The sequence below is a fragment of the Brevibacterium marinum genome, assembly GCF_011927955.1.
Classification (GTDB): domain Bacteria; phylum Actinomycetota; class Actinomycetes; order Actinomycetales; family Brevibacteriaceae; genus Brevibacterium; species Brevibacterium marinum.
The window spans coordinates 3,742,496-3,973,181 of the sequence record NZ_JAATJN010000001.1 but is presented as its reverse complement, the minus strand read 5'-3'; the positions used below and the strand labels follow the sequence as shown (position 1 = coordinate 3,973,181).

The 230,686-nt window shown below is 65.3% G+C and carries 208 protein-coding genes, 3 tRNA genes, 1 other RNA gene and 1 riboswitch (2 of these 213 cut by a window edge); of the genes, 134 read left to right on the top strand and 78 right to left on the bottom strand.

The annotated features are described in order from the left end of the window. Positions 1-1,107 carry the 3' portion of an HNH endonuclease gene (locus BKA07_RS17855; protein ID WP_167952377.1) on the top strand. The gene continues 465 nt to the left of window position 1, outside the view, so only the last 1,107 of its 1,572 coding nucleotides appear in the window; the start codon falls outside the window, past its left edge; the stop codon is at positions 1,105-1,107. A gap of 62 nt (positions 1,108-1,169) precedes the next feature. Beyond that, positions 1,170-1,694 (top strand): hypothetical protein, encoded by a 525-nt coding sequence (locus BKA07_RS17850; RefSeq protein ID WP_167952375.1) that lies wholly within the window; start codon positions 1,170-1,172, stop codon positions 1,692-1,694. Between the two features lie 109 nt (positions 1,695-1,803). Here BKA07_RS17850 and BKA07_RS17845 read toward each other — a convergent pair whose 3' ends face one another. Together BKA07_RS17845 and BKA07_RS17840 are read right to left on the bottom strand one after the other, a co-directional pair. Next, positions 1,804-3,780, bottom strand: a complete 1,977-nt coding sequence (locus tag BKA07_RS17845) for an FAD-binding monooxygenase (RefSeq protein ID WP_167952373.1) — start codon at positions 3,778-3,780, stop codon at positions 1,804-1,806. 79 nt (positions 3,781-3,859) lie between these two features. Continuing rightward, complete coding sequence (locus tag BKA07_RS17840) at positions 3,860-5,200, bottom strand: MFS transporter (RefSeq protein WP_167952372.1); 1,341 nt, start codon at positions 5,198-5,200, stop codon at positions 3,860-3,862. A 158-nt stretch (positions 5,201-5,358) separates the two neighbouring features. Here BKA07_RS17840 and BKA07_RS17835 point away from each other — a divergent pair, with 158 nt between their 5' ends. From BKA07_RS17835 to BKA07_RS17810, 6 genes are read left to right on the top strand one after another with little or no spacing between them, the layout of a single operon-like run. Continuing rightward, positions 5,359-6,864: a fumarylacetoacetate hydrolase family protein gene (locus BKA07_RS17835; RefSeq protein WP_167952370.1), complete on the top strand. Its 1,506-nt coding sequence runs from the start codon at positions 5,359-5,361 to the stop codon at positions 6,862-6,864. Further along, positions 6,846-7,613: a GntR family transcriptional regulator gene (locus BKA07_RS17830; protein WP_342449118.1), complete on the top strand. Its 768-nt coding sequence runs from the start codon at positions 6,846-6,848 to the stop codon at positions 7,611-7,613. The genes BKA07_RS17835 and BKA07_RS17830 overlap by 19 nt, the downstream gene beginning before the upstream one ends. Next, positions 7,610-9,115 carry a 5-carboxymethyl-2-hydroxymuconate semialdehyde dehydrogenase gene (gene hpaE, locus BKA07_RS17825; protein WP_167952368.1) on the top strand — a complete coding sequence of 502 codons (1,506 nt, stop codon included), beginning with the start codon at positions 7,610-7,612 and terminating at the stop codon, positions 9,113-9,115. The genes BKA07_RS17830 and hpaE overlap by 4 nt, the downstream gene beginning before the upstream one ends. 12 nt (positions 9,116-9,127) lie before the next feature. Beyond that, positions 9,128-10,240, top strand: a complete 1,113-nt coding sequence (hpaD, locus tag BKA07_RS17820) for a 3,4-dihydroxyphenylacetate 2,3-dioxygenase (RefSeq protein ID WP_167952366.1) — start codon at positions 9,128-9,130, stop codon at positions 10,238-10,240. Positions 10,241-10,252: 12 nt separating this feature from the next. Then, complete coding sequence (locus BKA07_RS17815) at positions 10,253-11,038, top strand: fumarylacetoacetate hydrolase family protein (RefSeq protein WP_167952364.1); 786 nt, start codon at positions 10,253-10,255, stop codon at positions 11,036-11,038. Continuing rightward, positions 11,023-11,811: an HpcH/HpaI aldolase family protein gene (locus BKA07_RS17810; RefSeq protein WP_167952362.1), complete on the top strand. Its 789-nt coding sequence runs from the start codon at positions 11,023-11,025 to the stop codon at positions 11,809-11,811. Before BKA07_RS17815 ends, BKA07_RS17810 begins: the two co-directional genes overlap by 16 nt. 60 nt (positions 11,812-11,871) lie before the next feature. Here BKA07_RS17810 and BKA07_RS17805 read toward each other — a convergent pair whose 3' ends face one another. Then, a complete protein-coding gene (locus BKA07_RS17805; protein WP_167952360.1) occupies positions 11,872-13,788 on the bottom strand; it encodes an LPXTG cell wall anchor domain-containing protein in 1,917 nt (638 codons plus the stop codon). Positions 13,789-14,172: 384 nt separating this feature from the next. On the opposite strand from BKA07_RS17805, the gene BKA07_RS17800 reads away from it, so the two are divergent. Together BKA07_RS17800 and BKA07_RS17795 are read left to right on the top strand one after the other, a co-directional pair. Then, complete coding sequence (locus BKA07_RS17800; protein ID WP_245162007.1) at positions 14,173-15,867, top strand: PrsW family intramembrane metalloprotease; 1,695 nt, start codon at positions 14,173-14,175, stop codon at positions 15,865-15,867. 5 nt (positions 15,868-15,872) lie between these two features. Beyond that, the gene (locus BKA07_RS17795; protein ID WP_167952358.1) at positions 15,873-17,063 is read left to right on the top strand and encodes a MarP family serine protease; all 1,191 of its coding nucleotides are present in this window, start codon (positions 15,873-15,875) and stop codon (positions 17,061-17,063) included. A gap of 21 nt (positions 17,064-17,084) precedes the next feature. Here the strand turns inward: BKA07_RS17795 and BKA07_RS17790 are convergent, their stop codons facing one another. From BKA07_RS17790 to upp, 3 genes are all read right to left on the bottom strand, one after another. Continuing rightward, the gene (locus tag BKA07_RS17790) at positions 17,085-18,026 is read right to left on the bottom strand and encodes an endonuclease/exonuclease/phosphatase family protein (protein WP_167952356.1); all 942 of its coding nucleotides are present in this window, start codon (positions 18,024-18,026) and stop codon (positions 17,085-17,087) included. Between the two features lie 128 nt (positions 18,027-18,154). Further along, positions 18,155-18,913, bottom strand: a complete 759-nt coding sequence (locus BKA07_RS17785; protein WP_245162006.1) for a winged helix-turn-helix transcriptional regulator — start codon at positions 18,911-18,913, stop codon at positions 18,155-18,157. Positions 18,914-19,230: 317 nt separating this feature from the next. After that, the gene (gene upp / locus BKA07_RS17780; RefSeq protein WP_167952352.1) at positions 19,231-19,869 is read right to left on the bottom strand and encodes a uracil phosphoribosyltransferase; all 639 of its coding nucleotides are present in this window, start codon (positions 19,867-19,869) and stop codon (positions 19,231-19,233) included. A 78-nt stretch (positions 19,870-19,947) separates the two neighbouring features. Between upp and BKA07_RS17775 the strand changes: the two genes are divergently transcribed. The 13 genes from BKA07_RS17775 (at position 19,948) to BKA07_RS19850 (ending at position 36,139) form a co-directional block, all read left to right on the top strand. Next, positions 19,948-20,502, top strand: a complete 555-nt coding sequence (locus BKA07_RS17775; protein WP_167952350.1) for a tRNA adenosine deaminase-associated protein — start codon at positions 19,948-19,950, stop codon at positions 20,500-20,502. A gap of 59 nt (positions 20,503-20,561) precedes the next feature. Next, positions 20,562-21,008: a nucleoside deaminase gene (locus BKA07_RS17770; RefSeq protein ID WP_167952348.1), complete on the top strand. Its 447-nt coding sequence runs from the start codon at positions 20,562-20,564 to the stop codon at positions 21,006-21,008. Between the two features lie 66 nt (positions 21,009-21,074). Continuing rightward, positions 21,075-21,159, top strand: a tRNA-Ser gene (locus BKA07_RS17765). A gap of 319 nt (positions 21,160-21,478) precedes the next feature. Further along, positions 21,479-22,954: an NCS2 family permease gene (locus BKA07_RS17760; RefSeq protein ID WP_167952346.1), complete on the top strand. Its 1,476-nt coding sequence runs from the start codon at positions 21,479-21,481 to the stop codon at positions 22,952-22,954. Positions 22,955-23,159: 205 nt separating this feature from the next. Continuing rightward, positions 23,160-24,665, top strand: coding sequence for a xanthine dehydrogenase small subunit (locus BKA07_RS17755; protein ID WP_167952344.1), 1,506 nt, complete (start codon positions 23,160-23,162; stop codon positions 24,663-24,665). Next, complete coding sequence (gene xdhB / locus BKA07_RS17750) at positions 24,662-27,148, top strand: xanthine dehydrogenase molybdopterin binding subunit (RefSeq protein ID WP_245162005.1); 2,487 nt, start codon at positions 24,662-24,664, stop codon at positions 27,146-27,148. The genes BKA07_RS17755 and xdhB overlap by 4 nt, the downstream gene beginning before the upstream one ends. After that, complete coding sequence (gene xdhC, locus BKA07_RS17745; protein ID WP_167952342.1) at positions 27,145-27,996, top strand: xanthine dehydrogenase accessory protein XdhC; 852 nt, start codon at positions 27,145-27,147, stop codon at positions 27,994-27,996. The genes xdhB and xdhC overlap by 4 nt, the downstream gene beginning before the upstream one ends. Before the next feature lie 38 nt (positions 27,997-28,034). Next, positions 28,035-29,321 (top strand): guanine deaminase, encoded by a 1,287-nt coding sequence (gene guaD, locus BKA07_RS17740; RefSeq protein WP_167952340.1) that lies wholly within the window; start codon positions 28,035-28,037, stop codon positions 29,319-29,321. Between the two features lie 296 nt (positions 29,322-29,617). After that, positions 29,618-30,430: a hydroxypyruvate isomerase family protein gene (locus BKA07_RS17735; RefSeq protein WP_167952338.1), complete on the top strand. Its 813-nt coding sequence runs from the start codon at positions 29,618-29,620 to the stop codon at positions 30,428-30,430. Between the two features lie 67 nt (positions 30,431-30,497). Continuing rightward, positions 30,498-31,385: a 2-hydroxy-3-oxopropionate reductase gene (locus tag BKA07_RS17730; RefSeq protein WP_167952336.1), complete on the top strand. Its 888-nt coding sequence runs from the start codon at positions 30,498-30,500 to the stop codon at positions 31,383-31,385. Positions 31,386-31,495: 110 nt separating this feature from the next. Further along, positions 31,496-33,292, top strand: coding sequence for a glyoxylate carboligase (gcl, locus tag BKA07_RS17725; protein ID WP_167952334.1), 1,797 nt, complete (start codon positions 31,496-31,498; stop codon positions 33,290-33,292). 257 nt (positions 33,293-33,549) lie between these two features. Further along, positions 33,550-34,908 carry an allantoinase AllB gene (gene allB / locus BKA07_RS17720; RefSeq protein ID WP_167952332.1) on the top strand — a complete coding sequence of 453 codons (1,359 nt, stop codon included), beginning with the start codon at positions 33,550-33,552 and terminating at the stop codon, positions 34,906-34,908. A gap of 574 nt (positions 34,909-35,482) precedes the next feature. Then, a complete protein-coding gene (locus BKA07_RS19850; RefSeq protein WP_167952330.1) occupies positions 35,483-36,139 on the top strand; it encodes a DUF559 domain-containing protein in 657 nt (218 codons plus the stop codon). Positions 36,140-36,223: 84 nt separating this feature from the next. On the opposite strand, the gene bcp is transcribed toward BKA07_RS19850, so the two are convergent. Further along, on the bottom strand, positions 36,224-36,691 hold the full coding sequence (gene bcp, locus BKA07_RS17710) for a thioredoxin-dependent thiol peroxidase (protein WP_167952328.1): 468 nt from the start codon (positions 36,689-36,691) through the stop codon (positions 36,224-36,226). A gap of 42 nt (positions 36,692-36,733) precedes the next feature. Beyond that, positions 36,734-37,990 (bottom strand): glycerate kinase, encoded by a 1,257-nt coding sequence (locus tag BKA07_RS17705; RefSeq protein ID WP_245162004.1) that lies wholly within the window; start codon positions 37,988-37,990, stop codon positions 36,734-36,736. A gap of 232 nt (positions 37,991-38,222) precedes the next feature. Between BKA07_RS17705 and uraD the strand changes: the two genes are divergently transcribed. The 4 genes from uraD (at position 38,223) to aceE (ending at position 42,968) form a co-directional block, all read left to right on the top strand. Further along, positions 38,223-38,717, top strand: coding sequence for a 2-oxo-4-hydroxy-4-carboxy-5-ureidoimidazoline decarboxylase (gene uraD, locus BKA07_RS17700; protein ID WP_167952325.1), 495 nt, complete (start codon positions 38,223-38,225; stop codon positions 38,715-38,717). After that, positions 38,714-39,037 carry a hydroxyisourate hydrolase gene (uraH, locus tag BKA07_RS17695; protein ID WP_167952323.1) on the top strand — a complete coding sequence of 108 codons (324 nt, stop codon included), beginning with the start codon at positions 38,714-38,716 and terminating at the stop codon, positions 39,035-39,037. The genes uraD and uraH overlap by 4 nt, the downstream gene beginning before the upstream one ends. A gap of 195 nt (positions 39,038-39,232) precedes the next feature. Further along, complete coding sequence (gene pucL, locus BKA07_RS17690; RefSeq protein WP_167952321.1) at positions 39,233-40,117, top strand: factor-independent urate hydroxylase; 885 nt, start codon at positions 39,233-39,235, stop codon at positions 40,115-40,117. A gap of 67 nt (positions 40,118-40,184) precedes the next feature. Next, positions 40,185-42,968: a pyruvate dehydrogenase (acetyl-transferring), homodimeric type gene (gene aceE, locus BKA07_RS17685; RefSeq protein ID WP_167952319.1), complete on the top strand. Its 2,784-nt coding sequence runs from the start codon at positions 40,185-40,187 to the stop codon at positions 42,966-42,968. A gap of 129 nt (positions 42,969-43,097) precedes the next feature. Here the strand turns inward: aceE and BKA07_RS17680 are convergent, their stop codons facing one another. Next, entirely contained in the window at positions 43,098-43,883 is a 786-nt protein-coding gene (locus BKA07_RS17680) for an IclR family transcriptional regulator (RefSeq protein ID WP_167952317.1), read from the bottom strand. A gap of 228 nt (positions 43,884-44,111) precedes the next feature. Here BKA07_RS17680 and BKA07_RS17675 point away from each other — a divergent pair, with 228 nt between their 5' ends. From BKA07_RS17675 to BKA07_RS17665, 3 genes are all read left to right on the top strand, one after another. Then, a complete protein-coding gene (locus BKA07_RS17675) occupies positions 44,112-45,491 on the top strand; it encodes an NAD-dependent malic enzyme (RefSeq protein ID WP_167952315.1) in 1,380 nt (459 codons plus the stop codon). 96 nt (positions 45,492-45,587) lie between these two features. After that, on the top strand, positions 45,588-46,892 hold the full coding sequence (locus BKA07_RS17670) for a DUF6986 family protein (protein ID WP_342449117.1): 1,305 nt from the start codon (positions 45,588-45,590) through the stop codon (positions 46,890-46,892). A gap of 110 nt (positions 46,893-47,002) precedes the next feature. Beyond that, a complete protein-coding gene (locus BKA07_RS17665; RefSeq protein WP_167952311.1) occupies positions 47,003-47,827 on the top strand; it encodes a bifunctional allantoicase/(S)-ureidoglycine aminohydrolase in 825 nt (274 codons plus the stop codon). Between the two features lie 154 nt (positions 47,828-47,981). On the opposite strand, the gene BKA07_RS17660 is transcribed toward BKA07_RS17665, so the two are convergent. Continuing rightward, positions 47,982-49,457, bottom strand: a complete 1,476-nt coding sequence (locus tag BKA07_RS17660) for a malate:quinone oxidoreductase (RefSeq protein ID WP_167952309.1) — start codon at positions 49,455-49,457, stop codon at positions 47,982-47,984. A 224-nt stretch (positions 49,458-49,681) separates the two neighbouring features. On the opposite strand from BKA07_RS17660, the gene hisC reads away from it, so the two are divergent. Next, entirely contained in the window at positions 49,682-50,767 is a 1,086-nt protein-coding gene (hisC, locus tag BKA07_RS17655; RefSeq protein ID WP_167952307.1) for a histidinol-phosphate transaminase, read from the top strand. Then, entirely contained in the window at positions 50,764-52,164 is a 1,401-nt protein-coding gene (locus BKA07_RS17650; protein WP_167952306.1) for an FAD-binding oxidoreductase, read from the top strand. The genes hisC and BKA07_RS17650 overlap by 4 nt, the downstream gene beginning before the upstream one ends. On the opposite strand, the gene mmuM is transcribed toward BKA07_RS17650, so the two are convergent. Then, positions 52,139-53,074: a homocysteine S-methyltransferase gene (gene mmuM, locus BKA07_RS17645; RefSeq protein ID WP_167952304.1), complete on the bottom strand. Its 936-nt coding sequence runs from the start codon at positions 53,072-53,074 to the stop codon at positions 52,139-52,141. The two genes, BKA07_RS17650 and mmuM, sit on opposite strands and share 26 nt — an antisense overlap. A gap of 21 nt (positions 53,075-53,095) precedes the next feature. On the opposite strand from mmuM, the gene tgt reads away from it, so the two are divergent. Continuing rightward, positions 53,096-54,379, top strand: coding sequence for a tRNA guanosine(34) transglycosylase Tgt (gene tgt, locus BKA07_RS17640; protein ID WP_342449116.1), 1,284 nt, complete (start codon positions 53,096-53,098; stop codon positions 54,377-54,379). Between the two features lie 9 nt (positions 54,380-54,388). Here the strand turns inward: tgt and BKA07_RS17635 are convergent, their stop codons facing one another. Then, a complete protein-coding gene (locus BKA07_RS17635) occupies positions 54,389-55,129 on the bottom strand; it encodes a queuosine precursor transporter (RefSeq protein ID WP_209044019.1) in 741 nt (246 codons plus the stop codon). Next, positions 55,104-57,695 (bottom strand): M3 family metallopeptidase, encoded by a 2,592-nt coding sequence (locus BKA07_RS17630; RefSeq protein WP_167952302.1) that lies wholly within the window; start codon positions 57,693-57,695, stop codon positions 55,104-55,106. The genes BKA07_RS17635 and BKA07_RS17630 overlap by 26 nt, the downstream gene beginning before the upstream one ends. 107 nt (positions 57,696-57,802) lie before the next feature. Here BKA07_RS17630 and BKA07_RS17625 point away from each other — a divergent pair, with 107 nt between their 5' ends. Continuing rightward, complete coding sequence (locus tag BKA07_RS17625; protein ID WP_167952300.1) at positions 57,803-58,873, top strand: AI-2E family transporter; 1,071 nt, start codon at positions 57,803-57,805, stop codon at positions 58,871-58,873. A 3-nt stretch (positions 58,874-58,876) separates the two neighbouring features. On the opposite strand, the gene BKA07_RS17620 is transcribed toward BKA07_RS17625, so the two are convergent. Next, positions 58,877-59,101, bottom strand: a complete 225-nt coding sequence (locus tag BKA07_RS17620; RefSeq protein ID WP_167952298.1) for a hypothetical protein — start codon at positions 59,099-59,101, stop codon at positions 58,877-58,879. Positions 59,102-59,169: 68 nt separating this feature from the next. Beyond that, complete coding sequence (locus BKA07_RS17615) at positions 59,170-59,790, bottom strand: TetR/AcrR family transcriptional regulator (RefSeq protein ID WP_167952296.1); 621 nt, start codon at positions 59,788-59,790, stop codon at positions 59,170-59,172. A gap of 104 nt (positions 59,791-59,894) precedes the next feature. On the opposite strand from BKA07_RS17615, the gene BKA07_RS17610 reads away from it, so the two are divergent. The 3 genes from BKA07_RS17610 (at position 59,895) to BKA07_RS17605 (ending at position 61,533) form a co-directional block, all read left to right on the top strand. Continuing rightward, entirely contained in the window at positions 59,895-60,776 is an 882-nt protein-coding gene (locus tag BKA07_RS17610) for an SDR family oxidoreductase (RefSeq protein ID WP_167952294.1), read from the top strand. Between the two features lie 83 nt (positions 60,777-60,859). Then, positions 60,860-60,985, top strand: a complete 126-nt coding sequence (locus BKA07_RS19610; RefSeq protein ID WP_280712882.1) for a hypothetical protein — start codon at positions 60,860-60,862, stop codon at positions 60,983-60,985. Next, a complete protein-coding gene (locus BKA07_RS17605) occupies positions 60,982-61,533 on the top strand; it encodes a GNAT family N-acetyltransferase (RefSeq protein ID WP_167952292.1) in 552 nt (183 codons plus the stop codon). Before BKA07_RS19610 ends, BKA07_RS17605 begins: the two co-directional genes overlap by 4 nt. Positions 61,534-61,555: 22 nt before the next feature. Here the strand turns inward: BKA07_RS17605 and BKA07_RS17600 are convergent, their stop codons facing one another. After that, a complete protein-coding gene (locus BKA07_RS17600; protein WP_245162003.1) occupies positions 61,556-62,149 on the bottom strand; it encodes a GNAT family N-acetyltransferase in 594 nt (197 codons plus the stop codon). A 169-nt stretch (positions 62,150-62,318) separates the two neighbouring features. Continuing rightward, positions 62,319-63,392 (bottom strand): protein kinase domain-containing protein, encoded by a 1,074-nt coding sequence (locus BKA07_RS17595; protein WP_167952290.1) that lies wholly within the window; start codon positions 63,390-63,392, stop codon positions 62,319-62,321. A 224-nt stretch (positions 63,393-63,616) separates the two neighbouring features. Between BKA07_RS17595 and exaC the strand changes: the two genes are divergently transcribed. Together exaC and BKA07_RS17585 are read left to right on the top strand one after the other, a co-directional pair. Then, complete coding sequence (gene exaC, locus BKA07_RS17590; RefSeq protein ID WP_167952288.1) at positions 63,617-65,140, top strand: acetaldehyde dehydrogenase ExaC; 1,524 nt, start codon at positions 63,617-63,619, stop codon at positions 65,138-65,140. After that, positions 65,140-65,571: a DUF779 domain-containing protein gene (locus BKA07_RS17585; RefSeq protein WP_167952286.1), complete on the top strand. Its 432-nt coding sequence runs from the start codon at positions 65,140-65,142 to the stop codon at positions 65,569-65,571. Before exaC ends, BKA07_RS17585 begins: the two co-directional genes overlap by 1 nt. A gap of 12 nt (positions 65,572-65,583) precedes the next feature. On the opposite strand, the gene BKA07_RS17580 is transcribed toward BKA07_RS17585, so the two are convergent. Then, entirely contained in the window at positions 65,584-66,183 is a 600-nt protein-coding gene (locus tag BKA07_RS17580) for a helix-turn-helix domain-containing protein (RefSeq protein WP_167952284.1), read from the bottom strand. A 113-nt stretch (positions 66,184-66,296) separates the two neighbouring features. Here BKA07_RS17580 and BKA07_RS17575 point away from each other — a divergent pair, with 113 nt between their 5' ends. Both BKA07_RS17575 and BKA07_RS17570 read left to right on the top strand, forming a co-directional pair. Continuing rightward, positions 66,297-67,280 (top strand): NAD(P)/FAD-dependent oxidoreductase, encoded by a 984-nt coding sequence (locus tag BKA07_RS17575; RefSeq protein ID WP_245162002.1) that lies wholly within the window; start codon positions 66,297-66,299, stop codon positions 67,278-67,280. Beyond that, positions 67,280-67,975, top strand: coding sequence for a class I SAM-dependent methyltransferase (locus BKA07_RS17570; RefSeq protein ID WP_167952283.1), 696 nt, complete (start codon positions 67,280-67,282; stop codon positions 67,973-67,975). Before BKA07_RS17575 ends, BKA07_RS17570 begins: the two co-directional genes overlap by 1 nt. Before the next feature lie 105 nt (positions 67,976-68,080). On the opposite strand, the gene BKA07_RS17565 is transcribed toward BKA07_RS17570, so the two are convergent. From BKA07_RS17565 to BKA07_RS17540, 6 genes are read right to left on the bottom strand one after another with little or no spacing between them, the layout of a single operon-like run. Then, the gene (locus BKA07_RS17565; protein ID WP_167952282.1) at positions 68,081-69,424 is read right to left on the bottom strand and encodes an alkylhydroperoxidase domain protein; all 1,344 of its coding nucleotides are present in this window, start codon (positions 69,422-69,424) and stop codon (positions 68,081-68,083) included. Position 69,425: 1 nt separating this feature from the next. After that, positions 69,426-70,451: a putative FMN-dependent luciferase-like monooxygenase gene (locus BKA07_RS17560; protein ID WP_167952281.1), complete on the bottom strand. Its 1,026-nt coding sequence runs from the start codon at positions 70,449-70,451 to the stop codon at positions 69,426-69,428. An 11-nt stretch (positions 70,452-70,462) separates the two neighbouring features. Then, positions 70,463-72,139, bottom strand: a complete 1,677-nt coding sequence (locus tag BKA07_RS17555) for a dipeptide ABC transporter ATP-binding protein (protein WP_167952279.1) — start codon at positions 72,137-72,139, stop codon at positions 70,463-70,465. After that, complete coding sequence (locus BKA07_RS17550; protein WP_167952277.1) at positions 72,136-73,005, bottom strand: ABC transporter permease; 870 nt, start codon at positions 73,003-73,005, stop codon at positions 72,136-72,138. The genes BKA07_RS17555 and BKA07_RS17550 overlap by 4 nt, the downstream gene beginning before the upstream one ends. Beyond that, positions 73,002-74,075: an ABC transporter permease gene (locus BKA07_RS17545; RefSeq protein WP_167952276.1), complete on the bottom strand. Its 1,074-nt coding sequence runs from the start codon at positions 74,073-74,075 to the stop codon at positions 73,002-73,004. Before BKA07_RS17545 ends, BKA07_RS17550 begins: the two co-directional genes overlap by 4 nt. Next, positions 74,072-75,772, bottom strand: a complete 1,701-nt coding sequence (locus BKA07_RS17540; protein WP_167952274.1) for a TIGR04028 family ABC transporter substrate-binding protein — start codon at positions 75,770-75,772, stop codon at positions 74,072-74,074. The genes BKA07_RS17545 and BKA07_RS17540 overlap by 4 nt, the downstream gene beginning before the upstream one ends. A 198-nt stretch (positions 75,773-75,970) precedes the next feature. Between BKA07_RS17540 and BKA07_RS19070 the strand changes: the two genes are divergently transcribed. The 4 genes from BKA07_RS19070 to BKA07_RS17520 all read left to right on the top strand — a co-directional run bounded on the left by BKA07_RS19070 (position 75,971) and on the right by BKA07_RS17520 (position 80,589). Beyond that, the gene (locus BKA07_RS19070) at positions 75,971-76,117 is read left to right on the top strand and encodes a VOC family protein (protein WP_209044018.1); all 147 of its coding nucleotides are present in this window, start codon (positions 75,971-75,973) and stop codon (positions 76,115-76,117) included. Positions 76,118-76,349: 232 nt separating this feature from the next. Further along, the gene (locus BKA07_RS17530) at positions 76,350-77,018 is read left to right on the top strand and encodes a VOC family protein (protein ID WP_167952272.1); all 669 of its coding nucleotides are present in this window, start codon (positions 76,350-76,352) and stop codon (positions 77,016-77,018) included. 99 nt (positions 77,019-77,117) lie between these two features. After that, positions 77,118-77,948, top strand: coding sequence for a DUF3152 domain-containing protein (locus tag BKA07_RS17525; RefSeq protein WP_342449115.1), 831 nt, complete (start codon positions 77,118-77,120; stop codon positions 77,946-77,948). Between the two features lie 88 nt (positions 77,949-78,036). Next, entirely contained in the window at positions 78,037-80,589 is a 2,553-nt protein-coding gene (locus BKA07_RS17520) for an ATP-dependent Clp protease ATP-binding subunit (protein WP_167952267.1), read from the top strand. A gap of 135 nt (positions 80,590-80,724) precedes the next feature. Here the strand turns inward: BKA07_RS17520 and BKA07_RS17515 are convergent, their stop codons facing one another. From BKA07_RS17515 to BKA07_RS17505, 3 genes are read right to left on the bottom strand one after another with little or no spacing between them, the layout of a single operon-like run. Continuing rightward, positions 80,725-81,633: a dioxygenase family protein gene (locus BKA07_RS17515; RefSeq protein ID WP_167952265.1), complete on the bottom strand. Its 909-nt coding sequence runs from the start codon at positions 81,631-81,633 to the stop codon at positions 80,725-80,727. A gap of 5 nt (positions 81,634-81,638) precedes the next feature. Continuing rightward, entirely contained in the window at positions 81,639-82,745 is a 1,107-nt protein-coding gene (locus BKA07_RS17510) for a maleylacetate reductase (RefSeq protein ID WP_167952263.1), read from the bottom strand. After that, positions 82,742-84,580 carry an FAD-dependent oxidoreductase gene (locus tag BKA07_RS17505; RefSeq protein WP_167952261.1) on the bottom strand — a complete coding sequence of 613 codons (1,839 nt, stop codon included), beginning with the start codon at positions 84,578-84,580 and terminating at the stop codon, positions 82,742-82,744. The genes BKA07_RS17510 and BKA07_RS17505 overlap by 4 nt, the downstream gene beginning before the upstream one ends. A 252-nt stretch (positions 84,581-84,832) precedes the next feature. Between BKA07_RS17505 and BKA07_RS17500 the strand changes: the two genes are divergently transcribed. Next, positions 84,833-85,735 carry a helix-turn-helix domain-containing protein gene (locus tag BKA07_RS17500; RefSeq protein WP_167952259.1) on the top strand — a complete coding sequence of 301 codons (903 nt, stop codon included), beginning with the start codon at positions 84,833-84,835 and terminating at the stop codon, positions 85,733-85,735. Positions 85,736-85,744: 9 nt separating this feature from the next. On the opposite strand, the gene BKA07_RS17495 is transcribed toward BKA07_RS17500, so the two are convergent. The 3 genes from BKA07_RS17495 to BKA07_RS17485 form a co-directional block, all read right to left on the bottom strand. Then, on the bottom strand, positions 85,745-86,392 hold the full coding sequence (locus BKA07_RS17495; protein WP_167952257.1) for an endonuclease: 648 nt from the start codon (positions 86,390-86,392) through the stop codon (positions 85,745-85,747). Then, a complete protein-coding gene (locus BKA07_RS17490; protein ID WP_167952255.1) occupies positions 86,389-87,210 on the bottom strand; it encodes a YidC/Oxa1 family membrane protein insertase in 822 nt (273 codons plus the stop codon). Before BKA07_RS17490 ends, BKA07_RS17495 begins: the two co-directional genes overlap by 4 nt. 181 nt (positions 87,211-87,391) lie before the next feature. Then, on the bottom strand, positions 87,392-87,679 hold the full coding sequence (locus BKA07_RS17485; RefSeq protein ID WP_245162000.1) for a hypothetical protein: 288 nt from the start codon (positions 87,677-87,679) through the stop codon (positions 87,392-87,394). A 141-nt stretch (positions 87,680-87,820) separates the two neighbouring features. Here BKA07_RS17485 and BKA07_RS17480 point away from each other — a divergent pair, with 141 nt between their 5' ends. Further along, positions 87,821-88,477 carry a ClpP family protease gene (locus tag BKA07_RS17480; protein WP_167952251.1) on the top strand — a complete coding sequence of 219 codons (657 nt, stop codon included), beginning with the start codon at positions 87,821-87,823 and terminating at the stop codon, positions 88,475-88,477. Next, on the top strand, positions 88,474-89,055 hold the full coding sequence (locus BKA07_RS17475) for a ClpP family protease (protein ID WP_167952249.1): 582 nt from the start codon (positions 88,474-88,476) through the stop codon (positions 89,053-89,055). The genes BKA07_RS17480 and BKA07_RS17475 overlap by 4 nt, the downstream gene beginning before the upstream one ends. A gap of 48 nt (positions 89,056-89,103) precedes the next feature. Here the strand turns inward: BKA07_RS17475 and BKA07_RS17470 are convergent, their stop codons facing one another. After that, positions 89,104-89,430 (bottom strand): helix-turn-helix domain-containing protein, encoded by a 327-nt coding sequence (locus BKA07_RS17470; RefSeq protein ID WP_167952247.1) that lies wholly within the window; start codon positions 89,428-89,430, stop codon positions 89,104-89,106. A gap of 186 nt (positions 89,431-89,616) precedes the next feature. Here BKA07_RS17470 and BKA07_RS17465 point away from each other — a divergent pair, with 186 nt between their 5' ends. After that, positions 89,617-90,645 (top strand): iron-siderophore ABC transporter substrate-binding protein, encoded by a 1,029-nt coding sequence (locus BKA07_RS17465; RefSeq protein WP_167952245.1) that lies wholly within the window; start codon positions 89,617-89,619, stop codon positions 90,643-90,645. A 22-nt stretch (positions 90,646-90,667) separates the two neighbouring features. On the opposite strand, the gene BKA07_RS17460 is transcribed toward BKA07_RS17465, so the two are convergent. Next, a complete protein-coding gene (locus BKA07_RS17460; RefSeq protein WP_167952243.1) occupies positions 90,668-92,116 on the bottom strand; it encodes a L,D-transpeptidase in 1,449 nt (482 codons plus the stop codon). Positions 92,117-92,297: 181 nt separating this feature from the next. Beyond that, positions 92,298-92,393: signal recognition particle sRNA small type (ffs, locus tag BKA07_RS17455), an RNA gene on the bottom strand. A 129-nt stretch (positions 92,394-92,522) separates the two neighbouring features. Here ffs and BKA07_RS17450 point away from each other — a divergent pair. Beyond that, positions 92,523-92,607 (top strand) — tRNA-Ser (locus tag BKA07_RS17450). A gap of 92 nt (positions 92,608-92,699) precedes the next feature. Here BKA07_RS17450 and BKA07_RS17445 read toward each other — a convergent pair. From BKA07_RS17445 to BKA07_RS17435, 3 genes are all read right to left on the bottom strand, one after another. Further along, positions 92,700-93,233: a type 1 glutamine amidotransferase domain-containing protein gene (locus BKA07_RS17445; RefSeq protein WP_167952241.1), complete on the bottom strand. Its 534-nt coding sequence runs from the start codon at positions 93,231-93,233 to the stop codon at positions 92,700-92,702. Positions 93,234-93,375: 142 nt separating this feature from the next. Further along, complete coding sequence (locus BKA07_RS17440) at positions 93,376-94,335, bottom strand: NADP-dependent oxidoreductase (protein ID WP_167952239.1); 960 nt, start codon at positions 94,333-94,335, stop codon at positions 93,376-93,378. 113 nt (positions 94,336-94,448) lie between these two features. Next, the gene (locus BKA07_RS17435; protein ID WP_167952237.1) at positions 94,449-95,309 is read right to left on the bottom strand and encodes a hypothetical protein; all 861 of its coding nucleotides are present in this window, start codon (positions 95,307-95,309) and stop codon (positions 94,449-94,451) included. A gap of 62 nt (positions 95,310-95,371) precedes the next feature. On the opposite strand from BKA07_RS17435, the gene BKA07_RS17430 reads away from it, so the two are divergent. Together BKA07_RS17430 and BKA07_RS17425 are read left to right on the top strand one after the other, a co-directional pair. Beyond that, on the top strand, positions 95,372-95,779 hold the full coding sequence (locus BKA07_RS17430; RefSeq protein WP_167952236.1) for a YciI family protein: 408 nt from the start codon (positions 95,372-95,374) through the stop codon (positions 95,777-95,779). Between the two features lie 49 nt (positions 95,780-95,828). Then, a complete protein-coding gene (locus tag BKA07_RS17425) occupies positions 95,829-96,980 on the top strand; it encodes an RNA polymerase sigma factor (protein ID WP_167952234.1) in 1,152 nt (383 codons plus the stop codon). A gap of 5 nt (positions 96,981-96,985) precedes the next feature. Here the strand turns inward: BKA07_RS17425 and BKA07_RS17420 are convergent, their stop codons facing one another. From BKA07_RS17420 to BKA07_RS17405, 4 genes are all read right to left on the bottom strand, one after another. Beyond that, the gene (locus BKA07_RS17420) at positions 96,986-98,410 is read right to left on the bottom strand and encodes an amidase (RefSeq protein WP_167952232.1); all 1,425 of its coding nucleotides are present in this window, start codon (positions 98,408-98,410) and stop codon (positions 96,986-96,988) included. Between the two features lie 52 nt (positions 98,411-98,462). Next, the gene (locus BKA07_RS17415) at positions 98,463-98,804 is read right to left on the bottom strand and encodes a winged helix-turn-helix domain-containing protein (RefSeq protein WP_167952230.1); all 342 of its coding nucleotides are present in this window, start codon (positions 98,802-98,804) and stop codon (positions 98,463-98,465) included. Positions 98,805-98,829: 25 nt separating this feature from the next. After that, positions 98,830-99,249 (bottom strand): hypothetical protein, encoded by a 420-nt coding sequence (locus tag BKA07_RS17410; protein ID WP_167952228.1) that lies wholly within the window; start codon positions 99,247-99,249, stop codon positions 98,830-98,832. Between the two features lie 192 nt (positions 99,250-99,441). After that, positions 99,442-99,891, bottom strand: coding sequence for a flavodoxin family protein (locus tag BKA07_RS17405; protein ID WP_167952226.1), 450 nt, complete (start codon positions 99,889-99,891; stop codon positions 99,442-99,444). Between the two features lie 37 nt (positions 99,892-99,928). Here BKA07_RS17405 and BKA07_RS17400 point away from each other — a divergent pair, with 37 nt between their 5' ends. The 3 genes from BKA07_RS17400 (at position 99,929) to BKA07_RS17390 (ending at position 101,952) form a co-directional block, all read left to right on the top strand. Beyond that, entirely contained in the window at positions 99,929-100,852 is a 924-nt protein-coding gene (locus tag BKA07_RS17400) for a Sir2 family NAD-dependent protein deacetylase (RefSeq protein ID WP_167952224.1), read from the top strand. Continuing rightward, positions 100,849-101,451 carry a TIGR03085 family metal-binding protein gene (locus BKA07_RS17395; RefSeq protein WP_167952222.1) on the top strand — a complete coding sequence of 201 codons (603 nt, stop codon included), beginning with the start codon at positions 100,849-100,851 and terminating at the stop codon, positions 101,449-101,451. Before BKA07_RS17400 ends, BKA07_RS17395 begins: the two co-directional genes overlap by 4 nt. A gap of 105 nt (positions 101,452-101,556) precedes the next feature. Next, positions 101,557-101,952: a DUF4190 domain-containing protein gene (locus tag BKA07_RS17390; RefSeq protein WP_167952220.1), complete on the top strand. Its 396-nt coding sequence runs from the start codon at positions 101,557-101,559 to the stop codon at positions 101,950-101,952. On the opposite strand, the gene BKA07_RS17385 is transcribed toward BKA07_RS17390, so the two are convergent. The 8 genes from BKA07_RS17385 to BKA07_RS17355 are packed head-to-tail and all read right to left on the bottom strand — an operon-like array spanning position 101,949 to position 107,514. Then, on the bottom strand, positions 101,949-103,541 hold the full coding sequence (locus BKA07_RS17385) for a polyamine aminopropyltransferase (RefSeq protein ID WP_167952218.1): 1,593 nt from the start codon (positions 103,539-103,541) through the stop codon (positions 101,949-101,951). The genes BKA07_RS17390 and BKA07_RS17385 overlap by 4 nt on opposite strands. Next, on the bottom strand, positions 103,538-103,963 hold the full coding sequence (locus BKA07_RS17380; RefSeq protein WP_167952216.1) for a DUF350 domain-containing protein: 426 nt from the start codon (positions 103,961-103,963) through the stop codon (positions 103,538-103,540). Before BKA07_RS17380 ends, BKA07_RS17385 begins: the two co-directional genes overlap by 4 nt. Positions 103,964-104,010: 47 nt before the next feature. Further along, complete coding sequence (locus tag BKA07_RS17375) at positions 104,011-104,382, bottom strand: hypothetical protein (RefSeq protein WP_167952214.1); 372 nt, start codon at positions 104,380-104,382, stop codon at positions 104,011-104,013. Beyond that, positions 104,379-104,933: a DUF2617 family protein gene (locus BKA07_RS17370; protein ID WP_167952212.1), complete on the bottom strand. Its 555-nt coding sequence runs from the start codon at positions 104,931-104,933 to the stop codon at positions 104,379-104,381. The genes BKA07_RS17375 and BKA07_RS17370 overlap by 4 nt, the downstream gene beginning before the upstream one ends. Continuing rightward, positions 104,933-105,583: a DUF4178 domain-containing protein gene (locus tag BKA07_RS17365; protein WP_342449113.1), complete on the bottom strand. Its 651-nt coding sequence runs from the start codon at positions 105,581-105,583 to the stop codon at positions 104,933-104,935. The genes BKA07_RS17370 and BKA07_RS17365 overlap by 1 nt, the downstream gene beginning before the upstream one ends. Continuing rightward, on the bottom strand, positions 105,580-106,596 hold the full coding sequence (locus BKA07_RS19425) for a GNAT family N-acetyltransferase (RefSeq protein WP_245161999.1): 1,017 nt from the start codon (positions 106,594-106,596) through the stop codon (positions 105,580-105,582). Before BKA07_RS19425 ends, BKA07_RS17365 begins: the two co-directional genes overlap by 4 nt. A gap of 31 nt (positions 106,597-106,627) precedes the next feature. After that, on the bottom strand, positions 106,628-106,876 hold the full coding sequence (locus BKA07_RS17360; protein ID WP_167952209.1) for a hypothetical protein: 249 nt from the start codon (positions 106,874-106,876) through the stop codon (positions 106,628-106,630). After that, positions 106,873-107,514 carry a DUF1707 SHOCT-like domain-containing protein gene (locus tag BKA07_RS17355; RefSeq protein WP_167952207.1) on the bottom strand — a complete coding sequence of 214 codons (642 nt, stop codon included), beginning with the start codon at positions 107,512-107,514 and terminating at the stop codon, positions 106,873-106,875. Before BKA07_RS17355 ends, BKA07_RS17360 begins: the two co-directional genes overlap by 4 nt. Positions 107,515-107,628: 114 nt before the next feature. Between BKA07_RS17355 and BKA07_RS17350 the strand changes: the two genes are divergently transcribed. The 15 genes from BKA07_RS17350 to BKA07_RS17280 all read left to right on the top strand — a co-directional run bounded on the left by BKA07_RS17350 (position 107,629) and on the right by BKA07_RS17280 (position 124,226). Further along, positions 107,629-110,874, top strand: a complete 3,246-nt coding sequence (locus BKA07_RS17350) for a DNA polymerase III subunit gamma and tau (RefSeq protein ID WP_167952205.1) — start codon at positions 107,629-107,631, stop codon at positions 110,872-110,874. Next, a complete protein-coding gene (recR, locus tag BKA07_RS17345) occupies positions 110,871-111,476 on the top strand; it encodes a recombination mediator RecR (RefSeq protein ID WP_167952203.1) in 606 nt (201 codons plus the stop codon). Before BKA07_RS17350 ends, recR begins: the two co-directional genes overlap by 4 nt. Positions 111,477-111,650: 174 nt before the next feature. Further along, a complete protein-coding gene (locus BKA07_RS17340; protein ID WP_167952201.1) occupies positions 111,651-112,283 on the top strand; it encodes a DUF2975 domain-containing protein in 633 nt (210 codons plus the stop codon). After that, positions 112,283-112,516 (top strand): helix-turn-helix domain-containing protein, encoded by a 234-nt coding sequence (locus BKA07_RS17335; protein WP_167952199.1) that lies wholly within the window; start codon positions 112,283-112,285, stop codon positions 112,514-112,516. The genes BKA07_RS17340 and BKA07_RS17335 overlap by 1 nt, the downstream gene beginning before the upstream one ends. A gap of 222 nt (positions 112,517-112,738) precedes the next feature. Further along, complete coding sequence (locus BKA07_RS17330; protein WP_167952197.1) at positions 112,739-114,067, top strand: aspartate kinase; 1,329 nt, start codon at positions 112,739-112,741, stop codon at positions 114,065-114,067. Next, positions 114,064-115,116, top strand: coding sequence for an aspartate-semialdehyde dehydrogenase (locus BKA07_RS17325; protein ID WP_167952195.1), 1,053 nt, complete (start codon positions 114,064-114,066; stop codon positions 115,114-115,116). The genes BKA07_RS17330 and BKA07_RS17325 overlap by 4 nt, the downstream gene beginning before the upstream one ends. Before the next feature lie 212 nt (positions 115,117-115,328). After that, positions 115,329-116,387, top strand: a complete 1,059-nt coding sequence (locus tag BKA07_RS17320; protein ID WP_167952193.1) for a metal ABC transporter solute-binding protein, Zn/Mn family — start codon at positions 115,329-115,331, stop codon at positions 116,385-116,387. 2 nt (positions 116,388-116,389) lie between these two features. Further along, positions 116,390-117,250, top strand: a complete 861-nt coding sequence (locus BKA07_RS17315; protein ID WP_167952191.1) for a metal ABC transporter ATP-binding protein — start codon at positions 116,390-116,392, stop codon at positions 117,248-117,250. Then, entirely contained in the window at positions 117,250-118,161 is a 912-nt protein-coding gene (locus tag BKA07_RS17310; protein WP_167952189.1) for a metal ABC transporter permease, read from the top strand. The genes BKA07_RS17315 and BKA07_RS17310 overlap by 1 nt, the downstream gene beginning before the upstream one ends. Before the next feature lie 73 nt (positions 118,162-118,234). Next, on the top strand, positions 118,235-119,173 hold the full coding sequence (locus BKA07_RS17305) for a metallophosphoesterase (protein WP_167952187.1): 939 nt from the start codon (positions 118,235-118,237) through the stop codon (positions 119,171-119,173). Between the two features lie 55 nt (positions 119,174-119,228). Then, a complete protein-coding gene (locus BKA07_RS17300; RefSeq protein WP_167952185.1) occupies positions 119,229-121,529 on the top strand; it encodes a transglycosylase domain-containing protein in 2,301 nt (766 codons plus the stop codon). A gap of 249 nt (positions 121,530-121,778) precedes the next feature. Beyond that, on the top strand, positions 121,779-121,934 hold the full coding sequence (gene sp36 / locus BKA07_RS17295; RefSeq protein WP_092103369.1) for a Sp36 family protein: 156 nt from the start codon (positions 121,779-121,781) through the stop codon (positions 121,932-121,934). 87 nt (positions 121,935-122,021) lie between these two features. Further along, complete coding sequence (locus tag BKA07_RS17290; protein ID WP_167952184.1) at positions 122,022-122,495, top strand: RidA family protein; 474 nt, start codon at positions 122,022-122,024, stop codon at positions 122,493-122,495. Then, complete coding sequence (locus BKA07_RS17285) at positions 122,485-123,462, top strand: NUDIX hydrolase (RefSeq protein WP_167952183.1); 978 nt, start codon at positions 122,485-122,487, stop codon at positions 123,460-123,462. The genes BKA07_RS17290 and BKA07_RS17285 overlap by 11 nt, the downstream gene beginning before the upstream one ends. Then, positions 123,459-124,226, top strand: a complete 768-nt coding sequence (locus BKA07_RS17280; RefSeq protein WP_167952181.1) for an MBL fold metallo-hydrolase — start codon at positions 123,459-123,461, stop codon at positions 124,224-124,226. Before BKA07_RS17285 ends, BKA07_RS17280 begins: the two co-directional genes overlap by 4 nt. 123 nt (positions 124,227-124,349) lie before the next feature. On the opposite strand, the gene BKA07_RS17275 is transcribed toward BKA07_RS17280, so the two are convergent. After that, entirely contained in the window at positions 124,350-125,027 is a 678-nt protein-coding gene (locus tag BKA07_RS17275; protein ID WP_167952179.1) for a cyclic nucleotide-binding domain-containing protein, read from the bottom strand. Between the two features lie 247 nt (positions 125,028-125,274). Between BKA07_RS17275 and nth the strand changes: the two genes are divergently transcribed. The 3 genes from nth (at position 125,275) to BKA07_RS17260 (ending at position 128,295) form a co-directional block, all read left to right on the top strand. Continuing rightward, on the top strand, positions 125,275-126,015 hold the full coding sequence (gene nth, locus BKA07_RS17270; protein ID WP_167952177.1) for an endonuclease III: 741 nt from the start codon (positions 125,275-125,277) through the stop codon (positions 126,013-126,015). A gap of 26 nt (positions 126,016-126,041) precedes the next feature. After that, complete coding sequence (locus BKA07_RS17265; protein ID WP_245161998.1) at positions 126,042-126,749, top strand: NUDIX hydrolase; 708 nt, start codon at positions 126,042-126,044, stop codon at positions 126,747-126,749. Between the two features lie 94 nt (positions 126,750-126,843). Further along, positions 126,844-128,295: an HNH endonuclease gene (locus tag BKA07_RS17260; protein ID WP_167952173.1), complete on the top strand. Its 1,452-nt coding sequence runs from the start codon at positions 126,844-126,846 to the stop codon at positions 128,293-128,295. Positions 128,296-128,369: 74 nt separating this feature from the next. On the opposite strand, the gene BKA07_RS17255 is transcribed toward BKA07_RS17260, so the two are convergent. Continuing rightward, the gene (locus BKA07_RS17255) at positions 128,370-129,224 is read right to left on the bottom strand and encodes an ABC transporter permease (RefSeq protein ID WP_167952171.1); all 855 of its coding nucleotides are present in this window, start codon (positions 129,222-129,224) and stop codon (positions 128,370-128,372) included. 87 nt (positions 129,225-129,311) lie between these two features. Then, positions 129,312-130,271 carry an ABC transporter ATP-binding protein gene (locus BKA07_RS17250; protein ID WP_167952169.1) on the bottom strand — a complete coding sequence of 320 codons (960 nt, stop codon included), beginning with the start codon at positions 130,269-130,271 and terminating at the stop codon, positions 129,312-129,314. Between the two features lie 98 nt (positions 130,272-130,369). On the opposite strand from BKA07_RS17250, the gene BKA07_RS17245 reads away from it, so the two are divergent. Then, positions 130,370-131,365: a TetR/AcrR family transcriptional regulator gene (locus tag BKA07_RS17245; protein ID WP_167952167.1), complete on the top strand. Its 996-nt coding sequence runs from the start codon at positions 130,370-130,372 to the stop codon at positions 131,363-131,365. Between the two features lie 91 nt (positions 131,366-131,456). Here the strand turns inward: BKA07_RS17245 and BKA07_RS17240 are convergent, their stop codons facing one another. Further along, positions 131,457-131,864 carry a phage holin family protein gene (locus BKA07_RS17240; RefSeq protein WP_167952165.1) on the bottom strand — a complete coding sequence of 136 codons (408 nt, stop codon included), beginning with the start codon at positions 131,862-131,864 and terminating at the stop codon, positions 131,457-131,459. A 166-nt stretch (positions 131,865-132,030) separates the two neighbouring features. After that, positions 132,031-133,968 carry an acetate--CoA ligase gene (gene acs, locus BKA07_RS17235; protein ID WP_167952163.1) on the bottom strand — a complete coding sequence of 646 codons (1,938 nt, stop codon included), beginning with the start codon at positions 133,966-133,968 and terminating at the stop codon, positions 132,031-132,033. Between the two features lie 825 nt (positions 133,969-134,793). Between acs and BKA07_RS19065 the strand changes: the two genes are divergently transcribed. The 9 genes from BKA07_RS19065 (at position 134,794) to BKA07_RS17190 (ending at position 142,758) form a co-directional block, all read left to right on the top strand. Then, on the top strand, positions 134,794-136,959 hold the full coding sequence (locus BKA07_RS19065; protein WP_209044017.1) for a mediator complex subunit 15 domain-containing protein: 2,166 nt from the start codon (positions 134,794-134,796) through the stop codon (positions 136,957-136,959). 243 nt (positions 136,960-137,202) lie between these two features. Then, complete coding sequence (gene ssd / locus BKA07_RS17225; protein ID WP_167952162.1) at positions 137,203-138,210, top strand: septum site-determining protein Ssd; 1,008 nt, start codon at positions 137,203-137,205, stop codon at positions 138,208-138,210. Continuing rightward, on the top strand, positions 138,207-139,376 hold the full coding sequence (locus BKA07_RS17220) for a TadA family conjugal transfer-associated ATPase (RefSeq protein ID WP_167952161.1): 1,170 nt from the start codon (positions 138,207-138,209) through the stop codon (positions 139,374-139,376). Before ssd ends, BKA07_RS17220 begins: the two co-directional genes overlap by 4 nt. Further along, positions 139,376-140,053, top strand: a complete 678-nt coding sequence (locus tag BKA07_RS17215) for a type II secretion system F family protein (protein ID WP_167952160.1) — start codon at positions 139,376-139,378, stop codon at positions 140,051-140,053. Before BKA07_RS17220 ends, BKA07_RS17215 begins: the two co-directional genes overlap by 1 nt. Beyond that, on the top strand, positions 140,050-140,622 hold the full coding sequence (locus BKA07_RS17210; RefSeq protein ID WP_167952159.1) for a type II secretion system F family protein: 573 nt from the start codon (positions 140,050-140,052) through the stop codon (positions 140,620-140,622). Before BKA07_RS17215 ends, BKA07_RS17210 begins: the two co-directional genes overlap by 4 nt. A 172-nt stretch (positions 140,623-140,794) precedes the next feature. Then, positions 140,795-141,397, top strand: a complete 603-nt coding sequence (locus tag BKA07_RS17205) for a GNAT family N-acetyltransferase (RefSeq protein WP_167952158.1) — start codon at positions 140,795-140,797, stop codon at positions 141,395-141,397. A 185-nt stretch (positions 141,398-141,582) separates the two neighbouring features. After that, positions 141,583-141,987, top strand: coding sequence for a DUF4244 domain-containing protein (locus tag BKA07_RS17200; protein ID WP_245161997.1), 405 nt, complete (start codon positions 141,583-141,585; stop codon positions 141,985-141,987). Position 141,988: 1 nt separating this feature from the next. After that, the gene (locus BKA07_RS17195; RefSeq protein WP_245161996.1) at positions 141,989-142,444 is read left to right on the top strand and encodes a TadE family protein; all 456 of its coding nucleotides are present in this window, start codon (positions 141,989-141,991) and stop codon (positions 142,442-142,444) included. Then, positions 142,441-142,758 (top strand): Rv3654c family TadE-like protein, encoded by a 318-nt coding sequence (locus BKA07_RS17190; RefSeq protein ID WP_167952157.1) that lies wholly within the window; start codon positions 142,441-142,443, stop codon positions 142,756-142,758. Before BKA07_RS17195 ends, BKA07_RS17190 begins: the two co-directional genes overlap by 4 nt. A 32-nt stretch (positions 142,759-142,790) precedes the next feature. Here BKA07_RS17190 and BKA07_RS17185 read toward each other — a convergent pair whose 3' ends face one another. Then, positions 142,791-145,067, bottom strand: coding sequence for a DEAD/DEAH box helicase (locus tag BKA07_RS17185; RefSeq protein ID WP_167952156.1), 2,277 nt, complete (start codon positions 145,065-145,067; stop codon positions 142,791-142,793). A 76-nt stretch (positions 145,068-145,143) separates the two neighbouring features. Here BKA07_RS17185 and BKA07_RS17180 point away from each other — a divergent pair, with 76 nt between their 5' ends. Then, positions 145,144-146,967, top strand: a complete 1,824-nt coding sequence (locus tag BKA07_RS17180; RefSeq protein WP_342449112.1) for a methyltransferase — start codon at positions 145,144-145,146, stop codon at positions 146,965-146,967. 135 nt (positions 146,968-147,102) lie between these two features. Then, positions 147,103-150,027 carry a type I DNA topoisomerase gene (gene topA / locus BKA07_RS17175; protein WP_167952155.1) on the top strand — a complete coding sequence of 975 codons (2,925 nt, stop codon included), beginning with the start codon at positions 147,103-147,105 and terminating at the stop codon, positions 150,025-150,027. Between the two features lie 165 nt (positions 150,028-150,192). Here topA and BKA07_RS17170 read toward each other — a convergent pair whose 3' ends face one another. Together BKA07_RS17170 and BKA07_RS17165 are read right to left on the bottom strand one after the other, a co-directional pair. After that, positions 150,193-150,702, bottom strand: coding sequence for a GNAT family N-acetyltransferase (locus BKA07_RS17170; RefSeq protein ID WP_167952154.1), 510 nt, complete (start codon positions 150,700-150,702; stop codon positions 150,193-150,195). Positions 150,703-150,779: 77 nt separating this feature from the next. After that, positions 150,780-151,514, bottom strand: a complete 735-nt coding sequence (locus BKA07_RS17165; protein ID WP_245161995.1) for a lipoate--protein ligase family protein — start codon at positions 151,512-151,514, stop codon at positions 150,780-150,782. A gap of 115 nt (positions 151,515-151,629) precedes the next feature. Here BKA07_RS17165 and tmk point away from each other — a divergent pair, with 115 nt between their 5' ends. Further along, complete coding sequence (tmk, locus tag BKA07_RS17160; protein WP_209044016.1) at positions 151,630-154,524, top strand: dTMP kinase; 2,895 nt, start codon at positions 151,630-151,632, stop codon at positions 154,522-154,524. Beyond that, on the top strand, positions 154,525-155,682 hold the full coding sequence (locus tag BKA07_RS17155; protein ID WP_167952153.1) for a DNA polymerase III subunit delta': 1,158 nt from the start codon (positions 154,525-154,527) through the stop codon (positions 155,680-155,682). A gap of 3 nt (positions 155,683-155,685) precedes the next feature. Here the strand turns inward: BKA07_RS17155 and BKA07_RS17150 are convergent, their stop codons facing one another. Both BKA07_RS17150 and BKA07_RS17145 read right to left on the bottom strand, forming a co-directional pair. Continuing rightward, positions 155,686-156,813, bottom strand: coding sequence for a M20/M25/M40 family metallo-hydrolase (locus tag BKA07_RS17150; protein WP_209044015.1), 1,128 nt, complete (start codon positions 156,811-156,813; stop codon positions 155,686-155,688). Positions 156,814-156,916: 103 nt separating this feature from the next. Beyond that, a complete protein-coding gene (locus BKA07_RS17145) occupies positions 156,917-157,801 on the bottom strand; it encodes a GNAT family N-acetyltransferase (protein ID WP_167952150.1) in 885 nt (294 codons plus the stop codon). Between the two features lie 197 nt (positions 157,802-157,998). Here BKA07_RS17145 and BKA07_RS17140 point away from each other — a divergent pair. Beyond that, positions 157,999-158,071, top strand: a tRNA-Thr gene (locus BKA07_RS17140). A gap of 351 nt (positions 158,072-158,422) precedes the next feature. Here the strand turns inward: BKA07_RS17140 and BKA07_RS17135 are convergent. Then, positions 158,423-158,917, bottom strand: coding sequence for an HD domain-containing protein (locus tag BKA07_RS17135; protein WP_167952149.1), 495 nt, complete (start codon positions 158,915-158,917; stop codon positions 158,423-158,425). 344 nt (positions 158,918-159,261) lie between these two features. On the opposite strand from BKA07_RS17135, the gene BKA07_RS17130 reads away from it, so the two are divergent. From BKA07_RS17130 to BKA07_RS17120, 3 genes are all read left to right on the top strand, one after another. Continuing rightward, on the top strand, positions 159,262-160,470 hold the full coding sequence (locus tag BKA07_RS17130; RefSeq protein WP_167952148.1) for an acetyl-CoA C-acetyltransferase: 1,209 nt from the start codon (positions 159,262-159,264) through the stop codon (positions 160,468-160,470). A gap of 1 nt (position 160,471) precedes the next feature. Next, entirely contained in the window at positions 160,472-162,652 is a 2,181-nt protein-coding gene (locus tag BKA07_RS17125; RefSeq protein ID WP_167952147.1) for a 3-hydroxyacyl-CoA dehydrogenase NAD-binding domain-containing protein, read from the top strand. A gap of 76 nt (positions 162,653-162,728) precedes the next feature. After that, the gene (locus tag BKA07_RS17120; protein WP_167952146.1) at positions 162,729-163,649 is read left to right on the top strand and encodes an NADP-dependent oxidoreductase; all 921 of its coding nucleotides are present in this window, start codon (positions 162,729-162,731) and stop codon (positions 163,647-163,649) included. A gap of 62 nt (positions 163,650-163,711) precedes the next feature. On the opposite strand, the gene BKA07_RS17115 is transcribed toward BKA07_RS17120, so the two are convergent. Beyond that, positions 163,712-164,323, bottom strand: coding sequence for a TetR/AcrR family transcriptional regulator (locus BKA07_RS17115; protein ID WP_167953357.1), 612 nt, complete (start codon positions 164,321-164,323; stop codon positions 163,712-163,714). A 116-nt stretch (positions 164,324-164,439) separates the two neighbouring features. On the opposite strand from BKA07_RS17115, the gene BKA07_RS17110 reads away from it, so the two are divergent. From BKA07_RS17110 to cls, 4 genes are all read left to right on the top strand, one after another. Beyond that, the gene (locus BKA07_RS17110) at positions 164,440-166,053 is read left to right on the top strand and encodes a carboxyl transferase domain-containing protein (protein ID WP_167952145.1); all 1,614 of its coding nucleotides are present in this window, start codon (positions 164,440-164,442) and stop codon (positions 166,051-166,053) included. Between the two features lie 8 nt (positions 166,054-166,061). Beyond that, positions 166,062-168,107: an acetyl-CoA carboxylase biotin carboxylase subunit gene (locus tag BKA07_RS17105; RefSeq protein ID WP_167952144.1), complete on the top strand. Its 2,046-nt coding sequence runs from the start codon at positions 166,062-166,064 to the stop codon at positions 168,105-168,107. A 61-nt stretch (positions 168,108-168,168) separates the two neighbouring features. Further along, positions 168,169-169,341, top strand: a complete 1,173-nt coding sequence (locus BKA07_RS17100) for an acyl-CoA dehydrogenase family protein (RefSeq protein WP_167952143.1) — start codon at positions 168,169-168,171, stop codon at positions 169,339-169,341. A gap of 154 nt (positions 169,342-169,495) precedes the next feature. Beyond that, positions 169,496-170,968, top strand: a complete 1,473-nt coding sequence (cls, locus tag BKA07_RS17095; protein WP_342449111.1) for a cardiolipin synthase — start codon at positions 169,496-169,498, stop codon at positions 170,966-170,968. Between the two features lie 131 nt (positions 170,969-171,099). Here the strand turns inward: cls and BKA07_RS17090 are convergent, their stop codons facing one another. The 4 genes from BKA07_RS17090 to BKA07_RS17075 form a co-directional block, all read right to left on the bottom strand. Next, positions 171,100-171,786 carry a hypothetical protein gene (locus BKA07_RS17090; protein ID WP_167952140.1) on the bottom strand — a complete coding sequence of 229 codons (687 nt, stop codon included), beginning with the start codon at positions 171,784-171,786 and terminating at the stop codon, positions 171,100-171,102. A gap of 478 nt (positions 171,787-172,264) precedes the next feature. Further along, positions 172,265-173,086 carry an HAD-IIA family hydrolase gene (locus BKA07_RS17085; protein ID WP_167952138.1) on the bottom strand — a complete coding sequence of 274 codons (822 nt, stop codon included), beginning with the start codon at positions 173,084-173,086 and terminating at the stop codon, positions 172,265-172,267. A gap of 39 nt (positions 173,087-173,125) precedes the next feature. Beyond that, complete coding sequence (locus BKA07_RS17080) at positions 173,126-174,598, bottom strand: purine-cytosine permease family protein (protein WP_209044014.1); 1,473 nt, start codon at positions 174,596-174,598, stop codon at positions 173,126-173,128. Beyond that, positions 174,583-174,750 (bottom strand): hypothetical protein, encoded by a 168-nt coding sequence (locus BKA07_RS17075; protein ID WP_167952136.1) that lies wholly within the window; start codon positions 174,748-174,750, stop codon positions 174,583-174,585. Before BKA07_RS17075 ends, BKA07_RS17080 begins: the two co-directional genes overlap by 16 nt. Positions 174,751-174,940: 190 nt before the next feature. Between BKA07_RS17075 and BKA07_RS17070 the strand changes: the two genes are divergently transcribed. The 11 genes from BKA07_RS17070 to BKA07_RS17020 all read left to right on the top strand — a co-directional run bounded on the left by BKA07_RS17070 (position 174,941) and on the right by BKA07_RS17020 (position 188,067). Then, on the top strand, positions 174,941-175,327 hold the full coding sequence (locus BKA07_RS17070; RefSeq protein ID WP_167952134.1) for an ArsR/SmtB family transcription factor: 387 nt from the start codon (positions 174,941-174,943) through the stop codon (positions 175,325-175,327). Next, complete coding sequence (locus BKA07_RS17065; protein ID WP_167952132.1) at positions 175,324-175,809, top strand: SRPBCC family protein; 486 nt, start codon at positions 175,324-175,326, stop codon at positions 175,807-175,809. Before BKA07_RS17070 ends, BKA07_RS17065 begins: the two co-directional genes overlap by 4 nt. Before the next feature lie 121 nt (positions 175,810-175,930). Then, entirely contained in the window at positions 175,931-176,506 is a 576-nt protein-coding gene (locus BKA07_RS17060; protein ID WP_167952130.1) for a MaoC family dehydratase, read from the top strand. Positions 176,507-176,514: 8 nt separating this feature from the next. Beyond that, the gene (locus BKA07_RS17055; RefSeq protein WP_167952128.1) at positions 176,515-177,318 is read left to right on the top strand and encodes an HpcH/HpaI aldolase/citrate lyase family protein; all 804 of its coding nucleotides are present in this window, start codon (positions 176,515-176,517) and stop codon (positions 177,316-177,318) included. A gap of 22 nt (positions 177,319-177,340) precedes the next feature. Then, positions 177,341-178,006, top strand: a complete 666-nt coding sequence (locus BKA07_RS17050) for a peptide deformylase (RefSeq protein WP_167952126.1) — start codon at positions 177,341-177,343, stop codon at positions 178,004-178,006. A gap of 43 nt (positions 178,007-178,049) precedes the next feature. Beyond that, positions 178,050-178,580: a peptide-methionine (S)-S-oxide reductase MsrA gene (msrA, locus tag BKA07_RS17045; RefSeq protein WP_167952124.1), complete on the top strand. Its 531-nt coding sequence runs from the start codon at positions 178,050-178,052 to the stop codon at positions 178,578-178,580. Then, positions 178,581-179,444 carry a nitroreductase family protein gene (locus BKA07_RS19060; protein ID WP_209044013.1) on the top strand — a complete coding sequence of 288 codons (864 nt, stop codon included), beginning with the start codon at positions 178,581-178,583 and terminating at the stop codon, positions 179,442-179,444. A gap of 14 nt (positions 179,445-179,458) precedes the next feature. Then, positions 179,459-180,751 (top strand): MFS transporter, encoded by a 1,293-nt coding sequence (locus BKA07_RS17035; protein WP_167952122.1) that lies wholly within the window; start codon positions 179,459-179,461, stop codon positions 180,749-180,751. A gap of 153 nt (positions 180,752-180,904) precedes the next feature. Then, positions 180,905-184,699 carry an efflux RND transporter permease subunit gene (locus BKA07_RS17030; protein WP_342449110.1) on the top strand — a complete coding sequence of 1,265 codons (3,795 nt, stop codon included), beginning with the start codon at positions 180,905-180,907 and terminating at the stop codon, positions 184,697-184,699. Between the two features lie 25 nt (positions 184,700-184,724). Further along, complete coding sequence (locus tag BKA07_RS17025; protein ID WP_167952120.1) at positions 184,725-185,486, top strand: CPBP family intramembrane glutamic endopeptidase; 762 nt, start codon at positions 184,725-184,727, stop codon at positions 185,484-185,486. Between the two features lie 124 nt (positions 185,487-185,610). Further along, the gene (locus BKA07_RS17020; RefSeq protein WP_167952118.1) at positions 185,611-188,067 is read left to right on the top strand and encodes a PhoX family protein; all 2,457 of its coding nucleotides are present in this window, start codon (positions 185,611-185,613) and stop codon (positions 188,065-188,067) included. Between the two features lie 343 nt (positions 188,068-188,410). Here BKA07_RS17020 and BKA07_RS17015 read toward each other — a convergent pair whose 3' ends face one another. Together BKA07_RS17015 and BKA07_RS17010 are read right to left on the bottom strand one after the other, a co-directional pair. After that, positions 188,411-189,055: a VOC family protein gene (locus tag BKA07_RS17015; RefSeq protein ID WP_167952116.1), complete on the bottom strand. Its 645-nt coding sequence runs from the start codon at positions 189,053-189,055 to the stop codon at positions 188,411-188,413. A 212-nt stretch (positions 189,056-189,267) separates the two neighbouring features. Beyond that, positions 189,268-189,753: an inorganic diphosphatase gene (locus tag BKA07_RS17010; RefSeq protein ID WP_167952114.1), complete on the bottom strand. Its 486-nt coding sequence runs from the start codon at positions 189,751-189,753 to the stop codon at positions 189,268-189,270. Between the two features lie 112 nt (positions 189,754-189,865). On the opposite strand from BKA07_RS17010, the gene dacB reads away from it, so the two are divergent. From dacB to BKA07_RS16920, 18 genes are all read left to right on the top strand, one after another. Beyond that, a complete protein-coding gene (gene dacB / locus BKA07_RS17005) occupies positions 189,866-191,347 on the top strand; it encodes a D-alanyl-D-alanine carboxypeptidase/D-alanyl-D-alanine endopeptidase (protein WP_167952112.1) in 1,482 nt (493 codons plus the stop codon). Continuing rightward, positions 191,344-192,360 (top strand): zinc-dependent metalloprotease, encoded by a 1,017-nt coding sequence (locus BKA07_RS17000; RefSeq protein WP_167952110.1) that lies wholly within the window; start codon positions 191,344-191,346, stop codon positions 192,358-192,360. The genes dacB and BKA07_RS17000 overlap by 4 nt, the downstream gene beginning before the upstream one ends. Beyond that, positions 192,347-193,432: a tRNA lysidine(34) synthetase TilS gene (tilS, locus tag BKA07_RS16995; RefSeq protein ID WP_167952108.1), complete on the top strand. Its 1,086-nt coding sequence runs from the start codon at positions 192,347-192,349 to the stop codon at positions 193,430-193,432. The genes BKA07_RS17000 and tilS overlap by 14 nt, the downstream gene beginning before the upstream one ends. Before the next feature lie 257 nt (positions 193,433-193,689). Then, positions 193,690-194,970: an MFS transporter gene (locus BKA07_RS16990; protein WP_167952106.1), complete on the top strand. Its 1,281-nt coding sequence runs from the start codon at positions 193,690-193,692 to the stop codon at positions 194,968-194,970. A 49-nt stretch (positions 194,971-195,019) separates the two neighbouring features. Next, positions 195,020-195,571 carry a hypoxanthine phosphoribosyltransferase gene (gene hpt, locus BKA07_RS16985; protein ID WP_167952104.1) on the top strand — a complete coding sequence of 184 codons (552 nt, stop codon included), beginning with the start codon at positions 195,020-195,022 and terminating at the stop codon, positions 195,569-195,571. 167 nt (positions 195,572-195,738) lie between these two features. Continuing rightward, positions 195,739-197,880, top strand: coding sequence for an ATP-dependent zinc metalloprotease FtsH (gene ftsH, locus BKA07_RS16980; RefSeq protein WP_167952102.1), 2,142 nt, complete (start codon positions 195,739-195,741; stop codon positions 197,878-197,880). Then, the gene (folE, locus tag BKA07_RS16975) at positions 197,880-198,503 is read left to right on the top strand and encodes a GTP cyclohydrolase I FolE (RefSeq protein ID WP_167952100.1); all 624 of its coding nucleotides are present in this window, start codon (positions 197,880-197,882) and stop codon (positions 198,501-198,503) included. The genes ftsH and folE overlap by 1 nt, the downstream gene beginning before the upstream one ends. Before the next feature lie 9 nt (positions 198,504-198,512). After that, positions 198,513-199,421, top strand: coding sequence for a dihydropteroate synthase (gene folP, locus BKA07_RS16970; protein WP_167952098.1), 909 nt, complete (start codon positions 198,513-198,515; stop codon positions 199,419-199,421). After that, positions 199,418-200,350 (top strand): 2-amino-4-hydroxy-6-hydroxymethyldihydropteridine diphosphokinase, encoded by a 933-nt coding sequence (folK, locus tag BKA07_RS16965; protein WP_167952096.1) that lies wholly within the window; start codon positions 199,418-199,420, stop codon positions 200,348-200,350. Before folP ends, folK begins: the two co-directional genes overlap by 4 nt. Before the next feature lie 13 nt (positions 200,351-200,363). Next, positions 200,364-200,825 (top strand): DUF3180 domain-containing protein, encoded by a 462-nt coding sequence (locus tag BKA07_RS16960; protein ID WP_167952094.1) that lies wholly within the window; start codon positions 200,364-200,366, stop codon positions 200,823-200,825. Further along, positions 200,822-201,322: a PH domain-containing protein gene (locus BKA07_RS16955; RefSeq protein ID WP_167952092.1), complete on the top strand. Its 501-nt coding sequence runs from the start codon at positions 200,822-200,824 to the stop codon at positions 201,320-201,322. Before BKA07_RS16960 ends, BKA07_RS16955 begins: the two co-directional genes overlap by 4 nt. A 2-nt stretch (positions 201,323-201,324) precedes the next feature. Beyond that, positions 201,325-203,154, top strand: coding sequence for a PH domain-containing protein (locus BKA07_RS16950; RefSeq protein WP_167952091.1), 1,830 nt, complete (start codon positions 201,325-201,327; stop codon positions 203,152-203,154). Then, positions 203,151-204,056, top strand: a complete 906-nt coding sequence (locus tag BKA07_RS16945) for a Rossmann-like and DUF2520 domain-containing protein (protein ID WP_167952089.1) — start codon at positions 203,151-203,153, stop codon at positions 204,054-204,056. Before BKA07_RS16950 ends, BKA07_RS16945 begins: the two co-directional genes overlap by 4 nt. Before the next feature lie 65 nt (positions 204,057-204,121). After that, positions 204,122-205,681 carry a lysine--tRNA ligase gene (gene lysS / locus BKA07_RS16940; protein WP_167952087.1) on the top strand — a complete coding sequence of 520 codons (1,560 nt, stop codon included), beginning with the start codon at positions 204,122-204,124 and terminating at the stop codon, positions 205,679-205,681. A gap of 4 nt (positions 205,682-205,685) precedes the next feature. Then, positions 205,686-205,931: a hypothetical protein gene (locus tag BKA07_RS16935; RefSeq protein WP_167949066.1), complete on the top strand. Its 246-nt coding sequence runs from the start codon at positions 205,686-205,688 to the stop codon at positions 205,929-205,931. After that, entirely contained in the window at positions 205,897-206,232 is a 336-nt protein-coding gene (locus BKA07_RS16930; RefSeq protein WP_167952085.1) for a histone-like nucleoid-structuring protein Lsr2, read from the top strand. Before BKA07_RS16935 ends, BKA07_RS16930 begins: the two co-directional genes overlap by 35 nt. Positions 206,233-206,949: 717 nt before the next feature. Then, complete coding sequence (locus BKA07_RS16925; protein ID WP_167952083.1) at positions 206,950-209,499, top strand: ATP-dependent Clp protease ATP-binding subunit; 2,550 nt, start codon at positions 206,950-206,952, stop codon at positions 209,497-209,499. A gap of 109 nt (positions 209,500-209,608) precedes the next feature. After that, entirely contained in the window at positions 209,609-210,193 is a 585-nt protein-coding gene (locus BKA07_RS16920; RefSeq protein ID WP_209044012.1) for an amino-acid N-acetyltransferase, read from the top strand. Here the strand turns inward: BKA07_RS16920 and BKA07_RS19975 are convergent. Then, the gene (locus BKA07_RS19975; RefSeq protein WP_425339357.1) at positions 210,085-210,447 is read right to left on the bottom strand and encodes an alpha/beta fold hydrolase; all 363 of its coding nucleotides are present in this window, start codon (positions 210,445-210,447) and stop codon (positions 210,085-210,087) included. The genes BKA07_RS16920 and BKA07_RS19975 overlap by 109 nt on opposite strands. Before the next feature lie 163 nt (positions 210,448-210,610). After that, the gene (locus BKA07_RS16910) at positions 210,611-211,645 is read right to left on the bottom strand and encodes an A/G-specific adenine glycosylase (protein ID WP_167952079.1); all 1,035 of its coding nucleotides are present in this window, start codon (positions 211,643-211,645) and stop codon (positions 210,611-210,613) included. A 138-nt stretch (positions 211,646-211,783) separates the two neighbouring features. Here BKA07_RS16910 and BKA07_RS16905 point away from each other — a divergent pair, with 138 nt between their 5' ends. Beyond that, positions 211,784-212,455 carry a hypothetical protein gene (locus BKA07_RS16905; RefSeq protein ID WP_209044011.1) on the top strand — a complete coding sequence of 224 codons (672 nt, stop codon included), beginning with the start codon at positions 211,784-211,786 and terminating at the stop codon, positions 212,453-212,455. A gap of 30 nt (positions 212,456-212,485) precedes the next feature. Here BKA07_RS16905 and BKA07_RS16900 read toward each other — a convergent pair whose 3' ends face one another. Next, entirely contained in the window at positions 212,486-212,854 is a 369-nt protein-coding gene (locus BKA07_RS16900; RefSeq protein WP_167952077.1) for a VOC family protein, read from the bottom strand. 69 nt (positions 212,855-212,923) lie between these two features. Then, positions 212,924-214,273 carry a DNA repair protein RadA gene (gene radA / locus BKA07_RS16895; RefSeq protein WP_167952075.1) on the bottom strand — a complete coding sequence of 450 codons (1,350 nt, stop codon included), beginning with the start codon at positions 214,271-214,273 and terminating at the stop codon, positions 212,924-212,926. A gap of 166 nt (positions 214,274-214,439) precedes the next feature. Between radA and BKA07_RS16890 the strand changes: the two genes are divergently transcribed. Beyond that, positions 214,440-215,213, top strand: coding sequence for a DUF981 family protein (locus tag BKA07_RS16890; RefSeq protein ID WP_167952073.1), 774 nt, complete (start codon positions 214,440-214,442; stop codon positions 215,211-215,213). 87 nt (positions 215,214-215,300) lie between these two features. On the opposite strand, the gene map is transcribed toward BKA07_RS16890, so the two are convergent. Beyond that, positions 215,301-216,068, bottom strand: a complete 768-nt coding sequence (map, locus tag BKA07_RS16885; RefSeq protein WP_167952071.1) for a type I methionyl aminopeptidase — start codon at positions 216,066-216,068, stop codon at positions 215,301-215,303. Between the two features lie 150 nt (positions 216,069-216,218). On the opposite strand from map, the gene BKA07_RS16880 reads away from it, so the two are divergent. Next, the gene (locus BKA07_RS16880; RefSeq protein ID WP_167952069.1) at positions 216,219-216,410 is read left to right on the top strand and encodes a hypothetical protein; all 192 of its coding nucleotides are present in this window, start codon (positions 216,219-216,221) and stop codon (positions 216,408-216,410) included. Positions 216,411-216,469: 59 nt separating this feature from the next. On the opposite strand, the gene amaB is transcribed toward BKA07_RS16880, so the two are convergent. Then, positions 216,470-218,008, bottom strand: coding sequence for an L-piperidine-6-carboxylate dehydrogenase (amaB, locus tag BKA07_RS16875; RefSeq protein WP_167952067.1), 1,539 nt, complete (start codon positions 218,006-218,008; stop codon positions 216,470-216,472). 84 nt (positions 218,009-218,092) lie between these two features. Beyond that, positions 218,093-219,418 carry an NAD(P)/FAD-dependent oxidoreductase gene (locus tag BKA07_RS16870; protein WP_245161994.1) on the bottom strand — a complete coding sequence of 442 codons (1,326 nt, stop codon included), beginning with the start codon at positions 219,416-219,418 and terminating at the stop codon, positions 218,093-218,095. Between the two features lie 82 nt (positions 219,419-219,500). Between BKA07_RS16870 and BKA07_RS16865 the strand changes: the two genes are divergently transcribed. The 5 genes from BKA07_RS16865 (at position 219,501) to BKA07_RS16845 (ending at position 223,168) form a co-directional block, all read left to right on the top strand. Next, complete coding sequence (locus BKA07_RS16865) at positions 219,501-220,397, top strand: LysR family transcriptional regulator (RefSeq protein ID WP_167952065.1); 897 nt, start codon at positions 219,501-219,503, stop codon at positions 220,395-220,397. A gap of 28 nt (positions 220,398-220,425) precedes the next feature. Then, positions 220,426-221,511: an IS630 family transposase gene (locus BKA07_RS16860; RefSeq protein ID WP_167952063.1), complete on the top strand. Its 1,086-nt coding sequence runs from the start codon at positions 220,426-220,428 to the stop codon at positions 221,509-221,511. Between the two features lie 28 nt (positions 221,512-221,539). Then, entirely contained in the window at positions 221,540-222,142 is a 603-nt protein-coding gene (locus BKA07_RS16855; protein ID WP_167952061.1) for a class I SAM-dependent methyltransferase, read from the top strand. An 82-nt stretch (positions 222,143-222,224) separates the two neighbouring features. Further along, complete coding sequence (locus BKA07_RS16850; RefSeq protein WP_167952059.1) at positions 222,225-222,545, top strand: putative quinol monooxygenase; 321 nt, start codon at positions 222,225-222,227, stop codon at positions 222,543-222,545. A gap of 53 nt (positions 222,546-222,598) precedes the next feature. Beyond that, on the top strand, positions 222,599-223,168 hold the full coding sequence (locus BKA07_RS16845) for a hypothetical protein (protein WP_167952057.1): 570 nt from the start codon (positions 222,599-222,601) through the stop codon (positions 223,166-223,168). Between the two features lie 67 nt (positions 223,169-223,235). On the opposite strand, the gene BKA07_RS16840 is transcribed toward BKA07_RS16845, so the two are convergent. From BKA07_RS16840 to BKA07_RS16830, 3 genes are read right to left on the bottom strand one after another with little or no spacing between them, the layout of a single operon-like run. Then, the gene (locus BKA07_RS16840) at positions 223,236-224,063 is read right to left on the bottom strand and encodes an energy-coupling factor transporter transmembrane component T family protein (RefSeq protein ID WP_167952055.1); all 828 of its coding nucleotides are present in this window, start codon (positions 224,061-224,063) and stop codon (positions 223,236-223,238) included. Then, the gene (locus BKA07_RS16835) at positions 224,047-225,576 is read right to left on the bottom strand and encodes an ABC transporter ATP-binding protein (RefSeq protein WP_167952053.1); all 1,530 of its coding nucleotides are present in this window, start codon (positions 225,574-225,576) and stop codon (positions 224,047-224,049) included. Before BKA07_RS16835 ends, BKA07_RS16840 begins: the two co-directional genes overlap by 17 nt. Next, positions 225,576-226,205 (bottom strand): ECF transporter S component, encoded by a 630-nt coding sequence (locus BKA07_RS16830; protein WP_167952051.1) that lies wholly within the window; start codon positions 226,203-226,205, stop codon positions 225,576-225,578. The genes BKA07_RS16835 and BKA07_RS16830 overlap by 1 nt, the downstream gene beginning before the upstream one ends. Positions 226,206-226,228: 23 nt before the next feature. After that, positions 226,229-226,337, bottom strand: a riboswitch (TPP riboswitch). A gap of 113 nt (positions 226,338-226,450) precedes the next feature. On the opposite strand from BKA07_RS16830, the gene BKA07_RS16825 reads away from it, so the two are divergent. Further along, positions 226,451-227,857, top strand: a complete 1,407-nt coding sequence (locus BKA07_RS16825; protein ID WP_209044009.1) for a purple acid phosphatase family protein — start codon at positions 226,451-226,453, stop codon at positions 227,855-227,857. Positions 227,858-227,872: 15 nt separating this feature from the next. Here the strand turns inward: BKA07_RS16825 and BKA07_RS16820 are convergent, their stop codons facing one another. Then, entirely contained in the window at positions 227,873-228,781 is a 909-nt protein-coding gene (locus tag BKA07_RS16820) for a universal stress protein (protein ID WP_167952047.1), read from the bottom strand. A gap of 121 nt (positions 228,782-228,902) precedes the next feature. Next, the gene (locus tag BKA07_RS16815; RefSeq protein ID WP_167952045.1) at positions 228,903-229,442 is read right to left on the bottom strand and encodes a DUF4916 domain-containing protein; all 540 of its coding nucleotides are present in this window, start codon (positions 229,440-229,442) and stop codon (positions 228,903-228,905) included. Between the two features lie 202 nt (positions 229,443-229,644). Here BKA07_RS16815 and BKA07_RS16810 point away from each other — a divergent pair, with 202 nt between their 5' ends. Then, on the top strand, positions 229,645-230,686 hold the 5' portion of the coding sequence (locus BKA07_RS16810; protein ID WP_167952043.1) for an MmgE/PrpD family protein. Its footprint extends 455 nt past the window's final position; the window shows 1,042 of its 1,497 coding nt (coding positions 1-1,042); it begins with the start codon at positions 229,645-229,647; its stop codon lies beyond the right edge, outside the window.

Sequence of the window (230,686 nt, the reverse complement as noted above, 5' to 3'; positions counted from 1 at the left end):
ACGAGTATGGGGCTCGCCGGGCTGCGGAGCCTGCGTATGGAGACCCGGGCCTTGGCAGAGGAGATGAACGCCGAGGCGGCCGCTGAGCGGGCGCAGAAAGCGACGGCGAACCGTCGCGTGACCATGACCGCGCTCGATGACGGCATGGGCCGAATCTCAGCGATCATCCCGATCCAGCAGGCCGTCGCCGTCTACGAGGGGCTGAGGGGCGCGGCCGAATCGGTGGCTGCATCCGGAGGTGCCAAAGGACGCAGGAACAACCAGCTGATGGCCGACACCTTCGTCGAGCGTTTGACGGGACAGACGAGTGCCGAAGCGGTGCCGACCCAGGTGCATCTCGTCGTCGAGGCGGAAACGCTGCTCTCCGATGGAATGGTGCCCGCCTGGCTGCCGGGATATGGTCCGCTCCCGGCTCGAACCGCACGTAACTTCGTCGCCGCCAATGACGCCGAGATCTTCATCCGCCGTATGTTCACTCGCGCCACCGACGGTCAGCTGGTGGGAATGGAATCTCGCGGTCGCACATTCACCGGGCAGCTGAGGCAGATGGTCGTCTATCGTGACGACGTGTGCCGGACGCCCTGGTGCGATGCGCGAATCAGGCATGCCGACCATGCCGATGGATACGCCTCCGGCGGTGCGACGTCGTGGGAGAACGGCTCGGGGCTGTGCGCTGCCTGCAACTTTACGAAGGAGCACCCCGGGTGGAAGCACGAAGCCACGGCTGAAGGCCTGAAGGTCACCACTCCCGGCGGGCGCGAATACGAGGCGTCGACGACCCCATTGGTGAGACGCATGAGATATCCACGACCATCGACCTCTTCGTCTGCATCATCGGCTTCGACAGACGATGGCGCTGCACGCTCCTCACCAGGAGATGATGACTGGCGATTCAAATTCGCCAGACTGCTCGAGCCCGTGCGGCCCGGTGCGCCGCCTGGCGGATCCGGCCCCCGAGAGGTGGAGATCCCGTTCTTCCCGATCACAGAAATGGAATCGAGGAAGTCCCAGGAGAAGGAACTGACCGCGATCGCCGACAGTTCGCGCGATTCGACTCACAGCCAGATCGAGCGGTGCCTTCGCCGGGCGCTGAGCGACGTTGCGTGACGTGCCGAAACTGCAACGCTCCTGACGCCGTGCGCACCATCTCAGGCTGAATGATTATGGGTATGAGTGCTGACGAAACCAATACCCAGGAGTTCTACGATCGCGAGACAAGAGGCCGAGAAGGAGGACTGGTTCGTGCCGCGCGAATCCTGCCGCTGGCCACGGTCGCGGCATGGATCGTGACGATCTTCGTGCCCGTCCTCGACAGCGGCAATGTCGACGGGCCGAGAATGAGGATCACGTCCTTGGGCTATTCTCCGGTCGATCCCACCGACCTCGATCCGGGAATGGTCTCCGTCTGGGTCCTGATCCTCGCATCGGCTGTGCTGCCGTGGCTGGTGGGCGCCCCACGCTGGTGGTCTGTCGCGACCCTCCTGATCGGCGTCACTGTTCTCATGGGTCTCGCCGCAGCCGTCATCGATCCTCCCATCATGATGTGGGACGGACAGACCGACGACGGGATGCCGACAGGCGGTATGGAAGTCGCTCGTCCGGCAATGGGCTTCGTGCTCTCTGCTGTCGGAGGTCTGGCGCTCGTCGCTGCCGGCATCTGCGGTTGGACCGGCAGACGTCGGCCGAACGAATGAGGGTGAGCGCTCGAGCCCGAACCTGCTACCGGTTCGACGGCAGAGTCGGCCCGCGAATCCGTCGATGGTTCGCCGGCGGACCGAGTCGAGGTCCTCGGAGTGACTGACGTCACTGGGCAGGAAGGAACACTCCTGAGAAGAACTCGCTGATCTCGTCGGTGGCGTCCAAGGGGAAGATGCCCGACACATACTGATCGGGTCGGACCACGACCACTGCGCCGTCACGACTTATTCCGCGCTCATCGAAGATATCCTCTTCGGGGATGGCGGCGTAGATCTTCTCCACGTACTCGAGATCGAACTCGCCCACGTGTGGACGGAAGACCGTCGGGACATCGGGAAACGAGAACTCGGTGTGGTCCTGCTGGTAGGTGACGCTGAGTTCGACGAGCGCGTCGATGTCGTCTCCTTCACGACGGAATTCAACCAGGGGAGATGCCGGATCGAATTCGAGCCAGTCGGCCAGCTGCGTGACCTTGGAACCCTGCGTTCCGTCGGCGCCGCTCGGGCGCTCGGCGCCACTCGTGCCCTCGGTGCCGGCTGAACCGATCACCGGTGCCGGCGAATCCGCGAAGACGTAGACGCGCCAACGTCCGTCGGCCCTGGCCTCGTGGCCCAGGTGGATGAAGTTGGCGTCACAGTTGCGCTGGACACGAGCGGACTTGAATCGCTTGCCCACCGGGAATCCGCTGGCCAGTTCCTGATGCTTGGGTGAGGTCGTGATCATCGATTCCGTGTATTCGGTCATGAATCCGGCGGGGAACTCGGCGGTCTTGACGTAGAAGTCCTCGAGATAGGTCGCGTCCGGCAGCTCTTCCTGCGGCGTCGCCATCAGAGTCGACCATTCCTTGTCGAAGTCGATGAGGTTCTTCGCGGTCACTTGACGCTCCGCCGAATAGGTCCGCAGCAGCTCCTGCGAGGACCGCCCGGCGAGCACCTGCCCGAGCTTCCACGAGATGTTGAACCCGTCCTGCATCGACACGTTCATGCCCTGGCCGGCCTTCGCCGAGTGGGTGTGGCACGCATCGCCGGTGATGAACACGCGTGGTGACGGCGAATCCACCGCCGTCTCATCGGTGTCGTCGAAGGCATCCGTGAGCCGGTGCCCGACCTCGTAGACACTGTGCCAGGCGACGTCCTTCACATCGATGCTGTACGGCGCGATGATGGCATTCGCCCTGTCGATGATCTCATCGACACTCGTCCGCCGCACCTTGCGCGCATCATCGTCGGGAACCTCGCCCAGGTCGACGTACATGCGGAAGAGATGGCCGCCCTCGCGGGGGATGTGGAGGATGTTGCCGTGCTTCGAGGAAATGGCGCACTTCGTGCGGATGTCGGGGAAGTCCGAATTCGCGAGCACGTCCATGACTCCCCACGCATGGTTGGCCTGGTCGCCGGACATCGTGCGCCCGATGGACTTGCGCACACCCGAACGCGCGCCGTCGCAGCCGACGACATAGCCCGCGCGGATGGTGCGCTCCTCACCGGCGCGCTCGCCGGCGGTGTAACGGACCTTCACCGAGACCGGATGGTCGGACACGGTTGAGCTGGTGCGGTCGGCATCGCCGTCGACAGCCAGGTCGAGGAATTCGATGCCGTAGTCGGGGGCGATGCGGGCGGGGGACTGCTTGGCGAACTGCGCGAAGTAGTCGAGGACGCGTGCCTGGTTGACGATGAGGTGGGGGAATTCGCTGATCCCGGCCTCGTCGTCCTTCGGCCGTCCGGTGCGGATGATGTGCTCGGGGTTCTCAGGGTCGGGATTCCAGAAGGCCATATCGATGATGTGGTACCCCTCGCGAATGATCTCCTCGGCGAACCCGAACGCCTGGAAAGTCTCGACCGAGCGCGCCTGGATGCCGTCGGCCTGACCGATGACCAACCGGGAGTCACGCTTCTCGATAATCCGGGTGCTGACCTCCGGATACTGAGAGAGCTGTGCCGCCGCGACCATGCCCGCCGGACCGCTGCCCACGATGAGGACATCGACCTCATCGGGCAGTTCCTCTGGGCGATCGATCCCGTAGCCTGCTGCAGCTTCGATCCGCGGGTCTGCGGACACATAGCCGTGCTGGTGAAAATGCATGTCAACCTCCGGTTCATCACACGTCTTCGTGACTTCTCAATAATAGCAGTTCATATACGATCGTATGTTACTCACGTCATCATGTGCGGCTGCCTATGATTGGGCTCACCAGCTGCCTTTCCTCATGATCGGGCCCCAGGGGGATGCCCGAACGGTCCCGCAGGAGCAGTGTGGCGATCAGGGCGACCACGGTCATGATCGCCAGGTAGATGGCCACCGAGGCGGTCGTGCCGGTCGCCGCCACCAGCGCCTTCGCAATGGTCGGGGCGAAGGCCCCGCCGAGGATCGAGCCGATCGCATAGGAGACCGAGACGCCGGAGAAGCGAACGCTGGACGGGAAGATCTCCGCGTACATCGCCGGCTGCTGGCCGTAGGTGAAGCCGAGGCCGACGGTGAGGATGACGAGTCCCAGCAGCAGCATCCAGATGCTGCCGGTGTTGACCAGAGGGAAGAGGGAGAAGATGCCGATCAGCAGCAGTACCCATCCCAGCAGGTAGGTGTTCTTACGCCCGATCCTGTCGGAGACCGAGCCTGCCACGATCGTGAAGATCAGCCACGAAACCGCCGAGGCGGACACCGCCCAGAGCACCGGACCGCGGTCGAGTCCGATGGGGCCGGCCGGGTCGGTGGCGTAGTTCTGGATGTATCCGCCGGTGGTCATGTAGCCGGCGGCGTTGTTGCCGACGAAGACCAGTGAGGCCAGGATGACGAGGAGCCAATGGCTCCGGAACAGCTTGCCCAGCGGGTTGGACACCTGTTCCTTGCGCTCCGCGATCTCGTGGAAGACGGGAGACTCCTCGACGCCTCGGCGGATCCAGTAGCCGACTCCGACGAGCAGGATCGAGAGGAAGAAGGGCACGCGCCAACCCCACTCGAGGAAGGCCTCGCCGGGCGCGATCGCGGTCATCAGCGCCAGCACTCCCGAGGAGAGGATGAGGCCGATGGACACCCCGATCTGTGGGAAGGAGCCGCGCAGGCCGCGGTGCTTGGTCTCCGCGTGCTCGACGGCCAGCAGGACGGCTCCGCCCCATTCGCCGCCGGCCGAGACGCCCTGGATGATGCGCAGGAGGATGAGCAGGAGTGGCGCGGCGATGCCGATCGAATCGTAAGTCGGCAGGAAGCCGATCAGGGCCGTGGCCCCACCCATGGCGATGAGGGTGATGATGAGGACGACCCGACGCCCCAGCTTGTCCCCGAAGTGACCGGCGAGGAATGCGCCCAGGGGGCGGAAGAGGAAGCTGATGCCCACGGTTGCGAAGGCGACCATGGTCGACAGGGTCGAGCCCAGGGGGCCGAAGAAGAGCTGATTGAAGATCAGCCCCGAGGCGGCCGCATAGAGGAAGTAGTCGTACCACTCGATGCTGGTTCCGACGACGGTCGCGAATGCCACCCGACCTTGGGTGTGCGTTTTACTCACCATGACTCCTGTGTCGCATTGTGACTGCTGGGTTCGTGCTGCTGTTGTACGCGTGTGGGAGCGCGGGGGTGACCTCACTCATGTGACGCGGACTACTTGTCCTCCGGAACCGTATCATATACGATCTGGATGAAAGCTAATCGAAATGAGGTGCGAGATCGATGCCGACTCCAGCTGGTGTCCCAGTCCGACCGGGAAAAGTCATTGCCGTCCACGTGGCCTACGAGTCGCGCTCGGCCCAACGAGGCAAACGACCCTCCCAGCCGTCCTATTTCCTCAAGGCCACAAGCTCACTGGCCGCATCGGGTGAGGCGATCGAGCGTCCGGCGGGGACCTCGCTGCTCGCCTTCGAAGGCGAGATCGCGATCGTCATCGGCACCGCCGCCCATCGAGTGAGCGCCAAGGACGCCTGGACCTACGTCGAGGGAGTGACCGCGTCCAATGACTTCGGCCTCTACGACATCAAGGCGCCCGACAAGGGCTCGAATCTGCGGTCCAAGAGCCGCGACGGATACACTCCGCTGGGACCGAACATCATCCCCGCCGCCGAGGCGGACCCGCAGTCCCTGCGCATCCGCACCTGGGTCAACGGCCAGGTCAGGCAGGACGACGGCACGAGTGCCGCGCAGCTGATCTTCCCCCTGACCCGGATCATCGCCGATCTCAGCCAGCACATGACGCTGGAATCCGGCGACGTCATCCTCACCGGCACCCCAGCGGGGTCGAGCGTCGTCGCTCCCGGCGACAGTGTCGAGGTCGAGGTCACGACCTCCTCGGCGAATACCGGTTCCGAGCTCAGCTCGGGACGCCTCGTCACGAACGTCGTCGAAGGCCCGGGCGACTTCGACGAGGACCTGGGCAGCATGCCCGCCGTCGACGAATCCCTGCAGATCGACGCCTGGGGTTCACGGGAGGCCGCCGGCCTGGCCCCGGAGAGCTCCGACGATCAGATCGGCGACGACGCAACGGCCGGGCCGCTCAGCGATGAGCTGCGCGCGAAGCTGATCGAGGCCCCGACTGCCGGTCTCTCTGCGCAGCTGCGTGCACGGGGCCTCAACAACGTCGTCATCGAAGGCGTCTCCCCGCTGCAGCCCGGCAGCAAGGTCGTCGGCACCGCGAAGACGCTGCGCTTCGTGCCCAACCGCGAGGACCTGTTCAAATCCCACGGCGGCGGATACAACGCGCAGAAGCAGGCCTTCGACTCCCTGCAGTCCGGCGAGGTCGTCGTCATCGAAGCTCGCGGCGAACCCGGCTCGGGCACGCTCGGCGACGTGCTCGCCCTGCGGGCCGAGGCCCAGGGCGCAACCGGTGTCATCACCGACGGGGGAGTTCGCGACTCCGCCGAGGTGGCCGGCATCCTCCCCGTGTTCGCGACGGGGAGGAACCCCGCCGTACTCGGCCGCAAGCACGTCCCGTGGGAATCCGACGTGGCTGTGGCCTGCGGAAACGCCACCGTCCTGCCCGGTGACGTGATCGTCGGCGACGATGACGGCGTCATCGTCATCCCACGTGGCCTCGTCGCCGAAGTCGTCGAAGCAGCACTGGCGAAGGAGATCGAGGACGGTTGGGTCGCCGAGCAGGTCGCCGCCGGCAACCCGATCGAGTCCCTGTTCCCACCCAAGGGTCAGTGGCGGGATAAGTTCGAAGCGTGGAAAGCCTCGCAGTGAAGACCGCTGACACCGACTGCGGGCAGACGGAGGCGAACTCTCTGAGCAAGGCGGAGACGGCCTATCGCTGGATCCGCCAGCGCATCGCGGACCAGACCTTCGAGCCCGGACACAAACTGGTCCTGGCCCAGATCGCGCTCGAGCTCGACACCTCCGTCGTCCCGGTCAGGGAGGCCATCCGCCGCCTCGAAGCCGACGGGCTCGTCACCTTCGAACGCAATGTCGGCGCCCGTGTGGCCATGGTCGACCAGAGCTCCTACGCCCAGTCGATGGAGGCCGTGGCGATCCTCGAGGGGGCCGCGACCGCGCAGGCCCTCGAATTCTTGGGCGAAGACGACCTCGCCGAGGCGGATGCGATCAATGAGCGCATGCGTGCACTGTTGGACGACTTCGACGCCACCGAGTTCACTCGCCTCAACCACGAATTCCATGCGGCACTGTTCCGACGCTGCCCGAACGAGCGTCTGCACAGCCTCGTCGCCGTCGAATGGGACCGCCTGGCCCACCTGCGGAACTCGACCTTCTCCTTCGTGCCCGAGCGGGCACGGGGATCGGTCGACGAACATGCCAGGATCGTCGCACTCATCCGGGCGGCAGCCTCGGCGGAGGAGGTCGAACGGGTGGTGCGCAGCCACCGATCGGCAACCCTGGCCAGCTACCGGGAAGCCCAATCCAAGACCACCGTGACCACAGAAACCGATTCCACCGTGACCACAGAAACCATCGAGAGAGAAGAGGACAAGTCATGACCGAGTCCACTGCAGCTCCAGCGAATCTGCCCGAGAAGATCCGCCACTACATCAACGGCGAGTTCGTCGATTCTATCGACGGCGAGGAATTCGACGTCATCAACCCGGTGACCAACGAGCCCTACATCACGGCCGCCTCGGGCAAGAAGGCCGATGTGGACGCAGCCGTCGCCTCGGCGAAGCAGGCCTTCGACGACGGCCCCTGGGCAACGATGCTCCCGCGTGAGCGCGCCCGCATCCTCAACAAGATCGCCGACATCGCCGAGACCCGCAGCCAGGAACTGGCAGAGATGGAGTCCCATGACTCCGGTCTGCCGATCACCCAGGCGAAGGGGCAGGCGAACCGCGCCGCGGAGAACTTCCGGTTCTTCGCCGACCTCATCGTCGCCCAGGTCGACGATGCCTTCAAGGTCCCCGGCCGCCAGGCCAACTACGTCAACCGCAAGCCCATCGGCGTCGCCGGGCTCATCACCCCCTGGAACACGCCGTTCATGCTCGAATCGTGGAAGCTGGCCCCGGCGATCGCGACCGGAAACTCCGTCGTGCTCAAACCAGCCGAATTCACCCCGCTGTCGGCATCGTTGTGGCCGGGCATCTTCGAAGAGGCCGGACTGCCGACTGGCGTGTTCAACATGGTCAACGGCTTCGGCGAGGAGGGCTTCGCGGGAGATTCCCTCGTCAAGCATCCCGAGGTGCCGCTCATCTCCTTCACCGGTGAGTCGAGCACGGGGCAGACGATCTTCGCCAACGCCGCGCCCTGGCTCAAGGGCCTGTCGATGGAGCTGGGCGGAAAGTCCCCGGCCGTCGTCTTCGCCGATGCGGACCTCGACACGGCGATCAACTCCACCGTCTTCGGCGTCTTCTCCCTCAACGGCGAACGCTGCACGGCCGGCTCGCGCATCCTCGTCGAGGAGTCGATCTACGACGAGTTCGTCGAGCGCTACGCCGCTCAGGCCAAGCGGGTGAAGGTGGGTCTGCCCTCGGATCCGGACACCGAGGTGGCCGCACTGGTCCACCCCGAGCATTACGACAAGGTCATGTCCTACGTCGAGATCGGCAAGCAGGAAGCCCGCCTCGTCGCCGGCGGCGGCCGTCCCGAAGGTTTCGAGACCGGCAACTTCGTCGAACCGACGGTCTTCGCCGACGTCGCCCCCGACGCACGGATCTTCCAGGAGGAGATCTTCGGCCCAGTCGTCGCGATCACTCCCTTCAAGTCCGACGAAGAGGCACTGGCGCTGGCCAACGACACGCAGTATGGTCTGGCCGCTTACATCTGGACCTCCGACCTCAAGCGCGCCCACAACTTCTCGCAGGCCGTCGAATCCGGAATGGTGTGGCTGAACTCGAACAACGTCCGCGACCTGCGCACCCCCTTCGGCGGTGTCAAGGCCTCGGGCCTCGGGCACGAGGGCGGATACCGTTCGATCGATTTCTACACGGAACAGCAGTCCGTGCACATCAACCTCGGCGAGGTCCACAACCCCGTCTTCGGGAAGCAGTGAAAGGTTTCCACCATGACTGATCTGATACCGACTCCGACCGTTCCGGCGCCGGACGTGCTCCGGTGCGCCTATATGGAACTCGTCGTCACCGATCTCAAGAAGTCCCGCGACTTCTACGTCGATGTCCTCGACCTCCAGGTCACCGAGGAGGACGAGACAACCGTCTACCTGCGGTCGATGGAGGAGTTCATCCACCACAACCTCATCCTCCGCCAGGGCCCCGTGGCCGCGGCTGCCGCGTTCTCCTACCGCGTGCGCACCCCCGAAGACGTCGACGCCGCCGAGGCGTACTACCGTGAGCTCGGCTGCCCGGTCGTGCGGAAGAAGGACGGATTCGTCACCGGCATCGGTGATTCGGTGCGCGTCCAGGACCCTTTGGGCTTCCCCTACGAGTTCTTCTACGACGTCGACCACGTCGAGCGTCTGGCCTGGCGCTACGACCTGTACGCGCCCGGCGCACTCGTGCGCATCGACCACTTCAACCAGGTCACCCCGGACGTGCCGAAGGCCGTCGACTACATGGAGAAGCTGGGCTTCCGCGTCACCGAGGACATCCAGGACGACGAAGGTACTGTCTACGCGGCCTGGATGCGCCGCAAACCGACCGTGCACGACACCGCGATGACCGGCGGCGACGGGCCGCGCATGCACCACGTCGCCTTCGCCACCCACGAAAAGCACAACATCCTGGCCATCTGCGACAAGCTCGGTGCACTGCGTCTGTCCGACGCCATCGAACGCGGGCCGGGGCGGCACGGAGTCTCGAACGCCTTCTACCTCTACCTGCGTGACCCCGACGGCCACCGCATCGAGATCTACACCCAGGACTACTACACGGGCGACCCCGACAACCCGCGCGTGACCTGGGACGTCCACGACAACCAGCGCCGCGACTGGTGGGGCAACCCCGTCGTTCCGTCCTGGTACACTGACGCCTCCACGGTCCTCGACCTCGACGGAAATCCGGTGCCGTTGTCGCAGCGCACCGACGATTCCGAAATGGACGTCACGATCGGTGCCGACGGATTCTCCTACACCAGACGTGAGAACGCCGACAGCAGCTTCGGGGAGCACTCCGGCGCGAACGACGGAGAAGACGAGTTCAAGCTGGGCCACCAGCTCTGAGGAGACGCACACATGCTCGATGAGACAACGATCGCGGCGATCGCCGACGATCTCGCACAGGCAGAGAAGAACCGTTCGAAGATCGGCCTGCTCACTGCCGCATACCCCGACATGAGCGTCGAGGACTCCTACGCCGTGCAGAACGAATGGCGTCGCCGCGGCGAGGCTTCGGGGCGGAGGCTGATCGGCCACAAGATCGGGCTGACCTCGAAGCCGATGCAGCAGGCCACGGGAATCACGGAACCCGACTACGGAGCGATCTTCGCCGACCAGGTCTATGACACCGGGGCGGTCATCGACCACTCCCGATACTCCGGCGTGCGCGTCGAGGTCGAGCTCGCCTTCGTCCTCAGGGACGAACTGCGCGGGCCAGACATCAACCTCATCGACGTGCTGCGCGCCACCGAATACGTGGTGCCCGCGCTCGAGGTGCTGTCCTCGCGGATCGAGATGGAGGGCCGGACCATCGTCGATACGATCTCCGACAATGCCGCGCTGGGGGCCATGGTCCTCGGCGGCAGCCCGGTGGCCGTCGACGCCGTCGATCTGCGTCGGGTCGGTGCTCTGCTCTACCGCAACGAGTCCGTGGAGGACTCCGGCCTCGCCGCCGCAGTCCTCGACCATCCGGCCCGCGGCATCGTGTGGCTGGCGAACAAGCTGGCCGAACACGGCGACGTCCTCCAGGCCGGCGAAACCGTCCTGGCCGGGTCCTTCACCCGCCCCATGTGGGTGAGCCCGGGCGACACCGTCCATGCCGACTACGGAGACCTGGGAGTCATCACATGCCGTTTCACCTAGACCTGCCGCAGACCTTCACCCAGCGGGTCAGTGAGTTGGGCGAAGGCGACTACCTCGCCGGAATGTGGGTCTGCTCGGGCTCACCCGTGGCCGCGGAGATCGCTGCAGCCTCGGGGATGCAGTGGGTGCTCATCGACGCCGAGCATTCGCCCATCGACCTGCAGATCACGACCAGCCTGCTCCAGGCCATGAACGGCTACCCCGCGACGCCCGTCGTGCGGGTGCCGGCCAATGAGCAGGTGCTCATCAAGCAGTACCTCGACCTCGGTGCGCAGAATCTGCTCGTGCCGATGGTCGATACCCCTGCCGACGCCGAGGCGGCAGTGCGTTCCGTGCGTTACCCACCGCGCGGTGTGCGTGGGGTGGGATCGGCGCTGGCGCGGGCCTCCCGCTGGAACGCGGTGGATAGCTACCTGTCTCGGGCCGAGGACCTCGTGTCCCTGAGCGTGCAGATCGAATCCGCGACGGCCGTGGACCACGCGGCCGAGATCGCAGCGGTCGAGGGCATCGATGCGGTGTTCGTGGGACCCTCGGACCTCGCGGCCTCGATGGGGCTGCTCGGTCAGCAGACCCACCCCGAGGTCACCGATGCGGTTCAGAGGACCTTCGACGCGGTCAAGGCGGCCGGCAAACCTGTCGGAGTCAACGCCTTCGACCCCGAGCAGGCGCGAAAATACCTCGCAGCCGGTGCCTCCTTCGTGCTCGTCGGCGCCGACGTCGGACTGATGATGAACGGCGCTCGCACCTGGGCGGAGACCTGGGTCCGGGACTAGGGCTTCCGGTGCCCCGGCATCCCCGGTTCGCCGGCTGATCTCCCTCGGTCGCCGGTCCTCTCAGTCCTTGTTTCGACGACTGGCGGCGATCAGCAGGATTGTGGTGCCGAGGCCGATGAGGAGGATCCCGGCGCCGATGAGCATCCCGTTGCCCGTGGTCCCCGTGCGCGGGAGCTGAGCCGGCGGTGATTCGTCTGTCACCGGTTCGGCCGGCGGCTGTTCGGCCACCGGCTCGGCCGGAGGTGCGGGCGGGGTCGGTGCTTCCGGTGGCGTCGACGGCTCCTCGGGCGGGGTCGGCTCCGGTGGCGCTGGGGGAGTGGAGGGCTCTTCGGGCGGTGCAGTCGGAGTGTCTTCGGGCGGCCTGTGCACGGTTTCGGCGGGGACGCCCCAGTCGCTGGTCCATGCTTGATGCTCTTCGTTCTCTTGGATCGTGGTCACATAAGTCACCCATCCGACGGGCATGTCGATGGCCTCCGAACTCACGGTCGCTGTGCCCTCCTGATCCCCGACCACGGTGATGTCCTGGGAGTGGAGATCCTTCCCATCGGCCTCCTTCGATCGCTTCGGCTCGGTATCCGAGTGGTAGGCGGTCATCGTGATCACGGCCTCGCCGCCGGGCCGCAGTCCGCTCACCGTGACTTCGTCGTGGACCTTGTCGAGCTCGAGGACCGCTTCGGTTTCGGCAGTCGGCGTCCAGGGGGAGAAACCTGTCTCCCGGGGCTGTCCATGGACTCCTTTCCACTCCTTCGTGGATCTGTCACCGGCGATGGTCTCGGTGAAGTACATCCAGCCGTGGAAGCCCTCGGGAACGGTGATCGGGTCGGAGCGATGCGTGCCGTTTCCGATGTTCTTGGATGTCACCCGAGCGATCACCTCGGCGTCGTCGTTCTTCTTACCCGGCTCTGGTGCAGACTGCGTCTGCCACAGCTCGTGTTCGACGGTCACGGTGTGGTCGCCGACCAAGCCGGCGACGGTGAACTCATCGGTGATGGAATCGCCGGGCCGGGGACTCTGATCGGAAATCTCCGTGCTCACACGCGGCTGCGAGGTCATGTCGACCTTCGCCCGAGCGGATACCGTGACGGGCTCGTCCGGGGTGATGACCCGCTGCACGCGCTTGGTCGACTGCGGTTCGTAGAGCAGAACCGACTCGGGAGCGACGCTCGCCGAGGCCTTGGCCGTGACCGTGCCGGGAGCCCCGAGTTCGAGGGTGGTGTCCACGGGCTTCGCCTCGCTCGTCACGGACGTCGGTGCGTCCTCGACCCCCGCGATGTCGAGGGTGATCGAGATGCCCGGAACCTCGGCACCGGAGGCGCTGATCAGGGACACCGACAGCGTGACCTTGTTCGTGGTGGGTAGTTGGAGTCGCGTATCGTCGCCGGCTCCCTCATCGGGCGTCTGCTTCCCGTACGGCTCGAGCACCGGCATGTCCAGGACCGGGGTCAGGGAGACGTCAAGGGTATAAGGACCCGCGAACTTCTTCGCCTTCGCTGTGATCGTCGAGAACTGCTTCGCAGCGTCCGTGAACTTCTCTCCCAGCTCGCCGGGCTTCTGCGCCGGAACCTTGTGATCATGCGGGATCGCTTCGTCCAGGCGTGCCACAGCGCTCAGTGCCGCCTGCACGTCCGCCGAGTCGGACGCCGAGTATTCGTGCAGCGCCCATGCGGTCTGAGCGGTTGTGATCGTCTCGGCTTCTGCGCCCTTGAAGTACTTGGGCAGAGGGGATTGCTTTCCGGCGTCGATGCAGTAGGCCTGCGCGCCCTCGAACGTCCTGTAGGACCCGTACCAGGTCTTGCCCTGCGGAGCGTGGTGCCAGATGCCCGGCCCGTAGGAGTCGCTGGCCTTGAGCATCGGCACCTCGCCGAGCTGCGCGGGAGGGCCCTGGGCCATGGCGGGCCCCAGACCGATGAGAGATGCCAGGGCCAGGACGAGAAGGAGAAGAGCTGAGCGGAGTGTGAAGAGTCTGCGAGTATTCATATCCTGATTCGACGACGTATCCGTCGATTCTGACCAGGGCAGAAAATCTGCCTGTGAATTCGCCCGGCATCGTCCACAGGAAAACGAGCATGAGTCACTGGCCGGTCCACCAGGACTGTGGACGGCCTCCTCCGCTGGTCACCGAGCATCGTCCGAGGTCAGAAGGGGTGGAGTTGCGGTCCGTCGGCGAACCTGCGATCTCACTGTCGAATCTTCTCGCCGAGGTGGTGCTGAAGACGGCGAGTCGTCCACATGGCAGAGAGCCGAAGTGGTTCGCAGAATGTCAGGAACTGTTGCTGTCCGGCCACACCATTCTGGACCAGACGTCAGCATTGGACCGTAAACTTGGCTTGGCGGTGAACTCCATTTGAAAAGGGACGATAGATGTCGGAACACTCGGGCACCGGAAACGGCCCCGACTCGCAGCAGAACGTACGCCCGGGCAATCCTCTGCCTCCTCGTGCGCAACCGCCTCGGGTCGTCGACCCTCGGAACCCGAACGCGCAGGCCAATCAGGTCGTCCCGCCGCAGGGCCAGGTGCCGCCACCGCAGCGGGGCCAGGTGCCGCCACAGGGCCCGCCGCCACCGCAGCAGGTGCTGCCACCGCAGCAGCGTCCGAACCACGAGCGGTTTCGTCCCCGTCCGCCGCAGCAGCAGCAGCCCGGACCCGGCCCCCGGCAGCCACAGCATCGGATTCCCCAGCCGGGGATGAATCCACAGCCACAGGGCCCGGGCAACCCCCACCTCGGCGGTCCGATGAATCAGCCGCCGATGCAGGGGCAAGCACCTATGCAGAACCAGCCGCCGATGCCGCAGCGCGTCTACGCACAGCCGCGGTTCGCGCCGACTGTGACTCAGGAGATGCGGGTTCGCGCGCACATGCAGGCACCGCAGCAGAGGGTCTCCGAGACCCCTTGGACCGGGGCCGTCCGGCAGTCTCAGACCGAGGAGTCGCCGGAATCGACCGCCAACACGATGCGTCTGATCTTCGCCATCCTCGCGGTGGCCGTCCTGACATGTGGGCTGCTGCTTCTGGCGCTCTTCGGCGGTCTCAGCTTCGGACTCCGACTCTTCGCCCTGGTAGCGCTGGCTGCGATCCCGCTTGTCGGGATCGTCGCGTATGTGCTGTGGCTCGACAGATGGAGGCCGCAGCCGAAGCTCATCCTCGGCCTCTGCCTCCTCTGGGGCGGGGTCGCCGCTGTCATCCTCACTCTCTTCGTCTCTCTCGCCAGCCAGATTGCCCTCTACTTCGCCGGTGTCGGTGCCATGCCGAGCGCCGTCGGCGCCGTCATCCAAGCTCCGGTCGTCGAAGAGACCACGAAGACTGCGCTGCTCGTCGTCATCGTCCTCGCGGCCCGTCGTCACTTCGAAGGGCCCCTCGACGGGCTCGTCTACGGCTCACTCATCGGTGCCGGCTTCGCGTTCACGGAGAACGTGCTCTACCTCGGCAGTGCCTGGGAGCAAGGTGAGGGCTGGGGACTGCTGCAGTCTTTCATTCTGCGCTGCCTGTGCTCCCCGCTGCTGCATACGGCGTTCTGCACCTGCGCGGGATTGACGATCGGCCTCGCCTCCCGCAAATGGTCCTGGTGGGCGACCCTGCTCATGTGGCTGCCCGGCCTTGTGGTCGGGATGCTCCTGCATGCCATCTGGAACGGAAGCATGAAAGGACTCAGCGAGTTCGGAGCCCTGCCGCAGACCATCGGTCTCATCGTCCTCAGCTTCATCCTCACCACCTGCTGGGTCGTCCTCGGGATCAACCTGCGCCGCAGCGAACGTCTCCACACGCTCAACATGCTCGGCGACTACGCCAACACCGGGTGGCTCTCCCACGCCGAGGTCGACATGCTCGGCACCTGGAAGGGACGCAAGTTCGGCAAGCGCTGGGCCGATTCCTTTCCCGGAGGCAAGGAGGAGATGCGCACCATGATCCGCAAGTCCGGCGAACTCGCGACCACCCGCATGCGTCTCCTGGCCGGACTCGGCGGACAGCAGGAACGTGCGGTCGAGAGCTTCCAGCTGAAGCAGTTCTCAGCCGCTCGAGATCGCCTGCTCGCGGCGTCGGGCAGAGCGGTCCGCTGACTCCCATGATGCTCGTCGACGTCGTCATCATCGTCCTGGGGATCGCTGCGCTGTTCTCAGGATTCCGTCAGGGGTTCATCATCGGCCTCGGCACCGCCGCCGGCTTCGTGGTCGGCTGGGTCGTCGGCCGCCTGCTCTCACCTGTGGTCGAGGGGCTGAGCGAGGGCACCCAGGTCATGGAGAATCCGGGCGTCGTCACGCTCCTGGCAGCGATGCCGCTCGTCCTCAGCGTCCTGTTCGCCTTCGCCGGCAACGGGATCGGCGCGTGGATCAAACGATCCATGGATTCGGAGCTGGGGCAGGGCATCGACTCGATCGGCGGCACGGTCACCGCCGGTGTCGTCTATGTCCTCGTCATCTGGCTGGCGGCGGGCTTCATCCGCACCACACCATGGGTCGAACCGAACCGTTGGGTCGCCGACTCCTCGGTCATCGCCGCCTTCGACCGGACGATCCCGTACTCCTCGCAGACAGCTTTGGGCGACATCTCGAAGGGCCTCAAGGCCACAGGGTTCCCGCAGGTGTTCTCCGGACAGACGGAGCAGATCCGCGGGGTGGGCGAGCCCGACTCGGACATGGTCGGCGTCGGTCGCAGCGTCGAGGAATCCGTCGTCAAGATCACGACGACCGCGACGACCTGCCCGACGGGATCCGAAGGGTCCGGCTTCGTCTACAGCGACGGTCTCGTCGCCACCAATGCCCACGTCGTCGCCGGCTCCTCGCAGCTCGCCGTCCAGGTGGGAGGCAAGGGCAGGCCCTACCCCGCCGAGGTGGTCGAATTCGATTCCGCGGCCGACGTCGCCGTCCTGCGGGTTCCCGAACTCCAGGCTCCCGCACTCGACTTCGGTGATCCGCTCGGCTCGGGAGACGACTCCGTGGTCGCCGGATTCCCTCAGAACGGTCCGTACACGATCTCACCCTCGCGGGTGCGTGAGAAGATCGATGCGCGCGGCCTCGACATCTACGATTCGAGCTCTGTGGTGCGTGAGGTCTACGCGCTGCGCGGCATCGTCCGAGAAGGCAACTCCGGCGGTCCGCTGCTCGACGCGAACGGTGACGTGGTGGGCATGGTCTTCGCCCGTTCTGCGACCGATGAAGAGACTGGCTACGCCCTCACCCGAGCCGAGATCGGTGACGAACTGCAGGCCGGAGCCGAGAACCGCACCCCACAGCGGACGGGCCAGTGCACGAACTGAGGTCGCACGCCCTGGCGACTGCTATGTGAGGTCGAGCCCGGCGAGGACGGCCCGGTGGTCACTGGAGCCACGGTCGAGCACCTCGTCGGAGGTGGCTTCGAAGCCGCGGTAGAGGACGTGGTCGAGCCGAGTGACGGGGAACTTCGCCGGCCAGGTGAAGCCGAATCCGCCCCGCGCCTCGAGGCGTGAGTCCTCGAGCGGAGGTGCCAGGGTGGAGAAGTTGCTGTCGGTGGTCGCGGTGTTGAAGTCACCGGCGACGATGACATGGTCGCCGGCATCCGTTTCGACCTCCGTGGCCAATCTGCGGATCGCGGCATTGCGCATGGCCTCATGGCCGGGACGCACGGAGGGCATGTGCACGGAGTAGAACCTGATGTCGCCGTGGTCGGTCGAGACCGTCGTCGCGAATGCCCGCGGCCATTGCAGACCGAGGTTGATCTCTTCGGGCTCGGACATCGGCCATTTCGACCACACGCCGATCGTGTCGACGACCTGCGAGTGCCTGAACGAGGAGTCGAGTTCCTTATGGATGATTTTGCCCGACAGAGACTCCAGCTCCTGGATCGTGACGATGTCCGGATCGGCGGATACGAGGCTCTTCGCGGCCGCTGTCGGCTGCGGCATCCGGGCACCCACGTTGTGGGTGGCGACCGTGAGGTCCGGTGTGCCCTCGCCCTGTGAGGGGATCAGGGTGGGCCCGAACATCGCCGCCCAGACCACGGTCGGGACCAGAATGCCGATCGCTGACAGAAGCGAGAACCGGATGAGGAACATCAGCAGCACGAGGGCCAGGAAGACTCCGGTCCACGGCAGGATGGTCTCGATGAGCAGTGCGATGCCCAATCTGGTGGGCAGAAGGCTGTGGAGCAGGAGGAAAGCCGCGTAGAGCAGGCCGAAAATCAGCGCAGTGATCCCCCGAGCGGGGTTGTGCGCTCTTCTGGGTCGAGGAGGTTCCTGGTTCATCGATTAAGCATCTTAGCCCCGGAGTCTGTCCTCATGCTGGGTACACCCTGCGACGTGTCTCACTTGCCTCCGCGAGCGGACGCACCTCAGTCGGACGCACCGCCGCAGGCGCCTTCAATCTGCGGTCGTCACCGGTGAGCGGTGGCCGACCACACGGTGACATCGGGGTGCGTGTCGTAGCGGTAGCCCGTTCCCCGCATCGTGCGAATCACTGAGGAGTATTCGCCCAAGCGCCGGCGCAGGCGCCGAATGTGTACGTCGACGGTCCTCTCGTCAGGGACTTCACCGCCCGACCAGACGGCGCTGATGAGGTCCTCGCGCGGCAGGGTCGAATCCGCGTGGGAGACGAGGGTCGCCAGGAGGTCGAATTCCTTGGTGGTGACGTCGACGAGGTCGCCGTCGATGCGGACCTCACGGCGAGGGATGTCGATGCGCAGGCGCTCTGTGGCCTGGGTGCGGAAGTTTCCGTCGAATCGGGAGCCGAAGCCTCCGGTGGGCGCGGCCTCGCCGGTGCCGTGCTCGGAATCGGCGCGCAGAGCGGGCGGGTGGATGCGATTGGGGATGCGGGAGCGGACCGGGCCGTGGGTGCCGGCCGGAGTGCCCGTCGCGGCGGGGGAGCCGTTGGACACGGCGCGAACGGCGTCGATGTCGCTGCCGCGTCCCTCCGGGGCCAGTGCGATGACTGCCTGTGTCTCCGCTTGGGACGCCAGCTCCTGTGCGTAGGCCTGGAGCTCGCCGGCGATCGCGGACAGGTTGGTGCCGTCCGCGGCGGCCTTCGACTCGTCGAGGCCGATGTAGACGATGATGCCCCGTGCGGCCTTCGGCGAGGGCACGACGCCGGCAGGGCCGTAGGTGTGGGGCGGGTTCTGCGGATCTACTGCACTCAACCGGGCTCCTGCGCGACGGATGGCAGCTGCGCTGCGTGGGTGTGCGTACTCTGGTTCTGGATTCGACATGACTGTCCTTTGCTGCGACCCGAAGGGCCGATGTGACTGAATGAGTCCGCTGCGGAGTGGGCGTGTTCTCGTTCGAGGTCGGACAGCGGAGGGACGGTCACCGACAACGAACGCAGGGCATGCACATGCCTGCGGGGCGCATTCGCGTCTGGTGCTTCGTAGAGGTCATGGCTTCATTATTTGTCACAAAAGTCGCGCCTGGCAAAGGAAAAGCTGAAAATGAGACGAGTGTGACGAAATATGACGGATCAGTCGACGATTCCGTACATCCTGTCGCCCGCGTCGCCGAGTCCCGGGACGATGTAGCCCTTGTCGTTGAGCTTCTCGTCGAGCGCGGCCGTATAGATCTCGACATTCGCGGACTCCGCGTAGTCCTTCTCGATGCGCTCGACGCCCTCCGGGGCGCTGACGAGGCAGACGGCGGTGACGTCACGAGCGCCCCGGGCGAGGAGGAAGTCGACGGCCATGGCCAGGGTTCCGCCGGTGGCCAACATCGGGTCGACGACGAAGATCTGGCGTCCGCTGAGGTCGTCGGGCAGGCGATCGGCGTAGGCACTGGGCTCGAACGTCTCTTCATTGCGGACCATGCCGAGGAAGCCCACCTCGGCGGTCGGGAGGATGCGCAGCATCCCGTCGAGCATGCCCAGGCCGGCGCGGAGGATCGGGACGACGACCGGGCGCGGCGCGGCCAGACGAGTGCCGGTGAACGTCGTGACCGGAGTCGAGATCTCCTTGTCTTCGACGGCCACCGAACGCGTGGCCTCGTAGGCCAGCAGCATCACGAGCTCCTCGGTGAGCTGCCGGAACCTCGCGGAGTCGGTGCTCTGGTCTCGCAGGACGCTGAGTTTGTGGGCGATGAGCGGGTGGTCGGCTACATGTAGGCGCATAGGAGAAATGGTACGGAAGTTTTCGCCCTCGCGCGTCGAACTGTGGTGAATGTCCGGCGTAGCGGTCACAATGGGAGCATGTCCTACTTCACTGAGATCCTTGCCGAATCAAGCGATGGTTTTCGTGCGCTCGACATCGACGTTCGGGACGCTGCCGACCTCGATGGCCTCGTCGATATGATGCAGACCGCCGGGTCCGAGGACGGCGAGGCGATCGCGGTCATCGAACACGAGGACGAGTGGTTCGGCCTCGTCCGGGTCCGCGAAGACAATGAGGTCAGGGTCTTCCTGTCCGACCTGCGCGCCGTCGAACTCAGCCCCTTCGCCGAGATCTTCGCCGACTATCTCGATGCGCAGCCCGATGCCTACGAAGCCGAGCCGGAGGAGGATTTCGGCCTCGATGAGGAAGAGGCCGAGGACGACGATGACGACGGCGATGAGGACGAGGTCGAAATGCTCGAGTTCGAGGCCGCCGCGGAATGGGGAGGCGACGCCGAGATCTACGCTGACCGCGGGCTGCCGGCGGCGGACCTCATCGAGCAGGTGGACCGGTACCGCTCCGACCCGGCCCGTGTCGTCGCCCATGTCGGCGAGAGAGTCGGCTTCGGCGATCAGCTCGAGGCCGCCCGCTGAGCTCACAGGAGGAGGGTGCGGAGCTCGGCTTCGGTGCCCATGGCCGCTTCCGGGACTGGATGGACCTGGCCCTCGCCGAGGCGGCTCTGGCCCAGCAGCATGACGACGTTCCCGTCGGGGCCGTCGTCGTCGACGCTGACGGTGCGGTGATCGGTCGCGGTCACAATCGTCGGGAGATCGATCAGGACCCGCTCGGGCACGCCGAGCTGATGGCGCTGCGCAGTGCCGCCGAGGCGGCCGGCAGCTGGCGCCTCGACGGCTGCACCCTCGTCGTCACCCTCGAACCGTGCCCGATGTGTGCGGGCGCGTTGGTCGGGTCGCGCATCGCAGGGCTGGTCTACGGTGCCTTCGACGAGAAGGCGGGTGCGGCGGGCTCTGTCTGGGACCTGCTGCGCGATCGCGCAGCACTGCATCATCCCGAGGTCTACTCCGGGGTCGCGGCGAGTCGGTGCAGTGGCCTGCTCAGCGACTTCTTCGCCGCGAAGCGCTCCGATCCCCACGGCTGAGGACGTGGCTCAGGTCACCATCTCTCGATTTGGGCCCCGCCCGGGCCTGACTGTAATGTTGTCCGCGGTGGCGTGTCCGAGCGGCCGAAGGTGCAACACTCGAAATGTTGTGTAGGGAGACCTACCGTGGGTTCGAATCCCACCGCCACCGCGTGCAGCCTGAGCTGCGACACCGTAGCGATACGGTGTCGCAGCTCAGGCTTTTCTCATATCCCGCCCCGTCGTGATGGAACCGGGCCGGAAAGGTCCCGCGTGTGCGCTGCGGAGCCTCGAGTTCAGGCTGTGATCGTTGACACATTATGCAAAACAGACTTAACTGGTCAGTCGGAACGGAAGTGTCTTTCCATGATGCGAAAGGAAATTTTCGCCGTGGGGCCGCGTCTGTTCCTCTGCGCATGTTCAAGGCGCATGGCCGTCGACGATGATGCCGGCGGCTGATCAAATCGAACAACCTGAGGTGGTCCATGAAAATGGCTGACAACGACCAAAGGCGGGATGCGAACACCGCCACCGAGAGCAGCGGAAGACCCGGTGTGCTCGACCGATTCTTCGAGATCACATCGCGTGGTTCCTCGATCAAACAGGAGATCCGCGGAGGCATCGTCGCCTTCGTCGCGATGGCCTACATCGTCGTCCTCAACCCGCTCATCCTGGGCGGGTCCCAGGACGTCGCGGGCGGGGCGCTCGACTTCGCCCAACTGACAGCGGTCACCGGCCTGGTCGCCGGCGTCATCACGATCCTCTTCGGCGTCGTCGCGAAGCTTCCCTTCGCGCTCGCCGCGGGACTGGGCATGAACAGCTTCCTGGCCGTCTCGGTGGTCCAGGAAGTCACCTGGGCCGAGGCCATGGGGCTCGTGGTGATCAACGGCATCATCATCGTCGTGCTCGGGGCCACCGGCATCCGCACGGCGATCTTCAACGCCGTGCCGCATGCTCTGAAGGTCGCGATCACGGTCGGCATCGGCCTGTTCATCGCGTTCATCGGCTTCGTCAACTCCGGCTTCGTCACCCGCACCCCCGAAGGGCCTCCCGTCCAACTGGGGCAGAACGGGTCCATCGGCTCGCTGCCGACCGCAGTGTTCCTGTTCGCCCTGATCCTCATCGGCATCCTCGTCGCACGCAAGGTCCCGGGCGGCATCCTCATCGGCATGATCGTGGCCACTGTCGTCGCGATGGTCATCCAGGCCTTCGCGAATCTGGGAACCGTCGACGACCCGGTCGATCCGGACCCACTGGGCTGGAACCTCTCCGCCCCCGAGATCCCCAGCCAGATCCTCGCTCTGCCGGACTTCTCCCTCATCGGGGCCTTCGACCTCGTCGGATCCTTCGAGCGCATCGGCGTGCTCGCCGCCACGATGCTGGTCTTCACCCTGGTGTTCACGAACTTCTTCGACGCCATGGGCACGATGACCGGACTGGCCCGCAGCGCCGGACTGCAGACCTCTGACGGAATGTTCCCCCGCATCCGCGGCGCATTCGTCGTCGAGGGCATCGGCGCCGTCGCCGGAGGCGGGGCCTCCGCCTCGTCGAACACCGTGTTCGTCGACGCGGCCGCCGGCATCGCCGAAGGTGCACGCACCGGACTCGCCGCCTGCATCACCGGCGGACTGTTCCTGGTGTCGATGTTCTTCGCCCCGCTCATCGGAGTCATCCCGATGGAGGCCGGAGCAGCGGCCCTCGTCGTCGTCGGTGCCATGATGGTCACGCAGATCCGCGAGATCGACATGAGCGACTTCCGCACCTCGCTGCCGGTGTTCCTGACCATGGTCACGATGCCGCTGACCTACTCGATCGCCAACGGAATCGGCGTCGGATTCATCTCCTGGGCCCTCATCCACGCGATGAGCAGACGCGGCCGTGACGTCCACTGGCTGCTGTGGGTCGTGTCCGCAGGATTCGTTCTGTACTTCGTTCGCGGCCCGATATCGGCTATGTTGGGTGGATGAGTGATTTGATGGGACATCTTGCTTGGGGAAAGGGTCAGATCGCACACGGCGACTGAGACCCCCGTCGGACGACGGGGGATACCGTCGATCCGATATCGCATTCTTCGCTGCTGTTCGCATGGATAACCAGAAGTCACGAAGAACGAAGCAACTGTTCCAACCATGCACTGTGCGCCGCAGAGACGAGGCGCAGGAGGTAAGTGCAATGTCCGCCCCGGCAACTCAACGATCCACCGCCGAGATCTCGGTGAACTCGACGGTTCACGAATTCGACGGCCCCCCACACACCAATGCTCTGGACTTCCTCCGCGGAGTCGGCCTCACCGCAGCCAAGGAAGGCTGCGCCGAAGGCGAATGCGGGGCCTGCGCGATCATGGTCGCCCGCCCCGACGCCGATGAGACCACCCGCTGGACCTCGATCAACTCGTGCCTGCTTCCCGCCGCCGCTCTCGACGGCCAGGAAGTCATCACAGCCGAAGGCCTCGCCGAGGGCGAGAGCATCCACCCCGTTCAGGAAGAGATGGCCGTGCGCGGCGGCTCCCAATGCGGATACTGCACTCCCGGCTTCATCGCCTCGATGGCGGCCGAATACTACCGGCCCGAACGCGTCGCCGACGCCGCAGCTGTCGCCGACGCGGAGGACGCTGTCGCCGGCACGGAGGACGAGGGCCACCACTGCGGTCCCAACGGCTTCGACATCCACTCCCTGTCCGGCAATCTCTGCCGCTGCACCGGCTACCGTCCGATCCGCGACGCCGCCTACGGACTCGGCCAGCCCGAGCCCGGCGACCGGATCGCCGAACGTCGCGAGAACCCGGCACCCGCCTCGGCGAGCACCGATTTCCACCGGGCCGATACGGCCACCGGTGAGACCGGACGCTTCCGCCGACCGTCCACCCTCGCCGAGGCGCTCGACATCCTGGCGGACGAACCCGAGGTGCTCGTCGTCGCCGGCTCCACCGACTGGGGCGTCGAGGTCAACATCAAGGGCGTACGGGCGAAGTCGATCCTCGCCATCGACCGCCTGCCCGAGCTGCGGGGCATCCGACGCAGCCCCGAGCACATCGAACTCGGTGCCGGCCTCACCCTGAGCGAACTCGAACGCGAACTCGCCGGTTCGATCCCTCTGCTGGGCAAACTGATCCCGCAGTTCGCGTCCCGACTCATCCGCAACGGCGCCACCATCGGCGGCAACCTCGGCACGGGCTCACCCATCGGCGACACTCCGCCCGCGCTCCTGGCCCTGGAAGCCCAGCTCGTGCTCACCTCGGCGCAGGGGTCACGGGTCGTCGACCTGGCCGACTACTTCCTCGGCTATCGTCAGACCGTCCGCGAGGCGGGCGAGCTGATCACGGCCATCCGCATCCCTCTGCCGCTGTCGCCGCTGACCTCGTTCCAGAAGATCGCGAAGCGCCGCTTCGACGACATCTCCTCGGTCGCGATCGGCTACGCGATGAGAGTCGAGGACGGGATCGTGGCCAAGGCCCGGATCGGCCTCGGCGGGGTCGCGGCCACCCCATTGCGGGCGAAGGCCACCGAGACCCTGCTCGAAGGCTCGCCCTGGACGCTCGAGACCATCCACGGCGCCGCAGGCACCCTTGCGGCAGAAGGCACCCCGATGGACGACCACCGGGCGAGTGCGAAGTACCGGACCGCGATGCTGCGGTCCTCACTGGAACGCTTCTTCGCGGAACAGGAGGCAACACGATGAGCCAGCTGTCACAGCGTCCCGCCGACCCCATCGTCGGCGAGACCCACCACCACGAATCCGCCTTCGGCCACGTCACCGGCCAGGCCCTCTACACCGACGACCTCGCCGGACGCTTCGCCGGACTCCTCCACGCCTACCCCGTCCAGTCCACGCAGGCGCATGCGAAGCTGACGGGCATCGACATCGACGGCGCCCATCAGGTGCCCGGCGTCGTCCGCGTGATCACCGCCGCCGACATCCCCGGCGTCAACGACCAGGGCGTCAAGCACGACGAGCCGATGCTGCCCGTCGACGAGGTGATGTTCTTCGGTCAGCCCATCGCCTGGGTCCTCGGCCACGACCTCGAGGCCGCCAAGGCCGGCGCGGCGGCAGTGATCGTCGACTACGAACCGCTGCCCTCGCTCGTCAGTGTGAGGGATGCGATCGAGGCGGACAGCTTCCACGGCGTCCAACCCGTCATCGACAAGGGCGACGCCTCGGGAGCCTTCGCCGACGCCGCGCACGTCTTCGAAGGCGAGTTCGAGTTAGCCGGCCAGGAGCACTTCTACCTCGAGACCCAGGCATCCCTGGCCCAGGTCGACGAGAACGGGCAGATCTTCGTCCACAGCTCCACGCAGCATCCGACCGAGACACAGGACATCGTCTCCCATGTCCTCGGCGTCCCCGCCCACGAGGTGACCGTCCAGTGCCTGCGCATGGGCGGCGGCTTCGGCGGCAAGGAGATGCAGCCTCATGGCTATGCCGCGCTCGCGGCCCTCGGCGCGAAGCTCACCGGCCGTCCCGTGCGCCTGCGCCTGAGCCGCACGCTCGACATCACGATGACCGGCAAGCGCCACGGCTTCCATTCGTCCTGGAAGATCGGCTTCACCGCCGAGGGGAAGATCCTCGCCCTCGACGCCACGCTGACCGCCGACGGCGGCTGGAGCCTCGACCTGTCCGAGCCCGTGCTGACCAGGGCCATGTGCCACATCGACAACACGTACTGGGTGCCCAACATCCGCGTGGCCGGTCGCATCGCGAAGTGCAACAAGACCTCGCAGACCGCCTTCCGCGGCTTCGGCGGGCCCCAGGGCATGCTCGTCATGGAGGACATCCTCGGCAGGGTGGCCCCGAAGCTGGGCCTGAGCGCCCGCGAACTGCGGCGCCGCAACTTCTACTCCGCCGGACAGGACACTCCCTACTACCAGCCCGTGCGCCACCCGGAGAGGATGGTCGCCGCCTGGGACCAGGTGATCTCCAGCGCCGAGGTGGAGGCTCGGGAAGCGGAGATCGCTGAGTTCAACGCCCGCAACGACAACGTCAAACGCGGACTCGCCCTCACCCCGGTGAAGTTCGGGATCTCGTTCAACCTCACCGCCTTCAACCAGGGCGGGGCGCTCGTGCTCGTGTACAAGGACGGCTCCGTCCTCGTCACCCACGGAGGCACCGAGATGGGGCAGGGCCTGCACATGAAGATGCTGCAGGTCGCGGCCACCACCCTCGGCGTGCCCCTGTCCACGGTGCGGCTCGCGCCCACGCGCACGGACAAGGTCCCGAACACCTCGGCGACGGCCGCGAGCTCCGGCACCGACCTCAACGGCGGCGCGGTCAAGGACGCCTGCGAGCAGATCCTGGGTCGGCTGACCCAGGTGGCCGCCGGGATCCTCGGGGCACCCGCCCACGAAGTCAGCGTCAGCCACGGCATCGTCAGCGCACTGTCGTCGAAGAAGACCGTGACCTGGGAAGAGCTCATCAACGCCGCTTACTTCCAGCGGATCCAGCTCTCGGCCTCCGGGTTCTACCGGACCGAGGGGCTGCACTGGGACCTGTCGATCATGACCGGCGAACCGTTCAAGTACTTCGCCTACGGCGCGGCCGCGTCCGAGGTCGAGGTCAACCGCTTCGACGGCTCCTACCGGCTGCGTCGCGTCGACATCGTCCACGACGTCGGCGATTCGCTCTCGCCGCTCATCGACCTCGGACAGATCGAGGGCGGCTTCGTCCAGGGCGCAGGCTGGCTGACACTGGAGGACCTGCGCTGGGACGACAGCGACCGCGACAGCCGGGGGCGCCTGGCCACCCAGGCGGCGAGCACGTACAAGATCCCCAGCTTCTCCGAGGCGCCCGAGGTCTTCAACGTCTCACTGCTCGACAAGGCACACGAGGAGGGGGCCGTCTACGGTTCGAAGGCCGTGGGCGAACCGCCGCTCATGCTCGCGTTCTCCGTCCGTGAGGCCCTGCGGGATGCCGTGGCAGCCTTCGGGGCGTCGGTCACTCCGTCGGTCGAGCTCGACTCCCCGGCGACGCCCGAATCCGTGTTCTGGGCCATCGAAGCCGTGCGCTCGCCTGCCATGGCCGACGCGGGAACGCAGGGTCACGCCGCCGCACCGGGCGACGCCGACGCACCAGGCGACGCCGGCACGCAGAGGGACGCCGACGCACCGGGCGACGCCGACGCACAATCCGTGCCGGGAGGCCAGGAAGGCATCAGTGTCCCATCATGACCTGGATGGACACAGCCGCCGAGCTCCGCAGGGCTCGGGTGCCGGCGGTCCTCGTCACCCTCGTCTCGGTCCGCGGCCATGCCCCGCGTGAGGCCGGAGCGAAGCTCATCGTCACCGCCGATGACCTGCATGGGACCATCGGCGGCGGCAATCTGGAGATGACGGCCGTCACCCGCGCCCGCCAGATGCTGACCGGGGCTCCTGCGTCCGGGCCGGCGTCGGAGTCGGACGAGACCCCATCGGGCGAGACCCCATCGGGCGAGACCCGAGCCGAACCCGAGATGCTCACGCTGCGGCTCAACGACAAGGCGCCGGCGAAGTACGGGCGCCAATGCTGCGGCGGGGAGGTCAGTGTGCTGCTCGAGCCGCTGCCTGTGCCCGCCTCGGCGGCGATCTTCGGAGCCGGCAACATCGGACTCGAACTCACCCGGATTCTCGCGCGCCACGACATGGACGTCCACGTCAGCGACTCGAGGCCCGAGCAGCTCGAGGAGCTCGACCGTCTCGAGTCGCCGGTGGCCGCGATTCACCGCGAATTCGCCGTCGTCGGCGAAGAGGTACTGACCGCGTTGCCCGCGGGCACGCACGTGCTCATCATGACCCACGATCACGCCGAGGACCTCCACCTCTGCAGTGCGGCGCTGAGCCGCGGCGACCTGGGATCCATCGGACTCATCGGTTCGAGCGCTAAATGGCAGCGCTTCCGCAAGAACCTCATCGCCGAGGGCCACGCGCCCGAGGCCGTCGACACCATCGACTGCCCCATCGGCCTGCCGGACCTGCCCGGGAAGCAGCCGGCGACGATCGCGCTCAGCGTCGCCGCCGACCTTCTGGGCCGCATGGGCTGACAGGCTCCACCACACTTCACCTTTCAAGGAGCACCACCATGTTCATCTGCCGCGCCCGTGTCTTCGACACACCGAGTGACCCCTTCGCCGGGGGCACCCTGCGCTCCGATTCGGATATCGCGCTCGTCGTCGACGAGGGGCTGATCATCGCCCGCACGGACTATGCGAGCGCCGTCGCCGCGCACCCCGACGCCGAGGTGCTCGACCTCCGCGCCGGCGTCCTCATCCCAGGACTCATCGACACCCACGTCCACTACCCGCAGGTCCGCGCCATCGGGTACCTCGGCATGCCCCTGCTCGACTGGCTCGACCACTGTGCCCTGCCGGAGGAGGCCGAACTCGGGGACGATGCCTATGCCTCGGCGGTGGCCGGGGAGTTCCTGACCGGGCTGACCTCGGCGGGGACCACCTCGGCGATGGTCTTCGGTTCGCACTTCGCCTCTGCCGTCGACACCCTGTTCTCCCAGGCCGCCGAGGTGGGTCTGCGGATCACATCGGGCCTGGTCACCAGTGACAGGATCCTTCCCGAGGAGCTGCTGACGAGTGTGGAGAGGTCCGTGGCCGAGAGCCAGGACCTCATCGACCGGTGGCACGGCACCGGGCACCTGAGATACGCGATCACCCCGCGCTTCTCCTTCTCCGCCGGGCAGGAGCTGCTCGCCGCAGGCGGGCGGCTGGCGGCGGACAACCCGGGTGTCTGGGTCACCTCCCACCTCAACGAGAACCGCGACGAGGTCGCCGGGGTGGCCGAGATGTTCCCCGAAGCCCTCGACTACCTCGACACCTACGACCGCGCCGGACTGTTGGGCCGACGCACGATCCTGGCCCACAATGTCCACCCGAGTGAACGCGAACTGGCGCGGATGGCCGAGGTCGGGGCCGCCTCGGCGCATTGTCCGACCTCGAACTCGAACCTGGCCAGCGGCTTCTTCCCGCTGCGCCGACACATCGAGGCCGGGGTCCGCGTCGCGCTCGGCTCCGACGTGGGTGCGGGGACAGGGTTCTCCCTGCTCAAGGAGGGCGTCCAGGCCTACTTCATGCAGCAGCTCGATCCCTCGGGAGGCCTGCCCCTGAGCTCGGCGCACCTGCTGCATCTGGGCACCACGGCCGGCGCCGAGGCATTGGACCTCAGCGATCAGGTCGGGGATCTGTCCGAGGGCAAGCGCTTCGACGCCGCTTATATCTCACCCACCGCGGGCGAACCGCTCGACGTGGGCATCAGGAACGCGAGCAGCGACGAGGACGCCCTGGCCAAGATCTTCGCCATGGGCACACCGGCCGACATCTCCCAGGTGTGGGTGGACGGGGACCTCGTCAAGGGCTAGGAGCACTGTGCCCCCAGGCGGCCTGCCGCGCTGAGCACTCCCGCGTCGACTTCCGCCGCCCTTTTAAGTTTCAGCAACCCTTCGGTCGCTGAGCAACCTCGCTACGGGTTGCTCAGCGACGGGAGGGTTGCTTTCGTCGTTGTGCGGTGGGCCGATGCGCGTCGTGGGGAATTTCGTGGTCGGGGTTGACTCCCTCTCATGAGCCTGCCTATGCTTGATTTCGTCAATCGGAAATAAACTTCCAGGATACGGAAAAAACGAGAAGCCGTACTCGCAGCGACGCGAAGGAGAATCCCATGGCGACATTCGATTTCACCAATGCCGACAGCTACATCCTCAACTGCTCCACCCTGCTCACCGAGCTGCCCGTCATGGAGCGCGCCCAGGCCGCCAAGGACGCCGGCTTCAGCCAGGTCGAGTTCTGGTGGCCCTTCGACGGGAACCCGAGGCCCACCTCGGCGGAGGTCGATGAATTCGTCGCCTCACTCGACAATGCCGGCGTCGAGCTCAAGGGCCTGAATTTCTGGGCGGGCAACATGGCCGGCGGCGACCGCGGCATGGTTTCGATCAAGGGAGCCGAAGCCGACTTCGCCGCGAACGTCGACGTCGTCGTCGAGATCGGTCGCCGCACCGGCTGCCGTGCCTTCAACGCCCTCTACGGACTGCGCACCGAGGGTCAGAGCCCCGAGGAACAGGACGAGGTCGCACTCGAAAACCTCAAGCTCGCCGCCGACGCCGTCGCCTCCATCGACGGCACCGTGCTCGTCGAACCCGTCTCCGGTGCCGAGGACTACCCGCTCAAGCGGGCGTCCGACGCCGCCGAGGTCGTCCAGCGGGTCCGCGCGCAGGGCGTGGTCAACATCGCAGTCCTCGCCGACTTCTTCCACATGTCGATCAACGGCGACGACGTGGCCGCGGTCATCGAGGCCGACGCCGCGAAGTTCGGTCACATCCAGATCGCCGACGCCGCCGGCCGTGGAGCACCCGGAACGGGCTCGCTGCCGCTGCAGGACTGGATCAACCGCTCCTACGAACTCGGCTACACCGGGTCCATCGCCCTCGAGTACAAGCAGGACCGCGAGACAGCATTCGAGTGGCTGACGAACTGAACCGACAGCACCGAAACACAACGTCACAGGCACAGCACTTCACCGACACAGCAGTAAGGATACGAAAATGAGCAGGACAATCGCATTCATCGGACTCGGAATCATGGGGCTGCCGATGGCCAAGAATCTCGTCACCGCCGGCTTCACCGTCCGCGGCTACAACCGCTCACCCGAGAAGGCCGCGGAATTGGCGAAATCGGGAGGGCAGGCCGCCGGTTCCATCGCCGAGGCGGTCGACGGTGCCGATGTCATCATCACCATGGTCCCGGACTCGCCCGATGTCGAAGAGGTGCTGACCGGAGAGACCGGCATCCTCGCGAACGCCAAGTCCGGTGCCTACTGGATCGACAATTCGACGATCCGCCCCGATGTCGCGAAGAACCTGTCCGCCCAGGCCGCAGAGAAGGGACTCAAGCCCCTCGACGCGCCTGTCTCCGGCGGCGAGGCCGGCGCGATCAACGGTGCGCTGTCGATCATGGTCGGCGGCGAACAGGCTGATTTCGAGGCCGTGTCCGATGTATTCGATGCCGTCGGGAAGACGATCGTCCTCGTCGGTCCCTCGGGTTCGGGGCAGACGGTGAAGGCCGCGAACCAGCTCATCGTCGCCGGCAACATCGAACTCCTCGCCGAGGCCGTCGTCTTCCTCGAAGCCTACGGAGTCGAGACCGACTCGGCGCTGCAGGTCCTCGGCGGGGGGCTGGCCGGATCGAAGGTCCTCGATCAGAAGGGCCAGAAGATGCTCGATCGCTCCTTCGACCCCGGCTTCCGACTCGAACTGCACCACAAGGACATGGGCATCGTCACCGCCGCCGCCCGCGAGGCCGGTGTGACGATCCCACTCGGATCGGCCGTCGCGCAGCTCGTCGCCTCGACCGTCCAGCAGGGCAACGGAGGGCTCGACCACTCGGGGCTCTTCACCGTCGTCGAGGCTCTCTCCGGCAAGAACCGGGACTGAGCCACCGCCTCGGCGAGGCTCCGCCCCACCACGAACCGGGTCGGCGACAGCGTCGTCGCCGGCTCACTGAACTCGGTCCGTTCGCGGGCCACAGACACGAAGGAAGAACAATGACACGTATGCGCGCAGTCGACGCGGTGGTGCTCATCCTCGAGAAGGAAGGTGCCACCGAGACATTCGGCCTGCCGGGCGCGGCCATCAACCCGCTGTATTCGGCGATGAAGGCACACGGCGGAATCAACCACACCCTGGCCCGCCACGTCGAAGGGGCCTCCCACATGGCCGACGGCTACACACGGGCGGCGGCCGGGAACATCGGCGTCTGCCTCGGCACCTCCGGGCCCGCCGGCACCGATATGATCACCGGACTCTACGCCGCGGCCGCGGACTCGCAGCCGATCCTGTGCGTCACAGGTCAGGCTCCCGTGGCGGTTCTCGACAAGGAGGACTTCCAGGCCGTGGACATCGCCTCGATCGCGAAGTCGGTGACCAAGATGGCCAAGACGGTGCTCGAGGCCGGGCAGGTCCCCGGAGTCTTCCAGTCGGCCTTCCAGCTCATGCGCTCGGCCAGGCCGGGTCCGGTGCTCATCGACCTGCCGCTCGACGTCCAGCAGACGGAGATCGACTTCGACATCGACACCTACGAGCCGTTGGTGCCGTCGAAGCCGGCGGCCACCTCGGCGCAGGCGGATAAGATCCTCGATCTCATCGCAGCGGCGAAGCGCCCGCTCATCATCGCAGGCGGCGGAATCCTCAATGCGGATGCTGCAGACCGGCTCGTCGAATTCGCAGAACTCACGTCGATCCCGGTCTCACCGACCCTGATGGGGTGGGGCACGATTCCCGACGATCACCCGCTGCAGGCGGGCATGGTGGGCATCCAGACCCACGTGCGCTACGGCAACGCCTCGTTCCTCGAATCCGACCTGGTCATCGGCATCGGCAACCGCTGGGCCAATCGCCACACCGGCGACCTGGAGGTCTATCGCCGGGGGCGCACGTTCGTCCACATCGACATCGAGCCCACGCAGATCGGGCGAGTGTTCTCACCCGACTACGGGGTCACCTCCGACGCCGGCGCCGCACTTCAGGCACTGATCGGTGCCGCCCGAGGTCGGTCCGGCGGTTCGGCGCTGCCCGACTTCACCGGCTGGGCAGGCGAGTGCACCGACCGGAAGTCCACCGAACACCGCAAGACCAACTACACGGACATGCCGATCAAGCCGCAGCGCGTCTACCAGGAGATGAACGCGGCCTTCGCTGAGGACGTGACCTATGTGTCGACCATCGGCCTGAGTCAGATCGCCGGCGCCCAGATGCTGCACGTCTACAGGCCTCGGCACTGGATCAACGCGGGCCAGGCGGGCCCCCTGGGCTGGACCGGACCGGCCGCGCTGGGCGTGGCGAAGGCCAAGCCGGACGAGACCGTGGTCGCGCTCTCCGGCGACTACGATTTCCAGTTCATGCTCGAGGAGCTGGCCGTCGGTGCGCAGCACAGGATTCCGTACCTGCACATCGTGGTCAACAACTCCTACCTCGGTCTGATCCGGCAGTCGCAGCGCGGCTTCGACATGGACTTCGAGGTGTCCCTGGCCTTCGACAACATCAACTCCTCCGGCGGTGCGGCGGGCTACGGCGTCGATCATGTGAGTGTCGCTCAGGGGCTCGGCTGCAAGGCGCTGCGCGTCGAGGACCCCGAGCTCATCGGCGAGGGACTGCGCGTGGCCAAGGAGCTCATGGACGAGCACCAGGTACCTGTCGTCGTCGAGGTCATCCTCGAGCGCATCACGAACATCTCGATGGGCACCGCGCTGGATGCGATCAACGAGTTCGACGTTCTCGCGCAGACCCCGGCCGATGCGCCCACCGCGCTGACTCCGATGAGCGAACTGGCTGCGGCGAAGTAGACTCTGCCCCGGCAGGCTCGACGGCGGCAGCCCCGATGTCGGCTGAGTCACAATTGGTATACCATGGCCCCGGGGGAGTCGGCTGCACGAATCCGACGCTCCCGGGGACTGGTCTGATATGCCCGGTGCCGACCGCCGGAGCAGGGCCCTCGGCATCGAAGCCGAGCTGAATTGCCGGCGCGAGGCCCGGGCGAAGAGCTCGGCCGGAGGGCTGAGTGAAGAGTTCGGCCCGAGGGCTGAGCGAATGAGGAGGATGCATGAACGCTGAAACACAGGACTTCGATCTGGTCATCCGGGCACAGCGAGTGGTTCTGCCCGAGGGTGTGAACGCCGCCGAGGTTGGTGTGCGCGAGGGCAAGATCGTCGAGATCGCCACCGGGGGAGCGGTGCTGGCCGGTGCCGCCTCGGCGAATACGGAGACCGTCGACGTCGACGAGACCCAGGTGCTGTTGCCCGGTCTCGTCGATTCGCACGTCCACGTCAACGACCCCGGCCGCAGCGAGTGGGAGGGTTTCGCCAGCGCCACACGCGCCGCGGCCGCCGGCGGGGTGACGACGATCGTCGACATGCCGCTCAACTCTCTGCCGCCGACGGTCGACATCGGATCCCTCGACATCAAACGTGAGGTCGCGGCGACCAAGGCCTTCGTCGACGTCGGCTTCTGGGGCGGTGCGATCCCCGGCAACACGGAGGAGCTCAAACCGCTCTTCGACGCCGGTGTCTATGGCTTCAAGTGCTTCCTCGAGGACTCGGGCGTCGAGGAGTTCCCTCCGCTCGAGCCCGAGGAGCTGCGTACCGATATGGTCGAACTCGCGAAGTACGACGGGCTGCTCATCGTCCACGCCGAGGATCATTCGATCCTCGCCGATGTGCCGGGATTCACGGGCCGCAGATTCTCCGACTTCCTCGCCTCGCGCCCACGTGAGGCCGAGAACGTTGCGATCGCCCGCGTCATCGAGACCGCCCGGGAGACCGGATCTCGCGCTCACATCCTGCACCTGTCGTCGGCCGATGCGCTGCCCCAGATCGCGCAGGCCAAGGCCGAAGGGGTCAAGCTGACCGTCGAGACCTGCCCCCACTACCTCGTCTTCTCCGCCGAAGAGATTCCCGATGGAGCGACGACGCACAAGTGCTGCCCGCCGATCCGCGAGGAGTCCAACCGCGAAGCCCTGTGGCAGGGGCTCATCGACGGCACGATCGACTGTGTCGTCTCCGACCACTCGCCGTCGACCGCCGAGCTCAAGCTCATCGACACCGGTGACTTCGGCGCTGCGTGGGGCGGAATCTCGTCCCTGCAGTTGGGTCTGTCTCTCATGTGGACCGAGGCCGCTACGCGCGGAATCGACCTAGCCGAGGTGGTCTCCTGGATGTCCTCGGCGCCGGCGGCGGTCGCCGGAGTGGCGGGCAAGGGCGCGATCGCACTCGCCAATGACGCGGACTTCGCCGTCTTCGCTCCCGACGAGGAGTGGACGGTCGCCGCGGCCGAGCTGTATCACCGCAATCAGATCAGCGCATACGACGCGCGTGCCGTCCGCGGTGCCGTCAAGAAGACGATCCTCCGCGGCGCTCCCGTGGACTTCGACACGCCCCAGGGCCGCCTGCTGCGAGCCCGCTGACCTACCTCGCCTCCGCACTCCAGCGTCCTACCTTCTCAGCAACCTCAAGGGCGTCGAGCAACCTGTACTCGGGTTGCTCGACACCCTTGAGGTTGCTGGCCGTTTTCGATCTCACCTTTCAGGTTGCTCGATGGCCGAATGGTTGCTGGCGAGAATGTCTCTGTACACAGGTTTATCCACAGATGTTCGTTGGCTGTTGCAGTTTGTTGCGCAATGGTGCAGTTTAATAGCTATGTATGCACATTTCACCGCTGCCCGTCTGATGCGTCTTGGATTCTCTCGCGCCGAGGTGAGACGTGCGCAGAGCTGTTGTCTGCAACGCGTGGCTCGAGGGAGGTATGTCACCGAATTCGTGTGCACCGATCCGGGGCATAGTCGGCTATGGGAGTCGATCAAGACCGGCTCGAGAGGCAAATTCGCTCAGTTCGGTGATATCAGGGACCGTGTTGAGCGGCTCAAGGTGCTCATCCGAGCGCGAGCAGAGCATCTTCAGGACGCTCAACTCAAGCAGTCAACACCTCGCGGAGGAGAGGCGTTCAGCCATCTGTCCGCTGCACTTATCCACGAGCTGCCGGTGAGCGGGTTCAACGCAAACCGAGTCGAGGTCGTTCGGCCGGGAGTCAGTCGCACCTACGCCCACCTGCGAGTCCGACGTCGGGTGGTCCCCAAGGATCAGTTGGTCCGGATCGGCATCTATCCTGTCACGTCGCTGGAGAGGACACTCGTCGACGTCGCTCGAGACTGCCCTCTCGAATTGGCTGTGCCGATGCTCGATCACGCACTGCGCGGCCAATCGACGACCTTGCCCGCGCTCGGATCTGCTGTTGAGCGGTGCGCCGAAGTCGTCGGCACACGAATGGTGGAGACGGCCCTCGAGCTCGCAGACGAGCGCCGAGAATCCGTGGCCGAATCGATCTGTGCGGTGAGATTCTTCGAGCACGGGGTGGTCGGCTTCGTTCCCCAGGTGAACATCTTCGACGCCGAACACTGGTTGGGCAGGGTCGACTTCTGCTGTGAGGAGGCGAAGGTCGTCGTCGAAGTCGATGGGATGGGCAAGTACAGCCTCGGCTCGGGTGATCCCGGTCGAGAGCTTGAGAAGGAGAAGCTTCGCGAGTCGGCGATCACTGCTGCGGGGTACCGGGTTGTGCGCCTGACGTGGAGGCAGCTGTTCAGGTCTGAACCGTTCGCACGCATTCGCAGCGTGACCGCAGAGAGGCTTGCGTCGATCTGAGCAACCCTCCGGATGCTGAGCAACCCGTCTGAGGGTTGCGCAGCGCCCGGAGGGTTGCTGAGAAGTGGAGGTGGAAGCTGGGGTTCAGGCGCCGAGCCTCGCGCGGAGGCGGGCGACGTGGCCCTCGGCGTCGACGTTGTATTCGACGCTGGACAAGGTGCCGTCCTCGTCGATGACGAAGGTCGAGCGCAGGGTGCCTTCGAAGGTGTTGCCGCCCACCGTCTTCTCTCCGTATGACCCGTAGGCCTTCGCGAGTTCTGCCCCCGGGTCCGAGAGCAGCGGGAAGGTCAGATGCTGGTCCTCCGCGAACGACTGCAGCGCCTCGGCGTCATCGGGGGAGACCCCGAGCACCTGGAAGCCGGCGCCGGCCAATGCGGAGAGGCTGTCCCGGAAGTCGCAGGCCTCGGTCGTGCAGCCGGGCGTCGCGGCCTTGGGGTAGAAGTAGAGGATGACCTTCTGCCCGGCGAAGTCCGCCTTCGAATAGGTCTTCCCGTTTGCGTCGCTCAGTGAGAAATCCGGTGCGTTCTGTCCGACTTCGAGCTGTATGCCCATGATTGTTCCTTTCGTAGATGAGCGTGTGTGTTGGTGATGAGCTCAGTTCCCTTCCGCGTCCGCAGCGCGTGCGCCCGCGAATTCCGCAGCGCGTGCGTCCGCGAGGTCCGCAGCGCGTGCGTCCGGTCTCGCGCCGAAGCCCGCGAGGTCCTCGCCGGCCACCATGAGCGCGCACGCGTGGGCGGCGGTCGCCTCGATGAGCTCTTCGGCTCGCTCGGAGAGCTCATCGAGGCCGGCCGGGCCCGGCGCGATCGACAGGGCCGCCGTGATTCCTGCCTCGCGGCATTCGGCGGGAGTGAGAGCGACGTGTCCCGCGACGACGATGACCCTCGCCGAGGCGGGGGCGCAATCCCGTACTGCCGCGACGACTTTGCCGCCCAGCGACTGCGAATCGAAAGAGCCCTCGCCTGTGAGGACGATATCGGCCCCGGCCAGTGCCTCGGACAGACCCACGGCCTCGGCGACCATCGTCGAGCCGGGCACCACCTCGGCGTCGAGCAGCGTCGTCAGGGCCAGGGGGATCCCGCCGGCGGCACCGAATCCCGGCGTTGCGGCCAGGGTCGACGCGTCCGCCGGCGACCCGGCGAGCACCTCGGCGAGGTGGGCCAGTCCGGAGTCGAGGACGGACACGGATGCGGAGTCGGCGCCCTTCTGCGGGCCGAAGACGGCGGCGGCACCGTCGGGGCCGGTGAGCGGGTTGTCGACGTCGACGGCGATGCGCCAGCGGACAGCGAGGGCGCGTGGATCGAGTCCCGAGACGTCGACCGAGGCCAGGGCCGCCAGCCCACCGCCGCCGGGGGAGATCGGTGAGCCCGACGAGTCCGTGAAGGCCGCGCCCAGGGCGGAGGCGATGCCGGCTCCACCATCGGTGCTCGCGGACCCGCCGATGCACAGCAGGATCTCCTCGACGCCCTGGTCGAGGACGTGGCCGGCGATGAGGCCGACGCCGTACGTGTCGGCGCGCTCCGGCGCAAGCGCGACGTCGGAGACCTGGGGGAGGCCGTTGGCCTGGGCCGCCTCGATGACCGCGGTCCTTCCGTCGGCGGAGATGCCGAACTGTGCGCTCGTCAGCCGACCCAAGGCGTCGACGACGTCGACCGAGCGGGCGGGGGTGCCCCACACCGCCAGGAGGGCGTCGAGCGTGCCTTCGCCGCCGTCGGCGAAGGGCAGGTCGGTGATCCGAGAATCCGGGAACACCTGGCGTGCGCCGCGGGCCAAGGCGGCGGCGGCTTCGGGGGCACCGGCCGATCCTTTGAAGGAGTCGGGCGCACAGACGATCGTGGGGGCTTCCTTGCTCATGACGTCATTCAACCTCATTGTCGTGAAATCGATGGCCGGGTGCTCAGTACGCGGACGAAGCGACGAATACTGCGCCCATTATCCACTCTGTGGAATAGTTTTTCCAAATTTGACATCGACAGCCGCTCACGACAGACTCGAGTCAATTGAATGGAAGTAATATTCCGAGATGCGAAACGTCCGCAGTGGCAGTGCTGCGCGACTCCAGATCTCGATTCTCAAGGAGGTCAGTGTGGACCTGAACGAGTTCAATTCGCTGTCGACCGACGAGGCCCGCGAGCTCCTGCGCCCGTGCCTGGACGTCGACCGTTGGATCGACGGAGTCGTCGCGGCACGTCCGTTCTCCACCGTGGACTCGGCCCTGACGTCCGGTCACAGCAGCGCGAATCCCCTGACCGACGAAGAGATCTCGACCGCGATGTCCCACCATCCCAGGATCGGTGAGAAGGCGAAGGGCTCCTCCGCCGAGGCGGCCCATTCCTCCCGCGAGCAGGCGGGCCTGGGTGTCCTCGAAGGAAATGTCCAGGATCGTCTCGCCGCCGGCAACGCCGCCTACGAGGAGCGCTTCGACCGCGTCTTCCTCATCCGCGCCGCCGGGCGTGACCCCGAGGAGATCCTCGGCGAGCTCGAGCGCCGCATGGCCAACACCGAGAGACAGGAACTCGCCGAGGTCGGCGAGCAGCTGATCCAGATCGCAACACTGAGACTCGAAGGAATACTTGCATGAGCTTCATCTCCGCCCACGCACTCGACTCCACCGTCGGCACCCCCGCCGCCGACCTCGAGGTCACGCTGTACTCCGGCGCCGAGGCTATCGCCAACGCCCGCACGGACGACAACGGTCGTGTCTCGGAATTCGGGCCGGACCACCTCGGCGCCGGTGACTATCGGATCGTCTTTGCCACCGGTGCTTACTTCGAAGCGCGGGGATGGGATCACTTCCACCCCCAGGTGACGATCGACTTCACGGTCAAGGCGGGAGAGGCCCACTATCACATACCATTGCTGCTGAGCCCGTTCGCGTACAGCACATACCGGGGAAGTTGAGAAGCTGAGCGGGCGGCACCACCCACAGACATCAGGGGAAGCAGGCCCCCTTACAGGATGAAGATCCTCAACAAACCGCCGAAGTTCGCCAGGCTCCGCGTCCGGCAACCTCGCAAATCAATTGGTCACAGCGACCGAACGGCCCTCGGTGACGAGTGCTGCGCGGACGCTGGCTTAGGCAACAGGAGCAAGAAGATGAGCAAGGTGAGACTGACAACGAATCAGTACGGCAAGGCGGAGAACCGGTTGATGCGGGTCTATCGCGACTCCGACCGTCACGAGATCCGCGACCTCAATGTGACCTCGCAGCTGTGGGGTGACTTCGAGACCGCCCACACCGAAGGCGATAACGAACACATCGTCGCCACCGACACCCAGAAGAACACGGTCTTCGCCAAGGCCAAGGAACTCGGCGTGAGCTCGCCCGAGCAGTTCATCCTCGGCCTGGCCGACCACTTCACCTCGAGCTTCGACTGGGTCACGGGCGGACGCTGGGCGGCCGAAGAGTACGGTTGGTCGCGCATCAACGACCACGACCATTCCTTCTTCAAGTCCGCGCCCGAGACCCGCACCGCGGTCCTGACCCGCGACGGTGACAAGGACACGCTGATCTCCGGCTTCTACGGACTCACCGTGCTCAAGACCACCGAATCGGGCTTCGTCGGCTACCCGAAGGACGAGTACACCACACTGCCGGAGACCGACGATCGGATACTGGCCACCGATATTGCGACCCGCTGGATCTACAACACCACGGATCTCGACTTCGAGAGCGTGTATGGAAAGGTCAAGAAGATCATCCTCGACGCATTCACCGACCACTATTCGCATGCCCTGCAGCACACCCTGTACCAGATGGGTGAGAAGGTGATCGACGCCGTGCCGGAGATCGACGAGATCCGCTTCTCCTGCCCGAACAAGCACCATTTCCTCTACGACATCGAACGCTTCGGCCTGGAGAACCCGAATGAAGTGCTCATCGTCGCCGATCGACCCTACGGTCTGATCGAAGCCACCTTCACCCGCGACGGCGTGGAGGAATCCAAGGAGGCCTGGGCGCAGATCGCCGGCTTCTGCTGATACACACCGCAGTCGGGTCCACGGGGAACACCTTCCCGTGGACCCGACGTGTTTGAGAGGGAGAACTATGACCCAGACCACAACCTCGGCGATCCCGAGGGGATCAGGTGACGAAGAAGTCGACGAGTGGCTCGAGTCCTGGGAAGGGCTCGTCAGCCAGCGTGGCACCCTGCGCGCGGCCGAGATCATGGAGGCGCTGCGTCAGCGGGCCGCAACGAACTCGGTCGCACAGCCCAAGGTCACGACCACGGACTACGTCAACACCATCCCGGCCGATCAGGAACCCGCCTACCCCGGCGACGAGCGCCTCGAGCGCAAATACCGCAAGTGGCTGCGCTGGAACGCCGCGATGCTCGTCCACCGTGCTCAGCGTCCCGAAACCTCGGTCGGCGGGCACATCTCGACATACGCGGGGGCTGCGACCCTGTACGAGATCGGGTTCAACAACTTCTTCCGCGGCCAGGACCATCCCGGCGGCGGCGACCAGGTGTTCTTCCAGGGCCACGCCTCACCGGGGATGTATGCCAGGGCCTTCCTCGAGAACCGGTTGAACGAGGCCCAGCTCGACGGCTTCCGCCAGGAGGCCTCGAAGGCTCCGAACGGGCTGAGCTCCTATCCGCATCCTCGCCTCATGCCCGAGTTCTGGCAGTTCCCGACCGTGTCGATGGGGCTGGGCCCGATCAACTCGATCTACCAGGCGCAGATGAACCGCTATCTGCTCAATCGCGGCATCAAGGACACCTCCGACCAGCGGGTCTGGGCCTTCCTCGGCGACGGTGAGATGGACGAGCCCGAATCACGCGGCGCCCTCCAACTGGCCGCGAACGAGGGCCTGGACAATCTCACCTATGTCATCAACTGCAACCTGCAGCGCCTCGACGGGCCCGTGCGCGGCAACGGCAAGATCGTCCAGGAGCTCGAAGCCGTCTTCACCGGAGCCGGATGGAACGTCATCAAGGTCCTCTGGGGCCGCGAATGGGACTCCCTGCTCGACGCCGACCACAGCGGCGAGCTGGTCCGGATCATGAACGAGACCCTCGACGGCGACTACCAGACCTTCAAGGCCGAGTCCGGCGGGTTCATCCGTGACAACTTCTTCGGCCGCTCGCCGGTGACCAAGGGGCTCGTCGAGCACCTGTCCGATGACGACATCTGGAACCTCAAGCGCGGCGGCCACGACTACCACAAGGTCTTCGCCGCCTACCAGCAGGCCGTGAACACCACAGGCAAGCCGACCGTTATCCTCGTCCAGACGGTCAAGGGCTATGGCCTGGGCACGACCTTCGAATCGCGCAACGCCACGCATCAGATGAAGAAGTTCACGGCCGCCGACGTCAAGGCCTTCCGCGACCGGATGGACATCCCGATCACCGACAAGGTCATCGACGACGACCCCTACGCCGTGCCCTACTACCACCCGGGCAACGACGCCGAAGAAATTCAGTACATGCTTCAGAAGCGGAAGGAGCTCGGCGGGTTCCTGCCCAACCGCAAGCCCGAGAACAGCACGAAGACCCTGCCAGCAGTATCCGACAAGGCCCTCGCGCAGACGAAGAAGGGTTCGGGCCATCAGCAGGCCGCGACCACGATGGCCTTCGTCCGCCTGCTCAAGGACCTTATGCGTGAGAAGGGCATCGGCAACCGGATCGTGCCCATCATCCCCGATGAGGCCCGCACATTCGGCATCGACGCGTTCTTTCCGACCGCGAAGATCTACAACCCGAACGGGCAGAACTACCTGGCGGTCGACCGTGAGCTGTTCCTGTCCTACAAGGAGGCGACCAGCGGCCAGCTGCTCCACGTCGGCATCAACGAGGCCGGTGCGGCAGCGGGATTCACCGCCGCCGGAACGTCGTACTCGACCCACGGCGAACCGATGATCCCGATCTACGTCTTCTACTCGATGTTCGGCTTCCAGCGCACCGGAGACGCCTTCTGGGCCGCCGGTGACCAGATGACCCGCGGGTTCATCATCGGCGCCACGGCCGGACGCACGACGCTGACCGGTGAGGGCCTGCAGCACGCCGACGGACACTCTCCTGTGCTGGCGGCGACCAACCCGGCGGTGCGGATCTACGACCCGGCCTACGGCTACGAGATCGGCCACATCATGCGTGACGGCCTGCATCGCATGTACGGCGAGCACGACCTCGGCGATGACGCCCGCAACGTCATGTACTACCTGACCGTGTACAACGAGCCGATGCTCCAGCCGGCCGAACCCGAGGATGTCGATGTCGATGGGATTCTGCGTGGGATCCATCGGGTCGCGGAAGCGGGTGCTGGTGCCGAGGCGGGTGCGGATGCAGGATCCGGCGCCGAGGTGGGTGCGGGCGATCGTCCGCAGGCGCAGCTGCTCGCATCCGGAGTCGCAGTCCCGTGGGCGCTCGAGGCCCGTGGGCTGTTGGCTCAGGACTGGGGCGTGGATGCCGCCGTGTGGTCGGTGACCTCATGGGCCGAGCTGCGCCGCGACGCCCTGAAGTGCGAGGCCGAGAAGCTCGAGAACTTCGAGGCCGAGCCGCGGGTGCCGTATGTGCGTCAGCGTCTGGGCTCGCAAGCGGGGCCGATCGTGGCCACGAGCGACTTCGACTCCACTCAGCCGGACCTCATCAGGGCCTTCCTCAGCCAGGACTTCGCGACCCTGGGGGCAGACGGGTTCGGCTTCTCGGATACGCGGGCCGCTGCCAGGCGCCACTTCAAGATCGATGCGCACTCGATGGTCGTCCGCGCGCTGCAGCTACTGGCCGACCGCGGCGAGATCGAGCGTTCCGTGCCGGTCGAAGCGGCGAAGAAGTACCGCCTGGGCGAGGTCAACGCAGGGACCTCGGGCACCGCCGGAGGCGATTCCTGAAGCACTCACTGCCGAGACGACGACGGAGCGCCGAGACCATTGTGCATGCACTGTAGTCTCGGCGCTCCGTCGTCGTCTCGAGGGCGTCGTCTCGAGGGCGTCGTCTCGAGGGCGGCTGGCTGCAGACGCTCAGGCGCCGCCGCGCATGTCTTCCGAGATCGCCTCGGCGGCCGAGCGCAGCAGCGGAATCGCGCGATCCGAGAACGCCTGGTCGACTCGACTGATGGGTCCCGACACGGAGATCGCCAGGGGAGCAGGCGCCTCGGGGATCGACATCGCGAAGCAGCGCACTCCCAGCTCCTGTTCCTGCTCGTCGATGGAGTAGCCACGCTCGCGAATGCGCTCCAGCTCGGTTTCGAGGGCCTCGACCGTGCCGATGCTGTATTCGGTCGGCGTCGGCATCCCGGCGGTCGACACGATGTGGCGCACCTGCTCGGAGTCGAGGCCGGCGAGAATGGCCTTGCCCACCCCGGTGTCGTGCATATGGGTCCGCCGCCCCACCTCGGTGAACATCCGCATCTGCCGCTGTGAGGCGACCTGATCGACATAGACGACCATGTCGCCGTCGATGGTGGCGACGTTCGCGGATTCGCCCAACTCCTCGACGATCGTCCGCAGGTAGGGGCGGGCGATCGCACCCAGCTGGGAACCGGCGAGGTTGCCGAGGCGAATCAGCCCCGGACCCAGCGCGTAGCCGCGATTGGGCAGCTGGCGCACCACGCCGAGGTTGACCAGGGTGTTGAGCAGCCGGTGGATCGTCGGGAGCGGGAGGCTCACTTCGGCGGCGATGTGGCTCAGCGTCGCCGAGCCCGAGGAATTCGCGATGCATTCGAGGAGCCCGAAGGCGCGTTCGACGGACTGGACACCGCCCTTCGTCTGACGGATCGCGGGGGCATTCGTGTCGTTGCTGGTCATCCGAGTTCCTCTTCCTCGTCCAATGAGATTCGTGTTCGCTGGCATCTGTGGCAGGCTCGACGCTGAGTGCTGCCGTCATGACAACCAGGATCGCTCAGCGAAACTGCCACTCAGTCTAGTCTCAAAATGGAAGTAAGTTTCCGTTCATGAAGATCCGGGCTAGATTTTCCACTATACAGAAGATAGTATCCATACTACGGAAAAGACATATCAGAGAGGATATCTCACATGGCGTCTCCAAGCCCCGGATACTCAATCACGCTTCGCGCGGCCACCGAAGTCGGTCGGACCTCGACCTCCGATCTTGTGGCCGCTGCCGCGGCGACCGGTGCCGCGATCACGGCCCTCGACGTCGTCGAATCCACCCCGCACAGCGTCATCATCGACGTCAGCGCCGATACGCGCGACCTCGACCACGCCGATGAGGTCGCGGCCGCACTCGGCGAGCTCCCCGGCGTCGAAGTCCACAAGGTCTCGGACCGGACGTTCCTCCTCCACCTCGGCGGCAAACTCGAATCCGCACCCAAGGTACCGCTGCGCAACCGGGACGACCTCTCCCGCGCCTACACCCCGGGCGTGGCCCGAGTGTGCAAAGCCATCGCAGGGAACAAGGACGATGCGAGGCGGCTGACGATCAAACGCAACACCGTCGCGGTCGTCACCGACGGCACCGCGGTGCTCGGCCTCGGCGACATCGGCCCCGAAGCCGCGATGCCCGTGATGGAGGGCAAAGCCGTCCTGTTCAAGCAGTTCGCCGGTGTCGACGCCTGGCCAGTCGCCCTCGACACGAAGGACACCGAGGAGATCATCTCGATCTGCAGGGCTCTGGCCCCGGCCTATGGGGGCATCAACCTCGAGGACATCTCCGCGCCGCGCTGCTTCGAGATCGAGGCCAAGCTCCGCGAGGAACTCGACATCCCGGTCTTCCACGACGACCAGCACGGCACGGGCATCGTGACGCTGGCCGCGCTGAAGAACGCGCTCAAGGTCGTGGGCAAGAACCTCGAGGATCTGCGCATCGTCGTCTCCGGCGTGGGGGCGGCGGGCAATGCGATCATCCGGCTGCTCCAGGTAGCGGGGGCGAAGAACATCATCGCCTGCGGCCGGGACGGCGCGATCGGACCGAACTCGACAGTCGACACCGAACACAAGGTGTGGCTGCAGCGCAACACGAACCCCGAAGGCTTCGACGGCACACTGAAGGAGGCCGTGGTCGGCTCGGACGTATTCATCGGAGTCTCCGCCCCGAACGTGCTCGACGGCAGCGACATCCAGGCCATGAACGAGGATGCACTCGTCTTCGCGATGGCCAACCCGGATCCCGAGGTGGATCCCGCCGAAGCGCTCAAGCACGCGGCCGTCGTCGCCACCGGACGCAGCGACTACCCGAATCAGATCAACAACGTGCTGGCCTTCCCCGGCATCTTCCGCGGCCTCCTCGACGCCGAGGCGACCGACATCGATGAGAACATCATGGTCGCCGCCGCCGATGCGATCGCCTCGTGCATTCCGGCCGAGGAGCTCCACCCGGGCTACGTGGTGCCATCGGTCTTCGACCCCGAAGTGGCGAAGAAGGTCGCCGAGGCGGTCGCGGCAGTCTCATCGTGACCGCCGACCGGTCTCCAGGAGCAGGGATCGGTCGCTGCCTTATGAGAGACAATGGTCGAAGACCACCCCGCCCGTGCGACGAAAGAGAATGTGAAAGTGGATCAATCAACGTTGGCCGACATCGATGCGCTCCTGTCGGATACGGACGAGCTGCTGAGCACGCGTTACCCCGGCGAGCGCGATGTCCGCCAGCCCGTGCACACCGTCTACGTCCCCGGACACCACTCCACGCCGACCCTGCCCCGCGAGTGGGGTGAGCAGGCCCTCGAATGCGTCGATGCCAACGGCGGCATGGTCCAGCTGGCCGAACGCGTCATCGTCGCGTCCCGCAAGGAGACCGTCCCTCCCGACAGCCAGTCGATTCCGAACCTGCACCAGGTCGCTCGGGAAGCCGAAATGCTCGCCGAGGCGGTCACCCGGAAACTGTCGACCGAACCGATCGAGGACCTGCGTCTCGACTTCGAGGACGGGTACGGCGACGCCGACGACGAGACCGAGGACGCCTGCGCACGCCAGGCTGCGCGCAACGCGATCGCCGGACTCGACGAAACGGGCGCACCGGCGTTCTTCGGCATCCGGTTCAAGTGCATGGAGGCCGATACCCGGGCACGTGGTCTCCGGACCCTGGACATATTCCTCGCCGAGGTGATCGCCTCCCACGGAAGGCTTCCGAAGCAGCTGGTCCTCACGCTCCCGAAGGTCAGCACGGTCGACCAGGTCCGTGCCATGGTCATCGCCTGCCGATCGCTCGAGGCCCAGCATGACCTGGCCGAGGGTGCGATCACCTTCGAGGTACAGGTCGAGACCCCGCAGCTCATCCTCGGCGCCGACGGCAGGGTGCCGCTGGCCCCCGTCCTCGATGCGGGTGCCGGACGCATCACCTCCCTGCACTACGGCACCTACGACTACTCGGCTTCGATGGGTGTCGCTGCCGCCTATCAGGCGATGGACCACCCCGTGGCCGACTTCGCGAAGAACCAGATGATGCTCGCGGTCGCCGGCACAGGAGTCCATCTCTCCGACGGCTCGACGAACATTCTGCCGGTCGGCGAGCCCGAGGAGATCCACAGGGCGTGGGGCCTGCACGCCGGGCTGGTCCGCAGACACCTCAAGCGCGGCATCTACCAGGGCTGGGACATGCATCCGCATCAGCTGCCCACCCGTTTCCTAGCCACCTTCCGCTTCTACCGCGAAGGCGCGGAGAGGGCGGCGACCAGGCTGCGCAACTATGTGTTCCACGAGGACTCCGCCGTCCTCGATGAGCCGGCGACCGCCCGGGCGCTGGCTCGCTACCTGTCGCGCGGGCTGTCCTGCGGGGCACACACCGAGGAGTTCGTGACCGACCGGACGAAGATGTCGATCGAGACCCTCAACCACATCGCCCGCACCGGCGCGGCCTGATCACCGGCTTGTGCTGACCGCGGGCGGCTGATCACCGGCGGTTGAGCACCGGCTTGTACTGAACAGCGACTTGTGCTGACCAGCACCGAATCGAAGGAGACTCTGCACCCATGACGACGACCGACCCCTATACCTATTGGGCGCCGACCGGCGGGCACCCGCCCCAGTCGGACCTGCTCACCGACCGTGCGATCGTCACCGAGGCCTACACTGTGATCCCGCGCGGGGTCATGCGCGACATCGTGACCTCGAACCTGCCCGAATGGACGGGGACCCGATCCTGGGTGCTGAGCAAACCGGTGGCCGGGGGAGCGGTGACCTTCTCTCAGACCATCCTCGAAGTCGTCCCGGGCGGCGGCTCGGACGAGCCCGAACCGCAGGCCGAGGTCGAAGGGTTCATCTTCGTCATGGCCGGTGAGCTCGAGATCACCCACGAGGGTCGGGCACACACCCTGGCCCCGGGCGGCTACGGTTTCCTGCCAGCCGGTTCGACCTGGAGCGTGAAGTCGACCGGCGCCGAGGCGGGCCGTTTCCATTGGGTGCGCAAGCGTTACCAGCCGGTGACCGGACTGACCGCCGAAGCCGTGTTCGGCAACGAGTCCGACGTCGAGCCGGCGGCGATGCCGGGCACCGACAACCGGTGGCGGACGACCCGCCCGCTCGATCCCGGCGACCTGGCCTACGACATGCATGTCAACATCGTGACCTTCGAACCCGGTGCCGTGATTCCCTTCGCCGAGACCCACGAGATGGAGCACGGCCTCTACGTCCTCGAGGGCAAGGCCGTCTACCGCCTCAACGGCGATTGGGTCGAGGTGCAGGAAGGCGACTTCATCTCGATGCGCGCCTTCTGCCCCCAGGCCTGCTACGCCGGCGGGCCGGGCCGCTTCCGCTACCTGCTCTACAAGGACGTCAATCGCCAGGTCGAGCTCTAACAGCCCCCGACCCGCACTGGCGCTGCTGCCGCACCGGCGCTGCCAACTGGCGGCGCGTTGGCGTGAATGCAGTCACCGCTTGCTGGAAGGGCGTAGGTGGCGCACAAGTGATGCGCACTGACACTTCCAACAAGCGGTTAGTGAATTCCCCTGCTCAGATGAGCTGCAGGGTGCGAGCGGTGTACTCGGAGAGCTCCTTGAGCAGGGTCTCGTCTTCGGCGAGGCTGTGGCCAACTGAGGGGACCATGTCCTTGATCGCAGGCTCCCAAGTGCTGTACTGGCGGGGGAAGCAGGTCTTGAGCAGGTTGAGCATGATCGCCACAGTCGTCGAAGCGCCGGGGGAAGCGCCGAGCAGCGCCGCGATCGAACCGTCGGCAGAGGAGATGAGCTCGGTGCCGAAGCTGAGGACTCCGCCCTTCTTCGGGTCCTTCTTCATCACCTGAACGCGCTGTCCGGCCTGGACGAACTCCCAGTCGGCGGGGTCGATGTTCGGGATGAACTCGTGCATCGACTCGAAGCGGGCCTTCTTCGACGCGGCCAGCTCGGAGACGAGGTAGGTGACGAGATCGGTGTTGTCCCTGGCCACATTGAGCATCGTGGCCAGGTTGTTCCCGCGCACCGAGAACGGCAGGTCGGTGAAGCTGCCGCCCTTGAGGAACTTCGGCGAGAAGCCCGCGTAGGGGCCGAACAGCAGGTGGTCCTTGCCGTCGACGACACGGGTGTCGAGGTGCGGCACGGACATCGCCGGGGCACCGAAGGATGCCTGGCCGTAGACCTTGGCCTGGTGACGGTCGACGAGATCGGAGTTCGAGGTACGCAGGAAGATGCCCGAAACGGGGAACCCGCCGTAGCCGCGGCCCTCGGGGATGCCCGACTTCTGCAGCAGCGGCAGTGCTCCGCCGCCGGCCCCGACGAAGACGAACTTCGCGTTGACCTTGTGGGTTTCGTGGGAGAGCAGGTCCTTGACGGTGACGACCCAGCCGTCGGAGGAGCGTTCGAGGTCGGTCACCTCGTGACTGGTGCGGATCGTGGCGCCCTTGTCGCCGACGTAGCTGAGCAGCTGTCGAGACAGCGATCCGAAGTTGACGTCGGTGCCGATCTCCGTCCGCGAGATGCCGTTGACCTGGCCGGGTCCGCGGCCCTCGAACATCAGCGGCAGCCACTCGGCCTGGGTATCGGGATCGTCGGTGTACTCCATCTCGGAGAACAGCGGGTTTCGCACCATCTGCTCGTAACGGTTCTTGATGTAGTCTCGGCCCTTCTCACCTCGGCCGTAGCTGATGTGGGGGACCTGGCTGATGAAGGACTTCGGGTCCGGCAGGACGCCGTTGTCGACGAGGTGCGACCAGTACTGACGCGAATGATGGAACTGCTCATTGATCTGCGAGGCCTTGGCGAGATCGATGTGACCGTTCTCGTCTTCGGGAGTGTAGTTGAGTTCGCACAGGGCGGCATGACCGGTGCCGGCGTTGTTCCATGGGTCGGAGCTCTCCTCGGCGACATAGTCGAGCTTCTCGTAGACCCGGATGTCCCACTCCGGCTGAAGCTCGGTCAGCATGGCGCCCAGAGTGGCACTCATGATCCCGCCGCCGATCAAGACAACGTCAACCTTTTCCTGCGTGGAGGGCATTTCGACTCTCATTCTTCGTCAATGACTGACTGACTCTTGGTATCCGACTCTCAGACTACTCTTAGCCTCAGGCGAACCAGTAACCCGGGGAGTGCCGGGCAGCGAGGGTGCGAGCATTCTCACAGAGAACGATCGTCCGTCCGGAGCGGCCTTTTCCGACCATTCGGACGTTTAACCCGCGGACATCTTGTGTCGGATGACACAGGGTGTGCAAATATGGGCATATGTCGAATCGCTTCCGTCTCCGTGATGCCCTGGCCGAGTTCCCGCCCTATGTGCCGGGCAAACCCCCGACCACGGCCCCGGGGCTGAAACCGTACAAGCTGTCGTCGAACGAGAATCACCTGCCGCCCCTGCCGAGCGTCGTCGAGGCGATCGCCGACGCGGGGCAGGCGCCGGCGAACTATCCCGACCCGAAGGCGACGAAGCTCGTGGCCGATCTCGCGGCCCACCTCGACGTCGATCAGTCCGAGGTCGTACCCGGTGCCGGCGCCTCGGAGATCCTTTCGGCGCTGACGAACATCACCCTCGAGGCGGGGACCTCGGTGGTCTACCCCTGGCCCTCGTTCGAGATGTACCCGATCCTCGCCTCGGCACGCGGTGCCGAGAAGCGCCCGGTGCCGCTGCTCGACGACGGCCGCCACGACTTTCCGGGACTGGTCGCGGCCATCGATGACACGACCCGACTCATCATGCTCTGCTCGCCGAACAACCCGACGGGCCCGTCGATCAGCGCCTCCGAGCTCGAGGGCTTCATGGCCGAGGTCCCGGCCGAGGTCATCGTCGTCCTCGACGAGGCGTACTTCGAGTTCGCCACCGCCGCCGAGGTGGTCGACGGGATGGCGGCGTACCGGAAATTCCCGAACCTGGTGTTGGCCCGGACCTTCTCCAAGGCACATGGTCTGGCCGGTCTGCGGGTGGGCTTCGGCGTCGCCGATCCGACGATCGCGACCGCGCTGCGTCAGGTCATCGCACCCTTCAGCGTCACCTCGGCGGCCCAGGTCGCTGCCGTGGAATCGCTCTCGCGCAATGACGAGGTGCTGGTGCGGGCGAAGGAGGTCGCGGCCACCCGCGACCAGTTCGAACAGGACCTGCGCGATGCGGGTCTCACCGTCGCCGATTCCCAGGGCAACTATGTGTGGGTCAACCTCGACGACGATGCTGCGATAGCCTTCGAGGAGGCATGCGCGAGGCAGGCCGTTGCCATCCGACGCCTGAGCGGGGGAGTGCGGGTCAGCATCGGAGCCGACGAAGCCCTCGACCGGGTGCGCGAGGTGGCCAGGTCGTTCGAGCAGTCACGGATCGCATGAGCGTGACAACTGCGGCCCCGATCCAGGCGCTTGAAGGTCAGCTCAGCCCCGGAGCCCTCGTCACGGACCTCGACGTCGTCGACAGCTACGCCTTCGACAAGGCGCTGTTCTGCTCCGCCGGTCAGGCAATGGGTCTGGTCAGGGCGCGAACGGTCGACGATGTCGTGGCCGTCATGCGCTTCGCCACCGAACACCACATCCCCGTCGTCACCCAGGGAGCGCGGACCGGACTCTCGGGCGCCGCGAACGCGATCGATGGCAGCCTGCTGCTCAATGTCACGACGATGAACGAGATCGTCGAGGTCGATGAGGTCAACCGGACGTGCCGGGTCCAGCCCGGAGTCATCAATCAGGACCTCAAAACGGCGCTGGCCGATCACGGTCTGTCCTACCCGCCCGATCCCGGCTCGGTCGCGATCTCGACGATCGGCGGCAATGTCGCCACGAACGCCGGCGGCATGTGCTGTGTGAAGTACGGCGTGACCAAGGACTATGTGCGGGCCATGACCGTCGTCCTCGCCGACGGCACCGTGACGAAGCTGGGCCGGGCGACGGCGAAGGGCGTCGCGGGCCTCGACCTGGCAGCCCTCCTCGTCGGCTCCGAGGGGACGCTGGGCACCATCGTCGAGGTGACTCTGGCCCTGAAGCCGGCACTGCCCCCGCCGATCACCGCCGTCGGGATCTTCCCCGACACCGAGTCAGCCGGCCGCACAGTCACCGAATACATGAGCTCCGGTGCCGCTCCCTCGCTGCTCGAGCTCATGGACGGGCCCACCGTGGGAATGGTCAACGCCTACGGTCACTTCGGTCTGCCCGACGACCTCGGCGCCCTGCTGCTCGTGCAGTCGAATGCGCAGGGTGCGGGAGCGATGGACGAGCTCGAGACTTTCCGGCGGATCGCCGAATCCCACGGCGGCACGGAGGTCTTCGTCTCCGACGATCCGGCCGACAGTGAGATGCTCGTCGCGGCCCGCCGCGCGGTGGCACCGGCGATGGAGAAGTACGCCGATGAGCGCGGAGGCGGCGAGCTCGTCGACGATGTGTGCGTGCCGCGGTCGGCGCTGGGCGAGTTCTTCGAGAAGCTGGCGGACATCGATGCTCGCTTCGACGTCGAGGTCGCCACCGCGGGGCATGCCGGTGACGGGAACATGCACCCGTCCGTGGTCTTCGACGCCGGTGACGAGGACCAGGCGAGGCAGGCGCAGGAGGCGTTCGCCGCGATCATCCAGCTGGGTCTGGACCTCGGCGGCACGATCACCGGCGAACACGGTGTCGGGTTCCTCAAACGTGAATGGCTCGGGCATGAGCTCGACGCGGGTGCGGCGCTGATGCACCAGCGGATTAAGGAGGCCCTCGACCCGCTGGGGATCCTCAATCCGGGGAAGATGCTCGGCTGATCTCCTTCGCCGAGGCGGCAAGCCGGGCGATGTCTTCGGGCGCCGTCCGGCAGCAGCCGCCGAGGAGGCGGGCACCTGCGTCCCTCCACCCGGCGATCGTGTCCACTCCGGGTTCGAAGTGCGGCCCGTCCCGCCACTCCATCGAGTCCGCGTCATAGGCCTCGCCCGAGTTCGGGTACGCGATGAGCGGCAGGTCCGTGACATCCGCCAAGGTTGCCAGCGCTTCGGACACGAGCGAGGGGCGCACACAGTTGACCCCGACCGCCCGGACCATCGCCGAGGCGGACGCCACCTCCGCGACATCCGCCAGGTTCGAGCCGTCGGCCAAGTGCCGACCATCGGAGAGCGTCACGCTCAGCCAAGCCGCGATGTCGTATTCCTCGGCCAGGCCGACCAGCACGCGGATCTCCGGCAGGCTGGGCTGAGTCTCGATCGCCAGCAGGTCGGCACCGGCTCTGACCAGGGCCTCGATGCGCGAACGGTGGAAAGTCCTCAGCTCTGCATCGTCGAGGCGGTAATCGCCGGTGTACTCGGCCCCGTTGCCGAGCGCCGCGCCGTAGGGACCGGCGGACCCGGCGACGAGACTTCTGCTCGCGGCTGCTTCGGCGGCGATCTCAACGCCGGCTGCGATGAGACGTCGCCCCTCCTCGGCGGGGATCGATGCTGCCTCGAAGCCGAGCGGGGTCGCTTGGTAACTGGCGGTCGTGACGATCCGGGCACCGGCGCGGATGAACTCTGCGTGCACCTCGGCGAGGGTGTCCGGGGACTCACGGAGCAGGGCGGCCGACCACAGCTCATGGCCGAGATCGATGTCGCGGGACTCGAGAGCGGTGCCCAGGCCGCCGTCGATGATGATGGGCTCGCCGGTGCGTTCGGCGGCCTCGATCATCTGGGTGAAGGTCCGACTCATGCTCCCAGTTAAACTTGTCGGGTGACTCGAATCGAATCCTCCGCAGAATCTGAGACAGCCTCGGCTCCCACCGATGCACCGCCCATCAACGACCGCTCCCGGTTCGGGTTCGAGGTCGGCACCCGACTCGAGTCGGGCGGGCGCACCGGCGTCATCCACACCCCGCACGGCGACATCGCGACCCCGGCATTCATCCCCGTCGGCACGAAGGCCACGGTCAAAGGCGTCCGCCCCGATGAGGTGGCCGAACTCGGCGGCCCGGCGGTGCTCGCCAACGCCTACCACCTCTACCTGCAGCCCGGGTCCGAGCTCGTCGACGAAGCAGGCGGGCTGGGGAAGTTCATGAACTGGCCCGGCCCGACGTTCACGGACTCGGGCGGATTCCAGGTGATGAGTCTGGGCTCGGGGTTCAAGAAGGTCATCTCGATGGAGTCGACGGGCCAGCGCAGCGACGAGCTCGTCGCCGTGGGCAAGGAGAGGCTCTCGAACGTCGACGACGACGGCGTGACCTTCAAGTCTCACCTCGACGGGAGTATGCACCGGTTCACCCCCGAGATCTCCATGCGAGTCCAGCACGAACTGGGCGCCGACATCATGTTCGCCTTCGACGAGCTCACGACCCTCATCAATACCCGCGGCTACCAGGAGACGTCCTTGGAACGCACCCGCCAGTGGGCGATCAGGTGCATCGCCGAACACCGGCGACAGACGGCCGCGCGCACGCACCGCCCCTATCAGGCGCTGTTCGGAGTGCTCCAGGGGGCACAGTACGAGGACCTGCGACGCAAGGCCGCCCACGATCTGGGGGCGATGGACTTCGACGGCTTCGGCATCGGGGGAGCCCTGGAGAAGGAGAACCTCGGCACGATCATCCGCTGGGTGTGCGAGGAGCTGCCGGAGGACAAGCCCCGGCACCTGCTGGGCATCTCCGAGCCGGACGACCTGTTCGAGTCGATCAGGACCGGCGCCGACACATTCGACTGCGTCTCGCCCTCACGGGTGGCCCGCAATGCCGCGATCTACACGCGCGACGGCCGCTACAACCTCACCGGCGCCAAATACCGGCGGGACTTCGGGCCGCTCGATCCGGACTGTTCCTGCCACACGTGTGAGAACTATTCGCGGGCGTATCTGCGTCACCTGTACAAGGCGAAGGAGATGCTCTTCTCCACCTTGTGCACGATCCACAACGAGTACTTCATCGTCAACCTCGTCGCCGAGATCCGGAAGGCCATGGACGAGGGCCGCTTCGCCGAACTCGAGACCGAGGTGCTGGGCCGCTATTACGCCAAGGCGCGCGGCTGAGCCTCGGACCTACTGTGCCCCGGGCAGCTCGTAGCTGGGCTCGTGCCTCTTCACGAGCTTGATCACCCGGTAGGTGACGGGCATGAGGACGACTTCGACGGCGACCTTGTAGACGAAGCCGAAGACGATGTAGCTGATGAAGTCGAGTCCGGGGATGACACCGGCGAAGGCGATGATGCAGAACAACAGGGTGTCGACGAATTCGCCGACGCCCGTCGAGGTCAGCAGCCTCACCCACAGCTTCTGCTCGCCCATGCGCTTCTTCACGGCCACGAGCACATAGGAATTCAGCAGCTGTCCGAAGAAGTACCCGACCAGCGAAGCCGCGACGATGCGCGGATAGAAGCCGAGGACCGCAGCGAAGGCGTCCTGGTTCTCATAGCCGGGTCCCGGTGGTGAGATGAGCACGAGCCAGAACACGAGAGTGGCCAGGATCTGGAGTCCGAAGCCGGTGATGACGGCCTTGCGGGCGGCCTTGAAGCCGTAGACCTCGCTGATCACATCGCCGAGGATGTAGGCGATGGGGAACAGGAACGCGCCGCCGTCGGTGACGATCGGACCGAAGCCGATGACCTTGGTCGCGGAGATGTTGGAGATGATGAGCACCGCGGAGAACACGGCGAGGAGGACCGCGTAGTAGCGTCCGCGCGAGGACGCGAAGGCCGCCAACCTGCCCGCAGGGCTCAGCGAACCCGAACCCTGCGAACTCGGCCCGTCCGAGTTCTCAGCCTTCGACACCTTCTTCGACAACGGTGATTTCCTTCCCTCCGGTGATCGCCAGCAGCTGCTCGTAGGTCAACGGCATCATCGAGTTCGGTGTGCCGGCGGCAGCCCAGAGAACAGGATAGTCCTTCAGCGCCACGTCGACATAGGTGGGAACCGGCTTCGGGTGACCGCAGGGAGCGACCCCGCCGATGACCTGTCCCGTCGCGGTGCGCACCAGCTCCTTGTCGGCCCGGTCAAGGGAGTCCGCGCCGATGAGCCCGGCCACGTGCCCCGTGTCCACCCGGTGCAGTCCGGAGGTCATGATGAGCACAGGGTCGCCGCCGGAGGAGAAGATGAGGCTGTTGGCGATCGCGCCGACCTCGACACCGATCTTCGCAGCCGCCGAGGCGGCCGTGGGCGTGGCGTCGGTGAAGAGCTTGATCTGTGGTTCGATCCCGTGCGCCTCGAGGACCTCGGCGACCGCCGCGTGGTTGCGGTGCTCCTTCGGTTCGGCCTCGGGCAGTTCATCGGCGGGAGCGGTGGGCTCTTCCTCTGCCGAGTCCTCCGATTCTTCCACCGGCTCCGCCAGTCCGCGCCTGCGCAGCAGCGGTGCGACATCGGGACGCGTGCCGAAGAACCGTTCGATCGCGCTCATCGGATCGATGGAGTAGCCGGGGGCCAGTATCGCCTCGCGGAACGCGTCACCGGCCTCCCGACTGAGCCCGCCCTGAGCCTCGAACCATTCGCTGACCCAGGCCGCGATGACCTCGGAGTAGAGGTAGGAGTAGTAGCCGGCGGCATAGCCGGAGGCGAAGATGTGGCCGAAGTAGGTCGTGCGGTAGCGCGGAGGCACGAGGGACGTGAATCCGGCGGCATCGAGCACCTCGGATTCGAAGGACAGGACGTCGGTGATGTGTTCACCGGCCTCGAGCGAATGCCAGGACAGATCGAGCATGGCCGCGGCCAGGTACTCGGTCGTGTTGAACCCTTGGCCGAACTTCTCACTCTCGATCAGCGCGGTGACCAGCTCGGCGGGCATCGGCTCGCCCGTGTCGATGTGCTTGGCGTAGTGGGGGAGGACCTGCGGATGGAAGCGCCACATCTCATTGAGCTGGGACGGGAACTCCACGTAGTCGCGCGGGACGGAGGTCCCGGCGGTCGAGGGGTAGGTCGAATTGGCGAACAGGCCGTGGAGGACGTGCCCGAACTCGTGGAAGAGGGTGGTGAGTTCGGTGGGCCCCAGCAGTGAGGGTCTGCCCGGTCCGGGCTTCGCCAGGTTGAGCGAGAGCGTGAGCACCGGAAGGTGACCGGTCAGCCGTGAGCTCGTGACCAGCTGACCCACCCAGGCACCGCCGCGCTTCGTGTCCCGCGAGTACGGGTCGAGGAGGACGAGACCCAGAGTGCGTTCGTTCGTGTCGGTGACCTCGAATGCGCGAACATCCTCGTGCCAGCCGATGACGTCTTCGCGCGGTGCGAAGGTGATGCCGTAGAGCCCCGTCGCCGCACGGAAGACGCCCTCGTACAGGACGGTGTCGAATTCGAAGTACTTGGCCACCTCATCGGCGTCGATGCCGAATTCGTCCTGCCGGTACTTCGCGAGGTGGTGTTTGACGTCCTCGGGTGCGACATCGTCGAGGCCGTAGCGTTCCTTGACACGTGCGAGTTCGTCGGCGAGCTGGGCGTTGGCCGGGGCGATGAGGGAGGAGACGATGTCCGCGGCCGCATCCGGTCCGCCCGCCGTCTGATTGTCGATCGCAAAGGAGGAGTACGAGGGGAATCCGAGCAGCTTCGCCTGCAGAGCCCTTAGTGCGGTGGTGTCTGCGACCTGCGTTCGGGTGTCACCCTCGCCTCCCCGTGTCCCCCGCGAGGTCGAATTGTCCAGCACCTGGCGACGGGTCTCGGTCGATTCGAGGGATTCGAGGACGAGCTGCTGGGTGAAGTTGTTCAGCGGCAGCAGGTAGCCGTGGGTGCCGCGTTCGGCGGCTCGGCCGGCTGCGGCTGCGATCTGGTCCTCGCTCAGGCCGGCCAGCTGATCCGGTTCGGTCAGCTGGACCGCGAGATCCCGGGTGTCCTTCTGCAGTGCCCGCGAGAAGGAGGTCTCCAAGGTTGTGAGCTCGGCCGCGATCGTGCTCATCTGATCGCGTTCCTCCTCGCCGAGGCGGGCTCCCGCTCGCACGAACTCCTCGATCGTGAGCTCCTGTTGGCGCTTGTCCTCGGGGTTGAGGTCGGTGGAGGGGACCTGCTCGATGCGGTGGAAGAGATCGACGTCGAGGAAAGTCCGGGTCTGTGCCGCGGACAGCCGGTCCCGCACCTCGGCGACGGCTTCCGTGAGCTCGGGACGGAAGTGATTGGCCTCGACGGCGCTGACCAACGCCGACATGCGGTCCATGGGGATGGTCGCGGATTCGAATCGGACAGTGGTCGTCACGAACGTCGGATCGTTCTCATCGGCGATGATGTCCTCGACCTCGGACCGCGCGAAGTCAGTGGCCGCCCGAACCCCAGCGACCAGCGAGGCCGGGGTGACCGCAGAGAAGTCGGGCAGCGAAAAGGTGCCCTGTGGGTCGAGGAAGGCCTCCCAGACATCGATGCTGTTCGGATCGGAGCTCATCGTCGACGTACCACTTTCTTCACGGATTCAGGATGGTGCCAGGTCTCGTCCTCGATCCTAACGCCTTGGAGCGAGCAAGTGCATGGTCGCTGGTTACACTGGGGACCATGGGCAAAGGGCAGGGGAAGACCCTCACTCTCAACAGTGCGTTCCGGGTCGGCTTCACCGGAACGCTGGGCGTGGGGCTCGCATTTGCGCTGATCACGGCATTGCAGTCCGTGGCGACCGTGTTCATCTACATCGGTCTGGCGCTGTTCCTGGCCCTCGGTCTCGAACCGATCGTGATGTGGTTGGTCGACCGCAGGCTGCCCCGGTCCCTGTCGGTCGTCCTCGTGATTCTCGCCTTCATCCTCGTCGTCGCCGGTGCCGTGCTGCTCATCGCCCCCGCCATCATCAGCCAGATCCAACAGTTCATCGGCGACCTCCCGGATATCGTCGCGAATCTCGCGGCCACCGGTTGGGTCGCGGACCTCGAACAGCGATTCACCGGTGCCGTCGATGTCGACAAGATCTTCAACAACCTCGGCGATTGGGTCGCCGACCCGAAGAACGTGGTGTCGGTGGGCGGGGGAGTCGTGTCGATCGGTGCCGGAATCCTGGCATTCATCACCGGCGTCATCATCGTCGTCATCCTCACGATCTACTTCGCCGTGACGATGCCGACGATCAAGCGGGCCATGTACTCCCTCGTCGCGGCGAGTTCGCGACCGACCGTCGAATCCGTCACCGAGGAGGTCACGCGATCCATCGGACGCTACGTTCTCGGACAGGTGTCCTTGGGCATCGTCAACGGCGTGTGCTCGGCGATCTTCCTCACCATCATCGGTGCCCCGCTGCCGGCGCTGCTCGCCTTCATCGCTTTCCTCGCCTCACTCATCCCACTCGTGGGACCGATCACCGGTTCGATCATCATCACCGCCTCGTGCTTCATGGTCTCGCCCGGTCTGGGCATTGCGGCCGCGATCTACTACCTCGTCTACATGCAGGTGGAGGCCTACCTGCTCAGCCCCCGCATCATGAAGGCGGCCGTGGACGTGCCCGGTGCCCTCGTCATCATCGCCGCCATCGCCGGGGGCACGCTGGGCGGAGTGCTCGGTGCCGTGGTCGCGGTGCCGGTGGCGGCCTCGGGAATGATCATCATCCGTCAGGTCGTCGTGCCCGCGCAGGACAGGAAGTAGGCGCTATTCCAGGTCCTTGCCCCGTTCGTCGCGGCTGCCGCGGACGACGAGGCCGATGACGAACCTGGTGAGGAAGTAGGTGCCGAAATAGGCGATGGCGGCCGTGACCAACGTGATGGGCAGATTGCTCTCGTTGCTTCCTATCACTGCCAGCGTGACGAAGATCGTGACCGTGAACGCCGCGAGATACGGGATCAGACGGAGAACCGGGCTGTCGATGTCGTTCATGGACTGAGGATATCAAGTGCCGGTGACCGCCTATGGTCGGCACTGACGGATACCGCTGGCAGATCGAATTACGTCGAATTTCGCGGCTGGCCGTGTTGGCTGGGTGGTCGGGGAAACCCAATGGCGCTGAGCACCGCGTTGACATGGGATCTCGGGTCGGTATCTGTTGCCAGGTCGCCCCAGAGCAGCAGCCGGTGGATCAGTGCGCCGGCGAGCAGGTCCTGCATGAGCTCGGGATCGAGGGTGGGATCGATCTGGCCGCCGTCTTGGGCCTCGCGGATCTTGGCGGAGAAGGCTTCGCGTCGGGGAGCGAACATCTCCACAAGGTAGGTCTGTGTGATCGCGCCGCCATCGGGCCCGAGCGCAACCAGCTGTCGCAGAAGATCACGGGCGAATTCATCTTCCAGCGCTGCGGTGGCGCGGTCGACGAACAGGTCGAGGATCGCGTCGAGCGGCCGGTCGGTCCAATCCTCCAGTCCTGCTTCGGACTCGGCGCGAAAAGCGCGCAGCGCGGAGGCGATCAGCTCCTCACGAGTATCCCACCGTCGGTAGATCGCGGTGCGGCTGGCGCCGGCTCGTCGTGCCACCTGATCGAAGCTCACTGCAGCTCGGCCGCCCTCCGCGAAGAGCATCAGGGCGGAGCGCTCGAGCCGCCGATCGACGTCAGCGCTACGGGGTCGGCCAGCCATATCGATATCGTCTCATACCCCTTTACGAATCCGGTACACAACTGTACCGTAATGAATGAAGAGCGACGGCTCTCTCTCTCTCTCTCGAATTAAGGAGAAATCCGATGCAGACCGTTTCTGACAGCACAGCATTCATCACCGGCGCAGCCAGTGGCATAGGGCTCGGCATGGCACGCGCCTTCGCCGCCGAAGGTGCGAAACTGGCGCTGGCCGACCTCGATGAAGACGCCCTCGGCCAAGCGAAACGCGAGCTGGACGCCATCACCGAGGTGATCACGATCCCCCTCGACGTCCGTGACCGCGAGGCGATGGCAGCCGCCGCCGATCGCACGGAGAGGGAGCTCGGCCCGGTTGCCGTCCTGTGCAACAACGCCGGAGTCGGCAGCGGGATGGGCGGCATGAATCTCGAGACGATGAGCTATGAGCACTGGGACCACACACTGGGCGTGAATCTGGGTGGTGTCGTGAACGGCGTGCAGACCTTCGTGCCGCGCATGGTCGAGCGGGGTGGGCCGGCGCACGTCGTCAACACCTCGTCTGGCTCTGGACTGGCTGTGACCGGCGGCGCCCAGTTCATGTACTGCGCGTCGAAGTACGCGGTGACCGGCCTATCCGAGACGATCGGCAATCTGCTGAAGCTGTACGGGATCGGTTTGACCCTTGTGAGCCCTGGCTTCGTCGCCACCCGGATCGCCGAGACGACCCGTCGGCTCGATCCGGCCGAGGCTGAGGCCGAATCGATGGATCCGGAGTACAGAGAGAAGTTGGAACGATTCGAGGCGCTCTTCGAACCATTCGGTCAAGACCCCGACGAGGTCGGCACCATGGTGCTCGAAGCCATCCACAACGACCGGCTCTACTGCCAGCCCGATCGACTCATGGCCGAACCCATCCAGGCCCGGTGCCGTGCCCTGCTCGAGGCTATGCCCCAGGAGACCGAGCGTGATCGAAAGATGGCCGAGATGCTCGAGAAGGCACGTCGGTAGCGTATTGACCGGCTTCGATCCGGGTCGGTGCCCGATGTCGATTCGGATACAGCGGGATGTGCATTGAGGCTAGTGTGGGTCTCATGGCAGATACTCAATGGAGAGCAGTCCGTGGCAAGCAGGTTCCCGACGACGTGGACCGTCTGCTGGTGACCGATCTGTGGGGCGAATCGACTCCCTGTCCGATCGTGGTCAAAGCACTGACATGATTCTGCCACCGTGGCCGAGCACGCCGCCGAGGCACGGTCCCGTCGTGCTGCGGGAGGTCGCGCCCAAGGATGTTGCCATGGCACGCGAGCTCTCGACCGATCCCTATGTTCCCCAGACGGGGTCATTGCCATTCGACGCCTCGAGTGAAGATGGGCTGGCGTGGGTCACACGGCAGCAGGGCCGGCATTCCGAAGGCGCAGGATTCTCATTCGCCATCGCCTCGGCCGTCAGCGACGAGGCAGTTGGGCATTGCGGTCTGTGGCTGAAAAGTCTCGACGACGGTCTGGGGACGGCCGGTTATGCGATCAATCCCAGACACCGGAGACTCGGATACGCCGTGAACGCGCTTCGAGCGCTGACAGACTTCGGATGGACGGTGCCAGGACTTCTGCGAATCGTTCTGCACATCGAGCCCTGGAACATCGCGTCGCAGCGAACAGCCCGGAGAGCTGGTTACAGCAGTCAGAAATTCGGTGTCGGACATCGTATCGCCAACGGTGAGACCAGGGACATGCTCGTGTACGAGGTCGTGAGGCCAGGAGCCTAGGACGAAGCAGGGCTGCGGCTGGTCAGATGGAGCACCGAGGCGGTCCGTTCCGCTCGCGGCGCATGACGGGCCGACTTGGGCAGGTGCGAGCTATCTCGGTGAAGCCGGCTTGTCGGAACATTGCCAGCGTGCCTGTGAAGACGGCGGAGGGTGCTGGTGCCCTGCGCAGAGCCGCAACATCGACGGGATGGCCGTCGAGCGCAGCTGCGCCACTCTCAAACGCCCAATCGACAGCTCCGCGCAGCAGCGTCACCCCGAGGCCCGCGCCGCGGTACTCACGTCTGACGACGAAGCACGACACCCACCAGGCGTCTGCTTGGTCATCGAAGAGTCGAGCCAATGCACGGTTATTGAGGATCCCAGGCAATGTTGCTCTGGGAACCACCCGTGTCCAACCCGCTACTTCGCCGTCAACGAGAGCCAGCAATCCCACGGGAGCTTCTGACTCCTCGAATTCTCTGCGGAGGGCGGTGCGATTGTTGAGGGCATCATGTCGCCGAAAGCGTTGACACCAGCAGGAGTCCGGATTCTTCTCACGCGGTCCGAACACCCGACCCAAGCGCGTCCACAGGCCTGGCGTCGCCGGGACCACTTCGACGTTCGTCAACACGTCCATGGTCCAACGGTACGTGGTGGGTCGTGGCGAATATACGGGTGCAGGTAGATCTCCGCTTCGGAATCTGGATCTTCCCACAGCGATCCCGTCGGTGAGTCCTTTCCGGCTCGAGCGAAGAGGGCCAGAAGCGGCTCGCAATCAGCCGAGCTGTATGAACGGATTTCCACGGTCATCTCCTGAGCGGCAGGCTAGTCGGCACCGTGGCTTCAGTCTCACCATGCCGCCGGCCGCAACCGTAGCCGGCACCGGACACGTCCTTCATGAGCACGTAGAACATGTCTGTCATGTCGACAGCGATATTCGCATGGTGGGAAATAAGGTCGGTGCCCTCGCCGAGTGCGGCTCGAACCGGTTCCAACTCCGATGCGTTCGGGTCAGCAGCGGCCGCGCGCAACAGGGACAGCCGCTCCGACCCGGAAGTGTAGCCGAGCTCGAAGAGCGTCCAATGGAAGAGGTGCATGAGACCGGTATTCCGGTCGAAGCCCGAATGCGCAGGTAGGGATGCCTCTTCGTCTTCGGTGAGATCGAACCCGCGGTGAAGGGACAGCCCGAAGTCTGTGAAAAGCAGCCTGCCCTCCTCGACGAGGATGTTTCCCGGGTGGACGTCGAAATGATGGAATCCTTGATCCTCCATCCACGCAGTGGCCTCGATGATCTGGTCAACCGCATCTGCGAAGGTTGTCCCTCCAGCTTCGGCAGCCACTTCTCTGCGAAGCTGCGACTCAAGAGTCTCGGGCACATACTCCAGAACGAGCACCATGCTGGCAGACGCTGACTTCATCTCGTCGAGTCTCGCCCGGACCTGGGGCCAATAGGGCCCCCATTGGCGTTGCGGACCGTCGCCGTCGAACTCGCTGAGGTCGATCTCGCAGCGGTGATCGAGGATTCGCCATCCGAGGAGAAGCGGGAAAAAATCTGCCGTGCCGGTCCGAACCCATTCAGAGGTCATCTGGTGCGCAGCCAGCTCTCGCCCCACTCCGTGCGAGGGGCTGCCGATTCCGTAGTGGGAGACAAATGGGAGCCCGGAGTGATCGACTGCGGAGAATGGGTCCTCCATTTCTCGCCGAGTCAGGGGTAGGAGTTTCACAAAGACAGACGTCCCGTCGATTTTCGCGACTCCAGTCGTCCCACCGATACCGACCCCGACCGTCTGTGCGGCCTCCACGAGTGCTCTCGTCTCGGCGGCATCGAACCCGGCAATCACAGCGGCGATCCTTCTGGCACGTTCCAGACGTTGGGTCATCTCCCCACCTTAGACTCCGGAGAGCACCTGGGGCTCGGGATCGCCGAGTGCGGATTCGACCAGGCGTTGCACGCCGTGAGATCGTCCGAGCTATTGTCCACGCGCACTGTCCGGCCTAAGGTGAGAGGACACGGACACATCCGCTTCGGACCGATGCTCGAGGCTTGGCGCAGCACGCGAAACTGCGTGTGAAACGAACGGATGGACTCACACGAAGGAGTGTCATGGCGGTCTACTCAGCACCGGGTACCGAAGGTTCGCTCGTCACGTTCAAGTCGCGCTACGAGAACTATATCGGAGGGGAGTGGGTGCCGCCGAAGAACGGCAGCTACTTCGACAACATCACCCCTGTCACCGGACAGGCATTCACCGAGATCCCCAGCTCCTCCGCCGAGGACATCGAAACCGCCTTGGACGCAGCCCACGCGGCAGCTCCGGCATGGGGCAGGACATCAACGACCGAGCGCTCGAACATTCTGCTCAAAATCGCTGATCGCATCGAAGAGAACCTCGAGATGCTTGCGGTCGCAGAGACCTGGGACAACGGCAAGGGCATTCGCGAGCCCCTGGCCGCCGACCTCCCGCTGGCCGTCGATCACTTTCGCTACTTCGCCTCGGCGATCCGGGCTCAGGACGGTGGCCTGTCGCAGGTCGACGATGACACGGTCGCCTACCATTTCCACGAACCGCTCGGCGTCGTCGGCCAGATCATCCCGTGGAACTTCCCGATCCTCATGGCGACATGGAAGCTGGCACCGGCCCTGGCCGCGGGCAACGCCGTCGTCCTCAAACCTGCGGAGCAGACCCCGGCCTCGATCCTCGTCCTGGCCGAACTCATCGGGGATCTGCTGCCGCCCGGAGTCCTCAACATCGTCAACGGCTTCGGCGTCGAGACGGGCAAACCACTGGCCTCGAACAAACGCATCTCGAAGATCGCGTTCACCGGCGAGACGACGACCGGTCGCCTGATCATGCAGTACGCCTCGCAGAACATCATCCCGGTGACTCTCGAGCTGGGTGGAAAGTCGCCGAACATCTTCTTCGAAGACATCCTCGCCGCTGACGACAGCTACCGCGACAAGGCTCTCGAAGGCTTCGCGATGTTCGCGCTCAACCAGGGCGAAGTCTGCACCTGCCCATCGCGCGCCCTCGTTCAGGAGTCGATCTTCGACGACTTCGTCGCCGCTGGTGTCGAACGCGTGCGCGCAATCAAGCAGGGCAATCCGCTCGACACCGAGACCCAGATCGGTGCGCAGGCGTCGAACGATCAGTACGAGAAGATCATATCCTACCTGCAGATCGGCAGGGACGAGGGTGCCGAGGTGCTCATCGGCGGGGACAAGGCCGAACTCGAGGGCGATCTCGCCGGCGGCTACTACGTGCAGCCGACCATTTTCAAGGGCTCGAACAACATGCGCATCTTCCAGGAGGAGATCTTCGGACCCGTCGTCGCGCTGACGTCGTTCAGCGACTACGACGATGCCATCGCCACCGCCAACGACACCCTCTACGGATTGGGCGCAGGCGTGTGGGCCCGCACCGGCAACATCGCCTACAGGGCCGGTCGTGACATTCAGGCAGGCCGCGTCTGGGTCAACAATTTCCATGCCTATCCGGCTCACGCCGCGTTCGGCGGATACAAATCATCGGGCATCGGACGTGAGAATCACAAGATGATGCTCGACCACTACCAGCAGACGAAGAACCTGTTGGTCAGTTACTCGGAGACCGCGCAAGGATTTTTCTGATGAGCGAGAAAACGCAAACAGCAGCCCTCGAATCAACCCCGACCATCGAAGGGGAGGAGAGATCACGGGTGGCCATGACACAAGCCGCCATCGACCTCCTGGGAGATCTGGTCGCCAAGCATGGGCAACTGATGTTCCATCAATCCGGAGGCTGCTGTGACGGTTCGTCGCCCATGTGCTTCCCCGAAGGCGACTTCCTCACCTCCGACGCGGACGTCCTTCTCGGCCACTTCGAACTGCCGTTGCCCGAGGACGGCGTCGACGGACAGACCTCTGGGCTCGACTTCTGGATGTCGGTCGAGCAGTTCGAGTACTGGAAGCACACGCACCTGACGATCGACGTGGTCCCCGGCCGGGGAGGCGGCTTCAGCGTCGAGTCACCGACGGGCAACCGCTTCATCATCCGGTCCACCCTCATGGACGTCGGCTGAGCAGGAACGCTTCTACTCCGCGCCGAGGCGGCGCTTCGGTGCCGCTCGGATGTGGGCTCGTTCGCCCTGCTTGCCGACGAGGCTGAGGAACTCGACGGGACCTGAGCTGGTGGCGCCGAACCAGTGCGGGGTGCGGGTGTCGAACTCGGCGGCTTCGCCGGGTTCGAGGATGAGGTCGTGCTCGCCGAGGACGAGGCGGAGTCTGCCGTTGAGGACAAAGGCCCAGTCGTAGCCTTCATGGGTGCGCAGCTCGGGTTCTGCATCGTCATCCCCGGCGGGAAGGACGAATTTGTAGGCTTGGATGCCCCCGGCCCGACGGGTCAGGGGCAGGACGGTCCGACCGTCGCGTGTGGGGATCGGACGCAGATTGACGCGAGGGTCCCCGGTCGGAGGAGCGTCGACGAGCTCGTCGAGCGTGGTCCCGAAGGCCCGGGCGAGCGGAAGCAGCTGCTCGAGACTCGGGCGTCGGTGGCCGGCCTCGAGCCGGGAGAGTGTGCTGATCGAGATGCCGGTCTCTTCGGAGAGGTCGGTGAGCGTGATGTCGCGGCGCTGTCGCAGCTGTTTCAGCCGTGGTCCGACAGCATCGAGGGTGCGGTCCATGAGCTCGTCCATAACGCTCATTTTGCCATTCAGCAAAACGTTTTGCAAATGCGCATCGTGGTTGTCACCATCGAAGTATCGGAACGCCGCAGTGGCGGTCCCTGATTCTTTGAGAGGACTCGGGCATGGCAGGAAATATCGGCATGGCAGAGAACAAGAGCGCGATTCGCGACGTCGTGATCGTGGGAGGAGGTGCGGCCGGACTCAGCGCGGCACTGACATTGGCCCGCGCACGCCGGAGCGTCGCAGTCATCGATGCGGGTGAGCCGCGCAATGCGCCCGCCGACGGAGTGCACGGAATGCTGGGGCACGAAGGCATCAGTCCTGCGGATCTGCTGGCGCGAGGGCGGGCTGAAGTGCTGGGTTACGGTGGGGAGATCGTCGATGACCGGGTCACCGAGGTCAGCGGTGAGGCCGATGGGTTCGCGATCACTCTGCGCAGCGGGATCGCGGTTCAGGGGCGGCGTCTGCTCATTGCGACCGGATTGGTCGATGAGCTGCCGGAGATCCCGGGGGTCCGCGAGCAGTGGGGACATGGCGTGCTCCATTGCCCGTACTGTCATGGGTGGGAAGTTCGGGACAGTCGCATCGGCGTTCTGGCCACCAGCCCGATGGCGGTCCACAAGGCGTTCCTGTTCCGACAGTGGAGTTCCCAGGTGATGCTCTTCGCAGGAGACCAAGAGCTCAGCGACGAGGACCAGGCCAAACTTCAGGCACTCGACATCCCTGTGGTCACCGGCGGCATTGCGAGCCTCGACAGCACCGACGACGAACTCACGGGTGTGCGCCTGGACGACGGTCGGGTCGTTGCCGTTGATGCTGCGGTCGTGGCCACACCGATGGTTGCGTGTGCCGAACTCTTCAGCGGCATCGGTCTCGAACCCACCTCGCATCCCGCCGGCTCCTTCATCGAATCCGATTCCTTCGGCCAGACCTCGGTGCCCGGAGTCTGGGTCGCCGGCAATGCCACCGACATCGGAGCCCAGGTCAGCGGTTCGGCGGCCGCCGGAGCGCTCGCCGCCCAGCACATCAACACCGATCTCATCTTCAAGGACCTCGATCGTGCAGTATCAGAACTGAACGACGACCGGACCGGGAAGGCGAGCTGATGCCCCACTCATTCGACAAGAACTACTGGGACCAGACCTGGGACGGCGATCGAGCTCCAGCGATGAGTTCGGGTGACCCGAATCCCCATCTGGTCCGTGAGATCTCGGGGCTCGCACCCGGAACTGCCCTCGACGCCGGCTGCGGTGCCGGGGCGGAAGCGATCTGGTTGGCTGAGAACGACTGGGACGTCACCGGCGCCGACGTCGCCCGCACGGCGCTGGACTACGCCGAGGACCGAGCCGCCGCTGCCGGGCTGGCCGGCCGCATCGAATGGGTCCGGGCCGACCTCTCCGTCTGGGAACCGGCAACGCAGTATGACCTGGTCACCACCCATTACGCCCACCCCGCAATGGGCCAGCTGGAGTTCTACGACCGCATCGCGGACTGGGTGGCACCGGGCGGAACCCTGCTCATCGTCGGCCACCTCCACCACGGCCACGGTGGGAACAGCAGAAAAGGCTATGAGCACCGCCACAGCAATTCCAACGGCCGCAGCAGCACCGGCGAAAGCGGGCACGGCCACTCTCACCCACCGGCAGAGGCCTCAGCCACGGCCGACTCGATCGCGAACCGTCTCGATCCATGCGTCTGGACCGTCGTCACCGCCGAGGAGTCGCAGCGGACGATGGTCGGATCTGGAGGCCGCGCAACCACCATCGACGACGTCGTGGTGAGGGCAAGTCGCAGCCACTGAGCCGAGCCGGAACGCGAAAAACGGGAGTCGTGTCGAGAAACATATGTGCAATCCCGCAACTCGACACGACACCCGTTTTTCGCTGGCCGTTGGTCGCCGGCCGCGTCACTTCCCCGGCGCCAGCACCTCCGGTTCGCCCAGGGAGAGCATGAGGCGGTTGGCCCAGTTGAAGAAGGCAGCACAGTTCAGCACGTCGATGATGTCCCCGTCCTCGAGACCGGCTTCGCGCAGCGCACTCACATGCTCAGGTCCGAACGCCTGAGGCGTGCGCGTGAGTGCCGCCGAGGCGTCGACGACAGCATCCCACGCAGGATCGCCGAGGCTCGAGGGAACGCCGATCCCTTCGTCAAGCAGCGTCTGCACGAGGTCCCGGCGGCCCGACTCCTCGGTCGCCCGGTCCGAGTGGATCGAGGCGCAGAACAGGCACCCGTTGAGTCGTGAGGCCACGGTGGCCGCGAGCTCGCGTTCGGCTCGCCCCACGCCGTCGGTGGTGTTGAAGAAGATGTCGAGATCGGTCAGCGTCCGTGCCCGCAGCGCCGCCGGATCCCTGGCCAGCAGGCGGAAGTAGGGGTTCCTCGCCCGCCCGGCGTCGATGAGGGCATCGCGCTGGACATCGGACAGGTCCGCCTCGGCGATGGGGGCGATCCACGGCACCCATCCCAGGCCGGACTGCTGGAAGTGTTCGGGCCGTTTGAGATCGGGGTAGGGGCTGACGCGCTCGCCCACCCGGGCCAGGGCCTCACTGCCCTTGCAGGAGGGGGCGGATTCCTTCGCCGAGGTGGCCGCACCGTCACCGTCGTCCGATTCCTGTGCCTCGTCCGCGACCGGAGGCACCGCGGCAGCCGGTGCGTGCGACAGTGCGGTCAAGCCCGTGCTGATGCGGATCTGGAAGTTGAGGAACGACACGAGCTGCGCGAGCGTGACGATCGAGTCCTCTTCCCACCCGGCGTCCAGCAGCAGCGCGAGATGTTCGGGCCGCGAATCGCGTGGGTGCAGGACCAAGAGGTGGGCGAATTCGAGCCCGGCGGCCAGCTGCGGGCCCAGGACTTCGTTGGACTTCGTCTCTACGCCCAACCACGGCCCTGGAACGTTCTCCGCTGCCAGCACGGGGGATTCGAAGGATCCGTAGGGCCCGCGGACGTCCGAGCCGGAGTTGAGTTCGAGGAGAGCTTCGTCGAGGAGTTCGGCGATCGCCCAGGAGGCGACCTCGTCCTCGTCGCGGAGGAGGTCGCGGTAGAACTCCTCGGACGCGGCCGAACCCAACAGGCCGGCGGTGAAGGCGGCGACGGCGTAGCGGTCCCGGTGGGAGAAATCGCCGACGTCTGCGGGTTCGAGGAGGGCTTCGAAGCTGAGCTGCGCGTTCTCCTTGGCCTGCGCGCGGTGATCGCGCAGTCCGTCGAGTGGGTCCTGTGCGGCGATTCCCGCGAGCGTGTTGATGATGTCGGTCATGTCAGGCCGCCTGTTCCGTCGTCAGTGTCAGCCCCAGGGCCGGTGCCACCTCGGTGGCGAGGAGTTCGATGGAGCGCAGCGTCGTCTCGTTCGTCGCCGGCACCGAGTGTACCTGGAAGCTGACGTCGGTGGCCTGCGAGAGCACACGATCGCCTGAGAGGCGTTCGATGACCTGTTCGGGGGTGCCGAGGAAGGTGTCGGTGGCGACGAGCAGCTCGTCAAGGCTCAGTCCCGAGGTGTCGTAGCCGACGAGGCGGTCGGCCTCGGTCCGCAGTGCCGGCTCCGTCAGTGCACGCAGCGCCGGCAGGTCCTCGGCGTCGGCGACGACGGCGGTGCGCGATGCGAGGATACGCGGTTCGACGCCGGTCGGCAGGTTCGACAGGTAGGTGTCGATGACCGGCAGCTGCACGTCGTCGAGGGGAGTTCCGGGGGCGTCCTGGCGGCGGGGCTGGGTGCGCGAGAGCATGAGACCGTCTCCGGCGGCACCCGCGGCTCCCGCGCCGCCGGAGGAGAAGGTGGCCTGCCAGAGGCGATCGACGAGTCCGGACGGTTCCGGGTAGAGAGAATGCCCCGTGTCCAGCGCCTCACCGGCCAGCAGGGTCTTCAAAGCGCCGAGGTTGTCCGAAAACACCTCGCGGCGCTCATCGAAGCTGGTGCCGAACGCAGGGAAGGACTTCGGGTTTCCGCCCGACCCGAGTCCGATCTCCAGGCGTCCGTCGGAGAGTACATCGGTGACCGCGATGTCTTCGGCCACGCGCACGCCGTTTTCCATGGGCAGGGTGATGATCGCGGTGCCCAGGCGGATCCGGGTCGTCTGCGCGGCCGCATGGGACAGGAAAACGAGCGGGGAGGGCAGCCCGCCCTCGGACGCGGAGAAGTGGTGCTGGGCGACCCAGGCGGAGTCGAAGCCGTGGGTCTCGGCCGCCTGGATCTGCTCGAGCGCGAACCGGTAGCGCTGGTCGGCCGGTGCGTCCTCGAGCAGGCGGGTGAAGAAGCCGACCCTGGGGCCGGTGGTGCTGTTCGTCATGCGAGTTCGTCTCATCCTTCTGCTGCTGCGAGCAATGTCGGGGTCTCGTCGATTCCGGCACCGTGGAGCAGTACGGGACGGGGGATCGCGTCGAGGAGGGTGCGTGTGCAGTCGGTTCGTGGGCGGGCGAAGAGATCCTCCGTCACCCCGTGTTCGATTAAGTGTCCCTGCGACATCACCGATACAGTATCAGCGATCTGGCGCACGACAGCGAGATCGTGGGAGATGAAGACGTATGTCAGTCCGAGGTCCGTCTGGAGATCGTCGAGGAGGGTCAGTATCTGGGCCTGTACGGTGACGTCGAGGGCAGAGACCGCTTCATCGAAGACGACGAGCTCCGGGCCCGCGATGAGCGCCCGGGCGATCGCCACACGCTGCAGCTGACCGCCGGAGAGCTCGGCCGGCCGCCGGTCGAGAAAGTCGCTCGACAGTGCCACACGGTCAAGGGCCTCGGCGACAAGGGAGGGGCGCGAAGCGCGGGTCCCGATTCGGAAGTTGCGCAGGGGTTCGGTCAGGATCTGCCGGATCGAATGCTTGGGATCCAGCGCCGAATACGGGTTCTGGTGCACCAGCTGGACCGTGCGACGGAAGCCTCGCAGGCGGGCCCTGGCCGCACGACCTCGTACAGGTCCCGCGGTGTCGAAGTCGCCGACGCGAATGTGGCCGGACTGTGGAGTGAGGAATCCGGCGAGGGCCTTGCCCATCGTGGTCTTGCCGGACCCGGATTCGCCGACGACGCCGTGCGTGGTACCGCGTTCGACATGCAGCGACACGTCCTCGACGCCGCTGACCTGGTCGTCGCTGCGGGCGTAGACCTGGGTCAGCGCTTCGACGGAGACGAAGGGACTCTTCGCTTCGGCGAGTGCGTCGGTGGCCGTCGATCGACGGTGGGTCTTCGTCTTCAGGGCAGGAGCATCGGCGAGCAGGCGCGAGGTGTAGCCGGTGGCCGGGCGTGAGAAGATCTGAGCCGCCGGCCCGGCCTCGACGACGCGTCCCGACTCCATGACGACGACCTCATCGGCGCGTTCACCGGCGACGGCGAGATCGTGGGTGATGAAGAGGACACCCATCCCGGTCTCGTCCCGCAGCCCGTCGAGGAGGTCGAGGACCTGCTTCTGCACGGTCACGTCGAGCGCCGAGGTCGGCTCATCGGCGATGAGCAGTCGCGGCTGCAGTGCGATCGCGGAGGCGATGAGCACACGCTGACGCATGCCGCCGGAGAGCTCGTGTGGGAACTGGTCGGCGCGCAACTGCGGACGATCGATGCCGACCTTGGTCAGCAGCTCGATGACCTGGGCACGGGCGGACTTCCGGTCGGCGCGACGGTGGATCCGCAGCGCCTCGGCGACGGATCTCCCGATGGTCTGCAGCGGGTTGAGGGAGCTGCCGGGGTCCTGGGGAACATAGCCGATCCGGCTGCCGCGGATCCCTCGCCAGGCACCGGCCCCCAAGGAACCGAGATCGACCTCGCCGAGGCGGATGTGCCCATCCGTGAGCTGCGCGGATTCGGGGAGCAGACCGATGACCGCATTCGCGGTCGTCGACTTGCCTGACCCGGATTCGCCGACGACCGCGGTCATCGACCCGGCACGCACGGCGAAGGAGACGCCGTCGACGGCCGGGGCCGAGGACTGGGAGTAGGCGACACTGAGATCCTCAACGGACAGCAGGGCTGCGGACTCGGTCATGATGTCGCCTTTCGCAGGGTGTTGCCGATCTGGTGGGTGGCCAGGACGATGGCCATGACGACGAAGCCGGGCAGGACGGTCAGCCACCAGGCGGTGGCCACGTAGTTGCGGCCCTCGGCGATGATGAGGCCCCATTCCGGCGTCGGCGGGGGAGTGCCGTAGCCCAGGAAGCCCAAGGTCGAGATCTGGAGGATCGCGGACCCGATCTGGAGGACGGCCAGGGACAGCACGGGCGAGACCGAGTTGGGCAGGATGTGGCGGAACAGGACGGAGAAGAAGGTGCCGCCCGAACCGTAGGCCGCCGCCACGAAGTCACTCGTATTGATGCGCACGGCCTCTGACCTCGCGAGACGTGCGAATTGGGCGATGGCGGTGACTCCGACGGCGATGGCGGCGTTGATGGTGCCGAAGCCCAAGACGATGACGATTGAGAGGCTGAGCAGGATCGCGGGGATCGACAGCAGCACGTCGACCAAGCGCATGAGCACATCGTCGATCCAGCCGCGGCGGGTGCCTGCGATGAGCCCGATCGTCGTGCCCACGACGAGCCCGACGCCGACGGCCACGAGTGCGGCGAGCAGTGACTGGGAAGCGCCGTAGACGACGCGGGTGAAGGCATCACGCCCGGTCTGGTCGGTGCCGAACCAATGGTCGAGGCCCGGAGCCAACAGCGCCGGAGTGGTGCCGCCGTCGTTGGGGTCGTGGTGGGTGAACAGGCTGGGGAAGAGCGCCCAGGCCACGGCGATGAGCAGGACGAGGGCGGAGACGATCGTGGCGGGGCCGATGCTCGCGCGGCCACGTCGCCTCGATGCTGAGCGTGGAGCACCGATGGCCGGGGTGCGGGCGAAGGAGTCGATGAGGCTCATGAGTCCCGGCCTTTCGTCGTGGACGCTCCCGACGTGTCCCAGTCGAGGTCGACCCCGACGCTGGCCGCCGTCGTCGACAGTGCCCGGCGAGTGGGTTCGTCGGCGGCCTTTCCGCCCACCGAAGAGACCCGGGGTTGAGAGCGCAGGCGCACGTCGATGACGGGGTAGAGGAGGTCGACGACGAGGTTGATGACCACGTAGGCCAGCGTCGCGATGACGACGACGGCCAGCAGGATCGGATTGTCGCGGTGGGTCACGGCCTGGGCGGTGACCTGGCCGATGCCGTTGCGACCGAACACTGTCTCGGTGACCACAGCGCCTGCGACGAGCTCGCCGAAGACCAGACCGATGATCGTCAGCCCGGGCAGGATCGCATTGCGGGCCACGGCATGGACGAGGATCCACAGTTCGGACGCGCCCTTCGCCGAGGTGACCTTGACGAACCCCGAGGCCCTGACGTCGGTGATGGAACGGATGAGGACCTGCGCGATCGGGGCCGACAACGGCACCGCCACGGTCAGGGTCGGGAGGACGAGCGCCTCGGCGGGGCTGGGGGAGACGACGGAGACGAGACCGAACTGGAAGGAGAAGATCTGGATGAGCAGGATCCCCAACCAGAACACGGGAATCGAGATGAAGAGGCTGGGCACCGAGTCGAGGAGCTTCCGCAGCCAGCTATAAGGGCCGTAGGTCGCCAGCACAGCGATGAGAACGGCCAGGACCAGGGCGGAGACGAACCCCGAGACCGCGAGCTCCGCCGTCGAGGGCAGCGCCGCGGCGATGATCGTCGATACGGCTGCGCCGGTCTGGACGGAGAAGCCGAAGTCACCGGTGAGGAAGCCCGTGAGGGTGAGGAGGTAGCGGGTGATCCAGGATTCGTCGGCACCGGTCTGGGTGCGGATCTCGGCGATCTGATCGGCCGAGAGCCCCAGTGCGGGATCGGCGAACCTGGCTGTGACCCCGTCGCCGGGAACGAGACTGAGGAGGACGAAGGCCGCGGTGAACGCGAGCAGGAGGACGAGAACCGCCTGCCCCAGGCGCAGGAAGAGGTATCGGATGTCGAGGATCATCGCCCACCTGCCAACCATGTGCTGTAGAAGTCCGGACGGCCCACCGGTTCGGTCGCGAATCCGTGGACGCGGCGCCGGAAGGAGAAGACCTGGGGCTCTTCGAAGAACGGCAGCACATAGGCGTTTGCGACGAGGTAGTCCTGGACCTTCTCGGCGGCCGCCTGCCGTCTCTTCGTCTCGGGTTCTGAGGCGAGTTCGTCGAGCAGCCGGTCGACCTCGGGGTCGATGCTGTCGTCGGCGGCGTCCTCGCGGTCGACGCCGTTGAGGAAGACGTCACGGTTGACCGAGGAATAGTTCGATCGCAGATTGTCGAAGTCCGCGCGGGCGACCATCGAATGGTAGATCTGCACGCGATCGAGGTCGAGGGCATCGAGGGTCTGCTTGGACTGGTCGCCGGGGTTGATGGACAGACGCACGCCGACGTGGCGCAGCTGCTGCTGGATGAGTGTCTGGACCTCGTTCGAGCGCGGCTGCGGCAGGGCGATGTTGACGGTCAATGCGAGGGTCTGTCCGTCCTTCGTCCGGTAGCCCGCATCGTTGCGCTCGGCCCAGCCCGCCTCGTCGAGGAGGCGGTTGGCCTCTTCGGGATCGTGGACCCAGGATCCGGACTGATCCTTATAGCCCATGGCTCCCTTGGCCAGCAGTCCGGTGGCCAAGGGGTAGTTGGGGGTGAAGAGCTTGTCGACGATCTCCTGCCGGTTCACGGCGGCGATGATGGCCCGCCTGACCTTGATGTCGTCGAGGAGTTCGTGGCGGAACCGGAAGTTGATGCTGTTGTTGATGCCGTTCGTGGCCTTTGCGTAGAGGCGCAGACCCTGTTCGGTCACCCGGGCCTCGTCGGGGGCCTCGACGTCGCGAACGCCGTCGGCCTGCCCGGAGAGTACGGCGCCGATGCGCACCGAGTACTCGTTGTTGGCGAGGTAGTCGATGCCGTCGAGGTGGGCCCGGCCCTGGTGTGTGAAGTGCGGTGGGGCCCAGTCGTAGTCCTCGCGGGCCCGGACGGCCAGCTTCGTCCCGATCGTCTCCTCGGTGACGTGGAACGGCCCGCAGGTGTGGATCCGGGTGGCACTTCCCGGGCCGAAGCCCTCCGCATCGAGGTCGAGGGTCGAGTTCGCGAGCAGGCCCGCGTTCATCGTCGACGTCGCCTGCGCGAAGCCGGGGGACGGGGCGCTGAAGTGGAAGCGGACCCGGTTCTCGGCGAGGACCTCGCTGCGATCGTAGTTCGAGATCTGTTCGGAGACCGGAAGGGTGCGGGCCTCGTCGCCTCGTCCGAAGAGGTCGAAGTTCTTCGCCACGTTCTCCGCTGTCAGCGCAGAGCCGTCGGAGTAGGTGACGCCGTCGCGGATCGTGAACGTGTGCTGCGTGGCGTCGTCGTTGATCTCGGGCAGCGTCGCAGCCAGCCAGGGGTGGAGCTCGAGGCTGTCGGGGTCCTGCCACAGCAGCCGCGCGGAGATGTTGTTCATGATGCCGCCGTTGGGGTAGAACCCGACCGAGGGCGGGTAGAGCATCGTCCAGGTCTGAGGTTCGAAATAGGTGAGCACCCCACCCTGCACGGGTTCACCGCTGTCGTTCAGGGGCGCATCGTCGGTGGGGGTGCATGCGCTGAGAGTGATGAAGGTTCCCAGACCCAGTCCGAGGCTGAGGAATCCGCGCCGGGCAAAGCTGTTCGCCGAGGCGGGTGGACGGAGGTCCGTCATGGAATGTGGTCCTTTGTGCAGATGAAGCCGAGGTCGGATGAGTCAAACGCTGATATAGCTCAACAATTGGAGCTTGTCACGATATTGAGGTCGAGGTGGAGTCGGCGCCACAGCATTCGGACCCCTGGGTGTGTCTGCATGCTTCGAGTTAATCTCACCGGCATGCATTCAGTCAATCCGGTCGCTCAACATTGAGTCATGTTGCTGCCCTCGGGCTTCGACCATCTCGTCATTGCCGTTCCCGATCTCGCTGAATGTGTTGAGCAATCTCGTGCCTTGCTTGCTGTGCGACCCGTTCCCGGGGGCGCACATCCTGGGCTGGGGAACTTCTCGAATGGCGACTGACGCGTCGGACGCCGTTGGTGCTGGGTGGAGTCCAGCCATTCCTCATCGATTGGCAGGACTCTCCTCACCCGGCGCGACAGGCGATGTCCACTGTCCGGCTCGAGCGGTTCTGGGCCACGAGGCCGGATGTGGACACAACGTCTGGAGTTCTGCGATCCTTGGGGGCTACTATCGAGGTTGAGGCAGGAGACACAGAATCCCTGCACGCCACAGTGAAAGGTCCCGGTGGATCATGGACGATCTGAGCACGATTCCCGCCAATCTTGACCACCTCATCATCACGGTGCCCGAGCTCGAAGCCGGGGTCGCCGAATTTGAGCGTCTCACCGGGGTCCGGGCCGTCGCCGGCGGCCGACACCCGGGCCGCGGAACGGCGAACTGCCTCGTCGGTCTGGCCCCGGCGGGCTGGCCCGCGGGCGCCCACACCTACCTCGAGATACTCGGCCCCGACCCGCAGCAGGAAGCCCCCGCCGACGGCACGCTGCCGCTCGACGCGCACCTGGCCGAGGGGCTGACCCTGCAGACCTGGGCGATTCATCCGCATGCCTTCCTCGCCAAGGTCGCCGGAGCCAACACCGAAGGCGTCGACTTCGGCGAGGTGCGCGACATGTCGCGGGAGACCGCCGACGGCACGCTGCTGGAGTGGCGCCTGACGTCTCGGTCCCCGTTGCCGGACAAGGGCACGCAGCCCTTCCTCATCGACTGGGGTGAGTCGAGCCACCCCGCCGAAGCGGGGCTGCCGTCGGTGGAGCTGGAAGAGTTCTCCATCGAATCCCCGGACGCCGCGGCGACCCGTCGTGTCCTCGCTGTGTTGGGCGCCGAGGATGCCCAGGCCGTCGACGGAACCGATCATCGACTCCACGCCCGCCTGCGCGGTCCCGGCGGAGTCCTCGAATTCTGAAGCGGCACCCGGACGAGGAATCGGTTTCGGCCGGTGGTGCTGTGTTCATGGCGTGCTGTGTTCATGAGGGCACGGTGCTGAAACGCTAGACTCATGAGAGTGTCGAGACCTCCCCGCCCATCATCGCGCCCTCTGCGCTCATCACGTCGACCGCTCACCGCCTCGGCGGCGGTTGCCGCGTCCGTGCTCATCGGACTGGGTGCCTGTGCGCCCGAGACCGACACGGCGATGCGACCGACCCCGCGGGCGGCGGAGACGATCGCTGAGGGCGAGGCCTCGACTCCGAGCGAATCGGAGCCTCCGACAGACAGTCCCTCGCCGGGCGAGGCCACGACTCCGAGCGAATCGGGGTCCGCTGCCCCGGACGCGGAGTCGGCCGGTGCCGCCGGCGTCACCGAAGACGACATCGACATGGCAGGCAGCGGCGACTGGGACCGCCCCGGCGACGAGACCGGCCCCAACCGGGACGAGGGGGAAACCTTCGAGGTCGGACTGCGCGTCGAGGACAATCTGCCGATCGACGTCGACGGGGCCGCCGCATTCATCATCACGACCCTGCAGGACGAGCGGGGCTGGCAGGACATCGACGACGTGGCGATCGAGATGGTCGACGAGGGTGAGGACGCGATGATCAGCATCGCCAGCCCCGACACCGTGGACGAGATGTGCCTGCCGCTGCGCACTTTGGGCAAGCTCTCCTGTCGCAACGGCAACAACGTCATCCTCAATGCCAAACGGTGGGTCTCGGCCACCGACGAATTCGATGACATCACCCAGTACCGCCAGTACCTCATCAACCATGAGGTGGGCCACGCACTGGGCCACGGTCACGAATCCTGCCCGGGCCCGGGCGAAACGGCCCCGCTCATGCAGCAGCAGACCAAGGGGCTGCAGGGCTGCGAGCCGAATGGATGGCCCTCGAGCGGGTAGCAGCCAGATCACAGAACCTGTCGGGAATAAGTCTCCGGCCGCTGTCGTTGATTGAGTCATACAGGCTCAACTTTCATAGGAGGTCGGATTGGCCACGTTCTTCGGACCCGCCGGTTCTGGCGGAGATTCCTTCGACGAGTTCCTCGCACGTTTTCTGCAGGGACAGCAGGGCTCCCGCCAGGGGCGCAGCGTCGACATCAACAAACTGCTGAGCAAGCGCAGTCACGAGGTCATCGACAAGGCGGCGGACTATGCCAGAGAGCATGGTCAGTCGGAGGTCGATGCGCTCCACATCCTGCGCACCATGGCGGAGACCGAACCCGGTGTCTCGGCGATCCGGCAGGCGGGTGCCGACCCGCAGCAGGTCGCCCACGCCGTGGAGCAGCGGTTGCCCGCATCCAGCGACACGAAGTCGGAAGGAGCGCTGACACTGACCGGTTCCGGCCAGCGCGCGCTGCTCGACGCCTATCAGGTGGCCCGGGCGTTCGGCTCGACCTACGTCGATCCCGAACACCTGTTCTTCGCGTTCGTGCTCAACCATGAGATGCCTGCCGGTCGCATCCTCGCCCAAGCAGGTGTGACACAGGAGAGGCTCCAGGCCGGAGCCGAAGCCGCCGAGGCGGGCGATCCGCAGGGCGGCACCGGTGCGGGTCACTCGGAAGAGACCATGCTGGAGAGGTTCTCCACCGACCTCACGGCACTGGCCGCCGACGGCGAACTCGACCCCGTCATCGGACGTGGCCAGGAGATCGAGGAGACCATCGAGATCCTCGCCCGCCGCACCAAGAACAACCCGGTTCTCCTCGGCGAGGCCGGTGTCGGCAAGACTGCGATCGCAGAGGGGCTGGCCCAGGCCATCCACACGGGTGACATCCCGGCCCAGCTGTCCGGCAAGCGCGTCATCGCCCTCGACCTGCCCGGCATGCTCGCCGGCACTCGCTATCGCGGTGACTTCGAGGAGCGCCTGACCGGTGCCCTCGACGAGATCGCCGAGGACGGCAACATGATCGTCTTCGTCGACGAGCTCCACACCCTCGTGGGTGCGGGCGGCAACGGCGAATCCAACTCGATGGACGCCGGCAACATCCTCAAGCCCAGACTCGCCAGGGGAGATCTGCACCTGCTGGGTGCGACCACGCTCAAGGAATACCGCACGATCGAGAAGGATTCGGCCCTCGAGCGTCGGTTCCAGCCGGTCCGGATCGGGGAGCCGAACATCGAGGATGCCGTCGCGATTCTCGACGGGCTCAAGGACCGCTACGCCGAACACCACAATGTCACCTACACGCCGGAGGCGATCCGCGCGGCGGTGGAGCTCTCCGACCGCTACATCAACGAGCGGTTCCTGCCGGACAAAGCGATCGACCTCATCGATCAGGCGGGGTCCCGACTGTCCCTGCGCCGCGGGCCCAAGATCGATGCCGAGACTCTGCGCGGCGAGATCAGCAGACTCGAGACCGCCAAGTCCACTGCCATCGGCGAAGAGAATTACGAGCGTGCCGGTCAGATCCGTGACGAGATCGTGGATCTGGGCGAGAAGCTCAAGGCGGCCGAAGACCCGGACGCCTCGGCTCCGCAGGCCGATCACAGTGGCACGACCACCGTCGTGGACTCCGACGAGATCGCACAGGTCGTATCCCGGGCCACCGGAATCCCCGCTGCGAGCATGACCCAGGGTCAGAAGGCGAAGCTGGCCAGGCTCGAGGAGACCCTCCACGGTCGTGTCATCGGCCAGGACGATGCTGTGAACGCAGTGTCGAAGGCCGTTCGCCGCTCACAGATGGGCATGGGAGACCCGAACCGTCCGATCGGCAGCTTCCTCTTCCTCGGCCCCACGGGCGTGGGCAAGACGGAGCTGGCCAAGTCGTTGGCGGCGACCCTGTTCGATGACGAATCGGCGATGATCCGATTCGATATGAGCGAATTCGGGGAACGTCACACCGTCTCACGCCTGGTGGGCTCGCCTCCCGGCTATGTCGGCTACGACGAGGCCGGACAGCTGACCGAACAGGTCCGTCGTCGCCCGTACTCGGTGATCCTCCTCGACGAGGTCGAGAAGGCCCACGCGGATGCGTTCAATCTGCTGCTCCAGGTCCTCGACGACGGTCGCCTGACCGACGGTCAGGGCCGGACCGTCGACTTCCGGAACACCGTCATCATCATGACGAGCAACCTGGGCTCGGAATTCATGGCCGGCAGCACGCCGCTGGGCTTCAGCTCCTCCGACGCGAAGGTCACCGAGAAGGACCTGCGCGCGAAGGTGATGGGCAAGCTCAAGGAGGTCATGCGTCCGGAGTTCCTCAACCGGATCGACGAGACCGTGATGTTCTCCCGGCTCGACCGTGAGCAGCTGCGCGTCATCGTCCGTCTCCAGCTGGAGCAGTCGGTGCAGCGTCTGGCACGTCAGGACATCGGCCTCACGGTCTCCGAGGACGCCGTGGAGTGGCTGTCCGACACCGGGTACGAACCCGAGTTCGGTGCCCGTCCGCTGCGTCGCGTGATCCAGCGCGAACTCGACGACCGCATCGCGGACCTCCTCGTCGACGAGGCGGTGTCCGAAGGTGGAACCGTCAGCGCCACGGTCAGCGACGGGCAGCTGCGCGTGAGCGCGGGGTCACCCGAGGTTCCCGTGGCCGCCTGAGGCGAGGGGCCAGTCACGCCGCGACTGAACCCGAACGGCTGAGAGGCCCGGGTCGAAGGACAGCGTTCCTTCGACCCGGGCCTCTCGTCTGCGCACATCCGAAACGCACCGAGCCCGACTGGCTCCGAGCTCGGCTCACACTCCTTCGGGGGCGAGCACGATGTCGAATCGGGCTCGCGCCCAGGTCTCGTCGCCAAGATCGCGTCCGTCGGGTGCCGGAGTGCCCGACGGCTGCTGCTCGAACTTCTTGATCAGCGATTCTTTGACGCCGAAGACCGTATCGGTCTTCAACAGCTCATCGCCTTCGACGAAGATGTGGGTGACCAGAGTCCGCATCTGCGGTGCGGACACCATGAAGTGGAGATGGCTGGCGCGCATGGGCGAGCGCCCGGTCGCCTCGAGCATCTTCCCCACCGGTCCGTCATCGGGAATCGGGTACGGGGTCGGTGTGAGCGCCCAGAACCGGAAGGCCCCGTCCTTCTCCGAATAGAGATGTGCGCGACCGTAGACCTGTTCGTCCTCGTGCTGGACGTCGTAGAGGCCCTCCTCATCGGCTTCCCACACTTCGATCCGTGCATCCGGGATGGGCGCTCCGTCGGTGTCGCGGACGACTCCTTCGACCCAGCAGGCCTGCCCCGTCCCACCTCCGGCGATGTCGCCTCCGTTCTCGATGGGCGGAGCGTCGTCGACGAAGAAGGGACCGAACACTGTGGCCTCGGTGGCGTCTTTGAAGGGTCTGTTGCTTACATTGATCGTCTGCATCGAGGCACCGAGGACATCGGAGAGGAGAATGAATTCCTGTCTCTTGTCATCGGTGATGTCCCCGACCCGAGTGAGGAACTCGATCGCGGCACTCCATTCCGCTTCGGTGAGTCGGACATCGCGGATGAAGCCGTGCAGATGTGTGACCAGGGACTGGAGCAGTTGTCTGAGGCGGTCGTCGCTGCAGCTGTCGAAAGAGCCGGCGACAGCGGCGGTGAGGCGGCTCTCCACCTCTTCCGGGGTGAGTTCGGCAGCGCTCGCGGCAGTGGGTTCGGTCGACATGTTCGTCATCCTTTCGAGGGTTCGGCGCCCGTGGTGCCGATGTCGGGGAGGCTGAGGGCAGCAGGATCTGTGCCGCGCAGAGCTGCGGTGAGCAGAGCGGTGATCCCTTCTTCAGTAGCAGGGCGGGGGTTGTTCTCCGGGATTGTGGCCAATGACAGTTTCACGGCCTCGGGGATACCGTCCTCTGTGAACCCGATCTCGTTCAGCGCCGTGGGCGCCCCGACCGTCGATCGCAGATTCTCCAGGCCTTCCGCCGCCGAGGCCGTGCCGAACGCGCCGGCCATCCGCGCTTCGGCCTCCGGAGCGGCGGGGGCGTTGAACGCGAGGACATAGGGCAGAATCGTCGCGTGGGTCTGTGCGTGGGGAAGGTTGAAGGTGCCCCCGAGCACGTGCGCGATCTTGTGGTGCATGCCCGAACCCGCCGAGGCGAATGCCACCGCTGCCAGATACGCGCCGTAGAGTGCATGCTCGAGTCCGCCTGCCTGACCTGTGCGAATGGCGGGCAGGCCGTGGCCGAGGACGCGGACCGCTTCGATGGCAAGGGCCTGGTTGATCGGATCTGCTTTGGGCGCCCAGAGCGAATCCACACAATGGGCGAGCGCGTTCATTCCGGAGGAGATCGCAAGCTCAGAGGGCAGATCGGTCAGCAGGTCGGCGTCGTAGACGACGCTGACGGGCAGCACGCGCTCGTCGACTCCCGTTCTCTTGCGGGCGTTTTCGGTGCGTCCCCAGACGTTCGTGGCCTCGGAGCCGGAGAACGTGGTGGGCACGGCGATGATCGGGATACCGGTGGCCAGCGCGATCGCCTTGGCGAGCCCGGTGGCGGACCCTCCGCCGACACTGATCACCAGATCCACCGCATGCTCAACGGACGCGTCCACGGCACGGTCGGCGACCTCGGCGGGAACGTGCATGACGACCTCGGACCACCACAGTGCGATTTCAAGATCGGAGGTGATCCGCGTGGCCTTCCCTTCAGCCGACCCCGAGGCAACGACTAACGGCTTCGAGGCGTCGAGACGATCAACTTCTGACACCAGGTGCTCCGCGGCCCGGCCTGATCCGAAGAGGACCCGTTGGCCGAGAGTGATGTGGGCAAAATCGAGACTCATGCGTGCTCCTTCACTGCAGTTGTGGATGTAGCTGCCGTGTCTGACTGGCGCGACAGCAGCGCGGAAACAGCCGTGACCAGCTGTTCCGCGGGGTTCGCGGGCAGACAGTCCGCTCTCCATGCGATGTGTTTATCGGGGCGGACGAGGATCGCCCCGTCCTCAGCGCAGCCGCGCAGACGGTCCCAGTCGAAGTAGAGATCCGTCATCTCTCTGTCGGGTCCGATGACCACGGTCCCGATCTCCACTCCGAGTCGCTGCGAGGCATCCGCGGCGGCCTGTTCCCAGGCGGCACCCGTGGTGCCCGTGAGAACGGTGAAACGCGCGTACGGAGCAAGGTCGTGGGTCGAGTGCTTCTCCTTCCAATTGCCTACCCAGGCGTGAGGCAGTCGCACCCCGGGATCCGTGCAGGCCTGGTAGTAGAGTTCGGGATCACGAGGGTTCGACGTGGGTTCACGACCGTCTGGCACGACAGCGGTGGAGGCGTAGCGTTGGCCGAGTTCGACCCCGTGGGCGTTGAATTCGTAGTTCTTCAGCTCCATCGCTTCACGCACCTTGGTCCGGGTGCGAGCTCCTTCCGGGGTGCGCTCCTTCCTCGAGGCGATGGCTGAGTTCATCTCCTCCGCCGACTGTCCCGGCTTGAGACCGAGCGCATCGAAAAGTGCTCCGAACTCCCGGCCTGACTGATTGGCCCGAGTGACGATCTGTTTGGCCACGGGTGCGCGTTCTGTGCTGTATGTCTCCAGCAGATCCGGCCCTGCCTGCCCCCTGAGCACGGAGGCGATCTTCCACGCGAGATTGTAGGAATCCTGGATGGAGGTGTTCGAACCGAGGCCGTTCGACGGCGGATGTTTGTGCACGGCGTCACCGGCACAGAAGACTCGCCCGTTGTGCAGATGAGCAGCGTATTGCTCGTTATTGCCCCAGAGGGAGACTCCGGTGATCTCCGCCTCGAGATCGGGGACACCGATGAGGTTGCGTACGACCTGAAGCGCATCCTCATCGGTGACTTCGGGCGCTCCCTGACTGATGTCGAAGCCCCAGACAATGAGCCATTCGTCCCAGGGGCGAACCATTCTCACCAGGCCCGCGCCGATGCCGCCGATGTTCGATCCGGGTTGGACGACCCAATAGAGGACAGAGGGGCGATGACCGACGAATTTGGTGAGATCCGTTTTGAAGGTGATGTTCATCGATCCGGCGATGTCCATCTCACCTTCCATCGGCAGGTCGATGTCGGAGGCGACCTTTGACCGGGCGCCGTCGGCACCGATGAGGTATTTGGCTCGAATCGTGTACTCCCGGCCGGTGACTCGGTGGAGGACCCGCACGCTCACCCCGGTTCCGTCCTGGGTGTGGGAGAGGTATTCGGTGGAGAACTCGGTCTGCGTCCCCCTCATCGTCGCGTTCTTCACGAGGATCGGCTCGAGGTACGTCTGAGGAATGTCGCAGTTGAGCGAGGGTGAGGCAAGCTCGTAGTCAGCGTGACGAGACGGATGGTTGCCCCAAGCGAGGATGCGCCCGATCTCGTCGCCGGCGATCGAGGTGCAGAAAACGGTGTCGCCGATCATCTCGTGCGGTGTCGCCTCCGCGAGCACCTGTGCCTCGATCCCGACGTCGCGGAAGATCTCCATGGTCCGCTGATTGGTGATGTGGGCGCGCGGGGTGTTCGCCGTCCACCGGTACTTGGTGATCATGATGTTGTCCACGCCGAGGGTCGAGAGGAACAGGGCTGCTGACGACCCGGCAGGTCCTGATCCCACGATGAGGACATCGGTGTCCACGACCTCGGAGTTCGGGGTCTGCGTCTCTGCTACCCCGTCATTGAAGATGACCATTGCGGCACCTCGACCTTTCCTTGCTTCATTGCGTGGCGTGTGACGCCCGGAACTGAACCCAGTGTGCTCTGGAGCACAGCGTGTGGGCGAGTGGGGCGGACGATATGGCGGATTCCGACAAAAACGGGCTCCGGGACATCTGATCCTGCGGACGGCTACTATGGGGACATGTCCACGGCGGCCACCGGCAGCAACCAATTGCAGCCGGGTTCTTCACCAACAAGGACCCGGTTCTCGACGGATACTGTTCCCGTGGGCCAGAAGGTTGAGGCGTGGGAACGACATCATGCCACTTCTCTGATCGGACTGCGCACTCAACTGCACGATCCTGGTCGGCTTCGTGCAGAGACCGCCACTCTGGAGTGGCCACAGCTCCGCTTGGCGAAAGTGCTTGCCAGTCCGCACACCGTGCGCAGAGAGGCCGAGGACATTGCCGCGCACCCGGTATCGGGACTGGTCGCCTACGTCCCTCTGGATGGGCACAGCACATTCTCCCATCACTCCGGCAACGTTGATATCGGCCCGGGCCGCCTCATGCTGTGCGACGGGGACAGCAGATTCTCGCGTGACCTCTCACAGGGTGTCAACGAACTTGTCATCCACGTGCCCAGGGACACCCTCAATGGGCTCACTGGTCTCCGTTCGATCCGATATGCGGTGGCCGTCGACCTGGAGTTGAGCCCCACTCTGAGCTCGGCCGCGCGCGAGTTCGTGGCACTCGCCGACAGTGCATTCGGGTGGGGATGCACGGGGTCGACGTCGGAAAACAGAATCCTCGACCTGGTGACGAGCCTGGTTGCAGATACAGTCAAGGGACGCGACCATCTCCACGAGGCGATGAACGCTATCGCTGACGGACATCGGGAGCCGGATCTCTCCGCTGGAGTGCTGGCCGGGCGCATCGGCGTGTCCGAACGTCACCTCTCCCGGCTCTTCGCAGAGGTTGGACACAGTGTCCCGCAGGCAGTGCTTGCGGCACGACTCGAGAGTGCACAGAGCCTGCTTTCCGATCCCGAATCAGCGTGCATCGGCATGGCAGAAGTGGCCTTTCGCTCGGGATTCAGATCCCAGGCGCAGTTCTCGCGCAGCTATCGGTCGCGTTTCGGCATGGCACCGCTGCGGCACCGGAGGGTGCTCCTGTCCGTCACCGCTTGAGTGAGCAGCTCAGTCCTCCAGCATCCCCGGATCACGCGCCACCCGCACGAGCGCCGCAGCCAGACTCGAGAACTCGTCTCCGTCAACCAACTTGCCCATCTCGCTCGCGTCGTCGGGAAGCCTCGCGGCCCGAGCGCCCTTGAGTACGAGCTTGTCGGCATACGGTCGGACCTCCGGCCACACCTGCTGTGCCTCACGCAGGAAGATGCTCGCCCCGGTCGGACCGATCCCGGTGAATTCCTGCAGGAGCTTCGAGATCCGAGTCCCATCGCCCTCGGCCTCATCGTGCAGTCGCCGCAGATCGCCCTTCCATCGGTCGATGAGCAGTGCGGCCGCCTCGTCGAGGCGGGTGGCCGTGCTCTCGTCGTAGCGACGATATCCGCCGCGGCCCAGAGCATCGACCCGTTCCTGCCACGTGCTCTCCCGCAGATGTTGGGGTGTTCTCCACCCGGTGGAGAAGAGCTCGCGGGCGGTACGCACGGCGATGTCCGAGCTGATCCGCGTCGACAGCAGCAGGCTGAGCACGAGGAGCTGCCACAGTGGAGCCGGCTTGTCGCGCAGCGTGATCGCGGCCTCGGCCGCGAACGTTCGACCGTGCTCGTCGATCAGGTGCCGTGCGAGGCCTCGTTGTGTGCTCTTGTCGGCTCGTGTGCTCATGACCGCGAGGATAGACCATCCGGCTGAACGGTCGTCGCTTCGTCCTTTTCATCGACCTTGAGGATCCGATTGAGTACGAGACGTTCTCCCAAGGTCCAGGCCGTCGTCGTCATGAGGTAGAGCGTGGCCGCCAGAGGTACGAACAGTGCGATCACAGCGGTCATGAACGGCATGAAGCTGAGCACCCGCGTCAACCCCGACAGATCGGGTACCGCGGGCCTGTCAGCACTGGAACTCTGGACGGTGGGCGTCTGGGGCATATCGGGCGTCAGCAGGTGCCGCGATATTGCTGCGACGACGGCGATGACCGCGACGATGACCGTGAAGACCCCACTTGAGACCAGCGTCAGGTCGCCTGACCCAAGGAGGCCGATGAAGCCGGCATTGAGTGGGACGCCCAGCAGGGAGTGGTCGAGGAGTTCATTCGCATGCCCGCCGATCGTGGACTGGATGAAGATCCCGTAGACGGCCATGAGCACCGGCATCTGAGCCAGAACGGGCAGGCAGCCCGCCATAGGTGAGGCCTTCTCCTCCTTGTAGAGTTCCATGACCTTCTGCTGCATCAGTTCGGGATTCTTCTTGTGGCGGGTCTGGATCTCAGAGATCTTCGGTGCCAGTCGGCGGCGGGTGATTCCGGCTCTGACCTGGGACAGTCCGACAGGAATGAGAAGGCAGCGGACGGCGATCGTCAGCACCACGATGGCCAGCGCGGCACTGACCGTACCGGCCAGCGGCTCGAGCAGAGCCGTCAGCCAGGTGACGATCCAATAGGCGGCATTGACGAGGAATTCAATGGGTGGAAATTCGTAGATGTTCAAGGTGAGCGGCCCTCCTGGGGCGCTGCCGGTGCGCACAGATATGCCAGGCAGCAAGTGTGGTTACGTCATGGGTGTTCGATGTCAGAACGACGCATGGCGGCACCACGGGCAAGCTGGTTCGAGGAGCAGGCAGGAGTGACGTCGGAGACCGTGCATCAAAGCACGAAGAAGGGCGCGTCGTTCAGGCGAAGGCGGGAACGACGAATGACGGGGCTCTGGCCTGAACGGTCCCGGGAGTGCCGGGTTCCTCGGGCATGCGGTAATCGCGGACCTCTGCCCGCTCGCCACGTGTCCAGGGTCCGTGCGGGGCGAGGGACAGCACTCTGACGAGGGCGGCTGCCGCCCAGGGCGCGATCGGTGACAGGAGCGCCGCGCCCAGGAGCACGAGGACGACCAGATGGGTGGGTGACTGCGGAATGATCGAATCGGCATCGGCGCTCAGGAGCACGACGATGAACTGAACTGTCATCAGCAGCATTCCGGTCGACCTTCCAGAGGGATACGTCGGTCGATTCTATCACGCAGACCGCGCCATCTGCTCACAGCGGCACCCTCCCGCCCAGAGCGGAAACACCTTCCCGGCGATCGCACCGTGCCTCACAGTGGTGGCATGAACACACGAATCGCAGTCCAGAATGCGCCCAGTCCGCAGAGCCCGATACCGCCGAGGTGGTCCGAAGCTGACGAGACCACCACCGCCATCCCCGAATCCCAGAAGATGCTCTACGCCTACCGTTCGGTGGTCTTCAACGGAGAGCTGCGTGATGAGAACGGCATGGAGATCATCTCCCGCCTCGTCCTCCTCTCCGCCGAGGATCCTCGCAGCGACATCCACCTGTGGATCAACTCTCCCGGCGGATCGGTGCCGATGATGCACGCGATCGCCGACACGATCGAAACCCTGCCCAACGATGTGGTCACGGTGGCGTTCGGATGGGCCGCCTCGGCGGGGCAGTTCGTGCTCATGATGGGCTCGCCCGGCAGGCGACTCGCCCTGCCGCACGCCCGGATCCTCCTCCACCAGGGATCGTCCGGCATCGGGGGAGCCGCCGCCGACATCGAACTCCAGTCCGGGGACCTGCGCAATGTCAGGGACTCCGTTCTCAACCGCATCGCCGAGGCGACCGGGAAGACCTACGACCGCATATTCGACGATTCCCTGCGTGACCGGTGGTTCACCGCCGAGGAGGCGCTGGACTACGGACTCATCGACGACGTCGTCGGCTCACCGGCCGACCTGCTCGGCGAGATCGGAGCCACACGATGAGCCAATACACGATTCCCAACGTCGTCGACCGCTCGGCCAGCAGCGAGAAGATCGTCGACGTCTACTCGCACCTGCTGGGCAACCGCATCATCTACCTCGGCGTGCCCATCGATGACGGAGTCGCCAACACCGTCATCGCCCAGCTGCTCCACCTCGAGGCGAGCAGCCGGGAAGTGCCGATCCAGATGTACATCAACTCACCCGGCGGATCCCTCACGGCCATGACCGCCGTCTATGACGCGATGCACCACATCGGCGCACCGGTGGCCACCACCTGCGTCGGACAGGCCGCCGCCGACGCCGCGGTGCTGCTGGCGGCGGGGGAGCCCGGTCAGCGTTCGATGCTCGGACACGCTCGGGCCGTGCTCCGCCAGCCTCACGCCGAGGGCGCACGCGGGACCATCCCGGACCTCATCGTCGCGGCCGACGAGATCGCCCGGCAGCGGCGTGAGGTCGAGCAGATGCTGGCGAACGGGACCGGGCGGAGCGTCGAGCAGATCCACGAGGATCTCGACCGGGACCTCGTCCTCGACGCACGGGCGGCGAAGGACTTCGGCCTCGTCGATCAGATCCTCTGAGACCTCGACGAGGCAGGATGTCACAACTGAGGCCGTCGCTCGAGCGGATCAGGCAACGAGCGAGAGCTGCGCCCTGCCTCCGAACTGGGCCATGGGCGCAACCCTGGGCACCGACTGCGATGCGAGGATGAGCACCTGGGGGAGCGCCAGGCCGAGGACCACGGCAATCGCCTCGATGACTTCGGACGAAGGATCCTTGAGTCCGCGTTCGACTTCGGACAGGTACTGGGTCGAGACACCGGAGCGCTCCGACACCTGAGCCAAGGTCAGTCCCAGTTCGGTTCGGCGCAGCCGCAGCACCCGGCCGAGCGTCTCGCGCCACAGCAGCGGCGGGGACTGGTCGTCATGTCCGTCCGTGACTCGAAGTGGATCCATGATGCGATCCTAGGAGCGATCCGGCCCGGTGACGAGGGTTTCCGCTCTGAGCAGATGGCTCGCCTGCTCGGGGCAGCCCGTGCCGGTCGGGCTCGCGGAGTTGCACCGACACTGCAATGTTAAGTTAGGCTGTCCTATGTTAAAGCGGAGGTCGATCGCGATCCCCCAACAGTCGAAAGGGCACGAATGTCAGCTCATCTCTCTCGCCGGGCCATGGCCATAGGTACCATCGTCACGCTCGCCTTCAGTGCGAGCGCCTGCAGCCAGGACTCGGCGAGCCCGGAGAAGTCTGCTTCGAGCGACTTTGAGACCGTCACGATCGAGCATGCCCTGGGCAAGGCCGTCATCGAAGCCGAACCCGAACGCGTCGTCACTCTCGGACAGGGATCGACAGAAACCGCCATCGCGCTGGGGAAGACCCCCGTCGGGATGGAGGAATACGCTTGGGGCAGCGATGAGACCGGCTATATGCCCTGGATCCACGAAGCGGTGAAGGAGAAGGGCGACGAGCTGCCCGAGCAGTTCCAAGGTGACACCGAGCTCGACGTCGAGGCTGTCGCCGAGCTCCAACCCGACGTCATCCTCGCACCCTGGTCGGGAGTGACCGCCGAACAGTACGAGCAGCTCGACGCCATCGCCCCGACGGTGGCCTACCCTGAGCAGCCGTGGACCATCGAATGGGATGAGCAGATCACGACCATCGGCAGGGCACTCGGTCACGAGAAGGAGTCGGAGGGGCTCGTCGACGACATCAAGACGCAGCTGTCCGAGGCGAAGCGTCCCGAATACGAGGGCCTGACGTTCTCCTACATCTACAATGACGGACCGGGCACACTCGGCGTCTTCTATCCCGACGAGCAGCGAGTGGCGATGGTCTCGGCGCTGGGTCTGACACCGGATCCCGTCATCGACGAGTTGAAGAAGCACTACGATGCGCCGGGCACGGACTCCGCGCTCATCGGACTCGAGAACGCCGACAAGCTCGATGATTCCGATCTCATCTTCACGTTCTACTCCGACGAGAAGAGCAAGAAGGAGATCGAGGCCCAGAGCGTGTACTCGAACATCCCTGCGATCGAGGCCGGCGCCGTCGTCGCTCCCGAGGATCAGGCCTTCGTCACCGCCTCGTCGATCCTCAACCCGCTCACCGTCCCCTGGACGCTGGAGCGCTACGTGCCGATGATCGACGAGGCCGCGAAGAACGTCGAGAAGTAGCCGGGAGAGTGCGTCGGCCCGATCAGTCGAGTGCGCTCAGCTTCGTCCACTCGTCCCAGTCGTAGACCCAATCCGAGATGTCGCTGGCCGAGGTGGACAGGCTGACGTTCGAACCGGTGATCTCGACGGGGTCGCCGAAGATCGCGGAGTCGTAGTACTGCTTGGCCCGCGCGGTCGAGAGGTTGATGCAGCCGTGGGAGACGTTCGCCGATCCCTGGACACCGGTCGACCAGGGCGCGGCATGGATGAACTCGCCGTTGTTGTGGATGCGCACGGCCCACCGCACATCGGTTTCGTAGTCCCACTGCTCCGAGGTCATCGTGTAGTCCGACGCCTTCGACATCACCACGTGGGTGCCGTTGTAGGACGGGGACTTCTTCGCGCCCAGTGAGGCGGGGAAGTCCATGACCTCTTTGCCCTCCCGGGTGACGACCATGCGGTGGGTCTTGGCGTTGGCCTTGACGACCTGCTTGCGGCCGATTTCGAAGTCGAGCGTGAGGTCGTTCTGGCCAACGGTCCCATCGGTGGTGGGGACGTTCTTCAGCGGGGCGTCGACGGAGACCTTCGAATGCGCGGGCCAGAACTCCTTGGGCCGGAAGTGCAGACGCGATTGCGGATCGTCGGGAAGCCACGCCCACGAGCCTTCGACCTTGCGCTTCTTGCCGTTCTCGTCCGTGACCTTGACCGACAGGCGGTGTTCGACGTCATCTCTGTACTCCTTGCCCACGGAAGAGGCGAAACTGAGGATGATCGGTGCGCCCACCCCGACGGTCTGGTCGTCGGCGAGGGTCGTGCGCACCGACATCGGCGAGGCGTCGCCGGCGGTGACGTCGACCGTCGAACTGAAGTCGTGTTCCTCTCCATCCGCCGAGGTGGCCGTGGCCGAGAGCTCATATGTGCTGTCGGCGACGAGGTCGTAGGCCGAGACCCAGGCCGCGGCGTCATCGGGGGCAGTGACCGAGTGCTCGGCCGGGGCCTGACTGCTCTCGGACGCCTCACCCGAAGCGCTTTTACTCGGCGTCGAAGAGGTCGATGAACCGGCCTCTGCGTCCTCGGTGCTGTCATCGGCTGCTTCGAGTTCGGTTCCGTCGGTGTCGAAGAAGGTCCCCGGGTCGACCGAGATGCGCGGATGCTCGGTATCGGTGATCGAGACGTCGCTGAGCGTCGCGTCTTCGACGCTGAGGCTGATGCGCTCGCCCGGGCCGACCTGAGTCTTCGTTCCGGAGTCGACGACCTTTCCGTTCTGCTCCGGAGTCGGTGTCCCGGTGCTCGTGGGCTTCGCGGTCCCTGCTTCGGCTTCGGCTTCGGCCTCGGAGACGGTGCCGAGCCGGAACACCGGTTCGGCGGCCGCCTCGGCAGACTTCGCGCCATCGCTTGTGGCATCGGGGTCTGAGCCGGTGGGGGTGCAGGCTGTGAGCAGAGCGATTGCCGATAAGGCAGCAACCGCCCCCTGGAACTTCGTGGGTGACAAAACAGGGATCCTCGTTCGAGCAAAGGGATGAGAGCTGCAGACCATGGTAGTGAAGCCAAATCACGAAAGCATTAAAGATTGGGCCGAAATCGCGGAGAAACGCTCGTCTCTCGCCGTTCAGCTGAGCTCTGACCTGGGCTGACATGGGGGAGGGGGAGTTGTGGAATTGTGACCTTGAGAAACGAAGGACTCCCCGTGCACCCGCCAGAGCTCGCTTACCCTTGCTGCCTTCCGGCCCTGGGGGAGTTCACAAGATGACGCCGCACGGGGAGCCATCGGCCAGTGTAGTCGAGAGCCTGGTCAGGGCACAAAACGAGGCGGCGACTTCACCTGCGCTTGGTGTGATGGTTCACACTCGGCCGTGTGGATTTCGCATTGTCGATACGACTCGGATAGGCTGTCTCGCGGAGGATTCGCCTAGTGGCCTATGGCGCTCGCCTGGAACGCGGGTTGGGTTAACGCCCTCAGGGGTTCGAATCCCCTATCCTCCGCAGAGAGAAGAAGGCTCCCATCCGAGATCATTCGGATGGGAGCCTTCTTCGTCAACGCCAGCCTGCACGGGCGCTCGATGTCTGTGACCGCATCAGCCCAGCGCGTTCGCGACGGCCGAGTTGAATGCGTCGAGATCTCCGGGGTTGCGGGAGGTGATGAGGTTGCCGTCGATGACGACCTCGGAATCCTCCCACGAAGCACCGGCGTTGATGAGGTCGGTCTTCGTCGAGATGAACGAGGTCAGCTTCCGGCCCTTGGCCTCACCCGATTCGGCGAGAATCCACGGGGCGTGGCAGATCGCCGCCACGAGCTTGTCGGCCGCGAAGAATGCCTTCACGAGAGCCACCGCGTCCTCATCGAGGCGCAGGGCATCGGCATTGAGCGTTCCGCCCGGAAGCACGAGCGCGTCGAAGTCCTCGACCGTGGCATCGGAGACGGGAACGTCGACGGTGAATTCGTCGGCATGGTCCCAATCGCCGTTCATGGCCTGCAGAGTTCCCTCGGACGGGGAGACGATGACCGTTGTCGCGCCCGCCTCGTCGAGCGCTCCGCGAGGACTGGTGAGTTCGACCTGTTCGACTCCGCGGGTGAGGAGGAATGCGACCTTCTTGTCTGAGATTGCCATAGTGATTCTCCTTAGTAGTTGTCGGGTCCAACTCGTCAGCTCGAAGTGCTGATCGTCGGTGTCACAAGGGGGAACACCCCATACCGGCAGCGATATTCCTGCGGGCGTGTCGCCACCGGCCGGGTTCCGCCGCCGACTGGAATCAGCTCCCGAGGAATCGGCGCTGGTCGCCTGTGAGGGGATCGGCGTCGACCCGGAGCACGACTTTGCCGGCAGGGTGGGAGTCGCCGAGGAATCGGTAGGCGTTCTGGACCTCGTCGAGAGCGAAGACCGCGGCGACGGGCACGTGCACATGCCCGTAGGCGATCGCCTTGGCCAGCCACGCGAGGTCACCGCGCCTGGCGGTCGCTTCACCGTCGACGTGGACTCCATGGTTGTCGGCGACCTGCGGCCCCGCTCCGATCGAATTGATGCGTGCGGCGGGGATGCCGAGGTTGAGGAGCCGAACGATCTCGGCCTCGTCCTGGGTCGAGAAGGCGGCATCGATGCCCTCGGGAGCCGTCTCGCGCAGGCGGGCCTCGAGTCCCTCGCCGTAGGCGATGGGTTCGATGCCCAGATTGCGCAGCACCGGGTGGTTGACCTCGCTGGCCGTGCCGATGACGCGGGCTCCCACATTGGCTGCCAATTGGGCGGCGATGATGCCGACTCCGCCCGCAGCCCCGGTCACGAGGACGGTCTCGCCCTCGCTGATCGCCAGGGCACGGATGCCGGCGATCGCGGTGCGCCCGGTGATGTAGAGACCGCCGGCCACCTCGGTGCCGAGGCCGCGAGGGATCCGGTCGAGTCGCTTCTCCGGGTCCCGGATGAGCAGTTGTGTGGTCTGCGACCGGTGCGGTCGGCCCCCGAAGACAAGGTCTCCGGGGGAGAAGCCGGTGACCCCCTCGCCCACGCTGTCGACGACACCGGAGAAATCTGCGCCGTTGCCCTTCGGACCCGTGGCCTCCCCGAATTCGCCGGAGATGACTGCCCGGTCGACCGGATTGAGTCCCGCATAGCGGACGGCGACGCGGACCTCTCCCGGGCCGACGGCGGGGGAGTCCTTCTCGACGATGTGGAGCTGATCGATATCGCCGTTCTGGGAGTACTGGACACTGCGCGTCATGAGGGATGCTCCTAGCTGCTCGGTATGCGTATCCGCCATAACCATGTGCGGCCGCGAGTTGTTCCCCGACGCCCTCGTCGATGGAACAGCGTCGGCCGAACAGCGTTGACGGATCAGCTGAAGCTCGGGAAGTCGAGCTTGTAGTGGACGTTCGAGCCGGTGACCGATGTGACCTTCACCGTGCCGTAGCGCTTCTCGCCATAAGCGGTGACGTTGCACGACGCGGAGCCCTGTTTCGAAATGATCATCAGGTCGTTGAGGCATTCGACCTCCTCGACCGTCGTCCCCTGCTTCGAGTACGCGTCTCGGATGTCGTCTTCGAGCATGGCGGCAGGAATCTCGCCGTTGCCGTGCTCGTCGATCTCGAATCCGGGATCGCCGGAGCCGGCGTCCTCGCCGCTTGAACTCGAAGATCCCTCGCCCGCCGAGGTTGACGTGCCCGAGGCCGACGTCGCATCCGACGAAGCCGACGCCGCATCCGACGTGGACGTTCCCGAATCGGAGGACGAGGAGCCGTAGCCCGAGCTCGTACCGTCGTTCGAGGCCGTCCCCTGACCCGATGAGGTGTCGGGGGCATCCTCGGTGACGGCGTCGTTCGTCTCAACCTCGTCGGACCGCGTCTCGCCCGCCCGGTCCTCATCGGAGCTCGCGTCAGATCCGTCCCTCTCCTGCGCTTCTGTCTGATCCTGCGCCGGGTCGCCGAAGGAGACGTGCATGTCGCAGGCCGACAGGGACAGTGCCGCGGCGGCGGTGCCGGCGACGGCGATGGACCGAATGAGCTTCGTGGTCTTCATGGTGGACTCCTGATGACGTGAGGTCGTGTACATGATCACTTTGTCAACGGAATCCGCCGAGGTGGGCGTGGAGGTGTTCGCATTCGGGGACTCGTGTTCCAGGTCGGTTACAAAGGCCCATCGGAGACAATCCGTGGAAGAATCGAAGAAGATCTCGCCGAGGATGTCGAGAATGCACATGTGGCTCCGTCCCGGGGATGTCTGCGAAGTTCGCGACGAGCAATTGTTCAGAGGAGAAGACCATGGCCAAGTACCTGATGCTCAAGCACTACAAGATGGCTTCCGAGTACATGCAGTACACCCCGATGGAACAGTGGACGCCTGCCGAAGTCGACGCGCACATGACATACATGAACGACTTCGTCGACAGGCTCAAGGAGACCGGCGAATACGTCGACTCCCAGGCGCTCTCACCCGAAGGCACCTTCGTCCGATACGACGGTGAGGGCAAGCCTCCGGTGACCGACGGCCCCTTCCCGGAGACCAAGGACCTCATCGCAGGATGGATGGTCATCGACGTCGAATCCTACGATCGGGCGCTCGAACTGGCGGGCGAGCTCTCGGCAGCACCGGGTGCCGGCGGCGAACCGATCCGGGAGTGGCTCGAGCTGCGGCCCTTCATGGGAGTCACGCCGAACACCACGGACTGAACACCACGGATTGACCACCACGGATTGACCACCACGGAAACGCCCGACCATGAACGACGGCGAACTGCGGGACCTCGTCCCGATCGTGATCGGCATCCTCGAACGGAGGGGAGCAGACTTCTCCACCGCCGAGGATGCCGTTCAGGATGCCCTGCTCGAGGCGTTCCGCACGTGGTCAGACGACGAACCACGTGACATGAAGGGCTGGCTGATCAGCGTCGCCTGGCGCAGGTTCCTCGACCGGGTGCGAGCGGAAGAGGCCCGCACAGCGCGGGAGGGCCACGCCTACGCGCTGCGCACAGATCCACCGAGCACTTCGACGGATGACACCGTCGACCTGTACTTCCTGTGCGCCCATCCCGATCTCAGTCCCGCCTCGGCGGTGGCGCTGACGCTGCGCGCCGTCGGCGGGCTGACCACCCGACAGATCGCCGAGGCCTACCTCGTGCCCGAAGCGACGATGGCCCAGCGCATCTCACGGGCCAAACGCACGCTGTCCGGACGCAGGCTCAACCGGCCGGGAAACGTCGCCGCGGTCCTCAAGGTCCTCTACCTCGTGTTCAACGAGGGGTACTCCGGCGACGTCGATCTGGCGGCAGAGGCCATCCGCCTGACCCGGGCGCTCAACAGTTCGATCACCCACGCCGAGGTGTCCGGACTGTTGGCGCTCATGCTCCTGCACCACGCCAGGCGCCCGGCTCGCTTCACCGGCGACGGTGCTCTGGTGCCCCTGGACGCCCAGGACCGTTCGCTGTGGGAGACCGGGCCGATCGTCGAGGGCATCGGCCTCCTGCAGGCCGCACTCGCCCGCGACGAGCTCGGTGAGTTTCAGATCCAGGCGGCGATCGCGGCTCTGCACGCCGACGCAGTGAGCGTCGAGGACACCGACTGGGTGCAGATCGTCGAGTGGTACGACGAACTGCTGAAACTGGGCGAGAGCCAGATCGTGCGACTCAACCGCGCAGTCGCGCTTGGGCAGGCCGACGGCCCGGAAGTCGGACTGGCAGAACTGGGCAGGCTCGATGAGTCCCTGCCGCGCTACTTCGCTGTCGAAGCCCACCTGCGAGAGCGGGCCGGCGAGACCGTGACCGCCGCGAAGCTGTATGCACACGCGGCGGACAGGGCCGCAGACCTCGCCGAACGCGATCACCTCATCCGGCAGGCGGCCCGTCTGAATTCGCGCCCCAGAGGCTCGCGGTAGCCCGACTACACCGCCACGATGTGAGGGTGCCGGGTGTGGAAGTCGGTGGCCTGCTGAAACGTGTGCCCGGCAGCGAGCAGCAGCTCTTCCCTGAAGTCCCCGGCGACGAACTGCGCGGCCAGCGGGGTGCCACGGTCGGAGAATCCGGCGGGCATGGTGATCGATGGCATCCCGCAGTTGTCGATCGGGGCCGTCGGGATCGTCACAGCGTTGAACAGCTCGGCATCCGATCCGAGGTTCTCCATCTGCGAAATCGTCGGTGAGGCCACGCCGACGCCCGGAAGCAGAAGCAGGTCGATGTCGGCCATGAGGCGGCGCATGCGGCCGGTGAACTCCCGACGCGATTCGAGCAGCTCGTGGTAGTCGATCGCCGTCAGTCCGCGTCCGACCTCGATGAGCGCGGCGAGGTCGGGGCCGTATTCGCTCGTGCGCGCCGGGTAGGTCTCGGCATGGACGGCGGCGGTCTCGACACCGCACAGGGCGGTCCAGGTCTGCGCGGCGGCGGGCAGGTCGGGGGTGCGGACATCGACGACGCGCCAACCCAGGTCGACGAGGACCTCGACGGTGGATTCGAGCATCTCGTTGGTGGCCGCGTCGAAATAGGCGGCGGCCAGTTCGCGATCGAACCCGACGACCGGAGCCCGATCGAGTGTGAGCTGCCGGCTGTAGCGGGGGACCGGTTCGAGGGCCGAGGTCGGGTCGTTGGGGTCGTGACCGGCGATGGCCTCGAGGATGATCGCGGCGTCCCGGGCGCTGCGGGTCATCGGACCGATGTGGTCGAGGCTCGGCGCCAGGCTGAAGATGCCGTTGCGTGAGACCCGACCCCAGGTGGGTTTGAGTCCGGTGACGCCGTTCGCCGAGGCGGGCAGGCGGATCGATCCGCCCGTGTCCGAGCCCAGCGAACCGTAGCAGAGGCCGGCGGCGGTGGCGACGCCGGAACCGCTCGACGAGACCCCTGACCAGGTGTTCGGCTCCCAGGGGTTGACCGGGGTCGGAAGATCCGGATGGTGGCCGGTGAATGCGCCTTCGGTGAGGCGAAGCTTTCCGAGGGTCACCGCCCCGGCGGCCCGCAGACGCGCCACGACGGTGGCATCGAAGTCGGGTCGGAAGTCGGCGTGGATCGTGGTGCCCGCGCCCGTCGGTGCGTCATGGGTGTAGGCGAGGTCCTTGATCGCCAGGGGCACGCCGTGCAGCGGTCCCAGCCAGTCCCCGCGAGCCAGGCTCGCATCGAGGGCGTCGGCGGCGGCCAGAGCCGATTCCCGCATCAGGGTGACGAAGGACAGGAGGTGGGGGTCGAGATCGGCGATCCGGTCGAACATGGCTTCGGTGGCGTCTCTGGAACTCAGTCGCCCGGACCTGATGAGTTCCGACACTTCGTGCAGTTCGCGGAACTCGACTCCGCTGTTCGCTGAGGTGGTGCTGCTGGTCATGGACGCCTCCCTGCATCGGTTCTGCTCATGCTATCGGGGAAAGCCGATCGGGTCACTGCTGGTCGGCTCCGCCGCCTGCGAGTTCGCGCAGAGCCTGGATGTGGGCGTCGAGGCGGGTGCCGCCCTCAGGGGTGATCGAGACCCAGGTGCGCGGTCGTTTGCCGACGTAGCCCTTCCTGACCGCGACCAGGCCGACCTTCTCGAGGGCGGAGATGTGCCGGGAGAGCACGGAGTCGGAGACTCCGAGCGAATCGCGGAGCAGCTTGAATTCGGCCTTGTCGCGATTCTTCAGGCTCGCCACGATTCCGAGGCGCGTGGGATTGCCCAGATCGGATTCGATCCGAGCCAGGGACCCGCCGAGGTGGGGGATGGGTTCGGGTGACTGCTCTGTCATGGTGGTGTCGCCTTTCTGCCGACGCTCAGCGGCGCAGACCGATGAGGGCCAGGACGGGCGAGATGACCCAGATGAAACCGGCCGCGGCCAATGGAACCCATGAAGTGGGAGTGAACGAATCGACGATGATCGCCGCAAAGAAGGCGATGAAGGTCAACGGCAGCCAGGTGGCGAGCAGGAAGGACGAGCGACGACTCCAGCTCAGAGCCTTGATCAGATAGACCAGCAGGGCAGGGACCAGCCAGACGATGCCGGCACCGAGGACGATCAGCTGGGTCGTATTGTCCTCGATGACCCCGACCGCGACGAGTGCGACCGAGATGGCTGCGCTGAGGACGAAGAGCAGGGTGACCAGTGGCCAGGCATCGCTGGACCGTGCCTGGGTCTGGTTCGACTCGACCTGCGAGAGAAGGTCCTCGGCCTGCTGCGGGGTGGGCGTGCTCATGACAACTCCTTCGTCGTGTGCCTCACCGGTGTATCGGTGGCTTCCCGAAGGGAAGTAGTTACAGCATACCAAGTAGTTTCCGAAGTGGAAAGTACTTTCAGGAGTTTCCCTCCAAAGAGTCGCTCAGAGGCTCCAAGGCATCGCCCAGAGGGTCCCTGTCGAGGAGTCGCCGAGGTGACTGCCCGGCGCTCATCACATGGCCGAGGCCGCCACGGTGGCCGCGAGCTCGGTGGCGGCGGCGAGGTGTTCGTCGGTGACCTCGCCGGTGACCGTCAGAGGATCGAAGGCGAGCTTCCAGCCGAGGCCGGTGGTGATCTGCTTCATCGCGGTCTCCGCACCGGTCGTGTCGTATCCTCCATGGATCCAGTAGGAGAAGGGTCGCCCCGCGGCCGGGTCTCTGACCTCGTCGTACGTGGTGTCGAAGAAGTGTTTGAGGGCTCCGGAGATGTAGCCGAAGTTCGCAGTCGTACCGAGGACGAAGGCGTCGGCTCCGAGGACGTCCGCCGACGTCGCCTCCAGAGCGGACCTGACCGTGATGTCGACGTCACCCAACTCCGGCATGCGCAGGCCGGACAGGGCCGCCTCGGCGATTCGCGAAGTCGCCTGCGACGGGGAATGATGTACGAGCAATATGCTGACCATGAGACCAGACTAACCCGGTGACAGGGAGGGAGCATTCGTGGCAGTCATCTTCGATCCGCTTCGCGGGAGGACGCGACCCAGCGCCAGCAACCCGGACGAGGACATCATCGACGAGCTCATCGCGGGAGCCGCCGGAGGGGGCACGGAGGACTGGGTGGTCCTGACCGGAGCAGGGATGAGCACGGACTCGGGAGTCCCGGACTACCGCGGCCCCGACGCCGTGCCCCGTCAGCCGATGACGATCCAGACCTTCATGTCCCATCCCGATCAGCGTGCCCGCTACTGGGCGCGCTCATGGGTGGGCTGGCCGCGCATGCGCGGCTCCCGGCCGAACGCCGGACACCTGGGGCTGGCGCAGCTGCCGGTCGCCGGTGTCATCACCCAGAACGTCGACGGGCTCCACCAGAAGGCCGCGGCTGAGGAGGGCAGCTCCAGCCCGGTCATCGACCTGCACGGCAGCCTCGATCGGGTCATCTGCCTCGCCCGGGGGCATATGTTCGACCGCGACTGGGTGCAGCGACGGCTGAGTGAACTCAACCCCGACTTCGCCGAGCTCGTGGGAATCGATCCGATCGACGTCGAAACCGCGCCGGACGGCGATGTGGATCTCGAGGAGACGCAGGACTTCAAGGTCCTCGACTGTCCCGAGTGCGACGGCATCCTCAAACCGGACGTCGTGTACTTCGGCGACTCCGTACCTGCCTCCCGGCTGCAGGCGGCGAACCGGATCTGCGACGAGGCCGAGGGCATCGTGGTGCTCGGCTCCTCGCTCGCGGTGCTCTCAGGGCTGCGCTTCGTGCGTGCGGCGGCGAAGGCATCGAAGCCCGTCGTCATCGTCACTGACGGTCCCACCAGGGGCGACGAGCTTGCCGACTATCGTTCGATCTCCCGTGTCACCGAATTCGTCGACGCTTGGGCGTTCAGGCGAATCCAAGGCGATGATGGAAAACTCCCCCTATGAGCAATCTCGCGAGAACCGAACGCCTTCGTCTCGTCGATGCGGCCCGCCGAGCCGGCGAAGACGCCCCGACGCTGTGCGAGGGGTGGACGACACGGGACCTTGCCACACACCTCGTCATCCGCGAGCGTCACCCCGCTGCCGCGCTGGGCATCTTCCTGCCGGCGTTCGAATCCCGGCGCGAGGACCAGGAGCGCGCGTATGCCGCGATGCCGTACGCGCAGCTGCTGGGTCTGGTGGCATCCCCGCCGAGGTGGACCCCGGGCGGGTGGCCCGGCGTCGAATCCGTGATGAATACGAGCGAGTACCTCGTCCACCACGAGGACATCCGGCGCGCGGCGATCGAATGGATCCCACGGCGGCTGTCCCTGCAGGAGAACCGGGCGGTGTGGGCGCAGTGCCGGATCGCGCTCCTGCCGTTCGCGGCCAAGGCGGAAGGACGCGTCTCGATCGTCGGCCCCGGCTATGGCCAACGCAGTGCGGGCAGGCGAAGCGGTGGGGCCAACGGCGCAGCCGGCGAGATCACCATCACCGGTGAACCAGTGGAGATCCTGCTCTACCTCATGGGCCGACAGAAGCATGCCCTCGTCGATGTGAAGTGATGCGGGGGAAAACCCCCGGACAGGTGGACGGTTTATATCATTCCCTGTGTCTTCGAGAGTTCCTAGGCTGGTCATAACAGCACAGGCACGAGCAGAGGCAGAGAAATGAACTACACCCCGAACTCCGACTACATCTCCAACACCGACTACACCGGCAGCCAGAGCTACTACGATTCGAATCAGAATTACAGTACAGGAGCGCAGTCACCGCAGTCCTACCGTCCGCGGACGGAGGAGGACCCGGGCAAGGTCCTGGGCATCGTCTCCCTGGTCGCGACCCTCTCGACGTTCCTCGGATTCAACTTCATCGGGCCCATCGTGGGCATCATCACCGGGCACATGGCACGCAAGAATTCTCGCGGTGCAGGATTCGCCGACAACGAGATGGGCAAGTGGGGCTTCATCCTCGGCATCATCTTCGTCTCATTGGCCGCCTTGGGCGGTCTGCTCGGACTCTCGATCGCAGGAGCCGCCGGACTCGCGGGTCTCCTCGGCGCCTAGTACCCCACCCAGGCTCCGCGCTCCTGCTCGAGCACGTGGGGGTGGAGCAGGGTCGAGGCCTCGACGTCATCGACGGAGTCCCGATCACGATCGGGCGGGAACGTCGTGGAGGCGGCGAGCACCTCGGCGGTGGCGAATTTCAATCCCTCGGGAGCATCCCGGGGGATCGTCACGTCCGGACCCTGTTCGTCCAGGTCGGCGAGGAAGTAGCCCCAGTCTCCGAAGCTGGGGACAGCGACGTGGTAGGGCGTGGTCGACAGGCCGGCCTCGGCCACGGCCTCTCCGATGCCCCAGTACGCCGCCGGAGCGAAGTACGGGGAACCGGCTTGGACGACGAGGCGGGCCTCGGGAGACATCACCTGCTTGATCAGTCCGTAGAACTCGATGCTGTAGAGCTTCGAGGTGGCGACATCGTCGGGGTCGGGCAGGTCGGCGATCACCGCATCGTAGGCGGTGTGCTTCGCCTCCCGCAGCCAGGTGAAGGCATCGGCGGCGATGGTTCTCACCCGCGGGTCGTCCAGCGAGTCCTTGTTGAAGTCGGTGAAGTGCTCCGAATTCTTCGCCAGCTCGAGGACGCGCGGATCGAGGTCGACGAGTGTGACCGATTCGACGTCGGGATACTTGAGGATCTCACGCACCGCCAGACCGTCCCCGCCGCCGAGGACGAGGACGTTCTTCTTCGGCCCATTCATGAGCGGGTGGACGAGGGTCTCGTGATAGCGGTACTCGTCCGCCGAGGCGAACTGCAGGTCCCCGTTGAGGAAGAGTCTCGTGTCTCCCGTCTTCTGCGACTCGGTGAGCACGATCTCCTGATAGTCGGTGCGCTGTGAGTAGACGATCGGATCGCGGTAGAGGCGCTGTCGGGTGGTCATCTCGATATCGTCCGTGTAGACCCAGACCACGGTGAGACCGCCGACGATGAGGACGAGCAGCCCGGCGAGGAGCACCTTCGCGCGGGTGCCGATCTCGGCGCGGAAGAGCCAGAGGACGATGAGGATGCCGACGACGGCGTTCGTGATTCCCACGGCCAGCGCACCGCGGGTCAGGCCGAAGATCGGCAACAGGATGAAGGGGAAGGCGAGTCCGCCGACCAGCCCGCCGACGTAGTCCGCGGCGAAGAGGTCGGCCACGGCGCTCGAGGCCTTCTGCGCGCGGATGCGCTGGACGAGCTCCATGAGCAGCGGGATCTCCGCGCCGATGAGGGCGCCGATGACGAAGGCGAGGACGACCATCGCGATGGTGTAGACGTCGGCGAAGGCGAAGGCCAGGTAGAGCAGGATGACGGAGAGGCCGCCGATGATGCCCAGCGCCGCCTCGATGAGGGCGAAGGCCGCGGCGGCGAATTCGGTCAGGCGCTTCGTGGCCAGGGAACCGATGCCCATGGCGAAGACCATGACCGACAGCACGATCGAGGCCTGAACGATCGTGTCACCGAGGAGGTAGGAGCCGAGGGCGACGAGCGCGAGCTCATAGACCATGCCGCAGCTGGCGCAGATGAACACGGCCAGGAGCACGAAGAACCGGGCGGGCCCCGGCTTCAGCGGCAGCGTGATGGAGCGGTGGGCGGCTGTGTCAGGCGAAGAGCTCAAAGGAGCGCTGCGGCCATGATGCCCGCGATGCCCACGTGTGCGGAGGAATTGACCCACACTTCGGGGTGGAACTCATCGGGTTTGATCATGTCGCCGAGCCGGCCGGGTGTGAAGGCGTCGATGAGCAGGAAGCTCAGGGCCATGAGGACGATGCCGACGAGGCCGAAGACCAGTGTGGAGATGATGCCCAGCAGCAGATCGTCGGCACTGGCCCGAATCGCGGCGATGACGATGATCGCCACGCTCAGAAGGTCGGAGGCCACGAGGATCGCGGCATTCTTCGACTTCTTCTCCCACAGGATCACGTGGAGCCTTCCGGGGGTGAGGAGGTCGACGACGAAGTAGCCGATGAGCATGAGCACGAGGCCGCTCACGGCGTAGGAGAGGACGATCCCGATCTCCAGGAGGAGTTCTGCCAACATGGTTGCCTTTCAGAGTGCTGTCGTTTCTGCAATTGCCGTGGGCACCGTCATTTTCCGGTGCCGGGGCCGCCGCCGCGGAATCCCGAGCCGTCGCCGTAGGTCGTTCCGGAGCTGCTGGAGCTGCCGCCGAAGAAGGGCAGGAAGAAGAATCCGCCGCCGCCCGAGCCGTCGGAGTCGTCCGTGCAGCCGTTCATGATGTTGCCGAGGATCAGGACGATGACGACCAGGGCGATGATGGTGCCGCAGCCGGACCGCTTCTTCTGGGGCCCCTGACCGTTGTTCGAGGGCCCGGAGCCGCGCCCACCACCGGGACCGCGTCCGCCACCGGAGCCGCGCCCGCCGCCACCGGGACCGCGCCCGTTCTCGGCGTCGAAGTCGAACGAGCCTCCGCCCATGGAGACATTCGGATCGTGGCTCATACTCTCCTCCTCAGCTCACTGCGGCTGTGCACGATCTGTCGGTGCTGTGGGTAGCAGTGCCAGGACTGCCAGGTGACCTGTCCCGGTTCGCAGCGGGTCAGGGCCAGGGCCGTGAGAGCACCCGGCTCGCCGGGGAAGTCGACGACGAGATGACGGTCATGACTGCTGGAACGGCGCACCACCTCGGCGGCGGCATCGGTGAAGCTGTCGTGGACATCGCTGAGTTCGCAGCCGAAGCGGTGCCGGGCGAACCCGGACCATGGGCCTTCGGCGGTGCGCGTCGTGTTCCATTCGGGACTCTGCCCCTCGCCGAGGCAGGCGAAGGTCTCGATGAATGCATCCGTGTCGGCATCGCGCAGGACCACCTGGTGGGAGGAGCCGATGACGTGGAGTTCGAGGCTCTGCTCGTCGGTGCCCGGCAGCTCGATGACCTGCGAGGCCAGCGGGGTGATGCGACCGTGGTCGAGGCTGAAGCGCAGCGCCTGCGCGGAGACGTCGGTGAATGCGACGTCGGCGGTCACCGGCTGCGTCAGTGGGGGAGTGAGCGTCATCAGCTGCCCGAATAGATGGTGAAGGAGCCGACGGGAACCGATTCGCCGGTGCTGACTTCCCAACGGCCGTGGTCGAAGCGTTCGAAGGCCAGCAGCCTGCCGTCATCGGACTCGTAGTCGACGTAGTCCACTCCGCCCTTCTCATTGAGACCGGTGGTGCCCTCAGAGCGGTAGGAGGCGGTGCCGTGTTCGATGAGCTTGTATTCGGTGCCGTCGACGGTGATGGTCTTCGACTTCGGCTCGATGTCGAGTTCGGGACGATCGCTCCACCGGGAGACCTGCAGGTCGGGATCGTTCTCGACCGTCAGCCACAGCCTCGTGGCGGACTGGTCGGCCTGGAAGAAGTGCTCCGCCCAGTCGTAGCCTCCCTCGGAGATCCGCAGGGTGCCGCGGACGAAGAATTTCTCGCTGCCGAATTCGAGCAGGTCACCGGCCTTGATCGATTCGGGGTCGCCTCCGGTGTTCCGTTCGGCGGCGAAGGGATCCCGAGGACGGGGCGGGGTCTGCTGCTCCTCGGCTCTGCGGGCCTTCGCCGCGCGCCGACGGACGATGATCACCGTGATGAGGACGACGACGATGAACACCAGGGCGATGATGAGGATGTTGGACGACACGGGTGCCTGCTTCGCTTCTGTGGCCGGAACTTTCACTGCACACTGTAGTCGAATCGTCCTTCGAGTGCGGTCATGGTATCTGCGGTGAAGAAGCCGAGATCCCGGTTGAGCGCGTGCATCGGCGCGTTGTCTGCGGCTGTGAAGGTCTGGACCCATCTCGCCGAGGCGGCTTCGGGGACTTCGTGCAGCTGCCGCATGTTCGCGACCTTGAGCGCCCGTCCGATGCCGTGGCCGCGGTGGGCGCGGTCGACGAGGGTGTCCTCCTGGATGACGATGTCCGGTTCATGGCTCGAAACCATGATCTCCGTGTAGCCGACAGGGGTCTCGTCGATGTGGGCGATCGAGCTGACGAGGATCCGCCCCTGGTCGGCCATGCGCTCCTCGTGGGTGCGGATGGCATCGGCGCCGGCATATTTGAGCGTGCGGGTGAGATCGCCGACGGGCACGTCCTCGTCCATCTGCCGCCGGAGGCCCGCCCAATCCTCGATCATGTCGTCCGGGCAGCCGCCGATCCACGATGTGATCGACCTGTGCGGATCGGGCTTCGTGGTCAGCTTCGTCGTCGTTTCGGGGCTCTTGTACCGGTTGGCATCGGCGTGCAGGTGGGCCGGCAGGTCGAGCAGGAGCCGATCCTCCCGGTGCCCGATGCGCAGGCCCCGTGACTTCGCGAACGCGGTGCCCTCCGGGCAGTAGGTCTCGGTCTGGACGATGGTCGTCTGCCCACGCACGAGGTCCTCGACGGTCTCGGCGATCGCGGCGCCGTGACGTCGACGTCGGTGGGCTTGGAGGATTCCGACCTCGACGTCGGCAGGCGAGTCCGTGACGAGATTGATCTCGGCGCCGCCGACGGCCTCCTCGCCGAGGCGGGCCAGCAGTGCGATGTCGCGCTTGTCGGATCGGGGGTGGGCGAACTGGGTGAGGGTGGATTCGAGGCTCTGCCACCATGCCGCGCTGCGGTCGGCGGTGTAGGCCTCACGCATGACCGCGTGCCAGTGCGTGAGCCCCTCGACGTCGTCGGGCTCGATCCGTGTGATCTGCAGATCGACCATGACACGAGTCGACCACGGGCGACCACGGAATTCAAGGATCCCGCGGTGGGTCCGACGTCGGGTCTGCGTCGTCCCCGGAATCGTCCTTGCCGGTGGGGCCCTCGCCGGTGGGGTCCACGTCGGAATCGTCTTCGCCGGTGGGGTCCTCGTCGGGCAGGCGGGACCCGATGTGCATGCCGGGTCGGTTCATCACCCGATAGACGAGGAAGGCGCCGACGCTGAACACGACGATGATGGTCAGGGTGAGGAAGATGACCGCGCCGAGTCCGGGTTCCATCACTTGGCCAATCGACGACGGTCGAGGAAGTTCGCGAAGCGGGCCCGGAAGGAGCCCATGCCGACCGAGCCTCTGACGCTGATGGTGGGACGGCGCCCCTCGGGGACGGCATTGACCACGGACTTCACCGAGCCCCAGGATTTGGACAGCCCGTCGATGTCGACGGCCCAGTCATCGGGGACGACGACGACCACGGAACCCATGCCGGCGACGATCTCGACGTCGACGGCCTCGAGGTCGGTGTCGACTTCGAGGAAGTTCAGTTCGATGTTCGACATCGACGGTTCGCACCTGATGGAGGGCGGGACCTGCCATCTGCCGCGGCGGAGCTCGGTCTCCCAGCCGGCCTTGATGACGAGCGGTTCTCCGGTCTCGATGGCCCGAGCCGCCGGGGTGGAGCGCACGAGCCCGCGCCCAGGTCGGAAACGATCGGAGGGCAGGCTCGTGGTGAGGTCGGAGAGAACCTCGTCGAGGTCGATCGGGAAGCGGGCGGCCTGGACCTTCTCCATCCGTTCGTCGAGTTCCTCGACCGTGATCCGACCGTCGCCGACGGCCTCGCGCAGGAGCTCGATCGCCTCGTCGCGTTCCTTGTGTCCGATGCGGAAGGTCTTCGCGGGGTCGTTCTCAGGGGAGTCGGTCATGGTCTCTATCGTGCCCGATTCAACTGAGGGCTCACAACGGACGGTCTGCGGGTTCACAACGGACGGTCGGCCGGGGGCGTGTGTCGTGTCAGTGGTTGGCATTAGGCTGAGGATGTGTCCACCGCACTGTACAGAAGATACCGCCCAGAGACCTTCGACGAGGTCATCGGTCAAGAGCATGTGACCGATCCGCTGAAGGCCGCTATCGACCGCGGCCGCATCAACCATGCCTATCTGTTCTCCGGTCCCCGAGGCTGTGGCAAGACCACCTCGGCACGGATCCTGGCGAGATGTCTCAACTGCGAGAAGGGTCCGACTCCCGTGCCCTGCGGGGAGTGCCCGAGCTGTCAGGATCTGGCCAGCGGCGGTCCGGGGTCCCTTGACGTCGTGGAGATCGATGCGGCCAGCCACAACGGCGTCGACGATGCCCGGGATCTGCGTGAACGCGCGATCTATGCGCCGGCTCGAGATCGTTACAAGGTCTTCATCCTCGACGAGGCGCACATGGTGACCTCGCAGGGGTTCAATGCTCTGCTCAAAATCGTCGAAGAGCCGCCGCCGCACATCAAATTCGTCTTCGCGACGACCGAGCCCGAGAAGGTCATCGGCACGATCCGCTCGCGAACCCATCATTACCCGTTCCGGCTGGTCCCGCCCGAGGCGCTCGGCAATTACATGGAGGGCCTCTGCGAACGCGAGGGTGTCCACGTCGCCAAGGGAGTGCTGCCTCTGGTCGTGCGCGCCGGCGGGGGGTCCGTCCGCGACACGCTGTCCGTTCTCGACCAGCTCATCGCCGGGTCGGGCCCCGACGGGGTCGACTATGCGGGAGCCATCGCGCTGCTGGGATACACCCCTGATTCCCTGCTCAGCGACATCGTCGATGCCTTCTCCGCAGGCGACGGCGGTGGCGTGTACCGAGCCGTCGAACGCGTCATCGAGTCCGGGCAGGACCCGCGGCGCTTCGTTGAGGACCTGCTCGAGCGCATGCGCGATCTCATCGTGATCAACGCCGCACCCGAGGCGGCCCATGCCTTCCTGCCGGAGGTCCCACCGGATCGTCTCGAGCGACTGACCCTGCAGGCCAGGGGCTTCGGCCAGGGCGAGCTCTCCCGCGCGGCGGACCTGCTCAATCAGGGTCTGACCGAGATGTCGGGAGCGACCTCACCGAGGCTGCAGCTCGAGCTGATCTGCGCCCGCATTCTCCTGCCGGGTTCGGGTCGCAGCCGTGACGCCGTGCTCAGCCGCGTCGAGCGGATGGAGCGTCGGATCGGCATGTCCGCAGCGGGCACGGCGGCGAACCTTCCGCCCGCGCCACAGGAGGAGTCGTCCCAGCCGGGTTCCGCACCGGTCGAGACCGGACAGCCTGCGCAGCGACCCGAACCGAGAACGGCGCAGTCCGCGAACGCTGACTCTCAGTCCTCGACCGCTGCCGCTCAGTCGTCGAGCGCTGGCACTCAACCTTCGAGCACTGGCACTCAGTCTTCGAGCGCTTCGGCGCAGTCCACGAGCGCTGCGGCGCATGATGACTTCGACGACCTCGCCGAGATGGCTGCCGCCGCGGAATCCATGCTCAATGAGCCTCCCAGGTCGAATCCGGTCGAAGGCGGTCGGGAAGAGGCTTCGCCATCGTCGCAGAGCGTGCCGGAAACGTCGCAGCGCGAGTCGGAGCCTCCTCAGAGCGAATCGGGGCTCCCGCAGAGAGATTCGGGGCTTCCACAGAGAGAACCGGAGCCGTCACTGAGCCACTCGGAGCCTCGGGCCGCAGCACCGACACCGCCTCAGGCACCGACGAACGACGCTGCCCTGCAACGTGACAGACCCTCAGGAGGAGACAAGCCACCAGAGAGCGACAAGCGCCCAGAGGACGACAGGACGCCGGAATCGGAGGCTGCCCCGGAGAGTGATTCGGTGGCCGGTGCCGGCAATATCGGAGGCGAGATCGAAGCGATTCGTCGTGCCTGGCCGAGCATCCTGGCCGCTGTCGAGAAACGCAGCCGTCTGACCAGAGCGATCATCGCGGCGAATGCGATCCCCCAGTCCTTCTCCGATGGGGTCGTCTACCTCGGATTCAACAACGCAGGTTCCGTCCACGGCTTCCAGCAGAGGGACCATGCCGCCAAACTGGCCATGGCGATCAACGATGTCCTCGGCATCCAGGCGCGCATCGACATCGGTGATGTCGGTCGCTTCGCCGGAAACTCCGGCCAGGGCGGTACCAGTCAGGGAGTTGCCGGCCAGGGCAGTGCCGGACAGGGCAGCGTTGGCCAGGGCAGTCCCGGACGTGGGTCCGGCGGAAAGGGATCGTCGGCTCAGGCTGGGAGAGACGCCGACGGCGGCTATGGGCCGCCCCCTGAGCAGAGGCGGCCCAGCCCCCAGGAGGTAGCCGCTGTCGTCGGCACACGCGAAGTCGACAAGCCGCAGGTCGATCACGAGAAGTTCTGGGAGCGGAACGGATCGCCACAGGGACCCTGGTCCGATGACGACGAGGAGGGAGAACCGCCGACGGCGAACGACGCACCACAGTCGACGAGCGAACCGGAACCGTCCCCGAGAGATCCGGAACAGCCACCGAACCCCGGCAGTGATGGTGCGAGCGCGCCAGCCGAGGGGGGAACCGCGAGCGAACCGGCCAACGGGGGAGAAGTCACCTCGGACATCGTCGTGCCCGATCTCTCGGATGATGATTTCTTCGGTTCCTCGGACGACGGCGAAGCCGACCCCGCAGCCGAAGCGAGCACTCAGGGCGGTTCGGAGGCACCGATGGAATCTCCGGAGACGCCGATGGAATACGTCCAGCCACGGTGGGAGGAACCGACCTGGCACGACGCACCCACGGAGGAAGCCCCGAATCACGAAGACTTCTCGGTCGAGGAACCACAGGCGGTCGATCCCGATGAGGAGTCGACGAGCGCAGGCTCGGGTGCAGTGGACGTCGGTGCGGTCGTCGTGCCGCCGCCCGAGGACGATGACCTCGGTGACGGTGCGGATGCTGACACCGGATTTCCGCAGTACCGGCCTCAGACGTCGCCGGAATCGTCCTCACCGCCAGAGCAGGCACCGTCATCGAGGCCTCAGGGAAACGCTGGTGCGAAGCCATTCAAATCCCGATTCGCCGCTCTTGCGGAGAAACACGGAGGAAGCGCCGCAGCACCGCCGGTCCGAACCGCTGACCTCGACGCGGTTGAGAGTGGCGCCGGTGCTCAGCCCCCGACCCCCGGACCTCAGCCCCCGAACCCCGGTGCCGATGAGGACGAGTATGATCCGGAGACGGATCTCGATGTCTCGGAGGCTCCGCAGTTCGGAGTGGCCGTGATCGCTGAGGTCCTCGGCGGCGAGATTATTGATGAAAGAGAAGTATGAGCGCGGTTTACGAAGGTGCCCTGCAGGATCTGGTCGAGGAATTCGGCAAGCTCCCGGGCATCGGCCCGAAGTCCGCTCAGCGGCTTGCATTCCACATCCTGCAGTCTGAATCCGCCGAGGTCAGTGCCCTGGCCCAGGCACTGACCGATGTGAAGAAACGTGTGCGCTTCTGCGACATCTGCGGCAATGTCTCCGAAGAATCGGAGTGCACCGTCTGCCAGGATCCGCGCCGGGACCGTTCGATGATCTGCGTCGTCGAAGAGCCGAAGGACGTCGTCGCCATCGAACGCACCCGCGAGTACAGGGGGCTCTACCATGTCCTCGGCGGAGCGATCGACCCGATGGCCGGAGTCGGCCCCGACAACCTGCGCATCAAAGAGCTGATGACGCGCCTGCAGAACGGTGAGGTCAAGGAGTGCGTCATCGCCACCGACCCCAACCTCGAGGGCGAGGCCACAGCCACCTATCTCGTGCGGCTGCTCACCTCGTTGGGAGTCACCGTCACGAGGCTGGCATCGGGTCTGCCTGTCGGAGGAGACCTCGAGTATGCCGACGAGGTCACTCTCGGCCGTGCCTTCTCCGGTCGCCGCGAAATGGACTGATTCGCCGCAGCTGATTGTCTGGTGCTGATGATCTGCTGCTGTCGGCGATCGATTGATCCGTGCCCTGACGGTCCGATCTGCACCCTTGACAGCATATCGATTATCGTGAAGTATGTTGTTTATCGATATATCGAATAACGATAAACAATCGCGAATCGAGACGAAGGCAAAATCATGATACAGGGAAACGGGAAGAACGAACCGCCCGCCGAAGCCGCCAAACGAAAAGCCTTCGGCACAGGGTATGAGCTCTGGGTCGGTCTGGCTATCGCGTTCTATGTGATTTATGCAGTGACCGAGCTCGTCATCGACCTCGCTCATGCAAAGATCAGCCTGCCGCTCGAGTTCGAATCGGATTCCGTAGCGGCACTTGACTTCCCCGGGGGAGTGGCGACTCTGAGCGGGCTCACGCAGATCACGGTGTCCACGTCGGATCTGGGGGTGGACTCAATGGTCCTTCTCCTCATCGCGAAGATCGCGCTGATCCTCACATTCATCGTCGCGGCAGTCGCAAGCGTGCCCGTGATCAGGGACATCGCCGATGGCGACCCCTTCACCGGCAGGTCGATCAAAGCGCTGGGGGTCATCGAGGGCTTCATCGCCTGCGGCGGGTTGGTGTACTTCGGTGCCATGGTGCTGGGCAGCAACATGGTGTCGCGTGATCTCGCGATTGCCGATGAGGTCGGTCCCGGCGTGACGACCGTCCAGGCTTTCTTGCTGCTGGGAGTCGTCGGAGGGCTCGAGCTCCTGCGCAGGTGCTTCAAATCGGGGCAGAAGGCCCAGGACGAACTCGAGGGGCTGGTCTGATGGTCGAAGAGTTCGAATCACACCGCGTCGTCTGCCATCTCGAGTCGCTCCTGACTCAGAGAGGGCTCAGTCTCACCGAACTGTCGAAACTCGTCGGAGTGTCCCTGGCCAACCTCTCGGTGCTCAAGAACAACAGGGCAAGGGCCATCAGGTACTCCACTCTCATCGCACTCTGCCAGGCCCTCGACTGCCAACCAGGCGATCTGCTCACCGTCGAAGTCAAACCTGATTGAGCAGGACCCGCGCCCCGTCCAGACGCGGATCCGCAGGGTCGGTGGGTAGACTGAACGACGGGCGCGGATGAAGTGAACCGGCCGACCTCATACAATGGTCACGGTGCCGGAGAGCCGACACGGCTGAAATCCTGATCGATGCAAGCACGAGACCTCCATGTTCTCCGAGCATGGAATCGATCGTCCGGCACGGAACTTATCAGCGATAAGGAAGAGACTGCAGTGAGCATAGTCGTCCAGAAGTTTGGCGGGTCCTCGGTAGCCGATGCGGAATCGGTGAAGCGGGTGGCCAAGCGAATTGTCGAGTACCGTCAGGCCGGCCACGAAGTTGTCGTCGTGGTGTCGGCGATGGGAGACAGCACCGACGATCTCATCGACTTGGCCCAACAGGTTTCTCCCATGCCCCCCGCGCGAGAGCTCGACATGCTTCTCACTGCAGGTGAGCGCATCTCCATGGCGGTTCTGGCCATGGCGATCGCCAACTTCGGCGAGGAAGCACAGTCATTCACCGGATCCCAGGCGGGCGTCATCACCGACGAGCAGTTCGGCAAAGCCCGGATCATCGACGTCACGCCGGGTCGCATCCGCTCCTCGCTCGATCAGGGATATGTGGCCATCGTGGCCGGATTCCAGGGAGTCAGCCAGACAGCGAAGAACATCACCACACTGGGACGCGGCGGATCGGATACGACCGCAGTCGCGTTGGCAGCGTCCCTCAACGCCGACGTGTGCGAGATCTACACGGACGTCGACGGTGTCTTCACCGCCGACCCCCGCATCGTCTCCAGCGCACGGAAGATCGACGAGATCGGCTACGAGGAGATGATGGAGATGGCGGCCTCGGGCGCCAAGGTCCTCATGCTCCGATGCGTCGAATACGCCCGCCGCTACAACGTGCCCGTGCACGTGCGGTCCTCATTCTCACGTAATCAAGGCACCTGGGTGACCGACTCACCCATCCCTGAAGCCTTCCGTCCGACACGGGGATCGAAGGCCCCGGCAGCAGCGGAATCAGAAACGGAGTCCAACATGGAACAGGCAATCATTTCCGGAGTCGCCCATGATCGCTCGGAGGCCAAGGTCACGATCGTCGGCGTGCCCGACGTTCCTGGCAAGGCTGCCGAGATCTTCAACACCATGGCCGCGACCGAGATCAACATCGACATGATCGTGCAGAACATCTCCACGCGTGAACCGGGCAAGACCGACATCTCGTTCACTCTGCCGATGGACGACGGAGCCAAGGCGCTCGAGGCTCTCGACGCAGTGAAGACCTCGATCGGCTTCGATCAGGTCCGCTACGACGACCAGATCGGCAAACTCTCGGTCGTGGGTGCGGGCATGCGCTCCCACCCCGGCGTGACTGCCACCCTGTTCGAAGCTCTGAGCGACGCACAGGTCAACATCGACATGATCTCCACCTCGGAGATCCGCATCAGCGTCGTCACACGCGCAGACATCCTCGACGACGCCGTCCGCGCCGCACATGCCGCATACGGACTCGACAGTCAAGACAACGAAGCAGTGGTTTACGGAGGTACAGGACGATGAGCGTCAATATCGGAGTAGTCGGAGCAACCGGTCAGGTGGGCGGGGTCATGCTCGACCTGCTGGCCGACAGTCCCGGATTCGAGATCAACACCCTGCGGCTCTTCGCCTCGGCGAGGTCTGCGGGCAAGGTCATCGAGTTCAACGGTGAAGACATCACCATCGAAGACGCCGCCGAGGCGGATCCCAGTGGGCTCGACATCGCTCTGTTCTCGGCCGGAGGAGCCACCTCCCGAGCTCAAGCAGAGCGTTTCGCCGCCGCCGGAGTCACCGTCGTCGACAACTCCTCGGCCTGGCGCTCCGACCCTGAGGTGCCCCTGGTGGTCAGCGAGGTCAATCCCGAAGCACTCGATGCTGTGGCCAAAGGCATCATCGCGAATCCGAACTGCACGACGATGGCAGCGATGCCGGTAATCAAGGCACTCGACGACGCGGCCGGACTCAACCGCCTCATCGTCAGCACCTACCAGGCCGTCTCAGGGTCGGGCGTGAGCGGAGTCGAGGAGCTCGCCGGTCAGCTCGAAGCGGGCGTCGCCGATTCCCGCACGCTCGCCCGCGACGGCAGCGCCGTGACCCTGCCGGAGCCGGACAACTATGTCGAACCCATCGCGTTCAACGTGCTGCCCATGGCCGGAAGCGTCGTCGACGACGGTGAGCTCGAGACCGACGAAGAGAAGAAGCTGCGCAACGAGAGCCGCAAGATCCTCGCCAAGCCGGACCTCCTCGTGGCAGGCACCTGTGTGCGCGTGCCCGTGTTCACCGGCCACAGTCTGAGCATCCATGCGGAGTTCGACTCGGACATCACCCCTGAGCAGGCCACCGAGGTGCTGGCCAAGGCGCCGGGGGTCGAGCTCGATGACGTGCCCACCCCGCTCAAGGCGGCGGGCAAGGACGCGAGCTACGTCGGCCGCATCCGTGCCGACCAGTCCGCCCCGGCGGGCAAGGGCCTCGTCCTGTTCGTCGCGAACGACAACCTGCGCAAGGGCGCTGCCCTGAACACGGTCCAGATCGCGGCACTGCTGGCGAAGAAGGTGGAGTCGCAGGCAGCCTGAGATCACCGACACTGCCCGCTGTGATGGGCCGTGCCCACTCGAGCAGCTTGTATGGAACCGCCCGAGGACGAACGGTCCTCGGGCGGTTCTCGAATCTTGACGCATAAACAAGTTTCTATATATAAATATTTATATTAGTGGAGAGCCCTCTCGCTGAGTAGTGTGATCGTCGTTGACACCGTGATCTTCGCTGACGATCTGAAAGGCCCACCATGCGCACCTCCCGATACGGCATCGCCTCCGGGGCAGCCGTTCTCACCACCGTTGCCGCACTGAGCGGATGTGGGGGACAGGCGACAGGCTCGACCGAGCTCTCGGTCGTCGCGTCGACGAATGTGTACGCGGACATCGTGTCCCAGGTGGCAGGCGACTTCGCGAAGGTCACAGCGGTCATCGACGACCCCAACCAGGACCCGCACTCCTATGAGGCCACGACGCAGGATCGGCTGAAGCTGTCGAAGGCCGACCTGGTCGTCGAGAACGGCGGCGGCTACGACTCGTTCATGACCACGATGCTCGAAGCCTCGGATGCCGATGTCGAGACCATCGACACGGTCTCGATCTCGGGTCTGCCCGGATCCGAGGGGGTTGGCAACGAAGGACACGATCATGGGGGCGAAGAAGCCCATGGCGGCGGACATGTCCATGAGCATGGCGACGAGGGTCATGATCACGACCACGGCGAAGAGGGACACGACCACGACCACGGCGAAGAGGGACACGACCACGGCCACGGGGAGTTCAACGAACACCTGTGGTATTCGGTGCCCACGATGACGAAGCTCGTCGATGAGGTTGCGACCCACCTCGGCGAGGCCGAGCCCGAACACAAGGATGACTTCACCGCCAATGCGGACGACTACAAGGAGACGCTCCAAGGCCTGCAGGCGCAGATCGACGCGGCTGCGAAGAAGCACCAGGGTGATGCCGTTGCGGCCACCGAGCCCGTGCCGCTGTGGCTGTTTGCGGACATGGGGCTGGAGAACATCACCTCGGACGAGTTCCTCGAAGCCGTCGAAGAGGGCAACGATGTACCGCCTCTTGTGCTGAAGAGGGCCGAGGAGCAGATCTCCTCGGGTGAGGCGGTGCTGCTTGGGTACAATACTCAGGCGGCAGGTCCACAGGCTGAACAGCTGAAATCCACGGCTGAGAAATCCGACGTTCCGGTCGTCGACCTCGGCGAGACCATGCCGGCCGATACGCACTATGCGGACTGGATGGGCGACTACATCACCGAAATCTCCACTGCGCTCGAAGGACACGAACACTGAGAATGACCACCGTATCCGACGCTACCGGCGCGCGGACCGCACCCCCGCCGGTGATCCGTCTGCGCGATGCCGAGCTGCGATTCGGTCAGCGCGTGCTCTGGCACGACCTCGATCTCGACGTCGCACCGGGAGAATTCGTGGCGGTGCTGGGTCCGAACGGGACCGGAAAGACCTCTCTGCTCAAGGTGCTGCTGGGCCAGCATTCACTGTCGACCGGTTCGGCCGAGGTGGGCGGCAAGAATGTGCACGCGGGGAATTCGGCCATCGGCTATATCCCGCAACAGCGCGGAATCGACCAGCACACTCCGATGCGCGGTCGCGATCTGGTGCGCATGGGCATCGATGGACACCGTTGGGGCCCCGGCCGGTTCTTGAAGGCCCGCCACCGGCAGGTCGACGAACTCCTCGATTCCGTCGGTGCCCGCGACTATGCGGATGCCCCCGCGGGGACCCTGTCCGGCGGTGAGCTGCAGCGTCTGCGCGTCGCCCAGGCCCTGGCCAACGACCCCTCGGTCCTTCTCTGCGACGAACCGCTGCTGTCGCTGGACATCCACCATCAGAAGGTGGTGGCCAACCTGCTCCACGACCAGCGGGTCGAGCGCAACACCTCCGTCGTCTTCGTCACCCACGAGATCAACCCGATCCTGCCGTACGTCGACCGGGTCCTCTACATCGTCGGAGGGCACTTCCTCATCGGCACCCCCGCCGAGGTGATGACCACCGAATCGCTGACCAGGCTCTACGGGTCCCCGGTCGAGGTGGTTCGAGTGGGCGGCCGACTCATCGTCGTCGGGGGCGAGGCCGAATGCGTCGACCACCACGTCCACGAGGACGAGCCGAGCATGGAACGGGGCGCGATCTGATGTCGGCTCAGGAGATCTTCGGCAGCCTCTTCACCTTCGAGGACTACGGCGAGCTGGTGGCGCTGCTGTCCAATTCGCTTATCGCAGCCGGCCTGCTCGGCGTCGTCGGTGGTCTCATCAGCGTCTTCGTCATGGCCAGAGACATTCCCTTCGCCGTTCACGGCGTCTCCGAGCTCTCGTTCGCCGGGGCCGCCTTCGCCCTCCTCGTCGGATTCGACGTCGTCGGCGGCTCGATCATCGGCTCGATCATCGCGGCACTGATCATCGGCGTCGGTGGGGCGAAGGCCTCGGAGAAGAACGCCATCATCGGCGTCCTCATGCCCTTCGGCCTGGGGTTGGCGATCCTGTTCCTGGCCCTCTACGACGGACGGGCGGCCAGCAAATTCGGGCTCCTGACCGGCCAGATCGTCGCCATCACGCCGAGCCAGATCTTGACTCTGGTCGTCTGCTCCCTCGTCGTGCTCCTCGTCCTCGCCGTGATCTGGCGCCCTCTCATGTTCGCCAGCCTCGATCCCGAAGTGGCACGGGCCAAGGGTGTACCGGTATCGGGTCTGACGATCGTCTTCATGCTCGTGCTCGGACTGGCCGTGGCGCTGAGCGTCCAGGTCGTCGGAGTGCTCCTCGTCCTCGCCCTGCTCATCACCCCGGCCGCGGCGGCGACTCAGCTCTCGGCCTCGCCCGTCTGGGTTCCGGTGCTCAGCGTGATCTTCGCGGTCACAGCCTCCGTGGGCGGCATCCTCGTCGCCCTGGGGTCGCCGGTGGTCCCGATCAGCCCGTTCGTCACGACGATCTCCTTCCTTATCTACCTCGTCTGCCGCCTCGTGGGGCAGCGCCGGATGAAGCACCTGCACCGTCGTCGCGCGGCCCGTGCCGTCGACGACCATGAGAACCCGCTGTCCACCAACGCCTGAGCCCGCTGGCTCCTCACCGCGCAGCCGCGGGCCGCGGACGAGCAGCTGTCGGAAGCCGACTAAAGTTGGACGAATGAAGAAGCGTGCACTGTTCGCCGGCGCCCTGGCCATCCCTGCTGCGGCCGGCATCTGGGGAGCGGTCATCGAACCGCACCTCTTCGCCGTCCGTCGCCACACACTGCCGATCCTGCCGGCCGGGGCGCAGAGCATCAGGATGCTTCACGTCTCCGATCTGCACCTGGCTCCATGGCAGAAGCACAGGGCCTCGTGGGTCAAGGGCCTGACCCGGCTGGAGCCGGACGTCGTCGTCAACACCGGCGACAACCTCTCGGCCGACATCGTGCCCGAAGTCCTCGACGTCTTCGCCGGTCTCCTCGACGTCCCCGGCGTCTTCGTCCTCGGCTCCAACGACTTCTTCTCACCGACGGCGAAGAATCCGGCCACATATCTGCGCTCTCCCTCCGAGGTCAAGCACCGCGCGCAGCCCGACCTCGACGTCGGGGCTCTCATTCGCGGCTTCGAAACCGGTGACACGCCCAACGGGGACCGGGGATGGCATCTCCTCGACAACGCCGAGGCGAGCCTTGTCATCCGTGGGACCCGCATCGACTTCTGTGGGCTGGGGGACTCCCACATCGACCGTGATCGGATCCGGCTGCGCGAGGGAGAGGGCCGAGGACCCGAAGCGCTCGACCATCCCCGATTCGGGGCCGCGGCAGGCGTGAAGGTCGGCGTCACACATGCTCCGTACTCGCGCACTTTGGAGGCGTTCACCTCGGCGGGGGCCGACCTCGTCATGACCGGGCACACCCACGGTGGGCAGATCCGGGTGCCGTTCTGGGGCGCACCGGTGACGAACTGCGACCTCGACCGGACACGGGCGAGAGGCGTGTTCGCGTACCGGAGGGCTCTCGTCGAGATCTCCGCCGGGTTGGGATTCTCGCCCTTCTCCCCGGTGCGTTTCGCCTGTCGCCCCGAGGTCAGTCTGCTGACTCTCGTCCCCAGGGAGTGAGGTTCTCACCGGTTTTTGAGAATCTGCACAAGTCGGATTAGTTAAACTTGTTTTCATGGTGTCTCCTGAGTCAAATCCGAATCCGACCAAGACAGGTGCGTTCCTCCAGTTCGTCGCCGTGAGCGCCGTGGCGGGAATCGTCGCGGCCGGTCTTGCCATCCCCGGGGTCGGCGTCGCCACTGCCAGCGCGAACAGCGCAGTCGAGATCTTCGACTCGCTGCCCGCCACCCTCGAGATCAAGGACCTGGGCGAGAAGTCGACGATGTTGGCCTCCGACGGTTCGGAGATCGCGGAGTTCTACTGGCAGAACCGCGTCGAGGTGCCGCTGGACGAGATCTCTGAGGAGATGCAGGGTGCCACGATCGCCGTCGAGGACTATCGGTACTTCGAGCACGGCGGCGTCGACATCGAGGGCATTGCCCGTGCCGCGGTGCACAACATGGTGTCCTCGACGACGCAGGGCGGTTCGACGCTGACTCAGCAGTACGTGAAGAACGTTCTGGCGGAGAACGCCCACGCGGAGAAGGATAAGGAAGCCGTCGAAGCGGCCAAGGAGTCCGATGGCGTGGAGGGCTATGCACGCAAGCTGCGTGAGGCCAAGCTCGCCGTCGCGGTTGAGAAGAAGTACGACAAGAAGGACATCCTCAACCGGTACATGAACATCAACAACTATTCGGGTTCGCCCAATGTCTACGGTGTTCAGGCGGCCGCCCACAGGTACTGGGGCATCGACGCGAAGGATCTCAACATCCAGCAGTCGGCGATGCTCGCCGGCATCGTGCAGAACCCCTCCGCCTTCAACCCGCAGCGGTTCCCCGACCAGGTGAAGAAGCGTCGCAACACGGTGCTGGGGCAGATGCTCAAATACGATCACATCTCACAGAAGGAATACGACAAGGCCGTCAAGACCGACCTCGACCTCGACCTGCATGAGACTCCGAACGGGTGCACCTCGGCCAAGAGCAATGCGGAGTTCTTCTGTGACTATGTCGAGAACGTCATCAAGAACGATGACACATTCGGTGAGACCGTCGAAGAGCGCCTCGCATTCCTGCAGCGCGGTGGTCTGACGATCAAGACCAGCCTCAACCCCGACATCCAGAAGATCGCCGACAAACAGGTCAAGAAGCGTGTTCCCGTGGGTGACCCCTCGGGTGCCGGACACGCCCTGGTCACGATCGAGCCCGGGACGGGTGAAGTCATCGCCATGGCCGAGAACCGCGAATACGAGGTCGGCGAGGTCGAGGAAGGGGCCCGTAACAAGAAGACCAGCATCAACTACACCGTCGACAGGAAGCACAACGGCGGTGGCGGCTTCCAGGTCGGTTCGACGTGGAAGCCCTTCGTTCTGGCGACGTGGCTGAAATCCGGGAAGAGCCTCAACACCACAGTCAACGCCACGAAGCGCAATTTCCCGGCCAGTTCCTGGAAGTACGACGGCTGTCCGAGCATGGCCGGCGACTGGGAGCCCAACAACGCCGGCGACGGTGAGGGCAAGGGGTCGATGACTGCGCTCGAGGCCACGAAGAACTCCGTGAACACCGGCTATGCAGCCATGGGCAACCAGCTCAACATGTGCAAGATCATGGACACCGCCATGGACTTGGGGATCCGCTACGGCAGCGGTGAAGCTCTCGACTATGAGAACAAGAACGGCTTCATCCAGGCGCTGTCGCCCTCGTCGATCCTGGGCACGACGGAGACCACTCCGATCGCCATGGCAGCGGCATTCGCCGCCTTCGCCAATGAGGGAGAGTACTGCGGCCCGAAGCCGATCGTCGAGATCAAGGACCGCGACGGCGAGGAGATCGACGTGCCCGGCGAGGGCTGCAAGCAGGTCCTCGACAAGGATGTGGCAAAGGGCGTGGCCTACGCTCTGACACAGACGTTCAATGGCGGCACCACCAGCCAATTGAAGATCGGCGCTCCTGCCGGTGCGAAGACCGGTACGACGAACTTCGATGTCGGCCACACCTGGCTGCTCGGCTTCACGAAGACGCTGTCGACAGCAGTCTGGACCGGCGACCCGGTCGGAACACGTGACTGGCGGACCAACCATGAGGGCGCCGTGCAAGGATTCGTCTACGGTGCCACGATCTCCGGTAAGACATGGCAGGCGTACATGAACCAGGCGGTCAAGGAGACCAAGGGCAACACCGGTTTCCCGAAGCCGAGCTCCAAGTACTTCAAGGGCGGCGGATCCGGCGGGGGCAGCGGTTCCGGCGGAGGCGGCGACAACGGTGGCGGCGGCAACGGCGGAGACGGCGGAGACGGCGGCAACGGTGGAGACGGCGGTAACGGCGGCGATGACAACGGCGGCGATGGCGGGGGTGAGCCGGGCCTCGGCGGAAACTGAAGCCTGAGGACTTCAACCCCAGGGAGTTGTGGGGCGAGACGATGCCGATCATCGTCTCGCCCCGCTGTCATCTGTGCGCGATCCACACAGGGGGACCGGGTCGGTGATCTGCTGCCGGGTTCTCGGCTAGTGTTGGAAACGGCAATGATCGCCGGTCGCTGTGCTGCACATCGATCGGCCTTCGGCCCAGGCAGAAGCTCGAGCCCACCACGGGGCGGGACTCGGGCACACAGAGACTCAAGGAGAATCATGACCAAGTGGGAATACGTCACCGTGCCGCTCATCGTCCATGCGACGAAACAGATCCTCGACCAGTGGGGCGAAGACGGCTACGAACTCGTCCAGGTTGTTCCCGGCCCCGACAACAACGGACTCGTGGCCTACCTCAAGCGACCCAAGGACTGAACCACCACACACCTGGACAGCGCAGCCCTGAACAGCGCAGCCCGAAGCACAGACCTGATCTGAAACACATCCGTCGAAGGACCAACCATGTCGAAGACTCTTGACCGCATTGCTGAACTCGGTCTCAGCCTGCCCGCCGTCGCCACTCCCGCCGGCGTCTACGTTCCGGCGCTGCGGACCGGCAACTATGTCTGCACCTCGGGCCAGCTGCCCGTCGTCGACGGCAAACTGCCGGCGACCGGCCACATCGGCACCGACGTCGACCTCGAGACCGGCTACGACCTGGCACGGACGGCCGGGCTCAACGCTCTGGCCGCGATTGCCGGCGTCATCGACGACCTCGACACGATCGTGCGTGTCGTCAAAGTCACCGGCTTCGTGAACTCGGCCGATGACTTCACGCAGCAGCCTGCCGTCATCAACGGCGTCTCGGAGCTCTACGGCGAGATCTTCGGTGATCGCGGTCAGCACACACGCAGCGCCGTGGGTGTGAACACCCTTCCCCTCGGCACCCCCGTCGAGGTCGAAGTCATCGTCGAGGTCTCAGAAGTTGCCGCATAGCGGACGCACTCTGCCCGTCTCGTCGGAGCTGCGTTGGCTCCTGGACCAATGGCAGTCCGACGGGCGGTTTCCGGTGCCCGAAGCCCCACGCCCCGCCTCGGCGATCGTGCTGATCAGGGACTCGCTGCAGGGCTTGGAGACCTTCATCACCCGGCAGCTTGATGCCAGGGGAGTCGAGGACCGCAACCGTCTGGCCTTCCCGGTCAGCAATCTGCGTCCGGGTGACCTGCGGAACCTGCCGCTGGCCGGGTGGAACTCGGGCCGTTGCGCGCGGACCCTGAGCATTGATAACAAGTCACGGGCGCTGCACCACTTCTCGGCCGCGGCACGCATCTCGTTCGCTGCCACAGGCGTCCTGCTGGCGGAGGACGTCGACCGGGACATTGTGGCTGCACCGCAGAGGGACTGGCGCGGCACACGGTCACGGCTGTTCTCCAGCGAGATCTCCTGGTCGCAGATCCTGCGCGAACGTGATCTCAGACTGCGCCCGGACCTGTGCAAACCGTGGCTGCGCTGGATCAACACGGCCACCCAGCTCCACCGCTTCGACACGACCTACTTCGTGGCCACGGTTCCCTTCGGCCAGGACGTCGATTTTATATCGCCCAACGAGACCTCCGGGGACTGGAAGCGACCCGCGGAGATCCTCGCCGACGCCGGCGGGGACCCCGACAGAATCAGTGTGAGCACACGACTCATCGCCGAGAGCCTGCTCGACGTGCCCAGCGTCGGAGCGGCCATGGCCCAGATCCGCGACCTGCATCCGCTGCGGCCCGAGATCACGGACCACGACGGACAGTGGCAGATCGTGATCCACCCGGGACGCGATCTCCACCGCAAAGGCACCCTGCGGGACCACGCGGTGGCCGTCGGCGACGACGAGAACGACCAGAGCCCGGGGTTCCTGACCCTGAGCGACGACGACCATGACGCCGAAGCAGGCGAAGAGGAGAGGGACGAACCATGAGGATCCGCGCGAACAATCCATCGCCGATGACATTGACGGGGACCAATACCTACGTCATCGCCTCGGCGGACGACACCTCGGCGGTCCTCATCGACCCGGGCCCCGAGATGGCCGAGCACCGAGAGAACTTCCTGGCTGCGGTCGGCGACCGGAGCCTGGCGGCCATCATCCTCACCCATCAGCATGCCGATCACTCGGAGATGCTGGGCAGCGTGGAGCAATGGGCGCCCGAAGTGCCCGTATACGCGGTCCTCGAGAAGTTCTCCCGCCTGAGTTCTCCTGTGCGCGATGGTGACAGCATCCCCTTCGGCACCGGCACGGCCGATGTCATGGAGGTCGTCGCGACTCCGGGGCACACCATGGACAGCATCAGCCTCATCCACGACCACGTGCTCTACAGCGGCGACACGGTCCTCGGGGAGGGGACGACCATCGTGACCCATCCCGAAGGATCGCTGCGTGACTACCTCGCCTCGATCGATCGTCTGCTGCGGCTGTTGGATGAGGGCGCCTATTCGGCGATCGAGCCGGCACACGGTCCGAGCATCGAGTCTCCCCGCGAGGTGCTCGAGTACTACCGCAGCCACAGACTCGAACGCATCGAGCAGGTCAGAGCGGCCCTGGCGCAGGGGGCTGTGAGTGCCACCGAAGTCTGTGACATCGTGTACCACGACGTCGACCCGAGCGTCCGCGGTGCCGCCGAGCAGATCGTGCGCGCGCAGCTGAACTACCTGGGAGCCCTCGCAGCCGACGACCAGGGGTGAGGCGACCTGGAGCGGCTGAGGGCCAGTGACTGAGGGCCGTCGGGACGGCACACGAACGCCCAGGCACGATGCGTGCCTGGGCGATATCCGAGGTCAGTGGTTTCGGCAACCGCCGAGAACTGGTCAGCGAGCGCGGTTGCGCATGCGCTCCATGTCGAGGATGACGACCGAACGGGCCTCGAGGCGGATGAAGCCGCGGGCGGCGAAGTCGGCCAAAGCCTTGTTCACGGTCTCACGGGAAGCACCGACGAGCTGCGCGAGCTCTTCCTGCGTCAGGTCGTGAGCGACGAGGACGCCGTCCGGTGCCGGCTTCGAGAAGCGAGAGGCGAGGTCCAGCAGAGCCTTGGCGACACGTCCGGGCACATCGGAGAAGACGAGGTCGCCGACGGTCTCGTTGGTTCGCCGCAGACGCTGGGCCAGGGCCTTGAGCAGGTTCATCGCGGCGCGCGGTCGCTCATCGAGCCACGTGGTGAGGTCGTCGTGCTTGAGGCTGAGCAGCTCGGACTGAGACACAGCGGTGACGGAGGTGGAGCGTGGGCCCGGGTCGAAGAGGCTGAGTTCTCCGATGATCTCGCCCGGTCCGATGACCGAGAGCAGGTTCTCACGGCCGTCGGAGGACTCGCGGCCGATCTTGAGCTTGCCGCTGGAGACGATGTAGAGCTCATCGCCGGCATCGCCTTCGTGGAAAAGCACGGTTCCTCGACGGAGACTCCGCGGGTTCATGAACTTCATCAATGCGCTTGTCGCTTCATCGTCCAACCCGGCGAAGAGCGTGGCGCCCCGCACAACTTCAATGTCCACTGTGTCCTCCTTGTCGTGGTAATCACAGATAAATCTACCTGGTCAACGGTGCCGATACCAGCAAAGGCGCGGAAGTTTGCCGCATTAGTGCGAAACGGGGAGTTTTGCTTCCGTTTCCTCCACCCCCGCCGAGGTGGGCCACGGTTGCGTACGCTCGGTCACTTTCGCGCGTCCAAGTGCAGGGCCGCCTCGGCGATGTGAGGGACGCAACTGCGGAATATCCGGGCACGGATTAGGATGGTGAGTCGTGTTGACAGTGGCAGAGAAGAGCGCGCGGAAGTTCGCCAAGGAGACCCCATTGGGTCGGACCAGGCGAGCGCGGAAGATCAATCGCATCCTGGCCGAGGTGTACCCGAACGCGAAGTGCGAACTGGACTTCGAGACCCCGTTCCAACTGCTCATTGCGACGGTTCTGTCCGCCCAGACCACCGACATCAGGGTCAACGCGGTGACTCCGGGACTGTTTTCCGTCTTTCCCGATGCACACTCTCTCGCGGTGGCCAACCTCATCGAAGTCGAGGAGCTCATCCACTCGACGGGCTTCTACCGGGCCAAGGCCCGGAACATCGTCAAGCTCGCCGACGAACTCGTCGAGCTCTACGACGGTGAGGTCCCGAACTCCCTGGACAAGCTCGTCAAGCTCGCCGGGGTCGGGCGGAAGACGGCCAACGTGGTCCTCGGCAATGCCTTCGACACGCCGGGACTGACCGTCGACACGCACATGGGCCGACTGGCGCGCAGGCTCGGCTGGACCGATGAGGACGACGCGGTCAAGGCCGAGCACGACATCGCAGCACTGTTCCCGAAGAAGGAACTCACTCTGCTCTCCCACCGCGTGATCTTCCACGGACGACGCATATGCCACTCCCGCAGACCTGCCTGTGGAGTGTGCCCGCTGATGACGCTGTGCCCCTCGTTCGGAACCGGTGAGCTCGATCCCGACAAGGCGCGGGCGCTGCTCCGATTCGAAATGGCACCGCAGGCATGAGCGCCGAAGCGTGTGAGCACCGACCTATGGGGACCGGATCCATTGCCCACGACCAGACGCTGCGGACGCAGCTCGAGAACCTCGCGGCCTCGAACGGATCTCCCCTGTGGCTGCGTCGCGCCAAGGCTCCGGATGATGCGACGGTGCGTGATGCCGCCGTGCTCATGCTCTTCGGCAGGGGAGGACGGCCGCGCACCGATGCGGGTCGGGCTCAGGCATCGCGCCTGGCGGACTTCGGCGTCGATGACGTCGACATCGTGCTGCTGCAGCGAGCGGACACTCTGCGCAATCATCCCGGTCAGGTGGCGTTCCCCGGCGGTGGGCGAGACCCCGAAGACGATTCCCTGGTCGCCGCAGCCCTGCGTGAGGCTCAGGAAGAGGCCGGGATCGTGCCGTCGACGGTCGATGTCCTCGGCCAGATGGACCCGCTCTACATTCCCGTCAGCAGATTCCAGGTGACCCCTGTCATCGGCTACTGGGCCCAGCCCGGCGCGGTGCGGGTGATGGATCAGTCGGAATCGTATTCCGTCTACCGGATCTCTGCCGCCGACCTTGTGGCTCCGGCCAACCGCGGCACCTTCTCTCGGCCGGATCTCGAGATCACCACTCCGGCCTTCGACGTCGGAGTGCTCAAAGTGTGGGGGTTCACCGCCGGCATCCTCGACTTCGCTCTCGACCACCTCGGCTGGTCCGAGCGCTGGGACCGGGAGGTTCCGATCGATATCGATTTCTGAGCCGACAGGTCGCAAGTTCGATGTCTGAGGCATCTGACCAGGACGGACAACCGAGAGAATCGTCGTGTCAGTGGCGAGTACTAGCCTTATTGGTATGGAAGCAGAGACGATTCCCGATGCGTCCGCCGAGATCTCTCGGTGGCAAGACGCTCTGTCGAATCTGCCTCCCGCGCGCACGGAAGCCGAGGCCATCGATCGGATCACCGCGCTCGAAGAGCTGACATCTGCCGCAGCTGCTGCCCAGGCCCGGGAAACACTCACCTTCGACATGCGTCGGCGCAATCGCGAGGCGGAGGAAGGGGTGTCGAGCAAGAACCAGGGGAAGGGCATCGGCTCGGAGATCGCTCTTGCCCGCAAAGTCTCCCGGGCCCGGGGCAGCACACTGCTCAAGTTCTCTCGTTCTCTGCTCATCGACCTGCCCCATACCTATTCGGCGCTGAAGGCCGGTGACATCTCAGAGGAGAAAGCCCGGGCCGTCGCTAAGGAGACCGACTGGCTGCCCAGGGACAAACGCCGCCAGGTCGATGAACGAATGGCCGATCGCCTCGCCGAAGTGGGAGTCGGGCGCCTGGGCAACGAGGTCCGCGCCCTGGCCCAGCAAGCCGACCAGAAGTCCGCTGTCGAACACCTCGAGAGGCGGACCGAGGAACGGGCGGTTTCCGTCCGCCCCGCCCCCGACAACATGGCTTACCTGACAGCACTGCTGCCCATGCCCCGAGCCGTAGCCGTCTACGCGAACCTCAAGAAGTCCGCGGCCGCCCTCGTCGGGACCGGGCAGTCGGGGCAGCGCACACAGTCCCAGGTCATGGCGGACCTGCTCGTCGAACGGACCACAGGGCAGGAGACCGCCGAGGCCGTGCCGACTGAGATCCACCTCGTGATGAACGATGACAGCCTGGTGGGGCAGGGAGAAGCTCCCGCGTGGCTTCCTGGATTCGGCCCGCTGCCGGCCGGTGCCGCCCGCGAGTTCGTGTCCGAGAATGAGGCCCCGGTGTTCCTGCGCCGGCTATTTACTCGTCCCGAGGACGGACAGCTGGTTCGAATGGACTCGAAGCGCAGGGAATTCTCCGGACTGCTGCGCCGTATGATCGTCATCCGTGATGGTGTCTGCCGCTCGCCGTGGTGTGACGCGCAGATCAAACACGCTGATCATGCCACAGCCGTCGCCGCCGGTGGTCAGACGGAATGGGGCAATGCTTCAGGTCTGTGCGCCTCGTGCAACTTCGTCAAGGAGATCGCGGGTTGGAGACACGAAGCGACTCCGGAGAAGCTGACCGTGAGGACCCCGACCGGCCACCGATACGAAACACGGACCAGGCCCATCGACTCCCGAGCGCGCAAGGCCGATGCTGCAGACAACTGCGTAGCCGCAGGCACCCACGAAGCCGGTGGCGGCGACAGCAACCTAGGCGATGCGAACACGGTGAAGCGACGACGGGGATCCCACAAGTCGGACCAGTCGCATTCCGCAGGCGGCACGAGTATTGCCGAATATCTGTTCGGAACGCAGTTGCGTGCCTTCCTGTCCACGACGCCGACCGAGTGAACCCTGTCCAGGACGCCGGCGAAGGGAACCCTGTCCAGGACGCCGGCCGAGTGAACGCGCTGGTGGCGGCTCGGTCACCGACGTCCGACCCGTGCAGTGAACATCCGTGCAGCCCAGCCGATCGCGATCACGAGAATCACTGTGCACCAGCCGACCGCGAGCAATCCGGAAGTGCCCATCCCGGTGCCGATGAGCAGGCTGCGCAATGCGTCGATGATCGGTGTGATCGGTTGGTGGTCGGCAAAGACCGTCAGCCATCCGGGCATGGTCTCGACCGGCACGAAGGCGCTGGACACATATGGCAGGAACAGCAGGATGAAGCCGTACCCGTTGGCCGACTCGGCAGACTTCGATGCCAGGCCGATCGCGGCAAAGAGATAGGTGATCACCAGAATGTAGAGAGCAATGAGGGCGATGGCCAGCAGCCACTGGCCAAGATCGGCCGTCGGACGAAAGCCGATGAGAACGGCGACGGCGATGACGACGCCCGTGGCGAACAGGTTCTTCACCAGACTCGCCACCACGTGGCCCGTGATTACTGCCGATGCTCTCATCGGCATGGCGCGCAGCCGATCGACGAATCCCGAGGTCATGTCGTTCGCCACGGACAGCGCGGTTGAGGCCGCGCCGAAACCGGCGCAGGTCAGAATTATTCCCGGGACCACATAGTCGACGTAGCCTCCGTCTGGGTCGAGGGCACCGCCGAAGACGAACGTGAACATGAGCATGAGGAGGACCGGCAATGCGATGGCCATGAGCATCGACTCGACGTCGCGGATCGCATGGCGCAGGCTCCGCCCGATGAGGGCGGCCTCGGCGCTGAACCCGCGGGCTCGACTGCGTTCTCTGGGCTGGTGCCCTTGGAAGGCCGTTGCCGGAGAAGAGGTTGAGGCTAGGCTATCGGCAATGGCTCGGGAGTGGTCAGGCATTGTTGTCCAATCTCTGTGCTGATTCCGGCGAATGCAGGCGCGAGTCCGATGCGCTGCGGGACCCACGCAGTGGGGCCCACAGCGAAGTCAGTTGACCGACTTGCCTTCGGATGACGTGAACGTGAGGAAGACGTCATCGAGGCTCGGGCTGCGAAGTGTGACGGTGGCATTGGGAGAGTCGTCGAGGAGGGGGACGAGCACGTCTGCGATGCCTCGTACCGTGCCGTCCGTGGCCGTTTCTGTCCGCGTTGATCCTTGTTCATCGGCAACGGAGACGGTGTCCTCGCCGACTCGCGCTTTCAGTTCGGCAGGCGTCCCCAGGCCCGCGAGGCGGCCCCGGTCGAGGAGACCGATCCGGGTGGCCAGAGCATCGGCTTCATCAAGGTACTGCGTTGTCAGGAAGACGGTGGTGCCATCGGCCGAGAGTCGTTGTATCTCAGCCCACAGTTCGCGGCGCGAGCGGGTGTCCAAACCGGTGGTCGGCTCGTCGAGGATGAGCACCTTGACCGGGACGACGAGACTGAGGGCGAGATCCAACCTGCGCCGCATTCCCCCGGAGAGCGCACCCACCCGGCTGTTCATGAAGGTCGTCAGGCTCAAGGTTGAGGCGAGTTCTTCGCTTCGCGCCTTCGCGGCTCGTCGGGGCAGGCCGGAGAGTCTGCCGAGAAGCACGAGGTTCTCGGCGGCCGATAGGTATGTGTCGACCGCTGCGGACTGTCCGGTGACTGCGAAGTGGCGTTTCGCCTCGGCGGGATCGGTGTGAACGTCGACGCCCATGATCTCCACGGTTCCGGAATCCGCCTGCGCCAATGTGGTGAGGATGTTGATGGCCGTGGTTTTGCCGGCTCCATTCGCTCCGAGCAGCGCGAACACCTCGCCTCTGTCGACACTGAGGTCGAGGTTCCGAAGTACGGTCTTCTGCCGGAACGACTTCGTCACTGCGGTGAAGGAGATGGCTGGTGCCGGGGCACCGTCCGTTGCCGATGCTGAGGGTGTCCGGAACCTCAGCGCCGATGTCGATGCCGATGCCGTGTCTGCGGAGTTCATTTCATCTGCCTTCCATCTGCTCGAAATTACTGCGTACGGTCAATACTGTATATGACAATAACACGCAATATATGGCGTACACAATATAAGCTGGCGGAATGGACTCTGGAGAACCTATCGAGCAGCTTCCCCGTGGGATCGCATTGGCCTGGGGCGTGGCAGCGACGCCGCAGCGTGGACCCAAGCGTGAGATGAGCGTTGAGAAGATCGTCGATGCCGCGATCGAAATCGCCGACCAGGAGGGACTTGGGGCAGTTTCGATGTCTGCGGTGGCCAAACGACTCGGATACACGCCCATGTCGCTGTACCGGTACGTCAGTGCAAAAGACGATCTGCTTCTGCTGATGCAGGAGGAGGCCACGGGCCTGCCGCCTGAGCGCGGCAAGGACAACCCGGAATGGCGGGTCCGGCTGGAAGAGCTCTACGAGGCGCAGACGAAAATCTATCGCGGCAAGTCATGGCTGCTGGCGATGCCGATCCTGGGCAGTCCGATCACCCCGAACAGCTCTGCATGGCTGGATGCCAGTTTGGAAGCGCTGTCCGCGACGTCGTTGACACAGGATGAGCGAGTCGCGGCATCCCTACTGGTGACAGGGGCCGCCCGCTGGAAGGGGACCATCCTTGCCGGCTACCAGCAGCACGGGCGAGCCAGCGGTCTGAGCGAGGACGAAGTGTCCGAGCGAGAGTCTCAGCTCTTTGACGCCGTGATCACGGACGATGACTATCCGTTCCTTCGCCGGGCCATAGATGCCGGCGTATTCACCTCGGAGTTCGACCCGTTCACCTTCGGACTCGATCGAGGTCTGGACGGGTTGGCCGACTACATCGAGCGGGTCGGACTCGAGCGTGAGGGTGCCCGTGTGGATGGTCCGGAAGCCGCTGAGGCTGAAGGCGCTGCCGGTGATGAGCCGGATGCCTCCGCGGTCCGAGAGCCGAGTGACATCGGCGACGAGGATCCAGATGTCCTCGCCGATAAGAAGTATCGCGAGGCGCAGAAAGCGGTGAGGCAGGCTCAGAAGGTTCTGGCCGAGGCGCGCAAGCGAGAACGGCAGACCCTTCGCGAGGCCAAGGAGCGGGCAGCCAACCGAGGCTGATCCCGAAGTGAATGCATCGGTGGCGTCGGGCTCAGCCCGACGCCACCGATACTTGGAGCTATTATGCTGTTCGCGGTTGAGAAGAGCTCTCTCAGTACCGAGGTCCCGAGGGGTTCTTCACCGCGCGCTTGACCGCAGCGACCAGGGACTTGGCCGAGCCGATCGCCGTGCCCGGCACCGGATTGCCCTTCTTGAACAACGGCAGGGCGATGAGGACGAGAATGATGGCGAGCACCGCAAGGATGCCGAAGATGATGAGGAAGCTGCCCCACCATGGCCATCCCAGCCCTTCGTGGAATGCGGCGGCCCCGGCGAAGATCACCATGAACGACGACAAGAACAGGAAGAACAGGGCTACGACGGCAAGTGCCGAGCCGATGCCCAAGTTCTTCGCACCGGCTGTGGCCTCAGCCTTGGCCAGCGCAATCTCCTCCTCGGCGACCGCTTTGGAATCGTCGCCGATGCCTTTGATCAGTTCGCTGATCGACCTCTCAGCCATGAGTGCTCCTATCGACAAAAACGTGGACAATCTTTCTTAAGAGTAGTCTGAACGCGCCCGGTGACCAAAGAAGAACCGGCGGCAAAACGAGAAAAACCCGCCAGATGAATCCCCAATTGCTCTCTGCGAGTATTCGGTCTCACCGGCGGGTTCGTCTCAGTGCGGATCAGGACTTCGCCACGGATTCTTCGATCAGGTCCATGACCGACGAGTCCGCCAGGGTCGAGGAGTCCCCGACCTCGCGGTGCTCGGCGACGTCCTTGAGTAGGCGTCGCATGATCTTGCCCGAGCGGGTCTTGGGCAGTTCGGACACGATGTGGACCTGCTTCGGCTTGGCGATCGGACCGATGTCCTTGCCGACGTGCTGACGCAGCTCTGCGGCGGTCTCTGCGGTGTTCTCGACACCATCGACGACGATGACGAACCCGACGACGGCCTGACCGGAGGTCTCGTCCGCCGCTCCGACCACAGCCGCCTCGGCGACATAGGGGTGAGCGACCAGGGAGGACTCGATCTCCGTGGTCGACAGGCGGTGCCCGGACACATTCATCACGTCATCGACGCGGCCGAGGAACCAGATGTCGCCGTCTTCATCGCGCCTGGCGCCGTCTCCGGCGAAATAGGTGTCTTCGAATCGGGACCAGTAGGTCTCCTTGAAGCGCTCGGGATCTTTCCAGATGCCGCGCAGCATGGACGGCCAAGGCTGTCGAATGACCAGGAGTCCGCCCTCGGGGCCCGCGGGGCTGTTGCCCTCGTCGTCGACGACGTCGACGGAGATGCCGGGGATGGAGCGCTGGGAGGATCCGGGCTTCGTCGACATCGCCCCGGGCAGTGGGGCGATCATGTGCGCACCGGTCTCGGTCTGCCACCAGGTGTCGACGATCGGGCACCGCTCACCACCGATCACGCGGTGGTACCAGCGCCAGGCCTCTGGGTTGATCGGTTCACCGACGCTGCCGAGCAGGCGCAGGCTGGACAGGTCGTATTTCTCGGGGATCTCCTCGCCCCACTTCATGAACGTGCGTATCGCCGTCGGAGCGGCGTAGAGGATCGTCGCCTTGTACTTCTCGACGATCTCCCACCACCGTCCTTGGTGCGGCGTATCGGGGGTGCCTTCATAGACGATCTGCGAAACACCGGCGGCAAGGGGGCCGTAGGTGACGTAGGAGTGGCCGGTGACCCAGCCGACGTCGGCGGTGCACCAGAAGACGTCCGACTCGGGTTTGATGTCGAATACGGCCTTCATCGAGTACAGGACCTGAGTGAGGTAGCCGCCCGAGGTGTGGAGAATGCCCTTGGGCTTACCCGTGGTTCCCGAGGTGTAGAGAATGAAGAGCGGATTCTCGGAATCGAAGAATTCGCATTCGTGCTCTGGGCTCGCGGTTTCGACGGCGTCGTGCCACCACTGGTCTCGGCCGTCGACCATGTCGATGTCCTGACCGGTGCGGCGGACGACGAGGACGGTCTCGACAGAAGTGTCACCGTGGGACAGGGCTGCGTCGACGGCTGGTTTGAGGCTGGTGGCCTTGGTGCGGCGATAGCTGCCGTCGGCGGTGATGACCACGCGCGCTTCGGCGTCGATGATGCGTGAGCGCAGAGCATCGGAGGAGAAGCCGCCGAAGACCACAGAATGGGCTGCGCCGAGGCGGGCGCAGGCCAGCATCGAGATCATCGTTTCGGGGATCATCGGCAGATAGATGGCCACCCGGTCCCCGGCCCTGACCCCGAGGTCGGTGAGAGTGTTGGCGGTCTTGGACACCTCGGCGAGCAGCTGAGCATAGGTGAAGGTGCGGGAGTCACCGGGCTCACCTTCGAAGTTGATGGCCACACGATCGCCGTTGCCGGCGATCACATGACGGTCGAGGCAGTTGTAGGCCACATTGAGCTTGCCGCCGACGAACCACTGCGCGAACGGCGGGTTGGACCAGTCGAGGACCTCGCCGAAGTCCTCGTTCCAGTCGACGAGTTCACGGGACTGCTCGGCCCAGAAGCTCAGGTAATCGGCATCCGCACGTTCGTATTCGTCCGCCTTCACGTTGGCGCCAGCGACGAACTCCGCTGGTGGAGCATAGACTCCGACGTGTTCTGCTGTGCTGTCGGTCATTTTTCCCTCCGGCTTCTTTGATGGATCGAAAATTCTAGTTGCACTGTATACCCGAGGTGTCGACTCGGGGCACCGTCGTTCGTCCGATGAGCGGTGGTGTCCGGGGGTATCAATCACCGGTCGACTGTGCTACGGGACACGTCCGGGGTGTCCCATGGGTCACGTCCGGGCTGTACTTCAGGTCACTCCCGGGCGACGTGGTGAGACTCCATGGCTCGCATCTCCAGATTCGCCCGCATCTGACAGGCAGTGCAGAAGGAGTGCACAGAGGAGCTCGGTTCTGCAAGGATGGAGTCGGAGTCTGTCAGGATGGAAACCAGACAGACACAAGCACGTGAAGTTTGACGACCCTGTCCCCAAGAGCGACTGGAGTAAGCGATGAGTTCGCCGCAGCACCCCACCGGATCGGGGCCACAGCCGTGGCACGATCAGCCCCCGCAGAACCCCGGCGCGGGCAGCCAACCGCAGTACGGGCAAGGGCCGGGATACGTACCTGGGTCCTATGACTCGGGTAGGCCCGGTCCCTACGGTTCGGCACCTGGTCCCTACGGCTCCGGTGAGCCAGGTCCCTATGGTTCGGGTGGGCCCGGTCCTTACGGTTCGGCACCTGGTCCCTATGGTTCTGGGCCGACACCCGGCCCCTATGGATCCGGGGGACCTGGTCCATATGATTCCGCGCCAGGCCCGGGGCCCTACGGCTCGGCACCGGGGCCCTATGGTGCAGCGCCTGGACCGTATGGTTCAGCGCCGGGCCAGTTCGGCTCCGCAGGGCCACCGGCTCAGCACCGCCCGAGCTCGAAACCGGGACTTCTCGGACCGCTGACATTGCGTGATCTGTTCCTGCTGTTCGCAGGACTCCTCTCACTGGTCGTGCTCTTCGTGCCCTATATGTCTGACGGCTTCGTCCCCTGGTCGCTGTGGCACTGGGGCATCGACACCATGGGTACGCTCGTCTTCAACGTGTTCGCCATCTGGTTGATCGTGGCTGCTGTCTTCGTCAACAAGTTCGGCAGCGGCAGGGTCAGAATCGGTTCGCTCAGCTTGGATCAGTCGATCTCCGCTCTTTCCGGCGCAGCGTTCACCTATGCGTTCGTCCACCTGCTGACGACCGTCCAGTTCTGGCACGTCGGTGCCTATCTTGCCTTCTTTGCCGCATTGGTCGCCTTCTTCGCAGGTGTCTTCACAATGATCCCCTTCTTCGGCAAGGAGTTCGCGATTCGCGACGAAGCTGCGGCACATCCGAAGGCACGCCCGGTGTCCAAGGGCGCACCTCATCCCGCACCGGTGGCGAATATGCCCGGCCCCAGCAATGGCCCAGGCGGATACGGCGCGCCCTATGGCGGACAGCCAGGCATGCCGATCGGTTCGCAGAGCCAGCCCGGTGGGTACCCCCAGCCCAACCAGCCCGGTGGATACGGTCAACCGGGTCAACCCAACCACCCCGGTGGATACGGCCAGCCCGCACAGCCCGGGTACGCCGGAGCGCCGGGGCAGTACAGTCAGCAGGGTCAACCGGAGCAGTTCGCAGATTCAGGCCAGGCCGGACAGCACGCAGGGCCCGGCCAGCCGGGGCAGTATGCAGGATCAGGTCAGCCGGCGGCCCCGGCGCAGCAGTTCACGCAGCCAGGCGACAACGGCCAGCCCGATGGGCAGGACCAATTCGGTCAGCCCATCGGTTCCGAGCAGAACAGCCCATATGCTCCGCCGCAGCAGCGCGCACAGGAATTTTCGCACCGTGCTGCCCCCGACGCCGGTGACTCATCGGATCAGGCGGCGCAGAGCACCGGATCAGGTCAGACCTACCTGGGAGCCCAGTACTCGGATGCCCCCCAGCATACGCAGAGCGAGCCGACGCAGACCTTCGGGTTCGGTGCCCAGCGCGAGGGATCGCCGTCGAACAACGACGGGGAGACCGCAGTCCAGGCTCCAGTGCCTGCGGATGCTGACTCGTCGAGCGGCGAATCGGCTGCCGATGCAGACCGCGGCTCGTCTGTGGACGGTGCCACCGACACCGCAAACTCCACCGACACCGGGAACTCCGGGGACTACGGTGACGACGATTCGTCAGGAGCAGGAGCAGGAGCAGGAGCAGGAATCGCCGCGGGTGCGGCGGGTACGGGCGCCGTCGGCGTCGGCGCAGCCGTTGCAGGTGCGAACTCGGAAACCGAGCGCCCTCGAGGTCGCCACGCCGCTCCTGAATCGGACACCGATGTCGAAGCGGCCGATGGTGATGGCGATCGGGCAGCGGAGAGCAGCACGTTCGCGACGAAGGTCAATGGCCATGACTCGGACACCAACGTTCGCGCTTCGGAGGGAGTCGCGCTGAAGCCGGAGAGCAGCTTCGCCGATGCGCAGGAGTCCTCCGACGATTCCGGGAACGTCGAGCACTCGCAGGACCTGACCGGCGGGGGCAGAAGCACCACCGGCAGCACAACCACCGACAGCAGCGCCACCCACACCTCCGCCTTCGGAGGCGACTCGGCTTTCAGCGGCGACCGTGACGAAGACGAGGGCCCTGGCGTCGTGACCGGTGATTCTCAATCCGGACCGGACCGCACCGCTCAGCCGGAGGCCGAGGAGCCGACACAGTACGTGCCGGTCGCCGGCCACGGGAGCAGCCGGCGAGACTCCGACGTCGACGAAGAGGAGACCGTCGTCCAAAGCGCGGTGCAACCGGGCGGCAACCTCGGCGATGACGAGAACCAGTCGACGCAGAGCCGGGACGGCGCGGATCAAGACGGCTCGAGCCGTGAAGGCCCCGACGGCTCCGGATCAGATCAGGGCAACGGCCAGAAGGTCATTCAGGCATTCTGGTTCGCTGTTCCCGAACCCCGCGAAGCCGTGGACGCGACCACCGGGATGCCGGTGTTCACGATCTACCCCGGCGACTGGTTCCTCGGACTCGAGGACCATGGTTCGTGGTTCAAGGTCCGCGACTCCGATGGTCGAGAAGGACTCCTGCGCAACATCGAAGGCATCCAGCGCGGCTGAGATCGCACTGCCGACTCATGTGCTCGGACTGTGGACAACGCGCCGCGGCTGAGCCGTGGGAACACCACCGCCGAACCCGATGGAGACCGTCCACAGCGGTCCTGACGGGGTGAGACGCTGAGACCGACCGAGAAGGGGCGGCTTCTGTGACTTGAGTGCACAGGAGCCGCCCCTTCCGCAGTCTGTCCACAGGCTGCTCGAGGGTGTTGCCCTCGACGAGGGGCGCAGGTCCACGCTGACACCATGCAGGTAGCACTCATCACCGATCTCGGCTCCATCACCGAAGAATGCGCCCGGGTGGCCGAAAGCATCGGTCTCAGCCTCAAGGTCCTGCCCCCGGAATCGGGCGGCTGGCAGAACGCCTCACTCATCCTCCTCGGCGAAGACGTCCGAGAAGCTCCCGCCACGGACCATGCGGACCGCATCCTCGTCGTCCTCGACGGGGATGAACCGCGCTCGGCGTGGAAACGCGCGGCCCACCTCGGCGTCGAACAGCTGGCTGTCCTCCCTTCGGCAGCCGAATGGCTGAGCGGACGCATGATCGCAGCCGTCGAACCGCCCGTGGCCCCCGGGGTCACCGTCGGAGTCGTGGCCGGGTGCGGTGGGGCGGGCGCCTCGGTGCTCTCCTGCGCGCTCGCCCGACGGGCCGGGCCGGATGTCAGCGCCGTCCTCGTCGATGCCGATCCGCTGGGCGGCGGACTCGACCTGGTGCTCGGTGCAGAACAGGTCCCCGGTCCGCGCTGGACCGACCTCAGCGCCTCACGCGGCCAACTTCGCCCCTCGACCCTGAGCCAAGCGCTGCCCCGCCACGAGGGCCTGGCGATCCTCTCCTGGGGCCGGGACGACGTCCTCGACCTCGAACCGGACGTCTTCGACGATTTCCTCGCCGCCGCCGGGCAGGCATTCGATCTCGTCATCGTCGACCTGCCCCGCCATGCCCCACCACAGTGGACCCGGCGCTGTCATCACGTTCTCCTCGTCTCACCGGCACGTGTGCGCTCCGCCGTCGCAGCGTCCCAAGTCGCCAAGCGACTCTCCCAGTCCCATCCCGACGTCCGTCTCGTCGTCCGCGACACCGGTGCCGGAGGCCTCGACGCCGAACTCCTCGCCGACTCCATCGGCCTCGATCTGGCCGGCAGCATCCGCGACGACCGCGGGCTGTCCGCAGCAGTCGACCGCGGCGAGGGCATCCCCGGCGGGGCACGACTGGGCAAACTCGTGGACGGGCTGTTGGGGGAGTGGGTGACATGAGCGAATGGCTCGACGCCTCGCTCGTCGCGGAGGTCCGCAAGACCCTGCTGGACAATCCGGGGCCGGTGACCACCGCTGCCGTCGCCGAGGCGGTCCAACGCACCGGGCGGGTGCTGGGTTCCAGCGCCCTCCTCGAGCTCGTGACCCGACTGTCCGCACAGCTGTCCGGTGCCGGTCCGCTCCAGTCCGTGCTCGAGGTCGTCGATACCACCGACGTCTTCGTCAACGGTCCCCGAGAGATCTTCGCCGACACCGGTTCGGGACCGGCGTTGCTCGACCTGTCTCTGGGTTCCGAAGACGAAGTGCGATCATTGGCCGTGCGTCTGGCTGCCCTGGGCGGGCGCCGCCTCGACGACTCGAGCCCGTTCGTCGACGTCCGACTGCCAGACGGGGTGCGCATGAATGCGATCGTTCCGCCCATCTCCGGGGAGAACACGACGATCTCCTTTCGCGTGCCCAGGCGCGCCGGCTTCACATTCGCCCAGCTGCGCGCCGACGGCTTCATCCCTGACGACGTGCACGAGCTCCTCGCCGAGGCGGTGAGATCCCGGGCCAATATGCTCATCTCCGGAGGCACAGGCACCGGTAAGACGGTCCTCCTCGGCGCCCTGTTGGGTCTGGTCGACGCCGACCACCGCATCGTCATCGTCGAGGACTCACGTGAACTCATCGTCGGCCACTCCCACGTGGTCCAGCTCGCCGCGCGCCAGGCCAACGTCGAAGGCGGTGGTGAAGTGACGCTGACCGACCTCGTCCGCAACGCCCTGCGGATGCGACCCGACCGCCTCGTCGTCGGGGAGTGCCGGGGTGCCGAAGTCAGGGACATGCTCACGGCACTGAACACGGGCCACGAAGGCGGCAGCGCCACCATCCACGCGAACACCGCCGAAGCGGTGCCCAGCCGGCTGGAGGCGCTGGGCGCCCTGGCGAGCATGAGTCCCCAGGCGGTGTTCTCCCAGTTCTCGACCGCCATCGATCTCGTCATCCACCTGCGTCGGGTGGGTGCGGACAGAGGCGTGACGGAACTGGCCATCCCCACACGGGAAAGCGGCAGCGGGGTGACGATGGAACCCGTCTGGGGTCGGCCGTCGCCCCTGTCACAGGGCACGTTCAACCGGCGTGCGCTGGCGCGGTTCGAAGCCGTGCTCGAACAGAAGGCCGACTGATGCTCACCGCCATCGCCGTGCTCATGGCCCTGAGCATCATCCTCAGCGCGCCCCTGAGCCCCGCGACTCGCCTGCAGGAGCTGTTACGGCCCCGTCCGCATGACGACGAACCGCGCCGAGGTGGCCGTCGGATCAGGGAGGACTCGGAACAGGAGAAGCTGTGGGCCATCTCCGCGGTGGAGAACTGTGCCCACCTGCTCAGAGTCGGAATGACCCCGCAAGCCGTGATGTCGACGCTGAGCAGCCAGAACGCCCTCCTGATTCCGATCTCCCGGGCGATCTCCCTGGGTGAAGAACCCGGACGGGCCATCGCGACCAGGGGTGTCGGACTGCCGTCGGCCGCCGCCGAGGTGTTCGCGGGCATGTCAGCCGTCTGGACAGTGTCCGAACGGTCCGGTGCGCCCGCCGCCGATATGATTCTGAGGTACGCGAGGGCCCAACGCAGCGCCGTCGACGCCGATCGGGAGAGGCAGATTGCGATGGCGGGGCCCCGAGCGACCGTCAGGGTGCTCAGCTGGCTGCCGCTCATCGGAGTCGGTCTCGGGCTGCTCATCGGAGTCCACCCCGTCGAATTGCTCTCCGGCCTCCCGGGGCGATCGAGCATCGGCGCGGGACTCGGCCTCTACCTCGTCGGCCGCTGGTGGATGAGACGGATGATGGTTCGGGCCCAGCTATGACTGCTCTCTTCGTGGGAGTCCTCATCGCCGGTGGGGTGCTGCTGTGGTCGGGGCGCTCCGACGGGCGACTGCGGAGACTGCTGAATGGCCGGACCGTGCCTGATCTCGTCGAATCGCCCCGGTCCGATTCCGGGAACCAGCCTCTGGTCACCGACGATCTGCTGGCCTTCGACCTCGACCTCGTGGCCATCTGCCTCACATCCGGCCTGCCCATCCCGGTCGCGCTGACGATGACCGCCGAAGCGACAGGGGACCGATCCCGACTCGGACGCATCGCCCGGTCGATGACGATCGGAGGCCAAGAACCGTCCGAGGATGACCGCCTCCTGCCCGTTCTCGAAGTCTTCGAGTTCGCCGAGCACACCGGTGTGGGACCCGCCCCGCTCATCGAATCCGTCGCCGAGGAGCTGCGCGCCTCCTCGCGAAGGCGCCGGCAGGAAGCGGCCGCAGCTCTGGGCGTCAGGCTCGTCGTGCCGCTCGGAGTCTGCATCCTTCCGGCATTTCTGCTGCTGTCGGTCGTGCCCGTGGTCATCTCTCTGCTGTCCGACCTGACAACGGTCTTCTTCTGACTGGCGCTGCGTGCACACCTCGGATCGCGCATTGTGCATACTTCGGTTGCGGCGCGTGCACACTTCGGATCGCACCTTGTGCATACTGCGGTTGCGGCGCGTGCACACGGCTTCGGCCGCAGTTCCCGAGGAGCACGACCAAGTGCTCAGGTGATATTGGTAAAGTCGAGGAATGGCACCGGTTACGCCCTTCAATCAACTGTCCAACGTCGAACAAGCCGAAGAATACGCCGACAACCTCTTCACCGGGCGATACGTCAGACTTCGTCCGCTGCAGGAGGCTGACCTGCCCTACCTGGAGCAATGGTGGTTCGACCCGTCGATCGTGGTTCTGCAGAATCACACGGTCCTCCCGCGACCCGAGGGCGGAGTGTCCGAACAGTTCTCACTCTGGAGCGCGAACAAGGACACCGAATCCGTGGGCTTCAGCATCGAGCTGCTCGAAACGGACGAGTTCGTCGGCCATGTGACTCTCTACGGCCGGAACTCGGTCAACCAATCCGCCACGTTGGCCATCGTCCTCGGCCCGGAATTCCACGGTCGCGGCTACGGCTCCGACGCTGTGCGCCTGGCAATCAAGTACGGCTTCCTGCAGCTGGGACTCAACCGCATCGAACTGCGGACATGGGCATTCAACACACGGGGCATCGCCTCATACACGAAAGCCGGATTCATCGAAGAGGGGCGCCGACGTGAGGCGGTCTTCTTCAACGGTCGACGTCACGATGAGGTCATCATGGCCATCCTCAAGGAGGACTGGGCCGGCCGCGGCTGAGCCCCACTCTCCTCACTCGTGTGCCGAATCCTGTGGATTCCCGCCCCACTCGAGTGCGTCCGGGCTGTGGACGGTGAAGCCGTTTCCACAGCCCGATTCTTCAGCCTGGACCAGAGCTTCCATCTCATCCGACACTGAAATTCCGTTCGCAGACAGCGAATGAGAGCTTCAACGAGGAGGAGACTATGAGCACAGACACAATGCCGAAAGGCTGCGAGGGTCCGGCCTACCCGCAATGGGGCGCCGCGCAGCGTATCGACATCGAGAAAGTCGATTACTCGGGCATCGCCGAGTACGCCGAAGGTCCCAGCGACGCCCCTGGCCAAGACGCCATCGGTGATGGAGACATCGCCGCACACGGCGGCACCGGCGACGGTCGGGCCAGGGGCGGAGTCGGCACAGAGCCGTGGCACGAGGACGGAACCCCTGAGCAATGGGGACCCGACACCGGGGCGACGACCGCCGAATATGCGATCACCACGCTCGCAGCCTGCGGGTTCGCAGCCCTGTTGGTCGTCATTCTGAAGTCGGAACCGATCAAGGAACTCGTCACGGGAGTCATCGAGACCGCTCTGGGGCTCGGAGCCTGACATGAGGACAGGGTGCTCCTGTGAGCTTCGAGGACGAGAGCGGCACCCGGATGCGGGAACGGCCACCGCCGAGTTCGCCGTCGTCATGCCCGCCATCGTGCTTCTCCTCATCGTGCTCACAGGGGCGGCCGCTGTCGGCTTCTCCCAGCTGAGGGCCTTCGATGCGGCCAGATCGGCCGCTCGCGAGATCGCCCGCGGGGAACCGCAGGCCGCGGTGGTCACCGAAGCGAAGAAGCACGCCGGGGACGCATCCGAGGTCCTGGTCCGCTCCGAGGGCGGATATTCGACGGTGACCGTCTCGATCGAACTCCCTGCGGCGATCATCGTCCTCGACGAGGTCGAGGCGGCCGCGACGGCCCGGAAGGAGGGTGATCGGTCAACGGCCGGTCGGGCGCAGGGTGATCGGTCCACGGCGGTCCGGGCCCAGGGCGGCTATGACTCGGACACGCCGCCATGACGAACATCGTCGTCGGACTGTGCTCGATGATCTTGGTCTTCGTCACCGCCATCGGTGCACTCAGCCAAGCCTTCGCAGCTCACAGCACAGCGCAGAGCGCCGCCGACCTCGCGGTGCTTGCGGCAGCAGATGCGGTTCGCGGACTCGCCACCGGCGAACCCTGCGACATTGCGAAGCAGGTAGCGAAACGCAACGGCGCGGTCGTCAGCGACTGCCGCGCCTCGAACTCGGAGCAGAGCGCGTACGTTCGAGTCGAAGTCGAGATCCCAGGACCGCTGCCGAAGGTGGAGGAGGAGGCCGTGGCGGGGAGATAGAACGGAAGGCGGTCAGCTCCCGAGGGAGGCCGTCAGCCCAGCACAGTCCGCAGCAGGCGCAGGGCCGCATCCTTCTCCAGCGGCTCATTGCCGTTCCCGCACTTCGGGGACTGCACGCATGAAGGACAGCCGTCGACGCATTCGCACGCGGCAATCGCATCACGTGTCGCCGCCAACCACTCTTCGATGACGTCATAACCGCGTTCGGCGAAGCCGGCACCACCGGCGAGACCGTCATAGACGAAGACCGTGGCCATCCCGGTGTCCGCGTGTCCGGCGGTGGAGACCCCGCCGATGTCCCAACGATCGCAGCCGGCGAACAGAGGCAGGAGGCCGATCGAAGCATGCTCTGCAGCGTGGACCGCGCCGGGCAGATCGGCAGGGACGATCTCGGCCTCGTCCAGCAGCGTCTGTGGAATCGTCCACCACACGGCCTTCGTCTCCAGGGTGCGCTCGGGCAGGTCGAGCTCGTGTTCGGCGATGATCGCCCCACCGCGCTTGGCCCGCATCCGGTACGCGACGACATGGTCCTTGACGTCGACGGTGCCGCTGTGCACCGACACGCCTGAAGGCAGAGCCCGCTGCCGGTCGGTGCCGACGATGTCGATCTCGGTCTGGGATCTGGCCTGCGTCGTGTAGTCGACCTCGGCACGCTCGACGAGCGCCACATGGTCCTCGAGGTCAAGTTCGAGGACGGTGAATTCGGCACCCTGATGCGTATACACCGCACCCGGATGGGCACCGGTGAACGCCCCGGATTCGTCGACGGTGCCCAGCAGTGCCCCCGTGCCGGCTTCGACGAGACGGAACTGTCCGCCCCCACTGCCACGGATATCGGACATGTCCGCAGCCGGTTCGTCTTTCGCCCAGAACCACCCGGTCGGACGTGCCCGCAGAAGTTTGCGCTCGACCAGGTCGTCGAGCACCTCGGCGGAAGTGTCGGGGAAGTGCACGAGATCCGATTCCTTCAGGGGCACCTCGGCGGCCGCGGCACACAGGTGTCCGCCCAGAACATGCGGATTGCCCGGATGGATGACCCCTGCGTCGACCGGGGCATCGAAGATGACCTCGGGGTGATGGACGACATAGGTGTCGAGCGGGTCGTCACGGGCGATGAACACGGCCATCCACCGCTGTCCGGCACGTCCGGCACGCCCGGCCTGCTGCCACAGCGACGCCAGGGTCCCGGGCCAGCCCGAGATGATGACGAGGTCGAGGCCCGAGATGTCGATTCCCAGTTCGAGGGCATTCGTCGAAGCCACCGTCAGCAGACGCCCCGATCGCAGCGCGGACTCGAGGAGTCTGCGCTCCTCGGCGAGATAGCCGCCGCGATAGGCCGCGACCTTGTCCTTGAGGGAGTCGTCGACCTGGCCGACCTGGTCGCGGACGGTCGACGCCAGAGCCTCGGTGCCCCGGCGTGAGGCGATGAACGCGATCGAACGGTATCCAGCGCACATTGCGTCGGTGAGGACATCGGCTGCTTCGATCAGACCGCTGCGGCGCTCGCCGCCGGGGGAGACCGGCGGCTCCCAGAGAGCGAAGCTGCCCGAGGCGCGAGGGGAGGAGTCCTCGCTCACCGCGTGCACCTGGCGCCCGGTGAGTTTGGAGAACGCCTCATCCGGATTCGCCATCGTCGCCGATGCTCCGATGACCACAGGGTGGGCCCCGTAATGTGCGGCGATGCGCAGCAGACGCCGCAGGATCAGGGCGACGTGGGAGCCGAAGACTCCGCGGTAGCGGTGGGCCTCGTCGATGACGATGAAGCGCAGCGACTTGAACAGCCGAGAGAAACGCTCGTGCTGCGGCAGAATCCCGCGATGGAGCATGTCCGGATTGGTGAACACGACGTTCGCGTGCCGCCGGGCCCAGTCCTTCGACGCCTGAGAGGTGTCACCGTCGTAGGTCGCCGGCCGAAGGCCCTGGACGATCAGCTTCTCCAGGTTCGTCATCTGATCCGCGGCCAGGGCCTTGGTCGGGGCAATGTAGAACGCCGAGGCGGTGCGCAGTCGAGCGCGGGTGCTCTGAATGGATTCGAGGACCGGCAACCAGAATCCCAAGGACTTCCCGGACGCGGTAGGTGTGGCGATGACGACGTCGGATCCGTCGCGGGCAGACTGTGCAGCTTCGAGCTGGTGATCCCACAGCTGATCGACGCCGATGGCGTGACAGGCGTGTTTGAGTTCCTCGTCGATCCACTCCGGCCAGGCCGACTCATGTTCGAACCGCTGTGGAACGTCGCGCACGTGGACGATCCGTTCATCCCTGGCACCGAATCCGGTGACGATGTCGAGAAGAGCAGAAGAGGCCATGGCCCCAATTATGGCGCAGTCAGGGCCCACGGGCACAGTGTCGGAGTTCACCGACCACAGTCGTTAGGATTCATCTGTGATCGAACAAGACTTGAGCCTCGTGGCAGCCACACTCTATCGGGCCGGGTACACCGAGCCCCGACTCCGACAGTTCTGGGGCGCGGACATCGCGGGCGCCCTCGTCCGCAACAATGCCGCCCCGGCGATCCACTTCTGCCAGAAGGTGCTCGAATACGCCGAGACGCCGACCAGTGAAGTGAGGCAGCACAGGCGGGAAGCGAAGCAGCACAAGTGGGAAGTGCAACAGCACGAGGAGAGCGAGCAGCCGGTTTCGTTCGACCAGCACCTGGCGGCCCTGGCCATGCTCTTCCACTTCCACCGTGAGGTCGGGACTGAAACGGTTCGAGCGGCGCTGGGCGAGAAGGCCTTCGACACTGCTGTGGGCAGCGGGTTGATCGTGACCGACAACCATGACGCAACCAGCAACGAAGACGATACCGTCAACGGTGACGGAATGCGGGACGCCGAGGCGCGGGCTCCCTCACGCGTGTCGGCCCCGTTCGCGGTCACCCCCTACGATCTGCCGGTCGGAATCCCGCGCGGGTTCCGACCTGGAGACGAGAACCTCTACCTCGTCAGCGACCACGGCACGCTGACCAACCCGAACGTCCTCGACGGCGACTTCGTGCTCGGCCTGGGCGGGGCAGGACGCACCCTCGTGTCCCTGACTCCTCGCGACCGTGTCGGCATCTCGGCCGACATCGGAACGGGATGCGGCATCCAAGCGATGCTCCTGGCCCGACACAGCGACCGCGTCATCGCCACCGACATCTCTGAGCGCGCCCTGCACCTGACCGGGCTCAGTGCTCGCCTCAACGGGGCGACCAACATCGAGCTGCGGGCAGGATCGATGCTCGAACCTCTCACAGAGCCGGTCGACCTGCTCGTCTCCAATCCGCCCTTCGTCATCACCCCACGCACCACCGTGACGACCTTCGACTACCGGGACGCCGGGATGACCGGCGACCGTGTGGTCCGATCCCTGTTCACCGCCCTCCCGGGCCACCTCCGACCGGGCGGTCGCTCGGTGTGCCTCGGGAACTGGGAGACCACCTCGGCGGTGGATGCGGGACCGGAGACCTGGGTCACCGATGAGGAGACCTCGGTGCTCGTCATCGAACGCGAAGCCCTCGATCCGGTCGCCTACGCCGAGACCTGGATCCGTGACGGAGGCATCCCGCGAGCCGGTGACGACTGGAACGCCGCGACCGCAGCCTGGATGGACGACTTCGCCTCCCGTGACGTCACCGAGGTCGTGTTCGGATACGTCATCATGGAGAAATCGGGCAGCGGGGTCGAGCCGGCTGCAGGCAACGATGCCCCAACGATTGCTGACACCGCTGCTGCCGGGCACCCCGGGACCGACGAGCACCCCGGGACTGCCGAGCTTCCCGGGCAGCGGTCCCGAGCCTTCAAGACCAGGGTCAGGACGACCTCGGCGATCGCGAACAATCCTCACGGACTCGCGCAGTTCGTCACGACGACCTTCGCGCTGAGGTCGTGGCTTGCCTCCGCCTCGGCCGAGGAGATCGCGAACACCGTCTTCACCCGTTCCCCGGACCTCGTCGAACACCGCCACCACGTGCCCGGAGAATCCGATCCCAGCTCGATCACCCTCGAACAGGGCATCGGATTCGGACAGGCCTTCGACCTCGACACCGCCCTGGCCGGGTTCGTGTCGGTGGCGGATGGGAGCCTGAGCATGAGGCAGACGGCGGTGGCTCTGGCACAGCTGCTCGACGTCAATCCGACGGCGCTCGAAGACCAGCTCATCGCTCAGGTGAGACAGCTCGTCGCCGCCGGTGCGCTGCTGCCCGTGAACGGCGAGAAGCAGGAATAACGGTAGTATCGAAAACCGTTGTCGGCAGAGTTCGCTGGATCAACCCGATGCAGGTCGAGCACGATCAACAGTGTTACATTGGGCCGGATCGTCCGTTTATTCGATCGACCGGCGCCGTGAGAGGAATGTGAAAACGTGACCACAACCGAGAAGCAACCCCGCCGTCTCGTCATCGTCGAGTCTCCGACGAAGGCGCGAACGATCGTCGGGTACCTCGGAGAGGGTTACGATATCGAGGCGTCGGTCGGCCATATCCGCGACCTTCCCACACCGTCCGAGCTCCCGGCCGATATGAAGAAGGGACCGTACGGGAAGTTCGCCGTCGACGTCGACAACGGATTCGATCCCTACTACCGAGTCGACCCGGGCAAGAAGAAGAAGGTCACCGAACTCAAACGCCTCCTCAAAGACGCCGACGAACTCTATCTCGCAACGGATGAGGACCGGGAAGGCGAGGCCATCGCCTGGCACCTTCTCGAGGTCCTCAAACCGAAGATCCCCGTCAAACGCATGGTCTTCCACGAGATCACGCCCGAAGCCATCAATCGGGCATTGGAGAACACCCGCGAGATCGACGAGGCTCTCGTCGATGCGCAGGAGACCCGTCGCATCCTCGACCGCCTCTACGGCTATGAGATCTCGCCCGTCCTGTGGCGCAAGATCCGCGCCGGCCTCTCCGCCGGCCGTGTCCAGTCGGTGACGACCCGCCTCGTCGTCGAACGTGAACGCGAACGTATGGCCTTCGTTCCCGCCGACTACTGGGACCTCGACGTCGACCTGGGGCTGCCGGACGGAACCAATCCCTTCGCCGCGAACCTCACGACCCTCGACGGGTCCCGCGTGGCCTCGGGCCGTGACTTCAACGACAGGGGCGAGCTGAAGAACTCCTCGGCCGCCGTCGTCGACCAAGCCAAGGCCGAAGCGTTGGCCACAGAGCTCAACGGTGCCGCGAAGGACTCACTGACGGTCACGGCCGTCGAATCGAAGCCCTACTCACGCCGACCGGCCGCACCATTCACCACCTCGACCCTGCAGCAGGAAGCCGGTCGCAAGCTGCGTATGAGCTCGCGTCAGGCCATGCGCACCGCCCAGTCGCTGTACGAGCACGGCTATATCACCTATATGCGTACCGACTCCTCGGCACTGTCGGACCAGGCGACCTCCGCAGCCAGGAAGCAGGTCACCGAACTCTACGGCCCCGAATTCGTACCGCAGTCGCCTCGCACCTACTCGGGCAAGCAGAAGTCGGCACAGGAGGCACACGAAGCCATCCGTCCCTCCGGCGACTCGTTCCGCACGCCGGCGCAGGTCGCGAAATCGCTCAGCGGTGACGAGTTCCGCCTCTACGATCTCATCTGGAAGCGCACCGTCGCCAGCCAGATGGCCGACGCCAAGGGCAAGACCGCGACGATCAAGGTCCGCGCCGACCTCGCCGACGGCCACGACGCCGGATTCAGCGCCAGCGGCACCGTCATCACCTTCCGCGGATTCCTCGCTGCCTATGAAGAGGGCACCGACGCCGGACGCTATGACACGAAATCCGGTGAATCACGCCTTCCCCAGGTCGATGAAGGCCAGGCACTGTCCGTGGTCAAAGCCGAAGCCGACGGCCACACGACCGCTCCGCCACCGCGTTACACGGAGGCGAGTCTGGTCAAGCAGCTCGAAGAGCTCGGCATCGGCCGCCCCTCGACCTACACAGCGACGATCTCCGTCATCCAGGACCGCGGTTACGTGACCACCCGCGGCAACGCGCTTGTGCCCAGCTGGTTGGCGTTCTCTGTCGTGCGCCTCCTCGAAGAGCACTTCACCAGTCTGATCGACTACGCGTTCACCGCCGACCTCGAGACCGAACTCGATCGCATCGCTGTGGGCGAGGTGGACGGCGACTCCTGGCTGGCTCGCTTCTACTTCGGCGACACGACACAGGATCGTGAAGGGCTCCGGGAGGTCGTCGATGACCTCGGCGACATCGATGCGCGCGAGGTCAACACCGTGCGTATCAGCGAAGGCGTGAATCTGCGCGTGGGTCGCTACGGTCCATATCTCGAAGTCCCGCCCACAGAAGAAGGCGGGAATCCGAAGCGCGTCTCCGTGCCCGATGATCTGGCTCCCGACGAACTGACCGCGGCCAGAGCCGCCGAACTCATCGAGTCGCAGGGCCAGGACGACCGTGAGCTCGGCGTCGACCCCGAGACCGGGCACACGATCGTAGCCAAGAACGGGCGCTTCGGGCCCTACGTCTCCGAAGTGCTGCCCGAGCCGGAGGAGAAGCCCAAGCGCGGCGTGAAGAAGCCGAAGCCCCGCACCGGCTCCCTGTTCAAGTCCATGGACTTGGACTCAATCGACCTCGAGACGGCGCTGACCCTGCTCAGCCTCCCGCGGGTGGTCGGACAGGACGAAGAAGGCACCGACATCACCGCGCAGAACGGGCGCTACGGGCCGTACCTGAAGAAGGGCACGGACTCTCGGTCGCTGACGGACGAGGAACAGATCTTCAACATCACCTTGGACGAGGCGCTGAAGATCTACGCTGAGCCGAAACAGCGGGGCGGCCGCAAAGCCGCAGCACCGCTGAAGGAGCTCGGCGAGGACCCCGAGTCGAAGAAACCGGTCGTCGTCAAGGACGGTCGCTTCGGACCGTACGTCACCGACGGCGAGTACAATGCGACCCTGCGCAAGGACGATGCCGTCGAGTCGATGACTCTCGACCGGGCCGCAACGCTGCTGGCCGAGAAGCGTGCGAAGGGCCCGGCCAAGAAGAAGGCTCCTGCTAAGAAGTCGACAGCTAAGAAGGCCCCCGCCAAGAAGTCGACGGCAGCGAAGACGAGCACGGCGAAAACGGCCACGAAGTCGACGACGGACAAGTCGACGGCAGCCAAGTCGTCGGCGGCTAAGAAAGCTCCGGCCAAGACCGCTGCCAAGTCGACGGCCACAACGAAGTCGACCACCAAGTCGACGACCGCCGCAAAGAAGACAACGGCGGCAGCTAAGTCGACGACACCTAAGTCGACGACCGCCGCAAAGAAGACCACGACGGCCAAGCCGAAGACTCCCTGACCAGAGCACTTCGGCCGACCGCTGACACCGGTCGCCCGACCTCGGGGCGTCCTTAGCTGGACGTTCTGGGCTGACTTTCCGCGCTGGGATCGGCCCAAAACGTCCACCTAAGCCGTTCAGGGCCGCTGAAATGAGGGGTGTTGAGGTGAGGGGCGTTGGGTCTCGCTAGGCGCCTTCACCTGAGGCGTTTGCGGATGACTGATTCGCGAACACGTCCAGCGCCCCACCGTCGAGGCGGAAGGTCTCCCACTCGCTTTGGTCCTCTGCGCCGAGTGAGCGGTAGAAGCCTATCGAGGGCTCGTTCCATTTGAGGACACACCACTCGAGCCGGGTCAGGCCGCGCTTCTGACAGATCTGGGCCAAGCGACCCAGAAGCGCCTTGCCGGCTCCGTTGCCTCGCTGAGCAGGGTCGACGAACAGGTCCTCCAGCCAGATTCCGTTCTTCCCCGTCCAGGTGGAGAACGTATAGAACCAGATGGCGATGCCGATGATCCGCCCATCCGCTTCCGCGACGAGTCCGTAGGTGTTCGGATGCCCGTCCTCGGGAAACATCACCGCTGCGAAGTCGTCTTCGGTGGCCTCGACCGCGTCGGGTTCCTTTTCGTAGACGGCCAGGGCATGGACCAGTCGGAGGATGTCGGGCAGATCACTTCTCGTCGCTTCGCGCACATTCATGAGGGCATGGTCTCCAATCGCATCGGTGTTACACGGGCAGGGGTGTCACGAGGCATCGGTGCCACGGCGCGAGGACGTCACAGCACATGCGCACCGGTTTTGTCCGACAGGGCAGCGAGCTCGTCTTCGGTGGGTCCACCGGGCGAGTGCGGATCGGCGTGGTCATAATAGGAGGCGAACGCCTCGGCGACGGTGTCGGTCGTGATCTCGGGGTGGATCTCGCTGATCGATCCGCCCGTGGACGGATCCCATTCGATGCCCAGCGCGGCCTCGACATCGGTGAGGACGGAGCGGATGGGATGGGGATCCTCGACGACCACGGACGAGGAGAACAGCCAGGCACCGGAGACCACGCGCTGGGCGGTGCCGATCGCCTTGATCCGACCTGCCACATTCACGCTGTGCTCACCGGGACAGTACTCGCCGGGAATCTCGCCGAGGTGGGCGTCGATTCCGATGCCCCGCAGCACCTCGACATAGTCCTGACCGAACCCGGTGAACCTGGCGGTCGTGTCCTTGATGAACGCGTCGCTGGGTTCGATGTGGTCGATGACCAACGATCCCCGGTGGTAGGCCGCGGCACGACCGCCGAGGCTGCGCAGTGCGGGCGTGAATCCGTGGTCCCGGGCCGCTTCGATGGCTTCGGGGAATCCGGGAAGGAAGCGATCCCTGGCGCCGAACGCCACCGTCGGTCGGGGACGGTACATCCGCAGCGTCGCCCCGCGTCGGCCGTGCTTGACCGAGTCGAGGAGGACTCGAGCGAAGGCGAGTTCAGCGGTCGGAGGCAGCCCCGTGGTCGCGACGGCTGACATGGCCGTATTCGTTGTGTGCACGCAATCAAGAGTAGAGGATCGGACATCGGTGAGAAGAGATCCGGTCGGTTCCAAGAGATATGTCAGTCGCGGCAGATATTGTAGGGCTGTGAGTATGTTGACGACTACAGGACATCGACTTCCCGGAGCCCCTGGCCGGTTGGTCGCCGAGACCGCCGCCTGGGGTGCACTGATCGTGCTCGTGGCGATCAGCTATGTCGTGGCCGGCACCAACGGATTGGTCTCCACGATCAGCGGTCGGGCCTTCACCACCATCGCCGATGGCATCGAGGCGGGAGGCTTCGACAATCAGCTGGGGAGCCTGTCTCTGCTGATCGTCTTCGTCCTCGCCGGCGCCGGCCTGTTCATTCCGCAGAAGGTCTTTGCGACCAGGGGCCCGGCCGTGCGCAAGCTCGCACTGAGCATCGCCGCCGTCGTCGAGGCAGGACTGCTCATCGTCCTCAGCCTCGCCCCGAGCGCCTGGCTGACCTGGCTCACCGCACTGTTCCTCGGGGCCGTCGTCGGCCTGCTCATGAGCATCAATCCCTTCACGAATGAGAAACCGTGGCGTCGGGTCGGGATTCCCGCAGCGGTGCTCGTCTTCGTCTCCTTCTCCTTTCAGATCGTCGGCGGAACTGCCGCCGGGACACAGGCATTGGGGTGGATGAGCCTTCTGGTGGGCATCATCATGGCCGTCGGCGCCGTGATCATCTTTCTCACCCCGGAACGTGCGCTGCACGCCGAATCGGCAACGACGGGCGCATTCCCGTCGAGCAAGGCGCGCGTGGCCAGACCCGCCGCGGACATCGAAAAGCCGTGGGTCTGCATCGCGCTCTTCGCGGTCCTGGGCACCACGGTCATCCTCGCTCAGCCGACAGCTGTCGAGCACAGCTTCGGCCAAGCCGGCTTCGCCCTCATCATCGCCTGTGCGCTCGTGGGCTGGGCCATCGGATTCGAAATGGGCCCCACCTTCGCCCCCGGAATGTCCCGACCGCGCGTGTCCGCCTTCGCCCTGACCGTGTCCGGTGTGCTGCTGTTGGCCACCGGAGCCATCAGCGAGCTCTCCGGCAAGGTCGTCCTGTCCGCCGTCATCGCCTTCCTCGTCGGAATCGGCGTGCGCTCACAGCCCTATGATTTCTCCCGAAGGATCGGAGCCGTCGGCGGCGCTGTGGTGGCGCTCATCCTCAACGCCATCGACTTCGGCATCACTGTCCCGGTCGGTTCGGTGACGGAATGGCTGCTGGCCCCCAGCGACGTCGCGTTCGGAATCATGGGGCTGACCGCAGTGATCGCCGGAATCATCGGCCTCTTCATCTTCGACCCACATGGTTTGCAGGGACTGTCGGTCGACATCGTGCACGGATTCCGTCCGCCCAGCGCCCCCGAGGACGGAGCGAACGGCGGCCTCGGCAATCCAGCGGAACGCCTCGGCGCCGGATTCTTCATCGCCGTCGAAGGCGGCGACGGTTCGGGCAAGAGCACGCAGATCAAACGGATCTCACAGATCCTCGCCGACGAAGGACACAATGTCGAAGCGACCCGTGAACCGGGAGGCACCGAACTGGGACGCAAGATCCGTTCTGTGCTCTTCGACTCCGATCCGCCGAGTCCTCGCACAGAGGCGCTGCTCTTCGCCGCCGACCGCGCCCACCATGTGGCCTCTCTCGTGGATCCGAGCCTCGACGGCGGACACATCGTCATCACCGACAGGTACATCGATTCGACCGTCGCCTACCAGGCAGCGGGCCGCAACTTCGATCCCAAGACGATTCTGGCGCTGAGCAAATGGGCGACCCAGGGACTGGTCCCGCACCTGACGATCGTTCTCGACATCGATCCCGAGACCGCGGCGGCGCGGATGGGCAAGCGCGACGAGAACAACTATCTCGACGAGGAAGACCAGCAGTTCCACCAGCGGGTCCGTCAGACCTATCTGTCCCGGGCGCACAAGGAGCCAGATCGTTATGTCGTCCTCGACGCCTCGGTGAGCGAAGACGACCTGACCGCCGAGATCCTCACCGCGGTCCGCACCCGGTTGCCGCAGCACCTCGGAAGTGCATCCGTTGCCGGTGCAGGGCCGACAGTCGCCGAGGTGGCCGGAAGTCATCCGTCCGAGGCCACCGGTGAAGATTCGGCCGAAGCAACCGGGGAGACCGAGTCGTCGGAGCGACTGGACCTGGGGGAGGAGAGAGCCGAGGCGAAAGCCGTGCCGGACGCGGGAGAGGCCGCAGAGGACGACTTCACCCCCGAGCCCGGAGTCCGATTCGTACCGGTCTCCGGCGACCGACTCATCCCGGAATCTGCCGACCGTCGAGAGTCCGAAGAACGCAACGACGGAGTCGAAACGGAGCGGGTCGACCTCGGCGCCGACCTGCGCCACAGCGATGAACGAGACCAGGGCCGACACAGCCCATCGGAAGAGCAGGCGGTGCAGATCGCCGGGGACGACGCGGAGGACACGTACGAACCCGCACCTGACGACGAAACGGCCTTGGGCGACGACTCTGCCTCTGCCTCTGGCGACGAAGCCGCCACGACTGTGCTCTCGTCATCCGAAAGCGACCCGGGGAACGAGTCCGAGTCCGACCGCGGGAACGAATTCGAGTCCGACCGCGAGTCCGAGCCTGAGCCCGGTAATGAGTCCGACGCGGATGAGGCCACCACTGTGCTGCCGTCCCACGGATTGACACCCAGCGCTCCCGTGTCGGAAGACGACGGCGATGAGGACTCGGTTTCGACGGATGAGATCGAGACGCATCCTTCGGAGGAAGCGGAGACTCGCGTCGTCAAACAGGTCGACAGCCGCAGCGAGGCCGATCCTCATGCTGAGGACGAGAACCATGCGGAGGACGAAGACGCGGCGACGACGGTTCTGCCCGTGCGAAATGCTCGGCAGATGAGTCGCGAACGGCTCCAGGCCCAGGCCGAGATCGAACGTCAGGCCCGCGAACGACTGCGCAAGCAGCGAGAACGCAACCATCAGCGCTTCAACAACCCGGAGGGTCACTGAGTGAGCGTCTTCAATGAACTCGTCGGCCAGGACGACGTCGTCACACAGCTGAGGCATGCCCTGTATTCACCGGGTGCGATGACCCACGCGTGGCTGTTCACAGGGCCTCCGGGGTCCGGCCGGTCCAATGCGGCACGTGCCTTCGCCGCCGCTCTGATCTCCGGCGGTGAGGAACCTGACGACGGCACCGCCCGCGTGCTCAAGGGCCATCACGAATCGCTGACGATCATGTCGACGCAGAAATCGGTGATCGCCATCGACGAGGTGCGGGAACTGGTGACGAAGGCACAGTCAGCACCGGTGAACTCACCGTGGCGCGTCGTCATCATCGAAGACGCGGACCGGATGAGTGAACGCACTGCCAACGTCCTCCTCAAGGCCATCGAGGAGCCGCCACCTGCCACGGTGTGGCTGCTGTGCGCGCCGAGCCCCATCGACGTGCTCACCACGATCCGTTCCCGGTGCCGCCCGGTGCGCCTACGCATCCCTTCCAGAGACGCAGTGGCGCAGCTCCTCATCGAACGTGATCACGTCGACGAGGACAGGGCGCAGTGGGCGGCCGCCGTGGCACAGAACCACATCGGTCGCGCGAAGTACATGGCGCTTAACGAATCCGCAGGAGAAGAACGCAGGCAGATCCTGGCGATACCGGGCAAACTGACCTCTGTGGGGGCGACGATCCGCCTGGCGGGTCGGATCGTCGACGAAGCCGCAGAAACGGCGAAGGCCCGCGTCGAGGAGCGCAACTCCACGGAGCGGGCCGACCTCATGGCGACCCTGGGCATCGAATCGGAGAAATCCATCCCGCCCTCGGCCAGGGCCCAGATCCGGAAGCTCGAAGAGGAGCAGAAGAGACGCTCGGTGCGGGCCCGCAACGACGAACTCGACCGGATCTTCCTCGAACTCATGAGCCTCTACCGCGATATCCTTATGTACCAGCTGGGCATCCGCGAAGGGTGGATCAACGCGGGGGAAGGCGACCTCATCGCCCAGCAGGCGAACAGGGACGGACCCGATACGACGCTGCTGCGCATCGACGCCATCGGTCAGGCGAGAACTCGTCTGCAGACGAACATGTCGCCCGTGCTCATCGTCGAATCGGCGTTCGTGTTGCTGTCGAACCCCTGGCTGCTCGAGGACCGCACCGGGGCTCTGTGAGCTTCAGTCCTCGGCGAGCGCTTCGTCTGCGGTGACTGTCTCGTCCTCGGCGAGTAGCTCGCCGACCAATGCCGAGGTGAGTTCGACTCGGCGGGGGATCCACAGCTGCAGAGCGTGTTCGGTCCTGGCGTGCGAGCCGCCGCCCACGGTGCCCAAACCGTCGAGGGTCGGTGTGCCGACGCCTGCGGTGAAGTTGCCGTCCGACCCGCCGCCGACGGCCACGGACCGCAGCGGCGGGTGGCCCAGGTCGGCAGTGAGGCGCTGCGCCCGGGCGTAGAGACCCATCGCCATCTTCTCTTCCAGAGGTGCCCGATTGATCCCGCCTCTGACGTCGACCTTCGCCCCGGCGACAGTGGGGGACAGGGAGCTGAGGATCCCGTCGATGCGTTCCTGTTCCATCACCGAGGCGGCACGGGAGTCGACACCGACTACAGCTCTGGCGGGTACCGTATTCGTCGTCGAGCCGCTGTGCATGACGGTGGGCACGACCGAGGTCCCGACTGACGGATCGTGCAGCGCCGCGATCCCGACGACCTGATTGGCCACCTCGATCGTGGCGTTGATGCCCTTCTCGGGTTCGACTCCCGCGTGGGCGGCCAGTCCGGTGACCTCGAGGGAGTAGATGGCGACACCTTTGCGAGCGATCTTCACCGATCCATCGGGTGCACCGCTTTCGAAGACCAACGCAGCCTTGGCACCACGGGCTTCGTCTTCGATGATCTGCCGGGAACCGGGGGAGCCGAGCTCTTCGTCTCCGGTCATGAGGATGCTGACGCCGTCGAGGCTGCCCCGTTGTGCCCGCAGGCGAGCCATCGCATACAGTGCGATGAGCAGACCGCCCTTCATATCGTCGGCTCCCGGTCCGCGAACGACTCCCTCGGCCACCGAATAGGGGAAGTCCGTGAGCGTGCCGGTCGGCCATACGGTGTCGTGATGCCCGATGAGCACGACCCTGCGTGGTCCCGTGCCGAAGCGCCACAGCACATGAGGATGCGAATCGGTCTCGATGATGTGTGGAGCCGCGCCCAGCAGGCCCGTGCCGATGCGGGAGACGAGCTGGGCACTGCGCGCCAGAGAGTCGGCGTCCTGCGAGAACGACTCACATTCGATGAGCGCCTTGAAATCACTCATGAAGTCCTTGGAGTCGAACTCGACCACGTGCGCCACCCTTTTCTCTGTTCGAATGCCTGTCTCCACCAGGTTAGCTGGTGAGCTGCCACAGGGCACCGGGGCTTCACCCGCCTCGGCGAAGGTCCCTCACCTCGGCGTGGGCAATGAAGCCGGCCGCGGAATAGGTAGCGACTGCGGCAGTGTTCGCGGTTTCGGCCGCGACGGAAGCCGCTGACGCTCCCATCTGCTGCAGGTTCTTCGCGGCGGCGATGGCCATGGCCTTGCCGAATCCACGACCTTGGTGGTCGCGGTGAACCGCGACCGGCTCGAGCAGCCCAGGGCGTGCAGGACCTGCCGACCAGACCGTGGCCGCGGCGACCGGCTGGCCGGAGTCGTCATATCCGAGCAGACTCCGTGCACGTGAGGAGAACGGGCCGGTCGACATCGTTCGCCAACGGCCGATGAACTTTGCCGTGTCGTCCTCGGTGTACGGCGTGCCTCGGAATGCTGACCAGTGAACGGAAGCCCATTCCTCGGCTTCGCGGATACCAGCGGTCACCACTGTCATGCCTGGGTCCTCAACTGATCGGCTCAGGTCGCGCTGCAGCGGTGTCCAAGGCTCATCGGTGGACCACCCGTTTGCAACCAGGCGGTCGCAGAGTGCGGTTGCACCGCGGGCCTCGACGATGGCCGTGCCGTGTGCGAAGACCTCGCTGGGCGAGGGTTCAACGGCCGACTGGATGTCTTGCGCGAGGGAATCGTCGTGGAGGAGCGAGGGGTGAATGGCCAGGCGAAGCAGATTCGCACCGTCCAGCAAGCCAACGGCGAGAGTGCTCTCTCCTGAGCGCCAGACTCTCAGGTCACCAGCCGTTGCCCCTGCACCTCGCAGCGAGTACCAGCCGAGGTCCCCCGGGTGAAGTTGGGCCGGCCCATCGTCGGACTGCCACTGACCGAGCTCATCGCCGATCTCGGTCAGGTCTCGGACCGCAGGTACCGCGAGCTGGGTCATGATGAATCCGTCTCCTGGGCCGTGAATGATGATCCTCGTTGCCGGAAAATGTGAGATGAGCTACATTGTGATCTTCGTTCGATCACGTCGCCCCCGCAAGCTTCGTGCCTGCCGCACTGTGAGCGGTGAGCGCAGCAGAGTTCTCCAGCCGCTCCTTTTGACCAAGAGTCCCAGCTTTGGCTAGAGTTAGGTCGGTTGCCGCCTTAGCTCAGTCGGTAGAGCGATTCACTCGTAATGAATAGGTCACCAGTTCGATTCTGGTAGGCGGCTCGGCAACAGCACCCCAGGTCAACGACCTGGGGTGTTCTCGTTGCTGGCACCATGGATCACTCCGTGTGCCCCGGTGCCCGACAGAGCGACCCGAGGCGAACCGGGCAATGGGGCAGGGCGACCCGAGGTGGGCCGGCAAGCAGGGCGGGGCGACCCGACGTCCGGGTGCGGTCGTTCGGGTGCGGTCGCTCGGGCATTCCTGTCGTCGAGTCCGCCCGTCGGCGGTGGGCTCCTCGTGCGAGTGGCCGCAGTGGGCTGAGATCGATGTGATCAGAGGGCCTCTCGATGTTGGTCCACTCGCCTTTCATCTGCGAGCGGAGGGCGTCGTCAGAGCCGTCCGGATCCGTTGATTCAGTCGTGTGGTTCGGGGGCGACGCCGAGCAGCTCGTAGGCTCTGCGGTACTTCTTGCGAAGTCGTGCCCGGGTGTCCTCATCAAGCAGTGCTTGTCTGGCCGGGTCCGTGTTGTCTGCAAGGTCCGCGGTCTTCACAATGCCCGCGATCCGATTCCCTCGCACTCTCGAGAAGTAGGTTTCCGGCGACTCGCCTGAACGCTTCGTCACCGCCATGACGGCGTCGACGATCTCTGTCGGAAAGTCTTCACGCAGTTTCGTCTCGCCGGTCTCGGTGTCCTCGACGACATCATGCAGCCAGGCGGCGGCCGTCGCCATGTCGATTGCCTCGCTCGGCATTCCGGCCTTCTCTGCGAGCGCTTCGGCTTTAGCAGCGACCCGCCGCGGGTGGTCGATATAGTCGTGCCCTGCTTTGTCGACCTGTGCGCGGTGTGCTGCGGCGGCCACCTCCTGGGCCAGGACCACCAAGTCCCGCTGGTCGTTTCTGCTCTCCATGATCACTCCTGCAGTTCGTGTCGGTGAAACTGAACGTCGGCTCTGAGTCGAGCCCAGGAGGTCGGCGTCCCTGAGCTGTCAGGTCGGCGTCCCTGAACTGTCGTCGACACCCGGGCTATGACCTCCGTGGCCATCGCTGCCGACGCTACCGCGCGCTCCTGACACAGTCCGTGTGACCTGCCCCGGGTTCCGTGTTGACCATCACAGACAACTGGTATTGAATGGTCCTGTGAATGTTACTGAACGATCGATCAGCCTACGAGGTTGAGCGATCGTCAATGACTCAGCCACGACCGAGACCTCGAAGGAGATCGTCGGCCGTTCCCTAGAACTGTGAGGAACAGATGAGCGAAGCGTACATCTACGACGCAGTGCGCACGCCGCGCGGAAAGAATCGCGGCGGGGCCCTGCACAGCGTCAAGCCAATCGACCTCGTGACAGGGCTCATCGACGCTCTGCGCGAACGCAATCCCGATCTCGACGACAAGGCGATCGACGACATGGTCTTGGGCGTCGTCTCGCCCGTCGGCGAGCAGGGCGGCGACATCGCTCGCACCGCGGCCCTCGTCGCCGGCCTCGATGAATCGGTGGCCGGCTCGCAGGTCAACCGCTTCTGCGGGTCCGGTCTCGAAGCCATCAACATCGGCGCACAGAAAGTGGGCAGCGGCTTCGAGAACCTCGTCCTCACCGGCGGAGTCGAATCGATGTCTCGTGTGCCCCTCGGCTCCGACGGCGGTGCCTGGGCCCAGGACCCGACAACGAACTACGACACCTATTTCGTCCCTCAGGGCATCGGCGCCGACCTCATCGCGACCACCGAAGGCTTCAGCCGAGCCGATGTCGATGAATTCGCCGCGGAGTCACAGAAGCGTGCCGCCAACGCCTGGGAGAACGGGTACTTCGAGAAGTCGATCGTGCCCGTCAAGGACATCAACGGCATGACCGTACTCGCCACCGACGAGCACGTGCGCCCCGGTTCGACGGTGGAATCACTGTCGCAGCTGTCCCCGGCGTTCACCAAAGTCGCCGCTCAGGCCGGCTTCGACGAGGTGGCCCTCCAGAAGTACCACTGGGTCGAAGAGATCGATCATGTCCACACCGCCGCGAACTCCTCGGGAATCGTCGACGGGGCCAGCCTCGTCATCGTCGGCGACGCCGAGGTGGGGCAGACGATGGGCATGAAACCCCGTGCGCGCATCGTCTCCACAGCCGTCACCGGATCCGAACCGACGATCATGCTCACCGGCCCGATCCCGGCCACGCAGAAGGTCCTCGACAAGGCGGGCCTGACCGTTGACGACATCGACCTGTTCGAGCTCAACGAGGCCTTTGCCGCAGTCGTGCTCAAGTGGATGAGGGACCTCGACATTCCCCATGACAAGGTCAACGTCAACGGCGGAGCCATCGCCATGGGCCACCCGCTGGGAGCCACCGGTGCCATGGTCCTCGGCACCGTCCTCGACGAGCTCGAACGCCGCGACCTCAAGCGTGGCCTCGTCACGCTGTGCATCGGCGGCGGCATGGGCATTGCGACGATCATCGAAAGGGTCTGACATGACGAATACCGAAACGACTGCCACCCCGTACTCCCATTCCCTCGACTCGGACGGAATCGTCACCGTCGTCATCGACGATCCCAACGCCAAAGTCAACACCATGAACGACCATTTCAAGGCTGCCTTCGAGGGCACCGTGGACTGGCTCGAAGCCAACGTCGATGACATCTCCGGCGTCGTTCTCACCTCGGCGAAGAAGACCTTCTTCGCGGGCGGAGACCTCAACAAGCTGCGCGCCGCCGATCCCGCGAACGCGGAGGCGGAAGCGGCGCTGACCAACCACATGAAATCCCTCATGCGTCGCCTCGAGACGCTGGGCAAGCCCGTGGTCGCCGCCCTCAACGGAGCAGCCCTTGGCGGCGGCCTCGAGGTCGCCCTCCTCGCACATCACCGCATTGCCGCCGATGACGTCTCCAGCCTGCGCGTGGGATTCCCCGAAGTCTCCCTCGGCCTCCTGCCGGGAGGCGGCGGCGTCGCCAGAACAGTGCGCCTGATGGGTCTCCAGGACGCCTTGCAGAAAGCCATCCTGCCGTCGACGAAATTCAAGGCCGCAGATGCCCTGGACCTCGGACTCGTCGACGAGCTCGCCCCCGTGGCCGATCTCGAAGACCGCGCCAAGGACTGGATCAAGGCCAACCCCGAGGCATCACAGCCCTGGGACCGCAAGGGATTCAAGATTCCCGGCGGATCGCCCTCGTCGCCTTCGCTGGGCGCGATGCTGCCCGCCCTGCCGGCACTCCTGCGCCGGCAGACCAAGGGGGCTCCGATGCCCGCCCCGCGTGCGGCGATCGCTGCCGCAGTCGAGGGGGCCTACGTCGACATCGACACCGCCCTGCAGGTCGAGACCCGCTACTTCGTCAACCTCACCCACACCTCGGTGGCGAAGAACATGATCAAGGCATTCTTCTTCGACCTCGGCCACATCAACTCCGGCGGCTCGAGGCCCGATGGCTTCGAACCGCGTCAGGTGACGAAGCTCGGCGTCCTCGGCGCCGGCATGATGGGTGCCGCGATCGCCTACACCGCCGCGAAGGCCGGCATCGAAGTCGTGCTCAAGGACGTCGAGATCGAAGCCGCGGACAAGGGCAAGGCCTACGCTCGCAAGCGAGAGGAATCCGCCCTGGCCAAGGGCAAGACGACGGCGGAGAAGAGCAAGGCCGTCCTCGACCGGATCACTCCGAGTGCCTCGGCCGACGACTTCGCCGGAGTCGACTTCGTCATCGAGGCCGTCTTCGAGTCCGTGCCCGTCAAACAGCAGGTGTTCACCGAGATCCAGGACGTCGTCGACTCCGATGCGGTGCTCGGCTCCAACACCTCGACCCTGCCGATCACGGAGCTGGCCACCGGAGTCAAGCGCGATTCGGACTTCATCGGGATCCACTTCTTCTCACCCGCCGACAAGATGCCGCTGGTCGAGATCATCCGCGGAGACAACACCTCGGACGAGACCCTCGCGCGCACCTTCGACCTCGTGCAGCAGATCAAGAAGACCCCGATCGTCGTCACCGACGCCCGTGGATTCTTCACCTCACGTGTGATCGGAACCTACATCGCCGAGGCGGTCGCCGCCGTCGGTGAAGGAGTGGAGCCGGCGAGCGTGGAGCAGGCCGCACTGCAGGCCGGTTACCCGACAGGTGCCTTGCAGCTCCTCGACGAATTGACGCTGACACTGTCGCAGAACATCCGAAAGGAAACCGAGGAGTCCATCGCAGCCGCAGGAGGACATCGGGAGGCCCACCCCTCGGACGCGGTCTTCGACTGGATGGTCGACGAGGCGGGGCGCACCGGGCGCAAAGACGGTGCCGGCTTCTACGACTACGACGAGAACGGCCAGCGGACCAAACTGTGGCCCGGCCTGCGGGAGAAGTACAACTCCGGCTCCGCCGCCGAACCATTCGCCGACCTGCAGGAGCGGATGCTCTTCGCCGAAGCGATCGAGACGATCAAATGCCTCGACGAGGGGGTGATCACCTCGGTGCCGGATGCGAACGTCGGTTCGATCTTCGGCATCGGATTCCCCGCCTGGACCGGCGGCGTGCTCCAGTACGTCAACCAGTACGAAGGCGGGCTGAACGGCTTCGTCGACCGTGCCGAGGAACTCGCCGCGACCTACGGCGATCGGTTCACCCCACCGGCCTCGCTCGTCGAGCGTGCGGCCGCGAACAGCACCTACGAGTAGGAATCACGCAGGAATAGTCCGGCGGCCTTTCGGTGTTCATCAGTCATCCACTGACGACTACCGGAAGGCCGCCGCTATGCGTGCAGCAGTCTATGACCAGTACACCGAAGACTTCAGCGACATCACGGTCCGCGAGGTCGACGATCCGAAGGTCCAGCCGGCATCCGTGCTCATCGAGGTCCGCGCCGCCGGAGTCAACCCCGTCGACTGGAAACTCGTAGGCGGTCACCTCGACGCCATCATGCCCGTCCAATTCCCCGTCACCCCCGGCTGGGACGTGGCCGGAGTCGTCATCGGCCTCGGTGCCGACACCCCGGAATTCCAGATCGGTGACGAGGTCATCGCCTACGCCCGCAAGGACGTCCTGAGTGCAGGCACATTCGCCGAGAAGGTGGCAGTTCCCGTCCATTCCGTGACGGCGAAGCCGACAGCGCTGGACTGGGAACAGGCGGCCGGGCTGCCCCTGGCCGGTGGCACCGCTCTGCGCACACTCGAAGCCCTGGGTGACATCGACGGCAGAACCGTTCTCGTCCACGGAGCATCCGGGGGAGTGGGCGGCTTCGCTGTGCAGATCGCGAAGTCCTTCGGTGCCCGAGTCATCGGAACCGCCTCGGAAGCCAATCACGACTATCTGCGCAGTCTCGGCGCCGAACCGGTCACCTACGGGGACGGACTGGCCGATCGTGTCCTTGAGATCGCAGGCGGCCCGATCGACGGGGTCGTCGACTTCGTCGGGGAGATGCTCGACACCACCCTCGCGGTTCTGAAGGACGACGGTGCGCATGCCTCCGTCGCCGACCCCTCCGTGGCCGAACACGGCGGTCGCTACATCTGGGTCCGCCCCTACGGTTCGCAGACCGCGCGTCTGGCCGAGCTCGTCGACTCGGGCGAACTCACCGTCGAGGTTGCCGGCACTTTCGGACTCGATCGGGTGCCTGAGGCTTTCCGCACCAGCGCAGAAGGGCATACACGAGGCAAGCTCGTCATCGTCCCCTGACTTCGGCAGACGTCCAGCATCGTCCCCTGACCCTCAGCACCGTCCCCTGACCTCCAGTGCGGTCACGCGATCCCCAGCGCCGCCCGAGCGGCAGCGCGCAATTCGACCCCGACCACCTCGGCGCTTGAACGTCGGGCCTGGTACGGGGTCGAATTGATCATCCCGAACACCGCATGCACCCTCACCGTCGCCGCATCGAGAGACCAGGCCGGACGAGCGCGCGAGACGACCTCCGCCCACTGACTCACATAGCTTCTCTGCAGCCGGCGGACCATCCGCCGCGAGGCCTCGGGCAGTGCCGCGAGATCCCTGTCCTGAATCCGGATCAGCTCGGGCTCGCTCATCGCGAAGGCGACATGGAAGTCGATGAGCTCGATGAGCGCCGAGGCGGCCTCGCCGTCCTCGTGGCGGGCGACGATCGATTCCCCGCCCGAATTGAGATACTCCGAGATCCCGACGAGGAGTTCCTCGAGGACGGCTTCCTTCGATTTGAAATGGCGGTAGACCGCCGGTGCCGAGATCCCGGCACCCTTGCCCAGGTCGTCGAGACGGACACCATGGAACCCGTGCCGGGCATAGAGGGTCTTCGCGACCTCGAGCAGCTGTTCGCGCCGCGCGGCCTTCGCTGCGGCCCGAGACGTCCCCGGCTTCTCCGCCGAGTCATTCGGCTCCATGTCGATCCCCTCAGCGCTCTCGATCTGCCCCTGTGCGATGGTGCGCATTGTCACAGTGGCCTTCAAGCAGTATCATAGCAGTCAGTTAACAAGTATTAACTGAATTGGGGAGTGGAATGAAAGCAGTGGGAACTGCGGTCAGTCCGGCAACGGGGCAGGCGAACGCCGAGGCCCACGCCGAACTCATCGCCGAACTCCGGGATCGGATCCGGGCCACGGCCCTGGGCGGCCCCGAGAAGTCACGTCAGCGCCATATCGATCGCGGCAAGCTGCTGCCCCGCCAACGCGTCGAACATCTCCTCGACCCGGGCACACCGTTGCTCGAGCTGTCCCCGTTGGCCGCCAACGGCGTGTACGAGGACGCCAGCCCCGGCGCAGGAATCATCACCGGCATCGGCCGGGTCAACGGTCGCGAGTGCGTCATCGTCGCCAACGACGCCACGGCCAAGGGCGGGACCTACTATCCGCTCACGGTGAAGAAGCACCTGCGAGCCCAGGAGGTCGCGAAGGACAACGGTCTTCCCTGCATCTACCTCGTCGACTCGGGCGGAGCCAACCTGCCCAACCAGGACGACGTGTTCCCCGACCGCGAGCACTTCGGCCGGATCTTCTTCAACCAGGCCACGCTCTCCGCCGCAGGCATCCCGCAGCTGGCGGCCGTCCTCGGCTCCTGCACCGCGGGCGGGGCCTACGTGCCCGCGATGGCCGATGAGTCGATCATCGTGGCCGATCAGGGCACGATCTTCCTCGGCGGTCCGCCACTGGTCAAAGCCGCCACCGGTGAGGAAGTCAGTGCCGAGGAGCTCGGCGGCGGAGCACTCCACTCACGTGTCTCCGGAGTCACCGACCATCTCGCGGCCAATGACTCCCACGCCCTGGAGACCATGCGCGACATCGTCTCCACCCTCGGTCCGAAGGCCGAGGCCAACTGGGACGTCGCCGAGACCCGCGAACCGCTGCATTCTCCCGAGGAACTCACCTCGGTGGTCCCCGTCGATTCGCGGACTCCCTACGATGTCCACGAGGTCATCGCCCGCCTCGTCGACGGTTCCGAGTTCCATGAATTCAAGGCCGAATACGGCACCACTCTCGTCACCGGCTTCGCCCACCTCGACGGACACCCCGTGGGGATCGTCGCGAACAACGGCATCCTCTTCGGCGAATCCGCGCAGAAAGGTGCCCACTTCATCGAGCTCTGCGACCAGCGCAGCGTGCCGCTGATCTTCCTGCAGAACATCTCCGGCTTCATGGTCGGGCGCGACTACGAGGCCGGCGGCATCGCCAAGCACGGAGCGAAGATGGTCAACGCCGTCGCCACCGCCCGCGTGCCCAAATTCACCGTCGTCATCGGCGGCTCCTTCGGCGCCGGCAACTACTCGATGTGCGGCCGCGCCTACTCACCCCGCTTCCTGTGGATGTGGCCCAACGCCCGCATCTCCGTCATGGGCGGCGAGCAGGCCGCCAGCGTCCTCTCCACGGTCAAACGCGATCAGCTCGAAGGCCGCGGCGAGACCTGGAGCGCCGAAGAGGAGGACTCCTTCAAGCAGCCCGTCCGAGACCAGTACGAAGCCCAGGGCAACCCGTACTACTCGACGGCCCGCCTCTGGGACGACGGCATCATCGAACCCACCGACACCCGCCAGGTGCTGTCCCTGGCCCTCGAACTCGCCCGTTTCGGACCCATGGAACGCCCGCTGAATGCCAGCGGCTATGGCGTCTTCAGAATGTGAGCTCATCCATGTTCAACACAGTACTCATCGCCAACCGCGGCGAAATCGCCCTCCGTGTCATCCGCACCTGCCGCCGCCTCGGCATTCGCACCGTGGCCGTCTACTCCGACGCCGACGCCCATGCCGCCCACGTCAAGGCCGCAGACACTGCGGTGCACCTGGGACCGGCGCAGGCCTCCGAGTCCTACCTGCGCATCGACAAGGTCATCGCGGCAGCCCGTGCCACGGGAGCCCAGGCCATCCATCCCGGCTATGGCTTCCTGTCCGAGAACGCGGACTTCTCCGCCGCCTGCGAAGAGGCCGGTATCGTCTTCCTCGGGCCCGGCGCCGAGGCGATCCGGACCATGGGCGACAAGATCACGGCCAAGAACGCCGTCTCCCAGCGTGGGGTTCCCCTGGTGCCCGGCACCAAGGCCGCGGCCATGTCGAACGAAGCGCTGGTGACCGAGGCCGCCGACATCGGATTCCCCGTGCTCATCAAACCCTCCGCCGGCGGGGGCGGCAAGGGCATGCACTCCGTCTTCGACCCCTCCGAGCTGCCCGCAGCCTTGGACACTGCCCGGCGTGAGGCCGCGAGCTCCTTCGGTGACGACACTCTCTTCCTCGAACGCCTCGTCGCCACACCGCGACACATCGAGGTCCAGGTCATGGCCGACGGCCACGGCAACGTCATCCACCTCGGCGAACGCGAGTGCTCCCTGCAGCGTCGCCACCAGAAGGTCATCGAAGAAGCACCCTCGGCCCTCCTCGACGAGGCGACCCGGGCCCGGATCGGCCAGGCGGCCTGCGAGACCGCGAAGTCCGTGGGCTACGTCGGAGCAGGCACCGTCGAGTTCATCGTCGGCGCCGACCGTCCCGACGAGTTCTTCTTCATGGAGATGAACACCCGCCTGCAGGTCGAACACCCCGTGACCGAAGAGGTCACGGGCATCGACCTCGTCGAACTCCAGCTGCGCGTCGGTGCAGGTGAAGAGCTTGCCCTGAACCAAGACGACATCACGATGACCGGTCACTCGATCGAGGCACGCATCTACGCGGAGGACCCCTCTCGCGGATTCCTGCCCACCGGAGGCCGGGCACTCGACGTCGTCTTCCCCGCCGGCGAGGGGATCCGCGTCGACGCGGGCCTCGAAGCCGGACAGACGATCGCCTCGGACTACGACCCGATGATCGCCAAGCTCATCGTCCACGCCCCGGACCGTGCGGCCGCGATCGCCCGTCTCGACGCGGCACTGGCCGCCTCGGCGGTGCCCGGAATCGTGACGAACATCGACTTCCTGCGTACCCTCATCGGCCTCGCCGAGGTGGTCTCCGGCAACCTCGACACCTCACTCATCGACCGCCTCGACGAGGACCAGCTCGCACACACCCCGAGCGAGACCGATCGACAGCTCGCCGCGACGGCCGTGCTCGTCACCGGCGGCAAAGCCGGAACCGAACTGACCGGAGCAATCACGGCCGCCCATCTGCCGCAGAACTCCACGACCGCCTCGGCGTGGGGACAGCCCTCCGCCTGGCGGACCTCACGTCCGGACTTCCGTCCCACCGTTGCGCTGAGCTCAGGGGGAGAGGTCAGCGAGGTCGAGGCGACGAGCGACGACGTCACCGTCGATGACGGCGGCCTCTGGCATGTGAGCCTCGACGGCGTGCGGCACACCGCACGCGTGTTCTCCGACGCCCGCGATCGCAGCATCTGGATCAGCAGCGACCGCGGTGTCCACACCTTCACCCGCTCCCAGGCCGATACGTCGCTGACCCCGGGTCTCGACGGCGCCGAGGTGCTCGCCCCGATGCCCGGATCCGTCGTCGAGATCCGCGTCGAGTCCGGAGACAAGGTCGACCAGGGCGATCCGATCGTCGTCGTCGAAGCGATGAAGATGGAACACGTGCTCACCGCACCGGCGGCCGGAATCGTCACCGTCACCGCAGTCCAGGGCGTCCAGGTGGGACTCGACGAGGTGCTGGCCACCGTCGTCGACGAGGCCGTCGCGGACGCAGGCTCCGCCGACACGGACGCGGAACCCAACCCGTCGGCAGCAGCATCAGCCAACTGACCACGAGAAACTCACTGACCACGAGAAACATACTGACCACGCGTACAGCGGGGAGGAAATCATGACAGCTTTCGTTCCGGGCATGCTGCCCGAAGAATACGAGGATCTGCGGGCCGGGGTCGCGAAGTTCGCCGACGAAGAGGTCGCACCCGTGTCCGCCGAACTCGACGCCGAGCACGAGTTCCCCTACGGGCTCGTTGCGAAGATGGGCGAGATGGGCCTGTTCGGTCTGCCCTTCGACGAAGAGTACGGCGGCATGGGCGGGGACTATTTCGCGCTGTGCCTGGCCATCGAGGAGATCGGGCGCGTCAACCAGTCGCTGGCCATCACCCTCGAGGCCGGAGTCTCCCTGGGTGCGATGCCGATCTACCGGTTCGGCACCGAGGAGCAGAAGCGCGAATGGCTGCCGGGGCTCACCGACGGATCCGGGCTGGGCGCCTTCGGGCTGACCGAACCCGAAGCCGGCTCCGACGCCGGGGGAACGAAGACCAGGGCCACTCTCGATGACGGCACGTGGACGGTCAACGGCAGCAAGTGCTTCATCACGAACTCCGGCACCGACATCACCCGCCTGGTCACGGCCACCGCGGTGACCGGAACCCGGACGTCTGGCTCGGGCGGTGAGGTCCCCGAGATCTCGACCATCATGATCCCCACCGGCACTCGAGGCTTCACCGCCGAGCCCGCCTATGACAAGGTCGGCTGGAACTCCTCGGACACGCACCCGCTGACCTTCGACGATGTGCAGGTGCCCGAGGCCAACCTGCTCGGCGAGCGGGGACGCGGCTACGCGAACTTCCTGCGCATCCTCGATGAGGGCCGCATCGCCGTCGGAGCGCTCTCGGTCGGTGCTGCGCAGGGCTGCGTGGACGAATCCGTGAAATATGCCAAGGAGCGTCGGGCCTTCGGACAGCCGATCTCGGACTTCCAGGGCATCTCCTTCAAGATCGCCCGGATGGAGGCCCGTGTAGTCGCGGCCCGCTCCGCGTACTACCTGGCCGCCTCGCGCATGCTCGCCGGGATGCCGTTCAAGAAGGAAGCCGCGATCGCGAAGATGATCGCCGGCGAGGCTGCGATGGACAATGCCCGCGATGCCACACAGATCCACGGCGGCTACGGCTTCATGAACGAATACCTCGTCGCCCGCCACTACCGCGACTCGAAGATCCTCGAGGTCGGGGAGGGGACGACCGAGGTCCAGCTCATGCTCATCGCCCGCGAACTCGGCATCTGAGCGCAGACACCGGAGATCATATCGCCCGCCGAGGCGGCTCCGCACCTCCGTACGGACGTGCAGGGCCGCCTCGGCGGGCGATCTATTCAGCACCACCGACCTGCTCCGTTAGTGTGGGGCAGAGGAAGAAGCCGAGGACAGGGGAAGGGTGCAGGTGGATCTCAGCGTCGTGACGTCCGTCCTGGGAGCGACCTGGATCGTGCTCGAATACGTGGTGAAGATCATCGCGGTCGGCGTCGTCCCGGAGGATCGCAGGCCTTCGTCGTCCTCGGCCTGGCTGCTGCTCATCCTGTTCGTGCCGATCGTGGGGATCCCGCTGTTCCTCATGCTCGGCAGCCCCTACATCAACCGGCGCCGTGCCCGCATCCAGGCGCAGGCCGATGAGCTCATGCACGAAGGAGCCGACGATCTGCCCGATGTGCCCCCATCGCTGCAGACCTCCCAGAACTTCGTGTCGATCGCTCAGCTCGGCCGCCGACTCACCGCCCTGCCCATGGTCACCGGCAACAGCCACGGCGTCATCTCCGACTACGAGACCAGCATCGCGCGGATGGCTGCCCTCGTCGACGAGGCCCGCGACTACGCGCATGTCGAGATCTACATCATGGCCTGGGACTCCACAACCGACGTCTTCTTCCGAGCCCTCGAACGCGCCGCGGCACGAGGAGTGAAGGTCAAAGTCCTCTTCGACCACATCGGCTCCCGGAAGTATCCGGGATTCCACCGCCTGGGCAAGCGCCTGACGACGGTCGGCATCGATTGGCATCTCATGCTTCCCTTCGTCCCCTGGCGCGGGAAACTGCGCCGCATCGACCTACGCAACCATCGCAAGCTGCTCGTCGTCGACGGGAAGAAGGCGATGATGGGGTCGCAGAACATGATCGACTCCTCGTATCTGAAACAGGCGAATGTGAGGGTCGGACGGGCCTGGCACGACATCATGGTCGAGCTCTCCGGCCCCATCGTCGCCGCGGTCGAGGCGGTGTTCGCCACCGATTGGTACACCGAGTGCGGAGAATCGCTGGGGATCAGATCCTATGACCGCGATGCGTACGAACTCGAAGTGGGAGGGGAGACGAGCGCGATGCAGCTCGTCCCATCCGGACCCGGCTTCACGACTGAGCCGAACCTCAAGGTCTTCATCTCGCTGATGTACCTGGCCCAGACCCGTCTGGCGGTCGTCAGCCCGTACTTCGTGCCCGACGAATCGCTGCTGGCCGCCGTCGTCACCGCCGCCGAGCGCGGGGTGAGCGTCGAACTCTACGTGAGCGAGCGGGCCGACCAGTTCATGGTCGATCTCGCCCAGTCGTCCTACTACCGCTCACTGCTGGAAGTCGGAGTGCGCATCTTCCTCTATCCGAAGCCGCAGGTGCTGCACACGAAGTGCCTGCTCGTCGACGATGAGTACGCGGTGATGGGATCGTCGAACCTGGATATGCGCTCCTTCGGCCTCAATTACGAGATCAGCCTGTTGACGACCGGGGGAGACCTCGTCGACGACATCGCCGAGGTGGTCGCCGGCTACCAGCGCACCAGCCGTGAGCTGTTCCTCGAGGAGTGGGAGAAGCGGCGCTACATCCGGCGCTACCTGGAATCGGTCATGAGGCTGACCTCGGCCCTGCAGTAGGGTGCCTGCGGGGGTGCTGGGCCTGACACAGGGTGGACCGCGGGGCCGCGGGGCCGCGCTGCCCGGTGAATAACGGGGCGGGTTTCGACAAACGTATGTGCGCGTGCGTTTGTCGACACTCATCCCGTTAGTCAGTTGCGAGAGGCTATTGCTCTTCTGATCGCAGCGAATATTCGAGGGCGGAACAGGTCTCCGAAGGTCAGATTGAACACCGTGAAACCGGCATTGAGCAGGTTCATATTGCGTTGATGGTTCTTCTTGGCTGCGTCGTCAGGGCCATGGGGATCAAGGTAGTACTTGCCGACTCCATGGACCTCCACGGCAACCGAAGATTTCTCATGACGGAAGTCATTGCGGCCGACGAACTCTCCGGTCTCTGTGAACGCGTCGACCTGAGGGATCATGCCTGTGATTCCGTACCGATAGAACTTCACCGCACAGAGTGCTTCGGCCGACGACTCGTATTCCGCGCTGGAAAGATCGAGTGCCAACTGCGCCCTTCTGCGTCCTCGTCGGCCCTTCACCAGCAGTCGTTCGATGTCGTGGAGGTTCGCAGTTCCGGCGCGCAGAGCTTGAGATATGACCGGCACGGAGACTTCGAGCGAATAGTCGAGAGCGAGGTCAGCGAGTGTTCGCAACAGTGTTGTGACCGGATAGGCATATCCATTGGTGATCTCCTGCGGGAGTAGCTCACGAGAATAGATATAGAGGCTGCTGTAGTTGCGGGTGGGAGACCGTCGTGAGATCTCGACTTTCGGCGTTGCTGTGAGGATCGGGTCGAGATTGTGGATGAGTGCCGCCGAGACATGCGAGAACACATCACCGGGCCGAATCGAGTCGCGTCGACAGGCAATCTGGAGTCGTAGCGCTTCTGCTCGATCTCTGATGTCTCCGTGGAATCGAGGGAACGTGGTGTCCCTGTCGGCGGAGAATTCACTGAGTCGTCGATGGTGCTCGCGATCGCAGACGCGGGCGATCACGTAGTAACCCTTCCTGGTCCTGCTCAGGCAGCAGTTCTCAGCTTCGGCTATCTGGACTCGGGGCATGCCAAGATCGCGGAGCTGCCTTGTCGTCAGGACTTGAAACATGAGTACAGTATGAAATCAAATAATAGCAAATGCAATCAAACGTAACAAAAAGAGTGCTGAGCTATATTGAGCGAGCTGGTACGCCATTTGCGTGGCATTTATCCACAAACGGGGTGGGTGTCGACAAACGCACGTGCACATGCGTTTGTCGACACCCACCCCGTTTCTCGGCAGCTAATCCGGCTGGCGCGGCTCGGCCGGGCTCGGATCAGGCGGAGCCGGTGACGTCGGGCCCCAGCTCCTCTCGCTGATCGAGCGGGACGTCGAGGAGTTCGTGAACCCCGCCCACGATCTCATTGGGACGGAAGGGGAAACGGCGCACATCCTCGGCGGTGGAGATCCCCGAGAGAACGAGCACCGTGTGCATGCCCGCCTCCATCCCGGCGATGATGTCGGTGTCCATACGGTCGCCGATCATCGCTGTGCTCATCGAGTGAGCGCCGATCCTGTTGAGTGCGGAGCGGAACATCATCGGATTCGGCTTGCCCACCACATAGGGCTCACGGTTCGTGGCCTTCGTGATCAGAGCGGCGATGGCACCGGTCGCCGGCAGGATGCCCTCGGGGCTGGGGCCCGTGGCATCGGGGTTGGTCACAATGAAGCGGGAACCGCCCTGGATGAGGCGGATCGCCTTCGTGATGGCTTCGAAGGAGTAGGAATGGGTCTCCCCGACCACGACGAAGTCCGGGTCGGTCTCAGTCATAACGAATCCGGCCTCGTGGATGGCCGTGGTCAGCCCCGCTTCGCCGACGACGTAGGCGGTGCCGTGGTCAACCTGATTGGACAGGAAGTCGGCGGTGGCCATGGCAGACGTCCAGATGTGGGTCTCGGGGACCTCGAGCCCGTTCGAACGCAGCCGGGCCGAGAGGTCACGGGCGGTGTAGATCGAGTTGTTCGTCAGCACGAGGAACGGAATGTCAGCCTGTCGCCACTGTGCCAGGAGCTCGGCCGCACCAGGCAGGGGACTGTTCTCCTTGACCAGGACTCCGTCCATATCGGTCAACCAGCATTCGATCGAATCGCGATCCATGTCTCTCCTGAAGGTAGTCGGCGAGCCGTTGCCTCCAGCCTAGTCGGGTTTCGCGAGCTGCGGCTCCATCCGTCCGAAACCGCCCTTGCCCCGGGAGATGGACACCGTCTTGGTCAGCACCCAGTAGACGATTCCGGAGACCAGCATCGATGGGATCGAGGCAGTCAGCCAGCGGAACGCCTCCGTGGGGATGTAGTCGATCGGGTCGAGCAGCAAAGCGTAGACGAGCGCACCGGCGGCCATGGCGCAGAACGCGACGAGGTTGACCCCCGCAGTGAAGTGATAGGGAGACCCAGGACGGTTGTCGTACATCGCCCGGATGTCGAGGTGCTGGCCGCGCAGGATGAAGAAGTCGACGAACTGGATCGCGCACAGCGGGCCCAGCACGATCGCGCCCCACGAGACGAAGCGACCGTAGTTGTTGTATGTGATGTCGGGGAAGAACACGAGCACGATGGCCGGGACGAGAATGAGCCCGCCGAGCACGGGCCAGGGCAGCCTGCGTCCGAGATTGCCGGTGCCGCCGCGTACAGCCACGAGGGCTGCGTAGCCCTGGGCGACGATCGAGGTGATGTTGGCGAAGCCGACGAAGACCAGCGCGAGGCCGCCGAGGACGAAACCGCCGAGGGGAATCATCCATTGCGTGGGGTCGTCGGAGCCCAGCGCGAGAGCCGAGAACGCCCCGACGATCGCGGCGATCACCGAGGCGAGGAAGAGCCCGATCATGTTCGGCCAGTAGCCGGCGCGTGCGCTTCTGGTCAGTCGGGCCAGATTGCCGACGTTGGGCCACCAGGCGAGGCCGCCGGCGACATTGAGTTCGATGGCGATCATGAACGCCATGTGCTCGTCGAAGTCCTCTGCCAGCGGCCCCATTGCGACGAGATCGGACCATCCGACCTGGGTGAAGATCAGGACGAGCATGACGAGTGTGACCACGACGAGTCCGGGGGAGACGACCTTGTTGACGGTTTCGATGGACTTCGGGCCGCGCATGAGGATGAGCCAGGAGAGCACCACTGCGACCAGCCCCAGCAGCTTGACGACGAGGCCGTCGGATTCCAAGTCGGTGCCGAAGAGCTCATTGCTGACGTTGGCGAACGCGTGACCGCACATGATGGCGAGCACCGCGGCCCACGCGGCGGCGAGCAGCGCCGAGAGCACGAGCATGATGGCGCGACCGCCTGCGGTGCCGAATGACGATCTCAGCGAGACGAACTGTTCGATGCCGTAGCGGACCGCCGGGATGCAGGGCGCCAGGGCGACGAAGACGATGCTGATTCCGTAGCCGATGACGATGCTGGCCACGGCCTCCTTGGCACCGACATAATAGGCGACCGCGCCGCCTTGGAGGAATGCCCAGGTGGCGATGGCGAGTCCGATGTTCGCCGCCGAGAAGTCCCAGAAACTCCAGATCCGGTCCTTCTTCAGCAGCGGGAGGTCGCTGGTCGACCCCGCTTCATCGAGCGCTGTGCGTTGGAGTCGTCGACGGCCGCCGCTCACAGAAGGGCCCATCCCAGCACGATGAGGGACACGATGACGAGGACGGCGACGGAGATGACGATGTCCTTCGCGGGCAATGGTGCAAGAACTCCCTCCTCGCTTCCCGGGTCCTCGTAGAGGTCGAGGCGGCGGTCGAGTTCGGTGCGGAAATCTTTGTCCATCATGAGCGGTGGTCTCCTTTGACCAGGGTCGGAAGAGTCGTCGTCGCAACGTTCGGGTGTCGGCCTGCCGTCTGAGGCGGTGCCGGCCCACCCCTGAGACTATACCGTCCGGACGGTCCTGTTTCAGCACCATCCCTTGACGGCCGACCGCCTTCGTGTATTGTAGTGAATACTTAATTAAGGGGATGTTGAAATGAACTTGAGCGGGCTGTTCGGCGCTCTGGCCGATCCGACTCGGAGGGTGATGATCGATCGCCTGCGAGCAGGTGACCTCAGCGCCGGAGAACTGGCCGAACCGCTGACCATCAGCAGGTCCGCGGTATCACAGCATCTCAAGGTGCTCGAGGACGCTGGGCTGATCACCAGAGTCAAGAGCGCACAGAAGCGGATCGTGCATCTCAACACCGAGCGACTGTCCGCCGCCAGCGACTGGCTTGTGGCAGCACGCGAGGACTGGCAGCAGCGATTCGACAACCTCGATCAGGTGCTGGCCGAGACACGGCCGGTGGGAGACCCGACCGAGCCCGGTGAGAACCCATCGACTCACGATTCATCGACTCAAGGAGGAGGACCATCATGAATGCGAACACCACACCCGCCGACAGCGCGGCCCCATCGACCGAGGAGCCCGGGTTCACTATCGTCCGCGACTTCGCCGCCGGCCGCGGACGCGTCTGGGAGGCATGGACGAACCCCGAGGTCATGGCGCTCTGGTACCACCCGGAAGGGCTGCACACCCCGCGCGAAACAGTCAGCGTCGATCTGAGAGTCGGCGGCATCTACGCCTACACGATGATCGTCGACGACACAGGGGAGGAGTTCGCCACCGGCGGGAGATACCGCCGCGTCGAACCGCCTCGGCGACTGGACTTCACATGGGGGAACCAGGGTGAAGAGGACTCGTCGCCGCTCGTGAGCCTCGAATTCGACGAACTCGATGCGAGCACGACGCGGATGACGTTCACGCTCACCGGGCTCCCGAACGATTCGGGTGCCGTCGACAGCGTCTTCGACGGCTGGGCTTCCGCCTTCGACGTCTTCGAGGCCGAGATCGCCGGCTGAGCCTGCCGCAGACGAACCCGGGTCCCGGCGACGGACCCGGGTTACCTGCTGTCCGAATGCAGGCGATAGGCTCGCATCACGACAAGCGGGCAGTGACACAAGTGACACAGAGGAGTGACGCATGAGCGAGCAGAAGGTCATCGAACAGCGTGGCCTGTGGCTGGACGAGATGGAAGTCGGTGCGACCTACAGGCATGCACCGGGTCGGACCATCACCGAGGCGGACAACACCTGGTTCACCGCCGTGACCATGAACACGCAGGCCCTGCATCTCGACGCGGCCTTCGCCGAAACCGAGCCGTTCGGTCAGCGCCTCGTCAACTCGATGTTCACCCTCGCCACCCTCATCGGGCTGTCGGTGACACAGCTGACGCAGGGCACGATCGTCGGCAACCTCGGCTTCTCCGAGGTCGCCTTCCCCGCCCCGCTCTTCCACGGCGACACCCTCTACGCGGAGTCGACCGTCCTCGACAAGCGCAACTCGAAGTCCCGGCCCGGCCAGGGCATCGTCACCCTCGAACACCGCGGCTACAACCAGGACGGGGCCCTCGTGGCCAAGGCCGTGCGTCAGACCATGATGTTCGACTCGAGCCACGCCGACGGGGCCCCGATCGCGTCCGCACAACAGGCCCGATCCGCACAGCGGGCAGAGCCCCCACAACAGGCAGAGTCCGCACAGACCGAGACCGGAAAGTGAGCACCACGATGGCACTGGAATTCAAACCCGCCTGGCTCTTCGTCCCCGGCGACCGCCCGGATCGCTACACGAAGGCCGCAGAGCGCTCCGACATCGTCATCCTCGACCTCGAGGACGCGGTCAACGACGCCGACAAGGCCACCGCGCGGGAGGCGATCATCGACTTCCCACTCGATCCCACACGCACGGTCGTGCGCATCAATGCCCGGGACTCGGAGCACATCGACGAGGATCTCGCAATGCTTGCGAAGACCGAGTACACGGCCGTCATGCTGCCGAAGTCCGAGCGCGCCTGCGACCTCACGGTTCTCGGTGACTACCAGGTCATCGCCCTGATCGAGACGGCACTGGGCGCCGTCAACGTCACGGAGATCGCCGCCGCCCCCAACACCTACGCACTGATGTGGGGGTCCGAAGACCTCATCGCCGACCTCGGCGGGGGCTCCTCACACAACGCCGACGGCGGCTACCGTGACGTAGCCAAACATGTGCGCAATTCGACCCTGCTCGCCGCGCGCGCCCACGGAAAGTTCGTCCTCGACTCGATCTGGGCGAACATTCCCGACCTCGACGGTCTGGGAGCCGAAACCGAGGACGCCGTCCAATCCGGCTTCAGCGGCAAGGTCTCCATCCACCCCAGCCACGTCCCCGTCGTCCGCGATGCCTTCCGTCCCAGTGAGGAGCAGCTGACCTGGGCGAAGGCCGTGCTCGAGCTCGCGAAAACCGAGAAGGGCGCGTTCGCCTACGAGGGCAAGATGATCGACGCGCCCCTGCTCAAACACGCCGAGCTCATCGTCGCCCGCGACGTGTGAGCTGCTCGGAGGAATCGCGACCATGAACGACGCCGATGCGCTCATCGCCACCCAGATCCGCACCGTCCTCGCCGCGGCGGAAGCAAGCGGAGGAGCGGCCCCGATCGTCGAGGCCGGCGACCCGATCCTGCGCTCGGTGACCCGCCCCTTCGACGGGCAGGTCGACGACGCGGAACTGGCCCGACTCGCCGAGGTGATGCGGGCAACCATGGTCGCCGCCCCCGGGGTGGGGCTGGCCGGTCCGCAGTTGGGCATCGGCCTGTCGATGTTCGTCGCCGAGGATCCCGGAAGCCTCGACCCGGAGACCGCCGAGGTGCGACAGCGGACCCCGATGCCCCTGCGCGTCGTCGTCAACGCCGGCTGCTCCCGGGCCGCCTCGGCCGACGTCGCCTTCTTCGAAGGCTGCCTGTCGATCCCCGGCTACCAGGCAGTCGTCGCCCGACCCCGCGAGATCGAGCTGACAGCCCAGAACCTCGACGGCACGCCCATCAACGAGGTGGTCTCCGGTTGGTCGGCACGCATCCTCGCGCACGAGACCGATCACCTCGGAGGCGTCATGTTCGTCGACAAGGCCGAGATGCGCTCTCTGTCGACGAACACCTCGGTGGCGAAATTCTGGAACCAGCCCTCGACGCAGAAAGCCGCCGCAGAGCTCGGGTTCACCCTGCCCAGCAGCATGCTCATGTGATCGCGGTCGGGAATTTCTCGAACATGTGATGGTTGTAGGGAGTATGAGTGAACTTCGTACCCTGACCCTGGGCGCCGGCTGCTTCTGGTGCCTCGACGCCGTCTACCAGCGGACCACGGGGGTCACCTCGGTGATCTCCGGATACACCGGGGGACACACCCCGAACCCCCACTACCGCGAAGTCTGCTCGGGCACCTCCGGCCATGCCGAGGCCCTGCAGGTGACATTCGATCCGGAGACCGTGCCCGAAAGCGTCATCCTCGGCCTCTTCTTCACCGGACACGATCCCACCAGCCTCAACGCTCAGGGCTACGACGTCGGAACCCAGTACCGCTCCGCCATGTTCTATGCCGACGAGGAGGAGAAGGCACGCTTCGAAGCCGCCATCGCCGAGGCGCAGGAGCTCTTCGACGCCCCGATCGTCACGACGCTCGAACCCCTCGGCGTCTTCCACAACGCCGAGGCCGTCCACCAGGACTTCTACACCGAGAACCGGAACAGCGGGTACTGCCGTGTCATCATTGATCCGAAGCTGTCCCATGCACGGGAGGCATTTGCGGATTGGGTGAGCTGATTGTCGAAGCACAAGGACTCCGGCGAGCATTACAGCGCGAAGAAGCACAGCAGCTCGAAGAAGCCGGGCAAGGGGAAGCGTTCGCAGGGCGACGATGCCTGCGAGGTGACGAAGGGCCGCGTGCGATCACATTTCCTCGATGGCGAGACCGGTCCCTGGGCGAAGAAGCTGGCCGAGCAGTCGGGTGACTCGAACGAGCAGTCGACGCCCCCGGAGCCGAGCGAGTCTCCCGCACAGCCGGCATCGGCCCACCCGGAGAGGCGGCACGGCCCGGACTACTCTGCGCCCAGCTCCATCGACATCGTCGCCGATCCCGTCCTGCACGCGATCGCCACCCGACGATCGATCTCGAAACTCGACCCGGAGACGCCGAACGACTCCGACCTGCGCGAACTCATCCGCACGGTCTCCTCGGTCGCCGACCACAAGGGACTCAAACCCTGGCGCTTCATCATCATCCGCGGCGACGACAGGCACCGCCTCGGCGAAGCCCTCGACGAAGCAGGCGAGGTGCAGCGCAAACCCGGCAAGATCAACGAGAAGCCCCTGCGGGCGCAGCTCCTCCTCGCACTCGTCGCCTCACCTCAGCACAACCCGAAGGTCCCCGAATGGGAGCAGCAGGCCACCGCCGCCGGAGCCGGCCACCTGCTCGAGCTCGCCCTGTGGCAGGCCGGATGGGGAGTCATGTGGCGCAGCGGCAAACTCGCCAATGAACCCGCTGTGCGCAGGCTCCACCGGCTGCAGGAGAACGAGCTGCTCATGGGGTGGCTCTACATCGGTGCGGTCCCCGAACGCTATCGGCAGCGGCTGGCCACCAGCACCAGACCGCTGCCGGACCCCGTCCAGTTCCTCGATACCCTGTGAGCGATGGCGAGAATATGAGCGACGACGGCGGAACCGCGGGACCCAGCACTGCCTCCCGCAGGCTTCCGAAGGAGATCTACGTCCTCGTCGCGGCGGCCTTCATCGTCGCCCTGGGCTACGGCATCATCGCCCCAGTGCTCCCGCAGTTCGCCGCGAGCTTCAACTTCGGAGTCACTGCCGCCACGATCGTCGTCTCCTCCTTCGCCTTCTTCCGGTTCGTGTTCTCGCCCAGCTCGGGCCGCCTCGTCGATGCCTTCGGCGAACGCCGCATCTACCTCACCGGGCTCCTCATCGTCGCCGGCTCCACCGCGGCCGTCGCCTTCGCCCAGAACTACTGGCAGCTGCTGATCTTCCGCGGCCTGGGCGGCATCGGCTCGACGATGTTCAGCGTCTCCGCGATGGCGCTGATCATCCGACTCGCCCCTCTCGATGCCCGCGCCAAGGCGACGAGCACCTACGCCACGGCCTTCCTCGTCGGCAACATCGCCGGACCCGTCCTCGGCGGCGCCATGGCCGGTTGGGGCATGCGCATCCCGTTCATCATCTACGCCGTCGGCCTCCTCATCGCCGCGATCGTCGTGCGCGTCTTCCTCGCCTCCACCGCTTCGGAGGGCTCGGCGACCAAGCTCGGTCGCGCTCGCCTGGAAGCGACGAAGGACGAGACGCAGATGGAGGTCATGACCTTCCGACAGGCGTGGCGCGACTCCGCCTACCGCGCCGCCCTGATCTCCGCATTCGTTCAGGGGTGGTCGGCGATGGGCATCCGGGTGGCCATCTATCCGCTCTTCGCCGTCCAGGCGCTCAGGGCCGATACCGCGGTCGCAGGGCTGGCGCTGACGATGTTCGCGATCGGCAATGCCTCGGCCGTCACCGTCGTCGGCAGATATGCCGACACCTACGGGCGCAAACCCTTCATCCAATGGGGTCTGTTCATCCTGGGTGTGACCACAGCAGGCCTGGCATTCACCGACGCGATCTGGCTGTTCTTCGTCCTCTCCGTCCTCGCCGGAGCCGGATCGGGGCTGGCCAACCCCGCTCAACAGGCCACCGTGGCCGACGTCATCGGACGCGACCGCAAGGGCGGCCGAGTCCTCGCGAAGTACCAGATGGCGCTCGACGCCGGAGCCATCGTCGGTCCCATCATCGCCGGTTCCGTCGTCGACCACTTCGACTATTCCTGGGCTTTCGCCGTCACCGGCCTCCTCGGAGTCCTCGCCGCCGTCTACTGGTTCGCCGGCCGTGAGACCCGGCCTCGCGTGGTGCGCAGAGCCGAGCAGGACGGACGGATCGAGGACGATCTGAGCTGAGCTTCGCGGCATGGGAGCGCTCGGCTCGTCGGCATGGGAGCGCTCAGATTCTGCTCACGTGATTTGGACAGTGTGAATCACTAGTATTGGTCCACAGAGCACCATCCCCTGCAGTCGATCTCTGCGGGTGCACACCGACTAGAGAGTCACCACGTGAGTTTTCTGACCCGTCTGAGCCTGAAGAATCGCGCGCTCATCGCGCTCATCTCCGTCGTCGCGATCATCTTCGGCATCATCGGAGCGGGGGCACTCAAACAGGAGCTGTTCCCCTCCCTCGAAAACCCTCAGGCCACTGTCAGCGCCTCCTACGAGGGCGCGACGCCGGAGGCCGTCGAACAAGAGGTCACCGATCCCCTCGAGGGTGCGCTGACGGCTCTGCCCGAGGTCGAGGACATGACCTCGACCTCCGAGGCGGGCAGCTCCTCGATCACGGTGAGCACAGAATACGGTGAGAACTCCGACGATGTCGTCAAGTCCCTCCAACGGGCGGTTTCGCAGGTTCAGGCGACGCTGCCGGACGGAGTCGAACCCACCGTGAACACCGCCGGCACCGATGACATCCCGGTCCTTGCACTGTCGGTGACCTCGGATGCGGACGAGGACAAACTCGCTGCGAACCTCGAAGACATCGCCGAACCCGAGCTGAAGAAGATCGACGGCGTCTCCCAAGTCATGATCGCCGGTGCGAAGACCAAACAGGTAGAGGTCACCATCCGTCGTGACGATCTCGAGGACGAGGGCGCCAACCTCGACGAGATCGCCGGAATCCTCCAGTCCAACGGGATCCCCACCTCGGCGGGTGAACTGAAGAGCGACGAGGGCACGGCCCCCGTCGAGGTCGGCACCCGCATCCGCTCCGTCGAGGCCATCGAGGACCTGGTCATCAACGGCGAGGACGACCCGATCAAGCTCTCGGACGTCGCCGATGTCACGATCGCGAACGAACCCGTCGAATCGATCTCCCGCACCAATGGGCAGCCCTCACTGTCGGTGTCGGTGATGAAGGAAACAGACGCCAACACCGTCGACGTCTCCGAAGCCGTGGCCGAGAAGCTGCCCGATCTGGAACAGGCGATGGGTGAGAACACGGAGTTCATCTCCGCGTTCGACCAGGCACCGTTCATCGAACAGTCGATCCACGATCTGCTCGTGGAGGGCGGTCTGGGCCTGTTCTTCGCGGTCCTCGTCATCCTCGTGTTCCTCCTCTCGGTGCGCGCAACGATCATCACCGCGATCTCGATTCCGCTCTCACTGCTCATCGCCATGGTCGGCCTGTGGATGGGCGGGGAGACTCTGAACATGCTGACATTGGGAGCGCTGACGATCTCCGTCGGACGTGTCGTCGACGACTCCATCGTCGTCATCGAAGCCATCCGACGACGACATGCCTCCGGTGGACAGAAATTCGCGAACATCCTCGCCGCCGTCTCCGAGGTCGCCGGGGCCATCACCGCTTCGACGCTGACGACCGTGGCCGTCTTCCTGCCCTTGGCATTCGTCTCCGGGCAGACGGGGGAGATGTTCCGCCCCTTCGCCCTGACCGCCACCATTGCGCTGCTCTCCAGCCTGTTCGTGGCCCTGACGATCGTGCCCGTCCTCGCGTACTGGTTCCTGAGGCAGCGTGAGGCGAAGGTCAAGCTCACGCGAGACGAGAAGAAGGAGATCCGTCGCAGCCGCAAGGGCATGGTCTCCGAATGGCGCAGCGAGAAGAAGGCAGCGAAGAAGGCGTCCAAGAAGCAGAACATCCTCACCGTCGGCCGTCACGACGAACCGACCGAGGCAGCGAGCGCCGAGGTTGGGACAGCGGGTGCTGGGGCCTCCGGTGCTTCGACGGCAGGTGCCGCGAACGGGGGAACCACCTCGGCGGGCACTCGCTACGGGGAGACCGAAGAGGTCGGCGAGGTCGACGAGCTCGCCGGCATGCACTCGCCGGTGACGCGGCTCCAGAACACCTATATGCCGGTCATCTCCTTCTCCACCAAGCACCCGGTCGCGATGATCCTCGTCGCGGTCCTCATCCTCGCCGGCACCGGGGCGATGATTCCGCAACTGAAGACCGAGCTCTTCGGCGACACGGGACAGGACAGCCTGCAGGTCTCGCAGACCTTCGCCCCGGGCACCGACCTCGACGAAGCCTCTCAGCAGGCCGAACCGGTCGAGAAGGTCCTCGCGGACAACAGTGACGTCGAGTCCTATCAGCTCTCCGTCGGCGGCTCGACGTTCGGGTTCACCGATGACTCCTCGCTCACCGGCACCTACATCGTCAGCTCGAAGTCGGGCGTTTCGGCGCAGTCGATCTCCTCGCAATTGCAGACAGAATTCGACGATCTCTCTGACGTGGGCCAGGTCGAAGTGCAGAGCCAGAGCTCGACGCCCGGCGCTCAGACCATCGACGTCACCCTCTCCGCCTCGGATCCTCAGGAGCTCGACGACGCGACCGAGGCAGTCACGGACAAGCTCGAAGGCGTCTCCGGCACCCAGTCGGTCACCAGCGACCTGGAGGCCGTCCAGCCCGTCATCGAGGTCGAGGTCGATCATGAGAAGGCCGCCGAGGAGGACCTCACGGAGGCCACCATCGGCCAGTACGTGCAGAGGGCGATGCACGGCCAGAACATCGGTGAAGTCGTCATCGACGACGTCTCGCATTCGGTGCTCCTCTTCGACCGCAACGCCGATACGGTCGACGAGCTGCGCAACCTCAAGATCCCCGGCAAACCGGAGGAGACGGCGTCCGCTGGTGGCGCCGCAGGCGACGAGGCTGGTGCCGACGGTGCAGGCGGTGCGGGTGCTGCCGGCGACGGGGCTGGTGGTGCAGGCGGTGCCGGCGGTGCAGGCGGTGCCGGTGACGGTGCCGCCGGAAGCGGTGGTGGTGGCGCCGGAGCAGGTGGTGCCGGAGCAGGTGGCGGAGACGCGGGTGCTGCCGGGGACCCAGGGGCCATGGCAGGCGCCCCGGCGCCGACGTCGGAACCCCGATTCATTGACCTCGGCGACGTCGCCGAGGTCAAGGAGGTCAAGACCGCACCCACGATCCGCCACACCGACTCGCAGCGCTCGACCACGGTGTCCGTGACTCCGGCCGGCGATGACCTGGGCGCGGTGTCCTCCGATGTGCAGACCGCGCTGGGCGAGGTCGACATTCCCGATTCGGTCAGCGTCGACACCGGCGGGGCCACGCAGGAGCAGAACGAAGCGTTCTCCCAGCTGGGTCTGGCGATGCTGGCCGCGATCCTCATCGTGTTCGTCATCATGGTCGCCACGTTCAAGTCGCTGCTGCAGCCGCTGATCCTGCTGGTCTCGATCCCGTTCGCAGCCACCGGCTCCATCGCACTGTCTCTGCTGACCGACACACCATTGGGCCTGACCTCGATGATCGGTCTGCTCATGCTCATCGGCATCGTCGTCACAAACGCGATCGTGCTCATCGACCTGATCAACCACTTCAGGGTCCGAGGCGTCGGTCTGCGATCGGCGATCGTCCACGGTGCCAGGCTGCGTTATCGTCCGATCCTCATGACCGCCGCGGCGACGATCTTCGCGCTCGTGCCGATGGCCCTGGGGCTGACCGGCGGGGGAGTGTTCATCTCGAAACCGCTGGCGATCGTCGTCATCGGCGGCCTCGTCAGCTCGACCCTGCTCACGCTCATCCTCGTGCCCGTCCTCTACCTCCTCCTCGAGGGAACGAAGGAACGCCGCAGGGAGAAGAAGTACGTGAAGAACATGGCACGCGGTCAGGTCCTCGACGCGGCCGAGGCGAGAGCCGCCGCAGGCTCGGGCGCGAAGTCCGCCCGTGATGAGTCCACGGCCGGCGTCGAGTCCGAGTCAGCGGGCGCAGGCGGCAACGAGACCGCGACCGCGGGCGGCAACGGGACCGCGACCGCGACCGCGGCTCCCGAGGAACCCGAACCGAAGACGCAGGACCCGGATACGGGCGAGGAGCCGAAGCACTGACGCCTCGCCCGATACAGTGGGATCCATGACAACCGAGTTCGAACCACAGGAGAAGAAGCGCCTGTGGTTCGAACTCGGTCTCGTTGCCGCCCTCTCGCTGGGACAATCAGCGATCTATGCGATCGTGCGTCTGGCCGATATCACCACCCGCGGTCCGATCAGCGAGGCTCAGGCGAAACTCAACACCTCGCAGTCACCGCGTCCGGGCTTCGACCTCGTCTATCAGATCCTCGACATCGGATTCACCCTCGTACCCGTTCTGCTGGCTCTCTACCTGCTCACCCGCGATCAGGCTGCCTCGCCCCTGAGCCGACGGCTGGGCGTCGACGGTGAGGCAGGGAAGGACCTCGGCCGCGGAACGCTCATCTTCGTCATCATCGGCATCGGTACGTTGGCCGTCTACGCGGGCGGCAGGGCACTGGGGATCACGGCCGAGATCCAGCCGGCCAACCTCGGCGATCATTGGTGGACGATTCCGGTGCTCATCCTCGCAGCGGCGAAGAACGGCATCGTCGAAGAGGTCATCATCTTCGGCTTCGGGGCCGAACGCCTCCAGCGCCTGGGCTGCGGGATGTGGCCGATCATCATCGGCTTGGCGGTGTTCCGCGCCAGCTACCACCTGTACCAGGGCATCGGTCCGTTCATCGGCAACGTCGCCATGGGCATCGTCTTCGGCTGGTACTTCATGCGCAGAGGCAGGCTGATGCCGCTGGTCTGGGCACACTTCGTCATCGACGGCGTCGGCTTCCTGGCACCGGGGGTCCTCACTCTCGTCGACATCGACTGAGCAGGTTCACACTCAGTTCACCGAGCGGTAGTGCTGGGTCCAACTGATGCTGAAAGTCTCGATCTGGTGAGCCCGACTGCCTTGCGTGGGGAGGGCCGACAGACCCGATCCGAGGAGACAATCGATGGCACCCTTACGTGAACTTCTGCCCATGGCCGGCCATGTCCGTGGCAAACGCAGTCCCGTCACCTGCGCGCTCAAGTGCGACAATGCGTGCAGCAAGGCGATCTGCAACACCTCGTCGAACGGCTACTTCCGCGACATCGTCGGGGCGCAGCTGTCCCGGCGTGCGATGTTGGGGGCTTCGGCGGCAGGAGCACTGGCCATCGCAGTCACAGCCGGGCCGAGCCCGACCACACGTGCCGCGGCAGCAGGCGTGGGCACGAGCGGAACGCTCGACTTCACCGCAATCGATCCGGTCCAGCACGAGGTCGACGAGTTCATCGTCCCCGAGGGATACTCCTGGCACCCCGTCGTGCGCTGGGGCGATGCGCTGTTCCCCGACTCACCGAAGTTCGATCCAGAGAACCAGAGCGTCGAATCTCAGCGTCGTCAATTCGGCTACAACAACGACTTCCTGCAGATCCAAGTCGACGAGGGTGGAGACGGAAATCGTGCCCTCCTGTTCTCGAACCAGGAGTACACGAACGACGCGATCATGTACCCCGACAGCATGGACAAGGCCACACAGCGAGCCATCAGCCGCGACGCACACGGGCTGACCGTCGCAGAACTGGTCCGGACGAGTGAGAAGACGCCGTGGAAGGTCGATGTCAACGGTGCGAACAATCGCCGCTTCCTCATCGACACCGAATACGAATTCACCGGACCCGCAGCCGGCTCGGATCTGCTGCGGACGAAGGACTACCCCAAGGGCGACAAGGTCCAGGGCACTCTGGGCAACTGCGCGGGCGGTCTGACTCCGTGGGGCACGCTGCTGTCGGGTGAGGAGAACTTCAACTCGTATTTCAAGGCGCAGGGGACCTCGGCGGCGGACAAACGCTACGGTCTGAGCAGCGAGGACTCCGCCAACGGGTGGGAAACAGACGTGGCGCGCTTCGACACGAACAACTCCGGCTACGCCAACGAAGCGAACCGATTCGGGTGGATCGTCGAGGTCGACCCGCGCGATCCCGAATCGACACCGCTCAAGCACACCAATATGGGACGCCTCAAGCATGAGGGCGCGAACATCACCATCGCCGATTCCGGTCAGGCCGTGGCCTACATGGGCGACGACGAGAAGTTCGACTACCTCTACAAATTCGTGTCCAAGGATACGTACGTCGAGGGCGATCTGTCCCACAACCTCACTCTGCTCGCCGAGGGCGACCTCTTCGTCGCCAAATTCACCGGCAACTCCCCGAAGAGTGAGATCGACGGCAGCGGCGACGTGCCCGCCGACGGTGAATTCGACGGCAGCGGACAGTGGCTGCCACTGATCAAGGACGGCAAGTCGCAGGTTTCGGGAATGGCGGTCGAAGAGGTCCTCGTCAACACCCGCCTGGCCGCCGACAAGGTCGGGCCGACGAAGATGGACCGCTGCGAGGACGTCGAGCCGAATCCGGTCAACGGCAAGATCTACGTCGCCTGCACGAACAACTCCGATCGCGGGGTGGACGGCAAGGCCGCGGCCGATGAGGCGAACCCGCGGACGGAGAACCGCGACGGTCACATCGTCGAGCTGACCGAACGCGGCGGTGATCACACGAGCGCAGAGTTCGACTGGACTCTGCTGCTGGTGTGCGGCGACCCGAAGCAGGGCGACACGACCTACTTCTCAGGATTCCCCGCAGACCAGGTCTCACCGATCTCGTGCCCCGACAACGTCACCTTCGACGCCGACGGCAATCTGTGGATCTCGACCGACGGAGCGCCTGACGGCATCGGCTACTGCGATGGACTGTTCAAGGTCACCATCGACGGCGATCAGCGTGGGCGCGTCGAACAGTTCCTCTCCGTCCCGCGTGAGGCTGAGGTCTGCGGACCGCTCGTCCACGACTCCTACGACTCGGCGTTCGTCGCCGTCCAGCATCCCGGCGAGGACGGAGAATGGTCGGATCAGCACTCGCAATTCCCCGACTACGTCGATGAGTCCGATATCGAGACTGGTGTGGCGGCTCTTCCCCGACCGACCGTGGTCCAGGTGATCAAGGGCAGCGGTGAGGAGCCGAGCGATCCTCCGACCGAAGACCCGAAGGATGCAGACGCCGACGCAGAGGGCAACGAAGACGGTTCGGACGGTCCAGGCGAGGATGGCTCGTCCGACGGGGCTGACGGTTCCTCGGAGGGCTCGCAGGACGGCGCTAAGGACGCTGCGGCGGCCGGGGCCGGCGCAGCCAGTGCGAGTGAGGCCGGTGCGAACGGCGGCTCCGGCTCGGGTGGTTCGGATTCCGGCGGGTCCGCTTCCGGTGGCGGCGGTGACCTGCCGCGGACCGGCAACGACAGCACTCTGCCGCTGCTTGGCGGTGGTGCGGGCCTGCTCGCCGTCGGTGGTGCCATGGCCACAGCTGCTCACATGCGCAAAAAGAACGCAGGTGAAGGCGATGAGGGCCTCGCAGAGGAGTCCGCAGAAGCCTGACCCGGCGGGTGCGAGTGCTTAGCTGGACGTTTTGGGCTGAGTTCTTTGAAGTTTTCCAGCCCAAAACGTCCAGCTAAGCGCGTGGCGAGCCTGGTTGGGCGCGTGGCGAGGAAGCGCAGGGGCCGTAGTAAACGTTGGCAATAGCAAGCGTTGAGGGCATCACACCGATCGGTGTGATGCCCTCAACGCTGTTCCGGCGGGGTCAGCGGCTTGCAATGCAAGCAACTGACGGCAGCTGCGGCCAGATCGCGGCTTGCCGCCAGCTAGCAGCTGCCGCTACCCCGCGGCCTGCCACTACCCCGCGGCCTGCCACAACCCACCGGCGGGTTGTGGCAACGACGGCTCAGATGACGACGAGACCGTTCTTCGCCGTCTCGAAGCTGATCGACATGATGCCGGGGGTGCCGTGCGGCGCCGACCAGTCGATGTGGATCTCCGGGATCGGCTTGGGGTCCTGGGTCCCCAGCCAGTCGCGCAGTCGATCGCGATCCCCGGCGATCTGCAGGGTGTCGAGTGCGACGCCGCCATTGGTCTTGTATGACGAGGGGTGCTGCGACGAGTCGGCCGACCACTTGATGAAGAACGGAAGTTGGGGATCGGCGATGAGCCCCTTGACTCCGATCTGCAGCCATTTGAGTTCCAGGCCTGATTCCGGTGTGCGGTTCCCGTCGACGGCCTTGCGTTCGAGACGGGTCTCCACTCCGGCAAGGTCATCGACCGAGACGCACCAGCCCATCCAGCCGCCGCCGAGCTCGGACCGAGCTCTGACCGCCTGACCGAAGGGTGTTGACAGCGCGGCCGGGTGCTCCAAGGCTTCGACGACTTCGAGATAATGGCCGTTTGCGAGAGGGAAGATCAGATTCCTGGTGCCGAATCGAGGATGCACACCACCGTCGTAGGGAACCACACCGAGCTTCTCCGAGATTCTCTCGGCTGTCGCTTTGTACCCGTCTGGTTCGCTGGCGAAGGACACATGATCGAGTTTCATGTCTCGACAATCGCATAACCTGGCTCACACTTCTCATTAGGATCACCTAAGTAGTTGCCGATTTCGAGCACAGAGAGTGATTCCCGCAGACGACAGGGCCTGTGCAGAGCGAGCGGCTACGGCCGGACGCAGCGAACGCCCGGTCGCAGCCAACGTCCGGAGACAGCGAACGCCCGGACGCAGTCGTCCGGGCGTTCGAGAAGCCGCTGAGCTCAGTGAGACTCTTTGAAGCGCTTGATGGAGGCTTCGACTTCGGCCTCGGCCTCGGCACGACCGACCCAGCTGGAGCCCTTGACGTACTTGCCCGGCTCGAGATCCTTGTAGCGGGCGAAGAAGTGTTCGATCGAGTCGAGCGTGAACTGGTCCACGTCGCCGATGTCCTGGTAGCTATCCCAGCGAGGATCCCCTGCGGTGACCGCGAGGACCTTGTCGTCGCCGCCGGCTTCGTCCTCCATCGTGAACATGCCGATGGGGCGCACATCGATGAGCACGCCGGGGAACAGGGGTTCGGGGAGAAGCACGAGAACGTCGAGCGGGTCTCCGTCGTTGCCCAGCGTGTCCTCGAAGAAGCCGTAGTCGGCGGGATACTGCATCGAGGTGTAGAGGTAGCGGTCGAGCTTGACCCGACCGGTCTCGTGATCGACCTCGTACTTGTTGCGCGATCCGCGCGGGATCTCGATTGTGGCCAAGAGTTCCATAGTGCTCCTTCAGGCTAGGGTTGCATCACTAGAATAGAGCCTACAAGTCCCCACGAACGACAACCACAACGGCTACGGCGAGGACGACTGCGATGAGAATGAGGGCCCGCGTTTGAACCAGATCCCTGAGCAGAACACGCGGAAGCGGTCGAAGAGGGCTGTCGCGGGCATCACCGGAGGCGGACTGGCAGTGGTGTTGGCCGCGGCCGCTGCCCTCGACGCCTACGACGTCTTCCCAGAGCTGCCGGGAATCCTCACGACCGATCCTGCCATCGAGGTTCAAGCCGTCCCAGCGCCCAAGGCCCAGGGGATGGACATGCCCGCGCCCGCCTCGGCGCTGGATGACTCCGCGCCGGTGCCCACATCGGTCCCGGACGAAGTCGACAAGGTCCTCTCCGGCTCGAAGGTCAAGGGTTTCGGGATCGAGGTCCGCGACGGACTCAGCAACGACGTCCTCTACTCCAAGGCCGCGGACAGGCCGCGCACCCCGGCCTCGGTGACGAAGGTGCTCACCGGTTCCGCAGCGCTGCTGACGATCGGCGGCGAGGAGCGCCTGAGCACGACGACGGAGTTCGACCCGGCGACGGCCACGGTGACTCTGACCGGCGGCGGTGACCCTCTGTTGGGGGCAGGGGAGTCCCAGCCCGGAGCCGTCAACGGCCACGGGGGTCTGACGACCCTGGCCCAAGACACCGCCGAGTCATTGCAGAGCAAGAACATCGCCGAGGTTGCCCTCGACCTGGACACGTCCCGGTACTCGGGCGAGGACTTCAGTCCCGGATGGGACCGGGCCGATATCGCCAAGGGCGTCATCACGCCGATCCAGTCGCTGATGATCGACACCGGCTACATCGGCAGCAAGGACAAGGAGTGGCGCGGCCGCAGCGAGCATCCGGCCAAGGACGCGTTCGCCGTCTTCACGAAGGAGCTCACAGCAGCCGGGATCACGGTCACCGACGATCCGAAACCCGCCGAAGACGGAGATGCCGAAGACGCAGGCGGCGAAGCCCAAGGCGAAGTAGGGGCGGACGCCGGTGAGCTGGCCGCCGTGGAGTCGGCCACGATCTCCGAGATCGTGGAATACGCGCTCGTGCACAGCGACAACGTCGTCGCCGAGGTCCTCGGCAATGAGGTCGCCATCGCCTCGGGGCAGCCGGGCAGCCTGGAAGCCGGCCCCGAGGCCGTGCTCGCTGCCCTGTCCGACTCCGTCGACCTCGGCAAGACCCACCTCGAGGACACCTCGGGACTGTCGTACGACAACCAGATCAGCCCGCACGACCTGACGACCGTCCTCCAAGCCTCGGTCGTGGCCGAGGATTCGCTCTCGAGCCTGATCAGCTATATGCCCGTCGGCGGGCTCACCGGGACACTGACCGAACGCTTCACCAAGGACCGCAATGCCGCTGGTACTGTGCACGCGAAGACGGGAACCCTGTCGACCGTGACCTCACTGGCAGGCGGGGTGCTCGACGCGGACGGACGCTATCTCGTATTCACCCTGCAGATCGACGACGTGGACAAGGACAAGATTTTGGAAGCCAGGAAGACCGTGGACGACATCGTCGCAGCGCTCGCAGATTGCGGCTGCCGATGATCGTCGATGAGAAGTTCGCCGAACGCACCGCCAGGGAGCTCGTCCCCGCAGCCCGCATGCCGAACACCGATGAACTCGACGAGCTGGTCACCGGACTCAAGGACAATGCGCTGACGGCTCAGGAGCTCGTCGTCGACTCGTTCCTCCTCGACCCCGCCCACTCCGACGATGTGCGCACCCGATTGAGCGCCGGCTCCGTGCTCGTGCTCGACCAGCTCGGCTGGATCAAGGCCAACGCCCAGTCGATCAACGGGATGGTCGACGCCGACTCGCTTCCCGCCCCCGTCGGCCCGGGCTCGGCGAAGGCCGCCGCCGTCGAGATGGTGGGTGTGCTGTCGCTGCTGTCCACGCGCGTCCTCGGCCAGTTCGACCCGTTCGCGGTGGCCTCGGGCAGGCTGATGTTCGTCGCCCCGGCGGTCCTCATCGCCGAAGAGGCCATGAATGTCTCCCCACGCGACTTCCGCATGTGGGTGGCCCTGCATGAGGCCACTCATCAGGTCCAGTTCGCCACCGCGCCCTGGCTGCGCGAGCACATGCGCTCCCTCCTGTCCCGGGTCGTCGCGAACCCGCTCAAAGCGCCGGGGATCCGCGGTGTCGCCGACGTCTTCGCCACCCTCGGCGGCATCGTCAAGGGCGAATCGAGCATGGTGGATCTGATCCGGGACGAGGCGATGCGCAGTGCGCTCGACGAAGCCTCGGCGATCCTCGCTCTGCTCGAGGGCCACGCCGACGTGGTCATGGACGAGGTCGGCATCGAGGTGATCCCGAGCGTGCGCAAGCTGCGCCGCAGATTCGAGGCCCGGCGGGACGCCGGTCAGGGTGGTTTCCTGTCGAATCTGCTGGGCATGAACCTCAAACTCGCCCAGTACCGTGACGGCGCGAAGTTCGTCCGCGCGATCCGCAGGGAGGTCGGCCAGACCGGTTTCACCGCCATCTACTCCGGTCCCGAGAACCTTCCGAAGAGCGAGGAGATCAAGACTCCGAGCAAGTGGTTGGACCGTGTCCACGGCTGAGGGTGCGCCACCTCGGCGACCGAGCCTCGATCCCGCCAGCGCCGCGATCCGCAATGCCGTCCGACAGGCCCTGGCCGACGTGGACGTCCGGTCCGGCTCCGACGGCGGGACCGGCTCCGAGGGGCGCGCCGGCCCAGGGGCTCTGCCCGGAGTCATCGTCGCGGTCTCCGGGGGAGCGGACTCGATGGCTCTGCTGCACGCCTGCGCATTCCTGAACCGGCGCGGCGAGCTCAGCGCCCGCGCCGTGACCGTCGACCATGGTCTTCAGTCCTCATCCGCCGAGGTGGCCCGCCGAGTCGTGTCCATCGCCGAATCGTGGGGAGTGCCGGCCGAGATCGCGACGGTGAGCATCGATGCCGGAGACGAGGGGGTCGAAGCGGCCGCCCGGGACGCACGCTACGAGGCGCTGGAGGAGGCCCGCACGGTGCACGCCGCCGACTGGGTGCTGACAGCCCACACTCGCAATGACCAAGCCGAAACCGTCCTGCTGGGTCTGATGCGCGGTTCCGGGACCCGCTCGCTCGCGGGCATGGCGCTGCGGACCGGGCGAGTGGTCCGCTCCCTGCTCGACGTCGAACGGGCGACCAATGTCGCCTCGTGCCGGGCACAGGGCATCGAGGTCTGGCACGACCCGATGAACGCCGACGATTCCTTCGCCCGGGTCAGAGCTCGGAGCCTGTTGGCCTCGGTCGAGGCCGATCTCGGCCAGCCGATCACCGCGAACCTCGCAAGGACCGCCGAGCTGTGCCGAGCCGACGCCGACTACCTTGATGAGCGCGCCGAGGCTCATGCCGCGAAGGTGCGGGGGCACACCGAGGTGCCGCTGGCCGGGCTGACGGGCCTGGACGGGGCGATCCTCTCCCGCGTCGTGCGCGACTGGGCGGTCTCGCTCGGAGTGCCCGCCCAGGCCATCGGCGCCGCCCGTGTGAGCCGACTGTGCGCCCTGATCCGGAACACAGCACAGCCGGGCGCCCGCCGGTCGGGATGCGAACGACTGTCCCTGCCCGGCGACACCGAAGCCATCGTCGGTGAGGGGCTCCTGCGCTTCGGCCGCGATGCCAAGACTCGCTGAGTTCGGCTCAGCCGGCCAGCTTCCCCACCGGACGCCACCAACCGCCCGGCTCTGAAGGTCCGCCCCAACCGATCGGAATCGAGACGGGCATGGACGTCGACCAGGCTGGGCGGCAGGATTATTCGCCCAGCACAGTCGATGACGTCCTCTCAGCAGGTGGTATGCCGACATGCCTTTCGGGTGCCTGCCCGCGTACAACTTCGAGCGCGTCGAGACCCCGTCACGCGGGTGCGCGAACCGTCTGAAAGGATGAAGCAATGAACACTTCGCCCCAGCACAGCTATCGTACGGGCCGGGGCCTCGACCTACTCGCACTCGCAAGCATCATCCTCATCGCATGCTCACTGCGCCCGGCGGCATCTTCACTGGGCCCAGTCCTCTCCGAGGTCAATGCCGCCTTCGCCCTGGCCGAGTGGCAGACCGGCCTGCTCACCGCACTTCCCGGCCTGATCTTCGCGATCTGCGGATTCATCGCCGTCCCCTTCCTCAAGAGGCTGGGCCTCTTCCGCTCGCTGCTCTTCTCCTGCGCGCTGATCGTCGTAGGAGTCGGGACACGCGCGTTCGTCGACGGCTGGCTGCTGTTCGCCGGCCTGACGATCCTGGCGCTGGCAGGAATGTCTCTGGGCAACGTCATCCTGCCCGTTTTCGTGAAATCCCGATTCCCCGACAGGACCAGCCTCGCGGCCACAGCCTTCACGGTTTCCCTCGGACTCGGGTCCATGTTCCCGGCCTTCCTCACCGCCCCCATCGCCGCGCAGTCCGACAACTGGCGCGTCGGCCTCGGCGTCTGGGCGCTCGTTCCGACATGTGCTCTCGTGACGTGGATCGTCCTCAAGCTCGCGCGTTCCATCCCCAGCCTCGACCGGTCTGCGGAGGAAGCTCACGGAGCCCGGCCGCCTCGGAGACACATCTACGTCTCGCCCAAGGCCCGGTACATGGCCATGTTCTTCGGCCTGCAGTCGGTCAACGCCTATGTGCAGTTCGGTTGGGTGCCGCAGATCTACCGTGATGCCGGAATCGACCCGGTGCTGGCCGGAGTCATGCTCACCATCGTCACCTTCGGCGGCATCCCCGGCGGCTTCCTCGCCCCGCAGATCATCATGCGCGGCATCCTCCCGCGCTTCTTCCTCGTGACCTTCGCCGTCAGCGCCGTCCTCGGCTACCTCGGGCTGCTCCTCGTCCCCACCACGATGCCCGCACTGTGGGCGATCTTCCTGGCCTACGGCGGCTTCGCCTTCCCCGCCGCGCTCGCCCTCATCACAGGACGCACGACAGACGTCTCGATCACCGCACGCACCTCCGCATTCGTCCAGTCCAGCGGATATGTGCTGGCGGCGATCGGTCCCCTGGCCGTCGGCGGCCTCCTCGGGCTGAGCGGGGGATGGTCGGTGCCGCTGTGGTTCATGGTCGCCGTGTCCGTGCTCATGGGCGTGACCGGGTACCTCGCTGGTTCGCCGGGTACGGTCGACGAGGAACTCGCCTCACCGGAGGACCGCAATGCTCCTGCGGGCCGTCTCGGTGGCACGGCGGACCGGTAGTGGATCATAATGGAAGCACACCCATCCCAAGCGAGGAGAAACGACACCAGTGGACATCGACGATCTCGGCAATGACATCGAAAAGGTACTCGTCTCGGAAGAACAGATAGCCGCACGACTCGTTGAACTGGCCACCGCCATCGATGAAGACTACAAGGGCAAGGACATTCTGCTCGTCGGCGTCCTCAAGGGTGCTGTCATGGTGATGGCGGACCTGGCGCGGGCGATCCACTCGCCGGTCACCATGGACTGGATGGCTGTCTCCTCCTACGGTTCGGGCACCAAATCATCCGGCGTCGTGCGCATCCTCAAGGACCTCGACACTGACCTCTCCGACCGTCACGTGCTCATCGTCGAGGACATCATCGACTCGGGGCTGACGTTGTCATGGCTGGTGCAGAACCTGCGCTCGCGCGGAGCGGCCACGGTTGAGATCTGCACGATGCTGCGCAAACCCGAAGCGGTCAAGGTCGACATCGACGTCAAATACATCGGCTTCGACGTCCCGAACGAATTCGTCATCGGCTACGGCCTCGACTATGCGGAGAAGTACCGCAATGTTCCGTTCGTCGCCACCCTGGCTCAGCACGTCTACAGCTGAGAACCGCGCACGAGCGTTCCACGCATCCGCGCAGGGCCTGTCCCGTCCGGGAATACATCCGGGCGCATTCGGGCTATGTCGGTGCGAGGTATTAGGCTGTTGGGGATGTTCCCAGGCAGCCTCGGTAGCCTGAACCGGTTGCCCACATCTTTTTCCTGAGAGGACTTATGGCCGAGTCGAATAAGCGTCGCCCACTGCTCAACAAGGCGACGAAAGGCCCCTTGATCTGGATCGTGCTGGCGCTCCTCGTAGTGTCGGTCGGTGCTCTGCTGTTCAGCCAATCCGGATTCACCCAGATCGACACCCAGCAAGGTCTCAAACTGCTCAATGATGACAAGGTCGAACAGGCGAAGATCGTCGACAAGGATCAGCGCGTCGATCTGACCTTGAAGGACGATCTGACGATCGAGGGCGAGGACTTCGGCAAGAAGGTCCAGTTCTTCTACGTTCAGCAGCGCGGGGACGAAATCATCAAGGCCGTGGACTCGGCCGAACCCAGCAAGGGATTCACCGACGAGGTGCCCAAGCAGAGCTGGCTGATGTCTCTGCTGGGCACGTTGATTCCCTTCATCATCATCTTCGTCGTCTTCTGGTTCCTCATCTCGCAGATGTCGGGCGGGAAGATGATGAACTTCGGCAAGTCGAAGGCGAAGCTGGTCAACAAGGAGAACCCCGACGTCATGTTCACAGACGTCGCGGGCGTCGACGAGGCGCTCGAAGAGCTCGAGGAGATCAAGGAGTTCCTGGCCGAACCCGAGAAATTCAAGGCAGTGGGCGCCAAGATCCCCAAGGGCGTCCTCCTCTACGGTCAGCCCGGTACGGGCAAGACCCTGCTGGCGAAGGCCGTGGCCGGTGAGGCCGGCGTTCCCTTCTACTCGATCTCCGGCTCGGACTTCGTCGAGATGTACGTCGGCGTGGGTGCCTCCCGTGTCCGTGACCTGTTCGAGCAGGCCAAGACGAACGCCCCCTGCATCATCTTCATCGACGAGATCGACGCCGTCGGTCGCCAGCGCGGCGCCGGCATGGGCGGTGGCCACGATGAGCGCGAGCAGACGCTCAATCAGCTGCTCGTCGAGATGGACGGCTTCGACATCAAGACCAACGTCATCCTCATCGCTGCGACCAACCGGCCCGATGTCCTCGACCCTGCGCTCCTGCGCCCCGGACGCTTCGATCGGCAGATCCCCATCGAAGCCCCCGACATGAGGGGCCGTCAGCACATCCTCGAGGTCCACGCCGAGGGCAAGCCCCTGGCCGCGGACGTCGACCTGGGCCAGATCGCCAAGCGCACGCCGGGATTCTCCGGCGCCGACCTCGCGAACGTGCTCAACGAAGCGGCCCTGCTGACCGCCCGGGAGAGCTCGGACGTCATCGACAACCGCATCCTCGATGAGGCGATCGACCGTGTCATCGCAGGCCCACAGAAGCGGACCCGCCTGATGAAGGACAAGGAACGCCTCATCACCGCCTACCACGAGGGCGGACACGCACTGGTGGCCGCGGCGATGAACCAAACCGACCCGGTCACGAAGGTCACCATCCTGCCTCGCGGCCGCGCCCTGGGCTACACCATGGTCCTGCCCAGTGAGGACAAGTACTCCACGACCCGCAATGAACTGCTCGACCAGTTGGCCTACGCCATGGGTGGGCGAGTGGCCGAGGAGGTCGTCTTCCACGACCCCACCACGGGTGCCAGCAGCGACATCGACAAGGCGACGAGCATCGCCCGGAAGATGGTCACCCAATACGGCATGAGCGAGAAGCTGGGCATGGTCAAGATCGGCGACGACCAGGGGGAACCCTTCGCCGGACGTGGGTACGGTGGGGGAGACGAATACGGTGACTCGACCCTGTCCTCGATCGACCACGAGGTCCGCGAGCTCATCGATGCCGCCCACGCCGACGCCTACTGGGCGCTGACGCACAACCGCGACGTCCTCGACGACCTCGCCTACCAGCTGCTCGAGCATGAGACCCTCGACCAGGCCGCGCTGGCGGCGATCTTCGGTCCCATCGTCAAACGCCCCATCCGGGAAGTGTGGTTGGCCAACGACGAACGCCCCGTCTCCGAACGCGGTCCGATCGATCCGCCCGCTCCACTCAGCGAAGACCGCAACGCCCAGAGGAACGGTGACTCGCAGGTCGGCACGACCGATGCCCCCGGCGCGGGACCGACAGGCACCGACGGTCCCCAAGTTCCCGAGAATCCCACGGGACCGATCAACCCCGACGGTCCGACCGGGCCACACAACCCCGACGGTCCGACCGGAACGCAGAATCCCGACGGCGGCAGGGAGAGCGGCTACTGATGTCTGAGCTCGAAGAGGTGACGGAGGTTCTCGGCGAGGCTCCGGCCGGCACCGCCAACAAGGTCGATCAGCCCCGGATCGCCGCGGCGATCCGGGAGATCCTCATCGCCGTCGGCGAGGACCCCGACCGGGAGGGGCTGGTGGAGACCCCTGCTCGGGTCGCCCGCGCCTACGAGGAGGTCTTCTCGGGTCTCCATCGCGACCCGGCCGACGTGTTGGGGATGACCTTCGACATCAGCCACGAGGAGATGGTCCTCGTCCGCGACATCGACCTGTACTCGATGTGCGAACACCATCTGGTTCCCTTCCACGGGGTCGCCCACATCGGCTACATTCCGAGTAAGAACGGGAAGGTCACCGGTCTGTCCAAGCTGGCCCGCCTCGTCGAGGTCTATGCTCGTCGTCCCCAGGTCCAAGAGCGGCTGACGACCCAGATCGCCGATGCCCTCGTCGAACACCTCGAACCCCAGGGTGCGATCGTCGTCGTCGAGGCCGAGCACCTGTGCATGACCATGCGCGGAGTCCGCAAGCCGGGAGCCTCGACCATCACCTCGGCAGTGCGCGGACAACTGCGCGAATCGGCATCCCGTGCCGAAGCCATGAGTCTGATCCTGCGGAGGTAGCCGCCCGTCATGCCCACACAGGAACGCACGAAGATCATGGGCGTACTCAACGTCACGCCCGACTCCTTCTCCGACGGCGGCCGCTACTTCGATCACGAGGCAGCCATCGCCCATGGCCTCCGACTCGTGAATTCGGGCGCCGAGATCATCGACGTCGGCGGCGAGTCCACGCGTCCCGGCTCTGTGCGCGTCGATGAGGACGAGGAGCTGCGCCGAGTCATCCCGGTGATCCGGGAACTGGCGGCGGCAGGAGCCGTGATCAGCGTCGACACCATGCGCGCCAAGGTCGCCGAGGCGTCTCTGGGCGTCGGCGCACACATCATCAACGATGTCTCCGCCGGACTCTCCGATCCGACGATGCTGACCGTCGCCGCCGAGACTCAGGCCCCCGTCGTGCTCATGCACTGGCGCGGCTACCTCGACCGCGTATCGGCATCATTCCACTACGACGATGTCGTCGCCGAGGTGATCTCCGAGCTGAAGACGAGGATCGACGAGGCGATCGCCGTCGGCGTCGAGCATGGGAACATCATCCTCGATCCGGGCCTGGGCTTTTCGAAGAACGCCGAACACAATTGGCAGATCCTGGCCGCCCTCGACGATTTCGCGGAGCTGGACCACCGGCTCCTCGTGGCTGCGAGCAGGAAGCGCTTCATCTCCACACTGCTCTCGCCCGAGGACCCGATGCTCACTCCTGAGGCCGCGAAGGATCAGGCTACGGCCGCGATCACCGCGCTGTCGGCCAAGGCCGGTGCCTGGGCGGTGCGCGTTCACGAACCGACAACCTCGGCGATCGCGGCCAAGGTCGTCGACGCCGTGGCCGCACATGGCCGGCCCGCCGGGGCACCTGTCCGGCCCGCCGGGGCAGCCGTCCGGCCTGCCGAGGCCCCCGTGCCGCCGGCCGAGGGGGAGGCATGAGCAGCCGCCCGGATCGGATCGACCTGCGCGGACTGAGAGTGCGCGGCAACCACGGGGTCTTCGACTTCGAGAAGCGCGAGGGCCAGGATTTCGTCATCGACGTCACCCTGGCCACCTCTCTGGCTCGGGCTGCGGACTCGGACGACATCGCCGACACCGTCCACTACGGCGAACTGGCCGAAGACGTCGCTCGCATCGTTGAGGACAACACCTTCGACCTCATCGAAACCCTCGCCGGACGGATCGCCGAGCACTGTCTGAGCCTGGCCGGGCACGTCGAGGTCGTCGTCCACAAACCCGGTGCCCCGATCGAACGCAGCTTCAACGACGTCAGCGTCACCGTCGTCCGTTCCCGCGGCGCCGACGGCACTCTCGCCAGTCCCGGAACCGACGAACCCGAGCCCGTCGAGACCGGGGCCTACCTCAGTCTCGGGGCCAACCTCGGCGATGCCGGCGACACTCTTGAGCAGGCCGTCGAGGCTGTCGACCGGCACCCCAGAATCGCGGTCCTGAAACGATCCTCGTTCTACCGCACCTCGCCCTGGGGCGGAGTCGAACAGAACGACTTCCTCAACCTCGGCCTCATCGTGAGCACCAGTCTGCCGGCTCGGGAGCTGCTCGCGGTCGTGCAGGGAATCGAGGTCGCCTGCGGCCGGACACGGGAACTTCGCTGGGGTCCGCGCACACTCGACATCGACCTGATCCGCTTCGGCACCAACGACAGCGAGCTCGTCCTCGACACCGCCGTGCTGACACTGCCCCATCCGCACGCGCACGAACGCGCCTTCGTGCTCGCACCCTGGGCAGAGCTCGAAGACGACGTCGAAATCGACACCCCCACGGGTCGACGTCCGATCACCGCGATCCTCGCCGAACTGGACGATCAGGAAATCACACGGATACCGGCATCATCCGGGCCCGAGGTTTGAGAGACTTGGAGCTATGCAGCGAACATCGTCGGGCACTCTCGTCATCTGGGCCGTCATCGGCGCAGTGCTGGCACCCGTCGTCGATGTCGTCCTCGAGAGCCAGGGCTTCTCACTACCGGGCCTGCCCTGGTTCGCGATCATCGGGATGCTCGTGCTCGCGGCCATCCTGCTCGTATTGGGGTGGCCGATCAAGAAATGGAACGACGGCGACCGCACCAAGGAGATCGATCCGCTCCAGGCCGCTCGCGTAGCCGTCATGGCCAAGGCCAGCGCTCTGACCGGGGCGGGTCTGGCCGGCTGGTACATGGGCAACGCCGCCTACTATTTCCTGTCCGCACCGGGCATCCGCAATGACTTGGCGGCAGGGATGCTTCTCGCTATGATCGCAGCCGCAGCTCTGATGGTCGTCGGAATGATCGTTGAGGGATTCTGCGAACTGCCCCCTCAGGACCCACCAGGAGCCGAAGCAGCATGACTCGCGAATTCAACTACCTGACCGGAATCGATGCCGACTTCAACAGGGTCAGCACCAAGTACGGTCTCAAGGAGACGTTGGCCTCTCTGACGGTCCTCGTCCCGATGATCGTCGTGGCCCTCGTCTTCGCCATCATCTACACCGCCGAGGTGCCGTGGCTGCACGCGATCTGGGCCGTCCTCGTGGCGTTCACGGTTCTCCTCATCGTCATCACCCTGCGTCAGGCCAAGGCCATCGGATATGCGGAAAGGGCCGACGACCTGCTCATCCGGCGCGGAATCATGTTCCACAAGGCGACGGTGGTTCCCTACGGACGCCTGCAGTTCGTCGACGTCGACGCCGGCCCCATCGACCGCATGTTCGGCCTGGCGTCCGTCAAACTCCACACAGCCTCCGCCTCCACCGACGCCACCATTCCAGGGCTGCCCCGCGCCGAGGCCGACCGGCTGCGCGACAGCCTGGCCGGTCTGGGTCAGGCCAACCTGGCGGGCCTGTGAGCATGGCCGCGGAGCACCCGGGCCAGCAGCCGTCCGGGACCACGAACAGTGAGGTCGCCGCCCCCGAAGTGTGGCACCGGGTCCACCCCCTGACCCCGATCCTCGAGAGCCTGGGCGTCCTCGTGGGCATCTTCATCGCGGTTGCCTACGGTCTGCAGAACTTCGCCCAGACCGCGATCGAAGACCTGGCCAGAGGCGACGGCGTCGACCTCGGATTCGCCGGCTGGCTGCGTGCACACCCGCTCGTCATCCTCGGCGGTGTCGGTGGGATCGTGCTCATCCTCCTGCTCACGGCCCTCTTCAGCTGGCTGGCCTGGAGGGTGATGGGCTACAGGATCGATTCCGAGGCCATCTACTACCGGCGCGGACTGCTGTCGAAGAAGCAGCGCAAGGCCCGGCTCGACCGCGTCCAGTCGATCGACCTGCAGCAGAAGCTGCTGCCCCGGCTGCTGGGCATGGCGGAGCTCGTCTTCGACGTCGCCGGCGGCACCGACTCCAACGTCTCGCTGAAATACCTGTCGAAGAAACGAGCGGAGGAGCTGCGCGACGGACTCCTTTCGACCGTCCGGTCGAAGAAGCGAGGTGCCCGAGTCGGGGAACAGTCACCAGAGGCTCGAGGATCCGCCGAGGCGGCACCAGGGACGGATTCCGACCTGGGAGCCACGTCGGACGACCCTCTCGATGTCGGCATGCCCGAGGGTCCCGGCACAGAGCCTGGCCTCGGCACGGAGTCGGGCCCCGGCTCACGGGCCGCCATCGATCGCAGCGTGCCCGAACGCCGCGACGACAGCATCGGCGTCCGCCTGGGCAAGCGCCTCGGGTCGCTGGCCGAAGGCGCTTCGCTCGAAGCCGAGTCCAGCCTCAATGAGCTCATGGCTCCGTACAGAGTCTCCGCCAAGGTCAGCGAGGCCGGCGAGATCATCCGAGTACCCGTGCACCGAGTCGTGGTCTCCTCCCTGCTGAAGACGGAGACGATCATCTCGATCCTCGTCGTCCTCGGTGTCGCGGCGCTGGCCATCGTGCTCCTGGCGCTGGGCCAGACGGAAGCATTCATCCCCATGCTCGTCGCTGTCATCCCCGGACTCTTCGCCACATTCTCCGTCTTCCGGAAGAACCTCGACAATGCGAACTTCGTGGTCAGGTTGGGTGAGAACGGACTGGCCGTCAACCACGGGCTCGTCTCCACCTCCCGCAAGGTGATCCCACTCGACCGGCTGCAGGCCGTGTGCCTGCATCAGCCGCTGCTGTGGCGGAGGGCCGGCTGGTGGAAGGTCGAATACAACATCGCCAGTGCCGGAGGGGCGGGCGAAACGAACGTCCTCCTCCCCGTCGGCGACATCGACCAGGCGCTGCTCATGGTCGGCCTGGCGCTGCCGGATCCGCAGCTGTCGGAGGACGTCAGCGCAGGAACCTTGGTGCGATCGGCCATGTACGACCGCAGGTCGAAGGACCCGCAGGCCGAAATGGCGGAAGAGCTCTTCCACGGACAGCCTCGCTCCTCCCGACTCATCGATCCGTTGGTGTGGAAGCGGCGAGCCTATGCCGTGACCGGATCTCTCCTCGTGCTGCGATTGGGTGTCCTGGACCGTCGCGTCGACTTCGTGCCCCATGTGCGAGTGCAGTCGATGAGCTATCACCAGGGTCCGCTCATGCGTTCGCTCGGTCTGGGTACGGTGGCCGTGCACTCCACGGCGGGCCCCGTCGACCCCCGGGTCACACATCAGGGTGTCGACGACGCGAAACAGTTCTTCAGCGCACACTCCGAACGCACGCGGCTCGCGCGGCAGCACTACGACGAGGAAGCCCGCAGGGCCAAGGAAGGCAGACCATGAGCCGCCCAGGCGCAAATCAGGACGAGGCCCCTCGCCTGGGAATCGGAATCATCGGCTGTGGGAAGGTCGGGGCGACCATCGGGGCCGCCTGGCGCGAAGCAGGCCATGCAATCATCGGGGTCAGCGCCTCCTCGGCGGCGAGCCGCGAACGCGCCGAAGACATGCTCCCCGGGGTGCCGGTCCTGCCCCCTGACCAGATCGCAGACCGTGCCGAACTCCTGCTCCTGACCGTTCCCGACGACGAGATCGATTCCCTGGTCAACGGCCTGGCCAAGGTCTCGCGCATCCACGCTGGTCAGATCCTCGTCCACTGCTCCGGCCGGTACGGCACGGACGTCTTCGAAGCCGGGACCAGCCTCGGCGCGCTGCCGATCGCGCTGCACCCCTCACTGTCGTTCACCGGCACGGCCGTCGACCTTCCACGTCTGCGGCAGGCGACGATCGCCGTCACAGCACCGGCACCGATCCGTCCGGTGGGCCAGGCTCTCGTCGTCGAGATGGGCGCCGAACCGGTCGACGTCGCCGAGGCGGACCGTCCGCTCTATCATGCCGCCATCACCCATGCGTCGAATCATTCCATCACGATCATCGCCGAAGCCATGGAGATGCTCGCTGAGGCGGGTGTCGACGATCCTTCGCGCGTGCTCACAACCCTCGTCGATGCGAGCGTGACGAACACGCTGCAGAACGGGCAGAAGGCGCTGACCGGGCCGATCAGCCGGGGGGATGTGGGCACTGTCTCGGCACACCTCGCGGCGCTGAGCGAATTCAGTCTCAGCGTGTCCAGTCCAGCGGCACGCAACAGCTACATCGCTTTGGCCAGATCCACCACAGCCAAGGCTCTGGGCCTGGGTCGGATCACGGCCGAGCAGGCGCAGGAGATCCTCTTCCGCCTGGAGTGATCGGCAGCCCGAGCTGCGCGAGGGCGAATTCCCCCTGGGGCCGGGCTCACGGTAGCCTTGAGGGTATGGCAGATACCGAGTCGAACACGCCCGAGAACGCAGACCTTTCACCCGAACATCTCGATCCGGAGCAGATCCGGATCCGCAAGGAAAAGCGTCAGCGGCTCTTGGACTCCGACACCGAGGCCTATCCGGTCGCGATTCCGCGCACGCATACCCTCGCCGAAGTGCACGCCGCGCATGACGGGCTGGAAGCCGGTGACGAGACCGACGACATCGTCGGCGTCGTCGGACGGGTCGTGTTCGTCCGGACCACAGGCAAACTCTGCTTCGTGACCCTGCAGTCAGGCGACGGCACCCGCCTTCAGGGCATGCTGTCCCTGCGCGAAGTGGGGGAGGAGCGACTCGGCGACTTCAAGACGGATGTCGATCTGGGTGACTTCCTCTTCGTCCACGGCAAGGTGATCAAGTCCAAGCGCGGCGAGCTCTCCGTCCTCGCCGATTCCTGGTCGATGGCCAGCAAGGCGCTGCGCCCGCTGCCCGGCCTGCACACGGAGCTGGCCGAGGACACTCGCGTCCGTCAGCGTTACCTCGACCTCATCACCCGTGAGGAAGCCCGCAGGACCATGTTGACCCGGGCCGAGGTCATGTCATCCCTGCGCCGGACGTTCGCGGGGCAGGAGTTCGTCGAGATCGAGACTCCGATGCTCCAAGTCATGCACGGCGGCGCCGCGGCCCGCCCGTTCAAGACCCACATGAACGCCTACGACATCGACATGTACCTGCGCATCGCTCCGGAGCTGTTCCTCAAGCGCGCGATCGTCGGCGGGATCGAGAACGTCTTCGAAATCAACCGCAACTTCCGGAATGAGGGAGCCGACTCCACCCACTCTCCGGAATTCGCGATGCTCGAGGCCTACCAGTCCTACGGCGACTACCACTCGATCGCCGAGCTGACCAAGGCACTGGTCCAGAACGCGGCACAGGACGCCACAGGGTCCCTCGTGGTGAAGCTGGAGGACGGCACGGACTACGATTTCGGCGGCGACTGGCCCGTCGTGAGCATGTATGAGACTCTGTCGGAGGAATCCGGGGTCGACGTCACGCCGGAGACCGGACTCGACGTCCTCGACGCGATCGCGACCGATCACCAGGTCGACATGGGCGGAGTGTTCCGCTCGCACGGAAAGTACGTGGAAGAACTGTGGGAGCACTTCTACCAGGACAAGCTGTGGGCGCCGACCTTCGTCACCGACTTCCCCGTCGACACCTCGCCCCTGGTTCGTGAGCATCGGACGAAGAAGGGCGTGGTGGAGAAATGGGATCTCTACGTCCGCGGGTTCGAACTGGCCACGGGTTATTCCGAGCTCGTCGACCCGGTCGTCCAGCGCGACCGGTTCGAGGCGCAGGCGGCCGACGCCGCCGAGGGCGATGAAGAGGCGATGGGTCTCGATGAAGAGTTCCTCACCGCAATGGAGCACGGAATGCCGCCGACCGGCGGCATGGGAATGGGGCTCGATCGCCTGCTCATGGCATTGACCGGCCTGGGAATTCGAGAAACCATTCTCTTCCCATTCACGAAGCCGATTGCTGCCGGTAATTCGGAAATGGCTCAGGAAGGATGAGCGGATGTTGGATCTGATCAAGGCTCTTTTGCCGTCAATCTGCGTCGGTTTGCTGTTCTGGTACGTGATGAGAAACATCTTGCGGGCGGACCGGACGGAACGCGAGCAGATCGATAAATTCTATTCGGAGCACGAGGTTAGCGAATTAGGCGATAATCATGAATCAGATGTTAAGCTGACAGCGGCAAATACCTCTGATTATGAAAAGAGTGAACATGGCAAGGGAGATGCGACTCGTTCTCACGGATGATTTCGACGGTTCGGAAGCGTCGGAAACCGTTCGCTTCAGCCTCGACCAAGGTACCTATGAACTCGAGCTGTCGACAGAGAATGCCGAGAAGCTCCGTGAAACGTTCGCCCCGTTCATCGCCAAGGCTCGTCGCGTAGCCAACCCGGGCGGTCGCGGGCGTCGTGCGGGCTCCGGCTCGGCCGGTCCCAAGCGCGATACGGCAAAGATCCGCGAATGGGCACAGGCGAACGGTTATCAGCTGGGCGATCGTGGACGCATTCCGCTCGAGATCGTGCAGGCATACGAAGCAGCGGAGAGCTGATTCGACTGGAATCAGTCGCTGCCGAGAATTGAAGCGATAAAGCGAAACGAGGCAGTTGCGCCGAATTCACAATTGCTTCCCGAGGGGTCAACGGTTCATCCGTTGGCCCCTTCGAGTGTCTGCTTCAGGTTCTCGTTCGTCGGCATTTCGTGTTCGCTCGGTGATATGGGCGAACCTCGAATACCGGCATTGATCTCAAACAGGGGGCGTTGTGTCGCCTGGCAAATCGAGGTTGAGAATCTACTGAATGAGCGGTGACGGTAATCTGTGAAACTCCGCGAAAATGCGCTGCGGCGCAAACTGCGCCGTGCCGGAAATTGCGCTGCGGCGCGAACCTGCGCCGCGCCGGAAACTGCGCAGCGGCGCGAATCTGCGCAGATTCGCGCCCCGAATCCGCGCTTCGGCGTGAAATGGGTGCGCCTCGAATCTGCGCTTCGGCGTGAACCGGGACCGCGCGATCCGGCGAGTCGCACAAGCGGAGACCAGCGAAAACCGATACCCAGGTATACGAAAAAAGGGGCGGGCCATCGTCGGCAGCCGCCGTGCGCGCGACGAGCGACCGCTTGATCACGACACCGCGTTCGACGAGTGATCGCGACGCGGCGAACAGCGAATTTCGCCCACAGCCAAACGGTTTCGGCTGATGGCGAAACGTGCAATAGATCGGCGGCGATGGTCGTTAGGCTCTAGTGAATACGAAGACCGAGGAGGGTGAATATGTTCGAGCGGTTCACTGACCGAGCACGCCGAGTGGTAGTGCTTGCCCAGGAAGAAGCCAAACTTCTCAAACATAACTACATCGGAACCGAGCACATTCTGCTTGGCCTGATCCACGAGGGTGAAGGCCTGGCAGCCAAAGCACTCGAGGGAATGGACATCTCCCTCGAACAGGTGCGCGACCAAGTCCAAGAGATCATCGGACAGGGACAGCAGGCACCGAGCGGGCACATCCCGTTCACTCCGCGTGCCAAGAAGGTCCTTGAGCTCAGCCTCCGCGAAGCGCTGCAGCTGGGCCACAGCTACATCGGAACCGAGCACATCCTGCTCGGCCTGATCCGTGAGGGCGAAGGCGTCGCCGCTCAGGTGCTCGTCAAACTGGGTGCCGATCTGGGACGCGTCCGACAGGAAGTCATCAAGCTGCTGTCGGGCTACCAGGGCAAGGAGCCGGTCTCCGCAGGGGGACGCGAAGAGGGCACCCCATCCGGTTCGCTGGTCCTCGACCAGTTCGGAACCAACCTGACGGCCGCAGCACGCGAAGGCGATCTCGATCCTGTCATCGGCCGACACGAGCAGATGCAGCGAGTCATGCAGATTCTGTCGCGGCGGACAAAGAACAACCCTGTCCTCATCGGCGAACCCGGTGTCGGCAAGACCGCGGTGGTCGAGGGCCTGGCCCAGGCCATCGTCAACGGGGACGTCCCGGAGATCCTCGAAGGCAAGCAGCTCTACACCCTGGACCTCGGGTCCCTGGTGGCGGGCTCACGCTACCGCGGTGACTTCGAGGAGCGCCTGAAGAAGGTCCTCAAGGAGATCCGCACTCGCGGCGACATCATCCTGTTCATCGACGAGATCCACACACTGGTGGGTGCGGGTGCCGCCGAGGGCGCCATCGATGCGGCATCGATCCTCAAACCCATGCTGGCCCGAGGTGAGCTGCAGACCATCGGTGCGACGACTCTCGACGAGTACCGCAAGCACATCGAGAAGGATGCCGCGCTCGAGCGCCGGTTCCAGCCGATCCAGGTTCCCGAACCGTCCCTGGCGCATTCGATCGAGATCCTCAAGGGGCTGCGCGACAAGTACGAAGCGCACCACAAGATCACGATCACCGAAGGCGCCCTCGCGGCGGCCGTGAACATGTCGGATCGCTACGTCAACGACCGGTACCTGCCGGACAAGGCGATCGACCTCATCGACGAAGCGGGGGCCAAACTGCGCATCTCGCGTCTGTCGGTGCCGCAGGAGATCCGCGACCTGGAGGAGAAGATCCTCGAGGCTCGCCACCGCAAGGAAGCCGCTATCGACGCTCAGGACTTCGAGCTGGCGGCCTCCGAACGTGACTCCGAGATGAAGCTGCAGCAGGACAAGGACGAACAGACCGAAGCCTGGCGCAACAGCAGCAAGGACACGTCTGCCGTTGTTGACGGGGATCTGATCGCCGAGGTGCTGGCGGCTGCCACCGGCATTCCGATCTTCAAGCTCACCGAGGAGGAGTCCTCGCGTCTGCTGCGGATGGAAGATGAGCTGCATAAGCGCATCATCGGGCAGAACGACGCGGTCAAGTCGATCTCCCGTGCGATCCGAAGGACCCGCGCGGGACTCAAGGATCCGAAGCGCCCCTCCGGTTCGTTCATCTTCGCCGGCCCCACGGGCGTCGGCAAGACCGAGCTGGCGAAGGCCCTGTCCGAGTTCCTGTTCGGCGACGAAGAGTCGCTCATCAGTTTGGACATGTCGGAGTACTCGGAGAAGCACACGGTGTCGCGTCTGTTCGGTTCGCCTCCGGGCTACGTGGGCTACGAAGAGGGCGGTCAGCTGACGGAGAAGGTCCGTCGCAAACCGTTCTCGGTGGTGCTCTTCGACGAGGTGGAGAAGGCCCACTCGGACATCTTCAACTCGCTGCTGCAGATTCTCGAGGACGGTCGTCTGACCGACTCGCAGGGTCGTGAGGTGGACTTCAAGAACACCATCATCATCATGACCACCAACCTGGGTACGCGAGACATCTCGAGTGGCCTGCAGCTGGGCTTCCAGGTCGAGGGAAGCAAGAACAACAACTACGAGCGCATGAAGCAGAAGGTCAACGAGGAGCTCAAGCAGCACTTCCGTCCGGAGTTCCTCAACCGTGTCGATGACACGATCGTCTTCCCGCAGCTGGACAAGGAAGAGATCCTGCAGATCGTCGACCAGTTCCTCAGTCGTCTGGACACGCGTCTGGCCGATCAGGGTATGAAGGTCGAGGTCAGCGACGCTGCGAAGAGCCTCCTGGCCGACCGCGGCTACGACCCGGTCCTGGGTGCTCGCCCGCTGCGTCGGACGATCCAGCTCGAGATCGAAGACCATCTGTCCGAGAAGATCCTGTTCAAGGAGATCGGCAACGGTCAGACGATCAAGGTCGACGTCCGGGGAGAGGGCAAGGAAGCGGAATTCACGTTCGACGGCCTCGACACTGAAGGCGTTGCCTCGGGTCGCTCGGACAAGTCCGATTCCGGTGGCGAACTCGCCGGTGCCGGTTCGGCCGGCGGGGGGTCGGGAAGCTCCACTTCCTGATCTCCACCTGGAGCGCTGAAGGAACCCGGGAACACAGCCCAGGCTGTGTTCCCGGGTTTTCTCATGCCCGCCGCCGCTGGTGTCGTCGCCGATGGTGTTGAATGAAGACATGAGCTCAGCCCCTGTCGACTTCGACCACCATCAGGTCTCATCCGACCACCATCTCAACCACTCCCTCCCCAGCGGCCTCTACCTGCGTCGAGCACGGACGAGCGACGTCAAGGCGATCGAGGAATTGGTCGCGCCGTTGGCCGAAGAGCGCATCCTGCTGGCCAAGGACACGGTCACGTACTTCGAAACTCTGCAGGAGTTCTGGCTGGTCGTCGACCCTCAGCCGGACGGCTCCGAGACCCTGGCGGGATGCGGGGCCCTGCACGTCATCTGGACCGATCTGGCAGAGGCCCGCACGGTCGCCACATCGCCGGACTACCGAGGACGTGGAGTGGGCAAGGCCCTCATCCGTCAGCTCCTGGCCGACGCCGCGGCCATCGGTGTCGACCGTGTCTTCTGCCTGACGTTCGAGACCGGGTTCTTCGGTTCGCTGGGATTCGAGCCGATCAAGGGCATTCCCGTCTCCCCGGAGGTCTACGTCGAGCTTCTGCACTCTGCGGACGAAGGCGTGGCCGAGTTCCTGGACCTGGCTCGCGTCAAACCCAATACCCTGGGCAACGCCCGCATGATCAAGTTCCTCTGACGATCACTGCTCAGGGACTCTTCTCTGCTGCCCCTCATCAGTCTGATCATTCGGGCCCAAGCGGGCAGAGGTATCCCGGTGATGGCACCTGGAGGGTCGATGGCTGTCACCGCTGCCAGACGATCGGGGGCGCGAAGAACCTGGTTGAGCGCCGCCCACGCCCCGTATGAGTACCCGAGGAGGTGAAGCGAGTCCAGACCCAAGCCCTCGAGGACCTCATCGAGCCATTGCGAGACCGGGTCTCCGCTGGCCATCGGGGTCAGCTGGGTGCTGCGCCCGGCCTCCCAGATCGTGTCGATGGCGATGACGGGGCGGTGATCTGAATCGTCCCACGCCATCGCGGTGAGCAGGAGACGAAGCGGCCTGAGCGTCATTGCGTCGACCTTCCATGCTCGAAGTGAACCTGTCCCGGGCCGGTCACCCGGGAAGGCGCAGGGCATCGTCGTCGCGAGCCGCGAGACCATCGGAGATCAGACCGTCGATGAGACGGCCGACCCGATCCGGATCCGCACTGAGGTCCCTGACCCGGTCCAGCTTCGTCGACGTATGCGCTGGCAGAGCGTCGAGCAGCTCGGGATCCACCTCGGCGGTGGATGCCGTGAGGAGGTCGAGTGAAACGGAGCCGGCATTGTCGCCGTTGGACTGCTCGTGCGCGGACTTGAGGACGTCCATGATCGCCCCGCGCAGTTGGCGGTCCGTGCCGGCCCATTTCTGGGTCTTCGGCTTGACCGCCGAGGGGGGCTGCCCAGCTCGCTGCCAGGCGCAGATGTCGCTGAGTGGGCAGGATTCGCAGTCGGGGCTTTTGGCCGTGCACACGAGCGCACCGAATTCCATGACTCCCGCGTTCCACTTGTCGTGGTCGGCCTCGGGGACGAACTGACCGGCCCATCGGGTCTCCGCCCGGCCCGGAGAGGCCGAGGGGCGATCGCGGCCGGCGAAGAGCCGGATGAGGACGCGCCGCACATTCGTATCGAGCACGGTCGTCCGCTCACCGTGAGCGAAGGACGCCACCGCCGCCGCCGTGTAGGAGCCGATGCCGGGCAGACGCTCGAGCTCGGCCGCCGTCCCCGGCACCCGACCGTCGAGTTCGTCCGCGATCACCCGTGCCGCCTCCTGCAGACGCAGCGCCCGCCGCGGGTAGCCGAGGCGATCCCATCGGTGGAGCACCTCGGCGGTGGGAGCATCGGCCAGATCTTCGGGAGTCGGCCACGTCTGAATCCACTCCCGCCAGCGGGGCTCGACCCGGGAGACCGGTGTCTGCTGTGACATGATCTCGCTGACGAGAACGGCCCACGCGCTGGTGCCCGGCTCTCGCCACGGGAGGGGACGGGCAGCGGATTCGAACCAGGTGATGATGGTCTCCCGAACACGGTGGATGTCAGCGGTGCTGACCGCGGGGAACCGGGGATCGGGGCGTGAAGATCTCGATTCGGACGAGGCTCGGTGTGTCATTTGGATGCTCAAACGCTTCGGCTTAGGCTCAAAGCGATGACTCCTTCCAATCGTGGTTCGCAGCCGAAGAACGGTGCCGGGCGGCCCCGCCAGTCTAACGGGAAGCAGCCGGCACACGTGTATCGGCGGCGCCGTTACATGTTGTTGGCAGCCAGCCTCGTCGTGATCGGTCTGATGGTGCTCGGAGTCGTCGGAATCGTCAGAGGATTGGGCATCGGCGGTGAGGAGGAACCAGTCGCCGAGGACACCCCGAGCGCCAGTCCCACGTCGCAGGCACCGGTGCCGAATGAGAAGGCCGCGAGCGGGAAATGTCCCGTGGACAAGGTCGGGCTCAAGGCGAAAGTCGACAAGAAGAGCGTCAAAGAGGATGCGAAGCCCAAATTCGAAATGGTCATCGAGAACAAGCACACCGCGACCTGTCTGATCGAAGTCGGCACCGAGAAGCAGGAGTTCCTGGTCGAGAAGAACGGTGATGTGGTGTGGTCGTCGAAGTTCTGTGCCGCCGATGACGACGAGAACGCCGAGGTGTCAACCGAGTTCGCGCCCGAGTCGAAGAAGACAGCTCAGTTCGAATGGAACCGAGTCCGGGTCGACAAGAACTGCAACCGGACGAACAAGGACTTCGAGCCGGGGAAGTACGAACTCATCGTCAAGCTCGGTGACAAGAAGAGCAAGCCCGCGAAGTTCGAACTCGAAAAGGACGCAGACGCGAAGAAAGAGGACGAGAAGTCGCAGGAGCCGGACGAGAAGAAGTCGGACGAGGCTGACTCCGATGAGAAGACCGAGGGCTCGGACTCATCTGACGACTAGGCCCTCCGCATCCGGCAGGCGGATCAGCGGTCAGGCACCGCGATAGGAACCCACGCCCCAGGAATTGCCGTCATGGTCGCGGAAGTCGAACTCGCGACCGCCATGGGGCTGAGTCGCGACCGGCCGGACGATCGCATGTCCCATGTCGGTGATCTCCTCGTAGAGTCGGTCGACCTCCCGTTCGGTGTCGACGACGACGTAGATGGAGCCGCCTCCGACGCTGTCGAGGGCCGAGCCGTCATTGCGGACGGAACCGAACATGATTCCGCCCGTCTCTCCCAGAGCGTATTCGGCATGGACGATCACGTCGGGGTCGCCCTCGTCCCTGACGGTGAGGCGCTCAGTGAACCCGAGCGCGACCAGCAGAGCCGTGGTAGCGGCCGCGTCTGTGGTTCTCATTGCCGGGAAAACTGTCGTGGTCATACTCCCAGGATGCGCCATTTTCGTGCAGATGTCCCGGAATTTCCATCAATTGCCTCCCAAAAGGAGCCCGACGGCTTCGGAGACGTGTTCGCATTCCCTGACGCGCATTCCCTGCGGAGTGGAGACGTTTCGCAGTGCGCCGTGAGCGACGATCGCATGCGTGATGCCGAGGCGGGAGGCCTCATTGAGCCTTTGACCCAGGTTGGGTACGTTGCGGATCTCACCGGAGAGGCTGATCTCGCCGATCGCGACGAACTTGGCGGCCAACGGCTTCCCGATCGCGGCCGAGGCCAGCGAGAGGCAGATCGCGAGGTCGCTGGCCGGCTCCGTCAACTTCGCGCCGCCGACGGTGGCGGTGAAGACATCGGACTTGGCCAGGCTGATGTGACCGATCTTCTGACTGAGCACCGCGAGCATCATGGCCACACGGGATGAGTCCACACCGGAGACGGACCTGCGGGACTGGCCACCCGCGGACTCGGTGATCAGGGATTGGACTTCGACGAGAAGCGGACGTTTGCCCTCCTGCGTCACCGTCAGGCAGGTCCCCGGGGGATTGCTGCCGCTGCGAGAGAGGAAGAGCCCAGACGGATCTTCGAGGCTCTTGATGCCGTTCTCCTCCATGTCGAAGCAGCCGACGTCGTCTGTCGGCCCGAACCGGTTCTTCACGGCTCGCAGCATGCGCAGGCGTGAATGACGTTCGCCCTCGAAGTTGCACACGACGTCGACGAGGTGCTCGAGCAGTCGCGGACCCGCGATGGTGCCGTCCTTCGTGATGTGGCCGACGAGCACGGTCGGCAGCGACCTGGCCTTCGCTTCACGGATGAGCGCCGCGGCCACCTCTCTGACCTGGGTGACGCCGCCGGGGACACCGTCGATCTCGGAGGAGGCGAGTGTCTGGATGGAGTCGACGACGAGCATCTCAGGGGCTTCTGCTTCGATCATTCCCAGGACCGCACCGAGGTCGGTCTCTGCCGCCAGCAGCAGGGTGTCCTCGAGGGCATTGATGCGCTCGGCCCGCAATCGCACCTGACCGGCCGATTCCTCACCCGTGATGTAGAGGACCTTGGTGCCGAACTTGGCGATGCGCGAGGCGACATCGAGCAGCAGGGTCGATTTGCCGACACCCGGTTCGCCCGAGAGGAGGACGACGGCTCCGGGCACGATTCCGCCGCCGAGGACGCGGTCGAATTCGCTGACGTAGGTGGTCTTCGCCTGGGCCTGTGTGGAGTCGATCTGATTGATGGACTTCGCGCCGCTGGACTTCTTGACCTTCGTTTTGACCGAGGTCTTCCCGCCGCCCTTCTCCTCGAGGGTGCCCCAGGCTTGGCATTCGGGGCAGCGACCCAGCCACTTGACGGTCGAATAGCCGCATTCGGTGCAGGTGAAAGACATACGACAATTCTGGCACGCGGTGCTGACATGGAACCGGAGCCGGTGTGAGGGAAGAGACATCCGTTCAGCCTCCTCCAAAGGAATTCCACCGAAAATCACAGCGTTCTACCACGTGAGAAACGAATAGCGGCAAGCGGGGCACGAGTGCCTCGAGAAGGAGGTCTCCATGGGTTCGGCTCTGACCGGTGAACAGTCCCCGGGAATGATCGATTGGGCGGCGATGCCCACCTACAACACCATCATGTCGGTGGCAGTCGGCGCAGGGCTGCTCGCAGTCGTGCTGTTGTTCATGGATCTGCGCAAGGCAAGCGGAGTCGACGAGGCCTCCGAACGACGACGTCAGTTGAGTACGGACGGCTGGGCCATCGCCTTCGGAGTGCTCGGACTGCTCCTGACTGCGACGGGCCTGCACATGACACTGACGTGGCCACTGGCAGCCGGAGGGTTCGCCTTCGACAACATCATCTTCGGTGAGACGAGCCTGGCCTTCGGCGTCCTCATGCTCGGTGCCGCCGTGTACCTGTGGAAGCGCGGCGCGGAAATCAAAGCAGATCCAACTCCGCTGAAACTGGCGGCTCGCACCGTGCGTCCGCTGTCGATCTTCATCGCCGCCTTGGGCCTGGCACTGTTCGCGATCGCGATTGCCGGCGTCACCTACCAGCTGTTCGCCGCCCCGCCGCAGGAACCGATCTCCGGGGCATTTGCTGACTACCCGATGATCGAAGCGACCTTCATGTCGGTGCTCTTCGCGCTTGTCGGGGTCGGAGCCCTCGTGTTCCCATTCGCGGCGAACTCGGTGCTGCGGACGCCTGCGGCCGCCAAATCCGGGGGAGCAGTCAAGACCGTCGGCATCATGTTCACTGTCACCGGTGTCGTCTTCGTGCTCTTCGGTGCGATGAACTACTTCACTCACATCGGGCTCGTGGTCAACACCATGTGACGAAATGAAGCGAGGGTCATAGAGGTAACAGCAAGAGGCTCCCGACGGTCGAAACCGTCGGGAGCCTCTTCCATGTGTCGGCCGGCCTCAGTCGAGGGTGGTCAGCACTCGGGGCCCGTCCTCGGTGATGGCGATCGTGTTCTCCGAATGCGCACCGTTCGATCCATCGGCAAGACGCAGGGTCCAGCCGTCCTCGTCGACGGAGAGCTTCTTCGAGGTGAACGACCACCAGGGCTCGATCGCCAGGGTCAGACCGGGCTTGAGGACCAGGCCGCGTCCGCCCTTGCCTCGATTGGCCACGTGCGGTTCCTCGTGCATCGTGTGGCCGAGCCCGTGTCCGCCGAAATCGAGGTTGACCGGAATCCGCTGTTCATCGGCGACGTCGCCGATCGCCTTCGAGATGTCGCCGAGGCGGTTGCCGGCCTGGGCAGCCGAAATTCCGGCCTCCAGCCCTGACCAGGTGGAGTCGATGAGGCGCTGGTCGTCTTCGCTGCCGTCACCGACGACGACGGAACGCGCGGCATCGGCGACCCAGCCGTCGATGGACACCGCGAAGTCCAAGGTCAGCAGGTCCCCGTCCTTCATCACGTAGTCGTGGGGCTTGCCGTGGAGGACTCCGTCGTTGACCGAGAGGCAGATGACGTTCCTGAAGGGCCCTTCCCCGAATGAGGGTGCGTAGTCCCAATAGCAGGATTTCGCACCGGCATCCTCGATGAGCTTCCTGGCTCGCTTCTCCAGGTGCATGATGTTCATGCCCGGCTCCGCGATCGAAGACAATTCGGCCAATGTCTTCGCGACGAATCGGCCGGTGACCGCCATCTTGTCGATCTCGGCGGGTGTCTTCAGCTCAATCACGGGTGTTCTCCTTCGGTCTTCACGGGCTCAACCGCAACTTTAGTCGTTCCGGCACCTCCAGTCGCGGTCGTGCTGCGATTCCGTGATCAAGCCGACAGTTGCGGGACAATTTCATTGCAGGGAAGCTTGCTGACAGGTAGGTTCCGAAGTATGCGGAACATCATCATGGCATTCGTCCTGGGAACGGCTTTCGCGAACTCGTTGCTCTTGGGTGCGGAGTCCGTCAACGACGGCGGCGTGAGCTGGGTCTTTCTACTGATCGTCTGCCCGCTCGCCGCGCTGGTAGGACTCGTGTCCCTGCTTCTCGAGCACAGAAAGCAGCGGGCGCCGGCCGTAAGTTGAGGCCCGACTTCTCAGGAACCTGATCAGACTCGGTGATCACGCCATCTGTCAAGAGACCCTCAGAGGAATTCCACCCCCTGAGCCAGCGGCAGTTCGCCCGAGTAGTTGACGGTGTTCGTGGCCTGCCGCATATAGGCCTTCCACGAGTCGGTCCCGGACTCGCGGCCGCCCCCGGTCTCCTTCTCACCGCCGAAGGCCCCGCCGATCTCCGCACCCGAGGTGCCGATGTTGACGTTGGCGATGCCGCAGTCCGAACGCGACAGGAACTTCTCGGACTCTGCCAGCTCGGAGGTGAAGATCGCCGATGACAGGCCCTGCGGCACACCGTTGTGGATCTCGAGCGCCTCATCGACGTCGGAGTAGGTGACGACGTAGAGGATCGGGGCGAAGGTCTCGGACTCCATCACCGCCGTCTGCGCGGGCATCCGCACGACCGCGGGCTCCACATAGTGTGCCTCGGGGCGTTCGGCGTCGAGGACGCGGCCTCCGCCGGTCAGCACAGTCCCGCCTTCCGACTCGGCCTGTTTGAGCGCCGCCTGCATCGCCTCGTACGCGGCCTCGTTGATGAGCGGTCCGACCAGCACACCGTCCTCGGTGGGGGAGCCGATGCTCAAGGTCTTGTAGGCGGCGACGATCTTGTCCACGAAATCGTCGGCGATGGATTCGTGGACGATGAGCCGACGCAGAGTGGTGCACCGCTGCCCGGCAGTGCCCGCAGCCGCGAAGACGACGCCGCGCAGAGCCAGACCGATGTCCGCGCTCGGTGCCACGATTGCACCGTTGTTGCCGCCGAGCTCGAGGAGGACCCGGCCGAAGCGTTCGGCCACGACCGGCCCCACCTCACGTCCCATACGCACCGAACCGGTCGCCGAGACCAGGGCCACACGCTCATCGCGGACCATGGCATCGCCGATGTCGCGACCACCGACGAGGACAGGGACAAGACCAACCGGCGCCCCCACCTCGGCGGCGGCACGGGCCAGGAGGGACTGAGCGCCAAGAGCTGCGAGCACCGCGTTCTCCGAGGGCTTCCACACCACTGCATCGCCGGCGACCAAAGCCAGCGCCGTATTCCAGGAATACACGGCGACGGGGAAGTTGAAGGCAGAGATGACGCCGACGACTCCGAGGGGGTGCCAGGTCTCCATCAGTCTGTGACCGGGGCGTTCGCTGGGCATGGTCTTTCCCCACAGCTGCCGGGACTGGCCGAGGGCGTACTCGCAGATGTCGATCATCTCCTGGACCTCACCGGCGGCCTCTGACGGTGTCTTGCCCGCCTCGACCGTGATGATCTTCGCGAGGTCCTCCTTGTGCTCACCCAGCAGCCGGCCCCAGCGCTGCACCAGCTGTCCGCGCGTAGGAGCGGGGACGTCGCGCCAGGTGCCGAACGCCTCGGCGGCCGCGGCGATCTTGTCGGAAGCGGACTCCTTGGTGTCCGCGGCCAGGGTGCCCAGGCTCTGGCCGGTGATGGGAGAGCGGGCAGGCAGGCTGGTCGGGGCGCCGGTGCCGCCGTTGAGCACGGAGGCCTCCACCCCGCAGGCTTTCAGTCCGGAGGTGAGGAGGTCGGTGATGGCCTGGTCGGTGGGCAGTGCGGTCATTGCTGTCCTTTCGCTGGTGTTGCAGTTGATGGGCTGGTGAGTCTGATGGGTGGTGGCTGCGGGCGCATGTGCGTCGAGGTCGGTTCACACGATGTTGAGCTCCTTGCGCAGCCCCGAGGTGGCGAACCGGTGTTTGTCCAGCCCCGAGACGTCGACGAAGGGCTGAGCGCCGGTCATGAGGTCGGCGACGACCTCTCCGACGGCCGGGCCCATGAGGAAACCGTGTCCGGAGAACCCGCAGGCGTAGAAGAAGCCGGAGAGTTCCTCGGCCTCACCGATGAGCGCATTGTGATCGGGCGTCATCTCGTAGAGCCCCGCCCATCCGCTCGTGGCTTCGACATCGCCCAGTGTCGGGGCACGAGATTCGATGAGCTCGGCCAGGGTGGGCCGCCAGTCCGGGCTGCGTTTGTCGTCGAAGTCCCACACATCGGACTCGTCCGGGCATCCGAAGAGCAGACTCGGACCCTCCGGATGAACGTAGAAGCTGGTCGAGAAGTCGATGGTGAAGGGCATCTGCGACAGATCGATGCCCAGCGCGGCCTCATCCACGGGTTCGCTGACCATGATCTCGCGTCGCAGCGGCCTGACCGGCAGGTCGACCCCGGCCGCCTCGCCGATGAGCCCGGACCAGGCACCGGCGGCACAGACGACCTGCCCACACTCGATTCTGCCCTTGCTCGTGGTCACCGCGGTGAGGCTGCGGGTGCTGCCGCTCGTGCCCTCACCCTCGAACGAGTCGCTCTCGGCCGGCTCGAACCCGGTCACCTCGCAGTTCTTGAGCACGCGGACTCCCAGCTCCCGTGCGGCGCTGACATATCCGGAGACCACGGCCTCGGGTGTGCAATGCCCGTCACCGGGATTGAAGGCACCTGCCACCAGACCCTCCGTATCGATGTACGGGGCCAGCTCGGCCACCTCGGCGACGGTCAGCATCCGGGAATCCAGGCCCATGCGCTGTTGGAGGGCGACATTGGCCGCGAAGGTCTCGGCATCCTCGGCGGAATCGAGGAGGAACAGATACCCATTGCTCACGAGGTCGATGTCGACGCCGAACTCGGTCTCGAAGTTGCGCAGCACCTCGAGGCTGCGCGTGGACAGGGCGATGTTGACCTCATCGGAGAACTGGCAGCGCACCCCGCCGGCGGCCTTCGACGTCGAGCCCGAACCGGGGACGTCGCGTTCGACGACGACGATGTCCTGCACGCCATGCTTGGCCAGGTGATAGGCGATGGACGCTCCCATGACCCCGGCGCCGATGACGACCACCTCGGCGCTGCCCGGGACCGTTCCTGTCGGTGATGTGCTCTCCAACTTCCACCTCTTTCGTCGTCTGCCGCAGTGGCCGTCTTTGGCCACCGCGGCAGCGGGGACGCCGACCTCGACGTCGGCGGATTGCGGCTCACAACCCATTGTTGTCCCCGTCACGTTTAAGGACAAGAGTGAGTTCGTGAAAACTATTTTTAGAAAGCGTGAAAAGAGCTAGGATGTGCCCATGGCGTGGACCTTGGGGCAGCTGCGAACCTTCGTCACCGTGGCCGAACTCGGGTCGATGACCAGGGCCGCCGAGCAGCTGGGCTACAGCATCGGTGCGGTCTCCCAGCACATGAGCGCCCTGCGCCGGGCCGTCGGGTCCGAACTGTTCCTGCGCCGGGGTCGGGGGATGGTCCTCGCCGAGGCCGGCCGGACGTTGCTCCCACGGGCGCGGAGCCTCCTCGCCGCCCAGAAGCAGGCCGAGATGGCGATGCTGGGCAGAGACTTCCGCAGCGAAGCCATCGTCACCCTCGGCGTCTTCGGTTCGGCGTCGACGAGGGCGCTGCCCCAGATCGTGCGGCTCCTGGGGCAGCGGCACCCGCACATCGAGGTCCGCGCGCGTGAGATCAACGTCGAAACGATGTCGGCGGCCGTGATCGACGGTGCCATCGACCTCGGCATCGGCATCAACTATCCGGCTGTGCCGCTGCCGCCGATGCGAGGACTGAGTTGGATGACGGTGGCCGGTGAGGACTTCGGCATCGTCGCGCCCGCAGGTGCTCCGCCGCTCCCGGTGGAGGAGCTGGCAGAGGCCGATTGGATCCTGCCCCCGGCCGAGGAGCTCTTCGGCCGGGCGATGCGTCTGGCCACCTCGGCGATGGGGATCGCGGCCAAGGAGACCCACATCGTCACCGACACGGCCGTCGCGCTCGCCCTGGCCGGCACTGGACTCGGTCTGACCCTGGCGACACCGATCATGATGTCCCTGGGCGGGCCTGACGTCGATCTGCATCCGGTCGCCGAGGCGGGCGGCAGGGAGATCATCGTACTGACCTCCCCGGACCCCGCAGATCCGGTCAGGGCCGTCGCCGAGGTGGTGGCCGAGGTCTTTCGTCCTAGTGGTGTGTCTCGTAAATGATTATACCGTTGGGCGATAGAATGAGGGCATGTCAGCTCCAGCAGCCCCGTTGACCATGACCGACACCGATCGAGAAGTCCTCGAGATCATCGCTCGGTCATCGACAGCCGCGCACCGGGAAGTCGTCCGCGCCAGAGTCCTCCTCGCCTCCGCCGACGGTGTGGGCATCCGCACCGTCTCCGGCGACCATGGTGTGTCGGCGATGACGGTGCGCGCCTGGCGCGAGGCGTTCACAGCCGAGGGACTCACGCAGTGGGGCACGGTGAAGAAAGGACGCGGACGCAAACCCTCGATCCCTGAGGACACAATCGCTGAGATCGTACGTCTGACGACGACCGAGACTCCTGAAGCCGAAACCCACTGGTCGGTGCGGTCGATGGCCAAGAAGGTCGGCGTCTCCCGCTCGACCGTCCACAGGGTCTGGTCCGAACTCGGGCTCAAACCCCACCGGCACGATACGTTCAAAGTCTCGAACGATCCGAACTTCGATGCCAAGGTCATCGATGTCGTCGGTCTCTACCTCAACCCACCGGAGAAGGCGGTGGTGTTGTGCATGGACGAGAAGTCTTCCATCCAGGCACTCGATCGCACTCAGGCATCGTTGCCGATGGTTCCCGGTCGGGCCGGGACGATGACGCATGACTACAAACGAAACGGCACGACGACGCTCTTCGCCGCACTGGATGTCCTCACGGGTAAAGTCATCGGGCAGTGTCTTCCCAAGCATCGGCATGAGGAGTTCCTGACTTTCCTCAAAACCGTTGATTCGCAGGTGCCCAAGGGTCTGCAGGTCCACCTCGTGCTTGATAACTATGCCACGCACAAACATGCCGTGATCAAGCACTGGCTGGCCAACCACAAACGCTTTCACCTGCACTTCACGCCGACATCATCGTCGTGGCTGAATCAGGTCGAGAGGTGGTTTCGCGATCTGACGGAGAAGAATCTGCGTCGGGGGATCTTCCACTCGGTGCCCGATCTCATCGACAGCATCGAGGCTTATATCGATGCCAATAATGATGACCCGAAACCGTATGTGTGGACGGCGACAGCCGAGTCGATCCTGGAGAAAGTCGCCCGAGCGCGCACCACCCTGACCGAACGAGCAAGCTAATACAGAGACACACCACTAGGATGGGGCCATGAGCTTCGATCATCAGTGGAACCGCATCCGTGAGACCAATCCCGACCATTCCGCCAATTATGCCGAAAGGTGGCGCAAGATCGTGGCCTCCGGGCAGGACATCGGGGGAGAGGCACGGTTCGTCAATGCGATGGCCCCACGCGGTGCGCGCATCCTCGACGCCGGCTGCGGCACCGGTCGCGCCGGCGGCCTGCTCATCAGCGAGGGCCACACTGTCTACGGGGTCGATCTCGACGAGTTCCTCATCTCCGTCGCCGAGGAGGACTTCCCGAGCGGCGAATGGCACACGGGTGACCTTGCCGAATTCGACTTCGCGGACGCAGGCATCACCGACATCGACGTGGCCTTCTGCGCCGGCAACGTCCTGTCATTCCTCGATCCCGCCTCTCGGCGCCAGACGCTGTCCAACATCAGATCGACGCTGAAGTCCGGCGGACGCTTCGTCGCCGGCTTCGGCGCGGGCCGCGGCTACGACTTCGCGGACTTCATCGACGATGTGAAGTCGACGGGCATGATCGTCAATCTCAAGCTCTCGACCTGGGAGCTGCACCCGTACGAGCCCGACAGCGGATTCCTCGTCCTCATCGCCGAAAGGGCCTGAGACAGGGGAGCACAGCGGCAGATCTGCCAATATGATTTGCTGGTTCAGACAGTTCATCATCAAAGAGAAGTGAGGTCAGCCGATGATTTTCATCGTCGTGAAGTATGACGTGAAGCCCGAAAGCGTCGAGCAGTTCCCCGAAGCGGTGCGCCCCTTCACCGACGCGGTGCGCGAAGAGCCGGGCAACCTCTGGTTCGAATGGTCGAAGAGCCTGTCGAATGACAACGAGTTCGTCCTCGTCGAGGCCTTCACCGACGAAGGTGCCGAGCCGCATGTCAAGAGCGACCACTTCGCCGCCGGTCTCGAAGCCATGCGTCCACACCTGGCGTCGACGCCGAAGATCATCTCCCGCAAGATCGACGGCGAAGGCTGGGACGAGATGGGCGAACTCCAGATCGACTGACCCCGTGACCGTCTGCCCTGTCGCTTCCGGTCGGGTTTGCCTAGACTTCTCCCATGGCGACCAAGGCGATGAACGTGGCGGCGATCGAGAGCACCCTCGGCGAACCGTGGGCGACGACCCGCGCTCGCCTCGAAGCAGCAGGAGGAGAGTCGGCGAGTCATAAGGAACTCGCCGACGCCCTCTACCCGCAGTTCGACGGGGTCGTGGACAAGCACGGCTGGTGGGTCCAGGGCGCCGTCGTCGCCTATGAGCAGGAGATCGGCCGACGTGTGCCCGGCCAGCGGGCCGATGGCACCTTCGACGTCGCGGTCTCCCGCACCGTGGCCGGCGACCGTGACGACGTCATCACCAGGTTCGCCTTCCTCATCTCCGGTGGAGCCCTCGGAGACGTCGGCCTCGAGAGCGAGCCGCGCACCTCACGGACCGAGAAGCGCTCCTTCTGGCGGGCGAACCTCGAGGACGGAACCAAGTTCGAGGCCTCTGCCGAACCGAAGACGGCGACTACGGGGTCACAGAACGGTGAGGACGAGACGCTGCTCGTCCTCACCGTCTCGAAGATGCCCAGCGCCGAGGCGCTCGAAGAGCGGCGATCCGTACTCAAGGACCTGGTGCGGCGAGTCTGAACCACGGACTCGTGAGCCTGAACCACGGACTCGTGAGCCTGAACCACGGACTCCAGACATCACGCCCTCAGCCGCCGATGATCGGATTCCACGTCCCCAGCGCGTGAGCGGCCTCGATCGCGAACACGCACACTGCTATCGAGACCAGCAGCGCGACACCATCCCCGGCACCAAAGGTCGAGCGCCTGCGCCAGGTCCGTCCGGGCCGCCCGAACGCCCTCCCCTCCATCGCCATGGCCAAGGTGGTGCCGCGGCGGATCGATCGGACGAGCAGCACGAAGACGCCGGTGAAGAGGCTGCCTGTGCGCCTCACGATCGAACCGCCTGCCACGCCTCTGGCCCGCCTGGCCATCGACAGCGTCTGCCACTCGCTGACGAGGAGGCCGAGCAGGCGTCCGGCCGCCAACACGGACACCACGACGACCTCCGGCAGGCGCAGATGCTGAATGAGAGCATCGGAGAGATCCCTGGGGCCGATCGTCGAGGCGAGCACGATGAGCGGAATCGCCAAGGCCAGGGCACGCAGGAAGATCGGGGCAGCCGCGCCGAGGGAGCCCGACGTCATGAGGATCGGTCCGAGGTCGACGACGACAGCCCCGGTCTTCTCGGCCAGGATCGCAGTGCCCCAGGCGGCCAGGAGCGCGCCGAGGGGCAGAAACCACAGACGTCGCAGCGCCGCCCAAAGATCGAGTCCCGTCGCCGGCAGCGCAAGCAGACAGAATCCGAGCACGACTCCGGCGGAGACCACGTCGATGCTCAACAGGGCACCGACCATGAGGATGAGGGCCACTGCGATCTTCGTCAGGGGATTGCACCTGACCAGTGCCGTCCTGCGCACGATGGGAATGAGTTGGCCCGGATCCTCAACGGCGACAGACTCACTCAATGCGCACACCCCTCCTCACAGCATCGGCCGACTCATCCCCGAAGCCGTTCGACGTCCGTGTTCCCAGCTCGAATCGTCGGGCGCCGATCGCATCGAGGAAGTCGTGGTCGTGGCTGACGGCGACCACGGCGCTGCCGCGGTCGAGCACATCGATGAACTGGTCGACGAGCCCCGTCCAGGTGAGGGCGTCCTGGCCGAACGTCGGTTCGTCGACGATGAGGATCCGGGGCCGTGGGGCGATCATTGCCGCCACCGACAACCGGCGCTTCTCTCCTCCGGAGAGACCCTGTGGGTGTGATTCGGCGAGCTTCTCAAGCCCCAGCGCATCCAGCAGTTCGGCGACACGAACATCGATCTCGTGACTCGACCACCCCGCCAGTCGCGGACCCAATGCCAGTTCCCCGGCCACACTCGAGCGCAGGAACTGATGCTCGGGTTCTTGGAACACCATCCCGATCCGCGGGGCCAGGAAGTGGGAGGGCCAACGCAAGGGTCTGGCATGCTTGGCCCCAGAGCGCAGGGAGCCCAGCGCCGTGACCTCGCCCTCGACCTCGGGGATGAGCCCCGCGAGGGTCAGCGCCATCGTGGATTTTCCGGCACCGTTGGCACCGACGATACCGATGGCCTCACCAGACCGGATGTTCACATCGAGATCGACCGCGGCCGTTCGCCCGGAGCCCGGACGACCGACACCGAGCCGGGTGGTCGCAAGCAGGACCTCGCCGGTCGGATCACTGCCGACCATCGTGGGCGCTCTGCGGTTCACGGCCGCGTGCGGATTGCATTCCTCGGGCATCCAGATCCCGCATTCGCGCAGCTCATCGGCGAGTTCAGGGTCACCGAAGACCCGCCTCGGCGGGCCCTGGACGAGCAGTCCATCCCTGCCGAGGACGATCACGGTGTCCACATGATCGAGCCACAGGCCGACCCGGTGTTCGACGATGACCATCGTCGCCGAGGTGGCCGCCTGAGTGTCGAGGACGGCGTCTCGGACCAGCGGGGCCGAGTCGGGATCGATGTTCGCTGTGGGTTCGTCGAGGACGATGACCTCTGGAGCCATGGCGTGGATTCCGGCCAGCGCCAACCGCTGCTTCTGCCCGCCGGAGAGAGCCGCCGTCGGGTGGCTTCGCGGAGGGTCGAGGCCCATGGCTCCAAGCGAGGTGGAGATCCTGGATTCGATCACCTCGGCGGGCAGCCCCAGATTCTCCATGCCGAAGGCGACATCGTCGCCGACGCGGGAGAAGATCACCTGGGAGTCGGGGTCCTGGAGGACCAATCCGGTCTTCCCTCGGCGGGGATCGGGGACGGTGTCGCCGACGAGTAGCTCACCGGTGGATTCCCCGGATTCGGCGGGCAGGACGCCGGCGATGGCGTGCAGGAGAGTCGACTTCCCTGCCCCCGAAGGGCCCAGGAGCAGAACCTTCTGCCCTGCATTGATGCTCAGGTCGAGGGGCCCGACCGCCGGTTCGTCCCGATCGGCGTGGGTCCACGAATATCCGTGGGCCGTGATCGGCAGAGCCATCAGTGGACACGGCCCGAAGCGAACGAACTCAGCGCCCCGGTCTTCGCAATCGCCCGGTAGGCGAACCAGGCGCCGATGCCGGAGATGACGATGCCGGAGATGATCGCGCACACCGTGTAGGCGGCCTGGAATCCGAACTGCCATTCGGCGTTGTACATGATGTTCTCGCTCACGGACATGAACGCGGCGGCCAGCAGCCCGGCCAGACTCGTGACCCACAAGTTGAACTTACGGTAGCCGAAGGCGGCGAAGACGAGTTCGGCGCCAAGGCCCTGAACGAAGCCGGAGAGCAGAACCGTGGCCCCGAAATGGGAGCCGAGGACGGCTTCGACGATGGCGGCGATGAGCTCGCACAGGAGTGCGGCGCCGGGTTTGCGGATGATGGCTGCGGCCAAGGGCCCGGCGAGGACCCAGAGGCCAGCGATGAGACCGATCGAGGGCGGGAACGCCTGGAATCCGAGCTCGAGGGCCTTCCAGCTCAGTGCCAGCACCCAGAAGACGAGGCCGACGGCGATGCCGAGCACGGCCGTGACGACATAGTCGACGACTCTCCACTGCTTGGTCGCCGGGACGTGGGAATACTTCGGTGCGCTCCGCTGTGGAGAATCCGCTGCGGTCGTTTTCGGCATTGTGCCTCCTCGTATCAAGGAGGGGTAGAAGAGTCTCGACTTCCTTCGGCGGTACTGACCGCATCAGGTTCGAGGGTCTGCAGCTTCATCTGCACTCTCAGCGCCCCTTGCGGCGCTCCCCTGTCGTGGACCCCACTGTACAGCAGTCCACGGCAACACTTCGTGACGAAGAGTTCACCCGCAGTTGCGGAGCCGGACACCTGCCCGCGCCGCGACCTTCACTACCGATGGGTAGAAATGATCGGGTGACAATACGACACCTGAGAACACCGATGAGTTCCCTGTCCGCACTTGTGCTGTCGGCGGCTCTCGTCGTCCCGCCGGTCCCCGCGCACGCCGACCCTGGTCACTCATCCTCGGCCCGGGTCGAAGAGAATGAGGAGTCCGCGATCTCCGACACCGTCCTGCAGGTCGGGGCCGATGAGACCTCACGTAACCTGTCCTGGATGAGTGAGACCCCCGGAGAGGGAGAGGTTCGCTGGTCAAAGACCTCGGAACTCGAGGGCTCGGCTCTGCCCGAAGACGCCCACAGCGCTCCGACCACCGACTCGGGTCTCTCGACCGACCTCGGACGTCACTACAATCATGCGAACATGACCGGTCTGGAGCCGGGCACCGAATACGCCTACCAGGTCGGCAGCGAGGAGGACGGCTTCTCCCCGGTGGCACGGTTCGATACGGGGACCTCAGATGGGGACAGCGAATTCCTCGTCTTCGGTGATCCGCAAGTCGGCGCCGGCGGCGGTCGGCCCGATGACGCGACAGGGTGGGACAGGACGCTGACCTCCGCGTTGGAGGCCGCGCAGGATCCGAGGTTCTTCTACTCCTTGGGTGATCAGGTGAACTCGGCAGGCGACCAAGGGCAGTACGAGCAGTACCTGGCGCCCGAGGCGACGACGACCGTTCCGCAGGCGACGACCATCGGCAACCACGATGTCACTTCGAAGTCCTATGAACAGCACTTCAACCGGCCCAATGTCAGCCACGACCACGGTGAAGGTGGAGCGATCACCTCCGGCGGGGACTACTGGTTCATCGATTCCGGGGTTCTGTTCATCAACATCAACTCGAACGACCACGACACCGAGGAACATGCGGAGTTCATCGACGACGTCGTCAGCGAACATGGCGACGAAGCCCGGTGGAAGGTCCTCGGCTTCCACCATTCGATCTACTCGACCGCGACCCATAACAGCGACCCCGACGTGCAACAGCTGCGCGAAGCCATTCCGCCGGTCGCGGCCCGCAACGACATCGACCTCGTGGTGTCCGGCCATGACCACATCTTTAATCGGACCTTCCTCATGGATGCCGGGGGACAGCCGGTCAAAGGCTCCGACGCCGGACTCGAACAGGAGAAGGAGGAGGGACAGACAATGTACCTGACTCTGACTTCTTCCTCGGGATCGAAGTTCTACGACTACGTTCCGGGACTCGATTGGGAGGCCAAGAGCGTCCATAACGACATCCCGGCCTTCACCCGGGTGCGTGTGAGTGACGAATCGCTGCGTGCGACGACGTACGAGGTCCCTGCCGGGGACGGGGCGCAGGGCACCTCCGCGTCGGCAGATTCCGAAGAGATCGACGATGTCGAGATCACGCGCGCCGGTGACAAGGACCCGGATCCGGATGCCGACATCGGTTCGGAATGATCCGAGGAAGTCGGCTCAGCCCGGGACGACCATGACCGGCCCCTGCGCATGGTGGAGGACCCCGTGCGAGACGGACCCCATCAGAGCACTCCGGAAGGATCCGCGGCCCCTGGTGCCTAGGACGGTCAGCTGCGCAGTTCTCGTCAGCTCGGCAATCACGTCGATCGGGTTCCCGATCGACACCGTGGCACCGACCCTGAGCTCTGGGAACTGCTGGGACACGGCGGTCAGCTCGGGGTTGAGCGCGGCCTCGAGCTGCTGCCGCCTCCGGTCGGAGACCTCGGCGCCGAGGTCCAGCTCCGGATACCAGTAGAGCCATTCGTCGCCCGCGGGCAGGACCGTGACGATCTCGAGTGCGCTGCCACGCGAGGCGGCCACCTCGGCGGCCGTGAACATGGCCAGACGTCCGCCCTCCGAGCCGTCGGCGGCGACCACGACCGAAGCCTCGGGCCCATCGGAGCGATGGCCGGGCACGACGATCGTCGGGCAGTGGGAGTGGGACGGCAGAGCCGTCGACACCGAGCCGAGGAGGCGACCGATGAACCCGCCACGGCCCCTCGCTCCCACGACCGCGGCACGCGCATCGGCGCTGAGGTGCACCAACACGCCGGCGGCATCGCCGCGCTCGGCGCGGTAGGAAACGGGACCCACATGGTCACGCAGCAGCTCGGCTGCCTCGGTGAGCAGCTTCTTCACCGCTGAATGTGAGGCCTCCTGCTCGTTCTCCTCCGGCATCGACGCGAGGTTGGGGTAGATGGTCATCGGGACGGTGTAGGCGGCGACGACCGTGAGGGCGATGCGACGGCGAGCGGCTTCGGCCGCGCCGTATTCGAGAGCACGTGCGGCAAGTTCGGAACCGTCGTATCCGACGAGGATCCCGAGTCCCGTCGATGACTGATCGCTACCGAGGTTCTCGGCAGTCATGGCAGACCTCCCAACGGGGCCGACTCCACCCGCACGAGGACGATGGCCCCGGTCATCAGAACCGTCCCCGTCGGGCCAGTCTACCAAGGTCTTTCTACGGTTCGTAGAGACAGACCGGTCTTCAGATCGCGAACCCCATGTGGGCCAGGGCGTAGCGGAGGAGGTGCTCCTGGCCATGGCACATCTCGCCGACGATATCGGAGCGCAGCGTCTCCTCCGGGGTCAGCCAGTCGAGGCTGAGCGCATCCGCGCGAGGGGTGCACTCGCCACGGACCTCGAGGATGAAGCACATCGAGATCGCATGCTGACGCGGATCGTGGAGGAGGGACGAGCCTTCGGTGGGGAAGTACTCGGCGATGTGGAACGGCGAGATCGCCGGGGGAATGACCGGCAGCGCCATCGGTCCGAGGTCGTTCTCCGCGTGGCGCATGAGGGCGGTGCGGATGCTTTCGTGGAAGCGGATCCGTCCGCCGACGACCTCGCGGCCCAGGGTCCCGTCATCCAGGCTGCGCAGGAGCAGGCCGATGTGTTCGACATTTCCGGATTCGCCCACCCGGACGGGAATCGCATTCACATAGGGGATGGGCAGTCGACGTCGCAGCTGAGCGAACTCGGCGTCATCGAACCAGTTCTCGTCGAAGTCCAGGGCGGTGCGCGTCATGACTCAATTGTGGCACAGTTCACCGACCGCCTCGAGAGTCCCGACGGGTGGGGTCGGGTGGTGGTGTTTCGGTGCGGTCGGGTAAAGTATCTTGATGTCGAGATAAAATTCCGGCCAGACCGTGACAGAGACGTGACGTAGCCTACAGTTGTGTCAGCCGCTGAAAGACCTGAACGGTCAAGGACGTTTGAAGGGGTTAACCATGATCGATCATGAAGTCCGCACGCACAAGAGCTCAGAGAACCTGGCTCGTGAAGACCAACTCGCCTGGAAGATCGCCGAGGTCGCTTCGGACCCGACTCCGGTGGACTCGGATGTCTCCGAGATGGTGATCAACCGCATCATCGACAACGCCTCGGTGGCTGCGGCATCGGTTCGCCGCTCGGCCCCGCTGCACGCTCGCGAACAGGCACAGACCCACCCGTACTCACCCGGAGCCACCGTCTTCGGCCTGCCCCGGAGCGAGCGCTTCTCCCCGGAATGGGCGGCTTGGGCCAACGGGGTCGCGGTACGCGAACTCGACTTCCATGACACCTTCCTCGCCGCAGAGTACTCCCACCCCGGTGACAACATCCCGCCGGTCCTCGCGGTCGCCCAGCACAAGGGTGTGGGCGGCAAGGACCTCATCAACGGCATCGCCACCGGCTACGAGATCCAGGTCGACCTGGTCAAGGGAATGTGCCTGCACGAGCACAAGATCGACCACGTCGCCCACCTCGGCCCGTCCGCTGCCGCCGGCATCGGTGCCATGCTCGGACTCGACACCGAAGTCACCTTCCAGGCGATCCAGCAGGCCCTGCACGTGACGACAGCGACCCGTCAGTCCCGCAAGGGCGAGATCTCGTCCTGGAAGGCCCACGCACCTGCGTTCGCCGGCAAGATGGCCGTCGAGTCCGTCGACCGTGCGATGCGCGGCGAAGGTGCGCCGAACCCGATCTACGAAGGTGAGGACGGCTTCATCGCCTGGATCCTCTCCGGCCCCGAGGCCCGCTACACCGTTCCCCTGCCCGGTGCGGGCGAGGCCAAGCGCGCGATCCTCGAGACCTACACCAAGGAACACTCGGCCGAATACCAAGCACAGGCACTCATCGACCTCGCCCGCAAGCTCGGCGGGGAGATCGATGACCTGTCCAAGATCAAGCGCGTCGTCATCCACACCTCGCACCACACGCACAACGTCATCGGCACGGGTGCGAACGATCCGCAGAAGATGGATCCCAAGGCGAGCCGGGAGACCCTCGACC

Coding starts and splice junctions, on each gene's coding strand:
- BKA07_RS17170 (WP_167952154.1), bottom strand. CDS start 150,702: ATGAATGTGCGCGAAGCGACGAGAAGTGATCTGCCCGACATCCTCCGA.
- BKA07_RS19610 (WP_280712882.1), top strand. CDS start 60,860: ATGGCAGATACTCAATGGAGAGCAGTCCGTGGCAAGCAGGTTCCCGAC.
- BKA07_RS17845 (WP_167952373.1), bottom strand. CDS start 3,780: ATGCATTTTCACCAGCACGGCTATGTGTCCGCAGACCCGCGGATCGAA.
- BKA07_RS17730 (WP_167952336.1), top strand. CDS start 30,498: ATGAGCAGGACAATCGCATTCATCGGACTCGGAATCATGGGGCTGCCG.
- BKA07_RS16945 (WP_167952089.1), top strand. CDS start 203,151: ATGAGCCGCCCAGGCGCAAATCAGGACGAGGCCCCTCGCCTGGGAATC.
- BKA07_RS17035 (WP_167952122.1), top strand. CDS start 179,459: ATGAGCGACGACGGCGGAACCGCGGGACCCAGCACTGCCTCCCGCAGG.
- BKA07_RS17325 (WP_167952195.1), top strand. CDS start 114,064: ATGAGCGTCAATATCGGAGTAGTCGGAGCAACCGGTCAGGTGGGCGGG.
- BKA07_RS17080 (WP_209044014.1), bottom strand. CDS start 174,598: ATGGGCCCTTCTGTGAGCGGCGGCCGTCGACGACTCCAACGCACAGCG.
- BKA07_RS17650 (WP_167952306.1), top strand. CDS start 50,764: ATGAGCGTGACAACTGCGGCCCCGATCCAGGCGCTTGAAGGTCAGCTC.
- BKA07_RS17585 (WP_167952286.1), top strand. CDS start 65,140: ATGAGCGAGAAAACGCAAACAGCAGCCCTCGAATCAACCCCGACCATC.
- BKA07_RS17260 (WP_167952173.1), top strand. CDS start 126,844: ATGGAAGCAGAGACGATTCCCGATGCGTCCGCCGAGATCTCTCGGTGG.
- BKA07_RS17025 (WP_167952120.1), top strand. CDS start 184,725: ATGACAACCGAGTTCGAACCACAGGAGAAGAAGCGCCTGTGGTTCGAA.
- BKA07_RS17120 (WP_167952146.1), top strand. CDS start 162,729: ATGCGTGCAGCAGTCTATGACCAGTACACCGAAGACTTCAGCGACATC.
- BKA07_RS17305 (WP_167952187.1), top strand. CDS start 118,235: ATGAAGAAGCGTGCACTGTTCGCCGGCGCCCTGGCCATCCCTGCTGCG.
- BKA07_RS17775 (WP_167952350.1), top strand. CDS start 19,948: ATGTCCTACTTCACTGAGATCCTTGCCGAATCAAGCGATGGTTTTCGT.
- BKA07_RS17555 (WP_167952279.1), bottom strand. CDS start 72,139: ATGACCGAGTCCGCAGCCCTGCTGTCCGTTGAGGATCTCAGTGTCGCC.
- hpaE (WP_167952368.1), top strand. CDS start 7,610: ATGACCGAGTCCACTGCAGCTCCAGCGAATCTGCCCGAGAAGATCCGC.
- BKA07_RS17405 (WP_167952226.1), bottom strand. CDS start 99,891: ATGGTCAGCATATTGCTCGTACATCATTCCCCGTCGCAGGCGACTTCG.
- BKA07_RS17505 (WP_167952261.1), bottom strand. CDS start 84,580: ATGGTCATCTTCAATGACGGGGTAGCAGAGACGCAGACCCCGAACTCC.
- BKA07_RS17250 (WP_167952169.1), bottom strand. CDS start 130,271: ATGAACTCCGCAGACACGGCATCGGCATCGACATCGGCGCTGAGGTTC.
- BKA07_RS17770 (WP_167952348.1), top strand. CDS start 20,562: ATGGACCTGGCCCTCGCCGAGGCGGCTCTGGCCCAGCAGCATGACGAC.
- BKA07_RS17110 (WP_167952145.1), top strand. CDS start 164,440: ATGAAAGCAGTGGGAACTGCGGTCAGTCCGGCAACGGGGCAGGCGAAC.
- BKA07_RS17210 (WP_167952159.1), top strand. CDS start 140,050: ATGACTGCTCTCTTCGTGGGAGTCCTCATCGCCGGTGGGGTGCTGCTG.
- BKA07_RS17850 (WP_167952375.1), top strand. CDS start 1,170: ATGAGTGCTGACGAAACCAATACCCAGGAGTTCTACGATCGCGAGACA.
- BKA07_RS17415 (WP_167952230.1), bottom strand. CDS start 98,804: ATGACAGAGCAGTCACCCGAACCCATCCCCCACCTCGGCGGGTCCCTG.
- BKA07_RS17280 (WP_167952181.1), top strand. CDS start 123,459: ATGAGGATCCGCGCGAACAATCCATCGCCGATGACATTGACGGGGACC.
- BKA07_RS17560 (WP_167952281.1), bottom strand. CDS start 70,451: ATGACGAACAGCACCACCGGCCCCAGGGTCGGCTTCTTCACCCGCCTG.
- BKA07_RS17480 (WP_167952251.1), top strand. CDS start 87,821: ATGAACACACGAATCGCAGTCCAGAATGCGCCCAGTCCGCAGAGCCCG.
- folP (WP_167952098.1), top strand. CDS start 198,513: ATGCCCACACAGGAACGCACGAAGATCATGGGCGTACTCAACGTCACG.
- BKA07_RS17075 (WP_167952136.1), bottom strand. CDS start 174,750: ATGATGGACAAAGATTTCCGCACCGAACTCGACCGCCGCCTCGACCTC.
- BKA07_RS16845 (WP_167952057.1), top strand. CDS start 222,599: ATGGCGACCAAGGCGATGAACGTGGCGGCGATCGAGAGCACCCTCGGC.
- BKA07_RS17755 (WP_167952344.1), top strand. CDS start 23,160: ATGTCCGCCCCGGCAACTCAACGATCCACCGCCGAGATCTCGGTGAAC.
- folE (WP_167952100.1), top strand. CDS start 197,880: ATGTCTGAGCTCGAAGAGGTGACGGAGGTTCTCGGCGAGGCTCCGGCC.
- recR (WP_167952203.1), top strand. CDS start 110,871: ATGAGCGCGGTTTACGAAGGTGCCCTGCAGGATCTGGTCGAGGAATTC.
- BKA07_RS17060 (WP_167952130.1), top strand. CDS start 175,931: ATGAGCGAGCAGAAGGTCATCGAACAGCGTGGCCTGTGGCTGGACGAG.
- folK (WP_167952096.1), top strand. CDS start 199,418: ATGAGCAGCCGCCCGGATCGGATCGACCTGCGCGGACTGAGAGTGCGC.
- BKA07_RS17515 (WP_167952265.1), bottom strand. CDS start 81,633: ATGTCGACCGAACCCACTGCCGCGAGCGCTGCCGAACTCACCCCGGAA.
- BKA07_RS17465 (WP_167952245.1), top strand. CDS start 89,617: ATGTCAGCTCATCTCTCTCGCCGGGCCATGGCCATAGGTACCATCGTC.
- BKA07_RS17255 (WP_167952171.1), bottom strand. CDS start 129,224: ATGCCTGACCACTCCCGAGCCATTGCCGATAGCCTAGCCTCAACCTCT.
- ftsH (WP_167952102.1), top strand. CDS start 195,739: ATGGCCGAGTCGAATAAGCGTCGCCCACTGCTCAACAAGGCGACGAAA.
- BKA07_RS19070 (WP_209044018.1), top strand. CDS start 75,971: ATGTTGCTGCCCTCGGGCTTCGACCATCTCGTCATTGCCGTTCCCGAT.
- BKA07_RS17425 (WP_167952234.1), top strand. CDS start 95,829: ATGAACGACGGCGAACTGCGGGACCTCGTCCCGATCGTGATCGGCATC.
- uraH (WP_167952323.1), top strand. CDS start 38,714: ATGAGCTTCATCTCCGCCCACGCACTCGACTCCACCGTCGGCACCCCC.
- BKA07_RS17545 (WP_167952276.1), bottom strand. CDS start 74,075: ATGATCCTCGACATCCGATACCTCTTCCTGCGCCTGGGGCAGGCGGTT.
- BKA07_RS17735 (WP_167952338.1), top strand. CDS start 29,618: ATGGCGACATTCGATTTCACCAATGCCGACAGCTACATCCTCAACTGC.
- BKA07_RS17835 (WP_167952370.1), top strand. CDS start 5,359: ATGCCGACTCCAGCTGGTGTCCCAGTCCGACCGGGAAAAGTCATTGCC.
- BKA07_RS17390 (WP_167952220.1), top strand. CDS start 101,557: ATGAACTACACCCCGAACTCCGACTACATCTCCAACACCGACTACACC.
- BKA07_RS17185 (WP_167952156.1), bottom strand. CDS start 145,067: ATGGCCTCTTCTGCTCTTCTCGACATCGTCACCGGATTCGGTGCCAGG.
- BKA07_RS17065 (WP_167952132.1), top strand. CDS start 175,324: ATGAATGCGAACACCACACCCGCCGACAGCGCGGCCCCATCGACCGAG.
- BKA07_RS17495 (WP_167952257.1), bottom strand. CDS start 86,392: ATGAGCACACGAGCCGACAAGAGCACACAACGAGGCCTCGCACGGCAC.
- lysS (WP_167952087.1), top strand. CDS start 204,122: ATGGCAGATACCGAGTCGAACACGCCCGAGAACGCAGACCTTTCACCC.
- BKA07_RS17575 (WP_245162002.1), top strand. CDS start 66,297: ATGGCAGGAAATATCGGCATGGCAGAGAACAAGAGCGCGATTCGCGAC.
- BKA07_RS17510 (WP_167952263.1), bottom strand. CDS start 82,745: ATGAGTCTCGATTTTGCCCACATCACTCTCGGCCAACGGGTCCTCTTC.
- BKA07_RS17675 (WP_167952315.1), top strand. CDS start 44,112: ATGGCGTCTCCAAGCCCCGGATACTCAATCACGCTTCGCGCGGCCACC.
- BKA07_RS17055 (WP_167952128.1), top strand. CDS start 176,515: ATGGCACTGGAATTCAAACCCGCCTGGCTCTTCGTCCCCGGCGACCGC.
- BKA07_RS17240 (WP_167952165.1), bottom strand. CDS start 131,864: ATGGCTGAGAGGTCGATCAGCGAACTGATCAAAGGCATCGGCGACGAT.
- BKA07_RS17445 (WP_167952241.1), bottom strand. CDS start 93,233: ATGGCAATCTCAGACAAGAAGGTCGCATTCCTCCTCACCCGCGGAGTC.
- BKA07_RS16855 (WP_167952061.1), top strand. CDS start 221,540: ATGAGCTTCGATCATCAGTGGAACCGCATCCGTGAGACCAATCCCGAC.
- hisC (WP_167952307.1), top strand. CDS start 49,682: ATGTCGAATCGCTTCCGTCTCCGTGATGCCCTGGCCGAGTTCCCGCCC.
- BKA07_RS17205 (WP_167952158.1), top strand. CDS start 140,795: ATGGCACCGGTTACGCCCTTCAATCAACTGTCCAACGTCGAACAAGCC.
- BKA07_RS16830 (WP_167952051.1), bottom strand. CDS start 226,205: ATGCCGAAAACGACCGCAGCGGATTCTCCACAGCGGAGCGCACCGAAG.
- BKA07_RS17375 (WP_167952214.1), bottom strand. CDS start 104,382: ATGAGCCACGATCCGAATGTCTCCATGGGCGGAGGCTCGTTCGACTTC.
- BKA07_RS17625 (WP_167952300.1), top strand. CDS start 57,803: ATGGGCAAAGGGCAGGGGAAGACCCTCACTCTCAACAGTGCGTTCCGG.
- exaC (WP_167952288.1), top strand. CDS start 63,617: ATGGCGGTCTACTCAGCACCGGGTACCGAAGGTTCGCTCGTCACGTTC.
- aceE (WP_167952319.1), top strand. CDS start 40,185: ATGACCCAGACCACAACCTCGGCGATCCCGAGGGGATCAGGTGACGAA.
- BKA07_RS17220 (WP_167952161.1), top strand. CDS start 138,207: ATGAGCGAATGGCTCGACGCCTCGCTCGTCGCGGAGGTCCGCAAGACC.
- BKA07_RS17605 (WP_167952292.1), top strand. CDS start 60,982: ATGATTCTGCCACCGTGGCCGAGCACGCCGCCGAGGCACGGTCCCGTC.
- BKA07_RS17470 (WP_167952247.1), bottom strand. CDS start 89,430: ATGGATCCACTTCGAGTCACGGACGGACATGACGACCAGTCCCCGCCG.
- BKA07_RS17145 (WP_167952150.1), bottom strand. CDS start 157,801: ATGACCCAGCTCGCGGTACCTGCGGTCCGAGACCTGACCGAGATCGGC.
- BKA07_RS16990 (WP_167952106.1), top strand. CDS start 193,690: ATGAACACTTCGCCCCAGCACAGCTATCGTACGGGCCGGGGCCTCGAC.
- BKA07_RS16955 (WP_167952092.1), top strand. CDS start 200,822: ATGACTCGCGAATTCAACTACCTGACCGGAATCGATGCCGACTTCAAC.
- BKA07_RS16905 (WP_209044011.1), top strand. CDS start 211,784: ATGTTGTTGGCAGCCAGCCTCGTCGTGATCGGTCTGATGGTGCTCGGA.
- BKA07_RS17085 (WP_167952138.1), bottom strand. CDS start 173,086: ATGGATCGCGATTCGATCGAATGCTGGTTGACCGATATGGACGGAGTC.
- tmk (WP_209044016.1), top strand. CDS start 151,630: ATGTTGACGACTACAGGACATCGACTTCCCGGAGCCCCTGGCCGGTTG.
- BKA07_RS17485 (WP_245162000.1), bottom strand. CDS start 87,679: ATGACAGTTCAGTTCATCGTCGTGCTCCTGAGCGCCGATGCCGATTCG.
- gcl (WP_167952334.1), top strand. CDS start 31,496: ATGACACGTATGCGCGCAGTCGACGCGGTGGTGCTCATCCTCGAGAAG.
- BKA07_RS17125 (WP_167952147.1), top strand. CDS start 160,472: ATGACGAATACCGAAACGACTGCCACCCCGTACTCCCATTCCCTCGAC.
- BKA07_RS17620 (WP_167952298.1), bottom strand. CDS start 59,101: ATGAACGACATCGACAGCCCGGTTCTCCGTCTGATCCCGTATCTCGCG.
- BKA07_RS17370 (WP_167952212.1), bottom strand. CDS start 104,933: ATGACGCTCACTCCCCCACTGACGCAGCCGGTGACCGCCGACGTCGCA.
- BKA07_RS17630 (WP_167952302.1), bottom strand. CDS start 57,695: ATGAGCTCCGATCCGAACAGCATCGATGTCTGGGAGGCCTTCCTCGAC.
- BKA07_RS17530 (WP_167952272.1), top strand. CDS start 76,350: ATGGACGATCTGAGCACGATTCCCGCCAATCTTGACCACCTCATCATC.
- BKA07_RS17790 (WP_167952356.1), bottom strand. CDS start 18,026: ATGAACCAGGAACCTCCTCGACCCAGAAGAGCGCACAACCCCGCTCGG.
- BKA07_RS17610 (WP_167952294.1), top strand. CDS start 59,895: ATGCAGACCGTTTCTGACAGCACAGCATTCATCACCGGCGCAGCCAGT.
- BKA07_RS17665 (WP_167952311.1), top strand. CDS start 47,003: ATGACGACGACCGACCCCTATACCTATTGGGCGCCGACCGGCGGGCAC.
- BKA07_RS17805 (WP_167952360.1), bottom strand. CDS start 13,788: ATGAATACTCGCAGACTCTTCACACTCCGCTCAGCTCTTCTCCTTCTC.
- guaD (WP_167952340.1), top strand. CDS start 28,035: ATGTTCATCTGCCGCGCCCGTGTCTTCGACACACCGAGTGACCCCTTC.
- BKA07_RS17815 (WP_167952364.1), top strand. CDS start 10,253: ATGCTCGATGAGACAACGATCGCGGCGATCGCCGACGATCTCGCACAG.
- BKA07_RS17800 (WP_245162007.1), top strand. CDS start 14,173: ATGTCGGAACACTCGGGCACCGGAAACGGCCCCGACTCGCAGCAGAAC.
- BKA07_RS17410 (WP_167952228.1), bottom strand. CDS start 99,249: ATGAGCACGCCCACCCCGCAGCAGGCCGAGGACCTTCTCTCGCAGGTC.
- BKA07_RS17020 (WP_167952118.1), top strand. CDS start 185,611: ATGGCACCCTTACGTGAACTTCTGCCCATGGCCGGCCATGTCCGTGGC.
- xdhB (WP_245162005.1), top strand. CDS start 24,662: ATGAGCCAGCTGTCACAGCGTCCCGCCGACCCCATCGTCGGCGAGACC.
- BKA07_RS16850 (WP_167952059.1), top strand. CDS start 222,225: ATGATTTTCATCGTCGTGAAGTATGACGTGAAGCCCGAAAGCGTCGAG.
- msrA (WP_167952124.1), top strand. CDS start 178,050: ATGAGTGAACTTCGTACCCTGACCCTGGGCGCCGGCTGCTTCTGGTGC.
- BKA07_RS16950 (WP_167952091.1), top strand. CDS start 201,325: ATGGCCGCGGAGCACCCGGGCCAGCAGCCGTCCGGGACCACGAACAGT.
- BKA07_RS17660 (WP_167952309.1), bottom strand. CDS start 49,457: ATGCCCTCCACGCAGGAAAAGGTTGACGTTGTCTTGATCGGCGGCGGG.
- BKA07_RS17200 (WP_245161997.1), top strand. CDS start 141,583: ATGAGCACAGACACAATGCCGAAAGGCTGCGAGGGTCCGGCCTACCCG.
- BKA07_RS16960 (WP_167952094.1), top strand. CDS start 200,364: ATGCAGCGAACATCGTCGGGCACTCTCGTCATCTGGGCCGTCATCGGC.
- BKA07_RS16815 (WP_167952045.1), bottom strand. CDS start 229,442: ATGACGCGCACCGCCCTGGACTTCGACGAGAACTGGTTCGATGACGCC.
- BKA07_RS17595 (WP_167952290.1), bottom strand. CDS start 63,392: ATGACCCAACGTCTGGAACGTGCCAGAAGGATCGCCGCTGTGATTGCC.
- BKA07_RS17190 (WP_167952157.1), top strand. CDS start 142,441: ATGACGAACATCGTCGTCGGACTGTGCTCGATGATCTTGGTCTTCGTC.
- BKA07_RS17615 (WP_167952296.1), bottom strand. CDS start 59,790: ATGGCTGGCCGACCCCGTAGCGCTGACGTCGATCGGCGGCTCGAGCGC.
- BKA07_RS17000 (WP_167952110.1), top strand. CDS start 191,344: ATGATCGTCGATGAGAAGTTCGCCGAACGCACCGCCAGGGAGCTCGTC.
- BKA07_RS17440 (WP_167952239.1), bottom strand. CDS start 94,335: ATGACGCGCAGTGTCCAGTACTCCCAGAACGGCGATATCGATCAGCTC.
- BKA07_RS17340 (WP_167952201.1), top strand. CDS start 111,651: ATGATACAGGGAAACGGGAAGAACGAACCGCCCGCCGAAGCCGCCAAA.
- mmuM (WP_167952304.1), bottom strand. CDS start 53,074: ATGAGTCGGACCTTCACCCAGATGATCGAGGCCGCCGAACGCACCGGC.
- BKA07_RS17015 (WP_167952116.1), bottom strand. CDS start 189,055: ATGAAACTCGATCATGTGTCCTTCGCCAGCGAACCAGACGGGTACAAA.
- BKA07_RS16835 (WP_167952053.1), bottom strand. CDS start 225,576: ATGGCTCTGCCGATCACGGCCCACGGATATTCGTGGACCCACGCCGAT.
- BKA07_RS17420 (WP_167952232.1), bottom strand. CDS start 98,410: ATGACCAGCAGCACCACCTCAGCGAACAGCGGAGTCGAGTTCCGCGAA.
- BKA07_RS16930 (WP_167952085.1), top strand. CDS start 205,897: ATGGCAAGGGAGATGCGACTCGTTCTCACGGATGATTTCGACGGTTCG.
- BKA07_RS16860 (WP_167952063.1), top strand. CDS start 220,426: ATGTCAGCTCCAGCAGCCCCGTTGACCATGACCGACACCGATCGAGAA.
- BKA07_RS17600 (WP_245162003.1), bottom strand. CDS start 62,149: ATGGACGTGTTGACGAACGTCGAAGTGGTCCCGGCGACGCCAGGCCTG.
- BKA07_RS17215 (WP_167952160.1), top strand. CDS start 139,376: ATGCTCACCGCCATCGCCGTGCTCATGGCCCTGAGCATCATCCTCAGC.
- BKA07_RS17395 (WP_167952222.1), top strand. CDS start 100,849: ATGAGCAATCTCGCGAGAACCGAACGCCTTCGTCTCGTCGATGCGGCC.
- BKA07_RS17570 (WP_167952283.1), top strand. CDS start 67,280: ATGCCCCACTCATTCGACAAGAACTACTGGGACCAGACCTGGGACGGC.
- BKA07_RS17115 (WP_167953357.1), bottom strand. CDS start 164,323: ATGGAGCCGAATGACTCGGCGGAGAAGCCGGGGACGTCTCGGGCCGCA.
- BKA07_RS17165 (WP_245161995.1), bottom strand. CDS start 151,514: ATGTCAGCCGTCGCGACCACGGGGCTGCCTCCGACCGCTGAACTCGCC.
- BKA07_RS17760 (WP_167952346.1), top strand. CDS start 21,479: ATGGCTGACAACGACCAAAGGCGGGATGCGAACACCGCCACCGAGAGC.
- pucL (WP_167952321.1), top strand. CDS start 39,233: ATGAGCAAGGTGAGACTGACAACGAATCAGTACGGCAAGGCGGAGAAC.
- BKA07_RS16820 (WP_167952047.1), bottom strand. CDS start 228,781: ATGACTGCCGAGAACCTCGGTAGCGATCAGTCATCGACGGGACTCGGG.
- BKA07_RS17335 (WP_167952199.1), top strand. CDS start 112,283: ATGGTCGAAGAGTTCGAATCACACCGCGTCGTCTGCCATCTCGAGTCG.
- BKA07_RS17550 (WP_167952277.1), bottom strand. CDS start 73,005: ATGAGCCTCATCGACTCCTTCGCCCGCACCCCGGCCATCGGTGCTCCA.
- BKA07_RS16865 (WP_167952065.1), top strand. CDS start 219,501: ATGGCGTGGACCTTGGGGCAGCTGCGAACCTTCGTCACCGTGGCCGAA.
- BKA07_RS17430 (WP_167952236.1), top strand. CDS start 95,372: ATGGCCAAGTACCTGATGCTCAAGCACTACAAGATGGCTTCCGAGTAC.
- BKA07_RS17135 (WP_167952149.1), bottom strand. CDS start 158,917: ATGGAGAGCAGAAACGACCAGCGGGACTTGGTGGTCCTGGCCCAGGAG.
- amaB (WP_167952067.1), bottom strand. CDS start 218,008: ATGACCGCACTGCCCACCGACCAGGCCATCACCGACCTCCTCACCTCC.
- BKA07_RS17320 (WP_167952193.1), top strand. CDS start 115,329: ATGCGCACCTCCCGATACGGCATCGCCTCCGGGGCAGCCGTTCTCACC.
- BKA07_RS17290 (WP_167952184.1), top strand. CDS start 122,022: ATGTCGAAGACTCTTGACCGCATTGCTGAACTCGGTCTCAGCCTGCCC.
- ssd (WP_167952162.1), top strand. CDS start 137,203: ATGCAGGTAGCACTCATCACCGATCTCGGCTCCATCACCGAAGAATGC.
- BKA07_RS17195 (WP_245161996.1), top strand. CDS start 141,989: ATGAGGACAGGGTGCTCCTGTGAGCTTCGAGGACGAGAGCGGCACCCG.
- BKA07_RS17150 (WP_209044015.1), bottom strand. CDS start 156,813: ATGAGTGATTTCAAGGCGCTCATCGAATGTGAGTCGTTCTCGCAGGAC.
- BKA07_RS17355 (WP_167952207.1), bottom strand. CDS start 107,514: ATGACCGACTCCCCTGAGAACGACCCCGCGAAGACCTTCCGCATCGGA.
- upp (WP_167952352.1), bottom strand. CDS start 19,869: ATGCGCCTACATGTAGCCGACCACCCGCTCATCGCCCACAAACTCAGC.
- BKA07_RS17105 (WP_167952144.1), top strand. CDS start 166,062: ATGTTCAACACAGTACTCATCGCCAACCGCGGCGAAATCGCCCTCCGT.
- BKA07_RS17580 (WP_167952284.1), bottom strand. CDS start 66,183: ATGGACGAGCTCATGGACCGCACCCTCGATGCTGTCGGACCACGGCTG.
- BKA07_RS17100 (WP_167952143.1), top strand. CDS start 168,169: ATGACAGCTTTCGTTCCGGGCATGCTGCCCGAAGAATACGAGGATCTG.
- BKA07_RS17475 (WP_167952249.1), top strand. CDS start 88,474: ATGAGCCAATACACGATTCCCAACGTCGTCGACCGCTCGGCCAGCAGC.
- BKA07_RS17840 (WP_167952372.1), bottom strand. CDS start 5,200: ATGGTGAGTAAAACGCACACCCAAGGTCGGGTGGCATTCGCGACCGTC.
- radA (WP_167952075.1), bottom strand. CDS start 214,273: ATGTCTTTCACCTGCACCGAATGCGGCTATTCGACCGTCAAGTGGCTG.
- BKA07_RS16890 (WP_167952073.1), top strand. CDS start 214,440: ATGGGTTCGGCTCTGACCGGTGAACAGTCCCCGGGAATGATCGATTGG.
- xdhC (WP_167952342.1), top strand. CDS start 27,145: ATGACCTGGATGGACACAGCCGCCGAGCTCCGCAGGGCTCGGGTGCCG.
- BKA07_RS17310 (WP_167952189.1), top strand. CDS start 117,250: ATGTCGGCTCAGGAGATCTTCGGCAGCCTCTTCACCTTCGAGGACTAC.
- BKA07_RS16910 (WP_167952079.1), bottom strand. CDS start 211,645: ATGACACACCGAGCCTCGTCCGAATCGAGATCTTCACGCCCCGATCCC.
- BKA07_RS17010 (WP_167952114.1), bottom strand. CDS start 189,753: ATGGAACTCTTGGCCACAATCGAGATCCCGCGCGGATCGCGCAACAAG.
- BKA07_RS17380 (WP_167952216.1), bottom strand. CDS start 103,963: ATGTTGGCAGAACTCCTCCTGGAGATCGGGATCGTCCTCTCCTACGCC.
- hpaD (WP_167952366.1), top strand. CDS start 9,128: ATGACTGATCTGATACCGACTCCGACCGTTCCGGCGCCGGACGTGCTC.
- BKA07_RS17245 (WP_167952167.1), top strand. CDS start 130,370: ATGGACTCTGGAGAACCTATCGAGCAGCTTCCCCGTGGGATCGCATTG.
- BKA07_RS17540 (WP_167952274.1), bottom strand. CDS start 75,772: ATGACGGACCTCCGTCCACCCGCCTCGGCGAACAGCTTTGCCCGGCGC.
- BKA07_RS17130 (WP_167952148.1), top strand. CDS start 159,262: ATGAGCGAAGCGTACATCTACGACGCAGTGCGCACGCCGCGCGGAAAG.
- BKA07_RS17680 (WP_167952317.1), bottom strand. CDS start 43,883: ATGACCAGCAACGACACGAATGCCCCCGCGATCCGTCAGACGAAGGGC.
- BKA07_RS16880 (WP_167952069.1), top strand. CDS start 216,219: ATGCGGAACATCATCATGGCATTCGTCCTGGGAACGGCTTTCGCGAAC.
- BKA07_RS17315 (WP_167952191.1), top strand. CDS start 116,390: ATGACCACCGTATCCGACGCTACCGGCGCGCGGACCGCACCCCCGCCG.
- BKA07_RS17265 (WP_245161998.1), top strand. CDS start 126,042: ATGGGGACCGGATCCATTGCCCACGACCAGACGCTGCGGACGCAGCTC.
- BKA07_RS16870 (WP_245161994.1), bottom strand. CDS start 219,418: ATGGGTTGTGAGCCGCAATCCGCCGACGTCGAGGTCGGCGTCCCCGCT.
- bcp (WP_167952328.1), bottom strand. CDS start 36,691: ATGGGCATACAGCTCGAAGTCGGACAGAACGCACCGGATTTCTCACTG.
- allB (WP_167952332.1), top strand. CDS start 33,550: ATGAACGCTGAAACACAGGACTTCGATCTGGTCATCCGGGCACAGCGA.
- BKA07_RS16935 (WP_167949066.1), top strand. CDS start 205,686: ATGTTGGATCTGATCAAGGCTCTTTTGCCGTCAATCTGCGTCGGTTTG.
- BKA07_RS16920 (WP_209044012.1), top strand. CDS start 209,609: ATGAGCTCAGCCCCTGTCGACTTCGACCACCATCAGGTCTCATCCGAC.
- BKA07_RS17050 (WP_167952126.1), top strand. CDS start 177,341: ATGAACGACGCCGATGCGCTCATCGCCACCCAGATCCGCACCGTCCTC.
- BKA07_RS17810 (WP_167952362.1), top strand. CDS start 11,023: ATGCCGTTTCACCTAGACCTGCCGCAGACCTTCACCCAGCGGGTCAGT.
- BKA07_RS17565 (WP_167952282.1), bottom strand. CDS start 69,424: ATGACCGACATCATCAACACGCTCGCGGGAATCGCCGCACAGGACCCA.
- BKA07_RS17300 (WP_167952185.1), top strand. CDS start 119,229: ATGGTGTCTCCTGAGTCAAATCCGAATCCGACCAAGACAGGTGCGTTC.
- BKA07_RS17705 (WP_245162004.1), bottom strand. CDS start 37,990: ATGAGCAAGGAAGCCCCCACGATCGTCTGTGCGCCCGACTCCTTCAAA.
- acs (WP_167952163.1), bottom strand. CDS start 133,968: ATGACCGACAGCACAGCAGAACACGTCGGAGTCTATGCTCCACCAGCG.
- BKA07_RS16925 (WP_167952083.1), top strand. CDS start 206,950: ATGTTCGAGCGGTTCACTGACCGAGCACGCCGAGTGGTAGTGCTTGCC.
- BKA07_RS19975 (WP_425339357.1), bottom strand. CDS start 210,447: ATGGCCAGCGGAGACCCGGTCTCGCAATGGCTCGATGAGGTCCTCGAG.
- BKA07_RS16900 (WP_167952077.1), bottom strand. CDS start 212,854: ATGAGAACCACAGACGCGGCCGCTACCACGGCTCTGCTGGTCGCGCTC.
- BKA07_RS17795 (WP_167952358.1), top strand. CDS start 15,873: ATGATGCTCGTCGACGTCGTCATCATCGTCCTGGGGATCGCTGCGCTG.
- BKA07_RS19425 (WP_245161999.1), bottom strand. CDS start 106,596: ATGGTCGATCTGCAGATCACACGGATCGAGCCCGACGACGTCGAGGGG.
- BKA07_RS17435 (WP_167952237.1), bottom strand. CDS start 95,309: ATGTGCATTCTCGACATCCTCGGCGAGATCTTCTTCGATTCTTCCACG.
- sp36 (WP_092103369.1), top strand. CDS start 121,779: ATGACCAAGTGGGAATACGTCACCGTGCCGCTCATCGTCCATGCGACG.
- BKA07_RS17070 (WP_167952134.1), top strand. CDS start 174,941: ATGAACTTGAGCGGGCTGTTCGGCGCTCTGGCCGATCCGACTCGGAGG.